Genomic DNA, 230,686 nt, shown 5'->3' on the forward strand with positions numbered 1-230,686 from the left:
TTAGTCAGGGTGCGGCTCCCCTCGTTTTCTATTGCGGCGGAGGGGTATAAAGGGTTAAATATGTATACGAAACAGGGTGGGGCAGCGTTACCTACATGGCGAATAATCTTCCGTATGCCAATCGCATCGAGTACGACGGTTGGAGCCATACCAAAGCGCCGGCCGGAATGGTGCGCGTGAGCTTCGCCCGCATCCGTCAAATCGTTTCCAAAGCCGTCCGCGACAACAAGGTCTAACCCATGTCTGAGTCCAGCATCGACCGCGCCCTGGAAGTCGCGGCGGTGGCGGCGCTTGGCCCGACGTTTACCGGACGGATTGCGGCCGAGGGGTTCACGTTCACGCCGCCGACGAGCGGTAGCTGGGCGCAACTGACTCACCTGCCCGCAGGGGCGGCGGTGTCGTCGCTCGGCGTCAACGGCATGGACGAACACGTCGGCGTCTATCAGATCGACGTGAGCGTGCCGGAGGTTGGCGGTAATCCGCGTGCCGATCTTCTGGCCGTTGCCGATACCGTCCGCGCCTATTTCGTGGCTGGGCGTGAGTTCACGCATTTGACGCAGGGCGTCCGGGTTGTCCGGGCCGAGCGATCCCAAATTCGAAGAGTCGATGGCTGGCAGCGCATAAGCGTGTCGGTCACGTACTCGGCATTTTCAATCCGACCGAGTTTCTAAGCGCAGCCAAGCGCACCCGTCCAGACCGCCGAAAGGCGGTTTTTTTCGCCTAGAGGAAACCGCAATGGCCGCATCCGGTTCTGCCGTCAAGTTCTATTACGTCGAGGAAGTGGCCGGGGATATCCCCGCCGTCGCCCCCGAGTTCATCCCGATTCGTTTCAACACGTCGAGCCTGTCCCGTAACGTCGCGCAGGTCGAGTCGAACGAAATCAATCAGACCCGCCAGCGTCCGCCGGCCAAGCAGGGCACCTACAGCACGCAAGGCGAGATTTCCTGCGAACTGTCGGACGGCAGCTACGACGACCTGCTGGCGATCTTGATGCAGCAGGCCGACTGGACGGCTAACACCCTGAAAGTCGGCAGCACTGTCCGCACCATCGCCATCCTGAAACGCCACACCGATACCGGCGAGGATGTGATTTATCGCGGCTGCCGTCTCAACACCTTCGCGCCGGCCGCTGATATCGACGCCCGCGTACTGCTGACCTTCGGCGTGATCGGCACCGATGCCGAGCCCTACACCGTCCCGGTTGATGCCACGTTCGCTGCGGCCACGACCAGCGAACCGATGGTGACGAGCGTCGGCAGCATTTCCGAAGGCGGCAGCCCGCTGGCCTATGCCACGTCGCACAACTTTACGCTCAACAACGGCATGGCGGCGATCTTTGCGCTGGGAGCCCGTGCGGCCTACGACGTGCAGAACGGCGTATTCACCGCTACCGGTAGCCTGACCGCCTACCGCGAGACTGGCGGCTTGTACGCCAAATTCCTGAATGAGACGGCGACCAGCATCAGCCATCAATTCAGCGACGGCACGAATACGTTGACCTTCGACTTCCCGAACGTCATCTACACGCAGGCCGACGACGCGGTTCCGGGGCCGGATGCCATCACTAACAGCTTCACTTACTCGGCCGGCTATGACGGCTCTGCCGCGACGACCGTCACCATCACCCGGAGCGCCTGATGACTGCGGCCGGGATGGAGTTGTTCAAGACCCGCGACAAGGCCAACGAGGGTAAAAAATTACCCCTGTACGCCCCTGATGGGTCTCCGACCGACCACTGGCTGCAAGTCAGACATGTGTGGTCGGACGCCTTTCAGGAAGCCAACGAGGCGGTGCTGGGCGAAGTGCGCGACACGGTACTGGCGGCAGAGGGAGACAACGCCAAGATATCGGCGGCCAAGGTCGAGGCCAAGTTCAAGTTGTGGGCGACATTGGTTTCGGGGTGGTCATTCGACACCGAGTGCACACCGGAAGCCGTGCAAGCGTTTCTCCGTGACTCCCCGCAGATCGGGCCGGTTCTGGACAAGTTCGCGGCGGACAGTCGCCTTTTTTTCGGCAACGACTCGATCAGCTTGGAAAGTGGATCGAGTCAGAGCGAGTCCTGAACGCACGTCAGCCTGACGGAAAAACCCTGCGTCATCACCTGCAAGTCGCACACCGATCCGGAGCGCCCATGCCGGCGCTGTTGCGGGATCAACCGCGCTGCCCGGAGGAGTTCTCGCCACTTGTCGGCGTGCTGGGGCAGTTTGCCGCGCCGATTGATTGGGCCTCGCTCGAAGCGTGGTCGCGCATGTCGCGCCGCCATTTCGCCAGGTGGGAGTTGGACGTGATCGCGTTCGCTGACCGAAAGAGAATGTCATGACAGATACCGCAAGTCTGATCCTGAAAGTCGATAGCTCCGGCGCACGCAAGGCGACGGACGACTTGGACAAGCTGACCAGTAGATCGAAGACGGCCGAGAAGGCCACGGCTGACCTGATGCGGCAGGCCAAGCGCGCGGGCGTCGCCATCGGCACGCTCGCTGCCGGCGCTATCACTCTCGCGATCAAGAACACCATCGAGCAAGAGCGAGTGACTCGCCAGCTTGAAGCGCGCCTGAAATCCACGGGCGGGGCAGCCGGCCTCACGAAAAAAGAACTGCTTGACATGGCGTCCGGCTTGCAGGCCGTGACGACCTATGGCGATGAGGCGGTCATTGAGGCCGAAAACCTGCTGCTGACCTTCACCAAGATCGGGCGCGACGTATTCCCGAAGGCGCTTGAAACCGTACTGGACATGAGTACGGCAATGGACCAGGGGCTTAAAGAGTCGTCTATCCAGCTTGGCAAGGCGCTGAATGACCCGATTCAGGGCGTCACGGCCCTGACCCGTGTCGGCGTGCAATTCACCGATGAACAGAAAGAGACGATCAAGAAGCTCGTAGAGACTGGCAAGGTTGCCGAAGCGCAGCGCATCATCCTGAAAGAGCTTGAGACGCAGATGGGCGGCAGCGCCCGTGCGGCTCGCGATACGCTCGGTGGTGCAATCGCCGGGTTGAAAAACGCCTTCGGCGATTTGCTGGAAGGCGACAGCGGAAGCGATGGCGTGCGTGGCGCGACCGCCGCCATCAACGAGTTGACCGAGACGCTGAATGACCCTGCCGTGAAGGATGGGTTTCAGACGATGGTCACGGGTGCGCTGACGGCGACGCAGGCACTTGCGAAACTCGTTTCTACCGCTGCTGGCGTAGCCAAGTGGTTCGGCGAGGAACTGGCGTCGCGTGTGAGTGGTACTGCCATAGGCGACACGGTGCGTATCGAGCAGCGCATTGAGAGGCTCAAGAAAACTGCCGAGGGCGTACAGGCGCTAAAGGATGACGGGCTTCTCGGCATTCCGAAGTTCTTTAATTCGTCAGAACTTACTGCGAAGGACTTTATCAGCCGGCCTGACACTGTACTTGCACGATTGCAGCAGGAAATAAAGAAAGAGCAGGACAAGCTCAGGATGTCACAAGAGCTTTCCGCATCTGCTTCCGCATTGTCCGGAGTTGAAGCGCCTGCGTTAGGTGACAAGCCAACTGATAAGCCGACCGGAACCGGCGGCGGGTCTGCTACCAAACAGATAACCGAGCAGCAGAAGGCGGCAGATGCTCTGTCCCGTGCATACGAGTCGTATGGTGACAATCTCCACCGTGCGAACGAGCTATTCGGGAAGCAGACATCACTCGCTCAACTTAACTATGAAATCCAGTATGGCGCGCTCAAGGGAATAAGCGCAGAGCAATCCGCCGTCTTGCGTGAGCAGGCGGAATGGCTCGATTGGCAGCAGGAAATGGCAGACGTAGCCCAGGGTACAGCGGATGCGGCAGCGGAACATGCGCAAGTAATGGCCGACCGTACCGAGAAAGCTACGGATCAGATGACGGAGTTTGCGCGACAAGCGGCACGCAATATTCAGGATGCATTCTCGGATTTCCTGTTCGATCCATTTGAAGATGGTCTATCCGGAATGCTTCGGAACTTCGCCGACACCTTGAAGCGAATGGCTGCCGAAGCGGTTGCATCAAATCTGTTCAATTCCATTGGACAGTGGGGCGAGTCGAATAGCGGGTCTAGCGGTTGGGCGGGGTTCTTCGCGAGTATCGCAAAGGGCTTTGGCGGCGGCCGCGCAGGCGGTGGCCCGGTCATGGCGGGCCAGTCCTACCTCGTCGGAGACGGCGGCAAGCCAGAGATTTTCACTCCCGGCCAGAACGGCAGAATTTCGCAGGTGGGGGGCGGTGTTGGACCCATGCAGGTGCAAATTAATAACTACGGGAGCAACAAGGTCAGCACCCGCGAGGAACGGATGAAAGGGGCCGGCGGTATGGACATCCGCAAGATGGTTATCGACATCATCGCCGATGACATGTCGGCCGGCGGTAGAACTGGCGCTGCGTTAAAAGGCCGCTACGGGCTCAGGGAGGCGGTCTGATGGCCGACTTGCCGAGTTACGTGACTGTCCTGTTTGACGGATACGGCGAAGAGTTCGATCCGTCCATCGAGCGCACGGAAATGGAGCGCGGCGTACCCAAGCAGCGCGTCGTCAACAGCCAAGTCATGCAGGAAATCACCGTGCGACTGCTGTTCAAGTCGTCGGCCGACGCTGCCAGTTTCGAGACGTGGTACTTCGACACGATCAAGCGGGTCGGGTGGTTCGATATGAGCCATCCCCGCACGGGTGCATCCATAACAGCCAGATTGAAGGAAGCCAAGATCGGCAGCCTGACGCCTCTGATCCCAGATTTTTCGTGGTCTGAGCGCGAGGCGACATTGGAGTACCTGCGCTAGACGAATTTCTGCGCATTTTTTCTTGACATCACAAGCCCCTCTCCGGAGGGGCTTTTTTATTGGGCGGACGAATGTCATTCATCGAGGCACGCCAGCGCGTCACCGACACATCGGGAATATTGCTGTTGCTGGAAATGACGGCCCCGTCGTTTGGCGCAACGCTCCGACTTGTCAACGATACGCAGGATTGGGTCAGCAATAGCGAGACCTACGTCGGATTTCCGTTCCGCTTCAAACTGCCGGACGACACTCAAGGTGTCTCTCCGCGCGCCGTGCTGGAAATCGACAACGTGGGCCGCGAGATGACGGCCGACCTTGAAACCTTGCAGCCGAACGAGATTGTCACGGCGACCATCCGCATCGCCGACAAGAGCGAACCGAACGACATTTTCCAGACGCTTGTGTTGCCAATGACCAGCGTAAGCGTCACGCCGACCGTGGCGACCGCGCAGTGCGGGGTCGATTACATTATGCGGCAGGCGTCAGTCCGCATTCGTGCGACCCCGTTCATCCTGCAGGGGATTTTCTGATGGCGCATCCGGCAGAGGCATTCGTCGGCATGGTCTACGACGAGCAGCGGTTCGATTGCGCGGATTTCGTCGCCCACGTCCGGCGAGAACTGCACGGCCATGAAGTGAAGCTACCCAACGGCCGCCCGCGTGGCGAGCATGGGCAGGTTGTGCTTGGCGAGCTTTCCAAGAGCTACGCACACCGAACCGATACCCCGGCAGATGGCGACCTGGTGCTGATGAAGCGGCGTGCCGGAGTCGGGCATGTCGGCCTGTTCTACCGCATCGGCGGCGAGGAATGGGTGCTGCACAGTAACGAGACCAATGGCGCGTCCATCCTGCACCGCGTGCGGGAACTGCCCCTGTGGGGCGCATTGATTGAAGGCTATTACGCATGGGACTGATGTCCGACCCGACCAGCGGCGCACCAATTGTCCTGACCCCGCATCCCATCACGCTGGAAGGCCAGCGGCACATGGTGGCCGCGCTGGAAGATGGCGAGAAACTCGGCGGGTTCCTGCGCCGCGTTGTCCCCAACTGGACGGATGACGCATGGGAAGTGCGCATCAATGGCGTGATTGTCCCGCATGAAGTTCTTGAGCGCGTGCGCCCAAAGGACACGGCGCTTATCGAAGTGCGCGGCATCGTCAAGAAGCAGGTTCTGGCAATCGTTGCTATTGCTGCGCTGGCGTACTTCACGATGGGCGCTGGCGCGACTTGGGCGGCGGGCCTTGGCGCAGTCGGATCGTCACTGGCCTACACCGTCGCTTTCGCTGCCGGCTCCGCACTCATCAACAAGGTACTGATGCCGAAGCCTTCGGCACCTGCCGCCATCACGGCAGACCCGGTGTATTCGGTCGGCCTTGCCAACAACACGGCACGGCCATACGAGCCGCTTCCGCTGCTGTTGGGAACCACACGTATCACCCCGGACCTTGCGTCCGCACCGTATACGTGGTTCGAGGGAGACGACCAGTATCTCGGCATGGTGCTGACCCCAGGGGTCAACGTCCACAGCATCGGAGACATCTACAACGGCGACACGCTGCTGTCCAGTTACGAGGGCGTCACCGTCTACCTGAGCGGATTCGGCGGCCACCCCGATCAGGACATCCCGCTTTACAGCAACGCCGACACCGTGGACGGCGGCGAGCTTGACCGCGAGGGCACATGGGTCGAGCGCACCACGCCCGCCGATACCGTCCGCGTCCAGATCAATATCGAGTACGTGCTGGGCGACGTGACCAGCAAGGGCAAGCCCTACAACAACAAGGAGACCATCGCCGTCGAGTATCGCGCGACAGGGGCGCCGTCATGGTCGCCGCTCACGTCGCGCACTGTCGTCAACAACAACTACAAGCAGACCAAGCGGCTAACCATATCGTCGGACCTGCCCGCCGGCCAATACGATATCCGCGTCCATCGACTCGGCCTGGATACTAACGCCCGCAACTCGGTGGCCGATTTCAGTTGGAACACCATGACCAGCGTGCAGGCGGATGACACCGACTACACCGGCATCCAGCGGATCGGCATCAAGATCAAGGCGACGGGCCAACTCAACGGCGCGCTGAACTCGATCAGGATGGTCGCAAACTCCATCCCGGTCCCGGTGTGGGATGGGTTGGGCTGGACAACCGAGCAGACCAGCAACCCCGGCGCGCACCTGCTGGCCTATGCGCGAGGCCTCTACGACAGTAACGGCAGGCTGCTGTTGGGAATCGGGTTGTCTGACAGCATGATCGACATCGAAGGTCTTAAGGCATTCATGGTCCACTGCGGCAGCAACGGGTACACCTACGACGCCTATATCAAGGATCAGCGCAATCACCTTGAAATGTGCGACGCCATCGCGCTGGCCGGCTTCGGTCAGGTCAGTTGGGCCGGCGGCAAGTTCGGGGCGGTGTGGGCCGACAGCGCCCAGCCGCTGACCGGCGTCGTCAACATGGCGACGATGAAAAAATCCAGCTTCCAGGTGGACTACACGCTCGCCAATGCGGCGGACGGCATCGAGTACAGCTATGTCGATGCCGCGACGTGGGAAACAAAGACCCTGCGGGTGGAAGCCCCCGGCGTGGCCATCATGCAGAACCCGGCGCGCATATCCGGCGAGGGCATCACCAGCGAAGCGCATGCGGCCAAGATGGCCCGCTATCACCTCGGGCAATCGCTGTACCAGCACAAGGACATCAGTTATTCCACGGACCTTGAGCATCTGACTTACCGGCGCATGTCGCTGCTGTCGCTGTCGCACGACATGACGCAGTGGGGGTATGGCGGCCGGGTCATGGCTGCCAGCATCGACGGCAGCGATATCGTCACCCTGACGTTGGACGAGCCGGTCCCGGCCCCGGACAGCGGCACCGCCTACGTGGGGCTGCGCATTCCGGGCGAGGGCGCATACCGGGTATTCGAAGTCGCCTCATTCGTCGGCGAAACCGACACGCTGACCCTTGCGGAGGCATGGCCAGGGGACGCTGCACTACCGGGCGATGACGCCGACAACCCGGCACATGACACGCTGTGGACCTACGACTTCAAGGCCACACCTGGGCTGCGGGTGCGGGTGGTGCAGATCGAGCCGGAAACCGGCATGACCGGGGGCCGCATCGTGGTTGTACCGGAGTCCGCCGAGTTTTGGGAGTACGTCGAAACGGGCGCGTATACGCCACCGTCCAATACCTCGCTGTTGCAGTCGCGTCCCGAACTGTCCGACCTGATTATCGACGAGTTCCAGACCGTGCAGGGGGACACGGTTTTCACCGAGTTGCAGGCCACCTTCACGGTCACCGGAAAGATGGCCTATTGCACCGCGCATATCGCCCAGCAACTCGATGGCGAGTGGACCGATCTGGAGAAAGTCGCGGAATCGCGCACCGGGTCGATCCGGTTTCGCATCCCTTCGGCCGGCGTGTATCAGGTAGTCATCCGACCCTACGACGACAACGGCATCGTCGGCGGCGTGGTCAGCACGACCTACACCACGGAAGGCGCGGACATTGCGCCGCCCATGTTCGAAAATTTCAGCGTCACGGCGCTGGCCGGTGGCGTGCGCAAATACACCTGGAGCTACGACAGCGAAGAGACCGTGCAACCCGCCGACCTGGCCGGCGCAGAGATTCGCTACCTGTCCGGCACGCATGCAACGCCAGATTGGGAGTCGATGACGCCCGTTGGCGATGACGGTTACCATACAGCCGCCTTCGAAGCTGTAGTGCCGGCCGCCGGCACCTGGACGTTCGCCTGCCGCGCCCGCAACACGTCCGGGGCGCTGGGCGCGGCCAAGGTCATTACGACCACGCTCACGGGCAATCTCGGCGAGCAGCTTGTCTCCATCACCGACGAGCAAGTCGCCCTGCAAGCCGCCATCGACGCCGAGGCCGCAAGTCGCGTGTCTGGCGATGCGGCCGCAGAGGCGGCAGCAGCAGCGGCGCAGGCGCACTCCGAGGCGGTTGCCGCGCAGGTCGCGGACATTACCGGGGCGGATGACTGGAGCGGCAGCGAAACCTACCCAATCGGCGATCTGGTCAAGTACGGCAGCGGCCTGTACCGGGCGCTGACCGAAAACACCAACAAGCAGCCGGACACGAACCCATCGGATTGGCAATACATCGGCAACTACTCATCGCTTGGCGAGGCCACGGCCGCCGCTGTATCCATGTCCACGGTCAACGCCAGCGACATCGCCTCCGAGGCCGCGCAACTCGATGCTGTACAGGCGCGGATGCCTGGCGGATCGGAAGTGCTTGCTACCTCCGCCGAAGTGGCCAGCGAGGCAAGCGCACGCGCGGCAGCGGACAGTGCGCTGGCGTCCGACATATCCACGGTGTCCGCTTCGGCCGCAGCAAATGAAGCGGCGATCATTGCAGAGGAGTCAGCGCGTGTCAGCGAAACCGGGGCGCTTGCGACTGACATTACGACGCTACAGACAACGGTAGGAGACCAGTCATCCAGCATCACGCAACTAGCCATGGTGCAGGCGGGGACGGCCGGCGTCGATTTACGCAACAGAAGCTTTGAAGATGATTCCGGGTGGCACTCATCAACCAGTGGTACAGGAGGCCTCCCCTCTGGGGTTACATATAATACTGCAGCGGCCAAATCTGGGGCACGGGTACTCAGATTCTCCGGCGTGTCAACTGTCGCGTACAACGCAGGCAGGACGAGCGTTCGGGTGGGCGAGAAGATCAGTCTTGGTATGTTCCCACGCAAAATCGGGTCTGCCCCTTCTGCTGGCGCTCGTATTAGGTTTGGGTGTAGAGGTTACGACCTAGACGGAAACTACGTGTCGGGGTCATCATCGGCCCCTGTAAATGTCCTCATGGATGACAGGTCATTTGCATTCCAAGATGATCCGGACACGGGAATCTATACTGTGCCGGACGGCGTGTCAGAAATTGGCTATCACCTGCAAACTACAGACCTTGCATCCGGAGCGATTGCCGTTGACGACGTGTTTGTAGAGCGGCTTTCGACGAGCGACGAACGTTCTCGCGCAATCGTCGGCATGTACCTTGATGTCAACGACAAGATCGCCGGCTACCGCACGGAAAACGACGGTACTACGTCAGCGTTCGACATCCTCGCCGACGTGTTCCGCGTCACGGGTGGAAGCACCGAGGGCATGGAATGGCGTGATGGGTATCTGCGCGTCTACGGCTCCGGATATCAGCGCATCATCGGGTCAGACTTCGGCGTGTCCGGACAGGAGCTTGTCGATTATTTCGGCCCGAACGTTGGGGCGGCCAGTGCAAGCAAGGCTAATGCCGTCATGTGGATGGATAAATCTGGTGATGCCTATTGGGGAGGATCACTATCTGCCGGCGTACTTTACAACTCCAACACTGCCAGCTTCATCGGCAATGGAACCGGAACGCTTGGGCCGTTCGGAACCAATGGTGGAAGCAAGTCAGTTGTAGTAAGCATGCAGGTAAATGCAAGTGGATGGCTTGCAGGGGACGTTGCATCGACCTATGACGGTCAATCCATATCCGCAACGGTGACAGTGGAGCGCAGCACGAACGGCGGATCATCATGGACGAGCATTGGCTCGTTCGTCGTCAGCGGAAGCAAGAGCGCGACCTACGAAGCGTCCGAGAGCGCCACAAGCATCAGTTACGGCATGTCAGGGTCAACCACTATCACGGACACAAATGCGTCCACCAGCGATTTCATGTACCGCGCTGTTGTCAGCGGCGCATCCAATTACCCGATGACGCTGCGGGTAAATCCTGCATCGGGGACTCCCACAACGCAGGGCACACAGCGCCTGACCATTGCATCCACAGAAGAGTAGGGGTTAACGCCATGAGCATTGAGTTGATCATTGGAATTGCTGTCGTCGCCGTCATTGCCTACGTCATCCTGCGCAAAAGGAAGCCGGGAGCCGGGGGCAGTACAGGGGGCCGTGGTCCCGGCAGCGACGCAGAAAAGTAGGAAATCTCCTACGCGCGCAAGCGGCCCCGCTCAGGGATGGGCGGGGCGCTGGCAGCTACTCCCCAAAGTAGGTAAACGCGATCTTCCCGTGCTTCTGGACGCGCGGCAGGGTCTTGTCGCCACGGTCGCCCCACAGGGTCACGCCGTCGGGGTGCCAGACGGCCCGCAGGCGGCACACGCCGGTTGACCAGCGTTCCACTACCGGGCGGCCCCGGTCGTCGCGTGTGCGCACGCAGCGGCGATCTGGCTGGCCGTTCCACTTGGCGAGCCGGCGGCGGTACTCGGCGGGGCTGATCGGGTACATGCCGGCAGGGTAGTCCGGCGCTGTCTCATCTCCTGAAAACGGCAGCAATCGGCTAGATTCCATGCGGGTTTCACGGGCTCGCCTCCTGAAAACAAATTGCCATGTAACGCCCGCAATAGATGGATACGGTGACGACCTTTTAATCCGCTGGTCGATGGTTCGAATCCATCACGGCCCACCAGTCCTTCCGCATCGCTGCCATGACGGTATCCCGTCTCAGATCAAGTTGTTGCCAAACAACGACGGTCTGTAGGCGTATGCCGCCATGCCGACTCGTCCAGTACTGTGCATGCGAGGCTTACGGAGACGCCGTGGAGCGGGGAGTCGTCGATCTCGAGCCGAAACCCGTGCAGATTTACGACGGCCGCTACGATGGATAGTCCCATGCCGTAGCCCTTGGTATAGGTGTGATCGCTCCCTCGGTGGAATCGTTGCAATACCAATTTTCGTTCCTGTTTGGGGATGCCAGAGCCTGAATCGTGTACTTCGAAGCGCAGGGTATTGCCTTTTAGTCTCAGGTGAAGCTGTATCGTTCCGCCCTCGGGGGTAAACTTCAACGCATTGTCAGTGATATTTCCCAAAGCTTCGAACAATAGTTCACGATCCCCTAGGATGTGGATGGATTCGCATCCTGGCTCGATGTCGAGTGTCAGGTGCTGTTGCCTATCTTCGGCAGCGGGAGCATAGAATTCAAATATTTCCCGAAAGAGCGATGGTGCATTTATTTTTGCAAATTGTGATCGCTTGCCTTGCGTCTCCAATTCGGAAATCCGAAGCAAGGCGCGAAAACGCGAGAGTATGGAATCAACATCGTCTAGGACTTGATCCAATGGGGCAGTTTTCGATGTGTCGGTTCCCGCTTGTTGCCGAATCCTGTACAGATGAGCCCGAAGTCGGGTGAAGGGCGTCCTGAGATCGTGCGCGATGCAATCGGATACGCTCTTCACCTCGGCCATTAGGTGCTCGATGTGATTAAGCGTTGTGTTGACAATTCCGCAAAGCATGTCCAATTCATCCCGATTATTGGTGATGGGCAGTCTTTGCTTTAAGTCGCCGGAAACTATTTTCTGGCAACGTTCGTCTATTTCCTTGATGCGTTGGATTGGCTTATATCTAAGATAATACCATCCGAGAAATCCGAGTGCGGACATGGGCAGGGATCCCCAGGCGATTGCACTGAGAACGATATGGGATATGTCGCTGAGAGAACTGTTTCGATTGTCGCGCGCAAGGACCAACAGGCGCCCATCAGCGAGCTTGATGGCCAGCGCATGGCAATGATCGATGGTCGTCTCGTTTGGCAGCGTTGATATGCAGCGGACTACATGAACCTGCCCGTCTGCAGGGAGACCATTGGGTATTGCTTTCAGTCGACCGGCAATGGGCTGCCCGTCTGAATCAAAAAGCCCGTAGTGATTCAGGCTTCTTGCATCCAGCCTGTAATGCTCATCAAGCGATGTATCCAATTCTTCGATGGGAATATGCAGGAATATTTGTGCGCGCTGCTGCGTGGTTTCTCTTGCCAGGCCATCCAGGTATACGTGTACTCTCCAGTAGACGAGTAGCGCGGCCATGCATCCCCATAAAAAAATGATGAGGGAGTAAACTCCAAGCAGGTAGCTGGAAGATGATCTCCATTTGCTGTCAGTGGGATTCAGTGAGGACATATCCGGTCCCGCGCATTGTGTGAATAAGAGGAGGTTTCCCGGGAATGTCAAGCTTGCGTCTCAGACGGGCAATATGCACGTCGATCAAGTTGGTTCCAGGATCGAAATGGTAACCCCACACTCCTTCGAATATCATCATTCGAGTCATGGTCTGACCTGAGTTTTTCATCATGAACTTCAGGAGCTTGAACTCGGTAGGGAGCAGTTTTAGTTCATGACTTCCTCTGCGAGCGGTGCGTGATAGAAGATCGAGCTCTAGGTCGCCAAGTCGAATTGTCCTGCCAGGATGGATGAAGGATTGTTGTCGTCTGGCCAATGCCTCGACACGTGCCACCATTTCGTCTGACGCGAATGGCTTAGTCAGATAGTCGTCGCCACCTGCGCGCAGCCCGCGTACACGTTCGTCTATGTCGGATAAAGCACTTATCATCAAGATGGGAGTGCAAACTCCTCGCTCGCGAAGCGCGGCAGCCAGAGTAAGCCCATCCATTCCGGGCAACATGCGGTCGAGGGTGATGACGTCGTAGAGGCCACTGGATGCGTGTTCAAGCCCACTCAATCCATCACTGGCCCAGTATGTATCATGGCCATGACACCGCAATTCAGTTGCGATTTCCTGGGCGGTGACGAGGTCATCCTCGATGATCAGAACGTTTGGCATGCAGGAGAAATGTCCTACGTACACTCCTGTCCTTCATGTTGATGGGCAGGCCAATATGATGCAAGTGGGTATTGTTTCAGGCGTTACCAAGAAGTCAATAGAGTAGGGCTAGGGCAGGATCGCTATCAAGCTCAAATGGAGGCATGAATGCGTTTGATAATGCTGGATCATATGTGTAAAGCCTGACTGGACGCCGACAATCCCATGCCAGATTGAAAGCGCCTCCACGCGAAACTCCGGATGTGAGTGATTCTTTGGTGGCCTGGAGTGCAAGCTGGGCCTGCACTCCAGGCAAGGCTGCGTGTCTGACTCAAAATTCGATGGGCTGGTGCAATCTTTGCATGGGCATTTATTTGAATCTCGTTGGAGGTTACATCTGCGAAATCATCCAAGCGGAGAGGTGAATGATCACGAAGGAGCAAATATGATCAGTGCAGCCTCACATCAAAGTAGTGCTGAATTCATTCTGATCAACGGAAATTCATGCGCAAGGTGACGCCGACAGTGCGCGGGCGCAGGGTCATGACTTCATCCGGGTCGGCGGTAGTGCTGGAACTGGTGATGATGCCCGCCTTGTCCAACAGGTTGTTCACATACAGGTACAGCGACCAACTGCCGGAGGACTCGATGCCTGTGCGCAAATTCACGGTCGTGTAGTCTCCCACCACGTCATTGTTCGGGTCCGCCGGATCGAAATAGGTATAGCTTTTCCCTACGAAAGCCAAGTCAAAGCGCGCCATGCCATAGTAGCCGCTATCGGCAATCGGCCAGTTGTAGCTGACACCTGCTGCGCCGGAGAATTCAGGCACGTATTGCAAACGGTCGCCAGCATGGCCGGTGGTGGTGGTTTCCTGCATCTGTGGGTTGAATTGGTCCTCGACCAGCTTCGCGTCGAGATAGGTCGCCATTGCATTGATGGTCAGTCCCGGAATTGGACGTACCAAGCCTTCCAGTTCTAGGCCCCGGATACGGGCGGCGCCAGCATTGCCGATGTAGCCGAATGCCGAGCCGCCACTGCCGCTGACGCCATATCGACCAGATACCTGCATATTGTCCCAGTCGATCTGATAGAGCGAGACATTGACCTGTGCGCGGTTATCCCAGAATTCGGTCTTGACCCCGGTCTCGTAGTTCCATACTTCATCCGGTTGGTAGGCTTCCAGTTCCTTCGGCAAACCTGGGACATTGTTGATTCCACCAGGGCGGAAGCCACTACCTGCGGTGACATAGCCCATGATTTCCGGTGTGAATTTGTAGCTTGCATTGAACTTGTGCAGGAAGCCACTGGCACTGGCATCCACCTCGGTGTAGTCGCCCGCGTAGGATGCGGTAATATAGTTCGACAGCCATACTTGGCCATAGACCATCTTGTCGTAGTCGTAGCGCCTGATGCCATAAGTCAGGTCCAGCTTGTCGGTTGCGCTCCAGGTGGCTTCACCGAAAAACGCTGTCTGAGTCAGGTCGGTGCCCACGTGGCGCCATGCAGACAGGTCATAGGCAAATGTTTCATTGGTGTAGGGCACTGAAGTGTAGCCACTCACGCTCTTTCCCGTGACTGGATTTCCAAGGGCCACAGTGCTTTCCACATTATCGTTCCGGATCTCGTGGTAGATACCAACTGTCCACGCCAGCTTGTCATTGAATGACAGTCCGCTCAGACGGGATTCGTAGTTGCGTGATCTCAGCGTCATTGGCTGGCGCAAGGTGCTCGGCAGGCGGCTATCGGCATAGGCGGTGTACTCGGTCATATAGCTCGAGCCGGCCGCACAGTCATCGACAGTTATATTCGCCCCGAATTCACGATTGTGATAATTCATGCAGCGCGTTGCATTGGTGCGCAGGCCGCGCAAGGTGGAGGTATAATCGCCGTTGCGCAGGAGCTCCCATTTGTAATACGACGCTGCAGTTGTCCATTCGGCAAAACCTAGATCCCACTTGAGGGTGGCATTGAACAGGTTCATGTCATCAAAGGTTGTTTCCTCCATTTCATTGTCTGAATTGTATTCCCCATCGCCGAGTTTCCAGCTATTTCCGCCAAGTTGCTCGGTACGCTGGTAGATGGTGGATACATCCAGGGTGATGGCTTCGCTCGGGGTAAGCCGAAGCATGAAACGACCGCCCTTGCTGTTCAAATCATTGACGTCCTCTTTGCCCATCCCGTTGTACAGGACTGTGTTGTCGATGTAGCCAGCGCGCTCTGACTTGTACACCACGGCACGTGCTGCAAAAATATCTTCTTTCAAGGGGACATTGACCATGGCCTTGGCCTGGATACTCGGATCGCCGGCATCCTTGGTTTTAGAAAAATCCAAGTCGAATGCGCCTTCGTACGCGGTGGAGTCAGGCTTGTTGTAGATCATGCGAATGGTGCCACCCATCGAGCCTGATCCGTACAAAGTTCCTTGAGGTCCGCGCAACACCTCTACTTGCTGCACATCGAACAGATCCATGTCTGCCACTGTGCCACTGGCATCTTGTGAAGTTCCCGCAGGACCGGATAGTGGCGTTTCATCATAATAGACGCCAACAGTCGGTTCGCCGGTGGCGCGAATACCACGCACCGTGACACGCCGTGAGCTTGGCGAGTCCCCCTGAATCTGAAGGCTTGGCACTGTGCGGAAATAATCTTGGAAGCTTACTGCACCCATCTGTTTGATGGTTTCGCCATCGACCGCGCTTATTGCCAGAGGGGTTTCCTGCAGGTTGGTTGTGCGCTTCAGTGCTGTAACACTGATAGTGTCCAGAGTGGCAGCTTCACTGGCTCTGCTCTCTGTTTGCTGTTCTTGAGCAAAGGCATTCCCTGCAGACATGGCCAAAAGGATGAGTCCGATCGAGCGGGAAAGGCTGGAGTTGCGAACTTTCATCTGGAAATCCTCTAAATTGGGTCAAAGCCCCCCTGCAAGCGGCATCCGGAGATGCCGCCATATGACTATTGGGGAAATCGGGGTAAGAGTCGGAACTACTGCGTTTCTATGTCATACAGGCTGTTGAACAGCAGCTTGTAGCCACCATGCATTTGGGTACGGAACGTGATGTCTGTGCTGAACAAGTACACTTGGCCCTTCCCGACAGGTGCCTGCGCGCCGATCACACCATTTTCCAGGTACTGCTGCCCCCATGCCCAGCCGCTGCGCAGGGGCTTGTTTGTATTGAATTTAAGCAAGGCGTTGGCTGGAGAGTTGCTGTTGATCTTGAATACGGGCGAGCGCGACATTTTTCCATCCGCGTAGTACAAATCCACCTCTTCGCCCAATCCCCACGTTGCCGGGGCATTTGATGCGACGGTAGCTTTTAGGATGCTGCCGGGGATGTAGATTTCGGTGTTCTTCAACGCTTCCTTCTTTCCGTCGACATTCTTGACTAGATAATCGGACAAGCCGATATCCAGGTAATAGGCCAGATTGGTCGAAGACCCTTCGGCAATCACTGTGCCGCCCTGTTCCATGAATTGTTTGAGTGAATCTGCCGATTTCTCCGTCATTTCGCCTAGCCGGTCGCGAAACTTCACCGGCACGCGCGATTCATCCACAGGAGGGCCCCATGAAAATGACTCGCTTTTCCCGTCTCCTGCGCCCGGTAGGGGCAACTTGATATCGGAGGGCATGAGTACCACGTCAAACTTTGACCTGAGCTTACCGGCATCAATCTGCTGCGGAAACAGCACGGTATACTCAAAGCCGAATTCCTCCAGAATCTTGCGATTCCAGCCCGAGGGCATTGAACCTCCGTATTTGTCTACCAAGGCAATGCGAGGAGCCTTTACTGCAATGGTCGGCGATGGGCAGTCCATGCCTCTCACGTCCACACCAGTGGATGCGGCCAGATCCGCGATGCTGTCGGCCTTGGTTGCGGGCACCACGAAGCTGCCTGCATCAAGGCCGGAAGAGGTCGAAGTCAGGCGTGACACTGTTGCGCCTGCTGCCAGCAGTTTGTTTGCAAGCAGAAAGGAGTCATTCATCTTCGGAGAAAACACGTAACAGGCGCCGCTCCCGATCACCTTGCCAGGCTCTGCTACCTGCAATTCTCCATAGGGTAGTCGATGCGTTTTAGCCGTGAAGCCGTCAAGGACACGATCGAACTTCACGCCCATCTGATAAGCCAAGGTCCAGCCTGCGGAGTCATACGGTGCAATCGGTGGGCCTCCGGGATACTCGAAGTCATTAGGGTGATTCTGAGGTTCGAACATGTCGAGTATGTGCGGCCGAAACGACTGCGCGGTTCGGACTATGTAGGAACCTGCCGGGTAGCTCTTTCCATTCAGGCTGAATGTCGCATCAGCCACTTCGACGCCTACGCCTGATTTGATAAGCGCGTTGAGGAATTTTTTCGCGGTATTGAAGTCCGCTTGGTCTGATGGAATCACGTAAGCGCGTGGATCGCGTTGATCAGGCTCTTCCACCTGGTCATATTCTTCGATTGTCAGAGGCTTTGCCCGATAGCGTGTCATGGCGCTATCCGCGCCGCTTGCGGTTCTGTTCCTGTCGGCCATCATCGCCTTGAACGTATCCATGCGATTCGGATTGAAGGTCCATGTGTCCTTGCTTCCTTTTGAAATGGATTCCTGGCCCATGCGCCATATTCCAAGCAACAATTCATCCTTGTTTTTAGAAGCAAAATCCAATACTGCCCAGTTGGCAGTCAGGCTGTAGTCAATGGATTGGCGGAAATGCCACTTCTGGGGCCTGATTGGCAATGGCAGATCCGTGCTGGGTACCTGCTTGTCTGGCACGAAACCAATTTCGGTGGGGGTCGGGTTGCCCCAGATTTCGGTGAGCAGACCGATCATGTTGTGGAAATAGGGCGTCGTGCGCTGGCCGCCATTCCACCATGCCGAATAAAAGTGTCCGTTGCGAGCGATGGCGCCGCCCTTTCCTTCGGCTATGTAGCGCCCCATTATTGCAGCGCCAGTTTTCTCTAGGTCGTTAACTATTCCAGGATTGATGTTGTAGTTCACCGGATTGCGCCAAGGCGGAATTGCGATGACGGTACCGGTAGGTGAAGTTTGATGGTGGTTGTACATTATTTGGGGAAACCACTGAAGGTACAGAACCTTGCTCATGTTTGTGGTTTCATCTAGGGAGTTCATGTACGCATCGCGGTTGTTGTCATGCCCCGCCCAGTAATGATAAAGCGTGGGGATCGGGTCCAGGACGCGCTTTTCTTTTACCGGCTCGCGCATATACCAGTTACTGACCAACTCATGACCATCCGGATTTGCATGTACCAGCAAGACAATCGTATTGTCCAGGAAATAGCGCATTTCCTCATCGTTGCGCGAGGCTATTTGATATATGGTTTCGATGAGCTGATGTGTTCCCACGGTCTCCGTGGAGTGCAGCCCGCCATCTATCCATACGATGGCCTTGCCTTCCTTGGCCAGCATCTTGGCCTGTTCTTCTGATACACCTTCTGCCCGTGCCAGCTTTTCAGATATCTGCCGGTACTTTTCCAGGTTCTTCAGATTCTCTGGTGATGAGGCAATCACCATGTACTGGCGACGGCCTTCTGAGGTGGGGCCAATATCTACAAGTTTTAGCCGATCAGACTCCGAGGTAATATTCTCGAAGAATTTTACGGTGTCTGTATAGTTGGTTAGCTGGTAGTCGTCACCAATATTGAATCCAAATACGGACTTCGGAGGAGAGATGCCTGTCGCAAGCAAAGGAAGCGGCATGGCGCTGCTGATAAGCAATGCCAGAGATATCGCAGCTTTCTGTTTTCCATGGCGCAGAATAAATCTGGATGGCGGCCGCCGTTGGGATTTTTTCATTCTGCGCATGTTGTCATTATCCTTTGTAAATGAAAATTTGGTGGGTGTGGTTTTCTAGTGCAGGTCATCCTTGTTGCATAGATAGAATGTACCTATGAATTACTCCATTTTTGTGATTCCTGTACATGGACTGCAAGTATCGAAGGTGGTGAATTCGACGCTATTCCTCTGATTCAATGTTCATCAGCTCTTCTCTAATGTGTGATTGGATTGCAGGCAACATAATGTTTGTCTTTTTGTGGTCTTTGGGCGTAAAGTCCCGACCGCGCGCATGATGAGCCGCGCACGGGGTTATTCATAATCCTGTTATTGCCACAAGCTTGACGGCGAGCGTTAATGAAACACTTCCCTGTGGCTTGCTTATCTTTTGCCGCACTGCGTCATTTAAGTCAAGATGTCGCGCTGGCAGATGAAAGATTTTTAATCTGGCGATCCATGTAATATATGTATTGATGCGGCAGGCATCACACTTTCTTTGTTTTCGAGTGCAACTAGGATTCGACTATGGTGGAGAGCGGGTTCAACTCCGCCTTGGTTTCTGTCAAGACAGTATGTCGGCACGAGCAGTCGAACTGATCACTTCGTTGCAACTGCAAACGCATCCGGAAGGCGGCTGGTACCGGCGCGTGTACAGCGATGCCGAGCAGGTCTGCGTGAACGGCCTTCTGCGCCCGGCGCGTACGGCGATCCTGTACTTGCTGCGGGCCGGGGAATGCGGCCAGTGGCACCGAATCGATGCCGAGGAACGATGGGCCTGGCGCGAGGGCGCCGGGTTGGAACTGCTGCAGTTCGATCCGGCGAGAAAGGGAGCGGGCTTCTTGCAGCGCTTGCATCTGGCTCCGGACACGATGCACACGGTTCCGGCCGGTGCATGGCAGCTGGCGCGCCCGTTGGGCGAGTTCGTGCTGGTCGAATGCACGGTGACGCCCGGATTCGTCTGGGAGGGTTTTGAGCTGCTGGACCCGCAGGCACCGCTGACGGACTGGTTGCGCGAGCAGGAGACAGCTGAATCGAATCGATCCGGGGCTTGACCGCAGGCTGAACCCTGCGCGCGTTGTAGTGGCTGTCCGCAAGGCGGGGCGGAGATACTTGGCGGATTCGAACTGCAGAGAGTCCGAGATGTCCACAAAGCCGTTGCTGCTGGTGATGCTGTTGTCTGTCGTCCTGCCGGCGCTGGCGCAGGATGGCGAATCGCAGGTCGCTCCTGCGCCGGATGCGGCAACGGATGGCCCGGTGATCGACATGGACACGATCGTGGTCAGTGGCACGCAGCCGGGGCCGGGATTATGGAAGGTGTCCAAAGGGGATCATGTGCTGTGGATCCTCGGCACCGTTTCGCCACTGCCGGGCGGGATCGAATGGAAGTCCGACGAGGTCCGCGCGGTGCTCGAGCAGGCCGACCAGATATTGGCTTCTCCCGGTGTGTCTTTCGGTGCGGACATCGGCTTCTTTCGCGGCCTGATGCTGGCACCTTCGGCGATGAAGGCGATGAAGAATCCCGGGGGCGAGACCTTGCAGGAATTGCTGCCGGCGGAAACCTATGCACGCTGGGCGGCGCTGAAGCAGCGTTACATCGGCAAGGATCGCGGGATCGAGAAGAAGCGGCCGTTCATCGCCGCCGAAGAGTTGTACGGGAAGGCGGTAAAGCGTTCCGGGCTGGGCGGTCGCGTGATTTCGTCGGTGATCGACGACGTGCTCAAGCGCAGGAAGATGGAATACACGACGACCGTACTCAAGATCTCTGTCGAAGACCCCAGGCAGGCGATTGCCGACTTCCGTCAGGAACAATCCACGGAGCGGGAGGTGGCGTGCATGTCGGAGGTGCTGGACACGGTCGAACGCGATCTGCCGAAGGTGATCGCGCGCGCCAATGCCTGGGCGAGCGGCGACCTGCAGGCGCTGGGCGAGTTGCCGCTGACGGAACGCAAGTCGTGCTGGGCGGCCTGGGCCGAGTCCGAGACGATGCGCAAGCGCGGCATCGGCAATGTGGCGGAGCAGGTGAAGGCACACTGGCTGGGGATCGCGGAAAAGGCGCTGGCGGAGAATCACAGCACGTTCGCGATGTTGCCGATATCGCGGCTGCTCGCGGCGGACGGCTATCTGGCCGATCTGGCGGCCAAAGGCTATGCGGTCGAAGCGCCGTACGGGGTGCCGGAGTTCGACTGAATCAGCCGGCGACGCTGCGCGCGCCGTCGGCGGCAGGCAGCAGGTCCGGCCAGCGCTGCACGACCGAAGCGCGGATGCCGGCGGCGTCGATGCGGGCTTCGGCCAGCAAGTCCTCGCGGCTGGCATGGTGCTGGAAGGCGTCGGGCAGGCCCAGGTGCAGCACCGGCAGGCGGACGCCTTCGGCATTGAGCAGTTCGGCCACGCCGGAACCCGCACCGCCGGCGACCACGTTGTCCTCGACGGTGACGAAGCCGGCATGGGTCCGGGCCAGTTCCAGCAACAGGTCGCGGTCCAGCGGCTTGACGAAGCGCATGTTGACCACGGTCAGTCCCAGTTCGTGGCCGACCTGTTCCGCGGCGGCCACGGTGGCGCCGAAAGCAAGCAGGGCGACGCCGCTGCCGTGCCGGCGCAGTTGCGCCTTGCCGACGGGCAACGTGTCCAGCGTCGCTTCGACGGCCGCGCCGGGGCCAGTGCCGCGCGGATAGCGCACCGCGGCCGGACCGATGTGGCGCAGACCGGTGCTGAGCATCTGCCGGCATTCGTTCTCGTCGGCCGGGGCCATCACCAGCATGTTGGGCACGCAGCGCAGGTAGCTGAGGTCGAGATTGCCGGCGTGGGTGGCGCCGTCCGGGCCGACCACGCCGCCGCGATCGATGGCGAACAGCACGTCCAGGTCCTGGATGGCGACGTCGTGCACCAGCTGGTCGTAGCCGCGCTGCAGGAAGGTGGAGTAAATGGCCACGACCGGCTTGGCGCCTTCGCAGGCCATGCCGGCGGCCAGGGTGACCGCATGCTGTTCGGCAATCGCCACGTCGTAGTAGCGCTGCGGGTATTCCTTCGAGAAGCGCACCAGGCCCGAGCCTTCGCGCATGGCCGGGGTAATGCCCAGCAGCTTCGGTTCGGCGGCGGCCATGTCGCACAGCCAGTCGCCGAACACGTCGGTGTAGGTGGGCTTCTTCGCCCCGGCCTTGCCGACCACGCCCTTGGCCGGGTCGAACGGGCCGACCGCGTGGTAGCCGATCTGGTCGCCTTCGGCCAGTTCGTAGCCCTTGCCCTTAGTGGTCAGGATGTGCAGCAACTGCGGGCCCTTGAGCGTCTTCAGCGTCTTCAGCGCGGCGACCAACGCCTCGACGTCGTGGCCGTCGATCGGGCCGGTGTAGTGGAAACCCATCTGCTCGAACAGCGTGGACGGCACGAACATGCCCTTCCAGTGCTCTTCCCAGCGGCGCATGAAGCGTGCCGGCGGCTTCTTCTTGTCGCCCAGCAGCTTCTTGCCGCCTTCGCGCAGCGCGTTCAGTGTGCGGCTGCTGCTCAGACGTCCTAGCATCTTGGTCAGGCCGCCGACGTTTTCGGAAATCGACATCTGGTTGTCGTTGAGGACGACCAGCAGGTTCGGCTCCGGCTCCATGCCGCCGGCGTGGTTCAGCGCCTCGAAGGCCATGCCGGCGGTCATCGCGCCGTCGCCGATCACCGCCACCACGTTGCGCTCGTCGCCGTTCTGCGCCAGCGCTACGGCCATGCCGAGTGCGGCGGAGATCGAGGTGGAGGAGTGGCCGACGCCGAAGGTGTCGTATTCGCTTTCCTCGCGCTTCGGGAACGGTGCCACGCCATCCTTCTGCTTGACCGTGTGGATGCTGTCGCGGCGGCCAGTCAGGATCTTGTGCGGATAGGTCTGGTGGCCGACATCCCAGACCAGGCGGTCGCGCGGGGTGTCGTACAGGTAGTGCAGGGCCACGGTCAGCTCGATCACGCCCAGCCCGGCGCCGAAGTGGCCACCACTGCGGCCGACCGACTCGATCAGGTAGCCGCGCAGTTCCTCGGCGATGGCTGGCAGCTCGGCTTCGTCGAACTGGCGCAGGTCGACCGGCGTCTGGATGCGGAACAGTCGGGGGTAGCGGGAGGAGTCGATCATCGGGCTGCAACGGGTCTGGCCCGCCATTTTCCCCCTCTTGCATGAAGCGGGGCAAGCAAACCGGTGAAGTCGGGGCGAAGCCGGCCGGGCCGCGGATTGGTCGACATCGGTGCTGGCGGCGGCTGCGCGCCGGGATGGCTCGGCCGGAGTCGGTGATTCAGACCGCCGACCGCCTGCGGTTTCTGGGCAGGTGGGCCTTCAGGAAGGCCATCTGGTCGGCGAGGATGTTGCGGTTGGACAGGATCAGGTGCTCGATCCAGCTGGGCCGGTACGGCACAGCCAGCAGCGGCATGTTGGCCTGCTGCGGGGTGCGGTTGCTCTTGCGCGAATTGCAGTGGAAGCAGGCGCTGACCACGTTCTCCCAGACGTCGCGGCCGCCCTTGGACAGCGGCATCACGTGGTCGCGGGTCAGGTGAGGGCGGCTGAACTCGTTGCCGCAGTACAGGCACAGATGGGCGTCGCGGGCGAACAGCGCGGTATTGGTCAGCGCCGGGGTCGGCGACAGCGCCGAACTGCGCGCACTGCCGCGCGAGGCGACGATCGGGTGCAGCTCGATGATGCTTTGCTCGCCGCTGAGGCGGTTGATTCCGCCATGCACGCGCAGGCAGGGTTCGCCGAGGGTCCAGGCCACCGCGTCGCGGGCGTACAGGCAGGTCGCGTCCTGCCAGTTGATCCAGTCGAGCACGCGCCCGTGCGCATCCAGCGACAGCAGCCTGACGCTGGGAGGGCGGCGATGCAGGGAGGAAAAGGAGACCGTGGCCGGGGATTGCGCGCCTCCGGCGTGGACCGACTGAAGCTGAGCTGTGTCTGCCTCCATCGGGGAGACAGGTTATACCCAAATTCTTGCAGTTTGTGAACGAAATGGGCGGCGATGCGTCGGAGACCGGCAACGACGGCCGGTTTGCCAGCCGTCGCGGGCGGGGAACTCAGTCCCCGAAACGTTCCTCGGCCATCGCCATCAGCGGTTCGGCGCCGGCTTCGATCACCGCCTTGTGCGCCAGCGTGCGCGGCAGCATGCGCGCGTAGTAGAAGCGCGCGGTTTCCAGCTTGGACTGCCTGAAGGCCTCGCCCTGCGCCGACGCATTGGCCGCGGCGACGCTGCGCGCCCACCAGTAGGCCAGCACCACGTAGCCGGAGTAGAACAGGTAGTCGGTGCTGGCGGCGCCGATTTCCTCGGGGTTGTTCGCCGCACGCTGCAGGATGCCGGTGGTCAGGGCGGACCATTCAGCGGCCTTGGCTTGCAGCGGCGCGATGAACTCGGCCAGCGCCGGGTCGCCTTCGTGCGCTTTGGCGAACTCCTCGATCAGGCCGAGGAACAGCTTGAGGCCGGCGCCCTGGGTCGAGGCGGTCTTGCGCCCGATCAGGTCGAGCGACTGGATGCCGGTGGTGCCTTCGTACAACGTGGTGATGCGCGCATCACGTGCCAGCTGCTCGATGCCGTGCTCGTGGATGTAGCCGTGCCCGCCGAAGCACTGGACCGCGTTGTAGGTGTTCTCGATGCTCCACTCGGTCTGGCAGCCCTTCGAGATCGGGGTCAGGAAGCTGACCAGGGTTTCCGCGCGCTCGCGTTCGGCCGGGTCCGGCGAGTGGTGGGCCACGTCCAGCAGCGAATAGGCGTGCAGCGAAAGCAGGCGACCGCCTTCCACCAGCGATTTCTGCGCCAGCAGCATGCGGCGCACGTCGGGGTGGACGATGATCGGGTCGGCGGGTTTTTCCGGCAGCTTCGGTCCGGACAGCGAGCGCGTCTGCAGGCGTTCGCGCGCATAGCGCAGCGCGTTCTGGTAGGCGCGTTCGCTCAGCCCCAGTCCCTGCACGCCGACGCCCAGACGCGCCGAGTTCATCATCACGAACATCGCCTGCAGGCCTTTGTGCGGCTCGCCGACCAGCCAGCCCTGGGCGCCGTCGAAGTTCATCACGCAGGTGGCCGAGCCATGGATGCCCATCTTGTGCTCGATGGCGCCGCAGCGCAGCGCGTTGCGTTCGCCCATCGCGCCGTCCTTGCCGACCTTGAACTTGGGGGTCACGAACAGCGAGATGCCTTTCGGCCCGGGTGGCGCGTCCGGCAACCGTGCCAGCACCAGGTGGACGATGTTCGGTACCAGGTCGTGCTCGCCGGCGGTGATGAAGATCTTGGTGCCGGTGATCGAATGACTGCCGTCGGCGTTGGGTTCGGCACGCGTCTTCAGCAGGCCCAGGTCAGTGCCGGCGTGCGGCTCGGTCAGGCACATGGTGCCGGTCCAGCGGCCATCGACCAGCGGTTTCAGGAATACCTCCTTCTGCCAGTCCTGGCCGTAGCGCTTGAGCGCCTCGACCGCGCCGTGAGAGAGCATCGGGAAATTGCCCCAAGCCAGGTTGGCCGCATCGACCATTTCGGTCAGCACCCCGCCCAGTACCATCGGCATGCCCATGCCACCGTATTCGGGTTCGTCGGTCAGCCCGGTCCAGCCGCCTTCCACGAACTGGTCGAAAGCCTGCTTGAAGCCCGGTGGCGGGGTGACGTCGCCGCTGTCCTTGTCGTACTTGCAGCCGATGTCGTCGCCGACCGCGTTGAGCGGGGCCAGCACCGTTTCGTTGAAGCGCGCCGCCTCGTCGAGGATCGCATCGACGACATCGCGACTGGCCTCGGAAAAACCGAGTTCGGCGAACTGCTTTTCGACGCCCAGCACGTCGTACAGGGCGAAGCGGAGGTCGGTCAACGGGGCTTTGTAGGTGCTCATCAGTGGTGTTTCCCGTGGGTTCGGAATTCGAGATGGCGAACGCGCGGCGTCCGCGACACCATTAGCATACTACGGCGTATGGTGTGGCGGTGTTGCGCTGCCGCAAGCGGGAGGGTTCAGCGCAGGACGCCGTCCAGGCCGGGAGCCGGATTCAGGGTATTGCGGGCATCGACCTCGAACTCGCGCGACTTGGCGTCTTCGGGCGTAGCGCTCAGGGTACCGGCCAGCGCGTAGCCCAGCGGCCTGCGGCCGGCCAGCGCATCGGCCACGGCGATCCGGCCCGCCGAGGTCGGAGTGAACGCCAGACTGGTCACGTCGGCCGATTCCGGGCCGATCGAGATGGCGGGGGAGCCCTGCAGGCGTCCGGCGTCCTGGCCTCCGGCCGACACCGCCAGGTCCAGGCTGTCGAAACGCATCGGGATGCTGCTGTAGTTCTGCAGGCGCAGATCCAGCTTCCAGCTGCCGTCGGCGTTGACCGTCAGTTGCTGGATGCTGACCGCCGGCGGCGACACCCGACGCACCGGGCCGCCGCTGCAGGCGGTCAGGGCCAGTCCGAGCAACAGGAAGGAGACGATCAGTCCGCGTCGCTGCATGTTTCCGCTTCCGAGGATGGCAAGGCGGCTAGGGTACTACGGGGTCCATCGGCCGGAGCCGGCGAACTGTGGCAAGCGGGCGGCGCACGAAAAAGCCCGCGGCAGGCGCGGGCTTCGCAAGCGATTGATCGATATGGTGGCCAGGGAGGGAATCGAACCCCCGACACAGGGATTTTCAATCCCTTGCTCTACCAACTGAGCTACCTGGCCGAATTTCGCCGCAGACCGGCAGGGCGGCCGCGAAAGAGGCGGAATGATACGGATGCGGCTGCGGTTCGGCAAGCCGGATTGATGCTGAACGCACGAACGCGGCCAGCGTGCCCGGACTTCCGGTAGCGGGCATGATGGGCGCATTACCCGTGACACCGGCGATGGAATTCCCATGAAACAGATGCTTCTGCTGTTGTCGGTCCTGCTGCTGGGCGCCTGCGCCAGCGATTCCCGACTGAGCACCGATGAGAAGCTGTCGCTGTACCGCGCTCATGCCGGCGCCGAGGTCGGCAGTTTCCGCTACACCGGCAGCCTGAGCGGCTGGACGCCGCTGGGCGACAGCGCGCTGGCGGTGTGGACCCGGCCGAACGAGGCCTACCTGCTCGAATTCGGCGGCCCCTGCCAGGATCTGGGATACGCGCCGGCGATCAGCATCAGCAGCCAGTCCGGTCGGGTCTCGGCCCGCTTCGACAAGGTCAACGTGCTCGGCGTCAGCGGCGGCATCCGCATTCCCTGCCATATCCAGAGCATCCGCGAACTGGACAGCAAGGCGCTGAAGCAGGCCGAGAGCGAAATGCGCGAAGCCAAGTCGGAGGAGCGGCAGGCCGAAGCAGGCTGACCGCGGGCGACGTCAATCCTGCGGGACGTAGCCGGCCGGCGCTTCGGCATCGCGTTCGAACAGGAATTTGACCATCTGCTCTTCAAGGAAGGCGCGATGCTGTGGGTCGCGCGGCGATAGCCGGTTCTCGTTGATCAGCATGGTCTGATGCGCCAGCCACGCGGCCCAGGCCGGCTTGCCGATGTGTTCGAACACGCGCTTGCCCAGTTCGCCGGGCCAGGGCACGAAATCCAGTCCTTCGGCTTGCTGTTGCGAGTATTGGCAGAACACGGTGCGCGGCATGTCAGGATTCCAGCAGTTTGCGGATAGGCGCCGGCAGGCCCAGCGACGCCAGTGCGTCGCGCGATACCCAGCGCAGGTCGTCATTGTCGCGCACCGCGGCGCGCGACACGAGCTTGCGCAATCGCAGCGGCCGCAGGTGCAGGCGGTAATGGCTGAAGGTGTGTACGAGGACTGGCAGTTCCTCGGCCGCGTCGTAGTCGCCGCGCAGGTGCGTGGCGAACCAGTCGCGCATCGCCGCGTCGGTCTCGGCCTGCGGCAGGGTCCATAGCGAGGCCCAGATGCCGGCCGGCGGACGTCGCTGCAGCAGCAGTTCGCCGCTTGCGTTCTCCAGCCACAGCGCGGTGGCCTCGCGCTCCGGCAGGACCTTGGCCGGACGTGGCGTCGGCAGGGCACCGACCCGTCCGCTGCGCAAGGCAACGCAGTCGCTGCGCAGCGGGCAGGCATTGCAGTCCGGCTTGCCGCGCGTGCACAGCAGGGCGCCGAAATCCATCTGCGCCTGGGTGTAGTCGGCGATACGGCGGATGGGCACCAGGCGGACGTGTTCTTCCGCCAGCTGCCACAGGCGCTTTTCCGCCGCGGGCGTGCCGGGCCAGCCGTCGATGCCGTGAAAGCGCGCCAGCACGCGCTTGACGTTGCCGTCCAGGATCGGGAAGCGTTCGCCCCAGGCCTGGGCGAGGATCGCGCCGGCGGTGCTGCGGCCGATGCCGGGCAGGGCCAGCAGGGCGTCGAAATCGCGCGGCAGTTCGCTGTCGTGCAGTTCCACGCAGCGACGGGCGGCGGCATGCAGGTTGCGGGCGCGGGCGTAGTAGCCCAGCCCGGCCCAGTGCGCCATCACATCGTCGGTCGAGGCACGGGCCAGTGCGGCGATGTCGGGAAAGCGCTCGACGAAGCGCAGGAAGTACGGGACGACCGTGGCTACCTGGGTCTGCTGCAGCATGATTTCCGACAGCCACACGCGATATGGTGTGCGCGGATGCTGCCAGGGCAGATCGTGGCGGCCGTGACGGCCGAACCAGCGCAACAGGCGGCGGGCGAATGTCGTCGCAGAAGCGGCGTCAGCCGCGGCCGGAGGCATGGTGATCGCGGCCCTTACGCCGCCCCGGCCGGGGAACCCAGCGCCTCTGGCAGCAGGGCATCGACGAAGGCTTCGGCGTCGAACACGCGCAGGTCCTCGGGTTGCTCGCCGATGCCGGCGTAGCGGATCGGGATACCGAATTCGCGCGCCAGCGCGAACACCACGCCGCCCTTGGCGCTGCCGTCCAGCTTGGTCACCACCAGCCCGGTCACTCCGACCGCGGCATGGAACTGGCGCAGTTGCGACAGGGCGTTCTGGCCGGTGGTGCCGTCGATGACCATCAGCACCTCGTGCGGCGCGGTCGGGTCCAGCTTGCCCAGCACGCGGCGGATCTTGCCCAGTTCGGCCATCAGCCCGGCCTGGGTATGCAGACGGCCGGCGGTGTCGGCGATCAGCACCTCGGTGCCGCGCGCCTTGGCCGCCTGCAGGGCGTCGAAGGCAACGGACGCAGGATCGGCATCCTGACCCTGGGCGATCACGGTCACGCCGTTGCGCTCGCCCCAGGCCTGCAGCTGGGCCACCGCAGCGGCGCGGAAGGTATCGCCGGCGGCCAGCATCAGCGGGCGGCCTTCGTCCTTGTAGCGTCGGGCCAGCTTGCCGATGGTGGTGGTCTTGCCGACGCCGTTGACGCCGACGGTCAGGATCACGAACGGGCGCGCCGAGGCATCGATGGCCAGCGGTTGCGCCACCGGCCGTAGCAGGGCGACCAGATCGGCGCGCAGCGCGGCCAGCAAAGCATTGGCGTCGGCGAACTCGCGCGCCTTCATCCGCTTGCGCAGGTCCTCGACCAGGGCGGTGGTGGCCGGCACGCCGACATCGGCGGTGATCAGCGCGGTTTCGATCTCGTCGAGCAGATCGTCGTCCAGCCTGGGATTGCGCGAGAACAGTCCGCCGAAGGTGCGGGAAAAGGCGCTGCCGCGCAGGCGCTCGCGCCAGGACGCACGTGCAGGCACCGCCGGATCGGCCGCAAGGGCCGGTTCGCTTGGCGCTTCCAGTGGCATGTCTTCGGTCTGGGTGGCTTCCGTGGGCGTGTCCACGGCCGGCGGCGGCGCCGGTTCGGCGGGTGCATCGGGTTTCTTGCGGCGGAACCAGCTGACCATGGCGTCGGAATGGCGGAAAATGCACGCGATGGTATCACCGACCTCATTCACGAACCGATGAACCGGCGCCCGGCGAGCGGCGGTTCCGTGCGCATCATCGGTGGTCGCTGGCGCGGCACCCGGCTGGCCGTAGCGGACCGTCCCGGGCTGCGTCCCAGCAGCGACCGCGTGCGCGAAACGTTGTTCAACTGGCTGATGCCGGCGTTGCCCGGTGCGCGCGTGCTGGATCTGTTCGCCGGCACAGGCGCGCTGGGCCTGGAGGCGGTGTCGCGCGGCGCGCGCGAGGCGGTGCTGGTCGAACGCGATCCGGTGCTGGCCGCGGCGTTGCGCGACAGCGTGCAGCGGCTGGCGGCGCAGGACCAAGTCGCGGTGGTGCAGGCCGATTCGCCGGCGTGGCTGTCGCAGCGACAGGGGGAGAGTTTCGATATCGCTTTCGTCGACCCACCATTCGAGGCGTCGCTGTGGCAACCGGCCCTGGCGGCGTTGCTGCCGCAAATGGCAGACGAGGGCTGGATCCATGTCGAGTCGCCGCCGGAAAGGTTGCCAGTGTTACCTGTCGACTGGATGCTGCACCGCGAGGGTCGCACGCGCGAGGTCCGCTACGCGCTGTATCGCCGGAATGCCGCCGCCCCCGGCGGGGATGGCTCTTGATACACTGCCGGGCAATGCAAGAGGACGGCTCCTGAATGAGCGTGGCGCGCAACCGTGTTGCGGTGTATCCGGGCACCTTCGACCCGATCACCAACGGGCATGTCGACCTGGTCGATCGTGCCGCGCCGTTGTTCGAGCGGGTGGTGCTGGGCGTGGCCGCCAGCCCCGGCAAGGGGCCGACCCTGCCGATCGAGTTGCGGGTGTCGCTGGCGCAGGAGGCGCTGGGCCGCCACGCCAATGTCGAGGTTCGCGGTTTCGATACCTTGCTGGCGGATTTCGTCCGTTCGGTCAACGGCGGCGTGTTGCTGCGCGGCCTGCGCGCGGTATCCGACTTCGAATACGAATTCCAGATGGCCAGCATGAACCGTCACCTCATCCCCGAGGTGGAGACGCTGTTCCTGACTCCGGCCGAACAGTACGGCTTCATTTCCTCGTCGCTGGTGCGCGAAATCGCGCGCCTGGGCGGCGACGTTTCCGGCTTCGTGCCGCACGGCGTAGTCGCCGCGCTGCAGAAGGAATGGAAACTCGGCACCAGCTGAAAACCCCATCCCCACACTCATCCATCTGCACCATCCGGAGGGAGCCACCATGAAAACCGCGAAATACCTGCTGTTGATCGCCTGCCTCGTCCTGCCATTCACTGCCTGCAAGAAGCACGATGCCGCGGCAATGGCCGAAGCCGAAGACGTGCCGTTGAGCGTGCCCGCCACCGATGGCGATACCGAATGGAAGGCCTACCTGCAGGACGTGGTCACCCGCAACATGGGCAAGATCACCAACAGCCCGTTCCTGTACTACCTGCCCTCGCAATCCGATCCCGAGTTCGAGGCCAAGTACGAGCGCCAGCTCGACCAGGCCAAACTGGCGATGGCCCGCGGCATCGTCGGCGGCAACCTGATCGCCTTCGGTTCGCCGGAATCGGCAAGGATGGCCGACATCGCCGTCGCTTCGTTCGCTGAAGTGCCGGCCGACACCATGAAGGGTGTGCGCGTGCTGTTCATCGGCAAGGCCGAGGACAACGAACGCGTGCAGGCGGCGTTGACCCCGTCCGGCGTCGATTACGTGTTTGTCGAGGCCAAGTAAGCTCCCGTCGCTGCCCCGGGATGCCGGGGCGGTGGCCGACTCCCCCATGTCGCTGAAGATCAACTCACTCTGCATCAATTGCGATGTCTGCGAGCCGGCCTGTCCCAACCAGGCCATCTCGATGGGCGAGACGATCTACGTGATCGATCCGATGCGCTGCACCGAATGCGTCGGCCACCACGACGAGCCGCAATGCGTGGCCGTGTGCCCGGTCGAGTGCATCGATCCGGACCCCGAATACCCGGAAACGGAAACGCAGCTGCTGGACAAGCTGCATCGCCTGCAACAGGAAGCCGCATGAAACCGAAGATCACACTGGGCACGGCGCTGGCCGTGCTGCTGGCATCGCTGGCGTCGCTGTCGATGGATGTCGCCGCACGCGAATCGCGCGGCGTAGAACAGGCGCCGACCGTGCAGGCGCAACATCCGCCCGGCGCGGTGGTCGCCTCGGCGCATGCGCTGGCCACCGATGCCGGCATGCAGATCCTGCAGCAAGGCGGCAACGCTTTCGACGCGGCAGTGGCGGTGTCCTCGACGCTCGGCGTGGTCGAGCCGATCAGTTCCGGCTTGGGCGGCGGCGGCCTGTTCCTGCTGCACGACGCCGGCAGCGGCAAGGACATCTTCCTGGACGCGCGCGAATACGCGCCGGAATCGGCCACCCCGGACAAGTTCCTGGACAATGCCGGCAACCTCGACCCGGACAAGGCCCGGAACGGTCCGTGGTCGGCCGGCATTCCCGGCCTGCCGGCGATGCTGGTCGAACTGGCGGACAAGCACGGACGCCTGCCGCTGAAGCAGTCGTTGGCGCCGGCGATCCGGATTGCCGAGGAGGGCTTCCCGGTGTATGCACGGATGGCCAGCGGTTATGCGCGCCGCGCCGAAGTGATGCGCCGCTATCCGGGCACACGCGAGGTGTACGAGCGCGACGGCAAACCGATCGCCGAGGGCGACATCTTCCGCCAGCCCGAACTGGCGCACACGCTGCGCCTGCTGGGCGAACACGGTTTCGACGGCTTCTACAAGGGTGAAACGGCGAACAAGCTGATTGCCGGCGTCAAGCAGGCCGGTGGCCGCTGGACGCCGGAGGAACTGGCCGCGTACCGGGTCAAGCAGCGCGAGCCGATCCGCTTCGACTACCATGGCTGGCAGGTCACCACCGCACCGCCGGTGTCTTCCGGCGGCATCGCCCTGGCCGAGATGCTGCAGATTCTCGAGCCGTACGACTTGCAGGACATGGACCAGGCGCACCGGGTGCATCTGATCGTCGAGTCGATGCGCCGCGCCTTCCGCGATCGCACCTTCTTCCTCGGCGACCCGGACTTCACCGACATTCCGCAGGACGTGCTGACCAGCCGCGATTACGCGCAGGGCTTGCGCGCCACCATCCATCCGGACAAAGCGACGCCGAGCGATCTGCTGTCGGGCAAGCAAACGCCGCTGGAGGACGAGGAAACCACCCACTTCTCGATCATCGACGGCGAAGGCAACCGGGTTTCCGCCACGCAGACGGTCAACCTGCTGTACGGCTCGGGCCTGATTCCGAAGGGCACCGGTGTGCTGCTCAACGACGAGATGGATGATTTCGCCCTGAAGCCGGGCACGCCGAACGCATTCGGGGTGATGGGCTACGCGGCCAACGCGCCGAAGCCGGGCAAGCGCATGCTCAGCTCGATGACGCCGACCTTCATGGAGTCGGCCGACAAGGTGGCGGTGCTGGGCACCCCGGGCGGCAGCCGCATCATCACCATGGTCCTGCTGGGCGTGCTGGGCTACGACGCCGGCCTGTCGGCGCAGGACGTCGCGGCGCTGCCGCGTTTCCACCATCAGTGGATGCCGGATGTGGTCGAAGCCGAGGCGGATGCGATCTCGCCCGAAGCGGTGCGGACGCTGACCGAGATGGGGCACCAGATCGTCGGCGCCGGTGGCGGCACGCTCGGTTCCAGCCACCCGTGGGGCAACCTGCAGACGGTGGAATGGGACAAGCGCAGCAATACGCTGTCGGCCGGCAGCGATCCGCGCAATCCGGTCGGCAAGGGTGAGGTGTGGTCGACGCCGGCGGGGGCGAATCCGTGAGGATCAGCCTGTTCATTGCCTGCTTGCACGTGCTGTTGTTCGTGCTGCTGTCGATGCGGGTGGTGCTGTACCGCTTTCGCAAACGCATCGGCATCGGCGAGGGTGCCGACCGCGAGTTGCACAAGCGCATCCGCGTGCATGCCAATTTCGCCGAATACGTGCCGTTGGCGCTGCTGCTGCTGATGCTGCTGGAAGCGGCCGGGGTCGGTGAATGCTGGATCTGGGGTTATGGTCTGACCCTGTTGGTCGCGCGAGTGCTGCATGCGCTTGGGCTGGGACGCAGCAGCGCAACGTCGTTGCCACGTTTTCTGGGCGCTCTGACCACGTTCGTGCTGCTGCTGGCGATGGCGTTGCACGGCCTGTTGCACTGGCACGGCATCGGTTGGGCGGGCGCATGAAACTCTGGTCGATCATCGGCAATTCGCAGAAGCTCGACGGCGGGGCGATGTTCGGCAATGCACCGCGGGCGATGTGGGAACGCTGGGCGCCACCGGACGAACAGAACCGGATCTCGCTGGCCTGCCGGGCCTTGCTGGTCAGTCCGCTGAACGGCAAGACGGTGCTGTTCGAGACCGGCATTGGTGCGTTCTTCGAGCCGAAGCTGCGCGAGCGCTACGGCGTGCAGGAGCCGCAGCATGTGCTGCTGGATTCGCTGCGCGCGGCCGGATTCGAACACACCGACATCGACGTGGTGGTGCTGAGCCACCTGCATTTCGACCATGCCGGCGGCCTGTTGGCGCCGTGGCGCGAAGGCAGTGCGCCGGAGCTGCTGTTTCCCAACGCGACCTTCGTGGTCGGCGCCCGCCACTGGCAACGCGCCTGCAAGCCGCATTCGCGAGATCGCGCCAGTTTCATTCCCGAACTGCCCGGACTGTTGCAGGACAGCGGCCGGCTGGAGCTGGTCGAAGGCGAGCATTCGCGGGCGCTTGGCGAGGCGGTGCGGTTTTCCTTCAGCGACGGCCATACGCCGGGGCTAATGCTGGCCGAAGTCGTCGGACCTTCGCAGGTGGAAGGGCAGGCGCATGGCGGCGTGGCGTTCTGCGCCGACCTGATCCCGGGGCGGTTCTGGGTGCATGTGCCGATCACGATGGGTTACGACCGCTGCGCCGAGACCCTGATCGACGAGAAGCGTGCGTTCCTGGAAGACAAGCTGACGCGCGAGGTGCGCCTGTTCTTCACCCACGACACCGATTGTGCGCTGGCCCGGGTCGTCTGCGACGAAAAGGGGCGTTTCGGTACCGAACACGAACTGGCGGAACTGCATGCCAGGCCGCTGACGGACTGATCGCCACCGCTCGACGGCATCATTCGATGCGGGTGCCGAAGATGCGGTCGCCGGCGTCGCCGAGGCCGGGCAGGATGTAGCCGTGCTCGTTGAGATGGTCGTCGATGGCGGCGGTGTAGACCTGCATGTCCGGGTGCGCGCGTTCCAGCGCGGCCAGACCTTCCGGCGCGGCGACCAGGAAGATGCCCTTGATCCGGCGCGCGCCGGCGCGCTTAAGCATGTCGATGGTGGCGATCAGGGTGCCGCCGGTGGCCAGCATCGGGTCCAGGATCAGCGCATCGCGCTCGTCCAGGCGCCCGGTCAGGCGCTCGAAATAAGGCACCGGTTGCAGGGTTTCCTCGTCGCGCTGCAGGCCGACCACGCTGACCTTGGCCGCCGGAATCAGCGCCAGCACGCCCGGCAGCATCCCCAGCCCCGCGCGCAGGATCGGCACCACGGTGATCTTCGCCCCGGCGATCCGGCGCACCGGCACCTCGCCGGCCCAGCCCTGCTGGATGGCGGGTTCGGTTTCCAGGTCGGCAGTGGCCTCGTAGGCCAGCAGAGTGCCCAGCTCGGTGACCAGTTCGCGGAAGCCCTTGGTGCTGAGCGAGGCGTCGCGCAGCAGGCCGATCTTGTGCTGCACCAGCGGGTGACGGACTTCGACGATGTTCATGGGCGATCCCCGGTTCGATGACCGAAGTGTGCACCAGAGCGGGCGGCTGCTCAAAGAAGAAGCCGGCTTGCGCCGGCTTCTCGGTTACGACGGAACGGGTGGCCGCGGTCAGAACGCCCAGCGCACGACCAACTGGTAGGCCGGACCGGCTTCCTCGTGTTCGTGCTCGTACTCGTCGTAGTCGCGATCCAGCTGGTCCTCCAGGGTATCGAACTTGTCGTAGTACTCGTCCTTGCCGGCATCCAGCAGGTTGTAGGCCGACAGCCGCACCGAGAGGCTGTCGCCGAAGCGCTTCTCGACGAACGCCTGCAGGTCGGCGTCATAGGTGGTCAGGCCTTCCTCGCCCAGCACCCGCTCCTTGTAGTCGCCCTGCTTGTGGTAGGTCACGCCGAAGCTGGCGCCGAAGTTCGGCATATCCTGGATGAAGCCGACGTTGAAGGTGCTCTTGGACTGGCCGTTGAAACGTCTTTCGCCCATGAAATCGTCGACCTTCGAGTCCAGCCAGGTGTAGTTGAGGAAGACGCCGGTGTTGTCCAGGCCGATGAAGCTGAGCGGTGTACTCAGGTCGAACTCGGCGCCGTAGACCTTGCCGTCGCCCACGTTGGCCGAGGAGTAGACCCAGCTTTCCGGCGAGAACTCGCCACCGGCATCGGCGACCGCGGCGCGCAGTGCGGCATCGGCGGCGGCCTGTGCGTCCAGTGTGGTCGCTCCCGGGTTCGCTGCCATGTAGTCGTCCATGAAGTCTTCGGCAAAGTCCTCGTTGTCCAGTACGTCGTCGCCGATGTCGGCCAGCGACTCCTGGCTGGCGAAACCCAGGTTGACCAGTTCGACCAGGTTCTTCACGTCGCGGTAGAAGAAGTTGATGCCGATCACGCCCTTCTTGCCGAGCCGGTGCTCGAAGCCGATGTCGAAGCCGTTGGCGGTTTCCTGCTCCAGTTCCGGGTTGCCGACATAGTCGTTGTCGCCGTACTCGCCATCCAGCAGGGCCGGGATCAGCTCGTTGAAGTTCGGACGCTTGACGGTCTTGGCCAGCGACAGGTTGACGCGGTCGGCCTCGCTCAGGTCCCAGCGCAGGCTCACCGACGGCAGCAGCTCGTTGTAGTCCTTCGAGTTGGCGGTCGCCTGGACCAGTTCCACTTCGCCGTCGTCATACTTGGTGTAGAGGCTGGAAATGTCGGTCTTGGTGGTCTCGTAGCGCAGACCGGCTTCCCACGAGAACACGTCGCCCCGGCCGCTGAACATGATGTACGGGTCAAGGCGCTTTTCCTCGATCCGGGTGCCGTCGCTGTCGTCCAGTGCGTAGTCCGCCGGCCAGGTCGGGGTCTGGCCTTCGTCGTCGGCTTCCCACTCGTAGTTGGTGTAGGTGACGTCGCGCTTCTTGCTGCGGTAATCCACGCCGAATTCGAGCTCGGTGTCGCCGACCGGCCGGATGTGCGCGAGCTTGAAGCTAACCTCGTCGTCCTTGGCGTCGGCGGCTTCGGCTTCGTACTCGGTGCCGTCCCATTCGGCGCCGTCGATGCTCCAGGTGTTGTTCAGGAAGCCGGTCGCGTCGCCGACGTAGACGGCTTCGCCCTCGGTACTGGCTTCGCTGTTCTCGAAGGCCGAAAAGTCGGCGTCGAGCTTGGTCGTGCCGCCGGCCATGTCGAACCTGTAGCCCAGACCGAAGCCGTAGTTCTTCTGGTCGTACGGGTCCAGGCCCGGCACCACCGCGTATTCGGCCTCGTCGTCGTCCACTTCGGCGCTGTAGGACACCTCGGTCACGTCACGGTCGGTCTTGACGTACCAGCCTTCCAGGGTGAGACGACCGGTTTCGCCCACGTCCACGTTGTACGACAGGTTCGCGCTGTAATCGCGACCGTCCTTGGTTTCGGTCTGGTCTTCCCAGCTGACCAGTTCTTCGCGGCTGTCGTCGCTCCAGCGGTCCGAGCGTTTTTCCTTGACTCGGTAGCGGTCCTGCACGTTGATGCCGGCGAGGACGCGGCCGCCGAGGGCGTCTCCGGAAACCACGGCACCAAAGGTCGGATTGATTTCGCCGTCGTACCAGCGGTTCACGCCTGCGCGGACGTAGCCGCCGCTGAATTCGTAGGAGTCGCGCAGCACGATATTGATGGCGCCGGCCATGGCGTCGCCACTGCGGTTGGCGCTGGCGCTGCGCTTGATCTCGATGTGGTCGACCATTTCCGCCGGGATGCGGTCGACGTAGAACGAACGGTCGTCCTCGGCGCCCGGCACCTTCTTGCCGTTGATCAGCACCTGGGTGTAACCGCCGCCGAGGCCGCGCAGGGCGACGGCGTCGTATTCCATGATGTCCGAATCGACGAAGGCCACGCCCGGTACCTGCTTGAGCATGTCGCCGACGGTGTTCGGCTCGAAACGCTGGAAGTATTCCAGGTCGTAGACCAGGGTCGGGTCGATGTCGCTGGTGCGGTTGCGGTAGGTGATCTCCGCCTGCACGACGATCCGGTCGAGCTCCTTCGGGTCGGCTGCCGGATCGGGGCCATCCGGGGTTTGCGGGACGGTCTGCGACCAGGCGGAAAGGCTGCAGGGGAGCAGGACGGCGCAGGCCAGCGCGCGCGACAGGCCCAGGGACAGGGCGTTGCGTTTCATGGGTGGTGGAATCCGTGGGTGGAGGAATCAGACGCACGGTGCGACTGCGCCGCGCGCCCGTCGCATTTTTGTAATCCACGGATGTGTCAGGAAAATGAAAGCGGAAGCCGCGCATCCTTGCGGCGACAGGGTGCGTGCAACCTGTTTGTCATACACCTGTTGCCACAATGACGCTTTTGACGATTCCCGCGACGACCATGATCGCCACGCCGCTGCGCCAGACTTCACTCATCGGAATGCTGTTGTTCTGCGCATGGGCCGTCCTTCCGGTTGCGGTATCGGCCGGCGAATCGATCATCCATCCGTTTCTCGCCGAACAGGCCGGGAACGCGCCGGAGGAGGCGGTGCTGGCGGTGGAGATACCGGCAGGCAGTTTCACCAAATACGAGATCGGCGAGGATGGCCTGGTCTACGTGGACCGCTTCCAGTCGATGCCGGTGGCCTATCCGGCCAACTACGGCTCGCTGCCGCGCACGCTGGCCGGGGACGGCGATCCGCTCGATGCACTGGTGCTGACTCGTGAGTCGCTGCACCCCGGGGTACTGATCCGGTTCCGTCCGATCGGTGTGCTGCGGATGCTCGACGACGGCGAGCATGACGAGAAGATCATCGGCGTGCCGACCGACAAGGTCGATCCGACCTATGCCGGCATCCGCGATCTGTCCGACCTGCCGCAGATCGAGCGCGACCGCATCGAGGCCTTCTTTCGCGTCTACAAGGACCTGCCGAAAGGGCGGAACCCGGTGCGGCTGGACGGCTTCGGCGATGCCGCCGAGGCTAGGGCGCTGATCGCCGAGGCGATGCGGCGGTTCGAATCGAAGCAGCCGTAGGGCGAGGGCGGGCTCAAGCCCGCCGTATGGCTGTGCCTGCCGTGCATGCGGGCCTTTCTCAGGCCGCTTCGGCCTGTGCCTTACGCGGGCCTTCGCGCAGTGCGCGCGCGACCAGCTCGACCATCAGTTCGAGTTCGTCCTCGTCGATCTCGAAGTGCGGGGTGAAGCGCAGCGAATTGGCGCCGCCGTGGATGACGTTCAAGCCGTGCTGGCGCAGCCATTCCTCGGTAGAACCGGTGCCGTAGCACTTGAACTGCGGGTCCAGTTCGCACGAGAACAGCAGGCCGGTGCCCTGCACGCCGGTGATCAGTCCGCCCAGCTCGGTCTTCAGTTGTTCCAGCCGTGCCACCACTTGGCGACCGCGCTCGCGGATGTTGGCGCGGATCGCGTCGTCCAGCATCGCCAAGGTGGCGCAGGCCACGTCCAGCGCGCGCGGATTGGCGGTCATGGTGTTGCCGTAGATGCCCTTGCGGTAGATGCCGGCGGCGCGTTCGGACAGGGCCAGCACCGACAGCGGGTACTGCGCGGCATTCAACGCCTTGGAATAGGTCTCCATGTCCGGCTCCGGCAGCGATTCGAAGCCGGGGTAGTCGATCACCGACAGCACGCCATGCGCACGCAGACCGGCCTGGATGGAATCGACCAGCAGCAGGCTGCCGTGGGCGGCGGTCAGTTCGCGGGCGACGGCGTAGAAGGCTGGCGGCAGCGCACGGCCGGGGTCGCCTTCGCCCATCACCGGCTCCAGGAACACCGCCTCGATGAACCAGCCGTTGGCATCGGCATCGGCGAAGGCCTTGCGCATCGCCTCGGCATCGTAGGGCGGGATGGCGATGACCGAATCCTCGCCGCGGTAGCTGGCCAGGTGCTGCTGGTAGGTGCTGCGCGAGGAATCCGAATACAGGCCGGGACGGTCGGTGCGGCCATGGAAACTGCCCTTGACCACCAGCCGCTTGATCTTGCGGCCGGCGTGGCGGGCGCCCGGATCGGTCATGGTCTTGGCGTTGACGTCGACGATGCGCGCGGCCAGGCCGACGGCTTCCGAACCTGAGTTCAGGCACTGGAAGCGGTGGTACGGACAGCCGCCGCGGCTGCGCCCGATCTCCTTGCGCAGGGCGCGCTCGAAACGCAGCTGCGACAGGCTGGGGGTCATGATGTTGGCCATCGCCTGCGGCCGCGACATCGCTTCCAGCACCGGCGCCGGGGTGTGGCCGAAGCCGATCATGCCGTAGCCGCCGGCGTCGTACAGCACGGCGCCCTTCAGGGTCACCAGCCAGGGTCCGCGCGCGGCCAGCGCCACATAGGGCTGCACGGCATCGTCGGGATAGAAGTTGAGGTAGCCGGCCTGGACGGTGCGCAGCTGTTCGGCTTCGTCCAGGTCCAGCAGTTCGGGGAACTCGCCGCGCAGGCGCGCGTACTCGTCGGCGCCGGCCTGGATGGCGGCCCGTAGGGTCGGATGGCTGGCGGCCAGCCGTTCCAGCACGGCATCGTCCAGGCCGGTGGTCAGGCGCTCACCGGCGTGGGCGCGCAGCGGGGCGAGGGGGGCGGTCACGGACATGGCGGCTCTCCTGTCTAATTATGGTCATGCGATAGGCCGCAGGGCTGCGGAATCGGCGGCGGCGGCCTTGCGAGGCCTTCGATTATGTCTGCCGTTCTCGTCGTTTGACAGGTATGATTCGTCGAATCACCCGACTGATCTCGTCGTTTCGACGAAAATTCCATGGCCAAGCTTTCGACCGCCGACCAGCAATTGCTTGCCCTGCTGCGCGAGAACGCCCGCGCCTCCACCGCCGAGATCGCTCGCCGCCTGCAACTGTCGCGGACCACGGTGCAGAGCCGGATCGAACGGCTGGAGCGGCAGGGTGTGATCAGCGGCTACACGGTGCGGGTGGCGGACGAATACGCGCATGGCCAGATCCGCGCCCACATCCTGATCACCATCCTGCCCAAGCAGATGGCGGCGGTGACCCGTGCCCTGCGCGCCATGCCCGAAGTGCGCGCGCTGCATTCGGTCAGCGGTCCCTACGACCTGGTGGCGCTGGGCGAGGTGGCCACGGTCGGCGAGATGGACCAGTTGACCGACCGTATCGGCGCGGTCGAGGGCGTCGAGCGCACGACCTCGGCGCTGGTGCTTTCGACCAAGTTCGAGCGCTGAGCCGGCAGCGCCCGCTTACAATGCCGGCCCGCTTTCGCTTGCCCCCGCCTTGAAGAAGTCAGATTTCCACTACGACCTGCCCGCGGAACTGATCGCGCAGGCGCCGCTGGCGCAGCGTTCGGCCAGCCGGCTGCTGCTGGTGCCGCCAGAGGGTCAGGCGCTGGCCGATGCCCATGTCCGCGACCTGCCGCAACTGCTGCAGCCGGGCGACCTGCTGGTGTTCAACGACACCCGGGTGATCCCGGCGCGACTGTTCGGGCAGAAGGACAGCGGCGGGCGGGTCGAGATCCTGATCGAGCGGCTGCTGCCGGACAACCGCGCGCGCGCGCAGATCGGCGCCAGCAAGTCGCCGAAGCCGGGCGGGACGATCGAACTGGACGGCGGCGGCCGGGCCACGGTGCTCGAGCGCGAGGACGGCTTCTATCTGCTGCAGTTCGATGTGCCGGACGCGCTGGAATCCTGGCTGCAGCAGGTCGGGCAACTGCCGCTGCCGCCGTACATCCGCCGCGAGCCGGGCGCCGACGATGCCGAGCGCTACCAGACCGTGTTCGCGCGTCGGGTCGGCGCGGTGGCGGCGCCGACCGCGGGACTGCATTTCGACGAGGCGCTGCTGCAGGCGCTGGGCGAACGCGGCGTGCGTTTCGGCCATGTCACCCTGCATGTCGGCGCGGGCACCTTCCAGCCGGTGCGGGTGGACGATGTGCGCGAGCACCGCATGCACAGCGAATGGCTGAACGTCGGCGCCGAGCTGGTCGAACAGATCCGTCGCACCCGCGCCGCCGGCGGTCGCGTCGTCGCGGTCGGCACCACGGTGGTGCGGGCGCTGGAGTCGGCGATGCACGAGGGCGAACTGCATCCGTTCGCCGGCGAAACCCGCATCTTCATCTTTCCCGGCTATCGCATCCGCAGCGTCGATGCGTTGCTGACCAATTTCCATCTGCCGGAATCGACCTTGCTGATGCTGGTGTCGGCGTTTGCCGGAAAATCGCGGGTATTCGAGGCCTACGAGCACGCGGTGCGGGAAAAGTACCGATTCTTTTCCTATGGTGACGCGATGCTGCTGTTCCCGGAGTCGGGGAAATGATTTTGTCGAAGATGCTCCACCGTCATTCCGGCGAAAGCCGGAATCCAGTGTCTGTTGCAGTCGTATCTGACCTTCTTTCCGCGAGGTTCGGAAGCGACGGGAGAATGGATTCCGGCTTTCGCCGGAATGACGAAGACAAGGCAGGGCGCAGCAATATTGGCGTCGGCACAAAGGTGTCTAGATGAGTCGGATGCAGTTCCAGTTGCTGGCCAGCGACGGCGCGGCGCGGCGCGGGCGGCTAGTGTTCCCGCGTGGCGTGGTGGAAACCCCGGCCTTCATGCCGGTGGGCACCTACGGCACGGTCAAGGGCATGTTGCCGGGGCAGTTGCGCGATCTGGGCGCACAGATCATCCTCGGCAATACCTTCCATCTGTTCCTGCGGCCGGGGCTGGAGGTGATCGGCGACCACGGCGGCCTGCACGGCTTCGCCCGCTGGGACGGGCCGATCCTGACCGATTCCGGCGGTTTCCAGGTGTTCTCGCTGGCGCACCGGCGCAAGATCACCGAGCAGGGCGTGACCTTCGCCGCGCCGACCGATGGCTCGCGGGTGTTCATCGGCCCCGAGGAGTCGATGCACATCCAGAAGGTGCTGGGCAGCGACATCGTGATGATCTTCGACGAATGCCCGCCGGTGCAGGTGGACGGCAAGCCGGTCGACCGGCGGGTGGTCGAGCGTTCGATGGAACTGTCGCTGCGCTGGGCCGAGCGTTCCAGGCGCGCCCACGAGGGCAACGACGCGGCGCTGTTCGGCATCGTCCAGGGCGGGGTCCACCACGAACTGCGCACGCGTTCGGCTGACGGGCTGAAGGCGATCGGCTTCGACGGCTACGCCATCGGCGGACTGGCCGTGGGCGAAACCGAAGCCGAACGCAATGCCATGCTGGAGCACACCTGCCCGCAGCTGCCGACCGACCGGCCGCGCTATCTGATGGGCGTCGGCCGTCCCGAGGACCTGGTCGAAGCGGTGGCGCGCGGGGTGGACATGTTCGATTGCGTAATGCCGACCCGCAATGCGCGCAACGGCCATTTCTTTACCCGCACCGGCACCGTGCGCATTCGCAACGCCCGCTACGAACGCGACCTGCGGCCGATCGAGGAGGGCTGCGGCTGCCCGGCCTGCGCCGGCGGCTACAGCCGCGCCTACCTGCGCCACCTGGACCGCTGCAACGAGATGCTGGGACCGATCCTGGGCACCCTGCACAACCTCTGGTACTACCAGTGGCTGATGGCGCAGATGCGCCAGGCCATCGCCACGGGAACCTTCGAAGCCTTCCGCCGGTCCTTTTACGCCGAGCGACAGGCCGGATAGCCGGTTCGGACGCCTGCCCGATGGCATGGCATAATTACCGGCTGCTTTTCCCTTCCAATGGACAAGTCCATGAATTTTCTCGATTTCCTGATCCCCGCGGCGCAGGCGCAGAGCGCGGCTCCGGCGGCCCCGGCCGGCGGTGGTTTCGGCATGCTGCTGATGCCGGTCATCCTGATCGCGGTGATGTACTTCCTGATGATCCGCCCGCAGATGAAGCGGCAGAAGGAACACAAGGCGATGCTGGACAAGCTGTCCAAGGGCGACGAGGTCATCACCTCCGGCGGCGTGGCCGGCACGGTCATCGAGGTCGGCGACAACTTCGTCACCGTCGAGATCGCCGACAACGTGCGCGTGCGCGTGCAGAAGGGCGCAGTCGGCAACGTGCTGCCCAAGGGCACGCTGAAATCCGCCTGATTCCGTTTTCCGCCATCGCTGAGCGCAGGAGCGGCATGCCCTGTGCGGGTCATCGCAATGCTTGAATTTCCCCGCTGGAAATATTTCCTCATCCTCGCCGTGCTGGTGGTCAGTGCGCTGTACGCGCTGCCCAACGCGTACCAGAAGGATCCTTCGGTCCAGATCACCAAGAACCGCACGACCGCGGTGGTCGATACCGCGCTGAAGCAGAAGGTCGAAGGCCTGCTGCAGGCGCAGGGGATCGCGCCGTTGGCAGTGGAACTGGGTGAGGAACAGTTGCTGGTGCGGCTGGCCGATGCCGAAACCCAGGGCCGCGCCGCCGACGCGTTGCCGGCTGAACTGGGCGAGGACTACACCGTCGCCTTGAACCTGGCGCCGACCACGCCGAAGTGGTTGCAGGCGATCGGCGGCAAGCCGATGTCGCTGGGCCTGGATCTGCAAGGTGGCGTGCACTTCACCATGCAGGTGGACCAGGCGGCGGCGCTGGAGAAGCGGGTGGATTCGTACGTGGAGTCGATCCGGGTGGCGCTGCGCGACGAGCGCATCGGTTACAAGGCGGTCGACCGCATGCCCGACAACAGCATCCGCATCAGCCTGAACAAGGTCGAGGACGCCGACCGCGCGCGCGAAATCATCATGACCAACATGGTCGGCACTACGGCGGTCGGCACGCTGGCCGCGCCGAGTATCGTGGCGCAGGACGAGCGCATCACCGTGACCCTGTCCGACACCGAACTGGCCCGCATCGCCACCGACGCAATCGAGCAGAACCGCAACGTCATCGCCAACCGGATCAACTCGATCGGCGTGGCCGAGCCGGTACTGCAACGGCAGGGCGACGACCGACTGGTGATCCAGCTGCCGGGTCTGCAGGACACCGCCGAGGCCAAGCGTCTGATCGGCGCCACCGCGACGCTGGAGTTCCGTGCCGTGACCGGCGATGAAGCCGCCGCCGCCGCCGCGCTGGCCGACAACAACGTGCCGCCGGATTCGCGCATCTACTACAACCAGGCTGGGCAACCATTGCTGCTGTCCAAGCGCCTGCTGGTCTCCGGCGACCAGCTGATCAACGCCGCGCCGCAGATCGACGGCCGTACCGGTTCGCCGGCGGTCGGCATCACCCTCAACGCCGCCGGCGGCAAGCGCATGTTCGACCACACGCTGGAGAACGTCGGCAAGCGGCTCGGCATCGTCTACGTCGAGCGCATCCCCACCGTAACCGTGGTCGACGGCAAGGAAGTGCGCTCTTCGCGGGTGGAAGAGCGCGTGATCAGCTCTTCGACCATCCAGGGTGTGTTCGGCAAGGAGTTCCAGACCACCGGCCTGAGCAGCGAGGAGGCCAATGAACTGGCCAAGCAGCTGAAGGCCGGCGCGCTGGCCGCGCCGATGAATTTCGTCGAGGAATACGTCATCGGCCCCAGCCTCGGCGCCGAAAACGTGCGCCGCGGCGTCACCGCCGTGGTCTACGCCTTCCTGTTCACCCTGGTGTTCTTCGCCATCTACTACCGCGTGTTCGGCCTGATCACCGCGCTGGCGCTGGTGTTCAATCTGATCATCGTGGTCGCGGTGATGTCGGTCTTCGGCGCGACCATGACCCTGCCGGGCTTCGCCGGTCTGGCCTTGTCGATCGGTCTGTCGGTGGACGCCAACGTGCTGATCAACGAGCGCATCCGCGAGGAACTGCGGCACGGCATGCCGGCCAAGGCGGCGATTGTCGCCGGTTACGAGAAGGCCGGCGGCACCATCCTCGACGCCAACCTCACCGGCATCATCGCCGGCGTGGCGCTGTACGCGTTCGGCACCGGCCCGCTGAAGGGCTTCGCGGTGACCATGGTGGTCGGCATCCTGGCGTCGATGTTCACCGCCATCACCGTCTCCCGCGCACTGGCCGTACTGATCTACGGCCGTCGCAAGAACCTGAAGTCCCTGGCGATCTGACCGGGAGAAGGCAAGAGCCATGAAACTGTTTCCGTTGCACCTGATCCCGAACGACACCCAGTACAACTTCATGAAGTTGCGCTACGTCACGGTCACCGTGATGTTGCTGATGCTGGCGGTCTCGGTCGCGCTGATCGCGACCAAGGGCTTCAACTACGCGCTGGAATTCACCGGCGGCACCCTGGTGCGTACCGAGTTCGCGCAGCCGGTGGACGCCGATGCGGTACGCCAGCGGCTGGCCGCGGCGGGCCTGGACAGTGCCAAGGTGCAGAGCGTCGGCGGCGGCAAGGAGGTGCTGGTACGGTTGCCGGCGCAGGGCGATCACAACAACGAGGACGCCTCGCAGAAGACCGCCGAAGCGGTGCGCCAGGCGATCGGCACCGCTGACAATCCGGCGACCGTGCAGCCGGCCGAGTTCGTCGGCCCGCAGGTCGGTCGCGACTTGGCCATCAACGGCATGTACGCGGCGATCTTCGTCATCGTCGGCTTCCTGATCTACATCGCGTTCCGCTTTGAGTGGAAGTTCGCGGTGGTGGCCAGCCTGACCACGATGTTCGACGTGCTGGTCACCGCCGGTTATTTCGCCGCGACCGGGCGCGAATTCGACCTGACCGTGCTGGCTGGCCTGCTCGCGGTGATGGGCTTCTCGATCAACGACACCATCGTGGTGTTCGACCGCGTGCGTGAGAACTTCCGCAGCCTGCGCGTCGAGCCGCTGGAGGTGATGAACCGTTCGATCAACCAGACCCTGTCGCGCACCATCATCACTTCGCTGGTGTTCTTTCTGTCGGTGCTGGCGCTGTACCTGTATGCCGGCGAGTCGCTGAAGGGACTGGCGCTGACGCAGATGATCGGTGCGGTGCTGGGGACGGTGTCCTCGATCTTCCTGGCCTGCCCGCTGCTGACGATGGGCGCGTTGAAGGTCACCAAGCAGGATCTGCTGCCGAAGGCCAAGGACGCGGAGGCGCTGGCCCGACGCCCGTGAGCGCACGCCACAGGACGTTGTCCATGCGAAAAGGCCGCGCAATGCGCGGCCTTTTCCGTTGCGGCGAAGTCGTGTGCGTCAGTTGAAGGCGGCGGCGTAACCGCTGTTGACGATCAGCTTCTGCAGCGCGTCGCCGACCTTGATGTTGCCGGCGACGATCTGCCGGGTCTTCGCGTCCTGGTGGTCCATTCGGGTGGTCGCGCCACCGCGGAAATCGCAGACCCGGCCACCGGCTTCGCGTACCAGCAGCACGCCGGCGGCGATGTCCCAGGCCTTCACTCCGGCTTCGAAGTAGGCGTCGGTGCGGCCGCAGGCGACGTAAGCCAGGTCGAGCGCGGCCGAACCGGTGCGGCGCACGTCCTCGGCGTGCTCGAGCAGGGCGCCGATGCACTTGAGCTGGGCCGGCGCGCGCTCGCGTTCGCGCGGCGGGAAGCCGGTGCTGACCACGGCGCCGTCCAGATCCTTGCGCTCGGATACGCGGATGCGCTTGTCGTTGAGCTGGGCGCCGCCGCCGCGACTGGCAGTGAACAGTTCGTTGCGCAGCGGGTCGAAGATCACCGCGTCGCAGGGTTCGCCGTTGTCGACCAGGGCGATCGACACGCAGTAATGCGGAAAGCCGCGCAGGTAGTTGCTGGTGCCGTCCAGCGGATCGATCACCCAGCAGTAGCGTCCGTTGCGGCCCGGTTGCAGGCCGCCTTCTTCGCCCAGCACGCCGTAGTCGGGGTAGGCGCGGCGCAGTTCCTTGATGACGGCCTTTTCGGCGTCGGCATCGATTTCGCTGGCGTAGTCCAGCCGTTCCTTCTGCACCACGTTCAGGCTGTCGAGGCGGTTGATGCCGCGCAACAGCACGCTGCTCCCGCTGCGGGCGGCCTTGACCATGACGGTGACGACAGGATTGAGCATGGCGAACGGGCCTCGGCAGGCAGGTGCGGCGACAGATTTGGGAAAAGAGCGACACGGCTCCCGGCCGTGCCAGCACAGTTTACCATCGGCACCATGCAGACTTCCGCTTCCCTGCCGGCGCCGTTGGCCCGGAATTTGCGCTTCGTGCTGGTCGGCACCCAGCATCCGGGCAACATCGGCGCCGCCGCGCGCGCCATCAAGACCATGGGCTTCGGCGAACTGGCGTTGGTGGCGCCGGAGCGTCCTCCCGGCGACGAGGCCTACCGGCGCGCGGCCGGCGCCGACGATGTGCTGGCGGCGGCGCGGACCACCGACACCCTGGCCGAAGCGGTGGCCGACTGCCGCCATGTGCTGGGTTGCACCGCGCGCAGCCGGCGGGTGTCGCTGGAGATTTTTGACCCGCATCAGGCCGGCGCCAGGCTGCCGGCGATGGCCGGGGACGGGCCGGTGGCGCTGGTATTCGGCCGCGAGCGCACCGGCCTGTTCAACGAAGAGCTGGAGTTGTGCCACGCTGCCGTGCACATCCCGGCCAACCCGGAGTACGGCTCGCTGAACCTGGCCGCGGCCGTGCAGGTGCTGGCCTACGAGGCGCGGATGGCGGGTCTGGCGGCCGGCGGGAACCTCGGGCCGGAAGATCGCCGCGATCTGGCCAGCCACGACCAGTTGGAAGGGTTGTTCGGGCAGCTGGCCGAGACCCTGGAGCAGATCGACTTCCACAAGGGGCGTGCGCCGGAATCGGCGATGCGCAAGCTGAGGCGCCTGTTCGTGCGCAGCCGGCTGGACGAGCAGGAGGTCCGGCTGCTGCGCGGGGTGCTGGCCGACGCCCAGCGGATGGCGCGGTTGGCGACCAAAGGTCCAATCTAGTACACGCATCACTATCGGCAATGGGTGGTTTCGGCTACCCTGCGGGCTGCATGAGGGGGAGTACTCCCAGAGGTTCGGAATTGCGGACTTTTCTGTGTTTCCTGCTGGGTTTCCTGGGGATAGGGAACGCGCTGGCGGCGGAGCCGGCGCCGACGGCGGTTGCGGACGACGCGACGGAGCTGGTACTGGGTCGCATCAGCGACGACCCCAAGGCGCATTACGAACAGCTCAAGCCGCTGCTCGACTTCGTGGTGCCGCGGATGCGCGATGTCGGCATCACCCGCGGCCGCATCCTGATGGCGCGCGACACCCAGCAGATGCTCAGCTACCTGCGCCGCGGTCGCGTGGACTGGGTGACCGAAACGGCCGGCACGGCGATGCAACTGCAGCAGCGCGCCGGCGCCCAGCCGTTGCTGTTGACCGAGCGCAGCGGGGTCAGCCGCTATCACACGGTGTTCTTCGTGCGCAACGACAGCGGCCTGGATTCGCTGGACGATCTGCGCGGGCACAGCATCGCCTTCCAGAACACCGGCTCCACCAGTGCCTACGTGGTGCCCGTCATCACCCTGCTGGATGCCGGCTTGAAGCCGGAGATCCTGCTTTCGCCCAATGACACGCCGTCGCCGGACACGGTGGGTTACGTGTTCGCGCGGTCGGAAGTCAACATCGCCGCCTGGGTGCACAAGCGGTTGGTCGATGCTGGCGCCTTCAGCAGCCTGGACTGGAACAACGACAGGCGCATGCTGCCGGCGTTCCGCAACGACATGAAGGTGATCCACGCAACCCCGGACTACCCGCGTGCATTGGAGATGGTTCGCGCCGGACTGGATCCGGCAGTGAAGGCACGCCTGCGCGAGGTGCTGCTGCAGGCGGCGGACGATCCGGAAGCGGCGGCGGCGATGAAGCAGTTCTTCGGCACGACCCGCTTCCTGCCGCTGGATGCGGAATCCGAACATGCTCTGGGGCAACTGCGCGGCGGCATCGTGCGGGTGCGGGAAAAAGTCGAATGAAGCTGCGCTTCGGCCTGCAGGCGCGCTTCCTGGCCGGTGCGCTGCTGACCCTGGCACTGGTGCTGGGCCTGCTGGCGTTGCTGCTGCTGCGCCAGGCGAGCATGCAACGCGAAGTCGGCGGCCTGGGGCGCGAGGCCATGCAGGCACTGGTCACCGAGACCTTGAACCAGCGCGGCACGGCGATGATCGAACAGATGGCCGATGCGCTGGTCAACCCGCTGTACTTCTACGACCTGGACGAAATCGGCAGGATCGTCCGCGCCGCCGAACAGCAGCCCGACATCAGCTACGTGCTGGTGTACGACCCGGACGGCAATATTCTCCACGACGGATCGGAGGATATTTCCGCCTACGGGCAACGGATGACCGATCCGCTGGCACCCGCGGCGGTGTCCGCCGACCAGACCCTGCTGCAGTGGTCGCGGCAGGTCGTGGACGCTTCGCACCCCATCGCCATGGGCGAGCAGCGACTGGGAGGAGTGCGGGTGGGCATTTCGCTGGCCTATGCGCATGCCAGCGAGACCCGGGCGGCCGACATGCTCAGCAAGCGGTTGCGCGAGCTGGGCTTGCGGCACCTGGGCTGGTTCGCCGTGTTGCTGGCGATTTTGGCGCTGATCAGCGCCGGTACTGCCTGGTACGTGCAGCGCACCCTGGTACGGCCGATCCGACAGCTGGCGGACATGGCGCGGGTCATCGGCGTGGGCAAGTTCGATGGTACGCGTCTGGTCAGCACCCGCAACGACGAACTGGGCGAACTGATTCGCGCGTTCGGCGACATGAGCGACAGCATCGCCCGCCACGACCGCGACGTGCGCAAGATGGCCTATACCGACGCGCTGACCGGCCTGACCAACCGGCTTGCCTTCCGCGAAAGCCTGGACCACCGCCTGCTGATGCTGCGTGGTGCGGGCCGGCAACTGGCCTTGCTGTTCGCCGACATCGACGACTTCAAGCGGGTCAACGACAGTCTCGGCCACGATGCCGGAGACGAAGTCCTGCTGCAGTTCGCCGGACGGATCCGGGAAATGGTCGAGCGCCTGGGCGGCGACGAGGCGCTGGTGGCGCGCTTTGGCGGCGACGAATTCGTGATCCTGGTGCAGAACGGCGACGTGCGCGCCACCGCCACCCACCTGGCCAGGCAGATGGTGCAGGACCTGAGCCAGCCGCTTACCGTACTCGGTCGACAGGTGTTCCTTGGCACGTCGATCGGCATCGCGCTGTTTCCCGAGGATGCGTCCGATGCCAGCACGCTGATGAAGAATGGCGACATCGCCATGTACCAGGCCAAGCTGGCCGGCAAGAACTGCTATCGCTTCTACAGCCGGGCGATGGATCAGGCGGTGGAGCGGCGCGTGCGGATCGAGCAGGAATTGCGCGGCGCATGGGACCGCGGCGAGATGAGCCTGGTGTACCAGCCGGTGTTCCGGGTGGCCGACCAGCGCATCGTCGGTGCCGAGGCATTGCTGCGCTGGCAGCACCCGCAGCTGGGTTCGGTGGCTTCGGCAGTATTCATCGAGGTGGCCGAGCAAAGCGGACTGATCGAAGACATCGGCCCACGCGTATTGCGTGAAGCGTGCGCGGTGGCGACCGACTGGCGCAAACGGCACGAATCGCTGGACAACCTGTTCGTTTCGGTCAACGTGTCGCCGCGGCAGTTGCACAAGGGCAATCTGCCGGAACTGGTGGCCGACTGCCTGCACGAGAGCGGTCTGCCTTCGCGCTGTCTGCACCTGGAATTGACCGAGACCGCAGTGATCCAGGACGAGGCGCAGGCCAGCGCCATGCTGGCGCGGCTGCACCGTACCGGCGTGCGGCTGTGGCTGGACGATTTCGGCACCGGTTTCTCCGGCCTGAACCACCTGCGCCGGGTGCCGGTGGATGGGGTGAAGATTGACCGCAGCTTCGTCGCCGACCTGCAGCGCGATCCGGACGATCTGGCGCTGACCACGGCGATCATCGCGCTGGCGCATTCGCTGGGCATCACGGTGGTGGCCGAAGGCGTGGAAACATCGGCCCAGATGGAGTTGCTGAAGGCGCGCGGCTGCGATTACGTGCAGGGCTACCTGCTGGGTTACCCGGTGGACGCCGAAACCCTGGTCGATCTGCTGGATGCCCAGTGCCTGGAACCGGAAGGCTAGGCCGGCGGCCGGATCGGCAAGGATCGCCTCAGAACCATGTCTGGAACTGCGCGACCAGCATCTGCAGCAGGTTGCCGGTGGCGAAACCGAACACGCCGATGGCGATCAGCCCGGCCAGCCAGGCGACCAGCATCAGCGCGCCGTCGCGTTCGAGCAGGGCGAACACGTACAGCAACAGCAGACCGCCGAAGATGTAGTTGGTGAACGGGATCGGCAGAGCCAGCAGCAGGCCGAGCAGGATCAGTTGCAGTCCGGTGAAGGCGCTGGCGAGGCGATGGTCGAGCAGGAATTCCAGGCGCGGGCGCACCAGCCGTTCCAGCCAGCCCAGCATCCGCGACAGCCGCTGGCCGTAGCGCTGCATCGTCTGCCGCTGCGGTCCGTGCCTGCCGATGAAGCGCGGCAACCACGGGCGACGCAGGCCCAGCAGCAGTTGCAGGCCGACCAGGATCACCAGCGGACCGCTGATCATCCCGGCCGCGCCCGGTACCGGGATGAAGGACGGCAGCACGGCGACGAACAGCAGCATGCCGAACGCGCTCTGGCGCAGGTCGGTCATCAGCTCGCTCAGCGGCAGCCGTTCGGCGGGGTCGCCCACCGCCAGTTCGTCCAGCACCGCCCGGGTACTGGTTCCTCGCGCAGGGGGGGGCTGTCCGGGTTCAGGCGTCGAGCTTGACGTCATCTTCTTCGGCCAGCAGCTTCTGCAACAGCAGCTTGTCGATGCGCGGACCGTCCAGGTCCACGACTTCGATCCGCCAGCTGGCCCACTCGAAGGATTCGCCGACGTGCGGGATGCGGCCGAAATGCGCGATCAGCATGCCGGCCGCGGTGTGATAATCGTGATCGTCCTCGTCCGGCAAGGCGCCGCCACCGAGCAGTTCGCGCACGTTCTCGATGCCCAGGCTGCCGTCGACCAGCAGCGAGCCGTCGTCGCGCGTGACCACCAGCGGGGTGGCGTCGGCGCCGTCGCCGCTCTGGGTGCGGCCGATCACCGCCTCCATCACGTCGTTGATGGTGACCAGGCCAGTGATCTCGCCGTATTCGTCCACCACCAGCGCCAGCGACTGCTGCTCCTCACGCAGGATTTCCAGCAGTTTCATCGCCGGGGTCGATTCGGACACGAACAGCGCTTCGCGCAGGCCGCCGAACAGGTCCAGCTCGGGTTTGCCGACGTGATCCAGCAGCGATTTCACTTCCAGCACGCCGACCACGTCGCTGTCGTTGCCGCGATAGACCGGGTAGCGGGAGAACGGGGTGGTGCGCATGGCCGCCAGGTTTTCTTCCTGGCTCTCGGCGATGTCCAGCCAGCTGATCCGGGTGCGCGGCGTCATCAGGCTTTCGGCATCGCGGTCGCCGAGCCGCAGCACGCGGTTCATCATGTTGCGTTCGTCGTCGTCGATCACGCCCTGCTCGTGGCTTTCGCTGACAAGCAGACGGATCTCTTCTTCGGTGACCTGCGCCGCTTCGGTCTTGTCCAGCCGCAGCAGCCGCAACACGCCACGCACCGAGGCGCTGAGCAGCCAGACCGCCGGGGTGGCGATCCACGACAGCCAGTGCATCGGTACGGCGACCAGCGCCGCCAGTCGCTCCGGCGCCAGCAGGGCCAGCCGCTTGGGCACCAGTTCGCCGAGCACGATGCTGAGGAAGGTGATGATGCTGACCGACAGGATCACGCCGACGGTGCCGGCGTGCGTGCCGAGCATCGGCAGGTGGGCGCCGAGCCAGTCGCCGATGCTGGCGCCGATGGCGTTGCCGCCGACCATGCCGGCCAGCAGCGGAAGCAGGGTGATGCCGATCTGCACCGCCGACAGGAACTGCTCGGGATGCTCGGCCAGTTCCAGCGCCTTGCGTGCGCCGCGGCTGTCGGCCGCCATCTGCTTGAGCCGGGGCTTGCGCGAGGTCACCACCGCCATCTCCGACAGGGCGAAGAAGGCATTGCAGGCGATCAGCAGCAGGACGATCAGGAATTCCAGCATTCAGCGCCCCCCGGTCCGTGCGGGGCTGTGGCCGTGCGCAAGGCCACGGAGGGCGGCATTGGCGGGGCCGGGCGGCGTACTCGGGGCGTCGTCCATGGGCTGATTGCGGCGCGCTGGGCGCGGGGGTCCATGTTAGCAGCCCGCCGGTAGCCGGCCAAAAACCGGCACGGGGCGCCCTTCAGGGGCTACGGAGCCAGATGGATGGCGACGGATGTCACCCAACTGTCATAATTCCGCCTTCAGGCCGTCCGCCCCGAGACGGCGGGGCGGCGTCCATGTTTTCACTGCAGACCATCTTCGGCCAGGGCAACCAGTTCTACACGCTGCTGGAGGATGCCGCCTCGGCCGCGCACGACAGTGCCATCGCCCTGCACGCCATGCTGCGCGACGCCGACCGGCAGCCGGCGCTGGACGCTTTCAAGCTGGCCCGGCTGCGCGAGCGCGAGGCCTCCAACAAGATCAGCCAGGCCCTGGTCGACAGCTTCATCACCCCGATCGAGCGCGAGGATATCGAGGCGCTGGGCTCGGCGCTGTACAAGATTCCCAAGCAGATCGAGAAATTCGCCGACCGCTACTCGCTGGCGACCCAGCATCTGGAGCACATCGACTTCGCCCCGCGCGCGGCGATGCTGGAACAGGCCTCGGCGGTGGTGATGAAGATGATCCACCAGCTGCGCAACATGAAGCTGGAGCCGATGAAGGCGCTGAACGACGAATTGCGCGCGCTGGAGAACGAGGCCGACCGGCTGATGCTGGAACTGTACCGCGACATCTATTCCGGCAAGCTCGACCCGCTGCAGATGTTCCTGCTCAAGGAATTCTTCGAAATCCTGGAAAAGGCCATCGACCGCTGTCGAGAGGCGGGCGTGGTCGCCTATGAAATCGTGCTGAAGAACTCCTGACGGGCCCCGGCAATGTTGACCCTGGCCCTGATCGTCGTGCTCGCGGCGCTGGTGTTCGAGTACATCAACGGTTTCCACGACACCGCCAATTCGATCGCCACCGTGGTCGCGACCAAGGTGCTGACGCCGATGCAGGCGGTTGGCTTGGCCGCTGGGATGAACCTGGTCGGCGCCCTGCTGGGCACCGCGGTGGCCAAGACCATCTCCTCGGGCCTGATCGATGCCGGCGTGGTCGACGTCGGTTCGCAGCTGATCCTGTGCGCGCTGCTGGGCGGGATCATCTGGAACCTGATCACCTGGTGGCTCGGGCTGCCGTCCTCGTCCTCGCACGCGCTGATCGGCGGCCTGGTCGGCGCGGCGCTGGCGGCGGCGCACAACAATTTCGGTGCGATCATCTGGTCGCAGCCGGCCGAGCCGCTGTACAAGAGCGCCGGCCTGCTGTGGAAGGTGATCGTGCCGATGGTCAGTTCGCCGGTACTCGGCTTCGCCGCCGGCTTCCTAGTGATGGGCCTGTTGTTTTTCATCATCTCGATGATGGCGCGCAGCGGCGGCTGGCTGGCGCGGCTGGCGCGTCCGCGCTGGGTCAACGGCTTCTTCGGCAAGGCGCAGATCGCCAGCGCCGCCGGCATGGGCTTCGCCCACGGCATGAACGATGCGCAGAAGACCATGGGCATCATCGCCCTGACCCTGGTCAGCGCGCAGGCGACCGGCACCATGGACAACCTGCCGGGCTGGCTTGGCTTCCTGCATCCGTCGCAGGCGGCGCTGGAACACGGCGACATCGACCTGTGGATCAAGATCGCCTGCGCCATGGTGATGGCTGCGGGCACCGCCGCCGGCGGCTGGCGCATCATCAAGACCCTGGGCCACAAGCTGGTCAAGCTGCATCCGATCCACGGTTTTGCCGCCGAGACCAGCGCGGCTTCGGTGATCCTGGCCGCCTCGTCGCTCGGCATCCCGGTCTCGACCACCCACAACATTTCCGCGGCGATCATGGGCGTGGGCACGGCCAAGCGGCTGAACGCGATCAAGTGGGGCGTGGTGCACAAGATGATCTGGGCGTGGATCCTGACCATCCCGATGTCGGGCGGCATCGCCTACGTCCTTTTTCAACTGCTGTCGGCTGTCGGCCTGACCTGATCCGGACGACGGTCCGGCGCTAAGCTGTCCGCATGGACGGCGAATCCGAAGCGCGCAGCCGACGCATCCTGGACGCGATCCGCGCGATCCCGAGCGGACAGGTCGCAGGCTATGGCGAAGTGGCGCGACGCGCCGGCCTGCCCGGACGGGCGCGGCTGGTGGCGCGGGTGCTGGGACAGAACGACGACCCAGAGCTGCCGTGGCACCGGGTATTGCGTTCGGACGGGCGGATCGCCTTCCCGCAAGGCTCGGCCGGCTATCGCGAACAGGGGCGGCGTCTGCGCGCCGAAGGCGTGCGCGTGGTCAAGGGCAGGGTGCAGGGGCAGAAGGCCGCCGCCAGCCTGGACGAACAGCTGTGGGGACCGGGTGCCGGCTAGCAGCCGGTATCATGGGTACATTCCCACGACGAGATGCGCATGCTTCCGCGAATTCCCCCCGTCACCCGCGCGCTGCTGATCGCCAACGGCGCGGTGTTCCTGCTGCAGATGCTGACCCGCGATGCGTTTTCCGGGCCGTTCGCGCTGTGGCCGCTCGGCTATGGCTTCGGTCCGTGGCAATTGCTGACCTACGGCTTCATGCACGGCAACTTCTCGCATCTGCTGTTCAACATGCTGGCGCTGTGGATGTTCGGCTCGCCGCTGGAGCAGACCTGGGGAAACCGCCGCTACCTGACCTATTACGTGGTCTGCATCGTCGGCGCCGGTCTGCTGCAACTCGGGGTGGGCTGGTGGACGGTGTCCGGCGGCGGCATGCCGTATCCCACGGTGGGCGCGTCCGGCGGCATCTTCGGCCTGTTGCTGGCCTACGGCATGCTGTTCCCGCGGCAACGGGTGATGCTGCTGTTCCCGCCGATCCCGATGAGTGCGCGCACCCTGGTGATCGTGTACGGCGCGATCGAACTGCTGCTGGGCTTCACCGGGCTGCAGCCCGGCGTGGCCCACTTCGCTCATCTGGGCGGCATGCTGTTCGGCTGGCTGCTGATCCGCTACTGGCGTGGGCAGCCGCCGTTCGGACGCCGTGGACCGCAGCGCCGGTTCTGAGTCCCGGCGCCGCGAAAACCGGCGATCAGCGCCACAGGCTGATCTGGTCGGCGTCGTTCAGCTGCATCGGCTGGCCGGGTTTGCACGAATAGGCTTCGGCGAACGCGGGCAGGTTGGCCAGCGGCAGGTTGCTGCGCAGTTGCCCCGGCGCCTGGTTGGCGGAAGCGGCGCGCAGCTTGGCTTCGGTTTCGCTCAGGCGCTGGCCCCACAGCTGCGACCAGGCCAGGAAGAAGGCCTGGCGGGCGGCCTTGTCCGAACTGGGCTGGCTGGCCTGCCAGGCGTTCCACGACAGTTCCAGGCCGGTCAGGTCGTCCATGGCGTCGTTGGCGACGCGGTTGCCCTGCACCTTGTCGCCGCCGGCATCCGGCCAGGTGCGGCCGTTGTACTGGTTGCCCAGCCGGGTGGCGATGGCGTCCCAGGCCGACAGGTCGGCCGGCGTCCACCAGTCGCGGACTTCGCCCCTGGCATCGACCATGCGGCCGGTGCGGTCGAAGCCATGGTTGAGTTCGTGGCCGACCAGGGCGCCATAGGCCCCGAACAGCGACGACTCGCCCTTGGAGGGGTCGAAGATCGGCGCCTGCAACGCGGCGGCGGTGACGATCAGCCGGTTCTGCGCGATGTCGTAGGTCAGTGCAGGCTGCTGCGGCAGCACGTTCCAGCGGCGCGGGGCGTTGCCCTTGCCAATCCGCTTCATTTCCTCGCGGTGGTGCCAGGTGGAGGCGATCAGCACGTTGCCGCCGAAGCTGCCGCGGCCCATCGGCTGCACGCTGTAGTCCAGGTCGCGGCGCGGGGTACCGACCTCGATCTTCAGCTTCTCCAGCTTGGCGGCGGCTTCGGCCTTGGCCGGCTCGCTCATCCACGGACTGCCGTTGATCGCCTTGCCCAGCGCCAGCCGCACCTGGTCGGCGACCTGTTCGGCGCGGCGCTTGTCGTCGCTGCCCAGGTAGCGTTCGGCGTATTCCTTGCCGAGCATCGGGCCGGCGGCGACGTTGATCGCATCCAGCACTTGCAGCCAGCGCGCCTTGGGCGCGTCCTGGCCGCGCAGGATACGGCCGCGGAATGCGAATTCCGCATCGCGCCAGGGCTTGGCCAGGTACGGCGCCATGGCGTCGCCGACCCGCCAGCGCAGATAGGCCTTCCACTGGTCGGGCTTGGCCTGGGTGATCAGGTCGTTGATCTGCTTGAACAGCTCCGGGTTGGCCATCGACACGGTGTCGTCGCGGACGCCCTGCGCCTTCAGGAAGGCATCCAGCTGCAGGTTGCGGTACGACTTGGCCAGCGATTTGACCTCGACCGGGGCGAAGTTGGCGCGCGGATCGGACAGGTCGGCCAGCGGCCGCGAGGCGCGCGCCAGCCAGGTTTCCATTTCGATGACCTGCTGCGACTCGGCATCCAGTTTGGCCGCCGGGGTGCCGGTCAGGGCCAGGATCTGCTTGATGTAATTGCGGTAGCGGCCGAGCAGGTCGCGGGTTTCGGCATCGGTGCGGGTGTAGTAGGCCGGGTCGGGCAGGCCGGTGCCGCCCTGCATGAAGTAGCCGATATGGCGTTCCAGATCCTGCAGGTCGATGTCGGGGCTGAAGTTGAACGCCACCGGGATGCCGACCTGGTGCAGGGCGGCGATCGAGGCCGGCACGTCCCTGGACTTGCGGATCGCGTTGATGCGGTCCAGCAGCGGCGCGATCGGCTTGGCGCCGTCGGCTTCGACCGCGGCTTCGTCGATACCGCTGGCCCAGAAGTCGCCCAGTAGTTTCTGCACGTGGCCCTGCGGCGCGGCCATCGCCGCTTCCAGCAGTTCGCGTTGCCGGGTCAGGCTGGTCTCGCGCATGCCGCCCAGCACGCTGGCCGCATTGCCGTCGGCGGGCGAAGGGTTGGCCTTCAGCCAGTCGGCGTTGGCGAACGCATAGAAATCGGTGCATTGGGCGCTGACCGCTGTTGCGCGCGTGGTCTTCTTCTTCGCGGCCCGGGCATCGCCGACGCCCAGTGCGGAAACCATCAGGGCCGCGACCAGGGCGGTGGCGAGGGGGCGGGCAACACAGCGCTGCGACGGCATCCGGACAAGCTCCATCTACGTGAAGCGGGGGATTCTACCGAAGCGCCGGTGAAGTCGTCCTCATCGGCAAACGTGACGCGGGTGGCAAAAAAGCGAAGGCCCGGACAAACCGGGCCTTCGCGGGAGGAGCCTTGCGGACGGAGGCTTACCAGATCACGACCTGCTGGCCGCCGCGGCGCACCATCGGGTCGCCTTCCTTGCACGAGAAGGCGGCCGCGAACGCCGGCAGGTTGGACGGCGCGCCGATCGCGCGGAACTGCGCCGGGGCGTGCGGATCGGTCTTCAGGCGCACGGCCAGCTCTTCCGGAGTGAAGTTGCGGCGCCACACCGTGGCCCAGTTCAGGAAGAAGCGCTGGTCGCGGGTCAGGCCGTCGCTGGTGTCGTCCGGCGTACCTTCGGTAGCGGTCTTCATGGCGTCGTAGGCGGTGGCCAGGCCGCCCAGGTCGGCGATGTTCTCGCCCAGGGTCAGCTTGCCGTTGACATGGGTGCCGTCGGCGATGGAATAACCGTCGAACTGCGCGACCAGCTTGCCGGTGCGCTCGCCGAAGCCCTTGGCGTCGGCCTCGGTCCACCAGTTCTCGAAGTTGCCGGTCGGCCCAAAGCGGCTGCCCTGGTCGTCGTAGCCGTGGGTCATCTCGTGGCCGATCACCGCGCCGATGCCACCGTAGTTGACCTCGTCCGGGGCATCCGGATCGAAGAACGGCGGTTGCAGGATGGCGGCCGGGAACACGACCTCGTTCTGCAGCGGGTTGTAGTAGGCGTTGACCATCTGCGGCGGCATGCCCCATTCGGTCTTGTCAACCGGCTGGCCGATCTTGGACAGGCCCCACTTGTAGTTGAATTCGTTGGAGGCCAGCACATTGCCGATGTAGCTGTCGCGGCTGGTCTGCAGGCCGCTCCAGTCGCGCCACTTGTCCGGGTAGCCGATCTTCGGGGTGAAGCTGGACCACTTCTCCAGCGCCTTGGTCTTGGTCTCGCCGCTCATCCAGGCCAGGTTCTCGATGCGCGCCTTCAGCGCCGTGCTCAGGTTGGCGACCAGCGCCTCCATCTTGGCCTTGGATTCGGCCGGGAAGGCGACCTTGACGTACAGCTGGCCCAGCGCTTCGCCGGCTTCGCCATTCAGGGTGCGCAGCACGCGCTTCCAGCGCGGCTTGTTTTCCTTCTGGCCACGCAGGGTCTTGGAGTAGAAGTTGAAATTCTCCTCGACGAAGGCGTCGCTCAGGTACGGCGCGGCGCCGTCCACGGTGTGGAAGCGCAGGTAGGCGCGCCACACATCGGCGCCGGTGTCGTCCAGCATCGCGTTCACTTCCTTGTGGAAGTCCGGCATCGCCAGCGAGAACTTCTCCTGCGGCGCGACGCCCTGCGACTCGAAGAACCGGGTCCACGGGAAGTTGGGGGTCAGCGCGTCGGCGTCGGCCAGGCTGACCGGGTTGTAGTACAGCGAGACGTCGCGCGAGAGCTGTTCGCTGGTCTTGGAGGCCTTGGCCAGGCGGGTCTCGAAGGCGACCACGTCGGCGGCCTGCTTGGCCGCGTCTTCGGCGGTCAAGCCGGACAGTTCCAGCACCTTGGCCACGTGGGCCTGGTAGGCGTCCAGTTTTTCCTTGTTCTCGGCCTTGGTGTAGTACTCCGGATCGGGCAGGCCCAGGCCGCCTTGCGAGGCATAGGCGATGTTCATCGTCGAGTCCTTGAAATCGGCCTCGGCGCCGAAGCCGAACAGGAAGTTCTGGCCCTTGGCCGCGCTGCTGCGCAGGTAGTCGGTGATGGCGTCCTTATCGGCCAGGCCGTCGATCGCGGTCAGCTCGGACTTGATCGGGTCGATGCCCTGGGCGTTGATCTTCGCTTCGTCCATGCCGGTGGCCCAGAAGTCGCCGACCAGCTTCTCGACGCCGCTGGCGTTGGTATCGGCGGCGGACTGTTCGGCCAACTGCCTCTGCACGGCATTGGAACGCTCGTCGAGCGCCTCGAACGCGCCCCAGCTGGTGCGGTCGCTCGGGATCGGGTTGGATTCCAGCCACTTGCCGTTGGCATAGCCGGTGAAGTCGGTGCAGGCGTTCTTGCTGGTATCCAGATCCGAGCCCTGGAAACGGCTGACCGGAGGCAGGGTGGATTCGTCTAGGGTCAGGGCCATGGCCTCGGGCTTGGCCGCGTCGGTGCCGGTGGTGGATTCGGGCTGCTTGCAGCCGGCCAGGACGGCCGTCACGGCCAGGGACAGCAGCAGGATACGAGGGGTCGATGCGTTCACTAGGGTTACTCCGTTACTCCCGCCCGCAGGCGCATGAAGAGACAAGGTTGCCCCGCAGAGCGAGGACAGGTGGCCGCACTCTACGCCCATGACCATCGTCATGCAGGGTGTCGGAGGTCATGTGCGCCCTGAACGTGCTGCATAATCAACGGTTTACGCGGAAGCGGGAAAGGGAGATCCGGGATGCGAGTGCACTTCCACGGCGCGGCGGGCGAGGTCACCGGCTCGATGCATCTGGTCGAGGCGGCCGGCAAGCGGGTGCTGCTGGACTGCGGGATGATCCAGGGCGGCCGGCAGGCCGAAGCGCGCAATGCCGATCCGTTCCCGTTCGAGCCCGCGCAGCTGGATGCGCTGGTGTTGAGTCATGCACACATCGACCATATCGGGCGGGTGCCGTTGCTGGTCAAGCGAGGTTTCCGCGGACCGATCCACATCCAGGACGCCGGTGCCGACCTGATGCCGGTGATGCTGCTGGATTCGGCTTCGCTGGCTGAATCGGACGCGCGGCGCGCCAACCGCAACCTGGCCGATGGCGAGCCGCTGGTGCAGCCGCTGTACACGCGGGAGGACGTGGAAGCGACGATGCGGCAGGTGCAGCCGCTGCGCTACGACACGCGGCGGGAGATCCTGCCCGGGGTGGAGATCGCCCTGCGCGACGCCGGGCACATCCTCGGCTCGTCGATCGTCGAGCTGTGGGCGGACGGGCGCAAGCTGGTGTTTTCCGGCGACCTGGGGCCGAAGGGCACGCCGATCCTGCGCGATCCGCAGCCGGTGGCCGAGGCCGACCTGGTGCTGATGGAATCGACTTACGGCGACCGCAACCATCGCGAGCGCAGCAGCACCGTCCACGAACTAGGCGAAATCCTCGAACTGGCCTGGCGCGAGCGCGGCAAGGTGCTGATCCCGGCGTTCGCGGTGGGCCGTTCGCAGGAACTGCTGTACTGGTTCGCGCGCTACTGGGACGAGTGGGGGCTGGCGCGCTGGCGGATCTTCCTGGACAGCCCGATGGCGGCCAGGGTCGTCGATGTCTACGATCGTCACGAGGGCCTGTTCGACGCGCAGGCGCGCGAGGTCTGGCAAGGCCGGCCGCATCCGTTCCGGCTGCCCAACCTGCACATCACCGAGTCCACCGAAGAGTCGATGATGATCAACCGGATCGAGAACGGCGCCATCGTCATCGCCGGCAGCGGCATGGCCAACGGCGGGCGCATCCAGCATCACCTGCGGCACGGCATCGACCGCGACAGCACGCATGTGGTGTTCGTCGGCTACCAGTCCGAGGGCACGCTGGGACGGCGACTGGTGGACGGCGCGAAATGGGTGCGCATCCACGGCCGCGACTATCGCGTCAATGCGCGCATCCACACGGTCGGCGGACTGTCGGCGCATACCGACCAGCGCGGGCTGATGGAATGGTATGGCCATTTCGAAGCGCATCCGCCGCTGGTGCTGGTGCATGGCGAAGACCGCGCGCGCGAGGCGCTGGCCGGCGAGATCGGTCAGCGCGACGGCATCGAGGTGATGCTGGCGCGGCCGGGGATGCGCCTGCCGGTGTGAGTCGCGGCTTGCTTCGGCCGGCTCAGGTGGCCAGATCGTTGCCGTAGGTGAAGCTGCGGTTGCGGCCCAGCTGCTTGGCCTGGTACAGCGCGGAATCGGTGCGCTCCATCATCTCGGCGACGGTTTCCTCGGCGCTGTCGGAGGTGTGGATGCCGATGCTGACGGTGAAGCGCGCCGCCATCGGCAGGTCGCCTTCGCGCTTGCCGGGCAGGTTGGCCAGATCGACGTGCAGGGTGGTGGCGATGGCGGCTGCGGCCTGCGCCGAGGTTTCCGGCAGCAGCACGGCGAATTCGTCGCCACCCAGGCGCGCGATCAGGTCGCGCGGCCGTCGCGCGCGGTTCTGCAGGGTGGCGGCCAGGGCGTGCAGTACACGGTCGCCCATGGCGTGGCCGCGGCTGTCGTTGAGCTGCTTGAAGTAGTCGATGTCCAGCAACAGCAGCGACAGCGGCTGCTTGCTGCGGCGGGCGACCCGCAACTCCTGCTCCAGCGCCTCGTTGAAGCGGATCCGGTTGGCCAGCCCGGTCAGGGCGTCGGACTGGGCGCGGTGGTACGTATGTCGCAACGCATGCAGCAGCCACAGCAGCAGGCCCAGCAGCAGTACCAGCAGCACCGCGGTCGGGGCGAACCAGGCGTGAGCCAGATGCAGCAGCAGCAGCGACAGCAGCAGGGCCAGCGCGATGCCCAGCAGCAGCGGTTGCCACAGCTTGCGCATGCCGGGCAAGCCGAGCAGCGCCAGCGGCAGGCAGATCAGCAACAGCGACAGGGCGACGCGCGCCGGCAGGCCGAGCGGACTGATGGCCTTGCCCTGCAGCAGCATGTTCAATGCATTGGCCTGGTATTCCACCCCGGACAGGCGTGCCCCGCGACCGGGTGGGACCAGGCCATCGCCCATGCCGCTGGCGGTCATGCCGATCAGGATCAGGCGGTTGCGCAGCATCGGCTCGGCGATCCTGCCGTTCAGTACGTCGGCATAGGAGGCTTCCGGGAAACCGTCGGGCGGGTCCAGATAGGGCATCAGCACGCGGTTGTTGCGCACCCAGCGGTGCGGCACCAGCCCGTCCTCCGGCAACTCGCCCAGCTGTTCCCCAGGCAGGGACGAGTCGCCGGCCAGTTCAGGCTTGTCGAGCTGGGCAAGCGCCAGCGCCAGCGAGGGCCAGTGCGCCGAGCCGAGTCCGGCGCGCAGGTACATGCTGCGGGTGATGCCGTCGCTGTCCGCGCTCTGGTCGACATGGCCGAGCGCGGCGGCGGTGGCGGAGAATTCCGGGATCGGCAACAGCTCCACCGACGGGCCGTTGGAGTATTCCTCCTCGGCATAGACCGGCAGCACGACCTTGCCGCTGCGTTCCAGCGCGCGCGCCAGCAGGGCGTCGCCTTCGGGGTCGTACAGGGCCGGCTCGGACAGCAGCAGGTTCAGGCCGATGCCGCGCACGCCGATGTCGCCGAGGCGATCGATGAGCCGGGCGTGCACGCGCCGCGACCACGGCCAGCGCCCCAGCTCGGCCAGGCTCTTCTCGTCGATGGCGATCACGACGACGGCGGGGTCGGCTTCGTGCACCAGATGTCTGGAGAAATGGTCGTAGAACCAGGCATCGACTCGCCATGCGGGATCGAAGCCGATCAGCAGCACGGCGATGGCCGATGCGCCCAGCGCGGTCAGCAGGCGCGAACGTATCCGCGCGGCCAGCGGGCGCGGCGCGCTCACAGCGCCATCACCAGCAGTAGCACCAGGGCGCCGGTGCCGAGTTCGCATAGACGGCACGGGTTTTTGATGCTCTGGGCCGGCTGGAACGGGCCCTCGTAGCCGTCGCTATCGATGACGCTGGCGCGCAGGTACCAGGTGCCCGGACCCGGCTTGGGCAGGGTGATCCGCGGCTCTTCGACGATTTCGTCGACCTTGAGCCGGCTGAAGTCGGATTTGCGCGACAGCTGGAAGCGATAGCGCTGGCCGGGTTCGCCGGCCTGCCACTGGAAGGTCACCCGATCGTCGTTGCCGTCCGCAGGCGAAGTCTCGATCTCGCCGGTGGTCGCGACAGGGCGCAATTCGAAGGCCTGGGTCTGGCCGAACTCGCCCTGGTGGCCCTGGTCGTCGCGGCTGGCGATGCGCCAGTAGTAGCGTCCCGGCGGCAGGGGGTCGGCCAGTTGCACTTCGGCGGCGGCGGTTTCCGCGCGGGCAAGCGCCTGCTCGAAATCGGGAGTGTCGCCGACCTCGAGCAGATAGCTGTCCGCGTGCTCGCTTTGCGTCCAGCGGAAATCGGGGTGAGTGCCGCGCACGGTGGCGTCATCGGCCGGCGCCAGCACGAACGGCGGTTCCGGCAGCGCCTCGAGCCGGAAGCTCAGGCGCGCATCCATGCCTTCCAGGCCGTTGCCGTCGATGGCGCGGGCGAGCAGGTGGTAGTCGCCGTCGGCCAGCGCCGGCAGTTCGATCTGCGGCCGCGCGCTTTGCGCATCGGCGGCCAGGCTATCGAAACCGGGCTGGGCCGAGACCTGCACGCGGTAGCCGCTGGCGCCTTCCACCGCCGGCCATTGCAGGCGCGCACGGGCGCGATGCAGGGTGCCCGGCACCGACGACAGGTCGGGGGCAGGCAGCAGGCGGACCGGTTCGACCGGACCGTCCTGCCCGGTGGCCACGCGCACGCCGAATCCGTGCGGAACCAGGGCGGCATGCGTGCCGCTATCGACTTCGACTCCGCCTTCGGTGACTTCGGTATGGCTCAGCTCGGGCTCCGCGCGCATGCGGAAGTGGGTGCCGCGCACTGCGGAGCTGGAACTGGGCGTATCGACGATGAAGTTGGGCGCCGCGCCGCGCGCGGGCTTGATCTCGTTGCTGACGCCGCCGCGCTGCAGGCGGACGCGGGTATCGGCCATGATGCCGTGCTTGCCGTAGCGGCTCAGCCGGTCGAGCCGCAGCTCGCTGCCGCCTTCCAGCAGCAGACGCGAACCGTCGGCGAATTCAAGCGTCAGGCTGGCGTCGGCGGCGGTGCGGATCATCGTGCCGACGCCGAGTTCCGCGCCCTGGCGCGCCGGGACCGCGCTGTCCTGGTCGGGCGTCTGCACGGTGGCCTCGCCATGTACGGCGACCACGCGGGCATTGGCCGGCTGCGCGAGCAGCCACGACAGGGGGATATGCAGGATCAATCCCGGGGGCAGGTGATAGGGATTGGCGATGTCGTTGTGCGACTGCAGTTGCCGCCAGCCGATGCCGGGCTTCAGGTACTCGCCGCTCAGATCCCACAGCGTATCGCCGGGGCGCACGCGATAGTTCCAGTCCTGCGCCGACAAAGGCGTGGCGATGCCGGACAGAACCAGCAATACACCAAGCCACCATTGCCAGCGGGAGCGTCCGGCCATCAATATCGGTTCCCTGTCCGGGGGCAGGTTCCCCACCGGGCTGCGATTATAGAGGACAACGTCATGCCGCCATTATCCCGTATGGACACTTCATGCTTCCGCCGATGCGGGACGCTCACCGGCGACCGGAGCGGCGGTTGATGGCGGTCCGCCCGGAGATCGATGTTCTGCTGGTCGGCGGCGGCCACAATGGGCTGGTTTGCGCGTTCTACCTGGCGCGGGCCGGGCTGAAGGTGACCGTGCTGGAGCGCAGGCCGGTGGTTGGCGGCGCCGCGGTCACCGAGGAATTCCACCCCGGTTTCCGCAATTCGGTGGCGTCCTACACCGTCTCGCTGCTGCAGCCCAAGGTCATCGCCGACCTCGACCTGCGCCGGCATGGTTTACGTATCGTCAAGCGCCGGCGCAACAATTTCCTGCCGCTGCCCGAAGGCGGCTACCTGCTGACCGGCGCCGGGCGAACGACCGACGAAGTGGCGAAATTCTCGCGCCGCGACGCCGAGCGTCTGCCCGAGTACGAGCACCGGCTGGAGGCCATCGCCGACGTGTTGCGTGCGCTGGCCCTGCAGCCGCCGCCCAACCTGGGTTCGGATGGCTGGTGGAAGGCGATCCCCGAACTGCTGCGGGGCGCTCGCGTCGGCCGCCGTCTGCTGCAACTGGACGAAACCCTGCGGCAGGAACTGCTGGACCTGTTCTCGATCTCCGCCGCTGAGTACCTGGACCGCTGGTTCGAAAGCGAGCCGATCAAGGCGCTGTTCGGCTTCGACGGCGTGGTCGGCAACTACGCCAGCCCCTACGCGCCGGGCTCGGCCTACGTCCTGCTGCACCACGTGTTCGGCGAGGTCGAAGGCGAAAAGGGCGCCTGGGGTCACGCGATCGGCGGCATGGGCGCGATCACCCAGGCGATGGCGAAGGCGGCCAACGGGGCCGGGGCGACGATCCGCACCGATGCCGGCATCCGTGAAGTGCTGGTCGAAAATGGCCGCGCCTGCGGCGTGCGCACCGAATCCGGCGAAACCCTGCACGCGCGCTGCGTGGTCGCCAACGTCAACCCGAAGCTGCTGTACGAGCGCTTGCTGCCGACCGCGCAGGTGCCGCAACCGACTCGCGAGCGGATGCGTCACTGGCGCTGCGGCTCGGGTACCTTTCGCATGAACGTGGCGCTGTCGCGGCTGCCGGATTTCAGCGCCTTGCCCGGTGAAGGCGACCATCTGACTGCCGGCATCGTTATCGCGCCGTCGCTGGCCTACATGGACCGCGCCTGGCGCGATGCGATGGATTTCGGCTGGTCATGCGAACCGATCGTGGAGATGTTGATTCCATCCACACTCGACGATTCGCTGGCGCCACCGGGGCAGCACGTCGCCAGCCTGTTCTGCCAGCATGTCGCCCCGCAGTTGCCCGGCGGGCGTTCGTGGGACGATCACCGCGAAGAGGTCGCCGACCTGATGGTCGCCACCGTCGACCGTTTCGCGCCGGGCTTTGCCGCTTCGGTGCTGGGCCGGCAGATCAAGAGCCCGCTGGATCTGGAACGCGACTTCGGCCTGATCGGCGGCGACATCTTCCACGGCGCGCTGTCGCTCAATCAGTTGTTCAGCGCGCGGCCGATGCTGGGTCAGGCGGATTACCGCGGGGCGATCCCGGGGTTGTACCTGTGCGGCTCCGGCACCCATCCCGGCGGTGGCGTCACCGGCGCGCCTGGACACAACGCCGCGCAGGCGGTCATTGCCGATCTGGGTTGAGCCGGGCTTCTGTCGGCAGGTACAGGTCGGCGATCTTCACCGCATCGTCGTAGGGTTCCGGGCCGTTACGGTTGGTCAGCACGATCACCGTCAACCGCTGGTCGGGCAGGCGCAGGATCACGTTGCGGAAACCGATGCTTTCGCCGCTGTGCCACAACATGTCGCCATCGATGCGCCAGCCGAAACCGTAATGCGGCGCGTGCGGTTCCGGTGTCACGGTCGCGGGGCTGAAGGCCATGCGCAGCGATTCGGCCTTCAGCAGCCGCTCGTCGTACAGCGCGGCGTCCCACTTCGCCAGTTCGTCCACCGAGGAATAGATGCCGCCATCGCCGAGCACGGCGCTGGTCAGGCTTTGGTCGGTGCGTTGCCAGCGGCCATCGACCGAGCTGTAGCCGTAGGCGCGTTCGGGCACTTCGTCCACGCCGTCCTGGTGCGCGTAAGTGCCGTCCATGCCCATCGGCAGGAAGATGTGCTGGCGCAGGAAGCCGGCGAAATCCTGTCCGGAGGCCTCGCCGACGATCAGCGCCAGCAGGGCATAGCCGCTGTTGCTGTAGCGATAGTCGCTGCCGGGTGCGAAGTACAGTCGGTCTTCCCGCTCCAGCAGTCGCAGCACGTCGATGTCGTGCAGCTGGGCGGTCTGTCCGGCCGGCATCAGGTCCTCGTAATCGACCAGTCCGCCGGTATGACTGAGCAGGTGGCGGATCGTGATCGCATCGGCGGCCGGGGGCAGGCTCGGCAACCAGCGCCTCACCGGATCGTCGATGGACAGCTTGCCGTCCTCGGCCAGTAGCAGGATCGCGGCGGCGGTGAACTGCTTGCTGACCGAGGCCAGCCGGTAGTGGGTATCCGCTGTTGCCGGTCGCCCGGTCTCCAGCTCGGCCATGCCGTAGCTCTTGCGAAAAACCGGTTGGCCATCGCGGATCACCAGCACCGCGGCGCCAGGCACGTCGCCGGCGTAACGCTGCATCAAGGCGTCGATGAAGGCATCTGGTGAGGACGGATCGTCGCCGGCGACGGTTTCGCGTCCGCAGGCGGCCAACAGCATCAGCAGGGCGAGGGTTGGAACGAAGCTGCGCAGGTTCACGGCGGACTCCCGGACGCGTTGGTTCCGAGTGTACGCAAGCCCGGTTCAGTCCAGCGCGGCTTCGTGGCGCAGTTGCGCTTCGCGTTGGTGTCCAAGGTAGGCACGGATGGCGTGGCGCATCGCGTACAGTAACGGAATCATCGCCACCGCGGCCAGCATCTTGTAGACGTAGTTGACGCTGCTGACCGCCAGAAACAGCGAGGTTGGCCAGTGCTGCGGCCCCAGCACGAAGGCGATCCAGATCACCACGAAGCTGTCGACCAGTTGCGATACCGCGGTCGATCCGGTGGCGCGCAGCCACACCCAGCGCTCGCCGGTGGCGCGGCGGATGCGGTGGAACACGCCGACATCGATCAGCTGCCCCAGCAGGAAGGCCACTACCGAGCCGGCGATCGACCACATGCCCTGGCCGAAGATCGCCGCGAACGCGGCCTGGTAATCCGGCACTCCGCGATCGGCCGCGGCACCTACCCACCACGTCGCCGGTGCGGTGGCGATGGCCAGGAAGGCGAATACGAAGCCGTACACGATCAGCGCCACCGTCAGCCACGAGATGAAACGCACCCCGCGGCGACCGAAGAACTCGTTGATGACGTCGGTCAGCACGAACACGAACGGCCACAGCAGGGTGCCGACGGTGAAATTCAGCGAGCCGCTCTGGCCGAACAGGTTCCATTCCAGCGGGGCGATGCCCAGGGTGTCTTCCAGGGCGAAGATCTTGACCCCGATGAATTCGGCCAGCACCGCGTTGACGCAGAAGAAAGCCGCCAGCAGGATGAACAGCCGTACCGCACGGTCGTCGAGGGTGCGTGTGGCTTGGGCGGGCGGCGCGGCGGGCTCCATGCGGCGATTGTACGGTCCGCCGGACGGATGCGCCCTCCGCTCACCGGGTCCGTTCGACGAGGGCTTCGATGTTGTACGCCACCCGCGCCACGGCGTTGCGCCCTTCCTCGATGGCTTCCTTCGCCCGATGGAAATCGTACAGGCCCATGTGGGCCAGCCGCGGCGCGACGATCAGTTCCGGCGGGTCGCCGGCCATGCGGCTGCGGGCGATCCGCACCTGCATGATGTTGATGCTTGAGGCGAGCACGTTGAGCAGATCGGGCACGCGCGGCTGATCGCGACCGTGGTTCGAAGACGGCGGGCGCATCGCGGCGAGGCGCCCCTGCAACTTGCCCCACCAGTCGTCGCGTTCTTCGGGCGGTGGCGCTTCCTGCACGCGGCTCTGCTGCAGGTTGCGTCCCAGCATGTCGGAACTCAGGTCCACCGCGATCACCACATCGGCTTCCATCGCCCGGGCCAGCGACACCGGCACCGGATTGACCAGTCCGCCGTCGACCAGGATCGTGTCGCCGTGGATCACCGGTGTGAACAGGCCGGGCAGGGCGATGGACGCGCGCACCGCACGCAATGTCGAGCCGCTGCGCAGCCACACTTCCGCGCCGGTGCGCAGCGATGTCGCCACCGCCGCGAAGGGGATGTCGAGTTCTTCGATGGGACGATCCTGGTATTGCTGCTCGAAGAATGCCATCAGCTTCTCGCCCTTCAGCAGGCCGCCGCCGAAGCCCACGTCGAGGAAGCTGGCGACTTCCCGCAGTCCCAGCTCGAGCACCCATTGCTCGAAGCGGTCCAGCTCGCCGGTGGCGTAGACCGCGCCGACCAGCGCGCCGATCGACGTGCCGCAGACCATGTCTATGCGCATGCCGGCTTCTTCGAGCGCGCGGATGACCCCGATGTGCGCCCAGCCGCGTGCCGAGCCGCCGCCCAGTGCGAGTGCGACGGTTGGCCGCTGGCTCGCGCTCATGGGCTGCCTCAGCGGTCCCCGGCGCGGGTGAAGCTGATCGCCTCCGGCGCCGCCGCGCCGCCGGAGATGATGAAGCTCATCGCCTGGTCGACCGTCCAGTCGGTCGGCGTCAGCAGCTCCACCGGCACGATTTCCAGATAGCCGGAGGTCGGGTTGGGCGTGGTCGGCACGTACACCGCGGCCAGTTCGCGGCCGGTGCCTTCTTCCTTGATGACACGGGTAACCAGGCCGACCGACTTCATCTCCCGGTGCGGGAAGTCGATCAGCACCACGCGCTCGGTGCTGCCGGGTTTGACCTGCAGGATTTCCAGCAGCTTGCGCGAACTGGTGTAGATGGTGCTGGCCAGCGGGATGCGCAGGATCAGCTGTTCGAACCAGTGCAGGATCCGCTGACCGATCACGCGCCGGGTCAGCATGCCGACCAGCAGGATCACGCCCAGCGTCGCCGCCAGGGCGATGGTGTTCTGTACCCACAGTGCGCTGAACCAGCCCATCGAACGCGGGAACGAATCGGCGATCTGTTGCGAGATCGGTCCCACCCACGGTTTGCTGACGTCCGACAGCAGCACGAACACGAACTTGACCACGACCCAGGTCAGCCAGATCGGCAGCAGGGTCAGCAGGCCGGTGATGAACAGCCGTTGCAGGGTGACGCGGGGGCGCGGGGGTTCGGGGATGGTCATGCCGGCCATTGTACGGGGCGGTGATTGCCCGCGTTATAGTCGCCGGCAGGACACGGCAGCCGGGGAACGGAATGCGCAAGGCGATCAAATGGATGTTCTGGATGCTGGGTGGCGTGCTGCTGCTGGCGGTGTTGGTCTGGCTGGCCAGCCGGATGAGCCGGGTTCCGCCCGAGCAGGCGCAGGCGCTGGCCATGCTGGATGCCCCGATACCCGTACCGGCGGGCCGCAACGGCTTCGCCGCGCTGTGGTCGCTGCAGTACGACATCCCGGTGGACAAGGCGGAGGCGCTGCTGGCGCAGGACGTGCAACGGTTTGCCGACTTCAAACCGGAATCCGATGGCGGCAACGTGGTCACGCAGGCTTTTGCCAGCCTGTTGGACGAGGTGCCGAGGCTGGACGATGGCGCCCCGACCGAACCGGCCCTGTGCAACCTGCACGATGGCAATTGTCTGGCCACGATACGCGCCTCGTTGGAGGCTTATGCGCCCGTGATCGAATCGCGCAGGGAAATTTCCCGTCGCGTGGCAGCGCTGGACGGGTACGGCTATTTCCACATGCCGTATGCGCCACGTCTTGATACGCCGATCCCGCCATACCAGGCCTTGACTCGGGACTTGTCGATACATGCCTACGACTTCGCGCAGGGACAGATCGATGTGGCGTTGAAGGGCGTTTGCCGTGACGCCTCGATCGCCAGCAAGATAGTGGACAGCAGCGATTCCCTGATCGCCAGTATGGTCGGCATCGCCATGGTGAAGGGTGCCGGTAGCTTGTTGATCGAGATGCTGTCGGAGCTTCCGTCGGACTACCCGTTGCCGGCGCAATGCGGCGAGGTGTTCGATGGTGGCGTGGCCATGAGCGCCGCCGTTTGTTCGGCCATGATGGGAGAAGGGCGGTTTTCCACTGGCGGTCTCCGTACGTTGAACCTGGCGCCGGCCGGGGGCGTGATCGAGACCGCCATGACTAGGCTGATATTCGATGTCGAGAAGACCGCGGCGCGTGGCGCATCCAAATTCACGTGGTATTGCGACGAACAGGCTAGGCAACAGATTGCTGCTGACCAGCCCCTGCACAATCCGACGGCACAGCCATCAATGTGGTCGCTGGACTGCGTGGCCAACGCGGCCGGCTGCATCCTGATGGATATCGCCGCGCCTGCTTACGACGAATACGGTCTGCGCCTGCAGGACGCGCAGGCGCAGCAGCAACTGGTGGCCACCTGGCTGTGGTTGCGCGGGCGGGACGGCGATGCGCGACCACTGGCCGAACGGCTGGCGTCGCGACCACAGGCGCTGAAAAGTCCGGCACGCTCTATCACGGTCAGTGAAGACGGCAAGTCGCTTCGAATCGACATGTACGAAGCCGGCCGCTTCCCTGATGGCTTCTGGCAACTTCCGCTGCCGGAATGGATGGCCGACAGCGGATCGGCGCCCTGATTCAGCTGGCTTTGGTCGTGGTGCGCGCCTTCGGTTTCAGGCGCGCATAGACCTGCTTGCGGATGCGGGCCACGACTTCTCCCTGCGCGTCGATCACGTCCACCGGGAACCAGCGCAGGCACTTCTCCCCGCCGGCGGTGGCGGCGCGGATGTCCGCCAGCGCTTCGTCGGTGATGCGGAACTCGGCATGCACCGTGCCCTTGCCCGGTTTGACGAATTCGATCTCGCCAGCCTTGTCCCAGACGTAGTGGTCGCTGCCCAGCTGATGCAACAGCAGCAGCATCCAGAACGGATCGGTCATCGCGAACAGACTGCCGCCGAAGTGGGTGCCGACGTAGTTGCGGTTCCACGGCCGCATGCGCAGCTCGACCCGCGCATGGCGATAGTCGTCCGACAGGTCGGTGACGTGGATGCCGGTAAACAGGAATGGCGGCCACAGGTTCAGGCCAAGGCGGAACAGGGAAGCCTTCATGCAGGGCGGGGATGGCGTCGCGAACGGATGGCCAGCCTACCATACGGATAGGTATGTTTTTGGCGACTAGAACAGCAGGGCCGACATCTTGCGCCGGTACCGACCGACCAGGTCGGCGTCCTCGATCACCCGGAAGGCATCGATCAGGGTCTGCTTCGGCAGGCCATCGCGGTAATTGCGGTCACGGCGCAGCATTTCGATGAATTCGGTCAGTGCGGCCTCGGCGTCGCCCGCGACCAGTCGGTGCACGCCCAGCAGGTGCCGGGCCTGCAGGTCGTCCGGGTTGGCGTCGATGGCCGATTGCAGCACCTCCAGCGGCGGCGCGTCCTTCAGCAGGGCGGCGAAGCCCAGGCTGGCGCGCGCGCGGACGGTACGATCGTCGGTAGCCAGGTTGGCCGGCAGTGCATCGAGCAATTGCTCGGCTTCGGCGCTGGCGCCGATCTTCAGCAAGGCCAGGGCCAGGTCGAGCTTCAGTTCGTCCTTGTCCGGTTCGGCCTCGACCGCGTTGCGCAGGCGCAGCACCTCGGCATGCGGATCGGGCGGGGCGACCGGCGCGTCTTCTTCGACAGCCTCGTCGTTCGCCGGCGCCGGCTGCACGCCGACCTGTTCCAGCACCTTGCGCAGTTCGCCTTCCGGCAGCGCGCCGGGAATGGCGCCCAGCACCTGGCCGTCCTTGAACACCACCATCGTCGGCACCGAGCGGATTTGGAACATGCCGGCCAGCTGCTGCTCCTTGTCGACATTGACCTTGGCGACCTTGAACGCGCCGTTGTACTCGGCTGCCAGCTTGTCCAGGATCGGCCCCAGCGTCTTGCACGGCCCGCACCAGGTGGCCCAGAAATCCACGATCACCGGGGTCTGCGCGGAGCGCTGGACAACCTCGGTCTCGAAATTGTCCAGGGTGGCGTCGAATACGTGGGGGCTGGCGGTCATGAGGGAGTCCCGGAAGAGTTCGCAATCCTAGATGGTAGCGGGGGGCGACGAATCCAAGTGCGTGCGGGGATAATCGCTGCCTGCCGAGCAAACGGGATCGAGATGAAGTTGGAGAACGCAATCCGGCTGGCCGGATGGGGAGCGGCCGTGCTTTTTCTGCTGGCGGTAGCCGGCTTCGGCGCCGCGATGCCGGGTTACGAGCAGGCGGTGTATCCGGTGGCGATCCTTGGCGCGTATGGCGTGCCGAAGGCATGGGCGTTCAACCTGATCGGTTTCGTGCTGCCGGGGCTGCTGGCGATGGGGGTGGCGATCGGCATGCGCAACGCATTGTCCGCGGCCGGCTGGGGGGCGCGGATCGGCAGCCAGCTGGTGCTGCTGGCCGGGCTGGCTTTTCTGGCGATGGGTCTGCTGCCGTTGCGGCTGGATGACCTGCATGCCGGGGTTGGCCGCTTTCACGGCGTGGCCTGGATGCTGTGGTGCGTAGCCGGCATCGCCGGCATCGGCCTGTTGGGCATGGCGCTGCGCGGCCGGCGCCGGTATTTCGCCACCGCCAGCGGGCTGGCCGCGGCGGGGATGCTGCTGGGCGCCTTCGTGCTGCCGGACCTGATCGCCGACGGTACCGCCCAGCGGATCGGCATCGCCGCCTGGTTCGCGTGGCTGGCGTGGCCCGCCGCGCGGCTGGCCACCGCTACCGTGCGAGTTCAGGGCGAAGCATAGGCCGATTCCGGCCATGCCGTGGCGGCGCATGGTGCGCTGCGGTACGCTTGGCCGCTTTGTTGCCGTCGCCGTGTCCCCGATTTCCATGTCAGCCACCGCCGAACCCGCCACCCACGACCCCGCCGCCTACCAGCCCGGGGCCGTCGAATCCGCCGCCCAGCAGTACTGGGATTCCCACCGCTGTTTCGAGGTGGACGAAGGCTCCGACAAGCCCAAGTACTACTGCCTGTCGATGCTGCCGTATCCGTCCGGCGCGTTGCACATGGGCCACGTGCGCAACTACACCATCGGCGACGTGATCAGCCGCTACAAGCGGATGACCGGCCACAACGTGCTGCAGCCAATGGGTTGGGACGCCTTCGGCCTGCCGGCCGAGAACGCCGCGATCAAGAACAAGACCGCGCCGGCGAAGTGGACCTACGCCAACATCGAGCACATGCGCGGGCAGCTGAAGTCGCTGGGCTACGCGATCGACTGGTCGCGCGAGTTCGCCACCTGCCGGCCCGAGTACTACGTGCACGAGCAGCGCATGTTCACCCGGCTGATGCGCAAGGGCCTGGCCTACCGCAAGAACTCGGTGGTGAACTGGGACCCGGTCGACCAGACCGTGCTGGCCAACGAGCAGGTCATCGACGGCCGCGGCTGGCGCAGCGGCGCGCTGGTGGAAAAGCGCGAGATCCCGCAGTGGTTCCTGCGCATCACCGACTATGCGCAGGAGTTGCTGGACGGGCTGGACGAACTGGATGGCTGGCCGGAATCGGTCAAGACCATGCAGCGCAACTGGATCGGCCGCTCCGAGGGCCTGGAGATCGAATTCGCGGTCGAGGGCCACGAGCCGCTGCGCGTGTTCACCACCCGGCCGGACACCCTGATGGGGGTCAGCTTCGTCTCCATCGCCGGCGAGCATCCGCTGGCGCTGAAGGTGGCGCGGGACAATCCGGCGCTGGCCGCGTTCCTGGAGCAGCTCAAGCAGGGCGGCGTGTCCGAAGTCGAACTGGAGACCCAGGAAAAACGCGGCATGGACACCGGAATCCGGGCAGTGCATCCGGTCACCGGCGAGACCCTGCCGATCTGGGTCGCTAACTTCGTGCTGATGGGCTATGGCACCGGTGCGGTGATGGCGGTGCCGGGGCACGATGCGCGCGACTTCGAGTTCGCCCGCAAGTACCGGCTGCCGATCCGCCAGGTGATCGCATTGAAGTCGCCGAAGAACGACGACGAGGCCGAGTACGACCCGTCCGAGTGGCGCGACTGGTATGCCGACAAGACCCGCGAGTTCGAGCTGGTCAATTCCGGCGAGTTCGACGGGCTGGATTTCCACGGTGCCTTCGAGGCGCTGGCCGAGCGTTTCGAACGCAAGGGCCAGGGCCAGCGCCGGGTCAACTACCGCCTGCGCGACTGGGGCGTCAGCCGCCAGCGCTATTGGGGCTGCCCGATCCCGGTGGTCTACTGCGAGCACTGCGGCGCGCTGCCGGTGCCGGACGAACAGTTGCCGGTGGTGCTGCCCGAGAATGTCAGCTTCGACGGCGTGGCCTCGCCGATCAAAGCCGATCCGGAATGGCGCAAGACCGTCTGCCCGCAGTGTGGCAAGCCGGCCGAGCGCGAAACCGACACCTTCGACACCTTCATGGAGTCGAGCTGGTACTACGCGCGCTACACCTCGCCGGGCGCGAAGGACATGGTCGACAAGCGCGGCAATTACTGGCTGCCGGTAGATCAGTACATCGGCGGCATCGAACACGCGATCCTGCATCTGATGTACTTCCGCTTCTATCACAAGCTGCTGCGCGACGCGCGGATGGTGGACAGCGACGAACCGGCCACCCACCTGCTGACCCAGGGCATGGTGATCGCCGATACCTATTACCGCGCCAATCCGGATGGTTCGAAGGACTGGATCAATCCCGCCGAGGTCGAGATCGAGCGCGACGACAAGGGCCGGGTGACCGGCGCCCGGTTGATCGCCGACGGCCAGCCGGTGCAGGTCGGCGCGGTGGAGAAGATGTCCAAGTCGAAGAACAACGGCGTCGATCCGCAGGCGATGGTCGACAAGTACGGCGCCGACACGGTGCGCCTGTTCTCGATGTTCGCCGCGCCGCCGGAACAGTCGCTGGAATGGAACGAGGCCGGCGTCGAAGGTATGGCGCGCTTTCTGCGCCGGTTGTGGACCCAGGTGCAGCGGCATGCCGCTGCCGATCCCGCGGTCGCGGTCGAACCGCAATCTCTGGACGCTGCGCAGAAGGCGCTGCGACGCAAGACTCATGAGACCATCGCCAAGGTCGGCGACGACTACGGCAAGCGGCACGGCTTCAACACCGCGATCGCCGCGGTGATGGAGCTGTCCAACGCGCTGGGCAAGTTCGACGGCGACGGCGAGCAGGATCGCGCCGTGCGCCAGGAAGCGCTGGAAGCGGCAGTGCTGCTGCTGAACCCGATTACCCCGCACGCCAGCCATGCCTTGTGGCAGGCGCTGGGGCACGCCGAAACCCTGCTCGAGGACGTGCCGTTCCCGCAGGCCGACCCGGACGCGCTGGTGAAGGACGAGGTGACGCTGGCGGTGCAGGTCAACGGCAAGCTGCGTGGCACCATCCAGGTCGCCGCCGACGCGCCGCGCGAGCTGATCGAGCAACTGGCCCAGGCCGAGCCGAACACCGCCAGGTTCATGGAAGGCCTGCAGGTGCGCAAAATCATCGTGGTGCCGGGCAAGATCGTGAATATCGTGGCGGCCTGAACACCCTTGACATCACGCGTGCGGAGAGTGGGATGGGCAAGCCGGAAATTCCGGAGTTCGAGATTGCGGTTGCAAAACTGATCGAACGGGTTCAGCGATGTGCAGATGGCCCAGTGTTGGATTGGGATATCTGGTTGGCGATTGGTTTTGCGGACTTGGTGGTGTTGCTGGCGGGTGTCGCCGTCTTCCTGAAAGTTGCAGTTCCATCTCGCCGACTTGCTGTTGAAGGCCTTGTCGTGATGTTCGTGGTGGTTGGGATATTGCCGACGATAGTCCTGTATGCAGGATTGGAGACGGGTGAAATCCAGCTCCGACATGGTCGAAAATTGCGGTATTGCGTCGATCCGGCAGCCTTCTGGGCGAGAATGGCTTTCTACAATGTCTGGCTGGTAGGTGCCATGTCGGGAGTAGTGGCCACGGTCATCAGACTTCGGCGGCCATATCGCAAGTACAGGAAATACATGGATTTGGTCGAATAACGCCCCCGCGCCGGTGTTCACCTGCCATCCGGCTTGGCTATTGCCGCCCCCGCCGCGCTCGTCCAGACTTGTCGCCCATGACTTCCGTTTTTCCGTTGCGCCCCTCGTTGCGTTCCGTATCTCGCCTTGCTGCGCTGGCTTTGCTGATCGTGGCGCTGTCGGCTTGCGGCTTCCACCTGCGCGGCAATATCGCTTTGCCGCAGGACCTGGGACCGATCAAGGTGGTGTCCACGACCGCCTACAGCCCGCTGACCGGCTCGCTCGGCCGTGGATTGGAACTGGCCGGCGCTACGCTGGCGGCCGAGGACGCCAGCGACGTGGCCACGCTGAAGGTGCTGTCCGAGCGCTGGGGCGACCGTCCGATCGCCATCGACCAGTACGGCCGCGCTCAGGAATACAGCCTGCGTTACGCCACCGTGTTCGAGTTCGTCCGCGCCGACGGCAGCGTGCTGGTGCCGCAGCAGGTGGTTGAATTGTCGCGCGACTACGTGGCCCCGCCGATCGACGCCATCGGCACCGATACCGAGCGCGACATCCTGGCCGAGGAAATGCGCAAGGAGATGTCGTCCTCGATCCTGCGCCGGATCGACAGCGTCATCCAGAGCGGTGCGGTGGTGCGGGACGCCGCGGCCACGCCCTGATGGAGCTCAGCCCGGAACGGCTGGCTGCGCAGGGCGCCGACGCGCCGTTGCAGCCGGTCTACCTGATCGCCGGGCCGGAGTTGCTGCGCGTGCTGGAGGCAGCCGATGCGGTACGCGCGATGGCGCGTGCGCAGGGCATCGGTGAGCGCGAAGTGTTCGACGCCGACGGCCGCGATTTCGATTGGGGACAGCTGCAGAGTGCATTCAACGCGCCCAGCCTGTTCAGCCCGCGACGGCTGATCGAAGTCCGCCTGCCCAGCGGCAAGCCCGGCAAGCAGGGAGGCGAGCTGATCCAGTCCTTCTGCGCCGATCCGCCGCCGGACGTGGTGCTGCTGATCACCGCGCATGAATGGAGCCGCTCGCACCAGGGCAAGTGGTCCGATGCGGTCGCCAAGACCGGCACGCTGTCGGTGGCCTGGGCGATCAAGCCGCACGAACTGGGCGGCTGGGTGGAATCGCGGCTGCGCGCGCGCGGCCTGCGCGCCGACGCCGAGGCGGTGCAGGTGCTGACCGAGCGGGTCGAAGGCAATCTGCTGGCGGCGGCGCAGGAGATCGACAAGCTGGCTCTGCTGTGCGCCGAAGGGCAGACCCTGGACGCGGCGGCGGTGCAGTCGCTGGTCGCCGATGCGGCGCGTTACGACGTGTTCCGCCTGGCCGAGAGCATGCTGTCCGGACAGGCCGGGCCGGCCATGCGCATGCTCGCCGGCCTGCGTGCCGAGGGCGAGCAGGTTGCCGCGCTGACCCCGATCCTGATCAAGGAACTGCTGCGCTGCGCCACGTTGGCACGGGCACAGGCGCGCGGCGGCAACCTGGCCGCCGAGATGAAATCGCAAGGCATCTGGGAAAGCCGGCAGGCGCCGTTCCGCCGCGCCCTGCAACGGCATGCGAATCCGCAGCACTGGGAGCGCTTCGTCGCCGAGGCTTCGCGGGTGGACCGCATCGCCAAGGGCCGCGGCGACGGCGATCCGTGGCGGGTGCTGGAGCGCCTGCTGCTGGCGGTGGCCGACGCCAGGGCCGTGCGCCTGCTGGCGGCCTGAGGGCGGGCGTTGGCGTCCCCGGATTCATTCCGCCTGCACCTGAGCTACGGCGGCACCTTCGATCCGGTCCACAACGGCCACCTGGCGGTGGCACGCGATGCCGGCAATGCGCTTGGCGTACCGGTCTGGCTGACCCCGGCGGCCGATCCGCCGCACCGCGCGCCGCCAGGTGCCAGTGCCGGCCAGCGTGCCGCCATGCTGGAACGGGCGCTGGACGGGCAGGGCCGATTGCGGATGGACCTGCGCGAGCTACGCCGGGCCGACGCCGATCCGGAGCGGCGCTCCTGGACCATCGACACCCTGCACGAACTGCGCGGCGAACTGGGGCCGCATGCACCGATCGCACTGCTGCTGGGCGCCGACAGCTTCGTCGGCCTGCCGAGCTGGCGCGACTGGCGCGAGCTGTTCGCGCTGGCGCACTTCGTCGTCGCCGACCGTCCCGGCAGCCCGCTGGACGGCGGACTGCCGGCCGAACTGGCGCAGATCCTTGCCGAACGGCTGAGCGATTCGGCAACGGCACTGGAAACCGCGCCGGCCGGCCGGATCTGGCGGTTGCAGCAGCCGTTGCGACCCGAATCGGCCACCGACATCCGTCGCCGGATCGTTGCCGGCCAGCCTTGGCGCGGCCTGGTGCCGGCCGCGGTGGCCGATTACATCCTCGCCCACGGCCTGTACGGCGCGGGCGGCGCCACCCCGGGCCACGGCCCGTCGACGGGTACGGCGCTATAATCGTCCCCGTTCAACCAGCCCGCAGAGCCTTTTTTGTCCAGCCAAGCGCAAGTCATCAAGACCCGGATCCCCAACCCGCCGCCCCCGACCCCCGTGCTGCTGGCCAGCGTGCACGACGCACTGGCCGAGCTGAAGGCCAAGGATGTCGTCGAAATCGACGTGCGAGGCAAGTCCAGCGTCTCCGACTACATGGTCATCGCTTCGGGCACCTCGACCCGGCACGTCAAATCCATTTCCGACGAAGTGGTCAAGTTCGCCAAGCGGCTGGACCTGATCCCGCTGGGCGTGGAAGGCGAGCGCGAGGCCGAATGGGTGCTGGTCGACCTGGGCGACGTGATCGTCCACGTCATGCTGCCGCGGGTACGCGAGTTCTACGCGTTGGAACGCCTGTGGACGGTCGGCGATCAGGCGCCGGAAGCGGAAGCGGCCGAAGCCGTGGATGCGGACGCCCGCGACTGATGGGCGTTTCGGGGTCGATCGACGCGGCCCGGGCCGCACCGCGCGGGACGTGAAGGCACGACTGATCGCCACCGGCGAACGCGCGCCTGCCTGGGTCGCGCAGGGATTTTCCGAATACCGCAAACGGCTTTCGCACTGGTTGCCGCTGGAACTGGTCGAGATCGAGCCGGGCCTGCGCGGCAAGGGTCGCGATCCGCAGCGCGCGATCGAGGACGAAGGCAAACGGGTGCTGGCGGCGTTGCCGAAGCAGGCGCACGTGGTCGCCCTGGAAGTCACCGGCAAGACCTACAGCTCCGAAGCGCTGTCGCAGCGGATGGAGCACTGGCGCGGCCAGGGTCGCGATCTGGCCTTCCTGATCGGCGGGCCGGAAGGCCATGCTCCCGACGTGCTGGCTGCCGCCCACGAAACCTGGTCGCTGGGGCCGTTGACCCTGCCGCACATGCTGGCGCGGCTGCTGGTGGCCGAGCAGCTGTACCGCGCGGCGGCGATGCTGGCCAACCATCCCTACCACCGCGCCTGAGGCGCGGCGGCAGGGCGGCGGCGATCACTGCAGGGTGAAGCTGATCGGCACCAGGCCCCAAGCCTGGACCGGATGGCCATCGCGCACGGCCGGCTGGAACAGCCAGCTGGCTTTCACGTGCTGCAGGGCGCTGCGATCCAGATTGCGGTTGCCGCTGCTGCGTTCGATGTTGACCTGCAGCGGCCGTCCGTCCACGTCCACCAGCACCCGCAGCAGCACGGTGCCCTGGATGCCGCGACGGGCTTCGGCGGCCGGGTAGGACGGTGCGGTGGCACGCACGTAGCCGAGCTGGCCAACCTCAACCGGACCGGTGGAAACCGGTGCCACATCGGTGACCGGTCCGGTTGTCTCGATCGGCATGTCGGCGGCGAGACTGCCGTTGTCGACGATTACCGGAGCATTGACGACCGGCACGTCGATCTGGACCGGAACCTTCGGCTGGGTCTGCGGTTTGGGCGTGGTCTTTGCGTGTTTGATGATTTCCGGTGGCAACGGCGGCTGTTCGGGCTTGATCGCCCGTATCCAGATCGTCTCTTCCACGATCTGCGCGACTGGCGGGGTCGTCGCGGTCATCGGCACCAGCAACAGCAGCAGGGCCAGCAGATGGACGGTAATGGCGCCGGCCAGGGCGAGGATGCGGCCGGTATCCAGTTGCAGCGAGGGCGTGCGCAGTGTGCGAACCATGATCCACCTCCGTTCATTGGGATGCAGAGGGAACAACGTCCGGGCGGGACCAACGGGGTTGGCATCCGCGGTTCGACGATGCGCCGATGCCGGCGGTGATGCAAGTGCAGCGGGAGTGGAGAGGAACGAGAAGCGAGGAACGAGGAACGAGTGGGGAACGAGAGACGGCGGGGTCTCTCGTTCCGGGCCGTTGGCGGGCGGCTTACTTGCCCAGTTCGAAGGTCACGTCTAGGCTGACCGACAGGGTGGTTTCGCCGGGCGAGACCGGGGTGTCCATTTCCGCCTTGGCGCGTGGGGCCGCGGCCGCCATTCTCACTGGCACCGGCCGGAAACTGCCGCCGCCTTCGGAAATGCTGACGATCCGGCGCACGCGCAGACCCAGTGCCTTGGCATAGGTTTCGGCCCTGGCCTGGGCGTTCTTCAGTGCGGCCAGGCGGGCTTCGTCGTAGACCGGTTCGGGGTCGTCGATCTCGAAGCCGGGTCCGTAGATCTGGTTGGCGCCCTGCGCCGACAGCGCGTCCAGCACCTTGCCCAGGCGGGCGATGTCGCGGACCTTCAGGCCGACCGTGTTGGTGGCCTGGTAGCCGGTGATCGTCGGTGTGCGGTTCTCGCTGTAGCGGTATTGCGGGCTGAGCTGGATGCCGCTGGTCTGGATGTCCTTTTCGGCGATCCCGGCGGCCTTGATGGCGTCCATCACTCCGGCCATCTGTTCGGCATTCTGGCGCATGGCGGTATTGCCGTCGGCGGCGCGGGTCACCACGCCGGCCGAGACCGTGGCCACGTCGGGGATGCGCGAGGCCTCGGCCTGGGAAGACACGTTGAGCAGGGTGCCGTCGGTGGCGACGACGCCGGTACCGGCGAGGGTCTGGGCTTGGCTGGGGTTCATCAGGGCGGTTCCTAGAACAAGGGACAGGGCGAGCAGCAGCGGGCGGATGGAAGCGGTCATGGGTCCTCCTTGCGGGTGGTTCGGGCGCCGGGCGCGTCGTGCGACGGCCAGCGTGTTGTCCCGACGATGAACGGGTTGTGAGCCGGTCCGGGGTTGGCGACGATTGTGACCGCTACGGGGCGGTTCAGTCAGGCGGCGCAGGTTATCCTGAGCGGATGCTCTATCTGGCGTCGCAATCCCCCCGTCGCGCCGAATTGCTGACCCGCCTGGGGCTGCGCTTCGGCCGCATCGATCTGGACATTCCCGAGCACCGCCAACCCGGCGAGGCGGCGGAAGAGTACGTGCGCCGGGTGGCGCGCGAAAAGGCCGGTGCCGGCCTGCTGCAGGTGATGTCGGCGCCGGAGGCGGTGGTGCTGGGTGCCGATACCGAAGTGGTGCTGGATGACGAGGTGTTCGGCAAGCCGGCTGACCTGGCCGACGCGGCGGCAATGCTGCGCCGCTTGTCCGGACGCAGCCACCTGGTGATCTCGGCGGTCTCGGTGGTCAACGCCGGGCGCGAGGCGCAGGCGGTGTCGCGCTCGCAGGTGAGCTTCGCGGCGCTGTCCGAGGCCGACATCGCCGCCTATCTGGCCACCGGCGAGGCGATGGGCAAGGCCGGCGCCTACGCCATCCAGGGCTATGCCGAGTGCTTCGTCGAACGGCTCGACGGCAGCCATTCCGGGGTGATGGGCCTGCCGCTGCACGAGACCGCGCGGTTGCTGAAGCAGTTCGGGGTGATGGCATGAGCGAGGAAATCCTGGTCAATGTCACCCCGCGCGAGACCCGGGTGGCCGTGGTCGAGAACGGCATGCTGCAGGAACTGCACATCGAACGCGGCTGGCGTCGCGGCGTGGTCGGCAACATCTACCGCGGCAAGGTGCAGCGGGTCATGCCCGGCATGCAGGCGGCCTTCGTCGATGTCGGCCTGGAACGCGCGGCCTTCCTGCACGCCAACGACATCGTGCGGCCGTTGCAGGCCGAAGCGGCCGAGGCGGTCACCGAACCGCCGGCGGTGTCGATCACCGAACTGCTGCGCGAAGGCCAGGACGTGGTGGTGCAGGTGGTCAAGGACCCGATCGGCAGCAAGGGCGCGCGGCTGACCACCCAGATCAGCATTCCCTCGCGCTACCTGGTGCTGATGCCGCAGTCGGCCAGCATCGGCATCTCGGCGCGAATCGAGGACGAAGGCGAGCGCCAGCGGCTGAAAACTCTGGTCGGCGGCCTGTCCGAACTGCACGGCGGCCACGGCTACATCGTCCGCACCAACGCCGAGAGCCAGCCCGAGGAAGCGTTGGCCGACGACATCGCCTACCTGTCGCGGGTCTGGAACATTGTCGGCAAGCGCGGCCGCGAAGCGCCGCCGCAGACCTGCATCTACGAGGACCTGAGCCTGCCGCTGCGCGCGGTTCGCGACCTGATTCGCAAGGACGTGGAAAAGGTGCGGGTGGATTCGCGCGAAACCTACGAGCGGCTGCAGGCCTTCGTCGCCAAGTACATGCCGGTGCTGGCCGAGCGCATCGAGCTGTACACCGGCGACCGCCCGATCTTCGATCTGTACGGGGTCGAGGACGAAATCGGCCGCGCGCTGGACAAGCAGGTGCCGCTGAAGTCCGGCGGTTACCTGGTGATCGACCAGACCGAGGCGATGACCACGATCGACGTCAACACCGGTTCGTTCCTCGGCCAGCGCAACCTCGAGGAAACCGTGTACCGCACCAATCTGGAAGCGGCGCAGGCGGTGGCCCGGCAACTGCGCCTGCGCAACCTGGGCGGCATCATCATCATCGACTTCATCGACATGGACGACCCGGAGCATCGCCGCCAGGTGCTGCGCACGCTGGAGAAGGGGCTGGCGCGCGACCACGCCAAGACCACGGTGTACGACTTCTCGCCGCTGGGGCTGGTGGAAATGACCCGCAAGCGCACGGTGGAGAGCCTGGAACGGCAGCTGTCCGAACCGTGCCCGGAATGCGGCGGCCGCGGCAGCATCAAGACCGCCGAGACGGTCACCTACGAGGTGTTCCGCGAGATCACCCGCGCCACCCGCCAGTTCGAGGCCGCGCGCTTGCTGGTGATCGCCTCGCCGAAAGTGGTGGCGCGGATCACCGACGAGGAATCGCAGGCGGTGGCCGAGCTGGAGGAATTCCTCGGCAAGAGCATCCGCTTCCAGGCTGACGACCAGTACCTGCAGGAACAGTTCGATGTCGTGCTGCTCTGACGCCGTGCGCGGGAAGACCGGCTGATGCCGACGCCATGGCGCCGCCGCGTCCGTCTGGCGCAGCGCGGGTTCTGGTACGCGGTGGCCGTGGTGTTGGTGTGCATGGCGCTGGTGCTGGGGCTGGCCAGCCAGCTGCTGCCGATGGTCGAACGCCACCCCGACAAGGTCGCGGCCTGGCTGAGCGAACGCGCCGGCCGGCCGGTGGCCTTCGACCACGTCGAAACCGCGTGGTCGCGGCGCGGGCCATTGTTGCGGCTGGATGGCCTGCGCATCGGCGAACGCGGCGAGGTGCGGATCGGCGAGGCCGAAGTGCTGGTGTCGATGTACGGTGGGCTGCTGCCCGGGCGTTCGTTCACCGAGTTGCGCCTGCGCGGGCTGTCGCTGACCCTGCAGCGCGCGGCGGACGGCGCGTGGTCGGTGCGCGGACTGCCGGCGCAGGCCGGCGGTGGCGACCCGCTGGACAGCCTGGACGGACTGGGCGAATTGCAGGTGATCGGCGGGCGGCTGGCGATCGATGCGCCGGAGCTGGGCTGGAACACGCAACTGGCCGACATCGACCTGCGCCTGCGCGTGGATGATCAGCGCGTGCGCGCCGGTGCCCGGGTCCGCGCCCGCGAGGGTGGGCAGCCGCTGCTGGCGGCGGTGGATTTCGACCGTGGCCGCGGCGACGGCAAGGCGTTCCTGCAAGCCGATCCGGCCGACCTGTCGGAATGGGGCGAACTGTCGCGCTATGCCGGCGTGCAGGTCGCCGGCGGCAGCGGGCGCGTCGGTGCCTGGCTGCGGCTGCACCGGCACCGGGTGGTGATGGTCGACAGCGAGCTGCACCTGCGCGACGTCGATCTGCTCGGTCAGCCGTATCCGGGCAGCGGCGACATCGCGCCGTCGGCCCGCTTCGCGCAGATCAATGGGCGCCTGCGCTGGCGGCTGGCCGCAGGTGGCTGGCGCCTGGATGCGCCGCAGCTGCGGATGGGCGACGCGGCCGCGCCGCAGCAGCTGGACGGCCTGGTACTGGCCGGCGGCGACCGCTACGGCATCGTCGCCAAGGGCATCGATGCCGGACCGCTGCTGTCGGTGCTGGCGCTGAGCGACCGGATCGAAGTGCCGGTGCGGCGCTGGCTGGCGGGGGCGCAGCCGGACGCGCACTTCTCCGATCTCTCGCTACTGGGCAGCGGCGTGGGCGGGGTCAGTGTGCAGGGGCATCTGGACCGGGTGCGCTTCGTCGCGGCGGACGGCGCGCCCGGCATCGACGGCCTGAGCGGCGAGCTGACCGGCGACGCGGACGGCTTCGCCCTGCAACTGGATACGCAGGCACCGCTGCGCTTCGACTGGCCGGACGGTTTCGGCGTGGTCCATGACGTGACCTTGGCCGGGCAACTGGCGGGCTGGCGCGAAGGCGCCGGCTGGCGGATCGGCACTCCGGCGCTGCGGGTGACCGGGGCCGACTACGGCGCCGAGCTGCGCGGCAGCCTGTGGTTCGAAGGCGACGCCAGCCGCCCGCGGATCGATGTGGCGGCCGCGCTGGACGATGCGCCAGTGACCGCAGCCAAGGGCTTCTGGATTCACCGGCGCATGCCGCAGAAGGCGATCGACTGGCTCAACGCCACCTTGGCCGGTGGCGAAGTCATCGGCGGTTACGGTCTGATCTCCGGCGACCTCGACGACTGGCCGTTCGTCGATGCGCGCGGCCGTTTCGAAGCACGCGCGCACATCCGCAACGGCCAGTTCAAGTTCAACCCCGACTGGCCGGCGCTGGAGCAGGCCGATGCCGACGTTGCCTTCATTGGCAACGGGTTTTCGATCCAGGGCACGGGCCGGCTGGACACGGTGGGCGTGGACGGTTTCGAAGCGCAGATCGCCGATTTCCGCGAGGGGCGGCTGCTGATCGACGCGCATGCGCAGGACGATGCGGCGCGGTTGCTGGAGCTGCTGCGACACAGTCCGCTGAAGGCACGTTACGGCGAGACCTTCGCCAACCTGGAAGTTGCCGGGCCGGTGCGTGCCAGCTTCCATCTGCAGCAGCCGTTGCGTTCGCAGGGCAACGTCCGCCGGCTGCTGCACGGCACGGTGGACCTGCTGGGCGCCAGCGCCAACGAGAAGCGCTGGAACCTGCCGTTGCGCGAGGTGCGCGGCGTGCTCGAATATGCCCGTGATGGCGTCGCCGCCGACCGTCTGGACGTGCGCTACGACGGCCGGCCGGGCACGCTGGGGCTGCGAATCGGCAATCGCGTGCGCGATGCCGCGCAGGCGGTCGAAATCGACCTGGGCATTGCCGCCGGCAGCGACGAACTGCTCGATCGCGCCGCCGAACTGGCCTGGTTGAAGCCATACTTCCGCGGCCGTTCGCACTGGAACATCGGGATCGCGGTGCCGGCCACCCGCAACGGTGTGCAAGCGCCGGCGCGGCTGCAACTGGATTCGGATCTGGTCGGCACGGCGGTCGGCCTGCCCGAACCCTTGCGCAAGCCGGAGGCGCAAGCGCTGGCCACCCGCATCACCGCGGCCATGCCGCTGGAGAGCGGCGAGGTCCAGGTCGCTTTCGGCCAGCGTCTGGCTCTGCGCACGCGCGCCAACGGCAGCCAGCGCGGCGTGCGCGTGGCGCTTGGCAGCGACAGCGTGGCCGAGGCGCCGCCGGCTTCGGGCCTGGTCGCCAGCGGCCATGCCGGGGTGCTGGACGCGATCGGATGGATGGCGCTGGCGTCGCAGAACCGCGGCCAGCCTGGCGCTTCGTTGCCGCTGCGCAATGTCGACATCGGCGCCGATCGCCTGCAGCTGGCCGGCGGCGAGTTCGCCGATACCCGGCTGAAGTTGTCGCCGGCGGTCGGCGGGGTGACGGTCGGTTTCGTCGGGTCGTCATTGGCCGGCAACCTGCAGGTGCCGGATGCGCAGGGCGCGACGATCAGCGGCCGGCTGAGCAAGCTGCACTGGCCGCTCGCCGCCCGTGGCGAAAGTGCAGCCGGCGGCGACGGCGCCGACTACGACCCGGCCGCGGTGCCGCCGCTGGACCTGCGGGTTGACGATCTGCAGGTCGGCGACGCCATACTCGGCGCGGCCGAACTGCAGACCCGGCCGGTCGCCGGCGGCATGCATATCGAAAGCCTGCACCTGCATTCGCCGCACCATGACACCCGGGTCAGCGGCGACTGGATCGGCCGCGGCGCGGCGGCGCGTACGCGGCTGACGCTGGCCACTCGCAGTCAGGATTTCGGCGGACTGTTCGACGACCTCGGCATGAAGGGCCGGCTCAAGGGCGGCCAGGGCAGCATCGACTTCGACGCCAGCTGGCCGGGCAGTCCGGGCGGTTTCGCGCTGGCTTCGCTGCAGGGCGGGATCGGCATCGACGCGCGCGACGGCCAGTTGTTGCAGGTCGAGCCTGGTGCCGGCCGCGTGCTCGGCCTGCTCAGCGTGGCGCAGTTGCCGCGGCGGATGCTGCTGGACTTCCGCGACCTGTTCGATACCGGCTTCGCCTACAACCACATCGAAGGCAAGCTGGCCTTCGGCGATGGCCAGGCGCGCAGCGACGGACTGCGCATCGACGGGCCGGCAGCCGAGATCCGCATCCACGGCAGCGCCGATCTGCGCAACCAGCAGTTCGACCAGACCGTCGATGTGTTCCCCAAGTCCGGCAACCTGCTGGCGGTGGTCGGCGCGGTGGCCGGCGGCCCGGTCGGCGCGGCGGTCGGCGCGGCCGCCAACGCGGTGCTGAAGAAACCGCTGGGCGAGATCGGCGCCAAGACCTATCGTGTCACCGGACCGTGGAAGGAGCCGAAGGTCGAGGTAATCAGCCGCGAACAGAGCCGGACGCAGACTGCCGCACCGTCACGGCCGTCTGGGGTTCCATGAACCACCGCCGCGCCTACTTGTCATTTCCCCTTTTCGACACCATTCCCCTGCCATGAACGATTCTTCCCTGATGCTGGCCCAATCCCGCCTGCTGCTGCCGGCCGGCATGGACCAGCGCGACCTGGAACGCGGCTTCGGCGCCCTGCTGGGGCCGGGCATCGACTTCGGCGACCTGTATTTCCAGCACGCCCGGCGCGAGAGCTGGACGGTGGAGGACGGCATCGTCAAGGACGGTGCGCATTCGATCGAACAGGGCGTCGGGGTGCGGGCGATTTCCGGCGAAAAGACCGGCTTTGCCTATTCCGACGACATCCACGGCGCGGCGCTGCTGGAAGCGGCGCATTCGGCGCGCGCGATCGCTCGCGACGGTTCCGCGATGGCGCCGCAGGCGCTGGTGGTCGGCGGCGGTCGCGCCTTGTATCCGGGCGATGACCCGATCGACGCGATGGACAACGAGGCCAAGGTCGAGGCGCTGCGCACGATCGATCGCCTGTTGCGTGCGGCCGATCCGCGCGTGCAGCAGGTCACCGTCAGCCTGACCGGCGGCGTGGACACCGTGCTGGTGGCGCGCAGCGACGGCGTGCTGGCCGCCGACGTGCGTCCGCTGGTGCGGATGAACGTGCAGGTCATCGTCGAACAGAACGGCCGCCGCGAATCCGGCTATGCCGGTTACGGCGGTCGCTATTCGTACGCCGAACTGCTGGCCGACGGCCAGCCCGAGCGCTTTGCCCGCGAAGCGCTGCGGCAGGCGCTGGTCAATCTGGACGCGGTCGATGCGCCGGCCGGGGTGATGCCGGTGGTACTGGGCAGCGGCTGGCCCGGCGTGCTGCTGCACGAAGCGGTCGGTCACGGCCTGGAGGGCGACTTCAACCGCAAGGGCACCTCGACCTACGCCGGCCGCATCGGCCAGCGGGTCGCCGCGCCGGGCGTCACCATCGTCGATGACGGCACCCTGCCGGGTCGGCGCGGATCGCTGAACATCGACGACGAAGGCACGCCGACCCATTGCACCACGCTGATCGAGGACGGGGTGCTGGTCGGCTACATGCAGGACACGCTGAACGCGCGGCTGATGGGCGCGGCGCCGACCGGCAACGGCCGCCGCGAGTCGTTCGCGCACCTGCCAATGCCGCGGATGACCAATACCTACATGCTGGCCGGGCAGCACGAGCCGGAAGAGATGATCCGTTCGGTGAAGAGGGGCCTGTACGCGGTCAATTTCGGTGGCGGCCAGGTCGACATCACCAGCGGCAAGTACGTGTTCTCGGCCACCGAGGCCTATCTGATCGAGGACGGCAGGATCACCGCGCCGGTCAAGGGCGCGACCCTGATCGGCAACGGGCCGGAGACGATGCGCAAGGTGAAGATGGTCGGCCACGATCTGGCGCTGGACGCCGGTGTCGGCGTCTGCGGCAAGGATGGGCAGAGCGTGCCGGTCGGCGTCGGCCAGCCGTCGCTGCTGATCGAAGGGCTGACGGTCGGCGGTACCAAGGCATGAATTCCCTTCTCCCGGCGGGAGAAGGTGGCACGAAGCGGCGGATGAGGGTTCGGAGACGCAATGGAAAGACGAATCGCCGGAGTGTTGCCGCGTGTGGCGGCGATCAAATGATTCGGCTTCGCCGCACTCTCACCCCAACCCCAACCCTCTCCCGAGGGGAGAGGGGCTATTCCTCGTTGTCCGCCGCTTCTCCGGACTCGTCGGGCGCTTCCTCGTCTGGCGACAGCAGCGCCTTCACTTCGCGGTACAGCTCGCGGAACGCGCGCGGCGGCTTGTTCCTGGCGCGTTCCTCGCCGGCGTTGCGGACCAGTTGCCGCAGCCGCTGGCGGTCGGCGTCGGGGAACTGCGCCAGCAGCTCGGCTAGGGCGACATCGCCGTCGGCCAGCAGACGCTCGCGCCAGTGTTCGGCCTGGTGCATCTGCGCGGTTTCGCGCCGGGCCGCCTCGCCATCGCTGTCGAGGGCGTCGCGGATCGCCTCCAGCACCTCGTCGTCCTCGCGTCGCATCTGCTTGGCCAGGTACTGCAACTGGCGCTTGTGCGCGATGTGCGAAGTGATGCGGCGGGTTTCGGCGATGTGCGGCAGCAGGTGGTCCGGCACCGGCAGTTTCGCCAGCTGCGCCGGCGACAGCGCCGACAGTTGCGCGGCCAACTCGCGCACTTCCAGCGCGTCTTCGCGCTGCTGGCTGCGGCTGGGGCTATAGAATTCGCCGGTTTCCGGATCGCGTCCTCGCATCGACACAGGATAAATCATTGAACGCAGTCACCGCTTCTTCCACCAATGCTTCTGCCGACGACAGCCTGGCCCGCCTGGACCAGCTGGAGGACACCGCGCGCCGGCTGCTGGCCAGCGCGAGCGCGCGCGGTGCCAGCCAGGCCGAGGTCAGCTGCAGCGAAGAGCACGGCCTGAACGTCAACGTGCGCATGGGCGAGGTGGAAACGGTGGAATCCACCCGCGACCGCGGGATCGCGGTCACCGTCTATTTCGGCCGGCGCAAGGGCTCGGCCAGCACCGCCGACCTGCGCGAGGACAGCCTGGAGGCGACGGGGGAGCAGGCCTGCGCCATCGCCCGCCACACCGAGGAAGACCCGGCCGCCGGACTGGCCGATCCGGCGCGGATGGCGAATGATTTCCCGGAGCTGGACCTCTGGCACCCGTGGGCGTTGCAGGCCGACCAGGCCGTCGATCTGGCTCTGGCCTGCGAAGCGGCCGGCCGCGACAGCGACCCGCGGATCGCCAATTCCGACGGTGCGGCGGTCGGCAGCGGCACCAGCCTGGCGGTGTACGCCAACTCGCACGGTTTCGTCGGCCGCGAACGCAGCAGCCAGCATTCGATCGGCTGCGCGCTGATCGCTGGCCACGGCGACGGCATGCAGCGCGACGGCTGGTACAGCATCGGCCTGGCGCGGGAAGACCTGCAGGCACCGGAGGAGATCGGCCGCAGCGCGGCGCAGCGCACGCTGGCGCGCTTGCAGCCGCGCTCGTTGGCCACCGGCGAGTATCCGGTGCTGTTTTCCGCCGAAGTGGCGCGTTCGCTGATCGGCCACTTGTTGGGAGCGGTATCGGGCAGCGCGTTGTACCGGCGCGCCAGCTTCCTGCTCGACCATGCCGGGCAGAAGATATTCCCCGCGGGATTCGCCATCGACGAATTGCCCTTGCTGCGGCACGGACTGCGTTCGGCGGCCTTCGATGCCGAAGGCGTGGCCACCGCCGACAATCCTCTGGTGGCCGATGGCGTGCTGCTGCGTTACGTGCTGGGCAGCTATTCGGCACGCAAGCTGGGGCTGCAGAGTACGGCCAACGCCGGCGGCGTGCATAACCTGCAGGTCAGGGCCAATGCCGGCGATCTCGACGAACTGCTGCGCGGCATGGGCCGCGGCCTGCTGGTGACCGAGCTGATGGGGCAGGGCGTCAATCCGGTGACCGGCGACTATTCGCGCGGGGCCGGCGGTTTCTGGGTCGAGGACGGCGCCATCGTGCATCCGGTCGACAACATCACCGTGGCCGGCAAGCTGAAGGACATGTTCGCCGCCATCGAGGCGGTCGGCAGCGACGTTGACCGGCGATCGCACATCGGCACCGGCTCGATCCTGGTCGGCAGGATGACCGTGGCCGGTGGGGAGTAGTCGGCCGCATCGTGGTTGATGGAGGTTGACGGCGGTCGCGGTTTCGCTCGTGGGCCGCACGCCCCGCAAGCGGATGCTGCACCGACGTAACGTTAAATGTACATTGACGGGGGCAGACTGCACGGCCAAAGTAAGCGTTTGGCTCGCCCGGCCGAATTTTCCACCACCACCAAGAAGCAAGGGGATGACCGCATGAGCGATTTCGAGAATGCCACCACGCCGCCGCCGGCTCCGACCGGTGCCGCTCCGCAGGAAGAGAGAACCATGGCGATGTTGGCCCATCTGCTGGGCATCATCACCTGGTTCATCGGCCCGCTGATCATCTGGCTGATGAACAAGGACAAGAATCCGAACTCTTTCGTCAGTGACCAGGCCAAGGAAGCGCTGAATTTCCAGATCACGCTGGGTATCGTCTATCTGATCGGCATCATCCTTTCGGTGATCGTCATTGGAATTTTCATCAACATGCTCGCCGGCCTGGCGGGATTGATCTTCGCCATCATCGGGGGCATCAAGGCCAACGGTGGCGAGGCCTATCGCTACCCGTTCGCGTTGCGCCTGATCAAGTAAGCGCACGTTCCGCATCCCGGAACGAAAAGGCCCGGCAATGCCGGGCTTTTTCTTCGACAGATTTACCGTTGTCGGCCGGCTCAATGATCGCGGCGGATCGCCAGTTCTCCGAGCGCCGCCAGCGCGGCGGCCGACTCGCCGAAAGGGGCGAGCGTCGCACGCATCCGCGCATCCAGTTCGTCCAGCTTGGCCCTGGCGCCGGCCATGCCCAGCAGGGCCGGATAGGTGGACTTGGCCTGGGCGAGATCCTTGCCGGCGGTCTTGCCGAGCCGTTCGGAACTGGATTCGACATCGAGGATGTCGTCGCGCACCTGGAAGGCCAGTCCCAATGCGGCGGCGTAATCGTCCAACTGCTGCAGTCGTTCGTCAGGCATCGCGCCGGCCAGCGCGCCCATGCGCACCGCGGCGCGGATCAGGGCGCCGGTCTTCATCGCATGCATGGTTTCCAGCGCAGGCAGCGGCTGTTGCAGGCCAGTGGCGTCGATGTCCAGCGCCTGGCCGCCGCACATGCCGGCCGCGCCGCTTGCGGAAGCCAGCGTCTGCAGCCAGGCCACGCGCAACTGTGCGGACGCATCGGCGGCGGCCAGCAATTCGAAGGCGCGGGTCTGCAACGCGTCGCCGGCGAGGATCGCGGTGGCTTCGTCGAAGGCCACGTGCACGGTCGGGCGGCCGCGGCGCAGCGCATCGTCGTCCATCGCCGGCAGATCGTCGTGCACCAGCGAGTAGGCATGGATCAGTTCCACCGCGGCGGCGGGGGTATCCAGCAAGGTCTCGTCGGCATTGCTCAGGCGGCCGGCGGCGTAGACCAGCAGCGGTCGCATCCGTTTGCCGCCGCCGAGCACGGCATGGCGCATGGCCGCGTGCAGGCGCTGCGGCGGAGCATCAGCGGCGGGCAGGGCGGCTTCCAGCGCGTGTTCGAGCCGCTGCGCCCAGCGGGCGAATTCATTCCGCATCGGCCACCGGATCAAACGGGACCGCCGCATCAGGCTGTGCCGGATCGCTGAGCAGGCGCACGCGCAGTTCGGCCTGTTCCAGCGCGTTCTGGCATTGTCGGTACAGGCCGACGCCGCGCTCGTAAGCAGCCAGCGACTCCTCCAGCGTCATCTCACCGTGCTCCATTCGGTCGACCAGCTTTTCCAGTTCGTCCAGCGACTGTTCGAAATGCGCGACCGGCGATGCGCTGGTGTCGGGGGCGTTCTTCTTGGCCATCAGTCAAGTCTAATCCAAACCGGTGGCATCGGCCCCGGCGGCGGAACGCTCGCGCCAGCGCAGGCGGGCGCCGTGGCGACGCAGCCAGTCGTCGAAACCGGCCGAATACAATAGGTCGCCGGCGGCCAGCAGGTTGCCGGCCTCGTCGCTGAGCAGGGGCAGGCTTTCGCGCGTCCACGGCGGTACGCCTGCGTCCTGCAGCAGTTTCTTCAGCTCATGCGAATGCGAGCGGCCGGGCAGGGCGATGCGTTCGCCGCCCTGTCGCGCATGTGCCTGCACCGGCATCGGCAAGGCATCGGCGTTTTCCAGCGATAGCAGGCCACCTCCGGGGAGGATCAGCGGCAGGCGACCGTCCCAGGGCTGTTGCCAGTGCGTTGGCAACGGCTGGCGCAGGAATTCGGCGTGCAGCACGTCGCGCCAGCGACGCACGCTGGCGGCATGCTGCGGACCGTCGCCCCAGTCGAACCTAGCCTGGGCATCGTCGCGCGCCGACAGCAGTTCGCTTTCGATGCGCGCAATCCCTTCGGCTGGCAGCGGCGGCAGCTGCAGGGCGCGGATCCAGCGCCGCAGCACGCGTGCGCGGCGCGCGATGGGCAGGGCCCGCAGGGCCGTTACCGACAACGCCTGCGGGTCCAGCGTGCCGCAGGCAGCCAGCACGCGGCGATCTTCGTCGGCCAGCAGGTTGGCGGCTTCTCCACTCAGTTCGGCGCTGCGGGCGAAGGCGGCGTCAGCCTGTGGCCAGCGTTGGCGTAGCAATGGTAGGACACGATGGCGCAGGTAGTTGCGGTCCAGCGCGGTGTCGTCGTTGCTGGCGTCCTCGATCCAGCGCAGGCCTTCGGCGTGGGCGTGATCGAACAATGCGTCGCGACCAATGCCCAGCAGCGGACGCCAGTGCCAGCCAGGGCCGAAACGTCGCCATGGCCGCATCGCCGCCAGCCCTTCCACCGACGACGCGCGCAGCGCCCGCAGCAGGAAGGTTTCGGCCTGGTCGTCGCGATGATGCGCGGTCAGCAGCACTTCGCCGGGCCGCAGCAGCGACATCAGGGCGGCATAGCGTGCCTCGCGCGCGGCCGCCTCCGGACCCTGGCCGCCGTCGCGTTCGACCCGCACGCGCAGGACTTCCAGCGGAACCCGCAAGGATTCGCAGACACTTCGGCAGTGGCGTTCCCAATCGTCGGCATGCGATTGCAGCCCATGGTGGACGTGCACCGCACGCACCTCGTTTCCAGCCAGAGCGCCGGCGGTCACGGCGTGCAGCAGCACGGTCGAATCCAGCCCGCCGCTGAAGGCGATCATCAGCGGTGCATCCGGCAGGGGCAGGGCGGGCAGGAACAGCGGCATCGGCGCAGTCTATTCCGCCGCGCGGCCGATACGAAGTCGCTCAGTTCACCGCGCGCAGGATGATCACCAGCGCGGAAATCCAACAGGCGAGCACGAACAGGGCCAGCACCCAGTTCGCGTTCACGCCCCACTTGTGCTTGAAGAACAGGTTGTGGATCAACGCCACCAGCAAAGGTGCCAGAAACAGAATCGTGGGCAGCATCCACCAGGGCATGGCGGGATTCGAGGTTTCCAAGGGGTTCTCCGTCAGGTCGGGATGTAACCGGCGGCTACATATTAATGTGAGACTGCCATCCCGGCGATGCCCGGACAGGAATGGGGTCCTGCATAGTCGTCGTGGGGATTCGACGTGCCGGAATCGGTCAGGATTCCAGTGCCGCCAATTCCTTGCGTGCCGCTGTGGTCCACTCGCGCTGATCCCGTTGGTAGTAGCCGGGAGAAACGGCTGACCGGGTCAGGATCTCGTTGAAGACCTCCACGGCCTGCTCCGATTTTCCGCAACGCTTGAGCAGCAGTCCATAGCGGAGCCGGGCTTCCTCGCCCGGGAAACCCTGCACGACGGCTTCGTATTCGTGCAGGGCGGCATCCAGATCGCCGCTCTCCTCCACAGCCCGGGCATACAACAGATGGCCATCTTTCGAGCGAAATTCGGGGTTGGCCGCGATCAGGGCGTCGAGCGTTTCCCGCGTCTGTCGCGTCTGCCCCATGCCGAACTGCGCCTTGGCCAGGCCCAGCAACAGGTCCGGATCGGTGGCATACATGCCTTTCAGCGCGCTGGCATACAGTTCGGCGGCGCGGTCAAAGTCTCCATGCTTCAGGCTCTCGGCTGCCAGTTCGCGGCGGTTCTCCTGGGTGTCGGCCAGTTTGAGGTTGCTTTCCGCACGGCGTTTGTCGCGCTTCGGGTCGAGAGCGTTGCGCATCTTGCGGGCGACCTTCCTCGATCCCAGTCCGTTGCGCAGATCGGGAAGCACTTCCGCCAGGAAGTAGATCGCCACGGCGATATACGAAAACAGCAGCAGGATGAAAATCCAGTACAGCGGCCGGCCGGTGCGCACGACATGCACGCAGCACGCCACCTGCAACGCGATCGACAGGATCAGGACAGGACTCACGGCAACTCAGGCCGCTTCGTAGGCGCCGTAACCGCGCAGGCGCTGGTAACGGTTCTGCAGCAACTGATCCATCGGTTGCTGGTCCAGTGCGTCGAGTTCGTTCAGCAGCACGGCCTTCAGGCGCTTGGCCATCTGCCGCGGATTGCGGTGGGCGCCGCCGATCGGCTCGCGCACGACCTTGTCGACCAGTCCCAGCGAATGCAGGCGCGGCGCGGTCAGGCCGAGTTGCTCGGCTGCGTCCTTGGCCTTGCCGGCGTCTTTCCACAGGATCGAGGCGCAGCCTTCCGGCGAGATGACCGAATAGGTGCCGTATTCCAGCATCAGCGTGCGGTCGCCGACGCCGATCGCCAGTGCGCCGCCGGAACCGCCTTCGCCGATCACCGTGCAGATGATCGGTATCCGTAGTTCGGACATTTCCATCAGATTGCGGGCGATGGCTTCGGATTGCCCGCGCTCCTCGGCGCCGATGCCGGGGTAGGCGCCGGGGGTGTCGATGAAGGTCAGCAGCGGCAGCTTGAAGCGTTCGGCCATCTTCATCAGCCGCAGCGCCTTGCGGTAGCCCTCGGGACGCGGCATGCCGAAGTTGCGCGCGATCTTGCTCTTGGTGTCGCGGCCCTTCTGGTGGCCGATGATCATCACGCTGCGGCCGTTGATGCGCCCCAGTCCGCCGACGATGGCCTTGTCGTCGGCATAGGCGCGGTCGCCGGCCAGTTCCTGGAACTCGTCGCAGATGACCTGCAGGTAATCCAGGGTGTACGGACGGGCGGGGTGGCGGGCAAGCTGCGATACCTGCCACGGGCTGAGGTCGCGGAAGATCTGCGCGGTGCGGACGCGCAGCTTGTCTTCCAGCGCGCGGACCTCGGTGTCGACATCGACCGCCGGTCCGGCGCTGGCACCGCGCAGGGCCTGGATCTTCTCGTCCAGGTCGGCGATGGGTTTTTCGAAATCCAGGTAATTCGGGTTCATGCCGGGGGTGGGTGCCGGGTTTCCAACCGACGGATGTCGGGTCAAGCGCGCAGTTTAGCCGATGCCGGGCCGGTTCCCCGTACCCGGGAGAATGGCGGGCCCAAGCAGGGCTGGCACTGCTGCGCAACGCCAACCCGTTGATACGGAAGGGGATTCACTTCCTTTCTGCAAAGATGTCGCTCAGGTAGTCCGGCCGGCCTTCGATCCGTTCCAGGTGCGGATGACGAAGGCCGTCGTGGTAGTCCACTTCGACGGTACGGAAGCGGTCGAATTCCTTGAGCAGCAGGCGAATCGGGGCCGAATCGTCCTTGGCGGCCTTGATCGCATCCTCCAGCACCGAACGGCTGTAGGCCTGGTCGTTGACTGCCATGATTTCGGTGCCGGTGCCGATGCCGGCGTTGAAGGCCGGGCCGTCCCAGCGCACGTCGGTGGTCTTGCCGGCCTTGTCCAGGCTCAGGCCCAGCGAATAGGTGAAATCGGCGCCGCCGCCCGCCTTGTTCATGGCCTTGGCATAGGCGCTGGGTTCGTCACGATAGACCAGCCGCCAGCCGCTGGCCTCGATGCCGCCGGTCAGCGGCACCTTGCCGTCCAGGCGCTCGCGCAGGAAGCCGGTCCAGTCGTGGGCGACGACACTGTTCAGCGCGGCGACCACATCGTCGAAGGTGTAGGTATTCGGCGCTTTCCAGATGCCGTTATCGACACCGAAAAAGGCCTTGGCGAAGTCGTCCAGTGATTTCCTGTTGCGGGTCTTGTTGCGGATCAGCGCATCGGCTTCCAGCCAGACCATCTGGCCGCCGCGGTAGTAGTCCTCGCTCATCTGGTAGTTGCGATAGGCGCGCGGCGCACGGCTGGCGATGATCGGGTCGTTGGTGGTGTCCTGCAGGGCGCGCCACTGCAGCCCCGGGCGGTTGTCGGCATAGGTGGCGACCACCAGCGCCAGCGCGTCCAGCGATGCGTCCTTCGGGCGCATGCCCGAGCGCGCGGCTAGCACGTTGCCCCAGTACTGGGTCTGGCCTTCGTAGACCCATAGCAGGCTGTCCTGCATCGGCACGTTGAGGTTCGGCGTCCACAGGTCGGCGCCGCGCCGGTACTTGCCGTTCCAGGAGTGGGTGTATTCGTGCGGCAGCAGGTCGCGGAAGCCGACCTTGGCGTTCCAGTCGGTGAAATAATCGGCGCTGACGCCGTTCTCGCTGCTGCGTTGGTGCTCCAGGCCGATGCCGCTCATCTGTCCGGACAGGGCGAGCAGGAACTGGTAGTGGTCGTAATGCTGGCCGCCGTACAGCTTGACCGCCTGCTCCACCATCTTCTTGTGCTGTTCGATCTGTTCGGGCTTGGTCTCCAGGTACTTGGCCGCGTCGGCGACCAGGCCCAGCTTCACCGGCACCTTGCTGCCGGCCGGGGTCAGGTCGATGTTGCGGGTGTACTTGCCGGCGAAGACCGGTGAATCGACGAGGATGTCAAAGTTGACGTCCTCGTAGTCGACGGTGTCGCCGCGGCGGCCGTCTTCGTGCAGGCCGGTGAATGCGGTCCAGCCGGCCGGGTAGGTGACGCGCGGGTCGAACACGATCTGCGTGCCGTAGTGGCCGGCCGGATACAGGACGGCGGCGACCCACTGCAGGTTGAGCATGTTCGGGGTCATCACCACCCGGCCCTGCGAGCGGTCGGTCGGGGTGAGGTAGTCGAATTCGGCGACGACCGTACTCGCGCCTTCCGGCACGGTCAGATGGAAGGCGTTGACGTCCAGGGTATCGCGCGTCCAGGCCAGCTTGGTTCCGTTGGCGGTGAAGGTGATGCCGGCGATCTTGTCGATCGGATTGCGCGGCGAGTGCCCGCCGGGCACCCACTTCGGATACAGCAGGGTCAGTTCGCCGGGACGTACCGGGATGGTTTCCCGGATCCGGAAGATACGCTGCGACAGGTTGGTCGCGTCGACTTCGACCCGGATCGTGCCGGGGGTGTAGGGCGTGTCGGCCGGTGCGGGCACTTCGGCATGGGCGGCGGCGGCAATCAGCGGCAGGGCGAAACAGACAAGACGGCGGCGAAGCATTCGGCACTCCGGAAAGGCATCGGGGAAGGTGGCAGGCCGCATTTCGGTGCGGGCATGCCGACATCGGAAACGTAGCTGAGATTACCCTGTATTTCAGTTGGATGAATACATCATCGGTGCAACGGCGGCAGGGCCTGCCGGCGGATAGCCGAGTGAACGGCAAATACCATGACGTCCTTCACTTGTGCGGGATTGTTTTCCGCTTGAATCGGCTCAGTTCATCCACGGGCGATGAATGCTCAACTTCACCTTGCGTACCCCTGGATGGTTGCGCAGCGCGTCGATCAGGTCGGCGTCCACCCGCACCGAGTTCTCGCCGTTGAGATCGAGCACGCCGGCCACGCCTTCCGGCGCGCCGGCCGCCTTGCCGTTGCCGACCAGCAGATCCAGCCGCAGCGGCGTGCCGCCGGGGCGGTGCCGCGCCAGCAGCGCATCCACGCGCTCCCAGATGCCGCGTTCGCGCAGGTCGAGCCGCAACGACAAGCGTTGCGCGTGCTGCGCGCACAACTGGGCGTAGTCCCAGCATTGGCGCACGCGCAGGCTGAAGCCACCGTTGAACTCGTCCTCGCGCAGGCCACCGCGCACGACCAGGATGCGGTCGCGGGTGAACAGTTCGCCGAACTCGGCGGCCGCATCCGAGAACACGCTGCACTCGACGAAACCGCGGCCGTCTTCCAGCCGCACGAAGATCTGCGAATCGCCCTTGCGGCGCAGCGCGACCACCTGTCCGGCCAGCACCGTTTCGATTTCCGCCCGCCAGCCCTTGCGCTCGCTTGCCGGTTGCGCGCTCCACAGCCGCTCCAGATCGCCCAAGTCGTGGCCGACCAGGCCATGCAGGTCTTCGCGGTGGGGATCCATCGGATGCCCGCTGAGGTAATGGCCGAGCGAATCGCGTTCGCCGGACAGCTTGCGCATCAGCGACCATTCCTCGGTTTCCGGCAGTTCGATCGTGAGCGAGGCTTCCGCATCGCTGACGCCGCCGAACAGCGATACCTGCCCGGCATCGCGTTCGCGCGCCAGTTGTTCGGTTGCCTTCATCGCCTCGGGCAACTGCAGCATCAGCGTAGCGCGGTTGGTGCCGAGCGCATCCAGCGCGCCGGACTGGATCAGCGCTTCCAGCGCACGCCGGTTGAGCCGGGACGAATCGACCCGCTTGCAGAAATCCAGCAGGTCGCGGAACCGGCCGCCTTCGGCGCGCGCCGACACGATCGCCTCGCAGGCGCCCTGGCCGACGCCCTTGATGGCGCCCAGGCCGTAGCGGATCGTGGTCGGGTCGGTGGCGACGAACATGTAGTCCGAGTGGTTGACGTCCGGCGGCAGCACCTCCAGTTGCAGGCCGGCGGCTTCGTCTAGGAAGCCGACCACCTTGTCGGTCTTGTCCATGTCGCTGGACAGGGTGGCGGCCATGAACTCGGCCGGGTAGTGCTTTTTCAGCCACGCGGTCTGATAGGCGACCAGCGAATACGCGGCTGCGTGCGACTTGTTGAAGCCGTAACCGGCGAACTTCTCCATCAGGTCGAAGATCTCATCGGCTTTGCGTTCGCCGACACCACCCTCGGCCGCGCCCTTGCGGAAGATTTCGCGGTGCTTGGCCATTTCCGCCGGCACCTTCTTGCCCATCGCCCGGCGCAGCAGGTCGGCGCCGCCGAGCGAGTAGCCGCCGACGATCTGCGCCATCTGCATGACCTGCTCCTGATAGACCATGATGCCGTAGGTCTCCTTCAGCATGGCCTCGGTGCGCGGGTCGGGGTAGGCGAATTCCTCGCGCCCGTGCTTGCGCTCGACGAAGGACGGGATCATGTCCATCGGCCCCGGCCGGTACAGCGCGTTCAGCGCGATCAGGTCCTCGAACCGGTCGGGTTTCGCATCCTTCAACGCACGGCGCATGCCGGCCGATTCGAACTGGAACACCGATCCGGTATTGCCGTTGGCGAACACGTCGCGATACACGCTGGCGTCGTCCAGCGGGATCGCGGCGATGTCCAGTGGCGCTTCGCCGGAAGCTTCGCGTCGCGCGTTGATCGCCTTCACTGCCCAGTCGATGATGGTCAGCGTGCGCAGGCCGAGGAAGTCGAACTTGACCAGGCCGACGCCTTCGACGTCGTCCTTGTCGAACTGGGTCACCGGGTTCTTGCCCAGCGTGCCGTGGTCGTGTTCGGCGAACAGCGGGCAGAAGTCCGACAACGGCGACGGCGCGATGACCACGCCGCCGGCATGCTTGCCGGCGTTGCGGGTCAGGTCCTCGAGCTGGCGACCGAGGTCGATCAGGTCGCGGACGTCGTCTTCGGAACGGTAGCGCTCGATCAGTTCGGTGGCGATCATCGACTCGTCGTTCTTGCCTTCGCCCATCACGTCCTTGAGCGAGATGCCCAGCACGTTGGGCACCAGCTTGACCACGCCGTCGACGAAGCCGTACGGATAGCCGAGCACGCGGCCGGCGTCGCGCAGCACCGCCTTGGCGGCCATCGTGCCGTAGGTGATGATCTGGCTGACCCGGTCGCGGCCGTACTTGCGTGCGACGTAGTCGATAACTTCGTCGCGGCGGTCCATGCAGAAATCGATGTCGAAGTCGGGCATCGACACGCGTTCGGGGTTGAGGAAGCGCTCGAACAGCAGGTTGTACGGCAGTGGGTCGAGGTCGGTGATCTGCAGCGCCCAGGCCACCAGCGAGCCGGCGCCGGAGCCGCGGCCGGGGCCGATCGGGATCCCGTGATTCTTGCCCCACTGGATGAAGTCGGCCACGATCAGGAAGTAGCCGGGGAAGCCCATCTCGATGATGGTGTCCAGCTCGAACTCCAGTCGCGCGAAGTAGTCCTCGCGGGTCTTGCCCGGCGCCAGAGGATTTTTCTGCAGTCGTTCTTCCAGGCCGGTACGCGACTGGCTGCGGATCCAGCTGTCCAGGGTTTCGTCGTCAGGCACCGGGTAGGCGGGCAGGAAGTAGGTGCCCAGCTGCATTTCCATGTTGCAGCGCTGCGCCAGCGCCCAGGTGTTGTCCACCGCGTCGGTGATGTCGGCGAACAGTTCGGCCATTTCGTCGGCCGATTTCAGGTATTGCTCGGCACTGTAGTCGCGCGGGCGCTTGGGATCGTCCAGCACCCGGCCGGAGGCGATGCACACGCGCGCTTCGTGGGCGTCGTAGCCGCTGCGGTCGAGAAAACGCACATCGTTGCTGGCCAGCAGCGGCAGCCCGAGCTTGCCGGCGGCATGCAGGGCGAAGGCGTTGAAGGTGTCTTCGCCATCGCGGCCGGTGCGGGTCAGCTCCAGGTGGGCGTTGTCGCCGAACACGCGCCGCCACTCGTCCAGCTGCAGTTCGGCCAGGTCGTGACGGCCGCCGACCGCCAGTCGTCCGGCCAGGCTGTGGCGACCGAGGATGGCGAACAGCCCGGCATGGTCTTCGCGCAGCCATTCCGGCTCGATCGCCACGCCGTCGCCGCGGTGGCCTTCCAGCCAGGCGCGGGTCAGCAGCCGCGACAGCGACAGATAGCCCTCGCGGTCGCGGCACAGCAGGGTCATCGTCGAGGGTGCGTCGCCGCCGTCGGCGACCATCACGTCGGCGCCGGCGATCGGTTTGATCCCGACCGCCTCGGCTGCCTTGTAGAACTTCACCAGAGCGAACAGGTTGTTGCGGTCGGTCACCGCCAATGCCGGCAGTTGCAGTTCGACTGCGCGGCTCAACAGGTTGGGACGGTCGCCGGCCTTGTCCGGCCGGGCCTGATCCGGTTTTTCGGGCACGCGGATGGTCGAATCCGCCAGCGAGAATTCGGTATGCAGGTGCAGGTGGACGAAGCGTGACGGCATGCCGGGTCAGGGTAGCCCCGGGGGTGGGGGCGGGCAAGGCTTGACACCTGCGGACCCGACCGGATCGGGCAACCCGCGCCTGGAGCACCTGCCTGCGACGCCGGATCGCGACGTCGCAGGCAGGGTTGTGCGATTTACGGCTCGACGGGGCAGGCCAGGGCGTCGGCATCCTTGCCGGCGCCGGCGACGATCCGGATGTTGGTGAAGGCCGCCGCGAACGGGGCGTCGGCGCTGATCGCGAACGGGGTCTCGATCCCGGCCAGATCGGCTCCGCGTTCGGCGAAGCAGCGCAACGGTACCTTGATCGTGTGGCGTTCGTTCTGCGGCAGTTGCGACAGAGTTGCGGTCAGGTCGATGTCGGCCACGCAATCGTTGCCGCAGGCCATCGCCAACGTCGTTTTCGAGGTCGGGACATGGCGCAGCACCATGTCGAACTGCAAAGCGGCATTGGCTTCAGCCAGTGCCACCAGATTGTTGCGCGAGGGATTGCGTGACATGAAGGTGGCCGGTGCCAGCCAGGTCACTTCCTTGGCATCCTGCTGGGTGTTGATCTGCACGGTTGCGATCTGCAGGGCCGAGGAATTTTCCGGCCAGCGCAGGGTCTGGTTCAGATCCGAACCCAGCGCGCGCTGCTTGTCGCCCGCCGACAGGGTCAGGGCGAACGGCGCGATGTCGGCCATGTTGAAGATCGGCAGCATGGTCGCCTCGCCGCAACTGATGGTTGCATCCTCTGCCAGCGTCCCGAGCGCGCTGCTGTCGGCATAGCCCAAGCCATAGCCGACCGCGAACTGAGGTTGGCCGTCGGCAGCGGGACAGGCCGCAGCGGGCCACGGGAAGGTCAGCCGACCGGCGAAATCGTGCACCGGTTTGCCGTCGTCGCCGGCGACCAGCACGTCGGCGACGCCGCTGCCTTCGGTACCCGGCAGCCAGGCGGCGACGAAGGCGTCCGACAGGTTGAGCAGGTCGTTGACGTACAGCGGCCGGCCGGACAGGAACACGGTGATGACCGGTTTGCCGGAAGTGCGCGCGGCCTGCAGGGTCTTCAGGTCTTCCGGATGGCGCTGGCTGTGGCCGACCGTGCTGGACGGCACCAGATCGCCGCTGGTTTCGGCATAGGGGGTTTCGCCGATCACGGCGACGACCAGGTCGTAGCCGGCCGGGTCGGGAGTGTCGCCATCCTGGGCGAAGACGACGTTGGCATCGCCCAATGCGGTGCGCAGCCCGGTCAGGATGCTGTCGGCGTTCGGATAGTCGGCGTTGGAGTTTTCGGTACCCTGCCAGGTCAGCGACCAGCCGCCGGTCTGGTTGGGGATGTTGTCGGCGCTCTTGCCGACCACCAGTACCCGTTGCCCGTGCCTGATCGGCAAGGCGGCGCCGTCGTTCTTCAGCAGCACCAGCGATTCGCGCACGGCGCGGCGGGCCAGGTCGCGGTGCAGCAGGGATTCCGGCTTGCCGGCATAGCGGTTCTGCGACGGCGACTTGCCGTCGAACAAGCCGGCACGCAGCTTGACCCGCAGGATGCGGCGGACGGCATCATCGATGCGTTCCATCGCGATTTCGCCGCTTTCGACCTGGGCGACGGTGTTAGCGATGAACGCCTTCCAGTCGTCCGGCACCATCACCATGTCGATGCCGGCGTTGATCGACAGCGCACAACTGGAATTGCTGCAGCCCGGCAGCTGGCCGATCGCGTTCCAGTCCGAGACGATGAAGCCGTCGAAGCCCATCTTTTCCTTGATTGCGCCGGTCAGCAGATCGCGATTGCCGTGCATTTTTCCGTGCTCGGTGCCGGTGGCGGCATCGGTCCAGCTGTTGTACGAGGCCATGATCGTCTGCGCGCCGGCTTCCAGCGCGCCGTAATAGCCTTGTCCATGCACGTTGATCAGTTCGTCCAGGGTCACGCGCGCCACGCCCTGGTCCTTGCCGTTCTCGGTGGCGCCGTCGCCGATGAAATGCTTGGCGGTGGCGACCAGATTGCCCTCGTCGGCGAAGGTTCCCTGCATGCCGCGCACATAGGCGGCGCCGTACTCCCGCACCAGTTCCGGCGTGGAGGAGAAACTTTCGTAGGTCCGGCCCCAACGCGCGTCTTGGGCGACGGCCAGGGTCGGCGAGAAGGCCCAGTCGATGCCGGTGGCGCGGGTCGAGCGAGCGGTGGCCTCGCCGATGCGCTCGATCAGTTCGGCGTCGTGCGCGGCGCCCAGGCCGATGTTGTGGGGGAAGATGGTGGCGCCGAACACGTTGCTGTGCCCGTGCACGGCGTCGGTACCCCAGATGATCGGCACCGGAACCTTCATGTCGGTCGCCATCGAGGCGGCGTAATAGGCATCGGCCAGGTTCAGCCAGTCCTGCACCGAGGCATGCTTGTTCTTGCCCGGCCACGAGCCGCCGCCGTTCAGCACCGAACCGATGTAGTACTGGCGGACTTCGTCGGGCGTGATCGACTTGATCTCGGCCTGGGTCATTTGTCCGACCTTCTGTGCCAGCGTCATCCCGGAGAGGATCCCGTCGATGCGCTGTTCCAGCGCGGGGTCCTTGCCGATCGCGCTGCGGACCTGCGGCCAGTCGCTCAATGCGGCTGCACCGGCCGGAGCGGGGGTGGCGGATTGTTCGGCGGACGTGTCGCTGCCGTTTCTGCAGGCGCCGAGCAGCACGGCAAGGCAGAGGCTGCTCAGCGCCAGGGTTTTTGCGGTACTCACGTCGGTGTGACTCCCATGCGTCGTCTGGTGATAGACGGGGCTGCAAGAAAAATGCACCGGACCCGTCAGGGTCCGGTGCATGGGTCGATCAAGGCGATTACAGCGAATAGCGGAAGCCGATCAGGTACTGGCGGCCGTACTCGGTGTATTCCTCGGGGAAATACAGTCCCAATCCGTTGGAATCGCTGACTTCGGTGCGGAACGGTTCATTGTTGAGGTTGTTGACCTGCAGCAACAACGTCAGTCCGTTCAGGCGACTGGACTCCGGGAAATCGTAGCTCAGCTGCATGTCCAGTACCTTCTCGCTCAGCGTGTAGCGATATGATCGCTGCCCGAACAGAGACGAATACTCGCCGCGATACTTGCCTCGATACCGTTCGCTCAGCCGTGCGGAGAAGCCGCTCTTCTCGTAGTACACGGTGGCGTTGGCGACGACCTTGGACAGGCCGGGAATGGTGTCCGTGCTGGAGCCTCCCGGGCCGTCCGGATCGATCGACGATTCGGTGTAGGAGGCATTCAGCAGCATGCCGAACCCTTCCAGTGCCGGATGGAACAAGTCGCCGGCGAGCACCGTGCTGAACTCGGCGCCACGCATGTAGCCGCCCTCGCCGTTCGCGGGCGTGGAGTAGGTGCCGTAGTTGCTGATCGGGGTGTTGCCGTTGTCGTCGTAACCGCTGAAGTCCCAGTTGTCGATGGTCTGAGTGTAGACGTAGGACTCCAGGTGCTTGTAGAACAGCGCAAGGGCCACGTAGCTGCTGTCGCCAAGGTATTTCTCTACCGAGAGGTCGACGGACCTGGCTCGATAAGGTTCGAGCAACGGGTTGCCGCCGCTGCCGCTCCAGGTACCGGTGGTGGTGCTGACGCCCGCGCCGCTGTATGCGCCCAGGTCGTTGATGCGCGGACGCATCATTTCCTTGGCGGCGCCGAAACGGGTCATCCAGCCGTTGCCGAAGTCGGCGACCAGATTTAGGCTTGGTAAGATGTCGCCATAGGACGTGCCGAGTGTCTGTGCGCCGACGATGGTTCCGCCTGTGGCATTGAAGCCGGTCGAGGACTGATCTGTCCGTACATACTGGACGCCCACGTTGCCGCGCAACCGGACTTGGTCGGTCAGGTCAAGATCAATATTGGCCTTGGCGTAAAAGGTCTTGATGTCCTCTTCGACGATAAAATCCTTGCGCAGGTCGTCGTCGCTCTCGTTCAGGACCACGTCGTAGTAACTATAGAGAATGGCGCGTGGGTCGTAGGTAAGGATATTGCCCATGCCGGCGAAGCCAAGGCTGGTGGAGCCGAGTAGATCCGAAAGGCCGACTAGGGTGGGAGCCCCACCGCCCTTGAGGTCGGCGAAATACACCTGAGAGGACTTTTCCTTGGTCCGCTTGCTGAAATTGACGCCGACGTCGTAGCTGCGCAGGAAATCCGACGAATCGATGACATGGTTCAGATTCAGGCGTGCAGCCTTGATCGTGTCCTTCTGGGTCGAGTCCTCGAGGCGGCCGTCGTGGCCCCAGTATTGTGGGTCCCACAGGTAGATGCTGCTTGGGTCAGACAGGTCGGGCAGGGCGTAGTTGCCGTAACCGGATCCGACACCCACCGGGATGGAGAAGTCCACGCTCTGTCCTCCCAGTGCGCCGGCATAGGTTTCCAGCTGCGACTGGTCGCGATCGGCGCGCGAGTAGCTCAGATCGGCGTCCAGGGTCCAGGTGTCGGCGAGCTTGAACGAATTGTTCCAGCCGATCGAATAGAGCTTGTCTTCGCGGGTGTTGCTGTCGTTGCGCACCACTGGTTGAATGCCTTCCAGCGTGCCGCCATTCACCACCGGGACGCCGTCGACAGTGGTCGTGGTCACGCTGGAATAGCTGGCCGCGCCACTGTTCCACCAGGGGTCGTTGGTCCACATCGCGCCGCGAGTGATTTCGTCCTGGTCGAACTTGGAATAATAGACATCGAGGATGCTGTGGAAGGCATCATTGGGCTTGAATTCGAAAACGCCCATCACGCCATCGCGCTGCAGCTCGCGTGATTTGATCCAGCCCTCGGCGCCTTGCAGGGCAATGGCATCGGCGGGCTTGGCGCCCTGCGGTGCTCCCCACAGGTCGGTATTGGCCCACCACCAGGCCTTGTAGTGCTGCTCCTGGAACGGCGAATCCAGCCTTGCGACTCCCAAGGCGACACCGATGGTGTTGTCGCGGAACTGGTCGACGTAGGAAGCCGCAATACGGTAGCCCGTGTCGTCCCCGCCGTCGGTGAGGTCGCCCAGCGAGTTGTATTCGCCCTGGCCGCTGAACACGATGCGGCGTTCACCCAGATCCAGCGGGCGGATGGTCTGCATGTCCACGGTGCCGGAAAGGCCCTGTCCAACTAGCGACGCATCGGGCGTCTTGTAGACGACCACCGCATTGATCAGTTCGGCGGGATACTGGTCGAATTCGACGCCGCGATTGTCGCCGGTGGTGACTTGCTCGCGGCCATTCAGCAGGGTGCCGGCGAACTGCTCCGACATGCCGCGGATGTGGATGACCTGCGAACGACCGTCCACGCGCTGGGTGGTGAGGCCGGGCAGGCGGGAAATGGAGTCGGCGATGCTGATGTCGGGCAGCTTGCCGATGTCTTCGGCCGAGATCGCCTCGACGATGGAGGTGGATTCGTTCTTGGTTTCCACCGAACTGGCGATTGCGGCACGGATGCCGGTGACCTTGACGGCGTCGAGCGTTTCGACGTCGGTATTCGTGCCGGCGTCGGTGGCCTGCGGGTCGGGCGCAGCGTCGGCCTTCGCCGCTTCTTCGGCATGGACGCTCACGGATGTCAGCAGGGCGAGGCAACAGGCAATGGCCAAGGTCTGCCTGCGGGGCTTGTGTGAGATATCCGGTTGTGATGAACGATTGCGGCGCGTCATTTTTGACCCTCTCCAAGGATAATTGACAGCGCTGTCATATCTGATGCCAAATGCAAAAGTCAATCGAACCTTCGGCATGCCGGCTAAGTGCTTGTTAGCATGGTGTTATCTGAAGTAGGGATTGTCTTCAGGGGCAGATTTGCGTTGCGGTGCAGCAAGGCAATGCGCTGAACAATGAGCGTCTGCACGTATCGAATCGGAGAAAGAATGGAGTGCAAGGAATTCTTCAAACGAGCCGGGTCATCCCTGCTTGTCACCTTGTCGGCAGTCTTGATGCTGTCGTGCGCGAAGCCGAAATCCGGTGATGTCGATCAGGCTGGTGTCGAAGCGTGGCTGACGACTTCGGACCGATCAATGGAGATGACCAGGTTGCCGGATACCGGATTTAGGCAACAGCCGGCTCTGCCTATCGATATCCGTGTGGACGAAACGCAGCGGTTCCAGCAGATCATCGGCTTCGGCGCATCGTTGACGGATGCTTCTGCCTGGCTGATCCAGCACAGGCTGAATCCGGCACAGCGGGAAGCATTGCTGCGGGAGTTGTTCGGCCGGGACAACGGCGGACTGGGCTTCGATTTCGCCCGTCTGACCATCGGTGCTTCCGATTTCTCGCGCCATCACTACAGCCTTGACGATCCTCCGGATGGCAAGCCCGACCCGGAGCTCGAACATTTCAGCATCGACGAGAATCGCGACGACGTGGTTCCGGTGGCCCGCGACATGCTGGCCGTCAATCCCGGGCTCAGGATCATGGCCTCGCCTTGGAGTGCGCCTGGCTGGATGAAGGACAGCAACAGCCTGATCCAGGGCACGCTGTTGCCCGAGTACTACGACGCGTTCTCACGCTATCTGCTGAAGTACGTGGATGCCTATGCGGCAGAGGGGATACCCGTTTTCGCATTGACCGTGCAGAACGAGCCCGATTACGAGCCGAAGGACTATCCGGGCATGCGGCTGAATGCGCCGGCGCGTGCGCGTCTGATCGGCGACCACCTCGGGCCGATGATCGCAATGCGCGGCAACGGCCCGCTGATCTTTGACTGGGACCACAACTGGGACAAGCCGGAAGAGCCGATGGGTGTGCTGGCCGATCCGGCGGCGGAACCCCATGTTGCTGCGGTGGCCTGGCATTGTTATGGCGGCAGCGTGGAGGCGCAGACGCCGGTGCACGAGGCGTACCCGGACAAGGACACCTACATGACCGAATGCTCCGGCGGCGACTGGGAGCCGATCATCAGTGGCGGCATGACCCTGATGGCACGCGAACAGATCATCGGTACATTGCGGAACTGGGCGCGTGGTGTCCTGCTGTGGAATCTCGCCCTGGACGAGAACAACGGACCGCATGCCGGCGGCTGCGGAACCTGTCGGGGCGTGGTGACCATCGACTCGGCGACCGGTGAAGTGTCCCGTACCGACGATTACTACGTGCTGGCCCATGCCAGCCGCTTCGTGCGGTCGGGAGCGGTCAGGATCGGATCCAGCGAAGGTCGCGATGGAATCGACAATGTTGCCCTGCAGAATGCCGACGACGATTCGGTGGTGCTGATCGTCACCAACTCCGAATCGGAAGCGCGCCGGATCTCGGTGTCGTCGGCGAAGGGTCGGTTCGCTTATACCTTGCCGGGCAGGAGTCTGGCGACGTTCCGTTGGCAAACCGGTGCCGGACAGGTCGATGCGGAGTCAGGCGACTGAGCCGCAAGCGGCGGAGCTCTGGCAGAATGGGGCGAGTGGGTGGCTTGCGGTAGCGGAGTCTTGATGCGGGTAAGGATCGAAGATGTGGCGGCGGTGGCGGGGGTCTCGATGAAGACCGTCTCGCGGGTGCTCAATCGCGAACCTGGCGTACGCGAGGAGACGCGCCGCCGCGTCGAGAGCATGGTGGAAAAGCTGGGCTACCGGCCGAATCCGTCCGCCCGCAGCCTGGCGGGGCAGCGTTCCTACATGGTGGCGCTGGTGTTCGACAATCCCTCGCGCAATTACCTGTTGGAGATCCAGACCGGCGTGCTGGAAGCTTGCCGGGAACACCACTACAGCATGGTGCTGATCCCGATCAGTTTCGGCCAGCGTGGCTACGTGTCCGAGATCGTGTCGATGGTCCACCAGTACGCCATCGACGGCATGGTGCTGGTGCCGCCGCTGGCCGACGACCGCAAGCTGCAATCGCAGCTGCAGGCGCAGGGCATTCCCGCCGCGCTGATTTCGCCGCGGGTGCGCCGCGACCGGATCGGCGTGGCGGTCGACGAACGCACCGCCGCGCGGGAATTGGTCGGAGAATTGATCCAGCTGGGACACCGCCGGATCGGGCACATCAAGGGGCCGCGCCATCATGGCGCCTGCCTCTGGCGCCACGATGGCTACCGCGACGCGTTGCAACTGGCCGGAATCGACTACGTCCCGGAACTGGTGGTCGATGGCGAGTTCACCTTCGATTCCGGTGTGCTCGCCGGCCAGCAGCTGCTGGATCTTGCCGCGCCGCCGACGGCGATCTTCGCCGGCAACGACGACATGGCAGCCGGCGTCATCCGCGTCGCAGGGATGCGTGGGCTGTCGGTGCCGGACGATCTTTCCGTCTGCGGATTCGACGATACGGAAATTTCCCGGCACATCTTCCCGGCATTGACCACGGTCAGGCAGCCGACCCGCGACATGGGTCGACAGGCCACGCTCGAGCTATTGGAACGCATTCGCGACCCGCAGGCCGGATCGATGCTGACCATGCCCTATGCGCTGCAGCTGCGCGAGTCGCTGGCGCCACCGCGAGCGCCCGGCTGATCGTTCCGACCTGCCGGGCGCCGATGCAGGGAGTGGCACAGGGCGATCAGCCCTCCATCTGCTCCAGTTCGCGACCCTTGGTTTCGTGCACGTACTTCAGTACGAAGAACACCGAGACCAGTGCAGCAGCAGTGTAGAGGCCATAGGCGCCGGCCAGGCCGATGCCGGTCAGCAGCATCGGGAAGGTCCAGGTGATCAGGAAGTTGGCGGCCCATTGCGACAAGCCGGCCACCGCCAGCCCGGAACCGCGAATCTGGTTGGGGAACATTTCCCCCAGCATGACCCACATCACCGGACCCCAGGTGCCATTGAAGAAGATCACGTAGATGTTGGCTGCGACCAGCGCCATGACGCCCATGCCATCGGAAAGCTGCAACTTGCCATCCATGTCCAGGCTGCCGGTCGCGAACGCCACGGCCACCAGTCCCAGCGTCACTGCCATGCCGGCCGATCCGATCCACAGCAACGGCTTGCGCCCGATGCGGTCCACCAGGGTCATCGAGACGAGGCAGGCGCCGATGCTGAGCGCGCCGGAGAGGACATTGATCAGCAGGGCATCGTTCTCGGAAAAGCCCACCGCCTGCCACAGCACCGCGCCGTAGTAGAACACCACGTTGATGCCGACCAGTTGCTGGAACACCGCCAGGCCGATGCCGACCCAGACGATCGGACGTACCTTGCCGGTGGTCTTGCCGATCAGGTCCGACAGCCGCGGACGGTGGTGATCGCTGGCCAGCGAGCGGTCGATTTCGTCCAGCTTGCGCGTGCCCGCGGTTTCGCCGTACAGGCGGCGCAGCACCGACAGCGCCGTTTCCTTGCGCCCCTTGGCTACCAGATAGCGCGGGCTTTCCGGGATCAGCAGCAGCGCCAGCAGGAACAGCGCGGCCGGGATGATTTCCATCCAGAACATCCAGCGCCAGGCCTCGTGGCCGCCCCACAGCGGGGTGATCGACGAGCCCGCCACCTTGGCCAGCAGGTAATTGCTGAGGAAGGCGGCAAACAGACCGCCGATGATGGCGATCTGCTGCACGCTGGCCAGACGGCCGCGGTACTGCGCCGCCGAGACCTCGCTGATGTAGGCCGGTGCCATCACGCTGGCAGCACCAACTGCCAGCCCGCCGAGGACCCGGTACAACACGAATTCCAGCGAGCCGGTTGCCACTCCCGAGCCCCAGGCCGAGATCAGGAAGAACGCTGCCGCCACGATCAGCATGTTGCGGCGGCCGAAGTGGTCGGCCAGCCAGCCGGCGAAGAATGCGCCGACCGCGCAACCCAGCAGCATCGAGGCGACATTGAAGCCGGTGCCGACCGAGTCGGAGTCGAAGGCGATCCGCAGACCATCTACAGTGCCGTTGATCACGCCACTGTCGAAGCCGAACAGGAAGCCGCCGATGGTGGCGACACAGCTGATCAGGATGATCAGGCGGGTGTTTTCGCTATCGCTTCGTACAGCGGATGAGTTGGGCATGAAGTGACCTGCATTCGTTCGGATCGGGGCACGGCACGGCCGGCAGGGTATGCCGATCCGGGTCCGAGGAGTATGACAGCGCTGTCAGCATACTTGACCTGTCGGTCCATGCATTCTGCATTGCAGCAGGACTTGCCGATTACAGGTGACCGGCGGAGTGGGTGGTTCGATAGACAGCTGGCATCAGCCGGATGATTGGGGCCGATCTCGCGACTCCCCGGTAACAGGATGGCTTCCCTATAATGTGTCGACGCCAGACGTGCCCATGCACGACATGCGCCTTGCAGGCTAAGGCATCCGCCGGCCCCGTAGCTCAGCTGGATAGAGCGCGCCCCTCCTAAGGGCGAGGTCACACGTTCGAATCGTGTCGGGGTCGCCATTCCGTGCTGGCACATGGATGCCGAACCTGCGGCTGTCAATTCGCTGTCAGATTGTTGCGCTAGATTCTGGAATTTTTCGGAACATGCGCGTGATGCAAAAGGGACACATGAAAAACGGCTGGGTGACCTCATTCGTCTTGGTCGCGGTGCTGGCGTCGTCGACGCCGGGGGTGCTTGCCGCCGTGCAACAGATTCCGGGACTGGAAGCCAAGGGTGAAACGGTGGCCACGGCCTCCGCCGAGATCGGCAGCGCGGCATTCATAAAGAGTGGTTCGCGTACTGTCGAGCCGCGGATCGTCGCCGCGACCGCGCTGGGCGGACTGGAGCTGTATTCGCTCGCCGGCAAGCGCATCGGTTCGGTGCCGGCCGGCGAGGCGGTGGCGGTCGATGTCGGCTACGACGTGGCGCTCGGTAGTGAGCGTGCCACGGTGGTCGCGGCGATCGACACCACGACACAATCCCTGCGCCTGTTCCGCTTCGCCGATGACCAACTGCAGGAGGCCGGAGCGCGGCCGATCCCGCTGGGATTCGCCGCCGAAGGCATCTGCACGTATCGGCATCCGCTGGACGGTGGCCTGCATGTGTTCATTGTCGGCGATGGCGGCGAAGTGGAGCAGCAGATCGTCTACGGCACTGAGGATGGCAAGCTCGACGCGCGCCAGGTGCGCAGGATCGGCGTGCCTTCGCCGCTGAAGCAGTGCGTGGTCGATCCGGTGGGCGGGCACGTCTATGCCGCCGAGGAAACCGTCGGTATCTGGCGTTTCAGCGCCGACCCCGAATCCGATGTGGCTGCGGCACTGGTCGATTCGCCGCGGGGGCACATCGATGAGGAAGTCGGCGGGCTGGCGGTGTACGACGGCGGCAGCGGCAGGCGCTGGCTGCTGGCTTCGAACGCCTCGGCGGGCACCCTCAACGTCTACGATCTGGAAAACGACGCGGCCTACCTCGGCAGCATGTCGGTGTCCGGGCAGGGCGCGGAAGCGCCCATCGACGAACCCGGCCCGCTGTATGCGAGCGCCGTCGTGCCCGGCAAACGCTTTCCACAGGGCGCGCTGCTGGTCGTCGACGAAGACGATGCCAACGCCAAGCTGGTATCGATAGCCTCGGTCGCCACGGCATTGGGTGTTTCGCGGAGTTCGGCAGATGCTGCCACCCCAGAAGCCGCCGCGTCGTCGGTCGCGGTAGTGATGCCGGTGGCGGAAACCGAGCCGGTCGCCAGTTTCGGCGATGCTGCCGACGATCCGGCGATCTGGGCCGATCCTACCGACCCGGAGAAGAGCCTGATCGTCGCCACCGACAAGAAGGGTGGCATGTACGTCTACGACATGCAGGGGCAGGTTCGGCACTTCCTGCCGGATGGCAAGGTCAACAACGTCGATCTGCGCAGCGGATTCCGGCTGGGCGGCGAAGAAATCACCCTGGTCACCGCGACCAACCGCACCCGCAAGAGCATTTCGATCTACCGGCTGGACACCGCCGAGGGCAAGCTGGTGGACGTGGCCGACGGCCTGCAATCGACCGGCATGCACGATCCCTACGGCCTGTGCATGTATCGCAGTGCGCGCGACGGTGGCACCTACGTGTTCGTCAACGGCGACGACGTCGCCAAGAAACAATGGCGGCTGGTCGATGCCGGCGACGGGCGCGTGCGCGCGGAGCTGGTGCGCGAGTTGAGCTTCGATTCGCAGACCGAAGGCTGCGTGGCGGATGACGATGCCGGCATTCTGTTCGTCGATGAGGAAGACGTTGCCCTGTGGGCGCTTTCGGCGGAACCGGATGGCGGCGATGCGAAAACCGCGATCGACCGCGTCGAGGACAATCCCGCGATCCGGGACGACCTGGAGGGCGTGGGGCTGTACGACCTCGGCAACGGCCGTGGGTACTTGGTCGTGTCCAGTCAGGGCAACGATACCTATGCGGTGTACCGGCGCGAAGGCAGGCGGGAATATCTGGGTTCGTTCGCGGTTGCCGGGGATCCGCAGCGCGGGATCGACGGGATTTCCGAGACCGACGGTCTGGACATCAGCAGCGCCAACCTCGGTCCCGGGCTGGAGCACGGCGCGATGGTCGCGCAGGACGGCCGCAACGTGATGCCGGTGCAGAACCAGAACTACAAGATCGTGCCCTGGCAGGCCATCGCCGAGGCGCTGAAGCTGGAAATGCGGCAGCCGTAGGCGGGTTACGGGTCCCCGGACCCGTTCGGCAATGGCGGCGGTCGGCCTTGTGTCGGCCGCCGTTTCAGTTGAAACACTTGCGGTTCCGCCGTGGAACATGGCATCTTGCCGCCGATGCGTACCGGCTCCACCATCATTACGATTACCGGCACCACCATTCGCATGGTGCGGCCCGTCGTGTACGCGTAACCCTTAAGCACACGGCCCCGCACCTGATCAGGATGCGGGGCGGTCCCCGACCTGATGCGTGCGGAGCCTCACCACCGAGGCCCAGTCCCACATGTCGTCCGTCCAACCGCTTGCAGACTCCCCCTCCCAGGCCTTGCGCACGGTCGTGCACAAGTTCGGCGGCACCTCCGTCGCCGATGCCGACCGCTACCGCCATGTCGCCCAGCTACTGCTGGCGCGCGACGAGGACATCCAGGTCACCGTCGTTTCGGCGATGAAGGGCGTGACCGATGCGCTGATCGAGCTGTGCCGGCTGGCCGCGGATGACCGTTCCGAGTGGCACGAGCGCTGGCACGAGCTGCGCGCGCGCCATCGCGGCGCTGCCGTGGCCCTGCTGGGCGAGGCCTCGGGGCCGGTGATCGAATGGCTGGACGAGCGCTTCGGCAAGCTGCAGGAGATACTGGATGCGCTGCGGGTGATCGGCGGCCTGCCGGAACTGGTGCTGGAGCGGGTGCAGGGCCTGGGCGAAGTCTGTTCGGCGCGCCTGCTGGGCGAATACCTGCGACTGCAGGGCGAGGATTGCGCGGTGCTGGATGCGCGCGACGTCCTGCTGGTCGACCACAGCGACCTCGGCGTGGTGGTGGATTGGGAGGTCAGTGCGCAACGGCTGGCCGAGTGGCGCCAGCGCAACCCCCAGCATCGGGTGGTGGCGACCGGGTTCGTCGCCCGCGACCGCCAGGGCCGGTTCGCGACGCTGGGCCGCAACGGCAGCGATTATTCCGGCGCGATCTTCGCCGCGCTGTTCAACGCCGACGAGCTGCACATCTGGACCGACGTCGACGGCGTGCTGTCGGCCGATCCGCGCGTCGTGCCCGAGGCGGTGCAGCTGAATGCGCTGAGTTACGACGAAGCCTGCGAACTGGCGTATTTCGGCGCCAAGGTCGTGCATCCGCAGACGATGTCGCCGGCGATCAAGCGCGGCCTGCCGATCATCATCCGCAATACCTTCAATCCCGACCATCCGGGCACCCGGATCACTGCCCAGCGCGACACGGTCGGGCCGGTCAAGGGACTGACGCTGAGCCCCGGTCTGTCGGTGCTGAATCTGGAAGGCACCGGCCTGATCGGCGTGCCGGGCACGGCCGAACGGGTGTTCGCCGCGCTGCGCAACGCGCACGTGTCGGTGGTGATGATTTCGCAGGGTTCGTCCGAACATTCGATCTGCTGCGTGGTCAAGGGCGCCGACGCCGATCGCGGCGAGAAGGCGTTGCTGGATGCCTTCGCCCATGAACTGGACACGCACCAAATCCAGCGTGTGCAGCGCAGCAACGACATCAGCGTGCTGGCGGCGGTCGGCGACGGCATGGCCGGTCAGCCCGGCGTGGCGGCGCGGTTGTTCGAGTCGCTGGGCCGGGCGCAGGTCAACATCCTCGCTATCGCCCAGGGCTCTTCAGAGCGCAACATCTCGGTGGCGATCGACAGCGCCGACGCGACCAAGGCGCTGCGCGCCGCGCATGCCGGCTTCTGGCTGTCGCCGCAGACGTTCGCGATCGGCGTGATCGGGCCGGGTAACGTCGGCGCGACCCTGCTGGACCAGTTGCGCGCCGCGCAGCCGCAGTTGCTGGAGAAAGCCAACCTCGACCTGCGCCTGTGCGCGGTGGCGTCCAGCCGCAAGATGCTGCTGGACGAACGCGGCATCGGCGACGACTGGCGCGAACGCCATGCCGCGGCATCCGCGCCGCTGGATCTGGATGCCTTCACCGCGCATCTGGTCGATCTGCGCCTGCCGCACACGCTGATCGTCGATTGCAGCGCGAGTAGTGAAGTCGCCGACCGCTATCCGCAGTGGCTGGCCGCCGGCATCCATGTGGTCACGCCAAACAAACAGGCCGGCGCCGGTGTGCTGGCGCGCTATCTGGCTATCCGCGAGGCCGGCGAAACCAGCGGCGCGCGCTTCCGCTACGAGGCCACCGTTGGTGCCGGCCTGCCGGTGATCAATACCATGCGCGACCTGCTCGATACCGGCGACGAGGTCACCGCCATCGAAGGCATCCTGTCCGGGACGCTGGCCTGGCTGTTCAACAAGTACGACGGCAGCCTGCCGTTCTCGCAGCTGGTCGCGCAGGCGCGCTCGATGGGCTATACCGAACCCGATCCGCGCGACGACCTGTCGGGCACCGACGTGGCGCGCAAGCTGGTGATTCTGGCGCGCGAGACCGGCCGTTCGCTGTCGCTGGAGGACGTGCAGGTGGAAAGCCTGGTGCCCGAGTCGCTGCGCGATGCCGGGGTGGACGACTTCATGGCGCGCCTGCACGAAGTCGACGCAGGCTTCGACCGCCGCTTGCGGCAGGCGCGCGAGCAGGGCAAGGTGCTGCGCTACGTGGCCAGCGTCGACGCCCAGGGCAAGGCCAGCGTCGGTCTGGTCGAACTCCCGGAGGAACATGCCTTCGCCAATCTGCGCCTGACCGACAACATCGTGCAGTTCAGCACCCGCCGCTACTGCGACAACCCGCTGATCGTGCAGGGCCCGGGCGCCGGTCCGGAGGTCACCGCCGCTGGCGTGTTCGCCGACGTGCTGCGGGTGGCTGCCAATCAGGGGGCGAAGTTGTGAGCCGACAGGTGCGTGCGTTCTCGCCGGCGTCGGTCGGCAACGTCGGAGTCGGCTTCGACATCCTCGGTCACGCCATCGCCGGCGTCGGCGACACGGTGTCGGTGCGCCGGCTGCAGACGCCGGAGGTCCGCATCGCCGCGATCCGCGGGACCACGGTCGACCTGCCGCTGGATGCACCGTCCAATACCGCCGGTGCATCGCTGGTCGCGTTGCGCGAAGCGTTGCGGTTGCCGTTCGGATTCGAAGTAGAGATCGACAAGGGCATTCCGCTGGGTTCGGGCATGGGCGGTTCGGCGGCCTCGTGCGTAGCTGCCCTGGTCGCCGCCAACGAACTGCTGGACACGCCGCTGACCCGACAGGCGCTGTATCCGTACGCGCTGGTCGGCGAAGCGGTGGCCAGCGGCGGCCGCCACGGCGACAACCTCGGCCCGATGCTGCTGGGTGGATTGGTGCTGGCCACGGCCGAGCACCTGGCGAAGATTCCGGTGCCGGCGGCCTGGCACAGCGTACTGGTGCATCCAGACGCGGTGCTGGAGACCCGGCGCGCGCGCGAGGCACTGCAGGGCAGCTACGCGCTGAAGGAATTCGTCGCCCAGAGCGCCAACCTGGCGCTGGTGCTGACCGGTTGCCGGAACGGCGATGCCTCGCTGGTGCGGGCCGGCTTGCAGGACGTGCTGGTCGAACCGCGGCGCGCGCCGTTGATCGGCGGTTTCGACGCGGCCAAGCGTGCGGCGCTGCAGGCCGGGGCGATGGGCGCCAGCATTTCCGGTGCCGGTCCCAGCGTGTTCGGCTGGTTCGAAACCCGCGCCGATGCCGAAGCGGCTGTCCCCGCCATTCGCGCCGCCTTCGCCGAGGCCGGCTTCGACAGCCAGGCCTGGGTGTCGCCGATCGACAGCCCCGGCGCGGAGGTGCTGGCATGAAATTCGTTTCCACCCGCGAGCAGGCGCCGGCGGTATCGCTGAGCGCGGCGATCGCGGCCGGTCTGGCGCCGGATGGCGGCTTGTATGTGCCCGAGATCATGCCTGCGCCGCGCCAACTGCAGGCCGGCGACAGCCTGGCCGCCACGGCCACCACGTTGCTGGCGCCGTTCTTCGCCGGCGATATGCTGGAAGCGGAACTGGGCGCGATCTGCGAGTCGGCCTTCGACTTTCCCGCACCGCTGCTACCGCTAGCGACGCCGGGCGACCATGTGCTGGAGCTGTTCCACGGGCCGACCGCCGCGTTCAAGGATTTCGGTGCACGCTTCCTGGCCCGCTGCTTGACCCGTTTGCGCGGCGAGGGCGGGCGTCCGCTGACGATCCTGGTCGCCACCTCGGGCGATACCGGCGCGGCGGTCGCCGCCGCCTTCCACCGGCAGCCGGGCCTGCGGGTGATCGTGCTGTATCCGGATGGCCGGGTGTCGCCGCGGCAGGCGCATCAGCTGGGTTGCTTCGGCGACAACGTCAGCGCCCTGCGCGTGGCTGGCTCGTTCGACGATTGCCAGGCTCTGGTCAAGCGTGCGCTGGGCGATGTCGAACTGCAGGCGCAGGCACCGTTGAGTTCGGCCAACAGCATCAGTCTGGGCCGGCTGCTGCCGCAGACCAGCTACTACGCGCATGCCGCGCTTGGCCATTTCGCGGCGACCGGGCAAGCGCTGAACTTCGTGATCCCGACCGGCAACCTCGGCAACGCGATGGCGGCGATCCTGGCCCGCGCGCTGGGGGTGCCGCTGGGACGGATCGTGCTGGCGACCAACGCCAACCGTGTGCTGCCGGACTACTTCGGCGGCGGCGACTACGCGCCGCAGCCCAGTGTGGCGACCCTGGCCAATGCGATGGACGTCGGCGCGCCGAGCAACTTCGAACGCCTGCGCTGGCTGTACCGCGGCGACGATGTCGCGCTGCGCGCGGATTTCATTTCGACCAGTGTCAACGACGCCACGATCCGCGAAGTGATCGCCCGCCGCTTCCGCGATCATGGCGAAACCTTCTGCCCGCATACCGCCACCGCGGTGAAGGTGCTGGAAGACCTGCGCGCGGGTGGCGAGGGCGGCGACTGGGCGGTGGCGGCGACCGCGCATCCGGCCAAGTTCGAGAGCGTGGTCGAACCGCTGATCGGACAGGCGGTGCAGGTGCCGCAGGCCTTGCAGGAGCTGCTGGAACGGCCGGCGCATGCCGAGCCGGTGCCGGCCCGCTACGAGGTCCTGCGCGAGCGCGTGCTGGGCGGCTGACCCGGCGCCGACGGCCGGCTGGTTGCGATGCAACATGGCCGAAATGGCGGTTTCTGCGACACTCTGGCCATGTCGATCCGGGGCAAGGCCACATCGCTGGACATCGCGCATCTGGCGGGGGTTTCCCAGCCGACGGTGTCGCGTGCGCTGCGCGGCAGCCCGATGGTCAACGAAGAGACCCGGCAGCGCATCCTCGCCATCGCCGAGCAGCTCAACTACAAGGTCGACAAGAACGCCTCCAATCTGCGCACCCAGCACACCGGAACCCTGGCTCTGCTGTTCTTCGAGGACCCCACTCCGGACGATTCGGCGATCAACCCGTTCTTCCTGTCGATGCTCGGTTCGATCACCCGCGCCTGCGCCAGCCGCGGCTACGACCTGCTGATCTCGTTCCAGCAACTGTCCAACGATTGGCAGGCCGACTACGAGGACAGCAAGAAGGCCGACGGGCTGATCCTGCTTGGCTATGGCGACTATCTGCAGTCGCGTTCGCGGTTGCAGCGGCTGGTCGAACAGGGCACCCATTTCGTCCGCTGGGGTGCGGCGCTGCCGGGGCAGCCGGGGGTGTCGATCGGCTGCGACAACTTCCAGGGCGGCTGCGACATCACCAGCCACCTGTTGCAGCAGGGCCGCCGGCGGATCGCCTTCCTCGGCCACGCGTCCAACCACTATCCCGAATTCCTGGAGCGCCACCGCGGCTACTGCGCCGCCTTGCAGGGCGCGGGACTGGCGGCCGACGCGGACCTGCAGGTCGACGCGGTCACCACCGAGCAGTCCGGCTATGAGGCGGTCGGCGCGCTGTTGGAGCAGGGCTGCGATTTCGACGCGGTGTTCGCCGCCAGCGACCTGATCGCGATCGGGGCGATGAAGGCCCTACACGAGCGCGGCCTGCGCGTGCCGCAGGACGTGTCGGTGGTCGGTTTCGACGACATCCCGATGGCCAGCTTCGTCAATCCAGGCCTGTCCACCGTGCAGCAGGACACCAAGCTGGCCGGCAGCATCCTGGTCGACAGCCTGATCCGGCTGGTGTCGGGGGAGACGGTGGAAAGCCGCACCATCCCGGTCCGGCTGACCTTGCGCGGCTCTTCGCGCGTCGTCTAGCGCCGCAGCCGGCGCTGCATCGACTCGAGCAGGCGCGCGCGCAGGTCCGGGCGGGTCAGCGGCTGGTCGAAGAACAGCACGCGCACGCCGTGGGCGGGGACGTCGAACGTCGCGCTGTCGCCGAGGACGATGCGCTCACCGCTGAAGCCATCGCGCCAGTCGCCCGGCTGCAGGTCCCGCTGCAGCGCGATCTTCGCCTCGGCATCGCCCTTGTTGAGCAGCACCAGGGCGGTCTGCGCCGCGCCGTCGTGTTCGTACACCCGGTAGAACGCCGCCTGGTCGCCTTGCAGTATCAGATCGTGCTGCAAGCCGCGCTGCAGCGCCGGCGACTCGCGCCGCAAGCGGGCGATGCGGGTCAGCTTGCCGTGGATCGGGCTGTGCGCGGCATCGTCGATCCGCGTCTGGCCGTAGTAGTTGCGGTTGCCGGCGTGCTCGCCGCGCCCGCGCATGAAGCCGGTTTCGGAACCGTAATAGATCGCGGGGATGCCGCGCGCGGTGAACAGCCAGTTGTTGGCGTCGATGAAGCCCTCGTCGCTGGCGTCCAGCCGCGGCATGTCGTGGTTGTCGTAGAAGGTGACCAAGTCGTAGGGATTGGCATAGGGGCCGTCTTCCAGATATAGCGCCTTGCCGAGTTCGGCGAAGTCGCTGCCGGGTTTGGCGAACACGTCCTGTAGCTTGGACCGCAGCGGGAAGTCGAGCACGCTGATGCCGCCGTTGCGCGGCAGCGTGTGCGCGGCGATCGTCGCGGCGTCGTAGTTGAAGTCCTCGCCGAACATGAAAAAGCCCGGATGCCTGGCGCGGATGCGGTCGGCGAAGGCGGACCAGAAGCGGTGCGGCATCCAGCCGATGGTGTCGATGCGGAACGCGGCGGCGCCCTGGTCGATCCATTGCTCGTAGGCGCCAGCCAGATAATCGAGCACGGCCGGGTTGTCTTCGGCCAGGTCGGACAGCTGGGCCAGTCCGCCGTAGGTGTTGTAGAAGGTGTGCAGTGGATTGTGTTCCGGGTCGAGACTTTCCGGCGGCAGGTTCTGGTGGTCGGCCAGCAGCGTGCCGTCCTTGTCGTAGATCCTGCCGAACTGCGGTTGCGCGACCGTCATCGTGTAGGACGGCGAGCCGTGGTTGGCGACGATGTCCAGCACCACGTCCAGCCCTTCGGCCTTCATCGCGCGGGTGAAGCCGGCGAAATCCAGGCCGGCGCTGGGCAGGTGTTCGTCGAGCCGGTAGAAATTCACGCCCCAGTAGCCGTGGTAGCCGGTCTTGCCCTGGTCGGTCCAGAAGCTGCCCCAGCTGGCCGGCGTGCCGCCGCTGAAGGCCTGGTCCGGGTTGTCGACGATCGGGGTCACCCAGACTGCGTCGAAACCCATGTCGTGGATATAACCGGCATTATCGACGATGCCCTTGAAGTCGCCGCCGAGGTAGCCGATGTTGGCGCTCTGGTCATCCGGCGCGCCGGCGACCGGGCGGTCGAAGGTATGCCACGCGCCTTTGGCCTGGTCGCGCTGGTCGTTGGACGGGTCGCCGTTGACGAAGCGGTCGGTCACCACGAAGTAGATTGCCTTGGCAGCGAATGGCTCGGTGGTGCCGTAGATGTCCTCGGTCGTCGTTGGTGCCTGCGCCATTGCGCGGGAAGCGAGAAAAATGGCGGCGAGCACGGCCAAAGGGGACAGCGGGCGGTTCATGCGGCGGCTCCGTCGACCACCGTCGTCGTCGCTGCGGGACGCACCCACAGCACCGCCAGCCCGGAGACGATGAAGCTGGCGCCTCCCAGGATCAGGATGCGGATCGGCTCGTTGCCCAGCAGCCGGGTCAGCAGGAAGCCGAGCAGGCTGACCGCGACCAGTTGCGGGATGACGATGAAGAAATTGAAGATGCCCATGTAGATGCCCATCTTCGCCGCTGGCAGGCTGTTGGAGAGCATGGCGTAGGGCAGGGACAGGATCGAGGCCCAGGCGAAGCCGACGCCGACCATCGACAGCAACAGCCATTGCGGATCGCGGATGAAGGCGATCGACAGCAGGCCCAGCCCGCCGAGGACGACGTTGATCAGATGGGTCAGGCGCAGGCCGAAGCGGCGTGCCATGTAGGGAATGACGATCGCGGCCAGCGCGGCGAAGCCGTTGTAGGCGGCAAACAGCACGCCGACCCAGTTGGCGCCATCGTTGTAGGTGGCCGAAGTCGTGTCGGTGGTGCCGTAGTGCAGCTGGGTCACCGCCGGGGTGGTGTAGAGCCACATCGCGAACAGCGCGAACCAGGAGAAGAACTGCACCACCGCCAGCCGCCGCATGGTGGCCGGCATGTCGTGCAGGTCGGCGGCGATCACCGCGACCATGCGTTCGGCGGGCAGGCGGGAGGCGAACACGCGCAGCAGGCCGTAGGCCAGCGGCAGGCCGGCCAGCACGTACAGCAGACGGTCCCAGCCGAGCTGCCAGACGCAGGCCATCCCGGCCAGGCCAGCGAGCAGCCATGGCAAGCCGCCGGAGGCCGAGGGCACCTGCACCTTGTGCTTGACCAGGCCATGCGAGGGCTCGGCCTCATCGAAGCCATGCAGCACTTCCGGCGGGTACTCACGACTGCGCAGGATCGTCCACAGGATGGCCAGCAACAGCACCGCGCCACCGAGGTAGAAGGCGTAGCGGACCGTGTCCGGGACCACCCCGGCCGCGGCGGTATTGGCTACCCCCAGCTTGGCCAGCAGCCACGGCAGCAGGCTGGCGACAACCGAGCCGACGCCGATGAAGAAGCTCTGCATGGCGTATCCGGTCGGCCGCTGCCGGGCCGAGAGCTGGTCGCCGACGAAGGCGCGGAACGGCTCCATCGAGATGTTCAGCGAGGCGTCCAGGATCCACAGCGTGCCGGCGGCGACCCAAAGCTGCGGCGAATTCGGCATCAGCAGCAGGGCGGCGGTCGAGAACACCGCGCCCCAGAAGAAGTATGGGCGCCGGCGCCCCATCCGTGTCCAGGTGCGGTCGGAGAAGTAGCCGATGATCGGCTGCACGACCAGCCCGGTCAGCGGCGCGGCCAGCCACAGCCCCGGGATCTCGTCCATCGATGCGCCCAGAGTCTGGAAGATGCGGCTGACGTTGGCGTTCTGCAGGGCGAAACCGAACTGGATGCCGAGGAAGCCGAAGCACATGTTCCAGATCTGCCAGAACGACAACTGCGGTTTCGGACTCATGCGCGGCTTCCATAACTTTTGCGTGCGGGGCGGATATGGTGGCGGCATCGCTGCACGATGCCATGCTGCACTGCAAACATGATCGGGCGGCTGTCAACAGGTGGTGCGATGGCGATTGGCAGCGAATTTCCCGATGTTTTTTGCTGAAACCGGTTTTCGTGATGGGCAGGCGAACGACGGCCATGCCCCGGAGTGTCGCCTTGCCTGCATACGTATTCATCGTGAACCGGCGCTTTCGCCTCTTCACCGATTCGTCCGCGTAACATAGCTTTCGCTGCGGCCTGTGTGGACAGGCCGCATGTTTTTGTACGGGGACGGGAATGGCGACGACAGGCTGGTGGCGTGGTGCGGTGATCTATCAGGTGTACCCGCGCAGTTTCAGGGATACCGACGGCGACGGCGTGGGCGATCTGCCGGGCATCATCGACAAGCTTGAGCACATCGCCAGTCTCGGCGTCGACGGAATATGGATATCGCCGTTCTTCCGTTCGCCGATGGCGGATTTCGGCTATGACATCTCCGACTATCGCGACGTCGATCCCTTGTTCGGCACCCTGTCCGACTTCGACCGCCTGCTAGCCAAGGCGCATTCGCTCGGGCTGAAGGTGATGATCGACCAGGTCATCAGCCATTGCTCGATCGAGCACGAATGGTTCCGCGAAAGCCGGCAGAGCCGCGACAATCCGAAGGCCGACTGGTTCGTCTGGGCCGACCCGAAGGAAGACGGCACGCCGCCGAACAACTGGATGTCGATCTTCGGCGGCGTAGCCTGGCGCTGGGAACCGCGCCGCGAGCAGTACTACCTGCACAACTTCCTGTCCACCCAGGCCGATCTGAACTTTCACAATCCCGCCGTGCAGGCGGTCACGCTCGACAACATCCGTTTCTGGCTGGACAAGGGCGTCGATGGCCTGCGCCTGGATGCGATCAATTTCTGTTTCCACGACCGTCAGCTGCGCGACAACCCGGCCAAGCCGAAGGACAAGCGGGTCGGGCGCGGGTTCAGCCCCGACAACCCCTATGCCTACCAGTACCACTACCACAACAACACCCAGCCGGAGAATGTCGAGTTCCTGGAGGATCTGCGCAACCTGCTCGACCGCTACGACGACGTGGCTGCGCTGGGCGAGATTTCCTCGGAGGATTCGCTGGCGACCACTGCCGAATATGTCGGCGAAAGCCGGCTGCACATGGGCTACAGCTTCGAATTGCTGACCGACGATTTCAGCGTGGCCTACCTGCGCCACACCGCCGAACGGCTGGAAACCGTGATGAGCGACGGCTGGCCGTGCTGGGCCATTTCCAACCACGATGTGGTGCGCGCGGTCAGTCGCTGGGGCAACGGCGATGCTTCGCCCGAGCTTGCCGCGCAACTGGTGGCGCTGGTGTGCTCGCTGCGCGGTTCGGTCTGCCTGTACCAGGGCGAGGAACTTGGCCTGCCCGAAGCGGACGTGCCGTACGAGGCGCTGCAGGATCCCTACGGCAAGGTCTTCTGGCCGAACTTCAAGGGCCGCGACGGCTGCCGTACGCCGATGCCGTGGAACGACACCGGCGATGCTGGTTTCAGCAGCGGCACGCCATGGCTGCCGATTCCGGACGCGCACCGGCAGCAGAGCGTGGCGGTGCAGGAAGCCGATCCGGGCTCGGTACTGAACCGGGTGCGTACCTTCCTGCATTGGCGGCGGACCCAGCCGGCATTGTGCGAAGGCCGAACGCGCTTCCTCGACAGCGACGAGCCGGTGTTGGCGTTCCTGCGCGAACTCGAGGGAGAGGCGATGCTGGTGGCGTTCAACCTGTCGCCGCAGCCGGCGGAATGGACGCTTCCGCAAGGCTTGCAGGTAGTGGCGGAAAACGGTCACGGCCTGCTGTCCGGAGAGGTGGTCGATGGTCGATTGCGCCTGCCCGGACGCGGCGCGTATTACGCGCGGGTGGCATGAGCACGCCCGCAGGGGTTCGCGTATCGATTTTGGGGCTTGCGTTCCTGCTGGCGACGGTGTCACCAGCGGCACGGGCCGGACTATTCGGCCCCACACCGGATTGCGATGCCGCCGATGATCAACGTGTCCTGTCGGCGGTGGAGGCTGTCGAAGACGCACACGTCGATGCACGCGCTTACTGGATGACCCGCGGATTGCTGAAATGGCCGGGGACGGGCGGCGCGGCACGCTACCGCTTGTACTACGCGGGCGCGGGCCGGATCGTGGCGGCCAACGGGCAACGCGTATCCGGTGCCGATGGGTTTCTGTCGCTGCGTCCGCGGACCGCGCCGTTGCCGGATGCGGTGGCCGAACGCTACCGGTACGTTGGCGAGGGCGTGGTGCTTGAACCGGCCGACGCTGATATGCCGCGTCTGACCAAGTTGCTGACCGGCCAGCTGGTGCTGGTGGAAGAGGACGGCAAGGGCATGGTGCGCGATGCCACCGGGCTGCAGACCGCCGGCGTGCTGGACGACATCTACGCCAAGGCCGGCGAGGCGCGGGAGCTCGGCGTTTCCTTCCCGGCTGAAGGCGGAACCGATTTCGCGTTGTGGGCGCCGACCGCGCGTCAGGTGTCGATGTGTCTGTACGAAGCGCATTCGATGCAGGCGATCGACCGTTTTCCGCTGTATCCGGATCGCGAAACAGGCATCTGGCAAGGGAATCACGCCTTGCGCATGGACAGCATGTACTACACCTATCTGGTGGACGTGTTCGTCCCGGGCATGGGCGTGGTGCGCAACCGGGTCACCGATCCGTATTCGGTCAGTCTGGATGCCGACTCCCGTCGCAGCTACATCAGCGATCTGGAGTCGCCCGCACTGAAACCGGACGGCTGGGACGATACACCGACACCTTCGAGGGTCGCTGCGCAGACCGACATGGTCATCTACGAATTACACGTGCGAGACTTCTCTATCAACGATCCCAGCGTGAGTATCGGCAATCGCGGCAAGTACCTGGCCTTCACCGAAGCCGGTTCGAACGGGATGCGCCATCTGCAGGCCTTGTCCGAGGCCGGACTGACCGATGTTCACCTGCTGCCGGTCTTCGACTTCGCCACCGTGCCGGAAACCGGCTGCGTCACCCCCGAAGTGCCGCCGGCCGCCGCGGACAGCGAGCAGCAGCAGGCGGCGGTGATGGCGGTAGCCGGGCGCGACTGCTTCAACTGGGGCTATGACCCGTTCCATTTCAACGCGCCGGAAGGCAGCTATGCCAGCGATGCGACCGATGGCGCGCGCCGGGTGCTGGAGTTCCGGCAGATGGTGCAAGCGCTGCATCGGATCGGCCTGCGCGTCGGGATGGACGTGGTCTACAACCACACCTCGGCGTCTGGGCAGGCAGCGCATTCGGTGCTGGACCGGATCGTGCCCGGCTACTACCAGCGGCTGGACGCGCAGGGCCGGGTGGAGCGCTCGACCTGCTGCGACAATACCGCTACCGAGCACATGATGATGGCGCGGCTGATGATCGATTCGGCGGTGCTGTGGGCCCGGCAGTACCGGGTCGATTCGTTCCGCTTCGATCTGATGGGGCACCAGCCGCGCGCGGCAATGGAAGCCTTGCAGCGCAAGGTGAACGCGGCAACCGGCCGCGAGGTCAACCTGATCGGCGAAGGCTGGAACTTCGGCGAGATCGCCGATGGCGCACGTTTCGTCCAGGCTTCGCAACTGTCGCTAGCCGGATCCGGCATCGGCACCTTCAGCGATCGTGCGCGCGATGCCCTGCGCGGTGGCGGACCGGCCGACAGCGGCCAGGCACTGCAGGCTGAACAGGGCTGGCTGAACGGGCTGGGCTACGCACCAAACGATTCGGCGATGACGGGATCGCCGCAGGATCTGCTGCATGCCGCGGACATGGTCAGGGTCGGCCTGGCCGGCACCCTGCGCGACTACACGCTGCAGGCCTTCGATGGCAGCGTGAAGCCGTTGTCTGAGATCGATTACAAAGGCCAGCCGGCCGGGTACGCCGCACAACCCGGCGAGACAGTCAATTACGTCGAGAATCACGACAACCAGACCCTGTTCGACATCAATGTCTGGAAGCTGCCGCGCGACACCAGCAGCGAAGATCGGGTCCGCGTGCAGATGCTGGGGGCCGCGATCAACCTGTTCAGCCAGGGCGTGGCCTATTTTCACGCCGGCCTCGACACCCTGCGTTCGAAGTCGCTGGACCGCAATAGCTACGACTCCGGCGACTGGTTCAACCGCATCGACTGGTCGTACCGGGACAACTATTTCGGGACCGGGCTGCCGCCTCGTAACGACAACGGCAACGATTATTCGCTGATGGCGCCGCTGCTGGCGGATGCTGCAATCCGTCCGTCGCCGCAGGATATTGCCCTGGCCCGCGACATGTTCCGCGATCTGTTGCGGATACGTGCCAGTTCCGGACTGTTCCGGCTGCGTGAGGCCGACGAGATCGAGCGCCGGTTGAGCTTCCCGAACACCGGGCCACAGCAGAACCCGCGGGTGATCGCGGGTCGGTTGGTTGGCACGGACTACCCGACGGCAGGATTCCGCGAGGTTCTCTACCTGGTCAATGTCTCTTCACAGATGCAGGCGCTGGTCCTGCCCGAAGCGCGTGGCAAGCGTTACCGGCTGCATCCGGTGCAGGATTCGGCACAGGCGGCAGATCCGCGACCGCGCGAACAGGCGCGATACCAGGCGCGCAGCGGCCGTTTCGAAGTGCCGGCACGCACGGCGGTGGTGTATGTCATCGAGTAACGCAGGCGAAGCCGGAGCTTCCCGAATTCGCGGAAGCGCTAACTGACAAATTTTGTTGCGCAACAGCACGATGCGGCCCGACTGGGAGACCCCTGACGTGGCGGGCGGAACGTCACGACATGCTGGCATGACGTTCCAGCCATCAGTCGGTTCCCTCGACGTGTGCAAGACCGTGGCGGAACGCATGCACTGAAAACGGTTGCCGGCGCCATATCGCACGCTTGCGTGCAGCTGTTCATGTGGCAACGACACAGCGCTTTTTGCATGAATACGTATGCAACGCGATTTTAACGTCGGTCGCTGCGACTACCATTGCGGCACGTTCGCGGCCGAGGCCGGTCGAGCGAACGAACCGGAGCGATACGCGCCGGGACAATCCGAAGATCAAGACAACATTCGACTGGAGGGGAAGATGTTGCAACTCAAGCGCAATATCCTGTGCGTGGCGCTGACATCGGCAATGACGCTTGGCGCGACGGCGGCGAACGCGCAATCGACACCCGATGATGCCGAAGCGACCGAACTGGACGCGGTCAAGGTGACCGGCATCCGCGTCGGCATCGAGAAGTCTCTGGACACCAAACAGAGCGCCACTTCCATCGTCGAAGCCATTTCCGCCGAAGATATCGGCAAGCTGCCCGATGCCTCGATCGCGGATTCGATCGCCCGCTTGCCTGGCCTGACCGCGCAGCGCGAGCGTGGACGAGCCACCCAGATCCACATCCGCGGCCTGTCCGGCGATTTCGCCGGCACCACGCTGAATGGTCGCGAGCAGGCCAACACCAGCGACAATCGCGGGGTCGAGTTCGACCAGTATCCATCCGAGTTGATGAGCCAGGTGGTGGTGTACAAGACGCCGGATGCGAGGCTGGTCGGGCAGGGACTGTCGGGCACCGTGGACATGCGCACCGCGCGTCCGCTGGACTATCCGGAGCGGGTGATTTCGCTGAACGCGCGTTACGAGCAGAACGAAGTCGAGGACATCACCGAATCCGGCATCCGCTACAGCTTCTCGTACATCGACCAGTTCCTCGACAACAAACTGGGCCTGGCCTTCGGCTACGCACATATCGACAGCCCGCAGCCCAGCTACCAGAACGAGTCCTGGGGCTACGCTGACGCGCCCGATGGCAACAAGGTTTTCGGTGGCGGCAAGATCTACCTGCTTGATGACAACAACAAGCGCGACGGTCTGATGACGACACTGCAGTACCGTCCCGATGATTTCTACGAAACTTCGCTGGACCTGTTCTATTCCGAGTTCGAGAAGACCGAGATCAAGTCGGGCGTCGAGTTCGGAACTTTGTGGGGGCAAGGCATTCTGGAGCCTGGCTATACGGTCAACGGCAGCGGCACCATTACCCAGAGCGACTGGACCAGCGTCAAACCTGTCCTGCGCGCCGATTCGAACCCGATCAACGACAGGTTGTCCTCGGTCGGCTGGAACAACAAGTTCCACATCAACGATTACTGGACCTTGTCCACCGACCTGTCGTTCTCCAACGTCACCCGCGATTTCAGCTTCCTCGAGACCTACGTCGGCCTGACCGGAGATGGCACGACCGATCTCGGCGTCGCCCTGGTGCCGGGCAATTACAACAATTTCACTTTCGGGACGGATCTGAACGACCCGAACAACCTGCAGCTGATCGATGCCGGCAACTGGGGGCAGGACGGTTATCTGAAGAATTTCACGATCAAGGACCGGATCAGTGCCGGCAGGATCGACATGACCCGTCGTTTCGACGAAGGCTTCGTCGAAAGCATTTCCTTCGGCGCCAACGAGACCATCCGCAAGAAGGAAAAGTCCTCGCTGGAATACAAGCTGTGTCTTCAGGAAGACCCGGCTTCGCCCGGCAATTGCGTGGTTGGCGCCACCGCGCCGTTCCCGGGCAGCGCGACCGACTTCAGCTATGGCGGCGTGGATGGCCTGGCAACTTTCGATGCGGAGGCGCTGCTGAGCGACGGCACCTATCAGTTGGTCCAGAAGAACCACAAGGACATCGCCAACAAGAACTGGTCGGTGCGGGAGAAGGTTGACACTTTCTACCTGCAGGCCAGCCTGAATACCGATCTGGGCGATAGCGTCACCCTGACCGGAAATGCCGGGGTGCAGTGGGTCTCCGTCGATCAGAGTTCGGTCGGCATCAATACCATAGAGGGTAGTGATGTCGGAGGGACCGGGACCTCGGGAGACAATTACAGCGACTTCCTGCCCAATCTGAATCTGGTATTCGGCTTCCCGAACGAGTACTACCTGCGACTTGGTGCGGCGAGGGAGATGCAGCGCCCGCGCATGGATGACATGCGTGCCAGTGTTGATGTCAGTATTCCTACGACCGCGCTGTGCCACGATATCACCTTGACCGAACCCGTCTGGTGCGGTGAAGGCGGCAACCCGAAGCTGAAGCCTTGGCTGGCGAATGCATACGACCTGAGTGCCGAAAAGTACTTCACCACCCAATCCGGGAACAAGGGCTTCGTGGGCGTGGCGTACTTCTACAAGGATCTCGTCAACTACATCTACACGGATGTGATTCCTTACGACTACTCCGGATATGCGCTTCCGCCTCCGGCGGCTGGTCAGCTGATTTATCCGGCCGGCACGGAGGGCTACCTGAAAGGTAAGTTCAATGGCGAAGGCGGTTCCTTGCGTGGTTACGAATTGTCCTTCTCGGTGCCGCTGGACATCGTCTGGGGTGGCCTGAACGGCTTCGGCTTGCAGGGCAGCTATTCGGTCACCGACACGACGATCCACCCGAATGGGCCGGGCACCAGCGAGCGCCTGCCGGGCTGGTCGAAGTATGTGTCCAGCCTGACCGCCTACTACGAGCGTGGAGGCTTCTCGATCCGCTTCAGCCAGCGTACGCGCAGCAATTTCCGCGGTGAGACTCGTGGCTACGGCGCGGACCTGGGCTTCGAGGATTTCCAGGCCGAGAAGGTGCAGGACGCGCAGATCAACTACAACTTCCAGTCCGGCGCATTGGAAGGCCTGTCGTTGTACCTGCAGGTCAGCAACATCGGCGACGAGCCGTTCCGTTCGGCCGACAGCGCCGATTCGGAATCGCGCCCGATCAAGTACTACTCCTATGGGCGCACCACGTTGCTGGGCATCGGCTACAAGTTCTGAAACCCGCACAACCCTCCCGGGTATGCAAAACCCCCGCTGGATCGTTCGGCGGGGGTTTTTCTTTTGCGGCAAGCTACGGGTTCAATTGGGTCATTCGATCGGATCGGCCTTGCAGTGCTTGGCGATGAAATCCTCGTGCGAAGGCATCAGGTCGACCACGCCATGCATGACCCGCTTGACGTCGGCCAGCATGCGCAGGACCAGTTCGTCCGATTTGGCATCGACCAGGGCGTGGTAGCGGAGCGGATGGATGCCCTGGCCGAACATCACCTGGAACCAGCTGATCTCGCTGAACAGATCGCTGGGATCCTGGCAGATGCGCCCGTTGCTGCGGAACAACTCGATCTTGTCGCGCAGCGTGTCCGGGATCGGCATGGTCCGGCAATAGTTCCAGAACGCCGAGTCGCTGCGCCGGGTGGCGTGGTAGTGCAGGATGATGAAATCGCGGATGCGTTCGAACTCGACCTGCGACTGGCGGTTGAATTCGTCGATGTCGACCTGGCTGAAGTCGCGGCCGGGGAAGAACGAAACCAGCCGCGCAATGGCCTTCTGGATCAGGTGGATCGAGGTCGATTCCAGCGGTTCCATGAAGCCGCTGGACAGGCCGATGGCGACCACGTTCCTGTTCCAGAATTGCTTGCGTTTGCCGGTCACGAAGCGCAACAGTCGCGGTTCGGCCAGTGCCTCGCCGTCCAGGTTGCCCATCAGGATCGAGGCGGCCTCGTCGTCGCTCATGTACTCGCTGCAGTACACGTGGCCGTTGCCGATCCGGCTCTGCAGCGGGATGCGCCACTGCCAGCCGGCCGCATGCGCGGTCGAGCGGGTATACGGCGTCAATGGCGAAACCGAGCGGCAGGGTACGGCGAGAGCGCGATTGCAGGGCAGCCAGTGGCTCCAGTCGTCGTAGCCGGTATGCAGGGTCTGTTCGATCAGCAGGCCGCGGAAGCCGGAGCAATCGACGAACAGTTCTGCCGCGTGGGTGCTGCCGTCCTCCAGTGTCACCGAGGCGACGAAGCCTGTTTCGGGATGCTGTTGCACGCTGGAGATCTTGCCTTCGGTGCGCATGACGCCATGCTTCTCGGCGTATCCGCGCAGGAACTTCGCGTACAGTCCGGCATCGAAATGGAAAGCGTGGCCGATGTCCTTCAGCGGCGAATTTTCGTATTCGCCGGTGGCGCGCAGGAACTTGTTCTTCTCGCACGCCAGCAGGTTGATCGCGTAATCGTCGATGCGGCCGACCTTGCCGGCCTGGCGCATCTTCAGCCAGAAATGGGCGAAATCGACCACGCCGGTACTGTGCCCCATCTTGCCGAAGCCGTGGATGTAGCTGTCGCCTATTGCGCCCCAGTTGCGGAACTGGATGCCGAGCTTGAAGGTGGCCTGGGTGGCGCGGACGAATTCGTCCTCGTCGATGTCGAGCGCGCGATTGAAATTCAGGATCGGAGGAATGGTCGCCTCGCCGACGCCGACGATACCGATCTCGTCCGATTCGATCAGCTGGATGTCGATGCTGCCGCCCAGCGACTGCGACAGGAATGCCGCCGTCATCCATCCTGCGGTGCCGCCACCGACGATGATGACCTTGCGGATGCCGGATTCGCCCATGTTCCTCCCCGTGCAGGCCATGATTCCTGCGTGACCGGCGTATCGTACACCGGAGCTGGTGCATATAGGTTTCGGCCGTATCACCAGGGTTGAAACAGGGTCACTTCCTCGCCATGGACGGCGGACGGTTTGAGTAATGGCCGTCATTTCCGCGCAGGCGGGAATCCACAAGCCTTGCCATCCCGAACCTTGTATTCATGGGCCGCCGCCCGCGCGGGAATGACGAATTGAAGCGAAAATCTCAGGACTTGCCAATGGCATGCGCGATCTGCTGGTCGATGTCGCGGCCTTCCTCGTCCTTGTCGCGAGGCATGAGGTAAAGACCGTTCGGATACTTGCGCGCCCACAGTTCGCCCACGGCGCGCTTGGCGACGTTCTTCGGGTGGTCGTAGCGGTCATCGCCCTTGTACTCGATCACGAAAATGCGTCCGTCTTTCAACTTCGCGATGAAGTCGGGATAGGTGGAGCCGGTCGCAGTCGGGAACCGGAACTGTGTCGGGTGGACCAGGTTGCGCACCCACACCTCCACATCGGCGTTGCGCTCGATGGCTGTCGCGCAGCGGTATTCCTCGGCCAGTTCACCGTCCTTGCGGCGATACGGCAGGTCGCCCGGCACCTCGTAGTAGTGCTTCGGCCACTCCATTGGTGCCGGACATGGTGACCGCATGGGATAGGCTAGGTTCGAGAACTTGAATACCACCGCTGGATCAACCACGACTTCTTCCAGCGCGAACAGGCGCTGGTGCGCCTGGTTGCCGCGCTTGGTCTTGGCCTCGTCCAGCAGGCCCAGCAGGCGGCGTGCGATGATGAAGCGCCCGCGCACCAATTGGCCCAGGCTGTATCCCTTGTGCTTCAACGGGGCAATGGCCTGCGCGATCCATTCGATCATCGCTTCGTGGCACACATCGTTCTGGACGACCTTGCCTTCCAGCCACACCAGCAGGTCGGCTTCTTCCCAGTCACCGGTCAGGCCGGACAGGTATTCGGCCTGCGGCTCCTGGACCATGCTCATCTTCACTGGCTTCTCGCCAGGCTTGCCGAGGTCGATTTCCCAGGTCTGCGTGTGCGTGTTAAAGGTCAGAGTGTCCAGCGTGCCCGCCGCATCCGCCGGATTCCAGAACCCGTCCTCCACCAGCAGGTCGTTCTCGACCGGCAGCACGCGGTCGCCGAACCTGATCGACAACTGCGGCACCTCGAACTTCACACCCTTCTGCGCGGGCGTCATGCGTAGGTTCGCGCGCGTGTTGTGCTGTTCCAGCGAGGTGCGCGCCCGTTCCCTGGCCTTGCCGGTGAACACCTTGGCGATGGCCTCCACGCTCTCCGGCTGGATCACGCCCTTGACCTCCACCTCAAACTCGCCTTCCGCCTCGGCGGGCTTGATCGTGATGTTGCGCAGGTCGCCCGCCGGCACATTGGCCAGGTCGGGCTTCTTGCTGGTGGTCAGGCGCAGCGTTTCGACTTTCAGCGCCGGGTGTTCGCCCCCACCGGGGATCAGTGCAGGCTGGACCGGCAGATTCTGCGCGGCTTCCAGTCGTGAGAATCCCATGCTTTCCAGATGATCGGTGAACTCGGCCGCCTTCGCGCCGAAGTAGGGCGAGACGACATGCGCATAAGCCTTGTTCAGTGCCGCCTGGTCGCGTGTGCGTGCGTAGGGCATGCGCAGCACGCGGCCCAGCAACTGCTCGATGGCGGTCGCGGATTTCGTGCCGGACACAGAGCACAGAACATAAGCGAACGAACAGTCCCAGCCCTCTTTCAGCGCTTCCATCGTGATGATGACGCGCACTGGGCAGTCAGGCGCGAATAGGTCAATTCCGTCCAGTTCGCGCTGGTCGCCTGTGGCGATCTTCACCCAGTTCTTGTCAATCCTTTCGCCGTCTTCGCTGGTCACGTGTTCGTAGATGGTTTCGACCGTGGCTTCGCCGCCCTTGTGCTCCGCCTGGATCAGCAGGATCGGGCGGATGTAGTCCGGTTCCTTCTTCGCGATCTCTTCCAGTTCCTGCCGCCGTAGCAGCGCGTGGCGCAGGGCCACATCCCAGCCGTCCAGGTGCTCTTCCAGCAGCACCGGCAACTTGATCATTTCCTCAGCGAACAACTGCGAGGCCGAGACACGCACCAGCACATTGCTGGTGGCCATATCCGGCGTGGCGGTCAGTTCGATGATGGCGCTGGGGGCCAAGCGCTCATAGACCGTCGCGGATAGGTCAGTGGTGGCGTTGTGTGCCTCGTCCGTGATCACGAGCGGGCGGTGGAGCCGCAGCAGATTGGCGAACGAGAAACGCGGCCCCTTGCCGTCCTCCGTCTGTTCCAGGTCCGGCAGCGACGCGTCCTTTGGCAGTGCGATGAAATGCGGTTCCAGAGCCTCCTTGTGGGCGTAGAAATCTCGGTTGTCCGTGTCCTTGACCCGTATAGCGGCCATCGTGGCCACGACGATACAGGTGCGCGTGGCCAGTTCCTGTGGCGTCAGTTGCTCGATATCGTCGCTGTCCAGTACCGAGACCTGGCCACCGAATGCGGCATCGAGTTCCAGGCGGTAGGGGTGTCGGCGATTCTTGAATGCGTCCAGCGTCTGCTGCTTGATCGTGCGGCTGGGGACCAGCCACACCACCAAGGGGCGGTCGCGTTCCAGCCAGTTGTCCGCCGTGCAGCGGATGAAGTGCGCGCCCATCAGGGTCTTGCCGCCGCCGGTGGGAATACGGACCGCCACGTAGGGCACGTTGCGCAGGCTGGGTAGTTCCGCGCTGTCCTTGTCGCGCAGGGTGCGGTACTCGGGTGCCAACATGGTCCCGGCGTCCGGGTGCGCGTGCGCGGCGAACGCCTCGGCAATGCCGTCCGTGCGCGCGGCGCTTAGGAAGTCGCCCAGTCGCGCGAGTGATTTTTCCTGGTAGTCCTTCAAGTCCATGCCATTACCTCGCGCGGATATCGTTGGGGGTCTTCCTGAACTTGATCCCCAGCGAGCGCAGACGGTCGTTGGTCATGTTGGTGCCTTCGCCGTAGATCACCATCGGGCCGTCGTGCTTCGGCAGGCCCGCCAGTACCTTCATGGTCAGCATGTTGCCGCCCGAGAGCGTCTTGTCGCCCAGGATTCCGTTGTAGAGCAGGTAATAGGCGGTGCCATTGTGGACGCCCAGCAGGGGCGACTTCATGGCGCGAGTGCTGCGCGGCGTACCGGTCTCGGCGAACCAGATGTGCGCGGCCAGGTGCTCGAACCTGATGTCGGGATTGATCCGGCCCTGGTCGTCGAACACCTTCGGCCCGAGTTGATAGAAACGGAAACCGCCGCCGCCTTGCCAACCGACCGCTTCGGAAATGCCGCCTTGCTCGCCGTTAATGACTTTCACGAGGCGAGGTTGGCAATGCGTGCGCGCGTGTTCGCCCATTTCGATGCCGATCCATCGCCTGCCCATCTTGTGTGCGACGGCAGCGGTGGTGCCGGAGCCGAGGAAGCTATCGAGGATGAAGTCGCCGGGGTTGGTAGCGATTTCGATGATGCGCTTCATCAGGCCTTCCGGCTTTGGCGTATCGAACGCAGCCTTCTCCCCGAAAACAAGTTCGATTTCGCGTGCCGCATGCTGATTGAGACCGACATCATCCCAAATCGTAGGGGCAGTCATGCCAGTCTTGGCTTCGGACTTGAAGAGTTTTCGCATCGGCGTTCCGGCTTTGCCATCCTTGCCCCAGAAGAACCGCCTGTCAGCGACCATCTGTTCCATCACCTCACGCTTGTAAACCCAGCACCGTCCTTTGCGCGGAAAGACTTCCTCACCAGTGAATGGGTTCACTACCGGGTAGATCAAACTTTCGACGAATCGCCCGCCCTTGGCATTGCCTGTCGAGTCAACCTTTCGGAAAGGGCCACGCTCATCAACGCCAAATGGCTCTTCATATGACCTGTACTGGGAGTCCGCTTTCTCTGTTCGCTCCATCAGGTTGAAAGATTCTTCTGCGATGGTTTTCTTCGAGTTCACAATTTTGGATTTTGCGTACACCATAAGATGGTCGTAAGTGGAGCCGATTTTCCGATCATTGGGTGCGCCATCTCGCTTCTTCCATGCGATATCGACAATGAAATTTCCCCGCCCGAAAACCTCGTCGCACATCACCTTGAAATAGTGCGCTTCGTTGTCGTCCAGCGTGATCCAGATCGAACCATCCTCGCGCAACAGTTCGCGCAGCAGCACCATGCGCGGATACATCATCGACAACCACTGGGCATGTTCCAGGTTGTCGTCGTAATGCTCGAACGCGCTTTTCGTGTTGTACGGCGGGTCGATAAAAATACATTTCACCTGCCCGGCGTAGTACGGCAGCAATGCCTTCAACGCTTCCAGGTTGTCGCCTTGGATCAGCATGTTCGGCGCGTCTTCGTCGCCGTGGGACAGGGACTGGATCGGTTGAAGCAGGCGGTAGGGCGTCTTCGCCGTCGCCTTCAAATCATCATTGCGGTTGTACCATTCCAGCCAAGGCATTCAGTATCCCCACACTAAACGTCAGTCGATTACGCCAATCTGTCGCGGCGCTGTCGCATCCGATGATACCGGCGAGGACAGGCTGAGTTGAAAGCATTGAAGAGCAGACTGGAACAAACGCGGGTCCACCCCGTCGCGAAAGCCGTCTCGCTGAAGCACCTCGCGAAGAAAAAGCCCGCAAACCATTGATTTGCGGGCCTTTTATTGGTGGAGCCAGGGAGGATCGAACTCCCGACCTCGTCATTGCGAACGACGCGCTCTCCCAGCTGAGCTATGGCCCCGAGGGGACGGCAATTCTAGCCGGAGGCGGGCGCCGATGCCAGCGGCGGCTCGAGCAGCGGCGCCAGGCGGGACTCCAGCTGCTCGCGACGCCAACCCTCCAGCGCCGGCGGCCAGCGGCCATCGCCATCCATCAGGGCCTCCAGCCAGCGGCGCGATGCGAGCACGCCATCGGGCAGTCCCAGTTCGGCCGAACGCTCGGCCACGGCCTGTTGCAGGCGCTTGAGCCGGGCCTTGTCGGCGTTGTCGGCGGCCCGTGCCAGCGGCGCTTGCGATTCGTCGGCCAGCGGTGTGGTCAGTGCCTGCCACAGGGCATCGCCGAGCTTGCGCGGGGCCTTGGGCTGGCTGTCGAGCAGGGATTGCAGCGCTTCGCGGCTGGCCGGTGGGTCGCGCGCCAGTGCGGCGGACAGTTCGTTGTCGAGAATCCAGCTGCGCGGCCTGTCGCTGCGGCGTGCCTGCAGTTCGCGCCAGCGCAGCAGGCGCAGCAATCGATGCTGGGCATCAGGTTCGAGGAACTGGGCGCTGCGCAACGACAGGTGCGGCCAGGTTTCGCCCTGGGCATCGCCGGCCTGGGCGAGCAGACGGCTGCAGTCCTGCCGCAGCCAGTCCGAACGGCCGGCGGCATCGAGACGGCGCTGCAGGTCTGCGTACAGCGCGCCGAGGTATTCCACGTCGTCGGCAGCGTATTGCAATTGCGCTTCGCTGAGCGGTCGCCGCATCCAGTCCGAGCGCGTCTCGCCCTTGGGCAGTTCGCGGTCGGCGATCTCGAGCACCAGTTTCTGGTAGCCCATGCCTGCGCCCATGCCGCACAGGGCGGCGGCAATCTGGGTATCGAACAGCGGGGCCGGCAGGGCGTCGCAGGCATGGCCCAGCGCCACCAGATCCTCGCTGGCGCTGTGCATGACCTTCAACACGGCCGGATCGTTCAGGATCGGTGCCAACGCTTGGGCCATGTCCGGCACCAGTGGGTCGATCAGCAGGATCTCCTCGCCGATGGCCATCTGCACCAGCGCCAGTTGCGGCCAGTAGGTGCGTTCGCGGACGAATTCGGTGTCCAGCCCGATCCAGGCGGGTGGATTCTGCAGACGTTCGGACAGGGATTGCGGTGAATCGATCCAGCGGGGCACGGAGTCTCCGGGCATGCACGCGTTGCGCGGGCGGGTGACAATAGCCCATCCTTGGTCCGACCGCGAGAATGGGAACCGGTTTGCGCCTTTTTCGCCCCGTCCTGCTGCTGTGCATCCTCGGCTTGGCCGCCTGCCGCGGCGACACGCCGGCTGCCGCCAAGGTTCCGGTGCAGGTGGTGGATGCGCAGCTGGGCAGCGTGACTGTCAGCGGCACGGACACGGACCTGGCCGCGCTGAACTGGACGCCGCCGGCAGTCGATCTGGGCGAGGAAACGCCGGAACAGACCCGTCGCCGCGCCGCGCAGGCCCTGGCCGAGGGCAGGCTGTACGAGCAGGCCGAAGATGCGATTCCGCTGTATCTGGCCCTGCTGGCTCGCGATGCGGATGATCGTTCCGCGCAACGCGGGATCGACCGCGCCGTGGCGGCCCTGTTGAAGCAGGGCGGACAGGCTCTGCAGGTAGCGGACGAGGACGCGCAGGCGCTGCGCCGGGCGGGGGAAATCGCTGCCGTGTTGCGCACGCTGCGCGGCGAGGATGCGGCGGTGACCGCCTATCTGGACAAGGTCGACCAGGCCGACTACCTGTGGCGGCTGAACGACGCGGCCGAGCGCGATCTGCGCGCCGGCCAGTTGGGGGAAACCGGCGGTGGGGCGCTGGGCAGTTTCCGCGAGGTGCTGGCGGTCGCGCCCGGACAGTCGCGGGCGCAGCAGGGGCTGGCGGCGGTAGAGAGCGCGATGATCCGGCGCGCCGAGGATGCGGCGCGCAACGACGACTTTGTCCTGGCCGGACAGTGGCTGGCACATGCCTCGCAGGTGCGCCCGGACACTTCCACGCTCGGCGATGCACACCAGCGGGTCGAGGACATCCGTACCGCCCGCATCGCCGCCCTGCGCGACGAGGCGTTGGCGGCCCTGTCCGGCGCCGACGGTCTGACTCCGCTGGCCTTGCGCAAGGCGCGGGAAACGCTGGCCGAGGTATTGCGTATCGCCTTGCCGGGCGACGCGGTGGCCGCCGATCTGCGCCAGCGCATCGATCTGGCGACCTATTACGGACTGTTCCGTCCCGGCCAGTCGTTCACCGAAGCGCTGGCCAATGGTGGTCGTGGTCCGGAAATGATCGTGTTGCCGCACGGCGCGTTCCGGATGGGCGCGCCGGACGACGAACTGGGCGCGAGCGACAGCGAAAAGCCGGCGCACTACGTCCGCTTCGAACGCGGCTTCGCGATGTCGCGCAAGGCGGTCACGGTCGGCGAATTCCGCCGGTTCGTACAGGCCACCGATTACCGGCCGCGGGCCAGCCGGCGCGAGCTGTCGATCGTCTATGACCTGCGCAGCGGCAATTTCGTCCGCCGCGGCGGCGCGGACTGGCGCTCGGACTACATGGGCGCGCCGGCGGCGGACGACCAGCCGGTGCTGCATGTCAGCGTGTACGACGCCGAAGCCTATGCCGAGTGGCTGGCCGCGCAGACCGGCAGCGGTTATCGCCTGCCGACCGAGGCGGAGTTCGAATACGCCTCGCGGGCGGGCAGGGAAGGGCGCTACCCGTGGGGCAACGGACAGCCGCCACCGGGCACCGGCAACCTGACCGGCGGCAACGACGTGGCGCCGAACGGCCGTCACTGGAGCAACGCCTTCGTCGGCTACGGCGATGGCTACTGGGGTCCGGCCCCGGTCGCCACCTTCCAGCCCAATGCCTGGGGACTTTACGATCTGGGCAGTAATATCAGCGAATGGGTCGCGGATTGCTGGCACGCCAGCTACCGGCGCGCCCCGGCCGACGGCCGGGCGTGGTTCAATCCCGGTTGCCGGGCGCGGGTGGTGCGCGGCGGCTCGTGGTCCAGCGGCCCGGTGCAGACGCGCGCGGCATGGCGTTCGTCGGTGGATTCGGACATGACCAGTGCGCGGATCGGTTTCCGCGTGGTGCGAGGCATCTGAACAGGAGAACGGAATGAGACAGGATCCCTATGGTCGCGCGCAGTACGGACAGCAGACGCAGCGTCGCGGCGGCGGTTTCAACCTGCGCTGGATCATCCTGATCGGCTTCGCCCTGTACGCGCTGTACTACTGGTCGTCGAACCGGGTGGTCGATCCGTACACCGGCGAGAAAGTGCTGATCGACAATTCGATCGACGCCGAGGAAGAGAAGGCGATGGGCCTGCAGGCCTACCAGGAGATCCTGAGCCAGGAACCGCCGTTGCCGGCCGATGCGGAGATCTCGCAGCAGGTGCGCACCATCGCCCAGCGGCTGATCGAAAAGGTCGGCGTGGTCGAGGCGCAGATCGCCGCCGATCACGGTACCCAGCCCAACGGCATCTGGAAGGATTTCGATTGGGCGGTCAACGTGATTCCTTCCGAACAGGCCAACGCTTTCTGTCTGCCCGGCGGCAAGATGGCCGTCTACACCGGCCTGATTCCAGTGGCGCAGAACGCCGACGCGGTGGCGGTGGTGATGGGGCACGAGATCGCCCACGCCCTGTTGCGCCACGGCGCGCAGCGGATGTCGCAGCAGAAGCTCAGCCAGATCGGCCAGATGGCCGGCGCGATGAGCGGCATGGATGCGCAGCAACAGCAGATGATGATGTCGGCGCTCGGCTATGGCTACCTGCTGCCGTACGCGCGCGAACACGAAACCCAGGCCGACGAGGTCGGTCTGCTGCTGGCGGCGGCGGCCTGCTTCGACCCGCAGGAAGCGGTACCGCTGTGGGAGCGCATGGGCGAGGCCAGCGGCGGCCAGGCACCGCCGGAATTCGCGTCCACCCACCCCAATCCGGGCACTCGCATCCAGAACCTGAGCGCACTGATGCCCAAGGCGATGGAATACCGCAGGAAGTTCTGCACCCAGGCGAATTGACGGCAGCGCCGCCGCCGGGCTTCAGAAGCTCATGAACAGCCCGCCGTTGACCGGCAGGTTGGCCCCGGTGATGTAGTCGGCGGCATCTGCACTGAGGAAGGCCACGGTGCGGGCGATGTCCTCGGGCTGGCCGAGACGTCCGGCCGGGATCATGGCGCGGGTACGCTCGCGCGCGGCTTCGGGCATGGCGCGGGTCATCGGGGTTTCGATGTAGCCGGGCGAAACGCTGTTGACGGTGACGCCCTTGCCGGCAGTTTCACGCGCCAGCGACATGCTGAAGCCGTGCAGGCCGGCCTTGGCCGCGGCGTAGTTGGTCTGGCCGAAATTGCCGGTCTGGCCGCTGACCGAACTGATGTTGACGATGCGGCCGAAACCGCGTTCCAGCATGCCGTCGATGGCGTGCCGGCACAGGTGGAAGGCGCTGCTCAGGTTGACGTCCAGCAGGGCCTGCCATTGCGCCAGCTCCATCTTGCGCAGGGTCGAATCGCGGGTGATGCCGGCGTTGTTGACCAGGATGTCCAGCGCGCCGTGCGTCTGGACGATCTTCGCGACCAGCGACTGGCAACTGTCGAAGTCGGACACGTCGGCGCTTTCGACCGACACGTCCAGCCCCTGCATCGAGTCGAGCCAGGCCTGCGTGCGCTCGGCAGCGGTTGGCAGGTCGACCGCGACCACCTTGCGGCCGTCATGGGCCAGGGCACGGCAGATGGCGGTGCCAAGACCGCCCATGCCGCCGGTGACGACGGCGATGCGTGGAGTACTCATGCGAAGTCCGGAATGGATGGGAAATCAGCAGCGGGCAGGCAGTAAGCCGCTGCCCGGAGGGAAGCCTGCCATTGGTCGCGCGGCGAAAACGGCGGGAACCACACCGCGCGTCAGCGCGGGCGTGTCTTCGGCGGGTCCTGCGGGCGGTTGCCCAGCCCGGCGCCCAGGTTGCGTTGGAATTCCTGCCACATCTCCATGTTGCGTTCGGTCAGCTGGTTCATCATCGTCCACGGGGTCTGGCCGAGCAGGCTGCCCATCTGGTTGCGGAACTGCGCCTGCTGCTCCAGGAACAGTTGCATGCTGCGCTCCAGGTAGTTGCCCATGAAGCCCTGCATGGAGTCGCCGTAGAAGCGGATGATCTGGCTGAGCAACTGGGTAGACAGCAGCGGCTCGCCGTCCTGTTCCTGGTCGCTGATGATCTGCAGCAAGACGCTGCGGGTCAGGTCGCTGCCGGTCTTGGCGTCGCGGACCTCGAATTCTTCGCCATCGACGATCAGCTGGCGCACGTCCTCGATGGTGATGTAACTGGAAATTTCGGTGTCGTAGAGACGCCGGTTGGGATACTTCTTGATGATGCGGGTTGCGGCCATTGAACTGTGGACCCCTCCGGAGGCTTGGCGGCCAGCATGACGCACCGCAGCAGTCCTTGCAACTGCCCGTTCAGCCGGCACCACGGGGGAAATGCTGCGCAGCATTTCCGCTGCCCTGAACGGCACGGGGCGCCGTGCGGCGCCCCGTGGAAGTCCGATGGCGGCCGGCATCACCAGCCCATGTGGTGGCCGCCGTTGATGTCCAGGTTGGAGCCGGTGATCCAGGCTGCTTCGTCGGCCACCAGGAAGCCGACCGCATAGGCGATCTCCTCCGGCTTGCCGAGGCGGCCGGTCGGGATGTCGGCGGCGATCTTGGCGCGCACCTCTTCCGGCACTGCCATGACCATGTCGGTGGCCACGTAGCCGGGCGAGACGGTGTTGACGGTGATCCCGAGCTTGGCGTTCTCGCGCGCCAGCGAAATGGTGAAGCCGTGCATGCCGGCCTTGGCGGCGGCGTAGTTGGCCTGGCCGTACTGGCCCTTCAGGCCGTTGATCGAGCTGATCTGCACGATTCGCCCCCACTTGCGTTCGCGCATGCCCTCGATCACCGGGCGGGTCACGTTGTAGACCGAGTTGAGGTTGGTGTTGATGACGTCGTACCACTGCTCGGACGTCATCTTGTGGAAGGTACCGTCGCGGGTGATGCCGGCGTTGTTGACCAGGATGTCGACCGGTCCCAGTTGCGCTTCCACCGCCTGGATCATCGCCGCACCCTGTTCGGGCGAAGACACGTCGCCGGCGACGAGGGTGAAGTCGTAGCCTGCATCCTTCATCTTCTGCTGCCAGGCTCTGGCCTTTTCCTCGTTGCGGTAATTGGTGACGACCTTGTGGCCCATGTCGGCCAGCTTCTTGCAGATGGCGGTGCCGATACCGCCGGTGCCACCGGTGACCAGTGCGACGCGTGCTGTCATGTGGGGTTCTCCATGAGGGGTGGGCGACCCTTTGCCCACCGGCATGGAAATTCTAGGCATGTGCCGCTGTAATCATGTTGTGCGCTGCAGCGACACGGTGGCCGCGCGGGGCAGCTTCTGCGGGTCGAACGCCTCCGTACCGGCGCGCAGCAATGCCGTCACATTTCCGGTCTGCGACAGCGCGTCGGGGTCCTGCCCCAGCATCCGCCACGCGACGCGCAGCGCGGGCAGGGGGTCGTCCGGATCCACCGGCAGGTCGGCGCTGGATTTGGACAGCTTGCGGCCGTCCGCATCGGTGACCAGCGGCAGGTGCAGGTATCGCGGCGTCGGTAGCCCCAGGGCGCGTTGCAGCAGGATCTGTCGTGGCGTGGAGTCCAGCAGATCGTGGCCGCGGACGATATCGGTCATGCCCTGCAGGGCATCGTCCACCACCACCGCCAGCTGGTAGGCCCAGTATCCGTCGGCCCGGTGCAGCACGAAGTCGCCGACCTCGGCGGCCACGTCCTGGGTGACTTCCCCCTGCAGTCCGTCGACGAAGGCAACCGTGCTGCCGTCGGGGACGCGCAGGCGGATCGCCGGCTGACGGCCGTCGCCGGCGTCGGCCGGGACGGCGGCGACACAGGCGCGGTGGATGCCGCCCGTTGCGGCCAGGTCGCTGCGGCTGCAGGTACAGGTGAAGGCCAGACCATCAGTCAGCAGCCGATCCAGCGCGGCACGGTACTGCGATCCGCGCTCGCTCTGGCGTACTACCGGTGCGTCCGACTCCAGGCCGAAGGCGAGCAGGGTCTGCAGTTGCCGGTCGGCCATGCCCTCGATTTCGCGCGGCGGGTCAAGGTCTTCGATCCGGATCCACCACTCGCCGCCGGCATTGCGTGCCAGCAGCCAGCTGCCGAAGGCCGCGTACAGCGAACCGAAGTGCAGCGGGCCAGTGGGAGACGGGGCGAAGCGTCCCCGGTAGATCGGCGATAAGGACATGGGACAATGGCGGCGAAAACTGAATCCTCGGTCAGCCGGACGCTTGAATTCAAGCGCCGGCAGCCGCAGATTCGCCGGAACTGAATCCACGCCATCGCCGGAGCACCCGCATGTTCAGCCGCATTGCCCTGTTCCTTGCCACCAACCTGGCCGTGCTGGTGCTGATGAGCATCATCATGAACTTCGTCCTGCCGATGTTCGGCGTCCGGCTGGGTAATACCGGTGGCTTGGTGCTGATGGCCGGACTGTTCGGCTTCGGCGGCTCGCTGATCTCGCTGTTGATGTCCAAGTCGATGGCCAAGCGCGCCACTGGGGCCCAGATCATCGATCAGCCGCGCAACGAGGGCGAGCAGTGGCTGCTGGCCACGGTGCAGCGGCAGGCGCAGGCGGCCGGTATCGGCACGCCGGAAGTGGCGATCTACGACGCGCCGGAGATCAACGCCTTCGCCACCGGCGCCAACCGCAACAACGCCCTGGTCGCGGTGTCCACCGGCCTGCTGGCCAACATGGGCCGCGACGAGGCCGAGGCCGTGCTCGGCCACGAGGTCAGCCACGTCGCCAACGGCGACATGGTGACCATGGCCCTGCTGCAGGGCGTGCTGAACACTTTCGTGATCGTGCTGGCGCGGGTGGTCGGCGGGGTGATCGACAGCTATCTGTCGGGCAACCGCAACGGCGGCCGCGGCTTCGCCTATTACATCATCGTGTTCGTGCTGGAGATGGTGCTGGGTCTGTTCGCGACGATGATCGCGATGTGGTTCTCGCGCCGGCGCGAATTCCGCGCCGACGCTGGCGGCGCCAGCCTGGCCGGGCGGCAGAAGATGATCGCCGCGCTGGAGCGGCTGCAGCTGAACCACGGCGCCAGCACGCTGCCCAACCAGATCGCCGCGTTCGGTATCGCCGGCGGCATCGGCGACGGCCTGAAGAAGCTGTTCCTCAGCCATCCGCCGCTGGAGCAGCGGATCGCCGCGTTGCGAAACGCGCAGACGACCGTGAGCTGAGAGTCGACCAGGGCCGGAAAAGCAGGAAGCCCGCCATCGGCGGGCTTTTTCCTTGTTATGGACGCGAAACGCGCGTCAGCTGTTGAAGTCGAAGTTCATCTCCGGCCCGGCCTGGCCGACGAAATGACCTTCCACATAGTCCAGTCCGGCGGAGAACAGCTGCGACATCGTCGCCGGGTCCTGCACGTGTTCGGCGATGGTGGCGATGCCGTCCTGCTGTGCGCGGGCGGCGATGTCGCGGATGGTCTCCTGGTGCTCGGTGGTGCTGGCGTTGTCCTGGGTGAAGCTGCGGTCCAGCTTGAGGAAGGCTGGGGTGAAATGGCTCAGCAACTGGAACGAGTCCAGCCCGGTGCCGAATTGCTCCAGTCCGACCTTGCAGCCCAGCGGCGCGACCGCGCGCAGGAATTCCTGCGCCGCGCGCAGGTGGGTGAACACCTTGGCCTCGGTCGCCTCCAGCCACAGCCGCTCGCCGGGGACGCCGTGGGCGGCCAGTCCCTGGGCGATGGTCTCGACCATCCGCGGGTCGCCGAACGATGCCTGGCTGATCTTGACCAGCATCCGGACCGGACGGCCTTCGCGTTCACGTTGACCGAGCAGGGCGATGGCCTTGCCGACCACCCAGCGGTCGATCTCGTCCAGCAGGCCGGCATCTTCGGCCAACGCGAGAAAGCTGATCGGCTTGATCGTTTCGCCGCCTGCCGCCGGCAGGCGCAGGAAGGCTTCGTAGAAGTCTCCGTGTTCGCCCAGCAGCGGGATCAGCGGCTGGAAATGCAGCTGGAAGCCGTCTTCCTTCAGCGCGGTGCGCACCTGGTCGAGGATCCGCTGCATGCGTTCCTGTTCGGCACGGTCGACCGCACCGGGGTCGAAGATCTGCACGCCATTGCCGCCGAGTCCGGTCACCGCCTGCAACTGCCCGGAAGCGCGCGACAACACCTGATTGAGGCTGGCGATCTTCTCGCCGATCTGCACGCCGCCGATGCTCGGGGTGATGGTGACCGAACGCTCGCCGATCTCGAACAGCCGCGAAGCGAAGCGTTCGCGCAAGGCGTTGGCCACTTCGGCGGTGCGCGCGTGGCTGCCCTTCAGCAACACGGCGAAGCCTTGCTCGCTGAAACGGGCGACGACGATGTCGCTGTCCAGATCCTCGGTCAGGCGCTCGGCCATGGCCGCGATCAGGGCGTCGGCCGCGTCCAGCCCGATGTCCGGCAGCAGTCGCGCGTAGTGGTCCGGTTCGACCAGCAGCAGGCCGTAGTGGGCCTCGCCCTGGCCGACTTCGGCGACGGCCTCTTCCAGCAGGCGCAGGAAGGTCGGGCGGTTGAGCAGGCCGGTGACCTGATCGCGCTGGCGCAGGTCCTCGACCTCGCGCGCCAGTTCGGTATCCAGTTCGCGGCGGCGGAATACCACCTGCACGCAGGGCTCGCCTTCGTAGGTGGCGGTGGCGAATTCCATCGTTGCCGGGAACACCTCGCCGTCCAGCGTGCGTGCTTCCAGCTGGTACTGCGGCGGCGGCGCGTCGCCCTTGCCCAGGCCTTTCAGCAGTTGCTTGAAGTCGGCCACGTATTTCGGCGCCACCAGGTCCAGCAGCGACATGCCTTCCAGGTCTTCGAACGACTCCAGCCCGAACATTTCCTGGTAGGCGTCGTTGGCGCGGATGTGCATGCCTTCGTGCACATAGGCGATGGGGTCGCGCGAGGACGCGATCAGCGCATCGCAGCGGCGCTCGGTTTCGCGCAACTGCGCTTCCAGCCGGCGCAGGGCGCGCCGCGCTTCCAGCTCGGTCCATTCGCCTTGCAGCAGTTTCAGCAGATGTTCGTTGCGGCCGCGCAGGGCCACCCCGCGGGCGCCGGCGGCGTGCGCGTCGAGCAGGGCCTGTTCGTCCAGCGCATCGGCCAGTACGACCACCGGGATGTCCTTGCCGCAGGCGGCGACCGCGGTCAACACCGTTTCCAGCGGCACGGCCGTGGCCGAGCGCGCAGCCAGCACCAGATCGACCGGCTGGGCGTCGAGCTGGGTACGCAGTTCGTCCGGGTCGAGCGGTCGCAGCGGCCGCACCGCGACGCCGGCGTTGCGGAACAGGCTGACGACGGCTTCGGCATCCTCGCCGCTGTCGTCGACGATCATCAGGCGGAAGGCGGAGTTGTTGCCGGGCTGCATGCAGGTGCGTTCGTCAGGGGAGGGCGTTTAATACACGATGGTCGCCGGAGCGTCCAATGCACGGATCGCACAATGGCGGCGCTACAGCGGCTGCTTGCCGGGCGCACCGGGGATTTCGCGCACCAGCCGCGGCAGCAGATAGCCTGACAGGCGTTCGGACAACCCGGCGTGAAGCTCGCGGGCGCGCGCATCCGCAACCTCGAAGTGGGCCACGCCCTGGACCCGGTCCAGCTGGTGCAGGTAATACGGCAGCACCCCGGCGGCATGGCCGCGTTCGCTCAGCGCGACCAGGGCGTCGACGCTGTCGTTGACGCCCTGCAGCAAAACGGCCTGGTTGAGCAGCAGCGCGCCGCTGGCACGCAGCCGGGCCAGGGCGGCATCGACCGCGGCATCGAATTCGTTGGCATGGTTGGCGTGCAGGACGAAGGTCACAGGCCAGGACAGGGCCTGAAGCCAGTTCAGCAAGGCCTCGTCCACCCGTTCCGGCAGCACGACTGGCAGCCGGCTGTGGATGCGCAGGCGTTTCAGGTGCGGAATGCCGGCCAGCGCCGCGGTCAGTTCGGCCAGCTTGGCGGTGGATAGTGACAGCGGGTCGCCGCCGGAGAGGATGACTTCGTCGATGCCGGAATCGTCGCCGATCCGCTGCACCGCATCGCGCCAGCCGTCGCGGGCGGCGGTTTCTTCGGCATAAGGGAAGTGGCGGCGGAAGCAGTAGCGGCAATGGATGGCGCAACTGCCGGTGGCCACCAGCAGAGCGCGGCCGCGGTATTTCTGGATCACTCCGGGGCCGGTGCGGGCCGCGGCATCGCCGACCGCGTCGAGGGCGAAGCCGGGCATCGGCCGCATCTCCTCGTCCAGCGGCAGCACCTGACGCAGCAGCGGGTCGTGCGGGTCGCCGGGGCGCATGCGGGCGACGAAGCCGCGCGGCACCCGCAGCGGGAACTGTGCCGCGGCGGGTGTCGAGACCCGTTCGACCAGGGTGTCCAGCTCCAGCAGCGACAGCAGTTCGGCCGGATCGCGCACCGCCCGCCGCCAAGCCTGCTGCCAGCCGTGGGACGGCAGCAGGGCGGGGCCGGGGGCGGGGAACTGTCGGCGGGCAGGGGCTGCGGGTATCATAGGACCCTGAAACAAGCGCCCGCCGGTGCCGGTGGGCTCCCCGATTCTATCTTGCCGGCCGCCTCGCGCGGCGGGCTTGCCTTACCCGAAAGGAGTTAGCCGATGGCCAGTTACGGCATGAACGACGTCAAGAACGGGATGAAGATCCTGATCAACAACGAGCCGGCGATCATCACCGAGACCGACTACGTCAAGCCGGGCAAGGGCCAGGCCTTCACCCGCGTGCGCTACCGCCTGATCAAGTCCGGCCGGGTGCAGGAAATCACCATGAAGTCGACCGATTCGGTCGAAGCCGCCGACGTGGTCGATACCGACATGCAGTACCTGTACAGCGACGGCGAATACTGGCACTTCATGCAGCAGGAGACCTTCGAGCAGGTGCAGGCCGACAAGGCCGGCATGGGCGGCGCCGAGAAGTGGCTGAAGGGCGAGGAAGACTGCGTGGTGACCCTGTGGAACGGCAATCCGATCCAGGTGACCCCGCCGAATTTCGTCGAGCTGCAGATCACCGAGACCGACCCGGGCGTGAAGGGCGACACTGCCGGCACGGGCGGCAAGCCCGCCACGCTGGAAACCGGCGCCGTCGTGCGCGTGCCGCTGTTCGTCGGCCAGGAGGAAATCATCAAGGTCGACACCCGCACCGGCGAGTACGTCAGCCGGGTGAAGTGATCCGGATGTTTCCGGCGCCACGGCAAGGCCACGCATGACCGAATTGATCGCTCCCGAACCCTGCGACCTGCTGATCGAGGCCGGTTTCGTCGTGCCGGTGGAACCGCATGGCGTGGTGCTGGAAAACCACGCGGTGGCGATCAGCGAAGGCCGCATCGCCGCGGTGTTGCCGATCGACGAAGCGCGCCGGCACTACGCGCCCGGACAGGTCGTTTCGCGGCCCGAGGCGGCACTGATTCCCGGCCTGGTCAACGCCCACACCCACAACCCGATGACCCTGCTGCGCGGGATCGCCGACGACCTGCCGCTGAAGGTCTGGTTGCAGCAGCACATCTGGCCGGTGGAAGGCGCGCTGCTGGCGCCGGACTTCGTCGCCGACGGCATCGTGCTGGCGATCGCCGAGATGCTGCGCGGCGGCACCACCTGCGCCAACGAGAACTACTTCTTCCCCGATGTGCAGGCCGCGGTGTACAAGCGTCACGGCTTCCGCGCGCGGGTCGGCCTGCCGGTAATCGATTTCCCGACCGCCTGGGCGAAGAGCGACGACGAATACTTCGACAAGGCCGGCGAAGTCCATGACCAGTGGCGCGACGATCCGCTGATCGCCACCGCGTTCGCCCCGCATGCGCCGTACACGGTCAACGACCCCAACTTCGAACGCATCCGCATGCTGGCCGACCAGCTGGACCTGCCGGTGCACCTGCACCTGCATGAGACCGCTCAGGAAGTGCAGCAGTCGCAGGAGAAGTACGGGCAGCGGCCGATCGCGCGACTGGAGCGGCTGGGGTTGATCAACGACCGCCTGATCGCCGTGCACATGACCCAGTTGACCGAGGCCGAGATCACTCTGTGCGCCGAGCGCGGGGTCAGCGTGGTGCACTGCCCGGAGTCGAACCTGAAGCTGGCCTCGGGCTTCTGCCGCGCCTGCGCGCTGCAGCGAGCAGGGGTCAACCTGGCCATCGGCACCGACGGCTGCGCCAGCAACAACGATCTGGACATGTTCGGCGAAACCCGTACCGCGGCCCTGCTGGCCAAGGCGGTGGCGCAGGACGCGGCGGCGCTGGATGCCTTCGCCTCGCTGCGGGCGGCGACGCTGGGCGGGGCGCGCGCGCTCGGTTTCGGCGACCGGGTCGGCTCGATCGTGCCGGGCAAGCAGGCCGACCTGGCCTGCGTGGACCTGTCGGCGCTGGAGACCCAGCCGCTGCACCACGTGGTCTCGCAGCTGGTCTATGCCTGCGGTCGCCAGCAGGTGAGCGATGTGTGGATCGCAGGCCAGCCGAAGCTGGTGGAACGCGAACTGGTCGACATCGACATCGGTGCCGTGGTCGCCAACGCCCGCCAGTGGCGCACGCGGATCGCCTCGATCCACCGCGACTGATCGCGTCGCCGCGCTACGCCGCGCCCTGGCGATCTGCGACAATGGCGGCATGAACGCGAGCGCATCTTCCGACACCAATTTCCGCCAAGTCGAGCTGGACAAGTTCGGCGCGCTGGCCAGCCGCTGGTGGGACGCCGACGGCCCGCAGAAGGCGCTGCACGCGCTGAACCCGGCGCGGCTGGACTATGTCTCGCAACGCTGCCCATTGCCCGGCACCGCGGTACTGGATGTCGGTTGCGGCGGCGGCCTGCTCAGCGAGGCGCTGGCCGGCGCCGGCGCCCGCGTCACCGCCATCGACCTGTCGCCGGAACTGCTGCGGGTGGCCCGGTTGCACAAACTGGAATCGCAGCTGGAGATCGACTATCGCGAGCAGTCGGTGGAGTCGCTGGCCGAGGACATGCCGGCCGCCTTCGATGCGGTGACCTGCATGGAAATGCTGGAACACGTGCCGGATCCGGGCGCGATCATCGCCGCCTGCGCGAGCTTGCTGAAGCCGGGCGGGCGTCTGTTCCTGTCCACGCTGAACCGCACCCCGGCCGCGTTCGCGCTGGCCATTGTCGGCGCCGAATACGTGACCCGGCTGCTGCCCAAGGGCACGCACCACTACCAGGACTTCATCCGTCCGTCCGAACTGGCGGCATGGCTGCGCGAGAGCGGGCTGCAACTGGAAGACGTCAGCGGCCTGGCCTACGAACCGTGGCGCAACGCCGCGCGGATCGTAAGCCGTACCGACGTCAACTACCTGGCCTGCGCGGTCAGGCCGGAGTGAGCCCGGCCCGATTCCCGCCGCTGGTGCTGTTTGATCTCGATGGCACTCTGCTCGACAGCGCGCCGGACATGCTGGCCACCGTCGATCGCATGCGCGCGGCGCGCGGGGTCGGCCCGATGGCGCTGGAAGCCTTGCGTCCGCACGTATCCAGGGGCGCGCGGGCGATGCTCGGTGCGGCCTTCCCTGATGTCGGAGTGGCGATCCGCGAGCGCTGGGTGCCGGAGTTTCTGGACATTTATCGCAGCGAGATCGGCCGCAACAGCCAGCCGTTCGACGGTGTGGCCGAACTGCTGGATGCGCTGGAAGCGGACGGCTCGCGTTGGGGCATCGTCACCAACAAGCCCGAATACCTGGCCCACGACATCCTGCCGGCGCTCGGCTGGGAAAGCCGCTGCCGGGTGCTGATCGGCGGCGATACCCTGGCCGAGAAGAAGCCGCACCCCTTGCCGCTGCTGGAAGCACTGCGCCGCCTCGGCGCGACGGCGGACCAATGCGTCTATGTCGGCGACGACGAACGAGACATCGTCGCCGCGCGCGCGGCCGACATGCGTTCGGTGGTGGCGCTGTGGGGATATCGTCTGCCCGAAGACGTGCCGGATGCGTGGGGTGGCGATCGCCTGATCGCATCGCCGCGGGACTTGCTCGATCCCGCCGCCTGGCCCGACCAATCTGCAGGAGCGGCGTAAGCCACGATCGGACTTTCATCGCAAAGCTTCATCGCGGCCGACGCCGTTCCTACAATGCTCCCCATGTCCGATTCGCCCGCCCTCGACAGCTTCCTGGAGAAATGGCGCACGCGCTGGCCCGAGTGGTCGGTTGCGGAAATCTTCGTGCCGCAGGCGCGTCGGCTGCCGGCGGTGGCGTGGTTCGCCCTGCTGCAGGAATTCGACGATGCCTTGAATATCGCCGGCGATCCGCTGCCGGCCGATGCGAAGCTGGGCTGGTGGGGTGAGGAATTGCACGGCTGGGCGCAGCGACGTTCGCGGCATCCGCTGGGGCGCGTGCTGGAGCCATTACCTGCCGCATGGACGCAACTGGCCGATGCCTTGCCGGGATTGCAGGCGGCGCGGACGACGGCGGAAACCGGCGATGCAGCCTTCGCCAGCCTGTCGGCTTATGCCGAGGCGGTGGCGATGGTGGAAACCGAGGTGCTCGGCGCTAGCATCGCGCCTTCGGCGATCCTCGCCCAGGTGCTGGCGACGCGGCTGGCCGAAACCGGGAATGCCGCGATTCCGTCTTCGATCGCGCGGCAGGCGGGCGAGGGCGAACATGCGGACCTGCGCGCCTGGGGCATGCAGTTGCAGCAGCACTGGGGCGATGCACGGCAGGGCGCACGCGAACGCCGCATCCTGGCCGGCTATGCGCAGCGGCGGCTGGATCGGCTACTGCAATCCGGCCGGCCCGCGGCCCTGCCGTCGCGGGCGGCGTTGCTGTTCTCCGGCTGGCGCGCGGCGCGCGGCGCCTAGGGCGCCGGTGCGCGACGGTGTACTCACGTAACGGACTGTTTCACTAGAGGTTTCGGGCGCTGGGGGTAGAATGCGTACGGTTTCTCCCCCGTGCATGACGATGTCCTCTTCGATGTTCCAGGCGCCGCGCGCCGATCTGCCCGATGTCGCCCACCAGAGCGTGCCGCTGGCGCGCGAGCTGCAATGGGTCGGCATGGACAACATCGCCCTGCCGGTACGCATTGCCGACGGTGCCGGCGGCACGCTCCAGGTGCCGGCCGCGATCGATATGGCGGTGAATCTGGGCAACCCGGATGCGCGCGGCATCCACATGTCGCGGCTGTACCTGCGCCTGCAGGACGGACTGGCCAGCGAGGCGATCACCCCGGCTGGGCTGCGCCACCTGCTGCAGGACTGCATTGTCTCGCAGGACGGGCTGGCCAGCCGTGCGCGGCTGAACATCCGCTACGACGCCCTGCTGCAACGACCGGCGCTGCAGAGCGGATTCTCCGGATGGAAGCGCTACCCGGTCGAGATCGAGGCGGTACTGGCCGATGGCCATCTACGACTGTCGCTGGGACTGGAGGTGGAATACTCCAGCACCTGTCCGGCCTCGGCGGCGCTGTCGCGTCAGGCCAATGCCGAGCGCTTCGTGCAGGACTTTGATGCCGTGCAGCCGCTGTCGTCGGATGCGGTGGTTGATTGGCTGGCCTCCGAGCGCGGCATGGCCGCCACGCCGCATGCACAGCGCAGCCGGGCGCAGGTCCGGGTGGAGCTGAAGCCGCAGTTCGACGAACTGCCGCTGCTGGCGCTGGTCGATGCGCTGGAAGCCGCGCTGGCCACCCCGGTACAGACCGCAGTCAAGCGCGAGGACGAGCAGGCCTTCGCCCGCCTGAACGCCGAGAACCTGATGTTCTGCGAGGACGCCGCCCGCCGCGTGGCCGCGGTGCTGGCCGACGATCCACATGTGACCCGTTACGAGGCCACTGTTTCGCACTTCGAAAGCCTGCATCCGCACGACGCGGTGGCGCGAATCAGCGGCGAGAATCCGTAAGGCGACGGCGGAATCCGCTATGCGGGTTCCGCCCTATGGGGTGCGCTCCAGCACCAGCAAGGGGTCGATCCGGGTGCTGAACCAGCTCATGCCCCAGTGCAGGTGCGGGCCGGTGGCGCGGCCGGTGGCGCCGACCGCACCGAGGACCTGACCCTGTTCGACGCGGTCGCCGACTTTCACGTCCAGCCGCGACAGGTGCAGGAAGTTGGAACTGACGCCGAAGCCGTGGTCGAGCAGGATGGTGCCGCCGGTCAGGTACAGGTCCGGGTCGGCGAAGGTGATCACGCCGGCGGCCGGGGCCTTGACCGGGGTGCCGGTGGGCACGGCGATGTCCATGCCCGAATGCCCCGACGGCGCGGCCTGACCGTTGTAGACGCGGGCGTTTCCGAAGCGGCCGCTGATGCGTCCCTTGACCGGCCAGATGAAGGCCTGGGCGAAGTCGGTGCGGTCGTCGTCGCGTTCGCGCGCGGCGCTGACCCGCGCCTGTTCGCGCTGGATGCGCGCGGCGATCTCCGGCGGCGGGTTGACCGTCTTTGGCGGCACCCCGTTGATGCGCTCCTCTTTCCACTGGCGCGGCGTCACCGCGATGGAGACGGTTTCGTGGCTGCCGTCGGGGCGCGTCACCTGTACCTGTAGCGGCCCTGCCTCGTTGCGGCCGACACCGAACACCACGGTGCCGTAGCCGCTGACCCGCAAATTGCGGTCGGCGTACGTTGCCGAGCTGCCCGGTGGCAGCTTGCCGAACACCAGCGCACCCTGCGAAACGCTGGCGGGGAACACGATGCGTTGACTGGCTGCCGTTTGTTCACTGCCGGTTTGGGCGAGCAGGGGAGAAGGAGCTACCGACAACATGGAAAGAATCGAAATCGTCATCCCGGCGAACGCCGGGATCCAGCCGTTGCGGTTGCTTCGAGCCAGACAGGCAAAAGAAAAAGCTGGGTCCTGGCATTTGCCGGGATGACGACGAAGGGATATCACCGGTCGAACTCCAGCCGTTGCCCGTTCGGCGTGCCCAGCAGGTGTTCGCCGTTCCAGACCATGCGGCCGTTGACCCAGGTGGCGGCGACGCGCGAATGGAAGGTGGTGCCTTCGAACGGCGACCAGCCGCACTTGGACAGCACGTCTTCGCGGCGCACGGTGAACGGAGTGGCGCCGATCAGCACCAGGTCGGCCCAGTAGCCTTCACGCAGGTAGCCGCGCTGGCTGACGTCGAACAGCTGCGCCGGCGCATGCGCGAACTTGCGCACCACCTGGGCCGCGGTCAGTTTCTTCTCGTGCACCAGCTCCAGCGCCGCGACCAGCGCGTACTGCACCAGTGGCAGGCCGGACGGGGCCTGTGCGTAAGGTTTCTGCTTTTCTTCCCAGGTATGCGGTGCGTGGTCGGTGGCCAGCACGTCGATCGCGCCGCCTTCGCCCAGCGCCTGGATCAGCGCCTCACAGTCACTGGCATCCTTGATTGCCGGATTGCACTTGATCAGGTTGCCCAGCCGCGCGTAGTCGCTGCGGTCGAAGCGCAGGAAGTGGATGCAGGTTTCGGCGGTGATGCGCTTGCGGCGGCCGTCCTCCTGCAGGATCGGGCCGGGCGTGAACAGTGCCAGTTCGTCGGCGGTGGAGATGTGCAGCACGTGCAGGCGGGTGCCGTGCTTGCGCGCCAGCGAGATCGCCAGCCGGGTCGACGTGATGCAGGCTTCGCGGCTGCGGATGTCCGGGTGCATCTCCGCGGTCAGCGCGTCTTCGCCGTACCGGGCCTTGAAAGCGGCCAGGTTGGCGTCGATGGTCGGGCTGTCTTCGCAGTGGGTGATGATCGGCGTGGGGGCTTCGCGGAAGATGCCGTCCAGCGTTTCCGGATCATCGACCAGCATGTTGCCGGTGGAAGCGCCCATGAATACCTTGATCCCCGGCGCGGTTTTCGGGTCCAGCGCGCGGATCGCGTCCAGGTTGTCGTTGCTGGCGCCGAGGTAGAAACCGTGGTTGCCCCAGGCGCGGCCCTTGGCCGCCGCGTACTTGGCTTCCAGCGCGGCCGAATCCAGAGTCGGCGGATTGGTGTTGGGCATGTCCATGAAGCTGGTCAGCCCGCCGGCCACCGCCGCGGCCGATTCGCTGGCGATGTCGCCCTTGTGGGTCAGCCCCGGTTCGCGGAAGTGGACCTGGTCGTCGATCATCCCCGGCAGCAGCATCCGGCCGCCGGCCTCGATGACCTGATCGCCGGGCCGGGGCGCAATCTGCGCGTCGATGCGGTCGATGCGGCCGTTCTCGATCCGCAGGTCGGCTTCGGTCTCGCGGCCTTCGTTGACCAGGCGGGCGTTGACGATCAGGGTTGCTGGCATGAGTGCTTGTCCGCTGTGGCGTCGGGGTGGAGCGGCGGGACCGGGTCCAGCCCACCGGGATGGAGGGGGTGGCAACGGCCGATCCGGCGAATGGCCAGCCAGCCGCCCTTCAGCGGGCCGAAGCGTTCGATGGCCTGCATGGCGTACTCCGAGCAGCTGGGCATGAAACGGCAACGCGGCCCCAGCAGCGGGCTCAGGAATCGCTTGTAAACCCGCAACAGGGCTATCAGGACGCGGCCGAACATGCCCCGATGATATGCCAGTTGGCTGAACCCGTGGTTGCCCCTGTGGGTGGGGTACGCTATAAAGTCGCGCTTTTCCCGCGCTCGGGAAGTCTAAGGAAGCGCTGTTCGTGGCTGCGAAGAAACCCGTGAAAAAGGCCGCCAAGGCCGTCAAGAAGCCCTCCGCCAGCAAGTCGACCGCCAAGCCTGCCGCCAAGCCGAAACCGGCGGCGAAGAAGCCCGTGGCGAAGAAACCGGCGGCCAGGAAGCCCGCAGTCAAGAAGCCGACGGCCAAGCCCGCTGCCAAGAAGCCTGCCGCTTCCAAGAAGCCAGCCGTTGCCAAGAAGGCGGCTGCGAAGCCTGCGGCGAAAAAGCCTGTGGCGAAGAAGGCGGCGGCCAAGAAGCCCGTTGTCGCCAAGAAGGCCGTGGCCGCGAAGACGCCCGTGACGAAGAAGCCCGTCGCCGCGAAAAAAGCCGCTGTCACCGCCAAGCAACCTGCCGCAGCGAAGATGGCGCCGAAGAAGGCGGCGCCGACCCCGAAATCCGCGGCCAAGCCGGCCTCCAGGCCGGCTTCGGCCAAGTCCCCCGCAATCGCCAAGCCCGCCGCTGCGCCCGACAAGCGCGCACCGGCAGTCAAGGCAGCCTCCCCCAGCAAGACCGTGCCCGCTCCCAAAACCCCCGCAAAAGTTCCTCCCGCGCCCGTGGCGCCGCGCCCGCGCCCACAGGGCAAGGTGGCCGTCGCCGTCACCGCCCGCCCACCGGCTCCCGCCACCCGCAACCAGTACAAGGTCGTGCCGTACCAGACCGACGAAGCGACCGGTCGCCCGATCCTGCCGTCCGGCTACCGGCCAGCGGCGGATGAGGAGTACATGAGCGCGCTGCAGCTGGAGTATTTCCGCCAGCGCCTGCTGCAGTGGCGCGCCGATCTGGTCGAGGAATCCAAGCAGACCATCGAAAACCTGAAGGACGAGGTTCGCGACGTCGGCGACGAGGCCGAACGTGCGACCCGCGAAACCGAGAATTCGCTGGAACTGCGCACCCGCGACCGTTATCGCAAGCTGATCGGCAAGATCGACAGCACGCTCAAGCGCCTGGACGGCGGCGATTACGGCTTCTGCGTCGATACCGGCGAAGAGATCGGCCTGGACCGCCTGGAAGCGCGCCTGACCGCCGAGCGCACGCTGGATGCGCAGGAGCGCTGGGAGCACATGCAGAAGCAGCAGGGCGACTGATCCGCCCGCATGCGATGAAAGCAGCGCCCGGCTTCGGCCGGGCGTCGTCGTCGTGGCGGTTCAGTCGCCGGTTTTCAGCCAGTGCAGACGCGATTCGGCGCCGGCTTCGCCGAGCGCATCGCGCAGGAAGGGCAGGGCCGGCGTCAGCGCCTGATCCAGTTGCCACGGCGGGTTCAGCAGCAGCATGCCGCTGCCGTTCAGGCGCAGCGGCGAATCGTCGGGTCGCACCAGCAGTTCGGCGAGGAAAGCCGATCTGACCGGCAATGCGGCGGCTTCGCGGAAGAACGACGCCAGGCTGCGCCGTTGCTTGATCGGATACCACACCGCCCAGCTTGCCGTCGGCCAGCGCTGCAGGCCTTCGCGCAATGCGGCCAGCACCTGCGGGTATTCGGCATCCTGCGCTTCGTACGGCGGGTCGATCAGTACCAGTCCGCGGGCGAACGTGTTGCCGTCCGCGCGTGGCGGCAACAGCGCCCTGACCGCGGCATAGCCGTCGCGCGCGTGCACGGCGACCCGTGGATCGTGGTCGAACAGCCGTTTCAGCGCGGCGGCTTCCTCGGCCTGAAGCTCGCAGGCGGCGAGCCGGTCCTGTTCGCGCATCGCCTGCGCGATCAGCAACGGCGAGCCCGGGTAGGCCAGCAGCGCACCGACCGGGTTGTCGGCGGCGACCGCCTGCAGGTAGTCGCGCACTGCGGCAGGCGGATCCGGCTGCCCGTACAGGCGGCCGATGCCGTCGTCGGCTTCGGCCGTGCGCCGGCTTTCCTCGGCCGACAGCAGGTAGCGGCCGCGGCCGGCGTGGGTGTCCAGCACGAAGAACGGCGCTGGCTTGCGTTTCAGTGCGTCCAGCACGGCCAGCAGCACCACGTGCTTGAGCACGTCGGCATGGTTGCCGGCATGGAAGGCGTGTCGATAGTTCACGCCGGAAGGATAGCCGGTATGCTTGCCGCCCATGTCGACCGTATTGATCGTCGAGGACGAGCCGGCCATCGCCGACACCCTGCTGTACGCGCTGCGCAGCGAGGGCTACCAGGCGCAGCACTGCGCGCTGGGGCGGCAGGCGCTGCAACTGCTGCGGGAGTCGGCTTTCGACGTGGTGGTGCTGGACGTGGGCCTGCCCGACCTGGGCGGCTTCGAGGTGTGCCGCGAATTGCGCCGCTTCAGCGAGGTGCCGGTGATCTTCCTGACCGCGCGCAACGACGAGATCGACCGCGTGCTGGGGCTGGAACTGGGCGCCGACGACTACGTGACCAAGCCGTTCTCGCCGCGCGAGATGGTGGCGCGGGTGCGCGCGCGGTTGCGCCGTTCCGGTGGTGCCGAGGAGGGTGGCTGGGCGCAGCGCGGCGATTTCGCCATCGACCGCGAAGGTCGGCGCATCCGCTATCGCGATGCGGCGCTGGAGCTGACCCGCTACGAATTCGCGCTGCTGGCGGCTTTGCTGCAGCGGCCCGGCGCCATCCTCAGCCGCGCACAGCTGATGGATCGCGGCTGGGACAGCGACAGCGACAGCGCCGACCGTACCGTGGACACCCACATCAAGACCTTGCGCGCCAAGCTGCGGGTGGCGGGCGCCGATCCCGACCCGATCCGCACCCATCGCGGCCTGGGTTATTCGCTGGAGGCCTGAGATGCGCCTCGGCCTGCGGCTGTTCCTGGGCTTCTTCCTGATCGTCGGTCTGGCCGCGTTCTTCGTGATGCGGGTGTTCGTCGCCGAGGTCAAGCCGGGCGTGCGCCAGGCGATCGAATCGACCCTGGTCGACACCGCCAACGTGCTGGCGGAGATGGCGGCGCAGGACCTGGCCGCCGGGCGCATCGCCGACGGCGCTTTCGCCGCCGAAGTGCAGGCGGCACAAGCGCGGCGGCTGGGTGCGCATGTCTGGCGGTTCCCGAAGGACAGTGTCGATTTTCGCGTGACCGTCACCGACGCGCAGGGGATCGTGGTGTTCGATTCGGAAGGCCGCGACCTCGGACGCGACAATTCGCGCTGGAACGACGTCTACCGGACCCTGCGCGGCGAATACGGCGCGCGTTCCAGCCCGGAACGGCCCGGCGACGACAGCGAGACGGTGATGCACGTGGCCGCGCCGATCTACGCACCCGATGACCCGGAACGGCTGATCGGGGTGCTGACCGTAGCCCAGCCGAACCGCGCCTACGAGCCGTTCATCGTCGCCAGCCAGCGTCAGATCCTGCGCCAGGGCGCGTGGCTGATCGGCTTGTCGGCGCTGATCGGGCTGGCAGTGACGTTCTGGCTGATGTGGCGAATCAACCGCCTGACCCGCTATGCGCAGGCGGTCAGCGCCGGCACCCCGGCACCGCCGCCGCCGCAGGGACGCGACCAGATCGGCCAGCTCGGCCGCGCGCTGGAGGCGATGCGGACCAAGCTGGAAGGCAAGGCCTACGTCGAGCAGTACGTGCAATCGCTGACCCACGAGATGAAGAGTCCGCTGGCGGCGATCCGCGGCGCGGCCGAGCTGTTGCAGGAACCGTTGCCGGAGGCCGAGCGGCAGCGCTTCACCCGCAGCATCCAGGACCAGGAGCAGCGGCTGACCGAGACCATCGACAAGCTGCTGGCGCTGGCCGAGGTCGAGCAGCACGGCTGGCTGCAGAAGCGCGAGCGGGTGGATGTGGGCAGCCTGCTGGCGCAACTGTCGGCACAGGCCGCACCGCGACTGCAGGCGGCTGGCCTGAGGTTGTCGTTGACGCCGCCGCCGTCCGCGCTGGCGGTGCAGGGCGATCCGTACCTGCTGCGGCAGGCACTGTCCAACCTGCTGGACAACGCGATCGCCTTTTCGCCGCAAGGTGGCGAGATCGGCATCGACGTGCAGGTTGCGGGCGATCAGCTGACGATCGCCGTGCGCGACCACGGGCCGGGCGTTCCCGATTACGCGCTGGAACGGGTGTTCGAACGTTTTTATTCATTGGCCCGTCCGGGCAGCGGCCAGCGCAGCTCCGGACTGGGGCTGCCGTTCGTGCGCGAGGTGGCGCGCCTGCACGGCGGCAGCGTCGCCTTGCGCAACCATCCCGAAGGCGGCGCACAGGCAGAATTGCAGCTGCCGCTGGCTTGAACGGCGGTCCGACTTCACCGTCGCTTCATCCCCGCTTCGGTCCGGCTTGACCCGGACCCGGCACGCTGCGCGCCGTGTTCAACCAACCGGACGGGGCGAAAACCACCATGAAGTCACTCAAGCTGCTGCTGCGTTTCCTGATCATCGGCGGGCTGGTCATCCTGCTGCTGGTGCCGCTGACGCTGATCCGCGGCACCATCCACGAGCGCGAAAGCTATCGCAACGAGGCCAGCGACCGGGTCGCGCGCAGCACGGCCGGTGCGCAACGCGTGCTGGGGCCGTTGCGCGCGGTGCCATGGACCGATATCCGCGTGGTCGAATACACCGACGACAAGGGCGTGCCGCGCAAGCGCACGGAAAAGAGCCGGCATGTCGCGCTGCAGGCGCCGCTGGAGCTGAAGGCCGACGGCCGGCTGGCGCCGGAAACGCGCAAGGTCGGTCTGTTCGAAGTGCGTGTCTACACCTGGACCGGCACCCTGCATGCGGTATTCGACGATGCGCTGCCGCCGCTCGAGGCGGGCGCCAGCCGCGAATACGGCACGCCGTACCTGCTGCTGGGCGTCTCCGACGTGCGCGGTCTGGTCGGCACGCCGCGCCTGAGCGTGGACGGACAGGCGCTGAAGTTCGTCCCCGGCAGCCGCGATTTCGACGAATCGATTTCCGGGGTCAGTGCGGAACTGCCGGCGGTTGCTGCCGATTCCGCGCCGGGGAAAATCGTCGACATCGAACTGGCCCTGGCCGGCACCGAATCCTTCGCCATGGTGCCGGTGGCCGACAGCAACCACATCGCGCTGGCGTCCGACTGGCCGCATCCGTCGTTCGCCGGCGATTTCCTGCCGACCACGCGCAACGTGCACCCGGACGGTTCCGGCTTCGAAGCCGACTGGCAGATATCCTCGCTGGCCAGCCAGGCGCAGGGGCAGTTGCAACGCCTCGGCGATGAGAACCATCACGGCAGCCTGGACCAGTTGCACGTTTCGCTGGTCGATCCGATCGATGTCTACACCCAGGCCGACCGCGCCAGCAAGTACGGCATCCTGTTCGTGGTACTGACCTTCGTCGGTTTCGCCCTGTTCGAACTGATCAAGCGGTTGCCGATCCATCCGCTGCAGTACCTGCTGGTCGGGCTGGCGCTGGCGGTGTTCTTCCTGCTGCTGCTGAGCCTGTCCGAGCATATCGAATTCTGGAAGGCCTACGTGGTATCGGCCGTGGCCTGCATCGGTCTGCAGTTCGTGTATCTGTCCGGAGTGCTGAAAAGCTGGCTGCGGGCGGCCGGGTTCGCCGCGATGCTGACCGCGCTGTACGGCGTGCTCTACAGCCTGCTGGTGTCGGAAGACAACGCCCTGCTGATGGGCTCGCTGCTGCTGTTCGGCATCCTCAGCGCGATCATGTGGATCACCCGCAAGGTCGACTGGTACGCGCTGGGCAGTTCGCTGCGCTGAACGGAGGAGCCGACATGCTGGATGCCGATACCGTCCATCGTCGCGCCCGCCGGGTGCTGCCGTCATCCATCGACACCTGTGGCGTGCTGCTGCAGGACGCGCGTCCGCCGGCGCTGGCCTCGCTGTTGCTGCCGTTGCGGCGCAAATCCAGCGGCGCGCTTGCCTTCCAGCTGTCGCACGACACCGTGCGGGCGCTGCGGCAGTCGCCGCAGGCCTGCCTGGATGCCGCGTTGACCGCGCGCAGCGGTTTGACCCGGCAGGGGCCGCCGGCGCGCTACCGGCGCTGGCGTCGCGCCGTGCTCGACGCGCTGGAGGTGTGGTTCACCACCCGGCTGGACGGCAAGGCGACCCTGCTGCTGGTTCCGGCCGAGGCGCTCGCCGTTTATCTGTGGCGCGATTGAGCAGGAGGCAACGCTCGCGCGATCTCGCCCCGGCCGGTGGCGTGCGCTAGAGTCCAAGGATGGATTCCACGCACGCCACCGGCCTTTCCGTCGCGATCTTCGGCGGCGAGGCGATCGCCCCGCACCTGGACGACGTGGCGCGCTTGCGCATGGAGGTGTTCCGCGACTGGCCATACCTGTACGACGGCGACATGGCCTACGAGCGCGATTACCTGGCCGCCTACGCGCGTTCGCCGCGCAGCCTGTTCGTGCTGGTCTTCGAGGACGAACGTGTGGTCGGCGCTTCGACCGGTTTGCCGCTGCTGGACGACACCCCGGCCTTCCGCGCGCCGTTCGCCGGAGGCGACGTGGACGCCGCACGGGTGTTCTATTTCGGCGAATCGGTGCTGCTGCCCGAATGCCGCGGTCGCGGCATCGGCCATGCCTTCTTCGACGCGCGCGAAGTACATGCGCGTCGGCTGGGGTATCGCTGGACGGCTTTCTGCGCGGTCGATCGCGATGACGACGATCCGCGTCGCCCGGCAGGCCATCGCGGCAACGAGGCGTTCTGGCGCAAGCGCGGCTACCGGCGGCAGCCGGAGATGACGATGCAGCTGCCGTGGGAAGAGCCCGGGCAGGGCGAGGTGATCCATCCGTTGACGTTCTGGCTGCGCGACTGGGAGGAACCGGCATGAGGATCGCGGTGGCGAAATATCCGGTCGGCAAGCCCGGGAAATTTTCCGCGTTCGCGGACAAACAGGAGCGCCTGGTCGGCGACGCCGCCGAGCAGGGCGCGCAGCTGGCGGTGCTGCCTGAGTACCTGTCGCTGGAACTGGCCTCGTGCTTCGCGTCGGAAGTGCAGGTCGACCTGCAGGCCACGCTGGCCGCGGTGCAGCCCTTGCACGAGGAATGGATGGCGCTGTTCTCGGCGCTGGCGGTGCAGTACCGGCTGCATCTGCTCGCCGGCAGCTTCCTGCTGCGCAACGCGGAAGGCCGCTACCGCAACCGCGCGTACTGGTTTTCGCCCGATGGCCGCCATGGCTGGCAGGACAAGCTGCAGTTGACCGGGTTCGAGAAGGCGACCGGGGTCATCGACGGTGGCGATGTCTTGCGGGTGTTCGATGTCGCCGGCGTGCGCGCCGGCATCGCGGTCTGCTACGACAGCGAATTCCCGCTGCCGGTGCGGGCGCAATGCGAAGCCGGCGCGCGGCTGTTGCTGGTGCCCAGTTGCACCGACACCGACGCCGGTGCGATGCGCGTGCGCATCGGCTGCCTGGCGCGTGCGCTGGAGAACCGGATCTTTGTCGCCCAGGCGGTGACCGCCGGTGAAGCACCATGGAATCCGGCGCTGGACGTCAATACCGGCGAGGCGACGATCTACGCGCCGATGGATCGCGGCTTCCCCGCCGACGGCATCGTCGCGCAGACGCGCGGCGATCAGGTCTGGGCGCTGGCCGATCTGGATTTCGAGGCGTTCGAATCAAGCCGCGCGCAGGCGCAGGTTGCCAACGACCGCGACTGGGACCGACAACTGGCCCCGGCCATCGCCCGCGCCAGGGTGGAGCGGTTGTAGTCGGAAGGCAGTCGCGCCGGAATCCGGTTCAGCCGCCCAGCAGGCGCACGCCGGGGACCAGCCAGACCGACAGGCTGGCCAGCGCCACGCCGATGCCGGTGGCCGCGAGCACGTCGCTGGGGTAGTGCAGCCCCAGCACCACGCGCGAGGCTGCGACGCAGGCGCTGAACGGGATCAGCAGCCAAGCCAGGGCCGGGTAGTGCGACAACGCGACCAGGCTGAACGACACCGCATGCAGGGTATGCCCGGAGGGGAAGCTGAATTCGTCCAGCGGCGCCACCCAGGCCTGGATGCGGGTGTCGGAGGCGAACGGGCGCGGGCGCCGGGTCCAGCGCTTCAGCGCCTTGTACAGCAGCAGCGCGGTCACTCCGGTGGCGGCCATGTGCGCGGATGCGGCCAGGCCGTCAATGCCGTCGACCAGCAGCAACGCGCCCATCAGCACGTACCAGAACACGCCATCGCCCAGCCGGCTGACGACGGCGAAGAAGCGCCGCACCGCCCGCCATTCGCCCCAGCGATTGGCGCGCAGGCACCAGCCGGCATCGTGCCGGGCCATCGGATAGCTACGCGGCGGCAGCGGATGCATGGCTCTTCCTCCGATCGATCAAACCGGCCAGCAGGGCATCGAAATCGGCGGCGACCTGCTCCGGGTGCAGGCGCTGCATGGTCTGGCAACCGGCGCGGCCCATCGCCCGGCGCTTGCTGTCGTCCGCGGCCAACTCCAGTGCGGCGGCGACGAAGGCATCGTCGTCGCGCACGGCGTAGCCCTGGGTGCCGCTTTCCAGATGCTCGCGTGCGGCGCCGTAGTCGAAGGCGACGGTGGCCACGCCGCTGGCCATCGCTTCCAGGGTCACGTTGCCGAAGGTTTCGCTGTGGCTGGCGAACAGGAACAGGTCGCCGCTGGCGAAGTGCCGGGCCAGGTCGTCGCCACGGCGCACGCCGCAGAACACGAAATCCGGATTCTGCGCTGCCAGCTGTTCGCGGGCCGGGCCGTCGCCAACCCAGACATAGCGGGCATCCGGTCGTCGTTTCTGCAATTCGCGGAAGGCGCGCACGGCCAGATCCAGATTCTTCTCCGGAGCGATGCGGCCGACATAGATCACCACCAGCTCATCCTCGTCGACGCCCCATTCGGCGCGCAGCGCCGGGTCGCGGCGGCTGGCCCCGAATTGCGCGGTATCGACCGCGCGCGCCAGCCGCACCACGCTGCGGAAGCCGTTGCCGGACAGGAAGTCGGCCAGCTCCTGGGTCGGCACCAGGGTGCCGTCGGCGCCATTGTGGAAACGCCGCATCCAGCGCAGCGCCGTGCCCTGCAGGAACGGAAAGCCGTAGTCGCGCATGTATTCGTCGAAGCGGGTATGGAAGCCGGTCGCCGCCGGAATGCCCAGCCGCCGCGCCGCCCGCAGCGCCGACCAGCCCAGCGGGCCTTCGGTGGCCACGTAGATGGCGTCCGGTGCTTCCGCCTCCCACAGCCGCGCCAGCGCACGCGGTGCCGGCAGGCCGAACTTCAGTCCCGGATAGCGCGGCAGGCCCATGCCGCGCACCAGCAGGTCGCCGTCGGCGGGCGAATCGCCGCCGTCCTGACGGGGACGGACCACCTGCACGTCATGGCCACGGGCACGCAGGCCGTTTTCCAGTCCCTGCACGGTCAGGGCGACGCCGTTGACCTCGGGCGGATAGGTTTCGGTGACGATGGCATAGCGCATGCACAGCTCCACGTTTTGCCCATGCTGCTAAGGTTGCGTGAAGCGGGCATGTCAAGCGGATGACCGCGGGATGACGCGGGCCCGGGCCCCGTCCTTCGGGCAAGCCCCTGCGAATCCCCGTACCATCCCGGATGACAGTCCGATTCCATGCAAGGAGTTCCGATGCGTTTCCGTCTTTCGATTCCATTGCTGGGCCTGCTGGCCGTGGCATCGCCGGCGTTCGCCGCGCTGTCGCCGCAGGAAAAGGTCATGGTCGACACCGTCGAGGCCGAATACGAGCGATCGGTTTCGCTGCTGGAGACCCTGGTCAACCAGAACAGCGGTTCGCTGAACCTGGCCGGGGTGAAGGCGGTCGCCGACCTGCTGCGGCCGGAATTCGAGCAACTGGGTTTCGAAGTGGAATGGAAGCCGATGATGCACACCCAGCGCGCCGGCCACCTGATCGCCACCCATGCCGGCACGCCGGGCGGCAAGCGCCTGCTGTTGATCGGCCACCTGGACACGGTGTTCGAGCCGGATTCGCCGTTCCAGACCTTCGTGCGCGACGGCCAGTACGCCACCGGCCCCGGCGTCGAGGACGACAAGGGCGGGGTGACGATCATGCTGGCTGCGTTGCGGGCGATGCACGCGGCGGGCACGTTGCAGAACACGAATGTGGATGTGGTGCTGACCGGCGACGAAGAGGATGCCGGCGACCCGCAGGATCAGGCACGTGCCGATCTGGTCGCCGCCGGCCGGCGTGCCGATGCGGCACTGGACTTCGAAGGGCTGTCGGTACAAAACGGCCAGGACATGGGTTCGATCGCGCGGCGTTCGTCCAACGTGTGGACGCTGACGGCGACCGGGCGTTCGGGCCACAGCTCCGGGATATTCTCGAAGGGAGCTGGCGACGGCGCGGTGTTCGAGCTGGCGCGGATCATCGCCGCGTTCCGCGAGCAGTTGCCGGAGCCGAACCTGACCTTCAACGTCGGCCTGCTCGGCGGCGGTCAGGGTGTCGAGGTCGATGACGACGGCGTGCGCATGACGGTGGCCGGCAAGACCAACATCATTCCCCCGCTGGCCATCGCCATGGGCGATTTCCGTACCCTGAGCCAGGAGCAGACCGAGCGGGTGAAGGCGAAGATGCGGCAGATCGTGGCCGCGCATCTGCCGCAGACCGAAGCCGAGATCGTGTTCGACGATCCGTATCCGCCGATGGCACCGACCGAGGGCAACCGTGCCCTGCTGGGTCGGTTGAACGAGGTCAACGCCGACCTGGGCCTGGCGCCGATGCCGGAGCTGGACCCGCTGAAGCGTGGCGCCGGCGATATCGCCTTCGTCGCCGCCGATGTGGATGGGTTGATCGGATTGGGCATGTCCGGAACCGGCGGGCATTCGCCGCGGGAAACCGCCGACCTGGACAGTATCCGTCGTCAGGCCAAGCGCGCGGCGATCCTGATGAGCCGGCTCGGCGCCGAGTCGAAGCCGTAGGGCGGGCCTCGGCCCGCCGTCGTCCGGCTTTCAATTCACCCTACAAAGCCCGGATCAGGGCCGCCGCCGTCTGCCCGGTGGCGGCGCGGCCCGCCAGCCGTCCGCGCCATTGGACTGCCCCACGCTGATGCTGACGTTGACCGAGCGCGGCTTGCCCTCGTCGCTGGCGTACTCCTTGCAGTAGTTCAGTCTGGCGGCGGTATAGGTGCTGGTGCCGAAGGCGGAATGGCCGATGCCGGCGGCGACGCTGCCGGTGACCGCATTCTCCTCGCCGTCGGGCGAGGTCGGGCACAGCGACTGCGAGGGCATTGCCGATTCGCCGGCGGCCGGCTCGCCCGAAGTGTCGCCATACCAGGTGCCGGGCGGATCGTTGCCGTAGGTAGTCGTCGGTTCGGGCAGGCTCAGGTCAAGTTTGTCCGTGGCGACCGGCGTCTCCGGCGGCGCAGGCTGCTGTGCGGCGGCCGGAACCGAGACCAGCAGGCCGGCGAGAAGCGCATAACGGAAGTTCATGGCGGTGGCGAGCCTGTGGGACGGGCCACCATGCTGGCAGGCCATGCTTGAATGCCGGCTGTTTGCGGGTAACGGCCCTGGCACCGCATTCATGGCAGCGCCGCGCCGCGTGCGGCGATGTACAACCGGTACCAGTCTTCGCGACCCAGTTCGATGCGATCGGCCACGCAGCCATCGGCCAGGCGCTGCGGTCGCGTGGTGCCGACGATCGGCTGGATGCCGGCCGGGTGCCGCAGCAGCCAGGCAAGCAGAATGGCTTCGGCGGTGCAGCCGTGGGCGAGTGCTTGTCTCTGCACCTCTTCACGAGCCGACAACAGGCTCGCATCGGTGTCCGTTGCCGGACGGCCCAGGCGGCCGCCGGCCAGCGGCGACCATGCCTGCAGCAGGATGCCGTGTTCGCGACAGTAGTCCAGCGTGCCGGCGACGTTCGCCGTGCCGCGGTTTGTCTGCCGGTTGAAGACGACGCCTTCGTCGATCAAGGCGTGATGGGGCAGGCTCAACTCGACCTGGTTGACGACAAGAGGTTGGTCGAGGTGTTTCCGAAGCAGTGAAATCTGCGTACCGGTGTGGTTGCTGACGCCGAAATGCAGCACTTTGCCGTCGCGTTGCAACTGGTCGAAGGCGGCCGCGACCTCGGCCGGTTCCAGCAATGGATCGGGACGGTGCAGCAACAGCAGGTCGAGGTGGTCGGTGCCCAGCCGGTGCAGGCTGCCCTCCACCGAGGACACGATGTGGCTGCGGCTGAAATCGTAGCGCCCCGGACTGTCGGGATTGGGGTCGCCGGCGAAGCGGATGCCGCATTTGGATTGCAGGACGATCCGATCGCGCAGGTCGGGCGATTGCCGCAAGACCGCGCCGAACAGCTGTTCCGAGCGTCCGTTGGCGTAGATGTCGGCATGGTCGAACAGGTTGATGCCCTGCGCCAGCGCGGCATCGATCAGGGCGCGCGCCTCGGCCACTTCGGCTTCCGCAGGATCGCCGGTATTGCCGACGCGGCTCAGGGTCATGCAGCCCAGCGCGATCCGGGAAACCTCGAGATCGATGCCGGGGATGCGGTAGGTGCGCATGGTGCGGTCGGGTCCGCGAATCAATCGACGAAGGTGCCGAAGGCGATGCCCAGCCCGGCTATGTCCTCGGGTTCGCCGAGCAGGTCGGCGCGCAGCAGCGGACGGCCTTCGACCCATTTCTTCGAGACCACCAGGCCCAAGCTGTCGCCGTCGGCAGTCAGGTCCAGCTTCGGGATCGGGTCGCCTTCATGCGAACGGTGCAGCAGCACCGCCAGGCGCAGCAACGCTGACTTGCGACGGGCGCTGAGCAGCAGGCGGTCGGGCAGGGCCTCGAACGCGCCCTTCGGCACGCTGCGGCGGTGGGTGCGCACCAGCGCGGCCAGCACCTGCTGCTCCTGTCGCGAGAAGCCGGCGATGTCGGAGTTCTCCAGCATGTAGGCGCCATGCACGTGGTACTGGCTGTGTGCGATGACTAGGCCGATCTCGTGCAGCCGTGCCGCCCAGATCAGCTGACGGGCGTCGTCGTCGTTCAATTGCCAGACGTGCTCGACCTGCTCGAACAGGCGCATGGCGGTGGCTTCGACCCGCGCGGCCTGGATCTCGTCGATGCCGTAGCGCTGGGTCAGCGAGGCGACCGAGGTGTCGCGCGGGTCCTTGTCGCTGCCGCGGCCGAGCATGTCGTACAGGATGCCCTCGCGCATCGCCGCCTTGCTGACCATCAATCGCTGCAGCCCCAGTGCGTTGAATGCGGCTTCCAGCACCAGCACGCCGCCGGCGATGATCGGCTTGCGGTCGTTGGACAGGCCGGGCAGGTCGATGCGGTTGATGTGGTTGGCCTGCAGCAGGCGGTCGCGCAGTTGCGGCAACGCCTCGATGGTGATGGCGCCCTTGGTCAGCTTCATCGCCGCGCAGATTTCGCCGATGGCCTTGTGGGTGCCGGACGAGCCGATGGCCTCCTGCCAGCCGAGTGCGCGGTACTGCTGGGCGAACTGCTGGAACTCGGCGCCGATTTCGTCCAGACCGTCCTTCCAGCGCTTCTTCGACAGCTTGCCGTCGGGGAAGAAGCGGCGGGTGCTGGCAATGCAGCCGGCCTGCAGGCTTTCGCGTTCGATCTGCTCGAAGCCGCGGCCGATGATGAATTCGGTGGAACCGCCGCCGATGTCGATGACCAGCCGCAACTGGCCGGGCCGGGGCGGTTGCGCATGGGCGACGCCGAGGTAGATCAGACGCGCTTCCTCGCGTCCGGAGACGACTTCGATCGGTTTGCCCAATGCGGCCTCGGCCGGTTGCAGGAAGCCTTGCGGGTCGCGCAGCTGGCGCACGGTGTTGGTGGCCAGGGCGCGCACATGCGCGGTCGGAAAGTCGCGGATGCGCTGACCGAAGCGGGCTAGGCATTCCAGCGCGCGCTTCTGCGCCTTCGATGCCAGTCCGCCCTTGCCGTCCAGGCCGTCGGCCATGCGCACGGTTTCGCGCAGGCGGTCGACCACCCGTAGCTGGCCCAGTGTGTAGCGGGCGACCACCATGTGGAAACTGTTGGAACCGATGTCGATGGCGGCTAGGTGTTCGCCATCCTGCAGGCTGGTCGCGGCATTGGTGGTCAGCGGCATGCGCGCATCTTACTCGTGATGCCGGGGTTCGCCTATCCGTCGGATGCGCTAGAGCTGCGCGAGCAGTGCCATCTGCGCCGAGTGCGGCGCCTGGCCATCGGCCGGAACGAGAGAGCGGTAGTTGCCGTCCGCATCCAGCTGCCAGGCGTTGCAGTTGTCGTCCAGGTAGTTCTGCAGCGCTTCACGGTACACACGCTCGGCCAGTTGCGGGTCGAGGATCGGGAAACAGACCTCAACCCGGCGCAGCAGGTTGCGCTCAAGCCAGTCGGCGCTGGCGCAATAGGTTTCCGGGTTGCCGTCGTTGCCGAACCAGTACACGCGGCTGTGCTCGAGGAAACGGCCGACGATGCTGCGCACGCGGATATTGTCGGACACGCTGGCGATGCCCGGGCGCAACGTACAGGCGCCGCGTACGATCAGGTCGATCTGCACCCCGGCCTGCGAGGCCGCGTACAGCGCACGCACCACCCGCGGCTCGTTCAGCGCATTGATCTTGGCGATGATCCGCGCCGGACGCCCGGCCTTGGCGAGCCTGGCTTCGCGCTCAATCTTCTTCAGCAGGCCGGCGTGCAGGGTGAACGGCGACTGCAGCAGGCGCTTGAGCCGGGTGCCGGAGGACATCCCCGAGAGCTGCTGGAATAGCAGGTGGACGTCGCTGCCGATCTCGGGGTTGGCGGTGATCAGGCCCAGGTCGGTATAGGCGCGCGCGGTGCCACTGTGATAGTTGCCGGTGCCCAGGTGCACGTAGCGGCGCAGCTTGCGCCCGACCCGGCGCACGATCAGCAGCATTTTTCCATGGGTCTTGTAGCCGACCACGCCGTACACGACCTGCGCGCCGGCCTCCTGCAGGCGGTCGGCCACGCCGAGGTTGGCATCCTCGTCGAAGCGCGCCAGCAGTTCCACCACTACGGTGACGTCCTTGCCGTTGCGCGCGGCCAGCACCAGTGCTTCGACCAGCGGCGAATCCTTGCCGGTACGGTACAGGGTCTGCTTGATCGCCAGCACGTTGGGGTCGACCGCGGCCTGGCGCAGCAGTTCCAGTACCGGGGTGAAGGCGTCGAACGGATGGTGCAGCAGGACGTCGCTTTCGTCGATGCGGTCGAAGATGCTCTCGCTGTCGTTCAGCGTGCGCGGAGTGAACGCCGGATATTTCAGTTCCGGGCGCTGCACCAGGTCGTAAACCTGGGTGACGCGATTGAGGTTGACCGGGCCGTCGATGCGATAGACCGCGTTCTCGGTCAGCTCGAAATTCTGCAGCAGGGTGCGGACGATGGCGTTCGGGCAATCCCTGGCGATCTCCAGACGCACCGCCGGGCGGTAGCCGCGTCCGGCCAGCTCGTCGCGCAGCGCCAGCGCCAGGTTGTCGACCTCTTCCTCGTCCATCACCAGCTCGGAGTTGCGGGTGACCCGGAACTGGTACGCGCCCTTGACCTCCATGCCGGGGAACAGTTCGTGGACGAAGCACGACAGTACCGAGGACAGCAGCACGAAATCGTGCTCGCCACCGGACACGCGCTGCGGCAGGTGGATGGTCCGCGGCAGCGAGCGCGGCGCGCGCACCACCGCCAGGTGCCCGGATCGGCCGAACGCATCCTTGCCCTTCAGCACCACCACCACGTTCAGCGACTTGTTGAGAATCTTCGGGAACGGATGCGAGGGGTCCAGCCCCAGCGGCGACAACACCGGCATGATCTCGTCGCGGAAGTACGCGCGCAGCCAGCGTGTCTGTCGCGCGTTCCATTGCGCAGTGCCGAGAATGCGCACGCCGGCCTCGGCCAGTGCCGGCCGCAGCACCTGGTTCCAGCACTGGTACTGCGCATCGACCAGCTCGGCGGCGCGGTCGTGGATCAGCGAGAGGATGGTGGCCGGGCTGAGCCCGTCCGGTCCCGGTGGCAGGCCGAAATCCAGCGCATGGCGCACGGTGGCGGCGCGGATTTCGAAGAACTCGTCGAGGTTGGTGCAGGAAATGCACAGGAAACGCAGCCGCTCCAGCAGCGGCACCTGCGCGTCCATGGCCTGCGCCAACACGCGGAAATTGAAGTTCAGCTGCGACAACTCGCGATTCAGGTACAGCGCGGGGTCGCGCAGCGGGTCGGCGCCGTTGGGAACCGGGATTTCCGGCAATGTGGATCGGGGCAGGCTCATGCGGTCAGGGCGTCCGGCGTCGCGGCCGGCGTTTCGTCGTCGCGCGGATGCACGCGTTCGCGAGTGAAGTGTATGGAAAACACGCTGCCTTGGCCGACCTCGCTCTCGATTTCCAGCCGCGCCTGATGCAGGTTGAGCACGTGCTTGACGATCGACAGGCCGAGGCCGGTGCCGCCGCTTTCGCGCGAGCGGCTGGTGGAGACGCGATAGAAGCGTTCGGTGATCCGCGGCAGGTGCGCCTCGGGGATACCGTAGCCGGTGTCGCGGACGGACAGGACCGCGCCGCCGCCTTCCTCACCGGCGAAGGCGATGGTGATGGTGCCGTCGGCGGGGGTGTAGCGCACCGCGTTGCTGACCAGGTTGGAGAAGGCACTGTGCAGTTCCTTGTTGGAGCCCCACAGGTCGACGCCGGCAGTATCCTCGACCACGATGCGGTGGTGGTTCTGGCTCAGCGCCTCGGCTTCGCGGCGCAGCGTCGCCAGCATCGGCGCCATCGACACGTTTTCGTCCGGCAGGGTGTCCTGCGCTTCCAGTCGCGACAGGGTCAGCAGGTCTTCGACCAACTGGGTCATGCGCTGCGACTGCTTCTGCATCTCGACCAGCATCGGCTTCCATTCCGGAGTGTCGTCCGGGTCGAGCATGTCTAGGTAGCCGTGAACCACGGTCAGCGGCGTGCGCAGTTCGTGCGAGACATTGGCGACGAAGTCGCGGCGCACCTGTTCCAGCCGCAGCAGCTTGCTGACATCGCGGGCGACCAGCAGCCAGTATTCGTCCGAATACGGGATCAGGCGCAGGTTGAGACGGGTATTGGAATCGACCGGCGAGGGTGCGTCCAGGATCGGTTCGGCGTTGCGGCCGGCGGCCAGCCAGTGCGCCATCGGCAGCGGTTGCAGCTTTTCGCCCAGCGGCTCGCCCTGGTCGGCCGGGTAGCGCAGCCCGAGCAGCTTGCTGGCGGCCTTGTTGAACCAGACCACGCGCTGGGTGTTGCGTTCCAGCACCACCACCGCGTCGGGCAGGGCGGCGGCGGCGGCGCGGTAGGCGCGCAGGATGTCCAGCAGGCGGCGCTTGCGGCTTCGCATCTCGTCCTGGCTGCGGTACAGCAGGCGGTCGAGTTCGTTCCACACGCCTTCGCCGTGGGCGGGCTCGAAGCGCTGGCGCGCGGTCAGCCGCAGCAGCAGCTTGCGCAGGCGCCAGTAGTGCCAGGCGACCACCGCCAGCGCGACCACGGTGACCACCAGCCACGGATAGCCGATCGCCCAGCCCAGCAGCAACGCCACAACCAGCACCGCGGCCAGTTGGCCGAGGGTCCTGATCCAGGCGGAGCGGATGTGCTTGGGCATGCGGGGATTGTGGCAGATGGTCGCAGGCCGGACGTTCCGGCGCGCGCCGTGCAGGCCGGTCGTGGCGTCCTGGTCGGCGCTATACCGAGGCCGAGAAGCGGTAGCCCGAGCCGCGCACCGTTTGCACCATGTCGGCCACGCCATGCGGTTCCAGGGTCTTGCGCAGGCGGCGGATATGCACGTCCACGGTGCGCTCCTCGACATAGACGCTGCCGCCCCAGACGTGGTCGAGCAGCTGGGTGCGGCTGTAGACCCGCTCCGGATGGGTCATGAAGAAGTGCAGCAGGCGGTATTCGGTCGGGCCGATCGGCACCGGGGTGTCGCCGGCGAACACCCGGTGGGCGGCGCCGTCGATCCGTAGCGCGCCGACCGCGATGCTGCCGTCCTCGTCGTCGTCGCGGGCGCGGCGCATCACCGCGCGGATGCGCGCCAGCAGTTCGCGGGCCGAGAACGGCTTGACCACGTAGTCGTCGACGCCGGCTTCCAGGCCGCCGACCCGGTCGTTTTCTTCGCCGCGTGCGGTCAGCATGATGATCGGCACGTCGCGAGTCAGCGCGTCCTTGCGCCAGCGCCGGGCCAGTTCCAGGCCGCTGGCGCCGGGCAGCATCCAGTCCAGCAGGATCAGGTCGGGGACCCGGTCGGCGATCGCGCTCTGCGCCTCGCGGGCGTCGCCGGCGTGGACCGGCTCGAATTCGCCCTTGCGCAGGGCAAAGGCGACCATGTCGCGGATCGCGGGTTCGTCGTCGACGATCAGGATGTGCTTCTGCATGTCGGCCGCAGGCTCGATGGGCGGGACTCGGGCCATTAGACGACAGTTTTGTGACAAAAAGATGACGCGCGAATCAGGGATGGGCTGGGCTGGTTTGTTTCAGCGCCGCTCAAGATCGGGGTCGCGAATGCCCTGCCGGCGCAATTCCAGCACTTCGGGGGTGATGGCGGCGATGCGGGCGTCGATGCGGGCGCGGGCGTAGTAATCCAGATCGTCGCGTTTCTTCAGGTTTTGCAACTGGATCAGTGCTTGCTCGGCGCGCCCGTTCAGGTAGGCGGTTTCGGCATAGGCCTCGCCGGCGCGGATGGCATCGCCGGCCAGTTCGTTGGCGCGGGCGAAGGCGCGCTGGAACACCGGGTCACCGGCGGCGCTGGACAGCAACGGGCGCAGTACCGCCTGCGCCTGCTGGCCGGCTTCCCGGGTGCCTTGCTGGTTCAGTGCATCGGCGTAGGTCAGTGCAATGGCGCGGTTGTCGGGATGGTGTTGCAGGAGTTCGGCGAAGCGACGGTTGGCGGCAGCGCTGCGCCCGCTGCGCGATTCGGCCTGGCCCAGCGCCAGCGCCAGCCAGAGATTGTCCGGGTCGGCAGCCAGCAGAGGTTGCAGTTCGGCCGCCGCCTGGGCCGGCGAATTGCCCTGCAGATGGGCCAGGGCGACGCCGTAGCGTTCGGCCGGCGACAGGCTGCGACCACTGTTGTCGCGCAGGCTCCGGTATTCGCGCAGGGCGATGTCCGGCGAAGTGGCGCTGAGCACGCGCAGGCGTTCCTTGGCCCAGGCGAACTGGCCGGTATTGCCCTTGCCGACGGACGCATCGACCGGCAGCCGGATCGACAGCGGCAACAGTGGATTGCTGGTCCCGCCGCCACCCTGGGAGTAGTCCGGCTTGCGCGGGATCTGCTGGCTGCTGCTGGCTTCCGGAGTAGTCGTGGTGACGCGGATATTGCCTTCCTCGCTGCGCCGGATCTGCTCGGCACGCTGATGCGCTTCGCTGATGCGGGTGGTGGTGACCGGGTGGGTCTGCAGGTAGTCCGGAGTGCGTTCGCGTCCGCTGCTGCTGTTGGCCCGCAGGGCCTGCGACATGCGCCCGAAGAAGCCGGCCATGGCGTCGACGTCGTAGCCGGCGCGGGCCAGGGTATGGATGCCGATGCGGTCGGCTTCGGCCTCGTTGGAACGGGTGTAGTTGATCTGGGCCTGCTGCATCAGGCCCATGCCGGAACTGATGGCGGCCATGGTGGCATCGCCGGTTGAATTGCCGCCGGCGGCCTGGGCGGCGACGATCGCCGCCAGCATGCCCAGCAGGATCGGCAACTGGTCGCGCTGTGCACGTTCGGCCCCGCGCAGCACGTGTTGCTGGGTGACGTGGGCGATCTCGTGCGACAGCACGGCGGCCACTTCGTCCTCTTCCTCGGCGGTCAGCACCAGGCCGGCGTTCATCGCGATATAGCCGCCGAGGGTGGCGAAGGCGTTGATCTGTCGGTCCTTCAGCATGAAGAAAGTGAACGGCTGTTCGGGCTTGTCGCTGTCGGCGGCCAGTTGATCGCCGACCGTGTTCAGCCAGTTGTCGATCAGCGGATCGTCCAGCAGGTAGCCGTAGTTGCGCAGTTCGCGCAGCATCATCGCGCCGTATTCGGCCTGCTTTGCCGGGGTCAGCAGTTCCCCGGCCGAGGAGCCGATGTCGGGCAGCTTGGCCTCCTGCGCGAGCGCCAGTGGTGCCGCGAGGGCGAACGTCAGCAGGGCGGTGGACAGTGCAAGGCGCAAATCGGACTCCGCAAGGATCGTGAATGGCAGAATGCCGGTTTGCGCGCCGTTTCGGGTGAACATGCGGTTAAGCGTGCCCCGGGCGGCATTGGCCGGATGCCACGGCTTTGCCGGCAGGTGGGGGGGGGCTGGTCCACACTGTTCCGCTGTCCGGGCTGTGGAACGGCCAACGTGCCACCATATGGCCAATCAGGATCCCATCGCAGAGGCTGTCGTGACCGATACCGCAACCCCGACCATCACCCTGTACACCACCGCCGTCTGTCCGTACTGCGTGGCGGCCAAGAACTTCCTGAAAAGCAAGGGGCTGGCCTGGACCGAGGTGCGCATCGACCTCGATCCGGTCGAGCGCGAAAAGATGGTCGCGACCGCGCGGCGGACCAGCGTGCCGCAGATCTTCGTCGGCGACGTCCATGTCGGCGGCTACGACGACATGATGGCGCTGCATCGCGCCGGCAAGTTCGAACCGCTGCTCGGCAGCTGATTCGAACCGATGAGCACATCCGGCGACGATGATCGATTGCGCGAATTCACCGAATTCCGCCAGCGCATGAACCAGCGCATCCTCGAACAACCCAACCAGGTGGTGCGGCGCTTCTTCGCCCTCGACACCCAGACCTACCAGGCCGGCGCGCTGGACGTGAAGACCAAGGAGCTGCTGGGCCTGGTGGCTTCGCTGGTATTGCGCTGCGACGACTGCATCGCCTACCACGTCGCCCAGTGTCGGCAGGCCGGGGTCGGTCGCGAGGAGTTCTTCGAAGCGTTCTCGGTCGGGCTGGTGGTGGGCGGTTCGATCGTCATTCCGCACCTGCGGAGGGCGGTGGATTTCCTCGACCGGCTGGAGTCCGGGGCGGCGGAGCCGCCCGTCGGGCACAACCATGGCGATTGAGCGAACGGCTTAGACCATGGTGGAAATCCGGCTGCATCCGGCGCGTGTTTGCGCATCCAGGCCTGTGATGTCGGCGCCCGTCGCGGCATAATTGCAGGGGAAACTTCCCCACGCGCGCCGTTGCACGGACGCGCCCCCAGCCTGGAACCCTCACAATGACCCAGACGATTACCGTCATCCGCGGCGATGGCATCGGCCCCGAGATCATGGACGCCACCCTGCACGTGCTGGATGCCCTCGGCGCCGGTCTGGCCTACGAGGAGGCCGACGCCGGCCAGGTGGCGCTCGAAAAGCACGGCGAACTGCTGCCGCAGGTCACGCTGGATTCGATCCACAAGAACAAGATCGCGCTGAAGAGCCCGCTGACCACGCCGGTCGGCGAGGGCTTCAGCTCGATCAACGTGGCCTTGCGCCGCCATTTCGACCTGTACGCCAACGTGCGCCCGGCCAAGTCGTTCCCCAACACCAAGTCGCGCTTCCCCAGCGGGGTGGATCTGATCACCGTGCGCGAGAACACCGAGGGCGCCTACATCGGCGAGGGCCAGGCGGTGTCGGCCGACGGCGAGATCGCCACCCTGACCCAGAAGGTCACCCGCAAGGGCTCCGAGCGGATCGTCCGCTACGCCTTCGAGCTGGCTCGCAAGACCGGACGCAAGAAGATCACCGTGGTGCACAAGGCCAACATCCTGAAGAGCACCTCGGGCCTGTTCCTGAAGGTGGCGCGCGAGGTGGCGGCCGAGTATCCGGACATCCAGTGCAACGAGATGATCGTCGACAACACCTGCATGCAGCTGGTGATGCGCCCGGAGCAGTTCGACGTCATCGTCACCACCAACCTGTTCGGCGACATCATCTCCGACCTGTGCGCCGGCCTGGTCGGCGGCCTGGGGCTGGCGCCGGGTGCCAATATCGGCAAGGACGCGGCGATCTTCGAAGCCGTGCACGGCTCGGCCCCGGACATCGCCGGCAAGGGCATCGCCAACCCCTGCGCCCTGCTGCTGGGCGCGGCGCAGATGCTTGACCACATCGGCCAGCCGGAGAACGCCGAGCGCCTGCGCAAGGCGATCGTCGCCACCCTGGAAGCCAAGGACAACCTGACCCCCGACCTCGGCGGTGAAGGCAGCACGATGAGCTTCGCCAAGGCGATCGCCAGCCGGGTGTAAGTCCGCTGGAGGGTCTTCCACAAGAAAAAGGGCGCCGGAAGGGCGCCCTTTTTCGTGGTGCTTCGCGAGGTCGATCAGTTGCGCGACTGCAGCTTGGCCAGCAGGCGCAGGAATTCGATGTACAGCCAGACCAGGGTGACCATCAGGCCGAAGGCGCCGTACCACTCCATGTATTTCGGTGCGCCGGCCTCGACCCCGGATTCGATGAAGTCGAAGTCCAGCACCAGGTTCAGCGCCGCGATCACGATCACGAACAGGCTGAAGCCGATGCCTATCAGTCCCGAATCGTGGATGAACGGGATGCGGATGTCGAAGAAGCCCAGCACGATGGTGGCCAGATAGACCAGCGCGATGCCGCCGGTTGCCGCGACCACACCGAGCTTGAAGTTCTCGGTGGCCTTGATCAGGCCGCTGCGGTAGGCGAGCAGCAGCGCGAACAGGGTGCCGAAGGTCAGCATCACTGCCTGCAGCACGATGCCCTCGTACAGATGGTTGTACAGGGCCGAGATCGCACCGAGGAAGAAACCCTCGACCAGCGCGTACAGCGGTGCGGTGACCGGCGACCACTGGCTCTTGAACACCGTGATCATGGCCAGCACGAAGCCGCCGATCATGCCGCCCCAGACATAGGCGCTGAAGCCGGGAGCGATCTGGCCGTCGGCGCCGAAGGCCTGGCTCCAGGCGAAGGCCGCGGTCAGCACGGTGAGCAGCAGTAGGAAGCCGGTCTTGTTGACCGTACCGTTCAGGGTCATCGTTCCGGCATTGCGGGAAACGACGGTGCCGCTGCCCAGGTCGAGGAAGGTGGACTCCTTGAGGGCGGGATTGCCGCTGCGGAACATGGACGACTCCATTGCGAAAGGGGATGGCTGAAGGATACCTCACCAATTTCCGACCGGTTTGACAGCGCGCCCGCCGGTTACCGACAATACGCGGCCGCGTTGGCGGCCTGGCCGCCATGCCGGAACCCGTGTCGGGGTATAGCGCAGTCTGGTAGCGCATCTGCTTTGGGAGCAGAGGGTCGGGGGTTCGAATCCCTCTACCCCGACCAGTCTGGCGGCTGGTTGCTTCGGCAGTCGGTTGCGGCGGGTGCTTCCGGGCGGTCGGGATGCGACAATCGGCTGCGGCAACCGCGATCGTTCCATTGCGCCCGTAGCTCAACCGGATAGAGCACCGGCCTTCTAAGCCGGTGGTTGCAGGTTCGAGTCCTGCCGGGCGCGCCATTCGGGGTTCGTCGGCATGCTTGGGCAGCGCAGGGTTCCACGGACGGGCGCCTGCAGGTTTCAATGGTGGCTGTAGCTCAGTTGGTTAGAGTACTGGATTGTGATTCCAGTGGTCGGGGGTTCGAATCCCCTCAGCCACCCCATCTCCAACGCAATCTTCCGCGCGAGCGATGATTGCCAAAGCGCGCAGTTTTGCTACACTGCGCGCCCGCTTTTTCGGGCCGTTAGCTCAGTTGGTAGAGCAGCTGACTCTTAATCAGTAGGTCCAAGGTTCGAATCCTTGACGGCCCACCAAACGAAAGCGCCCGGTTCGCCGGGCGCTTTTTTCTTGTCCCGGCGGGGCAGGCTGGCCCTAGAATGGCCGCATCGCGAAAGTGGCGGAATTGGTAGACGCCCTGGATTTAGGTTCCAGTGCCGCAAGGCGTGGGGGTTCGAGTCCCCCCTTTCGCACCAGTGCCGTTCCGGCCCGGCGACAGGTTCGGGCCTGCCGCGTTCTGCTGGCGGAAGCGGCCATAATCGGCCAAAATGTCCCGTTCAGCCGGCCGCCGGCCCGTTCCGGGCAGGCGCCGCAACCGGATATCAACACGTCATGCCGCGGCTCGACCGCGGCGGCAGGAGTCAGCAAGCATGCAAGTTTCAGTCGAATCGGTGGGCAATCTCGAGCGCCGCATGAGTTTCACTCTGCCGGCCGAGCGCCTGGGCACCCATATCGATGGCCGCCTGCGCGAGATCGCCCGCACCGCCCGCATCAAGGGTTTCCGCCCCGGCAAGGTGCCGGCCAAGGTGATCGAGCAGCGCTACGGCAAGCAGGTCCGCGCCGAGGCGCTGGACGGCCTGCTGCGCGAAACCTTCAGCGCCGCCGTGCGCGAGCAGGAACTGCAGCTGGCCGGCAATCCCAACCTGGAGCCGGCGGGCGAGGGCGAGCTGGACTGGGTGGCGACCTTCGAGGTGGTGCCGGATTTCGGCGATATCGACGTGTCCACGCTGAACGTAATCCGTCACGCGGCCGAAGTGACCGATGCCGATATCGACCAGATGATCGAGAACCTGCGCCTGCAGCGGCGCGAGTTCAAGCCGGTCGAGCGTGCCGCCCAGGCCGGCGACCGCGTCGCGCTGGAAACCTGGTCGCAGGCCGGCGACGAGCGCCTGCCCGCCGAAGGGATCGAGAAGGGCGCCACGATTATCGGCTCCGGGGTCATGTTCAGCGAGATCGAGAACGCCCTGGTCGGCCTGTCCAAGGGCGAGGAGAAGGACATCGAGGTGACCTTCCCGGCCGACTGGCGGGTGCCGAAGCTGGCCGGCCGCCAGGTCCATGTGTACGTGAAGGTCGCCGACGTGGCTGAATCGGTGCTGCCGGAGGTCGACAAGGCCTTCATCAAGAGTTTCGGGGTCAAGAGCGGCGACCCGGAGCAGTTCCGCGCGGATATCCGCAGCAACCTGGAGCGCGAGCTGAAGGGCGCACTGGCCAACCGCCTGCGCCGCGAGGTCGGCGAGCAGATCATCGCCACCTGGAGCGGAGTCGAAATGCCGCCGAAGCTGGTCGAAAACGAAGCGCGCAGCCTGCTGCAGCAACAGGTCGAACAGGCCCGTCGCAACGGCCAGCAGGTGCAGGTACCGGACAACGCCGTCGACGGCTTCATGGATGCGGCGCGCAAGCGCGTGCTGGTCGGCCTGCTGGTCGGCGAGGTGGCCCGTCGCAACCAGCTGCGGCTGGAGCCGCAGCGGCTGAACGAGACCCTGCGCCTGATCGCCTCGACCTACGAAGAGCCGGAGCAGGTCATTGAGTTGTACCGCAACGACCCCCAGTTGATGGCTGGGCTGCAGAGCCGGGTGATGGAAGAGCAGGTGATCGACTGGATCGCCGAGCGCGCCCAGCACACCGAGCAGGCGCTCTCCTTCCAGGAAGCGATCCGCCAGTAGCCGTCCGCCCCCGCATGTCGCGGGGTCCCGAACCCGCAGGAGTCCGCCGTGGATAACCGCACCAAAGCCCTCAACCTGGTTCCCATGGTGGTCGAGCAGACCAGCCGCGGCGAACGCGCCTACGACATCTACTCGCGCCTGCTGAAGGAGCGGGTGATCTTCCTGGTGGGGCCGGTGGACGACCACGTGGCCAATGTGATCGTGGCGCAGATGCTGTTCCTGGAAGCGGAAAACCCCGAGAAGGACATCAGCTTCTACATCAATTCGCCCGGCGGCGTGGTCACCGCCGGCATGGCCATCTACGACACCATGCAGTACATCAAGCCGGACGTCAGCACCATCTGCGTCGGCCAGGCCGCCAGCATGGGTGCGCTGCTGCTGGCCGCTGGCGCCAAGGGCAAGCGCTACGCGCTGCCGAACTCGCGGGTGATGATCCACCAGCCGCTGGGCGGCTTCCAGGGCCAGGCGACCGACATCGACATCCATGCCCGCGAAATCCTCAAGATGCGCGAGTCGCTGAACCAGATCCTGGCCAAGCACACCGGGCAGTCGCTGGAGACCATCGCCACCGACACCGACCGCGACAACTTCAAGGGCGCCGACGAAGCGCAGGCCTATGGTCTGGTCGACCAGGTGCTGGAACGTCGCCCGGACGATTCCATCCAGGCGGGCTGAGTGCGGCTTGAGAGTCGTTTCCTTATTGAAATCAATCCGTTGCGGCATGGTTCCGGCAGGACTGGCGTCCCCCCGGGCCTGTGCTATTCTCGGTCCCGAATCCACCGCCGGACCGGCGGAGACGTGGTAAGCAAAGCATGAGCGAAGACCGTCAGGGCCGTTCCGGCGACAGCAACAAGATCCTCTACTGCTCCTTCTGCGGCAAAAGCCAGCACGAGGTGCGCAAGCTGATCGCGGGCCCCAGCGTGTTCATCTGCGATGAATGCGTCGAACTGTGCAACGACATCATCCGCGAGGAACTGGAAGAGAAGGCCCAGTCCGCGCGCAGCAGCCTGCCCAAGCCGCGCGAAATCCTCGAGGTGCTGGACCAGTACGTGATCGGCCAGCAGCGCGCCAAGCGCACGCTGGCGGTGGCGGTGTACAACCACTACAAGCGGATCGAGAGCCGGCAGAAGAACGACGACGTCGAACTGGCCAAGTCCAACATTCTGCTGGTCGGCCCGACCGGCTCGGGCAAGACCCTGCTGGCCGAGACCCTGGCGCGGTTGCTCAACGTGCCGTTCACGATCGCCGACGCCACCACGCTGACCGAAGCCGGCTACGTCGGCGAGGACGTCGAGAACATCATCCAGAAGCTGCTGCAGAAGTGCGACTACGACGCCGACAAGGCGCAGCAGGGCATCGTCTACATCGACGAGATCGACAAGATTTCGCGCAAGAGCGAAAACCCCTCGATCACCCGCGACGTGTCCGGCGAAGGCGTGCAGCAGGCATTGCTGAAGCTGATCGAAGGCACCGTGGCCAGCGTGCCGCCGCAGGGCGGACGCAAGCACCCGCAGCAGGAATTCCTGCAGGTGGACACCAAGAACATCCTGTTCATCTGCGGCGGTGCCTTCGCCGGGCTGGACAAGATCATCCAGCAGCGCAGCACCGAGTCCAGCGGCATCGGCTTCGGCGCCAAGGTCAAGAGCAGCGAGAAGAAGGCCGAAACCGGCAAGGTGCTGTCCGAGGTCGAGCCCGAGGACCTGATCAAGTTCGGCCTGATTCCGGAATTCGTCGGCCGCCTGCCGGTGGTCGCCACCCTGGAGGAACTGGACGAGGCCGCCCTGGTCAAGATCCTGACCGAGCCGAAGAACGCCATCACCAAGCAGTTCCGCAAGCTGTTCGACATGGAAGGCGTGGAACTGGAGTTCCGCCCGGACGCGCTGACGGCGGTCGCGCGCAAGGCGCTCAAGCGCAAGACCGGTGCGCGCGGCCTGCGCACCATCGTCGAATCGGTATTGCTGGACACCATGTACGACCTGCCGTCGCTGGAGAACGTCAGCAAGGTGGTGGTGGACGAGTCGGTGATCGAGCACAAGTCCGAGCCGTACCTGATCTACCAGAACCCGCCGCAGGCCAAGGTTGCCGCGGCCGACTGAACCGTCTGCGTCCGCCGGGGCGGCGAAAGCGCCGTCCGCTCGATTTCCCCTTGCATCCTTCCGCCGATGGCCCCATAACGGGGTCATCGGCGTCTTGCGCCCAAGCCCCCCGTTGCTGGAGCCCCCATGGCCCTGAGTTCCGCCCCCGACACCTTCGAATTGCCCGTGCTGCCGCTGCGCGACGTGGTCGTGTTTCCGCACATGGTCATCCCGCTGTTCGTCGGTCGCGACAAGTCCATGCACGCGCTGGAACAGGCGATGGAGGCGGACAAGCGGATCATCCTGCTGGCGCAGAAATCGGCCGAAACCGACGACCCGGCCGCCGCCGACCTGTACGAGATCGGCACCCTGGCCCAGGTGCTGCAATTGCTGAAGCTGCCGGACGGCACGATCAAGGTGCTGGTCGAAGGCACCGAGCGGGTGAAAGTGGCCGACGTGGCCGAACGCGACGGCTGCCTGTACGGTCGCGGCGAAATCGTCGAAACCGAGTCGGTGCGCGAACCGCGCGAACTCGAGGCGGTGGCGCGCTCGCTGATGGGATTGTTCGAGCAGTACGTCAAGACCAACCGCAAGCTGCCGCCGGAACTGCTGCAGACGCTGAGCGGCATCGACGAACCCAGCCGGCTGGCCGATACCATCGCCGCGCACATCGGCGTGCGTCTGGCCGACAAGCAGCGCCTGCTGGAAACTGCCGAAGTCGGCGAGCGGCTGGAACTGCTGGTCGGTTTCGTCGATGGCGAGATCGACGTGCAGCAGCTGGAAAAGCGCATCCGCGGTCGGGTCAAGTCGCAGATGGAGAAGAGTCAGCGCGAGTACTACCTGAACGAGCAGATGAAGGCGATCCAGAAGGAGCTGGGCGAGCTGGACGAAGCGCCCAACGAGCTGGAGGAGCTGACCCGGAAGCTGGCCGAGGCCGGCATGCCGAAGGCGGTGGCGGCCAAGGCCAAGACCGAACTGAACAAGCTCAAGCAGATGTCGCCGATGTCGGCCGAAGCCGCGGTGGTGCGCAACTACCTGGACTGGCTGCTCGGGGTGCCATGGAAGAAGCGCAGCAAGGTACGCCGCGACCTGAAGGCCGCGCAGGAACTGCTGGATGCCGACCACTACGGTCTGGAGAAGGTCAAGGACCGGATTCTGGAATACTTGGCCGTGCAGTCGCGCGTGCGGCAGATGAAGGGGCCGATCCTGTGCCTGGTCGGTCCGCCCGGCGTCGGCAAGACCTCGCTGGGGCAGACCATCGCCAAGGCGACCAACCGCAAGTTCGTGCGCATGTCGCTGGGCGGCGTGCGCGACGAAGCCGAAATTCGCGGCCATCGCCGCACCTACGTCGGTTCTATGCCGGGCCGGATCGTGCAGAACCTCAACAAGGCCGGCAGCAAGAATCCGCTGTTTGTGCTGGACGAGATCGACAAGATGTCGATGGATTTCCGCGGCGACCCGTCCTCGGCCCTGCTCGAGGTGCTGGACCCGGAGCAGAACCACGCCTTCAACGACCACTATCTCGAGGTCGATCTGGATCTGAGCGAAGTGATGTTCGTGGCGACCTCCAATTCGCTGAACATCCCCGGTCCGCTGCTGGACCGCATGGAGGTGATCCGCATCCCCGGCTATACCGAGGACGAGAAGCTGCACATCGCCGAGCGCTACCTGATTCCCAAGCAGCTCAAGGCCAACGGCCTGAAGCCGGAGGAACTGGTCGTCGCCGGGGACGCCGTGCGCGACATGGTCCGCTACTACACGCGCGAGTCCGGCGTGCGCGGACTGGAGCGCGAAATCGCCAAGGTCTGCCGCAAGGTGGTCAAGGAACTCGCGCTGGCCGGCCCGAAACCGCAGAAGAAGGGCAAGGCTTCGCCGGTCCGGGTGGACGGCAAGAACGTCGACAAATACCTTGGCGTGCGTCGCTTCGACTTCGGCCGTGCCGAAGAGCAGAACGAGATCGGTCTGGTCACCGGCCTGGCCTGGACCGAGGTCGGCGGCGATCTGCTGCAGATCGAGGTCGCGCTGGTGCCCGGCAAGGGCGGGGTGACGTTGACCGGCCAGCTGGGCGACGTGATGAAGGAATCGGCGACCGCCGCGTTGTCGGTGGTGCGTTCGCGCGCCGAACGCCTCGGCATCGACATCGACTTCCTGCAGAAGCACGACATCCACCTGCACGTGCCCGACGGCGCCACGCCGAAGGATGGCCCCAGTGCGGGCATCGCCATGGTCACCGCGCTGGTGTCCACGCTGACCAAGGTGCCGGTACGTTCGGAAGTGGCGATGACCGGCGAGATCACCCTGCGCGGCCGCGTCTCGGCGATCGGCGGACTGAAGGAGAAGCTGCTGGCCGCGCTGCGCGGCGGCATCACCACGGTGCTGATCCCAGAAGAGAACCGCAAGGATCTGGCTGACATCCCGGCCAACGTCACCGACGGCCTAAAGATCGTGCCGGTGAAGTGGATCGACGAGGTACTGGACCTGGCGCTGGAGCACCCGCTGGGACCGGCGACGAAGAAGAAGACCGCCGAGCCGCTGGGTAAGCGGGTTCCGGCCAAGTCATCCTCGCGCACCGATGTCAAGCACTAAATGCAGGATAATTGGGTGAAAAAGCCTGAAAATACCGGCATTTAGCACAGTATCGGCTTGCGCCATCCGGGGTGCGCTGATATACAATGCCGCGATCGAATTCACTTGGCCCGATGGCCTAATCCGCAGTCAGGCACCACTTTGCCGCTTCACGGAAACGGCCCCGAGGCCGGCCTGACCCGACAATGCAGCATCCAAAGCATAGGGAGTTAGCTCTAATGAACAAGACCGAATTGATCGACGCCGTTGCCGAATCCGCCGGCCTCAGCAAGGCCGATGCCGGCCGTGCGGTTGATGCCGTCATTGCCGGCGTCACCAAGGCGCTGACGGCGGGCGACACCGTCGCCATTGCCGGCTTCGGCACTTTCCAGGTTCGCGCCCGCGCCGCGCGCACCGGCCGCAACCCCAAGACCGGCGACAGCATCACCATCCCGGCGTCGAAGAATCCGGCGTTCAAGGCTGGCAAGGCGCTGAAGGATGCAGTAAACTAATCAGCTCGTTTGACCGTCGGCACCGATCCTCCCGATCCGGTGCCGGCCGAGCACCCGGGTGCTTAGCTCAGCGGTAGAGCGTCTCCCTTACAAGGAGAGGGTCGGGGGTTCGAAACCCTCAGCACCCACCATCCTCCGGGATGGTCCCGCACCGGTGAGCAGCCTCGGTTTCCGAAGCCGGCTGGCCGGCGCAAGCGAAAGGTTTCAAGGCGCGGAGCGGTAGTTCAGCTGGTTAGAATGCTGGCCTGTCACGCCGGAGGTCGCGGGTTCGAGTCCCGTCCGCTCCGCCACTCATGCAAAAGCCCGCCGCTGGCGGGTTTTTTGTTGGCTCGCGCCCGTGCGCGGCTCCATTCCAGACCTGCCGAAGCGGGGTAAACTGCTCGGCTCGAGAATTGCGGGTTCCATTACATGCTGCAGACGCTTCGCGAAAAAACCACCGGCTGGGTTGCCACCCTCGTGCTCGGGTTGCTGATCATCCCGTTCGCCTTCGTCGGCGTGAACGACTACCTGACCGGCGGCGCCGACAATTCGGCGGCCCGCGTGCAGGCGCCACCCTCGTGGTGGAAGTCCGCACCGACCTGGTGGCCGGTGTCCAAGCTGTGGGAAACCGAGGAAATCAGCGTCGACGAGTTCCGCACTGCGTTCGAGCAGGCGCGCCAGCAGCAGCGGCAGATCCAGGGCGAAGCGTTCGATGCCCGAGGTTTCGAGACCGCTGACAACAAGCGCAAGGTGCTGGAGCAGTTGATCGACCAGCGCGCCATGCTGCTGGCCGCGCGCCTGGCGGGGATCGAAGTCAGCGACGTGGCCGTGCAGAAATCCATCTCCGAGGAGACCGCGTTCCAGGTCGACGGCAAGTTCAATCCGGATACCTACGTCTCGATCCTGCAGATGAACAACATGACCCCGGTGGGGTTCCAGCAGCGCGAGCGCGAGCGCCTGCAGTCGGCGCTGCTGCCGCTGGGGATCGGCGACTCCGAATTCGTCACTGCCAAGGAAGCCGAGCGGCTGATGAAGCTGCTCGGCGAGACCCGCGACGTGGTCCTGGGCTTGATGCCGCCGCCACCGGCCGATGAGGGCGAAGTCGCCGACGCGGATGTCAATGCGTGGTACGACGAGCACACCGCGGATTTCATGAAGCCGGAAACGGTGACGCTGGAATACATCGACCTGGACGGCGCGGCATTGCCGGCGCCGGAGGCGCCCAGCGAAGAGTCGCTGCGCCAGCGCTACGAGCAGGAACAGACCCGCTTCATGAGCAACGAGCAGCGGCTGGCTTCGCACATCCTGATCGCCGTTCCCGCTGACGCCGATGCGGCCACGCGGGAGGCGGCCGAAAAGAAGGCAGCCGCGCTGGTCGAACAGGCCAGGCAGCCAGACGCGGATTTTGCCGCGCTGGCCAAGGCCAATTCGGAAGACCCGGGTTCGGCCTCCAGCGGCGGCGACCTCGGCTGGGTCGAGAAGGGCATCATGGTCAAGCCGTTCGAGGATGCGTTGTTCGCGATGCAGCCTGGCGAAGTCCGCGGCCCGGTGCAGACCCAGTTCGGCTATCACGTGCTTAAGCTGAACGAGATCAAGGCTGGCAGCGGCAAGAGCTTCGACGAGGTGCGCGACGAACTGCTGCGCGAAGAAACCGAGGCGCAGGTCGATCGCAGCTACAACGATCTGGCCGGTTCGCTGGTCACCGAGGTGCTGAAGAATCCGGCCTCGCTGGAGCCGGCGGCGGCCACGCTGGGGCTGAAGGTGCAGACGCTGGGGCCGTTCTCGCGCAACGACGCCAGCGGCATCGCCGCCACTCCCGAAGTGCTGCGGCAGGCGTTCTCCGAATCGCTGATCGAGGACGGCACCGCCAGCGACCCGATCGAGATCGGGTCGCGCCACAGCGTGGTGATCCGGGTCACCGGGCATACCGATGCGCAGGCGCGTCCGCTGCAGGAGGTGCGCGACGACGTGATCGCCGCGATCCGCGCCGATCGCCAGAGCAAGGCGGCGGCGGCGGCGGCCGATGCAGTGGTGGAGCGCGTGCGCAAGGGCGAATCGCTGCAGGAGGTGGCCAAGGCGGAGAAGTTCATGGCCAACGCCATTCCCGGCCTGCCGCGCGGCACGCCGATGCCGTCGGCGGAAGCCAACGAGGCGATCTTCGCCGCGCCGCAACCCGAGGAAGGCAAGCCGTCGGCGGGCAAGAGCGACCTGGGCGATGGCCGCTACCTGGTGTTCCAGGTGGAGAAGGTCAACGAAGGCGACCTTGAACAAGTCACCGACGAGCAGCGCCAGCAGTTGCAGCAGCAGATTCGGCAGATCCGCGCCGGCGAGGCCACGCAGTCGTACGTCGAACAGCTGCGCAAGCAGTTCACCATCACCGTTCACGAAGACCGGCTGTAAACATCCGCGATTCGATTCGTCGAGGAACCCGGCTGCGGCCGGGTTCCGTTTTCCCGCGGCGTGATTTCTCGGCCGGGCAGGCGCTCTCGCCTCAGTGCAACTCGCGCAGGTCCAGCCGGCGCAGGCGCGGCGCCTTCCATGCAGTGGTCGCGACCACGCCCAGGGTGGCGAAGCCGCCGAGCACCACTGCCGGGACCAGGCCCAGCAGGCGGGCCATGCTGCCGGCGTAGAAGGCGCCGATCTCGTTGGACGAGCCGACGAACAGGCCGTTGATCGACGACACCCGGCCGCGCATTTCGTCCGGCGTGGACAACTGCATGATGGTCGAGCGGATCACCATCGAAATGCCGTCGCAGATGCCGGACAGCAGTAGGATCAGCGCCGACAGCCACAGCCAGCGCGACAGGCCGAAGCCGATCATGCACAGGCCGAAACCGGCGACCGCCAGCAGCAGGGTGCGGCCGGCGTCGCGCTGCAGCGGATGCCGCGCCAGCCACACGCCGACCAGCACCGCGCCCAGCGCGGGCGAGGCGCGCAGCAGGCCCAGCGCTTCCGGCCCGGCATGCAGGATGTCGCGGATGAAGGCCGGGGCCAGCGAGATGGCCCCGCCGAACAGCACCGCGAACATGTCCAGCGCCAGCGCCGACAGCAGGACCTGGTGGCCAAGCACGAAACGGGCGCCTTCGGCGATGCCGGCGAAGATCGGCGTGCGCTGCAGCACCGGCGCCGGTTCGGTCACTCCCATCCGCGACAGCAAGGCCACCGCGATCAGCGCGAAACTGGTCGCCACGCCGTAGGCCAGCGGTTTGCCACCGACCGCGATCAGCATGCCGCCCAGCGCCGGGCCGACCACCATCGCCATCTGGAAGGCGATGCTGCCCAGGCTGGCGCCGGCCACGAACTGCCGGCGCGGCAAGGCGCGGGCGAACAGCGCGTGATAGACCGGCCCCAGGAAGGCGCGCACGCAACCGGTCAGCGCGATGGCGGTGTAGATCGCGCCGATCCCGCTCCGAAACGGCCATTGCAGCGCTACCGACATCAGCAGCAGCGGCGTGATCGCCAGCCCGATGCAGGCCGCCGCGCCCAGCTTGCGCCGTGGCAGGTGGTCGACCAGATAGCCGGCGAACGGGGCCACGCAGAAGTACGGCAACACCTCGGTCAGGCCGATCAGGCCCAGCATCCACGGGTCGCGGGTCAGTTCGTAGACGTGCCAGCCGACGGTGACGGCAACCGTCTGGTACGACAGGATGCTGAGCAGGCGATAGCCCAGCAGCATGCGGAAGTTGCGGTTGCGCAACGGTGCGGTGCGGCCCTCGTGGTCGTCGGCAGCAGGGTCCGGCTCGCTCATGCCGAGGCGTGGCGGGCGGTGTTGCGGATGAACTCCAGCAGTGCGGCCAGGCCGTTGCTGCGGGTCGGCGACAGGTGCTTGGCCAGGCCGATGTCGGCGATGTAGCCCGGCTCGGTGTCGACGATCTCGCGCGCACTGCGCCCGGAATACACCCGCAGCGCCAGGTAGATCAGCCCGGAGACGATGGCCGAATCGCTGGCGGCGGCGAAGTCCAGCCGTTCGGCATTGCCCGAAGGCACGATCCAGACCTTCGACTGGCAGCCGTGCAGGCGGTGCTCCTCAGTCATCCAGGCTTCGGGGAACGGCGGCAGCTTGCGACCGAGGTCGATCAGGTACTGGTAGCGCTCGGACCAGTCGCCGAAGAAGGCGAACTCCTCGCGGATGGCGGCCTGGGCATCGCCGGCGGTGGATTCGATGGGGAAGGGGGATGTGGTCACGCGCGCTTCCATCTTGTGCCCTGCGGCGTGTCCTCGATCAGGATGCCTTCCCCAGCCAGTTGCTCGCGGATGGCGTCGGCGCGGGCGAAGTCGCGCGCTTTTTTCGCAGCAGTACGCTCCTCGATCAACCGCTCAATTTGATTGTTGGGTAGATGAGCAGGCAGATCGAGGGCAGAAGTTGTTTCGCCTACGCCAAAATTAATGGAGCCAAGGTTGTCACCTTGGAACCACATTATCCAATCCTGCTGCAGCAGACCGAGCACGCGGCCGGCGCCGAGCAGTTCGGCTTTCAGTCGTCTACGCTCTTCCGGAGTGACGGCCTTGCGTGCCTCGGCGGCGATGCGCGCGACCTCCGCCAGTGCCTGCGGGGTGTTCAGGTCGTCGTCCAGCGCGTCCTCGACAGCTTGCGGGATGACGGATTCGACCTCGACCTCGACGTCGGCCAGGTCGCGCAGGGTGCCGTACAACCGGTCCAGGGTGCGCAGCGACTGTTCGATCAGGGCGTCGTTCCAGTCCAGCGGCTGCCGGTAGTGCGCCGACAGCAGGGCATAGCGCAGGGCCTCGGGCGGGTGTTTTGCCAGCAGGTCGTGCACCGTCTCGATGTTGCCCAGCGACTTGCTCATCTTGGCGCCGCCGAAATTCAGCATGCCGTTGTGCAGCCAGAAACGGGCGAAGGTGGCACCGCCGTGGGCGCACTCGCTTTGTGCGATCTCGTTTTCGTGATGCGGGAACTGCAGGTCGACGCCGCCGGCGTGGATGTCGATGGTGTCGCCCAGATGGGCGCCGGCCATCGCCGAGCATTCGATGTGCCAGCCCGGACGGCCGCGCCCCCAGGGCGAATCCCAGCCCGGCAAATCCGCGCCGGAGGGCTTCCACAGCACGAAATCGCCAGGGTCGCGCTTGTACGGCGCCACCTCGACCCGGGCCCCGGCCAGCATTTCCTCCGGGTCGCGGCCCGACAGTTTTCCGTAATCGGGAAAGCTGTCCACCGAAAACAGCACATGGCCTTCGGCGGTGTAGGCATGGCCGCTATCGATCAGCCGCTGGATCATGGCGACGATCTGCGGGATGTGCGCGGTGGCCGCCGGCTCCAGGTCCGGGGCGAATTCGCCGGTCACGCCCAGCCCGGCCATGTCCTGCCGGTAGGCCTCGGCGAAACGGTCGGTAATGGCGCTGATCGGCACGCCCTGCTCGCGCGCGGCGGCGTTGATCTTGTCGTCGACGTCGGTGATGTTGCGGGCGTAGCGCAGCGCACCGTATCGGCGGCGCAGCAGGGCGGCCAGTACGCCGAACACCACCGGGCCGCGGGCGTTGCCGATGTGCACGTAGTTGTAGACCGTCGGGCCGCAGACGTACATGGTCGGGCAGGCCGGGTCCTGAGGCTCGAAGGGCTCGACCCGCCGGGTCAGGTTGTTGTGCAGGCGCAGGGGCATGGATCGTGGGGGTGTGCGGCAGCGGATCGGCAATTCTAGCCCGCCGGCCGACCCGACGCCGTCCCGCACCTCCGGTTCAGCCCCTCTCAAGGCAGGGTTCCTACACTGTCGGCAGGTTCCCGCCGGTTCCCCCATGCGCCCGATCGTCCTGCCCCTGCTGCTGGCCTGCCTGATGCCGTGTGTCGCGTCGATGCCGGCGCGTGCGCAGGCGCCGTCGCCGCAGGACAGCGAAACCGGAACCTCGGTGGTGCCCAACCCCAACGAGAACGTGCGCCTGGACTATGCCCAGGTGCTGAACGTGGAGCCGGTCTATCAGACCTTGCGCGCCAGCCGCACCGAAATGGTCTGCGATGAACCGGAGCAGCAGGACGAGACCGACAAGAAGCCGCAGGCCGAACCCGGCCGGATGGCCCGGATGTGGAACTCGGTCAAGGGCATTTTCGGCAATGACGAGCCGACTGCGGCCGCGCCGCTGGCGCCTGCCGCAGCCGAACCGCGTTGCCGGGCGGTGCCGGTGGACCGTGAATTCCGGCGTCCGATCGCCTACGACGTGGACTACATGTACAAGGGCATGAAATACCGCTCGCGGATGGCCGAGGACCCGGGCAAGCGCCTGCGCATCCGCATCTCGGTGGTGCCCTACAACAGCCACGTGCAGGAAGACGCGGTCGCCAGCCCCTGAGCCGGCGCGCGGCCCGGCTTGCTTGCGCTGCCACGGCCGCCGTGCGACCATTCGCTGATGGAACAGCACCTGTACTCGCATGTCGCCAGTGCCGCTCGGATGGCCTCCGGGATGACCTCGCGCGCGCGCCGACCGGAAACCGCCCGTAACGCTGGGTAATCCGGAGACTCGTGTTGTCCGATCGGAAACCCAGCCTGAGCTGGGTTTTTTCGTTTGTGCCGCAGGAAAAAGGTTTCAACCGCAAGAGTTCCCGGTCGCATCCGGCAGTTGCCGGCCACGACCGCCCCACCGGAAGGAAGCAGGTCCATGAAGCATTTTCTCAACACCCAGGACTGGTCGCGCGGCGACCTTGACGCCTTGCTGACCCAGGCCGCGCTGTTCAAGCGGAACCGGATCGGCAGCGAGCTGAAGGGCAAGTCGATCGCCCTGGTGTTCTTCAATCCTTCCATGCGTACCCGCACCAGTTTCGAACTGGGTGCGTTCCAGCTGGGTGGCCATGCCATCGTCCTGCAGCCGGGCAAGGACGCGTGGCCGATCGAGTTCGACCTGGGCACGGTGATGGACGGCGATACCGAGGAGCACATCGCCGAAGTCGCGAAGGTGCTGGGCCGCTACGTGGACATGATCGGCGTGCGCGCATTTCCTAAGTTCGTCGACTGGGCCTACGACCGCCAGGACATCGTGCTGAAGTCGTTCGCGAAGTATTCGCCGGTGCCGGTGATCAACATGGAGACCATCACCCACCCCTGCCAGGAGCTGGCGCATGCGCTGGCCCTGCAGGAACACTTCGGCACCAGCGATTTGCGCGGCAAGAAATACGTGCTGACCTGGACCTATCACCCCAAGCCGCTGAACACCGCGGTGGCCAACTCGGCGCTGACCATCGCCACCCGGCTGGGCATGGATGTGACCTTACTGTGCCCGACCCCGGATTACATTCTCGACGAGCGCTACATGGGCTGGGCCGAGCAGAACGTGGCCGAGAGCGGTGGTTCGCTGACCATCAGCCACGACACCGACAGCGCCTACGCCGGCGCCGACGTGGTCTACGCCAAGAGCTGGGGCGCGCTGCCGTTCTTCGGCAACTGGGAACCCGAGAAGCCGATCCGCGACCAGTACAAGCATTTCATGGTGGATGAGCGGAAGATGGCGCTGACCAACAATGGCGTGTTTAGTCATTGCCTGCCGCTGCGCCGCAACGTCAAGGCCAGCGATGCGGTGATGGATTCGCCCAACTGCATCGCCATCGACGAAGCCGAGAACCGCCTGCACGTGCAGAAGGCGGTGATGGCCGCTTTGATCTAGGAACGAGTGCCGAGGAACGAGGAACGAGTAAAAATCGCAGCCCTTGCTCCCACTCGTTTCTCGTTCCTCTTCACTCGTTCCCGACTACACCCCACGGAAACATTCACCATGACCACCCCCAACGACTCCCGCGACATCGTCCTCGCCTTCTCCGGCGGACTCGATACCAGCTTCTGCATTCCCTACCTGCAGGAGAAAGGTTGGGCCGTGCATACCGTGTTCGCCGATACCGGCGGCGTGGATGCCGAGGAGCGCGCCTTCATCGAGCAGCGCGCGGCAGAGCTGGGTGCCGCCAGCCATCTCACCGTCGATGGTGGCCCCGCGATCTGGCAGGGCTTCGTCAAGCCGTTCGTCTGGGCCGGCGAGGGCTACCAGGGGCAATACCCGCTGCTGGTGTCCGACCGTTATCTGATCGTCGATGCCGCGCTGAAGCGTGCCGCCGAACTGGGCACCAACGCCATCGCCCACGGCTGCACCGGCATGGGCAACGACCAGGTGCGCTTCGACCTGGCGGTCAAGGCCAGCGGCGACTACCGGATCGTGGCGCCGATCCGCGAGATCCAGAAGGAACACACCCAGACCCGTGCCTACGAGCAGAAGTACCTGGAGGAGCGCGGCTTTGGCGTTCGCGCCAAGCAGAAGGCCTACACCATCAACGAGAACCTGCTGGGCGTGACCATGTCCGGCGGCGAGATCGACAAGTGGGAAGCGCCGGGCGAGGGCGCGCGCGGCTGGTGCGCGCCGCGGGGTGCATGGCCGGAGGAGCCATTGATCGTCACCCTGAAGTTCGAAGCCGGTGAGGCGGTCGAACTGGACGGCAAGCCGTTGCCGGGCGAGCAGATCCTGGCCCGCTTGAACAAGCTGTTCGCGCCATACGGCGTCGGTCGCGGCATGTACACCGGCGATACCGTGATCGGGCTGAAGGGACGCATCGTCTACGAGGCGCCGGGCCTGATCGCGCTGCTGGCCGCGCACCGCGCGCTGGAAGAAGCAGTGCTGAGCAAGCAGCAGAACCGTTTCAAGCCGGAGGTGGCGCGCAAGTGGGTGGAACTGGTCTACGAAGGCTTCTACCACGATCCGCTGAAGACCGATCTGGAAGCGTTCCTGCAGTCTTCGCAGGCCACCGTCAACGGCACCGTCACCCTGCGTTCGCCGGGCGGCCGCGTCGATGCGGTGGCGGTGGAGTCGCCGCACCTGCTCAACGCCAAGGGCGCGACCTATGCGCAGTCGGCGGACTGGGGCGTGGAAGAGGCCGAAGGCTTCATCAAGCTGTTCGGCATGAGCAGCACGCTATGGGCGGAGATCAATCGCTGAGCACGGACCACGCGCCAATCAGGAACGGGAACCCGCCGTTTCTTTCCGCCTGCGTACCCGTTCACGGACCCGACTGCCATGCTTGAACACGTACTGAGCCATCTCGAAGCGCTGGTGTCGTTCGACACCCGCAATCCGCCGCGCAGGATCGCCGCCGAAGGGAGCATCTTCGGCTACCTGCGCGCGCAGTTGCCGGATTTCCAGGTCGAGGTGAACGACCACGGCGCCGGTGCGGTCAGCCTGTACGCGGTGCGCGGCACGCCGAAGTACCTGTTCAACGTGCACCTGGATACGGTGCCGGATTCGCCGGCGTGGAGCGCCGACCCGCACCGCATGCGCCGGCTGGACGATCGCGTGGTCGGCCTTGGCGTGTGCGACATCAAGGGTGCGGCGGCGGCGCTGGTGACGGCCGCGCAGCGCGTGCAGGGCGACGCGGCATTCCTGTTCACCTCGGACGAGGAAGCCAACGATCCGCGCGGTGTCGCCGCGTTCCTCGCCCGCGGCATTCCTTACGACGCGGTGATCGTGGCCGAGCCGACGATGGGGCAGGCAGTGCTGGCCCATCGCGGCATCAGTTCGGTGCTGATGCGTTTCAAGGGCAAGGCCGGGCACGCGTCGGCGGCGCTGGATCCGTCGGCCAGCGCGCTGCACCAGGCCATCGGCTGGGGCTCGCGCGCGCTGCAGCACGTGCAGTCGCTGGCGCACGAACGTTTCGGCGGGCTGACCGGACTGCGCTTCAATATCGGCCGCGTCGAGGGCGGAATCAAGGCCAACGTGATCGCCCCGGACGCCGAGCTGCGTTTCAACTTCCGTCCGTTGCCGTCGATGGACATCGATGGCCTGCTGGACACGTTCGCCGGCCTCGCAGAACCGGCGGCGGCCGAATTCGCCGAAACCTTCCGTGGTCCTTCGCTGCCGTCGGGCGATGTTGCCCGCGCCGAGGAGCGCCGGCTGGCTGCGCGCGATGTTGCCGATGCGCTGGGCCTGCCGGTCGGCAACGCGGTCGATTTCTGGACCGAGGCCTCGCTGTTCTCCGCCGCCGGCTACACCGCCATGGTGTTCGGCCCCGGCGACATCGCCCAGGCGCATACCGCCGACGAATGGGTGTCCCTGCAACAACTCCAGAACTACACCGAACATGTCGCCCGGATCATCGGCCATGCAGACGCATAAGCAAACCCGCCAGACCATCGTCAAGCTGCTCTCCAACATGGGCAGCGCCAAGGAGATCGACCAGTACCTGCGGCGGTTTTCCGAGGTCGATGCCAAGCGCTTCGCCGTGGTCAAGGTCGGCGGCGCGGTGCTGCGTGACGACATGGAAGCGCTGGTGTCCTCGCTGGCGTTCCTGCAGCAGGTCGGGCTGACCCCGATCGTCGTCCACGGCGCCGGCCCGCAGCTGGACGAGGAACTGGTCGCGGCCGGGATCGAAAAGCAGGTCATCGACGGACTGCGCGTGACCAGCAATTCCGCACTGGCGGTGGTACGCAAGGTGATGACGCGCGAGAACATGCGCCTGGTCGACGAACTGCACCGGCAGGGCGTGCATGCGACCTCGATGACCACCGGGGTGTTCGAGGCGGAGTTCCTCGGTCTGGACACCTATGGATTGGTCGGCCGGGTCAGTCGGGTCGAGACCGCCGGCATCGATGCGGCGATCCGGCTCGGCGCGATTCCGGTCATCGCCAGTCTCGGCGTCACCGTCGGCGGGCAGTTCCTCAACGTCAACGCCGACTGGGCGGCCAACGAACTGGTCAAGACCCTGCAGCCGTACAAGATCGTGTTCCTGACCGGCACCGGCGGCCTGCTCGACGCCGACGGCAGGCTGATCGATTCGATCAACCTGACCACCGAATACGACGAGCTGATGGCGCAGCCGTGGATCAACGGCGGCATGCGGGTGAAGATCGAGCAGATCAAGGAACTGCTGGATGCGCTGCCGCTGACCTCGTCGGTGTCGATCACCCGGCCTTCCGAACTGGCCAAGGAACTATTCACCCACAAGGGTTCGGGCACCCTGGTCCGGCGCGGCGAGCGCGTACTGCGCTTCGAATCGTGGGAAGGCGTGGACCGGGCGCGGATGAAGGAGCTGATCGAGAACAGCTTCCGCCGCACCCTGCTGCCCGATTATTTCGAGCGCACCACGCCGTTCCGGATCTACGTCAGCGAGACCTACCGCGCGGCGATGATCCTGACCCGCGAGGAAGGCTTCGCCTATCTGGACAAGTTCGCCGTGCTCGACGAAGCGCAGGGCGAGGGCTTGGGGCGCGCGGTCTGGCACGTGGCGCAGGAGGAAAATCCGAAGATGTTCTGGCGCTCGCGCCACGGCAACCCGGTCAACATTTTCTACTACGCCGAATCCGACGGCTGCTACAAGCAGGAGAAGTGGAAGGTGTTCTGGTACGGCATCGAGTCCTTCGCCGACATCGAACGTTGCGTGGCGCATTGCCGCATGCGGCCGGCGACGCTGCAGGACTGACGATGGCCGCTTCCGCGCTGCCGCCAGCCTGGCAACACGCGCCGATCCTGGACGGGCGGCACGTGCATCTTGAGCCGCTGTCGATGGAACACGTCGATGGCCTGGCGGCCGCGCGCGACGATGCGGCGCTGGACGACCTGTGGTTCACCCACCTGCCGGAGCGCGACGGCGTGGCGGCCTACGTGGAGTCGGCGCTGCGGATGCAGGCGGATGCGCAGGCGCTGCCGTTCGCGGTGCGCGACGCGGACGGTGTCGTCGTGGGCAGCACGCGCTACTACGGGTTGGACGCGCCGGTGCCGAAGCTGCTGATCGGCTACACCTGGTACACGCCGCGGGTGCAGCGCAGCGGGTTGAACACCGAGGCCAAGCTGTTGCTGCTCGCGCATGCCTTCGAGGCGATGGGCTGCATCAGCGTCGGCTTCGAGACCAGTTCGCACAACACGCGCTCGCGCGCGGCCATCGCCCGGCTGGGGGCGAAGCAGGACGGCATCCTGCGCAATCACAAGCGCCACGCCGACGGCAGTCCGCGCGACACGGTGGCGTTTTCGATCATCGACAGTGAGTGGTCGCAGGTGAAACGGAACCTGCAGGACAAACTGCAAGCACACCAGGAGCAGGCGAATGGATAGCAGGACCGTCGGCATCGTCGGTGCCCGCGGGCATACCGGCGCGGAACTGATCCGGTTGGTGGACCGCCACCCACAGCTGCAGCTGGCCTTCGTCTCCTCGCGCGAGCTGGACGGACAGAAGGTGTCCGACCATATTCCCGAGTTCTCCGGAGAGCTGCGCTACGAGAACCTCGGCCACGAGCAGGTCGGCGGCAAGGGCGCCGATGCGGTGGTGCTGGCGCTGCCGAACGGCAAGGCGGCCGAGCTGGTCGCCGCGATCGACGCGCAGGCGCCGCAGACCGTCGTCGTTGATCTGTCGGCCGATTACCGTTTCGACGACAGTTGGTACTACGGCCTGCCGGAACTGACCCGCGACCGCTATGCGGGGCAGAAGCGCATCAGCAACCCCGGCTGCTACGCCACCGCGATGCAGCTGGCGATCGCGCCGCTGCTGGACCGGCTGGCCGGGCCGCCGCAGTGTTTCGGCGTGTCTGGCTATTCCGGCGCCGGCACCACGCCATCGGACAAGAACAATGTCGAGCTGCTGCGCGACAACCTGATGCCGTACGCGCTGGTCGATCACCTGCACGAGCGCGAGGTCAGCCGCCAGCTGGGCGTGCCGGTCGAATTCATGCCGCACGTGGCGCCGCATTTCCGCGGCATCACCATGACGGTCAACCTGTGGCTGCAGCAGCCGGCCAAGGTCGAAGAGATTCGCTCGCTGTACCGGCAACGTTACGCCGGCGAACCGCTGATCCGGGTGATCGACGAGGCGCCGTGGGTCAGCCGCATCGCCGGCCGCCACGGGGTGGAGATCGGTGGCTTCAGCGTGGCGCCCGGCGGCAAGCGGGTGGTGGTGGTGGCCACGCTGGACAACCTGCTCAAGGGCGCGGCTACCCAAGCGATGCAGAACCTCAACCTGGCCTTCGGCTTCGACGAACTGGCCTCGATTCCGCTGCAGGATTTCCGGGAGGACGCGGCATGAGCAACCTGTTGTGGCAAAAGCCGGGCGTGGCGGTCGATGCGCAGATCCAGCGCTTCCTGGCCGGCGACGATGTGGTGCTGGACCGCGAATTCTTCCTGCACGACATTGCCGCCAGCCGCGCGCATGCACAGGGGCTGCAGCACATCGGCATCCTCTCGGCCGACGAACTGGTCGGGATCGAGCGCGAGCTGACCGCGCTGGCCGAAGATTTCCGCAACGGTGAGTTCGTGCTGGACGAGCGTTTCGAGGATGGCCACTCGGCGATCGAGGCGCGGCTGACCGAACGGCTCGGCGATGCCGGCCGCCGCATCCACACCGGGCGCAGCCGCAACGACCAGGTGCTGGTCGCCACGCGGCTGTGGCTGAAGGAAAAGCTGGCGCGGCTGGCAGAGCTGTCGCGCGAGATTGCCGGGGTGGCGCTGGAGCGCGCCGAAGCGGAGAAGACACTGCCGATTCCCGGCTACACCCACATCCAGCGCGCGGTGGTGTCCTCGGCCGGCATGTGGTGGGGCGGCTGGGCCGAAGCCTTCATCGACGATGCGCAACGCGCGGCCGACACCCTGGCGCTGGTGGACTGCAATCCGCTCGGCACCGCCGCCGGCTACGGGGTCAACCTGAAGCTGGACCGCGAGCACACCACGACTGCGCTCGGCTTTTCCCGCATGCAGCTGTCGCCGGTCTACGCGCAACTCTCGCGCGGCAAATTCGAACTGGCCGCGCTGGAAGCGCTCGGCAGCGCCACCCTGGACCTGCGCCGCATCGCCTGGGACCTGTCGCTGTACACCAGTGCCGAGTTCGGCTTCGTCGCGCTGCCGGCGCAGTACACCACCGGCAGTTCGATCATGCCGAACAAGCGCAACCCCGACGTGGTCGAGCTGATGCGTGCCACCCATGCCAGCGTGGCCGCCGCACGCACCGAGATCGAACAGCTGCTGTCGCTGCCGTCCGGCTACCAGCGCGACCTGCAGGCCAGCAAGGGCGCGATCTTCCACGGCTTCGGCCGCGGCTTGGCCGCGCTGGAGCTGCTGCCGGCGTTGCTGGCCAACCTGGAATGGCGCGAGGACAAGCTGCGCGCGGCAATCGATTCGGGCATGTACGCCACCGACGTGGCGGTGGAAGCCGCGGTCGCCGGGGTGCCGTTCCGCGAGGCCTATCAGGCCGCCGCCGCGTCCGCCGGCAGCGCCGGCGACGGGCGCACGCCGGAAGGCAGCCTGGCTGCGCGCGTTTCGCCCGGCGCGGCCGCCGATCTGCGGCTGGACGAGCTGCGCCACCGGTGGCAGGCGTTGGCGGCAGCATGAGCCCCGCATCGGCCCGTGTGCCGGCACGCTTCGGCGAACAGGCGCTGCCGAACTGGCGCCGCGCCGTGCTCAAGGTCGGCAGCAGCCTGCTGGCGGCCGATGGCGGCGGGCTGACCCCGCGCTTTGCCCTCGGCCTGGCGCAGTTCGTTTCCGCCAGCGTGCAGGCGGGGCGCGAAGTGGTGGTGGTGTCCTCCGGCGCGGTCGCCGCCGGCCGCGCCATCATCCATCGCGGCGCCGAGGCCGGCACGGCGATGGCCGAACGGCAGGCGCTGGCCGCGCTCGGCCAGGCGCAGCTGATCGGTCTGTGGCAGCGTTTCTTCGAACGCCCGGTCGCGCAGGTGCTGCTGACCCACGACGACCTGCGCAACCGCCGCCGCTACCTCAACGCGCGCGCGACCCTGCGCGAACTGCTGGCGCTGGGCGCGCTGCCGGTGGTCAACGAGAACGACACCGTGTCGGTGGACGAACTGAAGCTGGGCGACAACGACAACCTGGCCGCCATCGTCGCCACCCTGGTCGATGCCGATGCGTTGTTCATCGCCAGCGACATCGACGGCCTGTATTCGGCCAACCCGCGCCTGCACCCCGACGCGCGGCCGATCGAACAGGTGCCGGCGCTGACGCCGGAGATCTTCGCCATGGCCGGCGATGCCGGCAGCGCGGCCGGCACCGGCGGCATGCGTACCAAGCTGGACGCGGCGGCCAAGGCCTCGGCTTCCGGCATCGAGACTTTCCTGTTCAACGGCACCGCCGCGGCCACCGTGCAGGCGCTGGCGCAGGGGAGGCTGACCGGCACCCGGTTCCCGCCGGCGCTGAACCGGCTGGCGGCGCGCAAGGCCTGGTTGCGGCATGCGCCGGTGGAAGCCGGTGCGGTCGTCGTCGATGCCGGCGCGGCGAAAGCGCTGGGCGAGAAGGGCGCCTCGCTGCTGCCGGGCGGGGTGCTGACCGCCGAAGGCGACTTCCGCCGCGGCGACATGGTCGAGGTGGTGGTCCGCGACGGCGATGCCAGCCGCCGCGTCGCCCGCGGCGTAGTCCAGTATTCGGCGCTCGACATTCGCCAGATCGCCCGCCGCCACTCGCGCGACATCGAATCGGTGCTGGGCTACAACTACGGCGGCAACATCATCCACCGCGACGACCTGGTGCTGCTGTGAACAACGGAGCCCGCGCATGAGCGACATCAAGACCCTGGCACTGGCCTGCCGCGATGCCGCGCGCGGTGTCGCCCAATTGGAGACCGACGCCAAGAACGCGATGCTGCGGGCGATGGCGCAGGCCTTGCTGGACGACCTGCCGGGCATCCTCGACGCCAATACGCAGGACATGGCGGCGGCTGCGGAAAAGGGCATCGGCGAAGCGATGCTGGACCGGCTGCGGCTGGACGAAGCGCGGGTGCAGGCGATTGCCGCGGCGCTGCGCGAGGTCGCCGCGCTGCCCGATCCGGTCGGCCAGGTGACCCGCAGCGAAACCCGCCCCAACGGCATCAAGGTCGAGCGCGTGCGTACCCCGCTGGGAGTCATCGCGATGATCTACGAGGCACGCCCCAACGTCACCGCCGACGCCGCGGCGCTGTGCCTGAAGGCCGGCAACGGGGTGATCCTGCGCGGCGGCAGCGAGGCGATCCATTCCAACCGCGCCATTGCCGCCGCACTGAAGCGGGCGATGGCAGCGGCCGGCATCGACCCTGCCGCGCTGACCCTGGTCGAGGACCTGCGCCGCGAAACCATCCTCGAACTGATCCAGCTCAACGACATCGTCGACCTGGCAATTCCGCGCGGCGGCGAAGGCCTGATCCGGTTCGTCGCCGAACACGCGCGGGTGCCGGTCATCAAGCACTACAAGGGTGTCTGCCACCAGTACGTTGATGCCGGTGCCGATATCGAACTGGCCGTGCGGCTGGCGGTGGACGGCAAAGCGGCGCGGCCAAGCGCCTGCAATTCGCTGGAAACCCTGCTGGTGCACGCCGACATTGCAGAAGCCTTCCTGCCGCGCGCCGGCGAGGCGCTGGCCGCACGCGGGGTCGAACTGCGCGGCGACGCACGCGCCTGCGCGCTGCTGCCGATGGCCGGGCCAGCCAGCGAGGACGACTACGCGGCCGAATACCTGGACCTGATCCTGGCCGTGCGCGTGGTCGATTCGCTGGACCAGGCCATCGCCCACATCCTGCGCTACGGCTCCGAGCACACCGAGGTCATCGTCACCCGCGACGAAGCGCATGCGCAGCGCTTCATCGACGCGTTGCGTTCGGCGGTGGTGATGGTCAACGCGTCCTCGCGCTTTTCCGACGGCGGCGAACTGGGGCTGGGCGCGGAGATCGGCATCTCGACCACCCGCCTGCATGCCTACGGTCCGATGGGGCTGGAAGCGCTGACCATCGAGCGCTACGTGGTGCGCGGGGCAGGGCAGACCCGCAACATTCCCTGAGCGGACTCGTCCGGGCAGCGCCGGTACCGGAATAGCCGGAATAGGTTGGGGTGAGCATGCGAACCCCAACATCCTGACCCATCAATGCGGGCCTGTTGGGGTTCACTCCGTTCACCCCAACCTATGCGCTGACCATCGAGCGCTACGTGGTGCGCGGGGCAGGGCAGACCCGCAACATTCCCTGAGCGGCTCGCCCAGGCAGTGCCGGGACCGGGAAAACCGGAATAGCCGGAATAGGTTGGGGTGAGCTTGCGAACCCCAACACCCTGATCCATCAATGCGGGCCTGTTGGGGTTCACTCCGTTCACCCCAACCTATGCGGCCCTATGCGATCCGTGTCGCGGAATCAGCCGAAGGCGGCGACCTTGCGCAGCTGGCCGTTGTCGTCCTTCCGGACCACGGCGGTCGGCAGGCCCTGGGTCAGGTGTCGAGCATCGGCCATCAGCGTGGCGATTTCCTCGGCCTTGGCGCGCTCGGGAAACCACAGCACCGGCTTGCCGTTGTCGAATAGTTGCCAGCCGCCATACGACGGTTCCAGCTTGAGCGTCGATCGGTCCATGCCGGCAGCATGCGCCCCCGCGCCCGCCCGGTCTGTCGGACGGAAGCGGATCGTAGTGTAGGAAAAGTCTGACGGGGGGGCGTCAGGAAGTAGCCTTGCAGGCGAGGCGATGCGGGATGCGCCAAGAGGGGATGCTGGAATTGTTGTCTACAGATGTTATATACATCTTTGTGCCGCTATTCGGCGGTCTAAATGGCGTTAGGCGCATTCAATCAGGAGTTCTCGTGAATCACAGGCTTTTGTTCGCTTTTTTTCTAACTTTCTCAGGCATTGCCAATGCGCAGGTGTTCACTTATGACAATGAGGGTGAAGTATTTGGCGCAGCAATGATGTCCCTTCATACAAAAGCACCACTTGTGGACAAGGTCATGTCCTATTGTGCAAATGAGGGAGCCATTGATGACCAGAAGGCCGTTGATACAACTAATGCATGGAAGAAACGAAATGCTTCATACTTAGCGCTCGCACCAATTCTACTTGAGGAGATGCATCAGACTGCAGTACGTGAAAAGCAGGTTGATGCATGGCATGTCTTTATAGAATCCACAATGCCTAAACAGATTGAGCTTGCGTCTTCAATTCTCGTTGATCAGCTGAAAGCCCTTCCTGAGATCAGTCAGAGAAGAACAATGTGCATGAATCTTTCCAATGCAATTGATAGTGGAAGACTCGATCATGCAAACGAAGATCCAGCGATTCAAACGTATCTAAACAAGCGATTGTTGAGTAAGACGACAAAGTAGTTTCTTCACGTCCAATGCGCCTAACAATTCGTTCAAGCCGAGCCCGCTTCGCGGTCTCGGCGGATCGGCTATCATCAAGTGTCGCTGGTACCGCTCGCGGGCCGGCTTAACTCAGGCGTTTAGGTGCGCAGATTGTTCTCAAGGATTCTTGACGTACCAATCTACTACCGCAGTCCTGACAGGTTGGGCGGCAATGCTGGCTGGCGTTGGTTCTACTTCAATGAGACTGTCGGTTTCATTTGGCTTGAGTCTCGGCCTGATGCCATACGCGCGGAATACTGTTTCATTCGGCAACGCCCTTCTCGCGTTCTAGTCCGCCGGGAGTTCGAGCCTCGTGGCAAGCTGTTCCAAGTATCATGCCGCGGCCTCACGAATGCTGAGATTTTTGGTCGGCTCTTGGCGGCCTTCGGCGATTTCCAAAGCAGTGGGTTCTTGCAGTCGTTCTGGATAGATCTTGGTGCGTTCAAGGTTGCCGGGCCAAGCATAGACTGGCAGCATCACGTTCATGGCAAGCGCACCTAACAATTCATTCAAGCCGAACCTGCTCCGCGTGTCGACTTGATTCAGGCGTTAGGCCACATGGTTAAGGAGAGCAGATGAATTTGTGGATTCTGTTCTTCGTGCTGCTTGCCTATGCAGTCATTTGCCAGCTTGGTGTTGTTATGCAACTTATAAAACATCAAGTGTCGGTGCCCTGGCTCACTTTGGCGGTTCCCCTGCATTTGTTTCAGCGATGCCAAGCGCATCGCACCAAGCTGGGAACTGCACTGCAATGGTGGAGCCTCAGCGCAGATTTCGCGGTTTTGACCTGCTTTGTCTTGGTTCTTGCTGGTTGGCTGCGGTAGAAGCTTGTAAGGCCTAATCCGTAGGGTGGCACCTGCGCAGAGTCGTAGGGCGGGCTCAAGCCCGCCTCCCCCGGCTTGCGGAGCTTTCCGCTCGGCGTTCCGGGAAAACATGCCGGCCCGCCGGCCTCGACAGGCGGCCTTCCGCCCGAATTTGTCCGTGCGCCCGCTTCCGAGGCCCGCGCGCCGGCTTATTTGCCCGGCCGGCGGGCCGAATTTCCCCGCGCTCGGCCCTCGGAAGCCCGTCGGCCGAGCAAAAAGCTCCGTCCGCCGAGCAAATAGGCTCGTCTGCCGAGGAAAAAGGCTCGCCAGCCGAGCAAATAGGCCCGCTGGCCGAGCAAATAGGTCCGTCCACCGAGCAAATAGGCCCGCGCACGGAGCAAATAAGCCAGCCGGCCGAGCTTTTTTCCCCGCCCGCGGACAAATTATCTCCGCCGTTGGACAAATTTTGTCCAAATCCATCCGGTCGCAGGCGGCATCCGCGCAGCGGATGGCCTGCCTTCGGTGGCTGGAAGCGGGTCGCCGCAGGGTGACAGGGTGCCCGGCGATGGAGCATTCGGCGCATGGCGCTTCAGGACGGTTCGCCCTGCATGTGCCGGCGGTTGCCGTGCACCGCGGCATGTCGCGGCCACGAAAAAACCGCCTTGCGGCGGCTTGGTCGTAACCCATTGATTGGATTGGTCGGGGAGACAGGATTCGAACCTGCGACCTCTACGTCCCGAACGTAGCGCTCTACCAGACTGAGCTACACCCCGACTTGGGTGAGCCGCGCATTTTAAGGGGCGCGGGCGGGGCGGGGCAAGGGGCGCGTGGGGCGCCCCTTGCCGGTCCGGGTCAGGACTTGCCGGCCTTCTTGTCCTCGTCGTCGCGCATCTCGAACCACATGCCGTTGAGGATGGCGAAGGTGGCGGCCAGGCCGACGCCGAGAATCCAGGAGAAATACCACATGAGTTTGTCCTCGTCCGAAGGTCAGTAGGCGTTGGGGTTTTCTTCCAGGTCGTTCTCGGTGACCTTGCCGCGCAGCACCCGGTACACCCAGGTGGTGTAGCCCAGGATCAGCGGCAGGAAGATCACCGTGGCCAGCAGCATGACCCACAGGGTCAGGTGGCTGCTGGAAGCATCCCACAGCGTCAGGCCGGCATTGGGCACGCTGGAGGAGGGCAGCATGAACGGGAAGATGGCAAAGCCCACGGTCAGGATGATGCCGGTGATGCTCAGCGAACTGCCAAGGAAGGCCAGCCCGCCCTTGCGCCGGCGCAGGCATACGGCCGACACCAGCGCGCCGAGGATGCCGGCGATGGGCGCCAGCGCGGTCAGCGGCATGTCGGCGTAGCTCTTGAACCACAGGCCGGCGCCGGTGACCACGGTCTTGGTCAGCGGGTTGGCCGGGGCGTTGGGGTCGATCACCGAATCCACCCGGTAGCCGGTGATGCCGGCGGCAATCCAGACCCCGGCCAGGGCGAACAGCACCGCGGTCAGCACCGCGGCCACGCTGCCGTACTTGGCCGCGCGTTCGGCGACCGCGCCTTCGGTCTTCATCACCAGCATGCCGGCGCCGTGCGCCACCAGCATCGCCACGCTGACCAGCCCGGCCAGCAGGGCGAACGGGGTCAGCAGGCCGAAGAAGCCGCCGGTGTAGATGGTGCGCAGGTTGCTGTCGAAGTGGAACGGCACCCCCAGCAGCACGTTGCCGACCGCCACGCCGAAGATCAGCGCCGGGACCGCGCCGCCGACGAACAGGCCCCAGTCCCACATGCTGCGCCAGCCGGCGCCGGGCATCTTGCTGCGGAACTTGAAGCCGACCGGGCGCAGGATCAGCGCGAACAGGATCACGAACATGGCCAGGTAGAAGCCGGAGAAGCTGACCGCGTACAGCGGCGGGAAGGCGGCGAAGATGGCGCCGCCGCCCAGGATCAGCCACACCTGGTTGCCTTCCCAGACCGGGCCGATGGTGTTGGTGACGATCCGGCGCTCGCTGTCGGTGCGGGCGACGAACGGCAGCAGGGCGCCGACGCCCAGGTCGAAGCCGTCCATCACCGCGAAGCCGATCAGCAGCACGCCCAGCAGCAGCCACCAGATCACCTTGAGGGTGGCGTAATCGAGAGGAATGAAATCCATGAGGGTCTCCTAGGTCCGGTCCGGACTACTGCGTGATGGCGGCCGCGGCGGCCGGGGCGGAGGAATCCAGCGACAAGGGCTCGTCGTGCGGGCCCTTGCGGACGGTCTTGGCCAGCAGCTTCACCTCGATGATGAACAGCGTGGTGTAGATCAGGACGAAGCCGGCCAGGGTCAGGGCGATGTCCTTCAGCGCCAGCCCGGAAGCGGCGTAGAAGGTCGGCAGCACGCCTTCCACCGCCCACGGCTGGCGGCCGAACTCGGCCACGAACCAGCCCAGCTCCGCGGCCAGCCACGGCAGCGGCAGGCTCCACAGCGCCATCTTCAGGAACCAGCGCTTCTTGTCCGCCTTGCCGACGGTCACCAGCCAGAAGGCGATGGCGAAGAAGGCGATGAAGTAGAAGCCCAGCCCGACCATGACCCGGAAGCTCCAGAACAGCGGGGCCACACGGGGCACGGTGTCCAGCGCCGCCTGCGCGACTTCTTCGGGGGTGGCATTGCCGATGTCCTCGCGGTAGCGCTTGAGCAGCAGGCCGTGGCCGAGGTCGCGCCAGTGGCGGTCGAACACGTCGCGCGCTTCGGTGTCGTTGCGGTCGGCCTGGATCCGGCGCAGCGCGGCGTAGGCGACCTGGCCGCTGCGGATGCGGTGCTGGGCGTGGTCGACCAGTTCCAGGATGCCGGGGATCTCGCCGTCGATCGAGCGGGTGGCGATCAGGCCCATCGCGTAGGGAATCTTGACCTCGAGCTTGTTGCTCTGGGTCTCCTGGTCGGGGATGCCGAACAGGGTGAAGTCGGCCGGGGCCTCTTCCGTATGCCACATGGCTTCGATCGCGGCCAGCTTCATTTTCTGGTGCTCGGTGGCGGCGTAGCCGCTTTCGTCGCCCAGCACCACCACGCTCAGCGCCGAGGCCAGGCCGAAGCTGGCGGCCACCGCCATCGAGCGCTTGGCGAAGTCGCGGTGCTTGCCGCGCAGCAGGTACAGCGCGCTGATCGACATCACGAACATGGCGCCGGTGACGTAGCCGGCGCTGACCGTGTGCACGAACTTGGCCTGCGCGACCGGGTTGAAGATCACTTCCAGGAAGTCGGTGATCTCCATGCGCATGGTGTCGGGGTTGAACACCGCGCCGACCGGGTTCTGCATCCAGCCGTTGGCGACCAGGATCCACAACGCGGAGAAGTTGGCGCCCAGCGCGGTCAGCCAGGTCACGGTCAGGTGCTGGACCTTGCTCAGCTTGTTCCAGCCGAAGAAGAACAGGCCGATGAAGGTCGCTTCCAGGAAGAACGCCATCAGGCCCTCGATGGCCAGCGGTGCGCCGAAGATGTCGCCGACGTAGTGGCTGTAGTAGGACCAGTTCATGCCGAACTGGAACTCCATCACGATGCCGGTGGCCACGCCCATGGCAAAGTTGATGCCGAACAGGGTGCCCCAGAACAGGGTCATGCGTCGCCACACGTCGCGACCGGTCATGACGTAGATGCTTTCCATGATGGCCAGCATGAACGACAGGCCCAGCGTGAGCGGGACGAACAGGAAGTGGTACATCGCTGTCATGGCGAACTGCAGTCGCGACAGTTCGACAATGGTGGAATCGACCATGGCGTTGGCTTCCGGCTTTGGGTAATGGCGAGTATCGTATGCCTGTTCAGGCAGCGATGTATTGATCAGGATCAACCTGGAAGTCGCCGTCCCTGCGGCCATCCGGCCGTCCTGCAGTTGCGAACCTTTTCCTTCGCACCGCATTCGATGGAGCCATCCTAGCGCAATGAATCCGCAAGCGGTGGAAGACCCGGCGCGGGCGCGCAAGCGTCGTGCGGCCTGGTTGCAGGCGCAGCTGGCGCCGTTCGCCGGCCGTTTCCGGCGCTCGCTGGCCTGCACGGTGCTGTCGGGCTGGCTGCTGATCGCGCAGGCGGGATTGATTGCGCATATCGCCGCGTCGGTATTCATCGACCATGCATCGCCACGCGGGCTGTGGCCGGCGTTCGCGGCGCTGGCCGCGGTGCTGCTGTTGCGCACGGCCCTGGGCCATGCCGCGCAGCGGCTGGCGGCGACGGTGGCCGAAGCGCTGAAGTCCGGCCTGCGCACGCGGCTGGCCGCGGCGGTGCTGGCGCGCGGACCGTTGTGGCTGCGCGGACAGCGCAGCGGCGCGCTGGCCGAACTGTCGGTCGCCCATGTCGATGCCACCGAGGGCCACTACACCGGCTTCCTGCCGGCGCGGACCGAGGCGGTGTGGGTGCCGTTGCCGATCCTGCTGGCGGTGTTCGCGGTGGACTGGGTGGCCGGGCTGGTGCTGTTGCTGACCGCGCCGCTGGTGCCGGTGTTCATGATGCTGGTCGGCTGGGGCGCGGAAGCGGCCGGGCGCCGGCAGTTGCTGGCGCTGGCGCGGGCCGGCGCGCATTTCGCCGACCGCCTGCGCGGGCTGGACCTGATCCGCGTCTATGGCCGTGGCGAAAGCGAGCTGGCCGGGGTGGTCGCGGCGGCCGACGACGTGCGCGACCGCAGCATGCAGGTATTGCGGATCGCCTTCCTGTCCTCGGCGGTGCTCGAGTTCTTCGCCTCGGTCAGCGTGGCGCTGATCGCGGTGTATTTCGGTTTCAGCTTCCTCGGCATGATCGCGCCGATCGGTCCGGGCGCGCATTCGCTGTTCGCCGGCCTGTTCTGCCTGCTGCTGGCGCCGGAGTTCTACGCGCCGCTGCGGCGGATGGCCGCGCATTACCACGACCGCGCCAATGCGCTGGCGGCGGCGGGCGAGATCGAGCAGGCGCTGGGCACCTTGCCGGAACCCGCGCCGTTGCCGCAGCCGACGCCGACGGCTCGCGCGGCGACGGCGGTGCAGGTCGAAGCGCTGACGCTGCGCCATGCCGGCGCGCGGCAGTCGGTGCTGGAAGCGCTGTCCTTCGCCGTGCCCGCCGGCGGGCGGCTGGCGTTGGCGGGCGCCAGCGGCGGCGGCAAGAGCACCCTGCTGGAGGCGATCGCCGGTTGGCTGCCGCCGGAACAGGGGCGCATCGATGTGGCGCCGGGTGCGCGGATCGCCCTGGCCGGGCAGCGGCCGTGGCTGTTCCAGGGCAGCATCGCCGACAACATCCGCCTGGGCGCGCCGCAGGCCAGCGACGCCGCGGTCCGCGCCGCGGCCGAGGCGGCGCAGGTGTGGCGGTTCGCCAGCCATCTGCCGGACGGGCTGGACACGTTGATCGGCGAACGCGGTTTCGGCCTGTCCGGTGGCGAGGCGCGACGGGTCGGGCTGGCGCGGGCGCTGTTGCGCGATGCCGACCTGCTGCTGCTGGACGAGCCGACCGCCTTCCTTGATCCGCAGACCGAAGCCGATCTGCTGCAGGCGCTGCACCGGCACGCCGAAGGGCGCACCGTGATCGTGGCCACCCACAGCCCGGCAGTGCAGGCCTGGGCCGGAAGCGTGCTGTGGCTGCCGCAAGGCCACGGCGAAGGTGGTGCGGCATGAGCGCGGCGGCGCGCAATACCGCGGCGGTCATCGGCCGCCACTGGCGTGCCATCGTGCTGGCGGTGGCGTTGCTGCTGGCGACAATGCTGGCCGGCGTGGCATTGCTGGGGGTGTCGGGCGGCTTCCTGACTGCCGCCGCGCTGACCTTCGGAGTGGCCGGCAGCTTCAATTTCTTCTCGCCGTCGGCCGGCATCCGCGGCCTGACCCTGTCGCGGATCCTGTCGCGTTACGGCGAGAAGGTGGTGGGGCATTCGGCGATGTTGCGGATCGCCCGCGACCTGCGGGTGTGGTTCTTCCAGCGTGCGTTGCGGCTGACCCCGGCGCAGCTGGGACGGCTGCGCACCGGCGACCTGATGGCGCGGTTGCTGGGCGACATCGGCGAGGTCGATGGCTTGCTGGTGCGGGCGCTGGGGCCGCTGTTCGCGCAGATGGCGCTGGGGGTGGCCGCGGTCGCGGTGGCGCTGGCGATCTACCTGCCGGCCGGACTGTGGCTGGCGGCGTTGGCGCTCACGGTCGGCGTCGGCGTGCCGTGGCGAGTGGCGCACGGCCGGCAGGCCGACGAGGAAGCGCGTGCCGCGGCCCGCAATACCCTGCGCGCACAGGTGCAGGAGGCCTGCGAAGGCGCGTCCGATCTGGCCGCGCTGGGGGCCACCCCGGCCTGGCTGGATGCGGTCGGCCGCGCCAGCACCGCGCTGGGCGAACGCGAAACCGCCCGCCGGCAACGGCTGATCGGCGGCAACGGCTTGCATGCGCTGGTGTCGGCGATCGGGCTGCTGGGCATGCTGGCCTGGGTCTGCTTCGGTGTGGCCGAGGCCGGTCTGCCGGCGGCGCAGGCGGCGGCGGTGTTCTTCATGACCCTGGGCGCCATTGAGCTCTGGGCTGGCGCCGGACTGGCATGGCAGGCGCTGCAGGCCGGGCAGGTGTCGATGCGGCGAATCGACGCCATCGCCGCGCAAGCGCCCACGGTGGTCGATCCGCCGCAACCGCAGCCGGTGCCGGCGCGCGGCGAACTGTCCCTGCGCGGCGTGCGCTTCGCCTGGAGCGACGCCGGCCGCGAGGTGTTGCAGGGCATCGATCTGGCCGTGGCGCCGGGGCGACGGATCGCCATTCGCGGCGACAGCGGCGCCGGCAAGTCCACGCTGTCGGCGCTGGTGCTGCGCAGCGTCGATCCTTTGGCTGGCGAAGTCGCCTGGGCCGGCATCGACCTGCGCCGGTTCGCGCAGGCCGACTGGCACGCACGGATTGCCTGGTTGCCGCAGAACGCGCCGCTGTTCGCCGGCAGCCTTCGCGAAAACCTGGTGTTCGGCGCGCCACAGGCCGAAGACGCTTCATTGTGGAAGATGCTGGAACAGGTGCGGATGCGCGACTGGGCCGAGGCCAACGACGGCCTGCAGACCTGGATCGGCGAGAACGGCGCCACCCTGTCCGGCGGCCAGGCGCGGCGGCTGGCGCTGGCCCGCGCCCTGCTGCGCGATGCGCCGCTGGTGCTGCTGGACGAACCGACCGAAGGGCTGGACCACGACACCGCGCAGGCGCTGCTGCGCGACCTGCCGCAATGCCTGGGCGAGGAGCGCAGCCTGCTGATGATCACCCATGGCGAACTGCCGCCGGGCACGGTGCACGAAACCTGGGTACTGGAAGACGGCCGCCTGCGCCGCGACGCCTGACCGTCGCGGCCATGCGATTCCGGATCAGTCGACCGCGTGGGCCAGCTTGATCAGGGCGGCGTGGTCGAGGATTTCGATGATCTGCGGGTCGGGCAGGGCGATCACGCCCTGTTCGCGCAGGCGGGTGAAGCTGCGGCTGACCGTTTCCACCGTCAGTCCCAGATAGTCGGCAATGTCGCTGCGACTCATCGGCAGCACCAGCGGATTCGGCGGCAGCCCGCGATTGCCGTCGCGGGCGCGCTCCTGGAACATCACCAGAAAGCTGGCCAGCCGCTCCAGCGGCGCCAGCCGCGCCAGCAGCAGCATGGCGTCGTGGGCCGAGTCCAGTCCGCGGCAGGCGCGCTCCAGCAGCTTGTATTCCAGTTGCGGGAAACGCTCGCGCATGCGGCGGAGGTCGTCGCGGTCAAAGGCGCAGACCCGGGTGTGGGTTACCGCCTCGATGTTGTAGCGATACACCGGCGCTTCGCTGAGGCCGACGAAATCGCCCACGTGCAGGAATTCGGCGATCTGGCGGCGGCCGTCGGGCAGCGAGCGCACCAGCCGCAGCATGCCGGAGGTGACGCTGTAGGCCTGTCGGCAAGGCTGCCCGGTGCGGGCCAGCACGCCATTGGCGGGGATGTCGATGCGGTTGGCGTGGCTGCCCAGCTCGGCGGTTTCGGCCGGGTTCAAGACCGAACACACCGCCAGCTCATGCGCGGCGCAATGGCTGCAATCGACCTGCGACGAGGCCGAATGATGGATTCTGCAGTGGGCAACGGCGGTCTTGGACATTGGCATAGCCTCGGTTACACATGATACCCCTCCGCGGCCTGCGCGTGGCGGATAGAATGGGTTTTCACCCGCGACTTTGGCCGTACCCGGAACCTCCCCACGCATGATCAAGCCCCGAACCCCGCCCGGCGTCATGGAATTGCTGCCCCGCGAGCAAATCGCCTTCCAGCGCATGCTCGATACGGTCAGACGCAATTACGAACGGTTCGGCTTCCTGCCGGTGGAGACGCCGGTATTCGAATTGTCCGAGGTGCTGCTGACCAAGTCCGGCGGCGAGACCGAGCGCCAGGTGTATTTCGCCCAGTCCACCGGCGCGCTGGAAAAGACCCTGGATGGCCTGCCCGAGCTGGCGTTGCGCTTCGACCTGACCGTGCCGCTGGCGCGCTACGTGGCCGAACACGAACACGAGTTGGCATTCCCGTTCCGTCGCTACCAGATCCAGCGCGTGTACCGCGGCGAGCGCGCCCAGCGCGGCCGCTTCCGCGAGTTCTACCAGTGCGACATCGACGTGATCGGCAAGGACGCGCTGAGCGTGCGCTTCGACGCCGAGGTGCTGGCGGTGATCCACGCGGTGTTTTCCGAACTGGGCATCGGCGATTTCACGATCCAGCTGAACAACCGCAAGCTGATGCGCGGCTTCTTCGAATCGCTGGGGGTGGCCGATGGCGAACGCCAGGCGCTGGTGCTGCGCGAGGTCGACAAGCTGGACAAGCGTGGCGCCGATTACGTGCGCGAAACGCTGACCGGCCCGGATTTCGGCATGGCGGACGAGGCGGTGCAGCGGATCCTCGATTTCGTCGCCGTGCGTTCGAATGGGCACGACGACGCGCTGGCGCGGCTGGATGCGCTGGGGCAGGGCAGTGCGACCTTCAATGCAGGCATTGCCGAATTGCGCGAAGTGCTGGCCCTGGTCAAGGCGCTCGGCGTGCCGGAATCGGCGTACTGCCTGAACTTCTCCATTGCCCGCGGCCTGGATTACTACACCGGCAGCGTCTACGAGACCGTGCTGGACGACTATCCGCAGATCGGTTCGATCTGCTCAGGCGGCCGTTACGAGGATCTGGCCAGCCACTACACCAAGTCCAAACTGCCCGGCGTCGGCATTTCGATCGGTCTGACCCGACTGTTCTGGCAACTGCGCGAGGCCGGGCTGATCAGTGGCGTGGACGAAAGCAGTGTGCAGGCCATGGTCGCGCTGATGGACGATGCCGGCCTGTCCGGTTCGCTGGACCTGGCCCGTCGCCTGCGCGCCGGCGGCATCAACACCGAAGTGCAGATGGAGCCGAAGAAGATCGGCAAGCAGTTCCAGTACGCCTCCCGCGCCGGCATCCGCTTCGTCGTGCTGTGCGGCGAGGACGAGGCCGCTCGCGGTGTGGTCGCGGTCAAGGATCTGCTGCGCGAGCAGCAGTTCGAAGTGGCCCGCGAAGAGCTGGCCTCGACCCTGAAGGTCGAGCTGGAGCAGGCCCGCGCCCTGGCCGGGCGCTGAGCCCGGCCGGCGCGATCTCCGACTGTCCCGCACCGGACCTGCGCTGTCATGACCGGCGGGCTTGACCCGGCCCGGCGGCATGTATTAATGTACTAGCGTGTTATTACATTGGATGTATCGTCGAACATGAAGCAGCGCCCCGACAACGACGCCAAAAACGCAGCGGTTTCGCTGCAAGCGCTGTCGCGCGCGCTGGCCCAGCTGTCGCGCCCGGACGAAGTGCGCGATTTCCTTGCCGACCTGTGCACGCCGGCCGAGCTCGAGGCGATGGTCGACCGCTGGCGGGTGGTGCCGCTGCTGCAGAAAGGCGTGCCCTACCGCGAAATCCACGAACTGACCCAGGTCAGCGTGACCACCATCGGCCGGGTCGCGCGCACGCTGGAATACGGCACTGGCGGCTACGCCAACGCCCTGCGCCGCCAGCAGACGCGCGCGTCCGCCTCCCACTGAAGTTTTCGCCATGAGTCCGATTGCAGCCCACGCGGCGCGCGACCGTTTGCGCATCGCCATCCAGAAAAGCGGCCGCCTGGCCGAGCCGGCGCGCTCGCTGCTGGCCGCCTGCGGCCTGAGCTGGCGCGAGAGCCGCGACAAGCTGTTCTGCTACGGCGAATCGCTGCCGGTGGACCTGCTGCTGGTGCGCGACGACGATATTCCGGGGCTGATCGCCGACGGTGTCTGCGACCTCGGCGTGGTCGGCCGCAACGAACTGAACGAGCAGGCCGGCGAGCGCGCCGCGAACGGGCTGCCGCAGGCCTATTGCGAACTGCGTCCGCTCGGCTTCGGCGGTTGCCGGCTGATGCTGGCGGTGCCGGACGAGTGGGACTGGCAGGGTCCGGCGCAACTGCAGGGTCGGCGCATCGCCACCAGCTACCCCAGCATCCTTGCGGCCTGGTTGCGCGAGCAGGGCATCGAGGCCGGCGTGGTCGAGTTGTCCGGTTCGGTCGAGATCGCGCCGAAGCTGGGCACCGCGGACCTGATCTGCGACCTGGTCTCCAGCGGCGCCACCCTGCGCGCCAACCTGCTCAAGCCGGTGGAAACCCTGCTGGAAAGCGAGGCGGTGCTGGCCGGGCCGGTGCGCGAATTCGACGACGCCCGCGCCGGGCTGATGGCCATGCTGCTGCGGCGCATGGACGGAGTGCTGGCACGCCGCGACAGCAAGCTGCTGATGTTCCGTGCCGAGCGCGATGCGGTCGATGCACTGGCGCGACTGCTGCCGGAAGCCGATCCGCTGACCGCGCTGCCCGGTGGCGAGGACGGCCCCCTGAGCCTGCAGACCATGTGCCATGGCGCGGTGACCTGGCAGTTGCTGGAAGAACTGGAACGCGCCGGCGCGCGCGGACTGATGGTGCTGGGCGTGGAGAGGGCACTGGAATGAACGTCATGCCCGAGATGCCGATCCTGGACTGGAGCGCGCTGGATGAAGATCGCCGCCGGAAAGTGCTGGCGCGCCCGGTGCAGGGTGTGGCTGCGGCCACCCGCGAGGCGGTGGAGGCGCTGCTGGCGCAGGTGTGCGAAGTCGGCGACACCGCGTTGCGCGAGATCACCCTGCGGCTGGACAAGGTCGAACTGACGGCTTTCGAAGTCGGCGACGATGAATTTGCCGCTGCGCAGGCGGCGGTGGCGCCGGAACTGCGCGCATCGATGCAGCGCGCGGCCACCCGCATCGAGGCCTTCCATCGCGCCGGCATGGCGCAGGGCTATGCGGTGGAAACCGCGCCGGGCGTGGTCTGCGAACGGATCGTGCGACCGATTGCCCGGGTCGGCCTGTATGTGCCGGCCGGCAGCGCACCGCTGCCTTCCACCGCGCTGATGCTAGGGGTGCCGGCGCGGTTGGCCGGCTGTCGCGAAGTCGTGTTGTGCACGCCGCCGCGCACCGACGGCAGCGCCGATCCTGCAGTGCTGGTGGCGGCGCGACTGACCGGCGTGCATCGGGTGTTCAAGCTGGGCGGTGCGCAGGCGGTGGCGGCGATGGCCTACGGCACCGAAACGGTGCCGCGTTGCGACAAGATCTTCGGGCCCGGCAACAGCTATGTCACCGAGGCCAAGCAGCAGGTGGCGCAGGCGGGCGCGGCGGCCATCGACATGCCGGCCGGGCCATCGGAGGTGCTGGTGATCGCCGACGCCGGCGCCGATCCGGCCTTCGTCGCCGCCGACCTGCTGTCGCAGGCCGAACACGGTCCCGATTCGCAGGTATTGTTGCTGTCCGACAGCGAACCGCTGTTGCAGGCGGTGCGCGGTCAGATCGACGCGCAACTGGCCGCGTTGACGCGTGCGCAGATCGCAGTGCGCGCGTTGTCGGCGTCACGCCTCATTCGGGTGCAGGCGCTGGACGAGGCGTTCGCGATCAGCAATGCCTATGCGCCCGAGCACCTGATACTGGCGCTGCGCGAACCGCGCGCCTGGCTGCAGCGTGTCGAGGCCGCCGGTTCGGTATTCCTCGGCGACTACACCCCGGAAGCGCTCGGCGACTACTGCAGCGGCACCAATCACGTGCTGCCCACCAATGGCGCGGCGCGCGCCTGGAGCGGAGTGGGGGTCGGCAGCTTTCAGAATTTCGTCAGCGTGCAGTCGGCCAGCCGCGCCGGCATCGACGCCATCGGCGGCGATGCGCTGACGTTGGCGCGGGCCGAGGGTCTGGATGCGCACGCCAATGCGGTAGCGTTGCGGATGGGCGGGGAGGTGGCATGAGCGCGAACGGCGACGAGAGCCTGCTGGCGCTGGTGCGCGAGGACCTGCGCGGATTCGGCGGCTATGCTTCGGCACGCAGCCAGTCCTTCCAGGGCGAGGTGTGGCTGAACGCCAACGAGTCGCCGTGGGCCAATCCGGCAGACGGCAGCGGCGGCAACCGGCGCTATCCCGATCCGCAGCCGCAGGCGCTGTGCGAACGCCTGGCCGGGCTGTACGGCTGCTCGCCCGAACAGCTGCTGGTCGGGCGCGGCAGCGACGAGGCCATCGACCTGCTGGTGCGCGCACTGTGCGTACCCGGCCGCGATGCAGTGGTGGTGACGCCGCCGGTGTTCGGCATGTATGCGGTCAGCACGCGCCTGCAGAATGCGCCGCTGGTCGAGGTGCCGCTGCGCGATACCGAAGCCGGATTCATCGCCGACATGGATGCCATCGCCGCAGCCGCACTGCAATCGCGGGCACGGCTGGTATTCCTGTGCTCGCCGTCCAATCCCACCGGGGGCACGATCGCGCTGGAAGATATCGCGGCGCTGGCCGAGCGCCTGCACGGGCACGCCCTGGTGGTGGTGGACGAGGCCTATGGCGAATTTTCCGACCTGCCGTCGGCGATCGGACTGATGGCCCGGCGTTCCAACATCGCCGTGTTGCGAACGCTGTCGAAGGCGCACGCGCTGGCTGCGGCGCGGATTGGCAGTCTGATCGCCGATGCCGCGCTGATCCGGGTGTTGCGCGCCTGCCAGGCACCGTATCCGCTGCCGGGGCCGTGTGTGCAACTGGCCTTGGCCGGGCTGGACGAGGCCGCGCAGGCGCTGACCCGGCAACGCGTGCGCCTGCTCAAGGCCGAACGCATGCAGTTGCAGGCTGCTTTGGTGCGACTACCGGGCGTGTGCCGGGTCTATCCGTCGCAGGGCAACTACCTGCTGGTGCGTTTCGACGATGCCGAACAGGCGTTCCGTTCACTGCTGACCGCCGGTGTGGTGGTGCGCGACCAGCGCGCCGCGCCGCAACTGGGTGATGCTCTGCGGATCAGCATCGGCACTCCGGAACAGAATGCGCGGGTGCTGGCCGCCCTGAGCGCGCAGGAGATTGCCGCATGAGCACGCCGATCCTGTTCGTCGACCGCGACGGCACCCTGATCGAGGAACCGTCCGACTTCCAGATCGATGCTTACGAGAAGTTGCGCTTCGTGCGCGGGGTGATCCCGGCGTTGCTGAAGCTGCGCGATGCCGGTTACCAGTTCGTGATCGTCAGCAACCAGGACGGGCTGGGCAGCGAGGCCTATCCGCGCGCCAGCTTCGACGGTCCCAACGAGCTGATGCTGCAGGTGTTCGAAAGCCAGGGCATCATGTTTCGCGAGGTACTGATCGACTGCAGCTGGCCGCAGGACAATGCGCCGACACGCAAGCCCGGCATCGGCCTGGCCCTGCATTACCTGCGCGACCGCGGCATTGACCTCGAGCGTTCGGCGATGGTCGGCGATCGCGAAACCGACCTGCAGTTCGCGCAGAACATGGACATTCGCGGCTTCCAGCTGGCGACCGAGCAGTTCGGTGGCGAGTGGGATTGGGCCGGGATCGCCCACGAACTGGCCGATGCGCCGCGTCGCGCGATGGTTCGGCGCGACACGAAAGAGACGAAGATCCGGGTTGATGTCGATCTGGATCGGGTTGCCGATCCGCAGATTCATACCGGCCTGCCGTTCTTCGACCACATGCTGGAGCAGATCGGCAAGCACGGCGGCTTCGCGCTGGAAGTGCGCACCGAGGGCGACCTGCACATCGACGAGCACCACACGGTGGAAGATACAGGCTTGGCGCTGGGCCAGGCCCTGCGCCAGGCGCTGGGCGACAAGCGCGGCATCGGCCGCTACGGCTTCACCCTGCCGATGGACGAAACCCTGGCCAGCGCGGCGCTGGATTTCAGCGGCAGGCCATACTTTGTGTTCGATGGCGAATTCCGCCGCGAACGCGTCGGCGACCTGCCGACCGAACTGGTGCCGCATTTCTTCCGCTCGCTGTGCGACGCGGCCGGCCTGAATCTCAATCTGCAGGTGCGCGGTGACAACGACCACCACAAGGTTGAGGCCTGCTTCAAAGTATTAGCGCGTGCGTTGCGGCAGGCGGTGCGCCGCGAGGGCGCGGAATTGCCGTCCACCAAGGGTGCGCTGTGATGCGGAGTACGGCGGCATGAAGGTGGTGCTGGTCGATGCAGGCGGTTCCAACATCGGTTCGGTGCGCTACGCCCTGCAACGGCTCGGCGTGGAAGCCGAATTGACCGGCGATGCCGCCATGATCCGCGCCGCCGAGCGGGTGATCCTGCCCGGTGTCGGTGCGGCAGCGGTATGCATGGCCCGTCTACGCGAACTGGATCTGGTCGAGACGTTGCGGTCGTTGCGACAACCGATGCTGGGCGTGTGCGTGGGTGTGCAACTGCTGTTCGCACATTCGGAAGAAGACGACACCCCCTGCCTGGGCTTGCTGCCCGGCACGGTGCGCAAGCTGGCCGCGGCGCCGGGCGTGCGGGTGCCGCACATGGGCTGGAACACCCTGCAGCGGCATGCCGAATCGTCGCTGACCACCGGGATCGACGAAGGCGCGCACGCCTATTTCGTCCACAGCTATGCGGCACCGGTGGACGAGTTCTGCCTGTGCAGCAGCGAGCACGGTCAGCGCTTCGCCGCCGTGGTCCAGCGCTCTAACGTGGCCGGTGCGCAGTTCCATCCGGAGCGCTCGTCCGCAGTCGGTGCCCGACTGTTGCGCAATTTCATCGAACACGGGCTGAAGTGAGCCGAAGCCATGAGTGAGTTCACCCTCTATCCCGCCATCGACGTGCGCGACGGTCGCGTGGTGCGGCTGGCGCAGGGCGACTACGCGCGCGAAACCCGCTACGGCGACGATCCGCTGGCGTTGGCCCTCGATTACGCCGTGCAGGGCGCGAGCTGGCTGCATCTGGTCGATCTGGACGCGGCGAAGGCCGGTGGCTACACCCTGGTGGCGCTGGTGCAGGGTGCCAGCGCGGCCGGCTTGCAGGTGCAGACCGGCGGCGGCGTGCGCTCGCGCGACGATGTGCAGCGCATTCTCGATGCCGGTGCAGCGCGGGTGGTGATCGGTTCGCTGGCCGTGCGCGAGCCCGATGTGGTGCTGGCCTGGCTGGACGAGTTCGGCGCCGAGCGCATCACCGTGGCGCTGGATGCGCGGCAGGATGGCGAAGGTGCGTGGCGACTGCCGGTGCATGGCTGGACCGAGGATTCCGGTGCGATCCTGGATGCACTGGCGACGCGTTACGCGCAGGCCGGCCTGCGCCACCTGCTGTGCACCGACATCGGCCGCGACGGCATGCTGTCAGGGCCCAATGTCGACCTCTACGACCACCTGCGCGTACTGGCGCCGCAGCTGCGGGTGCAGGCCTCCGGCGGGGTGCGCGCACTGGACGACGTGCGCGTCGCCCGCGAGCAGGGCTGCGCCGGCATCGTGCTGGGTCGCGCCTTGCTGGAAGGCCGCTTCGACGTGGCCGGAGCGCTGGCATGCTGAGCCGGCGGATCATTCCCTGCCTGGACGTGCGCGCCGGCCGCGTGGTCAAGGGCGTGCGCTTCCGCGACCACGTCGACATGGGCAACATCGTCGAACTGGCGCTGCGCTATCGCGATGCCGGTGCCGACGAGCTGGTGTTCTACGACATCGGCGCCAGCCCGGAGGGTCGCTCGGTCGATTACGCCTGGGTCGAGCGCGTTTCCAGCCTGCTGGACATCCCGTTCTGCGTCGCCGGCGGTATTCGCGACGTCGCTACCGCACGCGCGGTGCTGTATGCCGGCGCGGACAAGATTTCGGTCAATACGCCGGCGCTGGAACGGCCGTTGCTGATCTCGGAGCTGGCCGAAGCCTTCGGCGTGCAGTGCGTGGTGGTCGGCATCGACTCGGTGCGCGAGGCCGACGGCGAATGGCGAGTGCGCCAGTACACCGGCGATCCGTCGAAGATGCGCGCGGCCGGCTTGCGGACTCTGGACTGGGCGCAACAGGCGCAGGCGCTGGGAGCGGGGGAGATCGTGCTGAACTGCATGGACAGCGACGGTGTGCGCCGCGGTTACGATATCGAACAGCTGTCGGCGGTGCGCGAATCGTGCACGGTGCCGCTGATCGCATCCGGCGGCGCCGGCGAATGCGCGCATTTCGCCGAAGCCTTCAGCCAGGCCGACGTCGATGGCGCGCTGGCTGCCAGCGTGTTCCACAGCGGCAGCATTGCCATCCCGGCATTGAAGGATTACCTGCACGAACAGGGTATCGAGGTGCGTCGTGACTGATTTTTCCGGACAGCCCGACTGGAACAAGGGTGGAGGCCTGCTGCCGGCCATCGTGCAGGATGCCGACAATCTGCGCGTGCTGATGCTGGGCTACATGAATGCTGAAGCGCTGCAGGCGACCCGCAGCAGCGGCAAGGTGACCTTCTACAGCCGCAGCAAGCAGCGGCTGTGGACCAAGGGCGAGAGTTCCGGGCACTTCCTCGACCTGGTTGATGTGCAACTGGATTGCGATGCGGACACCTTGCTCGTACTGGCGCGGCCGAACGGGCCGACTTGCCACCTGCAACGCCCCAGTTGCTTTCCGCAAGCGCCGGGTGGCTTTCTGCAGGAACTTGATGCGCTGATCGCCGGTCGCCAGCGCGAATTGCCCGAAGGCAGCTACACCACGCGCCTGTTCGAGGGCGGCGTGCGCCGGGTCGCGCAGAAGGTCGGCGAGGAAGGGGTGGAAACCGCACTGGCCGCGGTGGCGCAGGACGACGACGATCTGCTCGGCGAAAGCGCTGACCTGCTGTACCACCTGCTGGTGCTGCTGCGCACGCGCGGGCTGTCACTGGCCGACGCGGTACGGGTGCTGGAGCAGCGGCACGCGGAAAAGGGATAATCGGGGCGGGTCCAGACGAGCGGGGTGGCGAGTGCGGTTGCTTCTGACGGTGGCGATGCTATGCCTGCTGCTGGCGCCGGTGCCGGCGGCGATCGGCAAGTCGTGCAGTGACTTCGTGTTCCGTGACGACAATGGCGACGGTCACCGACAGCCGGGAGAACCCGGCATCGGCGGGGTCATGGTGTCGGACGGCATCACGGTGTCGACGACCGGCGACGATGGCCGCTATCGCCTGCCGTGGCGCGCGGCCGCGACCGTATTCGTGATCAAGCCGGCCGGTTACCGCCTGCCCGAACGTGTCAATGGCCTGCCGGACTTCTGGTTCAACCTGCGCGAGAACCGGGCGCCAAAAACGAAGTACGGCGGCTTGAAGGACACGCTGCGCAGTTGTCGCGGTTTCGCCCTGCAGCCGGCGGCCGACGATGGCAATGCTGGCGATGTGCTGCTGTTCTCCGACACCCAGGTCAAGAACCTGACCGATGTCGGCTATTACGCACGCAGCGTCATCGAGCCCTTGCTCGCGCAGCCGAAGGCGCGACTGGGGCTGACGACCGGCGATGTGGTCAACGACGACCTGTCGCTGTATCCGGCGATGAACGCGCAGACGCGCCGGCTGGGCGTGCCATGGCTGCACATCCCCGGCAATCACGACCTGGATTTCGACGTGGCCAGCGACGCCGATTCGCTGCGCAGTTACCGCAACACCTTCGGGCCGGACACCTTCGCCGCCGAGTACGCCGATGCGGTATTCGTCGGCCTGGACGACGTGATCTACCTGCCGGGGCAGTCACCCTCCTACCAGGGCGGCCTGCGCGAGGACCAGTTCGCTTTCCTGAAGGCTTACCTGCCGACGCTGGGGAAGGATCGATTGCTGGTGATTGGCGTGCACATTCCGTTCTTCGAGGAAGGCCCGCGCGGCTTCCGCGTCGCCGATCGCGAGCGCCTGTTCGCCCTGCTGCAGGAATTCCCGCACGTGCTGCTGCTCAGCGGGCACACCCACAACCAGCGCCACTACTACCACGGTGCCGCCAGTGGTTGGCACGGTGCGCAACCGCTGCACGAGTACAACATGGGCGCGATCTGCGGTTCGTACTGGTCCGGGGTCAAGGATGCGGACGGCATTCCCGACGGCACCATGTCCGACGGCACGCCGAAGGGGTACGCAAGATTGAAGATCGGTGCCGGCAGTGAATATGCGCTGTCATGGCATCCCTCGCACGATCCGCAGGCGACGATGACCGTGCATGCGCCACGCGTGTTGCGCCAGGGTGCGTACCCGGCCTGGGGCGTGTTCGCCAATGTATACATGGGCCAGGACGACACCCGGGTGGAATATCGCGTCGACGGCGGCGAGTGGAAGCCGATGAGGCGGGTGCTGCAGCCGGATCCGGCGCTGCTGGCGGAAAACATGGCCGACGACCTGGCCGAGCAGTTGCGCGGCTTCGACCGTTCGCCCGAGGCCGATCCTTCGCAGCACCTGTGGCGCGGCGCCTTGCCGACCACGCTGGCCGAGGGCGAGCACGAGATCGAGGTGCGGGCCTTCGATCGCTGGCAGGGCGAACAACGGGGTTCGACCCACTATCGATTGCAGACAGCCGAACCTTGAGCGCAGGGTCGGCTGCAGAGGGCAAGGATCCGTAAGCGGGCAGGACAGCTGAGTTGCCGCAAGTCGGTGGTCAGCGCAGCAACCCGCTCAGCCGTTTTGCGGAATTCCACAATCCGGATTTCATCGTAACCCCGGGAGCATCCATCGCGGCACGCCGGGGCGACATTCCAAGCTTTCGCATCCACGGCCGACTGTGGTGGTTGAACATCAGTGCACGCATCAACTCGCGTGTGCGCTCGGTGTTGAATATGATCGATAGCGAGATGGAAACGTCGTCGCTGCCGTTGCGCACATGGTGGCCGGCGGCGAAGGGGATGTGCAGCACCTGTCCTGGGTTGAAGCCAAAGGTCTGTCCCAGTTCAGCGGTTTCCGGACGCCAGGCCGGGCGGCGCCCGCTGCAGGCGAAGAAGTGTTCGGCGTCCTCGTCGCTGACCACGCGCGCATCCCAGGGCGGAAACACGGTGACTTCCTTGCTGCCGCGGAACTGCAACAGGAAGGTCGAATAGCGGTCGATATGGAACGGGGTGACGCTATTGGGCGAGGCGATGAACATGTACAGCATCGGGTCCTCGATCTCGCCGTCGATGCCGGCGGCGCGGGCGATGCTGCGCACATCGTCCAGCAGATCCCGCATCAGCGGCTGGAACGAGGCGTCGGCTTCGGGCTTGCGCACCATGATGTAGGCGTCGGTAGTCCGCAGTTGTTCCAGGGTCGCTTCCAGACTCAGCTCCGGCCGGTGCTCGAGGTGTGCGCGGTCGAAATTGTCGCCCTTTTCAAGGCGGCCATTGGAATGGAATACCTGATCGGACGGAAGCCGCGGGAGTACGGCGGACAGGTTGTCCAGGGACAACGCGGGATGGCCCAGCAGGGTATGGCGGAAAACGAACGCCTCCCGGTCGAGCGATTCGTACGACGTCTCAGCCTCGAAACATTTCAGCCCTTGCACGCGCGGATCCCCTGTTTGTCCTTCGGGAAGGGTTAACGGAGCGCGGACCGGGTTCCGGCCAGCCGGTGGTCAGGCGTCCGGGAACGTTGGGATTTCCATCAAGCTTTGCGTGCGGCGATGGCCGTTCGCGGCATCGCCTTCGCGTGGTACCGGATGGTCGGCGATACGGTCGATCAGGAGCGTCTGCAGGCCGGCTTCGCGGGCGGCGTCGAGTTCCTCGACCACATCGGACAGGAACAGGATCCGCCCGGCCGGCAGGCCGATGGCCTCGGCGATGCGCCGGTAGCTGTCGGCCTCGCGCTTGCCGCCGGTGGTGGTGTCGAACCAGCCGGAGAACATCCCGCTGAGGTCGCCGGCGTCGCTGTGGCCGAACAGCAGTTTCTGCGCCGGCACCGAGCCGGAGGAATAGACGTACAGCGGCAGGCCTTGCGCGTGCCAGCGACGCAGCACTTCGACGGCGTCCGGATAGACGTGTGCGGTGAAGTCGGCATTGCGGTAGCCGGCGCTCCAGACCATGCCCTGCAGCGCCTTCAGCGCGGTGTGCTTGCGGTCCTGGTCGATCCAGCCTTGCAGCGTCTCCACGATGACCTCGTCGCTACAGATGCCGCCGCATTCGACCGCCACCGCGTCCAGCCACTGCCGTACCTGCGGCTCCTGTCCGTGCTCGCGGACGAAGCCGGGCAGGGCACGGCGGGCATAGGGGAACAGCACGTCCTTGACGAACGAGATCGAGGATGTGGTGCCCTCGATGTCGGTCAGGATGGCGCCGATCCCGTTCAAACGGAGGCTTCCGGCGTGTAGCGCGGGAAGCGCCCGGCAATGTCGCTGCCGGTAAAATGGCCGATCCAGCCATCGGGCTGCTGGAAGAATCGGATCGCGACGAAGCGGGGTTCGGCACCCATGTCGAACCAGTGGGTGATGCCGTCCGGCACCGAGATCAGGTCGTCCTTGCAGCACTCGATTTCGTAGATCTTGTCGCCCACGTGCAGGGTGAACAGACCGGCGCCATCGACGAAGAAGCGCACCTCGTCTTCCTGGTGGTAGTGCTCTTCGAGGAACTTGGCGCGTGCGGCTTCCTTGTTCGGGTTGTCCGGGGCGATGCTGACCACATCAACAGTGGTGAAGCCGCGTTCGGCGGAAATGCGCTCGATGTCGGCGCGGTAGGCATCCATGACTGCTTCCGGCGAAGCGCCGGCGGCGATCGGTTTGCCCGCGGTCCAGCGCTCGAAGGTCACGCCGATGGCGCGCAGTTCGTCGGCGATCGCCTCCGGGTCGTGGCTGGCGAACTCGGGCGTGGCCGGGTCGTTTTCGGAAAAGATTCGCAGGCGGCTCATGCCGGCAACTCCGCGGCGGAAACAGTGGGGCGCTAGGGTAGCAAAAGCCTGCTGCTGCCTCGATGAAGCGGGGTTTTCCGCCGGCGCCTGGGACGATCAGCAGCGCACGCCCAGCTTGCGCAGCTCCAACTCGCAATGCAGCAGGAATTCGAAGGCTTCCAGGTGTCGGCGCGCCTCGGTCATGTCGCGGCCCCAGGCGTACAGGCCGTGGCCATCGATCAGGTAGCCCCATAGCGGTCGTTCGTCGAGCAGGGCATCAACCTGCGCGGCCAGCACGTCCATGTCCTGGGTGTTGGCGAACACCGGCACGTCGATCGCGGCTTCGTGGGTGGCATTGCCGTGGAAGGCTTTCAGCAGTTCGTAGCCTTCCAGCCGCACGTGGCCTTGGCCGGCGTACAGCCGTGAAGCCACGGTCTGCACCGGCGAATGCGTGTGCAGCACACAGCCGACCTCGGCAAAACGGCGGTACAGCCGGGTGTGCAGCAGGGTTTCGGCCGACGGACGCAGTTCGGTGGCCACCGGCTGGCCGTCCAGGTCGACCACCATGATGTCGTCCTCGGACAACCTGCCCTTGTCGCGCCCGGAGACGGTGATCGCAGCGTGGCTCTCGTCCAGTCGCAGCGAGAAGTTGCTGCTGGTCGCCGGTGTCCAGCCGGCGCGGGCCAGTTCGGTGATGTTGTCGATCAGCGACCGCGCCAGCGTGCGCAGGCGCGCGGCATCGTAGGGGAGGGTGTTCATGGCGCGAAGTTTACTGCGCCTTACTGCGCTGGCGGCCGGGAACCGCGGGCGAAACCGCGATAGGCCGCCCAGGCCAGCAACGCGATTACCAGGCCGCCGACCAGGGTCTTGCCCGGCGTGGAATAGACCAGCAGTCCGCAGGCGATCAGCGCGCCCATGCCTAGCATGCGTTCGCGCGAAGTCGCCGGTCGCTGCGGCGTGCCCAGCAGCAGGCTCAGGCCGGCGGCGGCGTAGGCCATCACCACCAGGATCACCACCATCTCAATCAGCGTCTCGAACTGTCCGGACACCGTCGGCGACAGGGTCAATACAGCCAGCACGGTCATGGCCGACGCGATGATGAACAATCCGGCACCGGCAGAGCCGTTGCGACCCAGCCGGCCGAACACCGCCGGCAGGAAGCCACGCTGGGCGGCGCGGGCGCCGGATTCGCCGGTCACCAGCATCCATCCTCCCAGAGTGCCGCTGGCTTTCAGCGCGGCGGCGGCGGCGATTAGCGGCACCGCCCATGCGCCGAACATCTTGCCGGCGACCAGCGCGAACGGCGCGCTGGATTCGGCCAGCTCGGCTGCCGGCACGATACCCATCATCAAGACAGAGGACACCAGGTAGACCACGCCGGCGATGGCAATGCCGCCGATGGTCGCGCGCGGCACGTTGCGGTCCGGGTCGTCGACCACGCCGGCGACCATCGCCCCGGTTTCCAGGCCGACGAAGGCCCAGAAGATCGGCGCCAGCGAATGCATCACCACCGACAGGTCCGATTCGCCAGACAGATTCCAGGCCGCGCGATACACGTCGGGGTCG

At 66.0% G+C, this 230,686-nt stretch carries 191 protein-coding genes, 11 tRNA genes and 3 pseudogenes (1 of these 205 cut by a window edge); 120 read left to right on the top strand and 85 right to left on the bottom strand.

What is annotated here, in order from left to right:
* The first annotated feature begins 95 nt into the window (after positions 1-95).
* From CSC70_RS06425 to CSC70_RS06470, 10 genes are all read left to right on the top strand, one after another.
* On the top strand, positions 96-236 hold the full coding sequence (locus tag CSC70_RS06425; protein ID WP_162455859.1) for a hypothetical protein: 141 nt from the start codon (positions 96-98) through the stop codon (positions 234-236).
* A 3-nt stretch (positions 237-239) separates the two neighbouring features.
* On the top strand, positions 240-671 hold the full coding sequence (locus tag CSC70_RS06430; protein WP_162455860.1) for a phage tail terminator-like protein: 432 nt from the start codon (positions 240-242) through the stop codon (positions 669-671).
* 64 nt (positions 672-735) lie between these two features.
* Entirely contained in the window at positions 736-1,638 is a 903-nt protein-coding gene (locus CSC70_RS06435; protein ID WP_162455861.1) for a phage tail tube protein, read from the top strand.
* A complete protein-coding gene (locus CSC70_RS06440; RefSeq protein WP_162455862.1) occupies positions 1,638-2,063 on the top strand; it encodes a hypothetical protein in 426 nt (141 codons plus the stop codon). The genes CSC70_RS06435 and CSC70_RS06440 overlap by 1 nt, the downstream gene beginning before the upstream one ends.
* 38 nt (positions 2,064-2,101) lie before the next feature.
* Positions 2,102-2,320, top strand: a complete 219-nt coding sequence (locus tag CSC70_RS06445) for a phage tail assembly chaperone (RefSeq protein ID WP_425501539.1) — start codon at positions 2,102-2,104, stop codon at positions 2,318-2,320.
* Positions 2,317-4,407: a phage tail length tape measure family protein gene (locus CSC70_RS06450; RefSeq protein ID WP_162455864.1), complete on the top strand. Its 2,091-nt coding sequence runs from the start codon at positions 2,317-2,319 to the stop codon at positions 4,405-4,407. Before CSC70_RS06445 ends, CSC70_RS06450 begins: the two co-directional genes overlap by 4 nt.
* On the top strand, positions 4,407-4,763 hold the full coding sequence (locus CSC70_RS06455; RefSeq protein WP_162455865.1) for a hypothetical protein: 357 nt from the start codon (positions 4,407-4,409) through the stop codon (positions 4,761-4,763). Before CSC70_RS06450 ends, CSC70_RS06455 begins: the two co-directional genes overlap by 1 nt.
* Positions 4,764-4,834: 71 nt before the next feature.
* Complete coding sequence (locus tag CSC70_RS06460; RefSeq protein ID WP_162455866.1) at positions 4,835-5,293, top strand: DUF1833 family protein; 459 nt, start codon at positions 4,835-4,837, stop codon at positions 5,291-5,293.
* Positions 5,293-5,676, top strand: coding sequence for an NlpC/P60 family protein (locus CSC70_RS06465; protein ID WP_162455867.1), 384 nt, complete (start codon positions 5,293-5,295; stop codon positions 5,674-5,676). The genes CSC70_RS06460 and CSC70_RS06465 overlap by 1 nt, the downstream gene beginning before the upstream one ends.
* Complete coding sequence (locus CSC70_RS06470; protein WP_162455868.1) at positions 5,676-10,568, top strand: host specificity factor TipJ family phage tail protein; 4,893 nt, start codon at positions 5,676-5,678, stop codon at positions 10,566-10,568. Before CSC70_RS06465 ends, CSC70_RS06470 begins: the two co-directional genes overlap by 1 nt.
* 195 nt (positions 10,569-10,763) lie before the next feature.
* On the opposite strand, the gene CSC70_RS06475 is transcribed toward CSC70_RS06470, so the two are convergent.
* From CSC70_RS06475 to CSC70_RS06495, 5 genes are all read right to left on the bottom strand, one after another.
* Entirely contained in the window at positions 10,764-11,012 is a 249-nt protein-coding gene (locus tag CSC70_RS06475) for a hypothetical protein (protein ID WP_162455869.1), read from the bottom strand.
* 221 nt (positions 11,013-11,233) lie between these two features.
* A complete protein-coding gene (locus CSC70_RS06480; RefSeq protein ID WP_162455870.1) occupies positions 11,234-12,679 on the bottom strand; it encodes a sensor histidine kinase in 1,446 nt (481 codons plus the stop codon).
* Positions 12,657-13,340 carry a response regulator transcription factor gene (locus tag CSC70_RS06485; protein ID WP_162455871.1) on the bottom strand — a complete coding sequence of 228 codons (684 nt, stop codon included), beginning with the start codon at positions 13,338-13,340 and terminating at the stop codon, positions 12,657-12,659. Before CSC70_RS06485 ends, CSC70_RS06480 begins: the two co-directional genes overlap by 23 nt.
* 470 nt (positions 13,341-13,810) lie before the next feature.
* Positions 13,811-16,204, bottom strand: coding sequence for a TonB-dependent receptor (locus CSC70_RS06490; protein ID WP_162455872.1), 2,394 nt, complete (start codon positions 16,202-16,204; stop codon positions 13,811-13,813).
* A 95-nt stretch (positions 16,205-16,299) separates the two neighbouring features.
* A complete protein-coding gene (locus tag CSC70_RS06495; RefSeq protein ID WP_211369441.1) occupies positions 16,300-19,119 on the bottom strand; it encodes a M14 family metallopeptidase in 2,820 nt (939 codons plus the stop codon).
* 542 nt (positions 19,120-19,661) lie between these two features.
* On the opposite strand from CSC70_RS06495, the gene CSC70_RS06500 reads away from it, so the two are divergent.
* Both CSC70_RS06500 and CSC70_RS06505 read left to right on the top strand, forming a co-directional pair.
* A complete protein-coding gene (locus CSC70_RS06500) occupies positions 19,662-20,141 on the top strand; it encodes a cupin domain-containing protein (RefSeq protein WP_162456241.1) in 480 nt (159 codons plus the stop codon).
* Between the two features lie 211 nt (positions 20,142-20,352).
* On the top strand, positions 20,353-21,276 hold the full coding sequence (locus tag CSC70_RS06505) for a TraB/GumN family protein (protein ID WP_246189341.1): 924 nt from the start codon (positions 20,353-20,355) through the stop codon (positions 21,274-21,276).
* A gap of 1 nt (position 21,277) precedes the next feature.
* Here CSC70_RS06505 and dxs read toward each other — a convergent pair whose 3' ends face one another.
* From dxs to CSC70_RS06530, 5 genes are all read right to left on the bottom strand, one after another.
* The gene (dxs, locus tag CSC70_RS06510; RefSeq protein WP_162455874.1) at positions 21,278-23,188 is read right to left on the bottom strand and encodes a 1-deoxy-D-xylulose-5-phosphate synthase; all 1,911 of its coding nucleotides are present in this window, start codon (positions 23,186-23,188) and stop codon (positions 21,278-21,280) included.
* A gap of 157 nt (positions 23,189-23,345) precedes the next feature.
* Complete coding sequence (locus tag CSC70_RS06515) at positions 23,346-24,005, bottom strand: HNH endonuclease (RefSeq protein ID WP_162455875.1); 660 nt, start codon at positions 24,003-24,005, stop codon at positions 23,346-23,348.
* Between the two features lie 109 nt (positions 24,006-24,114).
* Positions 24,115-25,905 (bottom strand): acyl-CoA dehydrogenase C-terminal domain-containing protein, encoded by a 1,791-nt coding sequence (locus tag CSC70_RS06520; RefSeq protein WP_162455876.1) that lies wholly within the window; start codon positions 25,903-25,905, stop codon positions 24,115-24,117.
* Positions 25,906-26,021: 116 nt separating this feature from the next.
* Positions 26,022-26,498 (bottom strand): LEA/WHy family protein, encoded by a 477-nt coding sequence (locus tag CSC70_RS06525; RefSeq protein WP_162455877.1) that lies wholly within the window; start codon positions 26,496-26,498, stop codon positions 26,022-26,024.
* Between the two features lie 134 nt (positions 26,499-26,632).
* Positions 26,633-26,708 (bottom strand) — tRNA-Phe (locus CSC70_RS06530).
* Between the two features lie 172 nt (positions 26,709-26,880).
* Here CSC70_RS06530 and CSC70_RS06535 point away from each other — a divergent pair.
* Positions 26,881-27,327, top strand: a complete 447-nt coding sequence (locus CSC70_RS06535) for a DUF6491 family protein (protein WP_162455878.1) — start codon at positions 26,881-26,883, stop codon at positions 27,325-27,327.
* A 12-nt stretch (positions 27,328-27,339) separates the two neighbouring features.
* On the opposite strand, the gene CSC70_RS06540 is transcribed toward CSC70_RS06535, so the two are convergent.
* The 3 genes from CSC70_RS06540 to ftsY are packed head-to-tail and all read right to left on the bottom strand — an operon-like array spanning position 27,340 to position 30,012.
* A complete protein-coding gene (locus CSC70_RS06540) occupies positions 27,340-27,609 on the bottom strand; it encodes an oxidative damage protection protein (RefSeq protein ID WP_162455879.1) in 270 nt (89 codons plus the stop codon).
* 1 nt (position 27,610) lies between these two features.
* On the bottom strand, positions 27,611-28,684 hold the full coding sequence (gene mutY, locus CSC70_RS06545; RefSeq protein ID WP_162455880.1) for an A/G-specific adenine glycosylase: 1,074 nt from the start codon (positions 28,682-28,684) through the stop codon (positions 27,611-27,613).
* 14 nt (positions 28,685-28,698) lie between these two features.
* Positions 28,699-30,012: a signal recognition particle-docking protein FtsY gene (gene ftsY, locus CSC70_RS06550; protein WP_425501541.1), complete on the bottom strand. Its 1,314-nt coding sequence runs from the start codon at positions 30,010-30,012 to the stop codon at positions 28,699-28,701.
* On the opposite strand from ftsY, the gene rsmD reads away from it, so the two are divergent.
* The 7 genes and pseudogenes from rsmD (at position 29,908) to CSC70_RS06585 (ending at position 34,876) form a co-directional block, all read left to right on the top strand.
* Complete coding sequence (gene rsmD, locus CSC70_RS06555; RefSeq protein WP_425501542.1) at positions 29,908-30,435, top strand: 16S rRNA (guanine(966)-N(2))-methyltransferase RsmD; 528 nt, start codon at positions 29,908-29,910, stop codon at positions 30,433-30,435. The genes ftsY and rsmD overlap by 105 nt on opposite strands.
* Before the next feature lie 35 nt (positions 30,436-30,470).
* Positions 30,471-30,974: a pantetheine-phosphate adenylyltransferase gene (gene coaD / locus CSC70_RS06560; protein ID WP_162455883.1), complete on the top strand. Its 504-nt coding sequence runs from the start codon at positions 30,471-30,473 to the stop codon at positions 30,972-30,974.
* A gap of 49 nt (positions 30,975-31,023) precedes the next feature.
* Entirely contained in the window at positions 31,024-31,518 is a 495-nt protein-coding gene (locus CSC70_RS06565) for a hypothetical protein (protein ID WP_162455884.1), read from the top strand.
* A gap of 46 nt (positions 31,519-31,564) precedes the next feature.
* On the top strand, positions 31,565-31,819 hold the full coding sequence (locus tag CSC70_RS06570) for a YfhL family 4Fe-4S dicluster ferredoxin (RefSeq protein ID WP_162455885.1): 255 nt from the start codon (positions 31,565-31,567) through the stop codon (positions 31,817-31,819).
* Between the two features lie 116 nt (positions 31,820-31,935).
* Positions 31,936-33,591, top strand: a pseudogene (ggt, locus tag CSC70_RS06575) (gamma-glutamyltransferase); the annotation flags it as partial.
* A complete protein-coding gene (locus CSC70_RS06580; protein ID WP_162455886.1) occupies positions 33,588-33,989 on the top strand; it encodes an MAPEG family protein in 402 nt (133 codons plus the stop codon). The pseudogene ggt and the gene CSC70_RS06580, both read left to right, overlap by 4 nt.
* A complete protein-coding gene (locus CSC70_RS06585) occupies positions 33,986-34,876 on the top strand; it encodes an MBL fold metallo-hydrolase (protein ID WP_162455887.1) in 891 nt (296 codons plus the stop codon). The genes CSC70_RS06580 and CSC70_RS06585 overlap by 4 nt, the downstream gene beginning before the upstream one ends.
* Before the next feature lie 19 nt (positions 34,877-34,895).
* Here the strand turns inward: CSC70_RS06585 and upp are convergent, their stop codons facing one another.
* Together upp and CSC70_RS06595 are read right to left on the bottom strand one after the other, a co-directional pair.
* Positions 34,896-35,528, bottom strand: coding sequence for a uracil phosphoribosyltransferase (gene upp, locus CSC70_RS06590; protein ID WP_162455888.1), 633 nt, complete (start codon positions 35,526-35,528; stop codon positions 34,896-34,898).
* Positions 35,529-35,636: 108 nt separating this feature from the next.
* Positions 35,637-38,135, bottom strand: coding sequence for a TonB-dependent receptor plug domain-containing protein (locus CSC70_RS06595; protein WP_162455889.1), 2,499 nt, complete (start codon positions 38,133-38,135; stop codon positions 35,637-35,639).
* A 236-nt stretch (positions 38,136-38,371) separates the two neighbouring features.
* On the opposite strand from CSC70_RS06595, the gene CSC70_RS06600 reads away from it, so the two are divergent.
* Positions 38,372-38,965 (top strand): inorganic diphosphatase, encoded by a 594-nt coding sequence (locus CSC70_RS06600; RefSeq protein WP_162456243.1) that lies wholly within the window; start codon positions 38,372-38,374, stop codon positions 38,963-38,965.
* Positions 38,966-39,023: 58 nt separating this feature from the next.
* Here CSC70_RS06600 and CSC70_RS06605 read toward each other — a convergent pair whose 3' ends face one another.
* Positions 39,024-40,520 (bottom strand): aminotransferase class III-fold pyridoxal phosphate-dependent enzyme, encoded by a 1,497-nt coding sequence (locus tag CSC70_RS06605; protein WP_162455890.1) that lies wholly within the window; start codon positions 40,518-40,520, stop codon positions 39,024-39,026.
* Between the two features lie 162 nt (positions 40,521-40,682).
* On the opposite strand from CSC70_RS06605, the gene CSC70_RS06610 reads away from it, so the two are divergent.
* From CSC70_RS06610 to secF, 6 genes are all read left to right on the top strand, one after another.
* Positions 40,683-41,117, top strand: a complete 435-nt coding sequence (locus tag CSC70_RS06610; RefSeq protein WP_162455891.1) for an Lrp/AsnC family transcriptional regulator — start codon at positions 40,683-40,685, stop codon at positions 41,115-41,117.
* Positions 41,118-41,166: 49 nt separating this feature from the next.
* Positions 41,167-42,201, top strand: a complete 1,035-nt coding sequence (queA, locus tag CSC70_RS06615; protein ID WP_162455892.1) for a tRNA preQ1(34) S-adenosylmethionine ribosyltransferase-isomerase QueA — start codon at positions 41,167-41,169, stop codon at positions 42,199-42,201.
* Between the two features lie 181 nt (positions 42,202-42,382).
* Positions 42,383-43,510 carry a tRNA guanosine(34) transglycosylase Tgt gene (tgt, locus tag CSC70_RS06620; RefSeq protein ID WP_162455893.1) on the top strand — a complete coding sequence of 376 codons (1,128 nt, stop codon included), beginning with the start codon at positions 42,383-42,385 and terminating at the stop codon, positions 43,508-43,510.
* Between the two features lie 69 nt (positions 43,511-43,579).
* Positions 43,580-43,924, top strand: a complete 345-nt coding sequence (gene yajC, locus CSC70_RS06625; protein WP_162455894.1) for a preprotein translocase subunit YajC — start codon at positions 43,580-43,582, stop codon at positions 43,922-43,924.
* A 57-nt stretch (positions 43,925-43,981) separates the two neighbouring features.
* A complete protein-coding gene (gene secD, locus CSC70_RS06630) occupies positions 43,982-45,862 on the top strand; it encodes a protein translocase subunit SecD (protein WP_162455895.1) in 1,881 nt (626 codons plus the stop codon).
* A 19-nt stretch (positions 45,863-45,881) separates the two neighbouring features.
* Positions 45,882-46,847, top strand: a complete 966-nt coding sequence (secF, locus tag CSC70_RS06635) for a protein translocase subunit SecF (protein WP_162455896.1) — start codon at positions 45,882-45,884, stop codon at positions 46,845-46,847.
* Positions 46,848-46,925: 78 nt separating this feature from the next.
* Here the strand turns inward: secF and CSC70_RS06640 are convergent, their stop codons facing one another.
* On the bottom strand, positions 46,926-47,750 hold the full coding sequence (locus tag CSC70_RS06640; protein ID WP_162455897.1) for an inositol monophosphatase family protein: 825 nt from the start codon (positions 47,748-47,750) through the stop codon (positions 46,926-46,928).
* A gap of 93 nt (positions 47,751-47,843) precedes the next feature.
* Between CSC70_RS06640 and CSC70_RS06645 the strand changes: the two genes are divergently transcribed.
* From CSC70_RS06645 to CSC70_RS06655, 3 genes are read left to right on the top strand one after another with little or no spacing between them, the layout of a single operon-like run.
* Positions 47,844-48,614 carry an RNA methyltransferase gene (locus tag CSC70_RS06645; protein ID WP_162455898.1) on the top strand — a complete coding sequence of 257 codons (771 nt, stop codon included), beginning with the start codon at positions 47,844-47,846 and terminating at the stop codon, positions 48,612-48,614.
* A 50-nt stretch (positions 48,615-48,664) separates the two neighbouring features.
* Positions 48,665-49,624, top strand: coding sequence for a phosphate/phosphite/phosphonate ABC transporter substrate-binding protein (locus CSC70_RS06650; RefSeq protein WP_162455899.1), 960 nt, complete (start codon positions 48,665-48,667; stop codon positions 49,622-49,624).
* Entirely contained in the window at positions 49,621-51,762 is a 2,142-nt protein-coding gene (locus CSC70_RS06655) for a putative bifunctional diguanylate cyclase/phosphodiesterase (protein ID WP_162455900.1), read from the top strand. The genes CSC70_RS06650 and CSC70_RS06655 overlap by 4 nt, the downstream gene beginning before the upstream one ends.
* A 28-nt stretch (positions 51,763-51,790) precedes the next feature.
* Here CSC70_RS06655 and CSC70_RS06660 read toward each other — a convergent pair whose 3' ends face one another.
* Together CSC70_RS06660 and CSC70_RS06665 are read right to left on the bottom strand one after the other, a co-directional pair.
* Positions 51,791-52,441 carry an exopolysaccharide biosynthesis protein gene (locus tag CSC70_RS06660; protein ID WP_162455901.1) on the bottom strand — a complete coding sequence of 217 codons (651 nt, stop codon included), beginning with the start codon at positions 52,439-52,441 and terminating at the stop codon, positions 51,791-51,793.
* Positions 52,419-53,735, bottom strand: a complete 1,317-nt coding sequence (locus CSC70_RS06665) for a hemolysin family protein (protein WP_162455902.1) — start codon at positions 53,733-53,735, stop codon at positions 52,419-52,421. Before CSC70_RS06665 ends, CSC70_RS06660 begins: the two co-directional genes overlap by 23 nt.
* Positions 53,736-54,010: 275 nt before the next feature.
* Here CSC70_RS06665 and CSC70_RS06670 point away from each other — a divergent pair, with 275 nt between their 5' ends.
* The 4 genes from CSC70_RS06670 to CSC70_RS06685 are packed head-to-tail and all read left to right on the top strand — an operon-like array spanning position 54,011 to position 56,817.
* Positions 54,011-54,637, top strand: coding sequence for a DUF47 domain-containing protein (locus CSC70_RS06670; protein WP_162455903.1), 627 nt, complete (start codon positions 54,011-54,013; stop codon positions 54,635-54,637).
* A 12-nt stretch (positions 54,638-54,649) separates the two neighbouring features.
* Positions 54,650-55,777: an inorganic phosphate transporter gene (locus CSC70_RS06675; protein ID WP_162455904.1), complete on the top strand. Its 1,128-nt coding sequence runs from the start codon at positions 54,650-54,652 to the stop codon at positions 55,775-55,777.
* A gap of 32 nt (positions 55,778-55,809) precedes the next feature.
* The gene (locus CSC70_RS06680) at positions 55,810-56,154 is read left to right on the top strand and encodes an MGMT family protein (RefSeq protein WP_162455905.1); all 345 of its coding nucleotides are present in this window, start codon (positions 55,810-55,812) and stop codon (positions 56,152-56,154) included.
* A 39-nt stretch (positions 56,155-56,193) separates the two neighbouring features.
* A complete protein-coding gene (locus tag CSC70_RS06685; RefSeq protein ID WP_162455906.1) occupies positions 56,194-56,817 on the top strand; it encodes a rhomboid family intramembrane serine protease in 624 nt (207 codons plus the stop codon).
* A 25-nt stretch (positions 56,818-56,842) separates the two neighbouring features.
* Here the strand turns inward: CSC70_RS06685 and CSC70_RS06690 are convergent, their stop codons facing one another.
* Positions 56,843-58,867 carry a M13-type metalloendopeptidase gene (locus tag CSC70_RS06690; RefSeq protein WP_162455907.1) on the bottom strand — a complete coding sequence of 675 codons (2,025 nt, stop codon included), beginning with the start codon at positions 58,865-58,867 and terminating at the stop codon, positions 56,843-56,845.
* Between the two features lie 145 nt (positions 58,868-59,012).
* On the bottom strand, positions 59,013-61,085 hold the full coding sequence (locus CSC70_RS06695) for a M13 family metallopeptidase (protein ID WP_162456244.1): 2,073 nt from the start codon (positions 61,083-61,085) through the stop codon (positions 59,013-59,015).
* Between the two features lie 207 nt (positions 61,086-61,292).
* Here CSC70_RS06695 and CSC70_RS06700 point away from each other — a divergent pair, with 207 nt between their 5' ends.
* Positions 61,293-62,666 (top strand): MBL fold metallo-hydrolase RNA specificity domain-containing protein, encoded by a 1,374-nt coding sequence (locus CSC70_RS06700; protein WP_162455908.1) that lies wholly within the window; start codon positions 61,293-61,295, stop codon positions 62,664-62,666.
* 22 nt (positions 62,667-62,688) lie between these two features.
* Here CSC70_RS06700 and CSC70_RS06705 read toward each other — a convergent pair whose 3' ends face one another.
* Both CSC70_RS06705 and CSC70_RS06710 read right to left on the bottom strand, forming a co-directional pair.
* Complete coding sequence (locus CSC70_RS06705) at positions 62,689-64,368, bottom strand: CHASE2 domain-containing protein (protein WP_162455909.1); 1,680 nt, start codon at positions 64,366-64,368, stop codon at positions 62,689-62,691.
* The gene (locus CSC70_RS06710; protein WP_162455910.1) at positions 64,365-66,014 is read right to left on the bottom strand and encodes a FecR family protein; all 1,650 of its coding nucleotides are present in this window, start codon (positions 66,012-66,014) and stop codon (positions 64,365-64,367) included. Before CSC70_RS06710 ends, CSC70_RS06705 begins: the two co-directional genes overlap by 4 nt.
* A gap of 140 nt (positions 66,015-66,154) precedes the next feature.
* Between CSC70_RS06710 and CSC70_RS06715 the strand changes: the two genes are divergently transcribed.
* Positions 66,155-67,753 carry a phytoene desaturase family protein gene (locus CSC70_RS06715; protein WP_162455911.1) on the top strand — a complete coding sequence of 533 codons (1,599 nt, stop codon included), beginning with the start codon at positions 66,155-66,157 and terminating at the stop codon, positions 67,751-67,753.
* Here the strand turns inward: CSC70_RS06715 and CSC70_RS06720 are convergent.
* From CSC70_RS06720 to CSC70_RS06735, 4 genes are all read right to left on the bottom strand, one after another.
* On the bottom strand, positions 67,734-68,798 hold the full coding sequence (locus CSC70_RS06720) for a serine hydrolase domain-containing protein (protein ID WP_162456245.1): 1,065 nt from the start codon (positions 68,796-68,798) through the stop codon (positions 67,734-67,736). The two genes, CSC70_RS06715 and CSC70_RS06720, sit on opposite strands and share 20 nt — an antisense overlap.
* An 84-nt stretch (positions 68,799-68,882) precedes the next feature.
* Positions 68,883-69,680, bottom strand: coding sequence for a queuosine precursor transporter (locus CSC70_RS06725; protein ID WP_162455912.1), 798 nt, complete (start codon positions 69,678-69,680; stop codon positions 68,883-68,885).
* Between the two features lie 40 nt (positions 69,681-69,720).
* Complete coding sequence (locus tag CSC70_RS06730) at positions 69,721-70,641, bottom strand: patatin-like phospholipase family protein (protein WP_162455913.1); 921 nt, start codon at positions 70,639-70,641, stop codon at positions 69,721-69,723.
* A gap of 8 nt (positions 70,642-70,649) precedes the next feature.
* Positions 70,650-71,324, bottom strand: a complete 675-nt coding sequence (locus tag CSC70_RS06735; RefSeq protein WP_162455914.1) for a DUF502 domain-containing protein — start codon at positions 71,322-71,324, stop codon at positions 70,650-70,652.
* 71 nt (positions 71,325-71,395) lie between these two features.
* On the opposite strand from CSC70_RS06735, the gene CSC70_RS06740 reads away from it, so the two are divergent.
* A complete protein-coding gene (locus tag CSC70_RS06740; protein WP_162455915.1) occupies positions 71,396-72,760 on the top strand; it encodes a hypothetical protein in 1,365 nt (454 codons plus the stop codon).
* A gap of 1 nt (position 72,761) precedes the next feature.
* Here the strand turns inward: CSC70_RS06740 and CSC70_RS06745 are convergent, their stop codons facing one another.
* Positions 72,762-73,232: a DUF4442 domain-containing protein gene (locus tag CSC70_RS06745; protein ID WP_162455916.1), complete on the bottom strand. Its 471-nt coding sequence runs from the start codon at positions 73,230-73,232 to the stop codon at positions 72,762-72,764.
* Between the two features lie 66 nt (positions 73,233-73,298).
* Positions 73,299-74,165, bottom strand: coding sequence for a thioredoxin (gene trxA / locus CSC70_RS06750; protein WP_162455917.1), 867 nt, complete (start codon positions 74,163-74,165; stop codon positions 73,299-73,301).
* A gap of 147 nt (positions 74,166-74,312) precedes the next feature.
* Here trxA and CSC70_RS06755 point away from each other — a divergent pair, with 147 nt between their 5' ends.
* The 8 genes from CSC70_RS06755 to rlmH all read left to right on the top strand — a co-directional run bounded on the left by CSC70_RS06755 (position 74,313) and on the right by rlmH (position 81,478).
* On the top strand, positions 74,313-74,882 hold the full coding sequence (locus CSC70_RS06755) for a DUF998 domain-containing protein (RefSeq protein ID WP_246189343.1): 570 nt from the start codon (positions 74,313-74,315) through the stop codon (positions 74,880-74,882).
* An 85-nt stretch (positions 74,883-74,967) separates the two neighbouring features.
* The gene (gene leuS, locus CSC70_RS06760; protein ID WP_162455919.1) at positions 74,968-77,613 is read left to right on the top strand and encodes a leucine--tRNA ligase; all 2,646 of its coding nucleotides are present in this window, start codon (positions 74,968-74,970) and stop codon (positions 77,611-77,613) included.
* A gap of 32 nt (positions 77,614-77,645) precedes the next feature.
* Complete coding sequence (locus CSC70_RS06765) at positions 77,646-78,092, top strand: hypothetical protein (protein ID WP_162455920.1); 447 nt, start codon at positions 77,646-77,648, stop codon at positions 78,090-78,092.
* 77 nt (positions 78,093-78,169) lie between these two features.
* A complete protein-coding gene (locus tag CSC70_RS06770; protein WP_162455921.1) occupies positions 78,170-78,733 on the top strand; it encodes an LPS-assembly lipoprotein LptE in 564 nt (187 codons plus the stop codon).
* On the top strand, positions 78,733-79,770 hold the full coding sequence (gene holA, locus CSC70_RS06775) for a DNA polymerase III subunit delta (protein WP_162455922.1): 1,038 nt from the start codon (positions 78,733-78,735) through the stop codon (positions 79,768-79,770). The genes CSC70_RS06770 and holA overlap by 1 nt, the downstream gene beginning before the upstream one ends.
* 9 nt (positions 79,771-79,779) lie before the next feature.
* Positions 79,780-80,499 carry a nicotinate-nucleotide adenylyltransferase gene (gene nadD, locus CSC70_RS06780; protein ID WP_162455923.1) on the top strand — a complete coding sequence of 240 codons (720 nt, stop codon included), beginning with the start codon at positions 79,780-79,782 and terminating at the stop codon, positions 80,497-80,499.
* 33 nt (positions 80,500-80,532) lie between these two features.
* On the top strand, positions 80,533-80,958 hold the full coding sequence (rsfS, locus tag CSC70_RS06785; protein ID WP_162455924.1) for a ribosome silencing factor: 426 nt from the start codon (positions 80,533-80,535) through the stop codon (positions 80,956-80,958).
* Between the two features lie 49 nt (positions 80,959-81,007).
* Entirely contained in the window at positions 81,008-81,478 is a 471-nt protein-coding gene (gene rlmH, locus CSC70_RS06790) for a 23S rRNA (pseudouridine(1915)-N(3))-methyltransferase RlmH (RefSeq protein WP_162455925.1), read from the top strand.
* 24 nt (positions 81,479-81,502) lie between these two features.
* Here the strand turns inward: rlmH and CSC70_RS06795 are convergent, their stop codons facing one another.
* Both CSC70_RS06795 and CSC70_RS06800 read right to left on the bottom strand, forming a co-directional pair.
* Positions 81,503-82,162 carry an energy transducer TonB gene (locus tag CSC70_RS06795; protein ID WP_162455926.1) on the bottom strand — a complete coding sequence of 220 codons (660 nt, stop codon included), beginning with the start codon at positions 82,160-82,162 and terminating at the stop codon, positions 81,503-81,505.
* Positions 82,163-82,364: 202 nt separating this feature from the next.
* Positions 82,365-83,108, bottom strand: coding sequence for an SIMPL domain-containing protein (locus CSC70_RS06800; protein WP_162455927.1), 744 nt, complete (start codon positions 83,106-83,108; stop codon positions 82,365-82,367).
* A gap of 155 nt (positions 83,109-83,263) precedes the next feature.
* Between CSC70_RS06800 and CSC70_RS06805 the strand changes: the two genes are divergently transcribed.
* From CSC70_RS06805 to tldD, 4 genes are read left to right on the top strand one after another with little or no spacing between them, the layout of a single operon-like run.
* Positions 83,264-83,833 (top strand): Maf family protein, encoded by a 570-nt coding sequence (locus CSC70_RS06805; protein ID WP_162455928.1) that lies wholly within the window; start codon positions 83,264-83,266, stop codon positions 83,831-83,833.
* Positions 83,830-85,305, top strand: a complete 1,476-nt coding sequence (gene rng / locus CSC70_RS06810; protein WP_162455929.1) for a ribonuclease G — start codon at positions 83,830-83,832, stop codon at positions 85,303-85,305. Before CSC70_RS06805 ends, rng begins: the two co-directional genes overlap by 4 nt.
* Before the next feature lie 24 nt (positions 85,306-85,329).
* Positions 85,330-89,145 carry a YhdP family protein gene (locus CSC70_RS06815; RefSeq protein WP_162455930.1) on the top strand — a complete coding sequence of 1,272 codons (3,816 nt, stop codon included), beginning with the start codon at positions 85,330-85,332 and terminating at the stop codon, positions 89,143-89,145.
* Positions 89,146-89,197: 52 nt separating this feature from the next.
* Positions 89,198-90,643, top strand: coding sequence for a metalloprotease TldD (tldD, locus tag CSC70_RS06820; protein WP_162455931.1), 1,446 nt, complete (start codon positions 89,198-89,200; stop codon positions 90,641-90,643).
* A gap of 166 nt (positions 90,644-90,809) precedes the next feature.
* Here tldD and yjgA read toward each other — a convergent pair whose 3' ends face one another.
* Entirely contained in the window at positions 90,810-91,376 is a 567-nt protein-coding gene (gene yjgA, locus CSC70_RS06825) for a ribosome biogenesis factor YjgA (protein WP_162455932.1), read from the bottom strand.
* 17 nt (positions 91,377-91,393) lie between these two features.
* Here yjgA and pmbA point away from each other — a divergent pair, with 17 nt between their 5' ends.
* Together pmbA and CSC70_RS06835 are read left to right on the top strand one after the other, a co-directional pair.
* The gene (pmbA, locus tag CSC70_RS06830) at positions 91,394-92,767 is read left to right on the top strand and encodes a metalloprotease PmbA (protein WP_162455933.1); all 1,374 of its coding nucleotides are present in this window, start codon (positions 91,394-91,396) and stop codon (positions 92,765-92,767) included.
* A gap of 192 nt (positions 92,768-92,959) precedes the next feature.
* Entirely contained in the window at positions 92,960-93,337 is a 378-nt protein-coding gene (locus tag CSC70_RS06835) for a DUF4870 domain-containing protein (RefSeq protein ID WP_162456246.1), read from the top strand.
* A gap of 80 nt (positions 93,338-93,417) precedes the next feature.
* Here CSC70_RS06835 and CSC70_RS06840 read toward each other — a convergent pair whose 3' ends face one another.
* The 10 genes from CSC70_RS06840 to CSC70_RS06885 form a co-directional block, all read right to left on the bottom strand.
* Complete coding sequence (locus CSC70_RS06840) at positions 93,418-94,290, bottom strand: polyprenyl synthetase family protein (RefSeq protein ID WP_162455934.1); 873 nt, start codon at positions 94,288-94,290, stop codon at positions 93,418-93,420.
* On the bottom strand, positions 94,280-94,546 hold the full coding sequence (locus CSC70_RS06845; RefSeq protein WP_162455935.1) for an exodeoxyribonuclease VII small subunit: 267 nt from the start codon (positions 94,544-94,546) through the stop codon (positions 94,280-94,282). Before CSC70_RS06845 ends, CSC70_RS06840 begins: the two co-directional genes overlap by 11 nt.
* Positions 94,547-94,555: 9 nt before the next feature.
* Positions 94,556-95,887: a tRNA lysidine(34) synthetase TilS gene (tilS, locus tag CSC70_RS06850; RefSeq protein WP_162455936.1), complete on the bottom strand. Its 1,332-nt coding sequence runs from the start codon at positions 95,885-95,887 to the stop codon at positions 94,556-94,558.
* Between the two features lie 40 nt (positions 95,888-95,927).
* On the bottom strand, positions 95,928-96,122 hold the full coding sequence (locus CSC70_RS06855) for a hypothetical protein (protein WP_211369443.1): 195 nt from the start codon (positions 96,120-96,122) through the stop codon (positions 95,928-95,930).
* A 127-nt stretch (positions 96,123-96,249) separates the two neighbouring features.
* Positions 96,250-96,999 (bottom strand): tetratricopeptide repeat protein, encoded by a 750-nt coding sequence (locus CSC70_RS06860; RefSeq protein WP_162455938.1) that lies wholly within the window; start codon positions 96,997-96,999, stop codon positions 96,250-96,252.
* A gap of 6 nt (positions 97,000-97,005) precedes the next feature.
* On the bottom strand, positions 97,006-97,965 hold the full coding sequence (locus CSC70_RS06865) for an acetyl-CoA carboxylase carboxyltransferase subunit alpha (RefSeq protein ID WP_162455939.1): 960 nt from the start codon (positions 97,963-97,965) through the stop codon (positions 97,006-97,008).
* A gap of 154 nt (positions 97,966-98,119) precedes the next feature.
* Positions 98,120-100,012 (bottom strand): M61 family metallopeptidase, encoded by a 1,893-nt coding sequence (locus tag CSC70_RS06870; RefSeq protein WP_162455940.1) that lies wholly within the window; start codon positions 100,010-100,012, stop codon positions 98,120-98,122.
* A gap of 213 nt (positions 100,013-100,225) precedes the next feature.
* Positions 100,226-103,810: a DNA polymerase III subunit alpha gene (dnaE, locus tag CSC70_RS06875; RefSeq protein ID WP_162455941.1), complete on the bottom strand. Its 3,585-nt coding sequence runs from the start codon at positions 103,808-103,810 to the stop codon at positions 100,226-100,228.
* 134 nt (positions 103,811-103,944) lie between these two features.
* Positions 103,945-106,506: a glycoside hydrolase family 3 protein gene (locus CSC70_RS06880; RefSeq protein WP_246189344.1), complete on the bottom strand. Its 2,562-nt coding sequence runs from the start codon at positions 106,504-106,506 to the stop codon at positions 103,945-103,947.
* Positions 106,507-106,603: 97 nt separating this feature from the next.
* Positions 106,604-109,306 (bottom strand): TonB-dependent receptor, encoded by a 2,703-nt coding sequence (locus tag CSC70_RS06885; protein WP_162455943.1) that lies wholly within the window; start codon positions 109,304-109,306, stop codon positions 106,604-106,606.
* Between the two features lie 456 nt (positions 109,307-109,762).
* Between CSC70_RS06885 and CSC70_RS06890 the strand changes: the two genes are divergently transcribed.
* Together CSC70_RS06890 and CSC70_RS06895 are read left to right on the top strand one after the other, a co-directional pair.
* Entirely contained in the window at positions 109,763-111,097 is a 1,335-nt protein-coding gene (locus tag CSC70_RS06890) for a glycoside hydrolase family 30 protein (RefSeq protein WP_246189345.1), read from the top strand.
* Positions 111,098-111,160: 63 nt separating this feature from the next.
* Positions 111,161-112,174 (top strand): LacI family DNA-binding transcriptional regulator, encoded by a 1,014-nt coding sequence (locus CSC70_RS06895; RefSeq protein ID WP_162455945.1) that lies wholly within the window; start codon positions 111,161-111,163, stop codon positions 112,172-112,174.
* 46 nt (positions 112,175-112,220) lie between these two features.
* Here the strand turns inward: CSC70_RS06895 and CSC70_RS06900 are convergent, their stop codons facing one another.
* Positions 112,221-113,642, bottom strand: coding sequence for a sugar porter family MFS transporter (locus tag CSC70_RS06900; RefSeq protein ID WP_162455946.1), 1,422 nt, complete (start codon positions 113,640-113,642; stop codon positions 112,221-112,223).
* A gap of 302 nt (positions 113,643-113,944) precedes the next feature.
* Here CSC70_RS06900 and CSC70_RS06905 point away from each other — a divergent pair.
* The 6 genes and pseudogenes from CSC70_RS06905 to CSC70_RS06930 form a co-directional block, all read left to right on the top strand.
* Positions 113,945-114,021: transfer RNA gene (locus CSC70_RS06905), tRNA-Arg, on the top strand.
* Between the two features lie 93 nt (positions 114,022-114,114).
* A complete protein-coding gene (locus tag CSC70_RS06910; RefSeq protein ID WP_162455947.1) occupies positions 114,115-116,196 on the top strand; it encodes a phytase in 2,082 nt (693 codons plus the stop codon).
* A 280-nt stretch (positions 116,197-116,476) separates the two neighbouring features.
* On the top strand, positions 116,477-118,975 hold the full coding sequence (gene thrA, locus CSC70_RS06915) for a bifunctional aspartate kinase/homoserine dehydrogenase I (RefSeq protein WP_162455948.1): 2,499 nt from the start codon (positions 116,477-116,479) through the stop codon (positions 118,973-118,975).
* A complete protein-coding gene (locus tag CSC70_RS06920; protein WP_162455949.1) occupies positions 118,972-119,895 on the top strand; it encodes a homoserine kinase in 924 nt (307 codons plus the stop codon). The genes thrA and CSC70_RS06920 overlap by 4 nt, the downstream gene beginning before the upstream one ends.
* A complete protein-coding gene (gene thrC / locus CSC70_RS06925; protein ID WP_162455950.1) occupies positions 119,892-121,184 on the top strand; it encodes a threonine synthase in 1,293 nt (430 codons plus the stop codon). The genes CSC70_RS06920 and thrC overlap by 4 nt, the downstream gene beginning before the upstream one ends.
* A 69-nt stretch (positions 121,185-121,253) precedes the next feature.
* Positions 121,254-122,391 (top strand): annotated as a pseudogene (locus CSC70_RS06930) (LacI family DNA-binding transcriptional regulator); the annotation flags it as partial.
* Here CSC70_RS06930 and CSC70_RS06935 read toward each other — a convergent pair.
* Both CSC70_RS06935 and CSC70_RS06940 read right to left on the bottom strand, forming a co-directional pair.
* Positions 122,282-123,904, bottom strand: coding sequence for an alpha-amylase family glycosyl hydrolase (locus tag CSC70_RS06935; protein ID WP_246189369.1), 1,623 nt, complete (start codon positions 123,902-123,904; stop codon positions 122,282-122,284). The pseudogene CSC70_RS06930 and the gene CSC70_RS06935 overlap by 110 nt on opposite strands.
* A gap of 56 nt (positions 123,905-123,960) precedes the next feature.
* Entirely contained in the window at positions 123,961-125,460 is a 1,500-nt protein-coding gene (locus tag CSC70_RS06940) for an MFS transporter (protein ID WP_162455952.1), read from the bottom strand.
* Positions 125,461-125,780: 320 nt separating this feature from the next.
* Between CSC70_RS06940 and CSC70_RS06945 the strand changes: the two genes are divergently transcribed.
* The 3 genes from CSC70_RS06945 (at position 125,781) to CSC70_RS06955 (ending at position 133,292) form a co-directional block, all read left to right on the top strand.
* Positions 125,781-127,397 (top strand): alpha-glucosidase family protein, encoded by a 1,617-nt coding sequence (locus CSC70_RS06945; RefSeq protein WP_162455953.1) that lies wholly within the window; start codon positions 125,781-125,783, stop codon positions 127,395-127,397.
* Entirely contained in the window at positions 127,394-130,162 is a 2,769-nt protein-coding gene (locus CSC70_RS06950; protein WP_162455954.1) for an alpha-1,6-glucosidase domain-containing protein, read from the top strand. Before CSC70_RS06945 ends, CSC70_RS06950 begins: the two co-directional genes overlap by 4 nt.
* Positions 130,163-130,574: 412 nt before the next feature.
* Positions 130,575-133,292 carry a TonB-dependent receptor gene (locus tag CSC70_RS06955; RefSeq protein WP_162455955.1) on the top strand — a complete coding sequence of 906 codons (2,718 nt, stop codon included), beginning with the start codon at positions 130,575-130,577 and terminating at the stop codon, positions 133,290-133,292.
* Between the two features lie 90 nt (positions 133,293-133,382).
* On the opposite strand, the gene CSC70_RS06960 is transcribed toward CSC70_RS06955, so the two are convergent.
* The 5 genes from CSC70_RS06960 to rnd form a co-directional block, all read right to left on the bottom strand.
* Complete coding sequence (locus CSC70_RS06960) at positions 133,383-134,897, bottom strand: tryptophan halogenase family protein (RefSeq protein ID WP_162455956.1); 1,515 nt, start codon at positions 134,895-134,897, stop codon at positions 133,383-133,385.
* Between the two features lie 241 nt (positions 134,898-135,138).
* Complete coding sequence (locus tag CSC70_RS06965; protein WP_162455957.1) at positions 135,139-137,799, bottom strand: DEAD/DEAH box helicase; 2,661 nt, start codon at positions 137,797-137,799, stop codon at positions 135,139-135,141.
* A 4-nt stretch (positions 137,800-137,803) separates the two neighbouring features.
* On the bottom strand, positions 137,804-139,366 hold the full coding sequence (locus CSC70_RS06970; protein WP_162455958.1) for a site-specific DNA-methyltransferase: 1,563 nt from the start codon (positions 139,364-139,366) through the stop codon (positions 137,804-137,806).
* A 205-nt stretch (positions 139,367-139,571) separates the two neighbouring features.
* Positions 139,572-139,647 (bottom strand) — tRNA-Ala (locus tag CSC70_RS06975).
* 15 nt (positions 139,648-139,662) lie between these two features.
* Entirely contained in the window at positions 139,663-140,772 is a 1,110-nt protein-coding gene (gene rnd, locus CSC70_RS06980; RefSeq protein ID WP_162455959.1) for a ribonuclease D, read from the bottom strand.
* A gap of 68 nt (positions 140,773-140,840) precedes the next feature.
* Here rnd and CSC70_RS06985 point away from each other — a divergent pair, with 68 nt between their 5' ends.
* Both CSC70_RS06985 and CSC70_RS06990 read left to right on the top strand, forming a co-directional pair.
* Positions 140,841-142,706, top strand: coding sequence for a formylglycine-generating enzyme family protein (locus CSC70_RS06985; protein WP_162455960.1), 1,866 nt, complete (start codon positions 140,841-140,843; stop codon positions 142,704-142,706).
* Between the two features lie 13 nt (positions 142,707-142,719).
* Positions 142,720-143,622, top strand: a complete 903-nt coding sequence (locus tag CSC70_RS06990; protein WP_162455961.1) for a M48 family metallopeptidase — start codon at positions 142,720-142,722, stop codon at positions 143,620-143,622.
* A 21-nt stretch (positions 143,623-143,643) separates the two neighbouring features.
* Here CSC70_RS06990 and phbB (CSC70_RS06995) read toward each other — a convergent pair whose 3' ends face one another.
* The 4 genes from phbB (CSC70_RS06995) to gluQRS form a co-directional block, all read right to left on the bottom strand.
* On the bottom strand, positions 143,644-144,387 hold the full coding sequence (phbB, locus tag CSC70_RS06995) for an acetoacetyl-CoA reductase (protein WP_162455962.1): 744 nt from the start codon (positions 144,385-144,387) through the stop codon (positions 143,644-143,646).
* Positions 144,388-144,497: 110 nt separating this feature from the next.
* Positions 144,498-145,082 (bottom strand): polyhydroxyalkanoate synthesis repressor PhaR, encoded by a 585-nt coding sequence (gene phaR, locus CSC70_RS07000; RefSeq protein WP_425501533.1) that lies wholly within the window; start codon positions 145,080-145,082, stop codon positions 144,498-144,500.
* A gap of 65 nt (positions 145,083-145,147) precedes the next feature.
* Positions 145,148-145,888: an acetoacetyl-CoA reductase gene (gene phbB, locus CSC70_RS07005; RefSeq protein ID WP_162455964.1), complete on the bottom strand. Its 741-nt coding sequence runs from the start codon at positions 145,886-145,888 to the stop codon at positions 145,148-145,150.
* A gap of 72 nt (positions 145,889-145,960) precedes the next feature.
* The gene (gene gluQRS, locus CSC70_RS07010; protein ID WP_162455965.1) at positions 145,961-146,863 is read right to left on the bottom strand and encodes a tRNA glutamyl-Q(34) synthetase GluQRS; all 903 of its coding nucleotides are present in this window, start codon (positions 146,861-146,863) and stop codon (positions 145,961-145,963) included.
* Positions 146,864-146,973: 110 nt separating this feature from the next.
* Between gluQRS and htpX the strand changes: the two genes are divergently transcribed.
* Entirely contained in the window at positions 146,974-147,864 is an 891-nt protein-coding gene (gene htpX / locus CSC70_RS07015) for a protease HtpX (protein ID WP_162455966.1), read from the top strand.
* A gap of 75 nt (positions 147,865-147,939) precedes the next feature.
* Here htpX and CSC70_RS07020 read toward each other — a convergent pair whose 3' ends face one another.
* Together CSC70_RS07020 and epmB are read right to left on the bottom strand one after the other, a co-directional pair.
* Entirely contained in the window at positions 147,940-150,018 is a 2,079-nt protein-coding gene (locus CSC70_RS07020) for an EAL domain-containing response regulator (RefSeq protein ID WP_162455967.1), read from the bottom strand.
* Between the two features lie 81 nt (positions 150,019-150,099).
* Positions 150,100-151,134, bottom strand: coding sequence for an EF-P beta-lysylation protein EpmB (gene epmB, locus CSC70_RS07025; RefSeq protein ID WP_162455968.1), 1,035 nt, complete (start codon positions 151,132-151,134; stop codon positions 150,100-150,102).
* A gap of 102 nt (positions 151,135-151,236) precedes the next feature.
* Between epmB and efp the strand changes: the two genes are divergently transcribed.
* From efp to folE2, 6 genes are all read left to right on the top strand, one after another.
* Positions 151,237-151,803, top strand: a complete 567-nt coding sequence (efp, locus tag CSC70_RS07030) for an elongation factor P (protein WP_162455969.1) — start codon at positions 151,237-151,239, stop codon at positions 151,801-151,803.
* A gap of 34 nt (positions 151,804-151,837) precedes the next feature.
* A complete protein-coding gene (locus CSC70_RS07035) occupies positions 151,838-153,181 on the top strand; it encodes a TRZ/ATZ family hydrolase (RefSeq protein ID WP_162455970.1) in 1,344 nt (447 codons plus the stop codon).
* A 49-nt stretch (positions 153,182-153,230) separates the two neighbouring features.
* A complete protein-coding gene (gene ubiG / locus CSC70_RS07040) occupies positions 153,231-153,950 on the top strand; it encodes a bifunctional 2-polyprenyl-6-hydroxyphenol methylase/3-demethylubiquinol 3-O-methyltransferase UbiG (protein ID WP_162455971.1) in 720 nt (239 codons plus the stop codon).
* The gene (gene gph, locus CSC70_RS07045; RefSeq protein ID WP_162455972.1) at positions 153,947-154,636 is read left to right on the top strand and encodes a phosphoglycolate phosphatase; all 690 of its coding nucleotides are present in this window, start codon (positions 153,947-153,949) and stop codon (positions 154,634-154,636) included. The genes ubiG and gph overlap by 4 nt, the downstream gene beginning before the upstream one ends.
* 63 nt (positions 154,637-154,699) lie before the next feature.
* Complete coding sequence (locus tag CSC70_RS07050; RefSeq protein ID WP_162455973.1) at positions 154,700-155,416, top strand: isoprenoid biosynthesis enzyme family protein; 717 nt, start codon at positions 154,700-154,702, stop codon at positions 155,414-155,416.
* Between the two features lie 94 nt (positions 155,417-155,510).
* Positions 155,511-156,449 carry a GTP cyclohydrolase FolE2 gene (gene folE2 / locus CSC70_RS07055; protein ID WP_246189347.1) on the top strand — a complete coding sequence of 313 codons (939 nt, stop codon included), beginning with the start codon at positions 155,511-155,513 and terminating at the stop codon, positions 156,447-156,449.
* A gap of 33 nt (positions 156,450-156,482) precedes the next feature.
* Here the strand turns inward: folE2 and CSC70_RS07060 are convergent, their stop codons facing one another.
* From CSC70_RS07060 to yidD, 3 genes are all read right to left on the bottom strand, one after another.
* Complete coding sequence (locus CSC70_RS07060) at positions 156,483-157,322, bottom strand: M23 family metallopeptidase (RefSeq protein ID WP_162455974.1); 840 nt, start codon at positions 157,320-157,322, stop codon at positions 156,483-156,485.
* A gap of 101 nt (positions 157,323-157,423) precedes the next feature.
* The gene (locus tag CSC70_RS07065) at positions 157,424-158,776 is read right to left on the bottom strand and encodes a dihydroorotase (RefSeq protein ID WP_162455975.1); all 1,353 of its coding nucleotides are present in this window, start codon (positions 158,774-158,776) and stop codon (positions 157,424-157,426) included.
* Complete coding sequence (yidD, locus tag CSC70_RS07070) at positions 158,761-159,039, bottom strand: membrane protein insertion efficiency factor YidD (protein ID WP_162456249.1); 279 nt, start codon at positions 159,037-159,039, stop codon at positions 158,761-158,763. Before yidD ends, CSC70_RS07065 begins: the two co-directional genes overlap by 16 nt.
* A gap of 89 nt (positions 159,040-159,128) precedes the next feature.
* On the opposite strand from yidD, the gene dksA reads away from it, so the two are divergent.
* The gene (gene dksA, locus CSC70_RS07075; protein ID WP_162455976.1) at positions 159,129-160,229 is read left to right on the top strand and encodes an RNA polymerase-binding protein DksA; all 1,101 of its coding nucleotides are present in this window, start codon (positions 159,129-159,131) and stop codon (positions 160,227-160,229) included.
* Between the two features lie 60 nt (positions 160,230-160,289).
* Here the strand turns inward: dksA and CSC70_RS07080 are convergent, their stop codons facing one another.
* Complete coding sequence (locus tag CSC70_RS07080) at positions 160,290-161,147, bottom strand: 23S rRNA (adenine(2030)-N(6))-methyltransferase RlmJ (RefSeq protein ID WP_162456250.1); 858 nt, start codon at positions 161,145-161,147, stop codon at positions 160,290-160,292.
* Positions 161,148-161,178: 31 nt separating this feature from the next.
* Between CSC70_RS07080 and creB the strand changes: the two genes are divergently transcribed.
* From creB to CSC70_RS07110, 6 genes are all read left to right on the top strand, one after another.
* The gene (creB, locus tag CSC70_RS07085; RefSeq protein ID WP_162455977.1) at positions 161,179-161,853 is read left to right on the top strand and encodes a two-component system response regulator CreB; all 675 of its coding nucleotides are present in this window, start codon (positions 161,179-161,181) and stop codon (positions 161,851-161,853) included.
* A 1-nt stretch (position 161,854) separates the two neighbouring features.
* A complete protein-coding gene (creC, locus tag CSC70_RS07090) occupies positions 161,855-163,294 on the top strand; it encodes a two-component system sensor histidine kinase CreC (protein WP_162455978.1) in 1,440 nt (479 codons plus the stop codon).
* Positions 163,295-163,401: 107 nt separating this feature from the next.
* Entirely contained in the window at positions 163,402-164,736 is a 1,335-nt protein-coding gene (creD, locus tag CSC70_RS07095; RefSeq protein ID WP_162455979.1) for a cell envelope integrity protein CreD, read from the top strand.
* Between the two features lie 14 nt (positions 164,737-164,750).
* Positions 164,751-165,137 (top strand): hypothetical protein, encoded by a 387-nt coding sequence (locus CSC70_RS07100; RefSeq protein ID WP_162455980.1) that lies wholly within the window; start codon positions 164,751-164,753, stop codon positions 165,135-165,137.
* Positions 165,138-165,196: 59 nt separating this feature from the next.
* Positions 165,197-165,811, top strand: a complete 615-nt coding sequence (locus CSC70_RS07105; protein ID WP_162455981.1) for a GNAT family N-acetyltransferase — start codon at positions 165,197-165,199, stop codon at positions 165,809-165,811.
* On the top strand, positions 165,808-166,689 hold the full coding sequence (locus CSC70_RS07110) for a carbon-nitrogen hydrolase family protein (protein WP_162455982.1): 882 nt from the start codon (positions 165,808-165,810) through the stop codon (positions 166,687-166,689). Before CSC70_RS07105 ends, CSC70_RS07110 begins: the two co-directional genes overlap by 4 nt.
* 28 nt (positions 166,690-166,717) lie before the next feature.
* Here the strand turns inward: CSC70_RS07110 and CSC70_RS07115 are convergent, their stop codons facing one another.
* Together CSC70_RS07115 and CSC70_RS07120 are read right to left on the bottom strand one after the other, a co-directional pair.
* Positions 166,718-167,245 (bottom strand): phosphatase PAP2 family protein, encoded by a 528-nt coding sequence (locus CSC70_RS07115; protein WP_162456251.1) that lies wholly within the window; start codon positions 167,243-167,245, stop codon positions 166,718-166,720.
* A 7-nt stretch (positions 167,246-167,252) separates the two neighbouring features.
* The gene (locus CSC70_RS07120; protein WP_162455983.1) at positions 167,253-168,395 is read right to left on the bottom strand and encodes a glycosyltransferase family 4 protein; all 1,143 of its coding nucleotides are present in this window, start codon (positions 168,393-168,395) and stop codon (positions 167,253-167,255) included.
* 162 nt (positions 168,396-168,557) lie between these two features.
* On the opposite strand from CSC70_RS07120, the gene CSC70_RS07125 reads away from it, so the two are divergent.
* Positions 168,558-169,865 carry a M20/M25/M40 family metallo-hydrolase gene (locus CSC70_RS07125; RefSeq protein ID WP_162455984.1) on the top strand — a complete coding sequence of 436 codons (1,308 nt, stop codon included), beginning with the start codon at positions 168,558-168,560 and terminating at the stop codon, positions 169,863-169,865.
* A 54-nt stretch (positions 169,866-169,919) separates the two neighbouring features.
* On the opposite strand, the gene CSC70_RS07130 is transcribed toward CSC70_RS07125, so the two are convergent.
* The 7 genes from CSC70_RS07130 to CSC70_RS07160 form a co-directional block, all read right to left on the bottom strand.
* The gene (locus CSC70_RS07130) at positions 169,920-170,375 is read right to left on the bottom strand and encodes a hypothetical protein (protein WP_162455985.1); all 456 of its coding nucleotides are present in this window, start codon (positions 170,373-170,375) and stop codon (positions 169,920-169,922) included.
* Between the two features lie 89 nt (positions 170,376-170,464).
* Positions 170,465-171,442 (bottom strand): aldo/keto reductase, encoded by a 978-nt coding sequence (locus CSC70_RS07135; protein WP_162455986.1) that lies wholly within the window; start codon positions 171,440-171,442, stop codon positions 170,465-170,467.
* 20 nt (positions 171,443-171,462) lie between these two features.
* Positions 171,463-172,989: an exopolyphosphatase gene (gene ppx / locus CSC70_RS07140; RefSeq protein ID WP_162455987.1), complete on the bottom strand. Its 1,527-nt coding sequence runs from the start codon at positions 172,987-172,989 to the stop codon at positions 171,463-171,465.
* 48 nt (positions 172,990-173,037) lie between these two features.
* On the bottom strand, positions 173,038-175,134 hold the full coding sequence (gene ppk1 / locus CSC70_RS07145; RefSeq protein ID WP_162455988.1) for a polyphosphate kinase 1: 2,097 nt from the start codon (positions 175,132-175,134) through the stop codon (positions 173,038-173,040).
* Complete coding sequence (phoR, locus tag CSC70_RS07150) at positions 175,131-176,474, bottom strand: phosphate regulon sensor histidine kinase PhoR (protein ID WP_162455989.1); 1,344 nt, start codon at positions 176,472-176,474, stop codon at positions 175,131-175,133. Before phoR ends, ppk1 begins: the two co-directional genes overlap by 4 nt.
* A gap of 79 nt (positions 176,475-176,553) precedes the next feature.
* On the bottom strand, positions 176,554-177,243 hold the full coding sequence (gene phoB, locus CSC70_RS07155; RefSeq protein WP_162455990.1) for a phosphate regulon transcriptional regulator PhoB: 690 nt from the start codon (positions 177,241-177,243) through the stop codon (positions 176,554-176,556).
* A 99-nt stretch (positions 177,244-177,342) separates the two neighbouring features.
* Positions 177,343-178,998 carry a M48 family metalloprotease gene (locus CSC70_RS07160; protein WP_246189348.1) on the bottom strand — a complete coding sequence of 552 codons (1,656 nt, stop codon included), beginning with the start codon at positions 178,996-178,998 and terminating at the stop codon, positions 177,343-177,345.
* Positions 178,999-179,179: 181 nt separating this feature from the next.
* Between CSC70_RS07160 and grxC the strand changes: the two genes are divergently transcribed.
* The 3 genes from grxC (at position 179,180) to CSC70_RS07175 (ending at position 181,050) form a co-directional block, all read left to right on the top strand.
* Positions 179,180-179,482, top strand: coding sequence for a glutaredoxin 3 (gene grxC / locus CSC70_RS07165; RefSeq protein WP_162455992.1), 303 nt, complete (start codon positions 179,180-179,182; stop codon positions 179,480-179,482).
* Between the two features lie 9 nt (positions 179,483-179,491).
* The gene (locus CSC70_RS07170) at positions 179,492-179,887 is read left to right on the top strand and encodes a carboxymuconolactone decarboxylase family protein (RefSeq protein ID WP_162455993.1); all 396 of its coding nucleotides are present in this window, start codon (positions 179,492-179,494) and stop codon (positions 179,885-179,887) included.
* Between the two features lie 155 nt (positions 179,888-180,042).
* Positions 180,043-181,050, top strand: coding sequence for an isocitrate dehydrogenase (locus CSC70_RS07175; RefSeq protein ID WP_162455994.1), 1,008 nt, complete (start codon positions 180,043-180,045; stop codon positions 181,048-181,050).
* A 74-nt stretch (positions 181,051-181,124) separates the two neighbouring features.
* Here CSC70_RS07175 and CSC70_RS07180 read toward each other — a convergent pair whose 3' ends face one another.
* Positions 181,125-181,889: a Bax inhibitor-1/YccA family protein gene (locus tag CSC70_RS07180; protein ID WP_162455995.1), complete on the bottom strand. Its 765-nt coding sequence runs from the start codon at positions 181,887-181,889 to the stop codon at positions 181,125-181,127.
* A gap of 132 nt (positions 181,890-182,021) precedes the next feature.
* Here CSC70_RS07180 and CSC70_RS07185 point away from each other — a divergent pair.
* The 13 genes and pseudogenes from CSC70_RS07185 to CSC70_RS07245 all read left to right on the top strand — a co-directional run bounded on the left by CSC70_RS07185 (position 182,022) and on the right by CSC70_RS07245 (position 191,721).
* Positions 182,022-182,098, top strand: a tRNA-Pro gene (locus tag CSC70_RS07185).
* A 95-nt stretch (positions 182,099-182,193) separates the two neighbouring features.
* A tRNA-Arg gene (locus tag CSC70_RS07190) sits at positions 182,194-182,270 on the top strand.
* Positions 182,271-182,336: 66 nt separating this feature from the next.
* Positions 182,337-182,413: transfer RNA gene (locus CSC70_RS07195), tRNA-His, on the top strand.
* Between the two features lie 75 nt (positions 182,414-182,488).
* A tRNA-Lys gene (locus CSC70_RS07200) sits at positions 182,489-182,564 on the top strand.
* A 74-nt stretch (positions 182,565-182,638) separates the two neighbouring features.
* Positions 182,639-182,723: transfer RNA gene (locus CSC70_RS07205), tRNA-Leu, on the top strand.
* Positions 182,724-182,897: 174 nt separating this feature from the next.
* Entirely contained in the window at positions 182,898-184,190 is a 1,293-nt protein-coding gene (gene tig / locus CSC70_RS07210) for a trigger factor (protein ID WP_162455996.1), read from the top strand.
* Positions 184,191-184,238: 48 nt separating this feature from the next.
* Positions 184,239-184,865, top strand: a complete 627-nt coding sequence (gene clpP, locus CSC70_RS07215) for an ATP-dependent Clp endopeptidase proteolytic subunit ClpP (protein ID WP_162455997.1) — start codon at positions 184,239-184,241, stop codon at positions 184,863-184,865.
* A gap of 137 nt (positions 184,866-185,002) precedes the next feature.
* The gene (clpX, locus tag CSC70_RS07220; RefSeq protein ID WP_162455998.1) at positions 185,003-186,286 is read left to right on the top strand and encodes an ATP-dependent Clp protease ATP-binding subunit ClpX; all 1,284 of its coding nucleotides are present in this window, start codon (positions 185,003-185,005) and stop codon (positions 186,284-186,286) included.
* Between the two features lie 126 nt (positions 186,287-186,412).
* Entirely contained in the window at positions 186,413-188,851 is a 2,439-nt protein-coding gene (gene lon, locus CSC70_RS07225; RefSeq protein WP_162455999.1) for an endopeptidase La, read from the top strand.
* A 164-nt stretch (positions 188,852-189,015) separates the two neighbouring features.
* A pseudogene (locus CSC70_RS07230) lies at positions 189,016-189,342 on the top strand (HU family DNA-binding protein); the annotation flags it as partial.
* 56 nt (positions 189,343-189,398) lie between these two features.
* Positions 189,399-189,473, top strand: a tRNA-Val gene (locus tag CSC70_RS07235).
* An 82-nt stretch (positions 189,474-189,555) separates the two neighbouring features.
* Positions 189,556-189,632: transfer RNA gene (locus CSC70_RS07240), tRNA-Asp, on the top strand.
* A 118-nt stretch (positions 189,633-189,750) separates the two neighbouring features.
* On the top strand, positions 189,751-191,721 hold the full coding sequence (locus tag CSC70_RS07245; RefSeq protein WP_162456001.1) for a SurA N-terminal domain-containing protein: 1,971 nt from the start codon (positions 189,751-189,753) through the stop codon (positions 191,719-191,721).
* Between the two features lie 91 nt (positions 191,722-191,812).
* Here the strand turns inward: CSC70_RS07245 and CSC70_RS07250 are convergent, their stop codons facing one another.
* From CSC70_RS07250 to cysS, 3 genes are read right to left on the bottom strand one after another with little or no spacing between them, the layout of a single operon-like run.
* Positions 191,813-193,069: an MFS transporter gene (locus CSC70_RS07250; RefSeq protein WP_162456002.1), complete on the bottom strand. Its 1,257-nt coding sequence runs from the start codon at positions 193,067-193,069 to the stop codon at positions 191,813-191,815.
* Entirely contained in the window at positions 193,066-193,506 is a 441-nt protein-coding gene (locus CSC70_RS07255) for a SufE family protein (RefSeq protein WP_162456003.1), read from the bottom strand. The genes CSC70_RS07250 and CSC70_RS07255 overlap by 4 nt, the downstream gene beginning before the upstream one ends.
* Positions 193,503-194,939, bottom strand: coding sequence for a cysteine--tRNA ligase (gene cysS / locus CSC70_RS07260; protein WP_162456004.1), 1,437 nt, complete (start codon positions 194,937-194,939; stop codon positions 193,503-193,505). The genes CSC70_RS07255 and cysS overlap by 4 nt, the downstream gene beginning before the upstream one ends.
* A gap of 133 nt (positions 194,940-195,072) precedes the next feature.
* On the opposite strand from cysS, the gene CSC70_RS07265 reads away from it, so the two are divergent.
* The 10 genes from CSC70_RS07265 to CSC70_RS07310 all read left to right on the top strand — a co-directional run bounded on the left by CSC70_RS07265 (position 195,073) and on the right by CSC70_RS07310 (position 206,031).
* Positions 195,073-195,621: a hypothetical protein gene (locus tag CSC70_RS07265; RefSeq protein WP_162456005.1), complete on the top strand. Its 549-nt coding sequence runs from the start codon at positions 195,073-195,075 to the stop codon at positions 195,619-195,621.
* Between the two features lie 306 nt (positions 195,622-195,927).
* On the top strand, positions 195,928-196,926 hold the full coding sequence (locus CSC70_RS07270; RefSeq protein ID WP_162456006.1) for an N-acetylornithine carbamoyltransferase: 999 nt from the start codon (positions 195,928-195,930) through the stop codon (positions 196,924-196,926).
* Positions 196,927-197,034: 108 nt separating this feature from the next.
* Positions 197,035-198,240, top strand: a complete 1,206-nt coding sequence (locus CSC70_RS07275; RefSeq protein WP_162456007.1) for an argininosuccinate synthase — start codon at positions 197,035-197,037, stop codon at positions 198,238-198,240.
* 78 nt (positions 198,241-198,318) lie between these two features.
* Entirely contained in the window at positions 198,319-199,413 is a 1,095-nt protein-coding gene (locus tag CSC70_RS07280) for an acetylornithine deacetylase (RefSeq protein ID WP_162456008.1), read from the top strand.
* Positions 199,379-200,716 carry an acetylglutamate kinase gene (locus CSC70_RS07285; RefSeq protein ID WP_211369446.1) on the top strand — a complete coding sequence of 446 codons (1,338 nt, stop codon included), beginning with the start codon at positions 199,379-199,381 and terminating at the stop codon, positions 200,714-200,716. The genes CSC70_RS07280 and CSC70_RS07285 overlap by 35 nt, the downstream gene beginning before the upstream one ends.
* A gap of 2 nt (positions 200,717-200,718) precedes the next feature.
* Complete coding sequence (locus tag CSC70_RS07290) at positions 200,719-201,345, top strand: GNAT family N-acetyltransferase (protein WP_162456010.1); 627 nt, start codon at positions 200,719-200,721, stop codon at positions 201,343-201,345.
* The gene (argC, locus tag CSC70_RS07295) at positions 201,338-202,309 is read left to right on the top strand and encodes an N-acetyl-gamma-glutamyl-phosphate reductase (protein ID WP_162456011.1); all 972 of its coding nucleotides are present in this window, start codon (positions 201,338-201,340) and stop codon (positions 202,307-202,309) included. Before CSC70_RS07290 ends, argC begins: the two co-directional genes overlap by 8 nt.
* Positions 202,306-203,607, top strand: a complete 1,302-nt coding sequence (gene argH / locus CSC70_RS07300) for an argininosuccinate lyase (protein WP_162456012.1) — start codon at positions 202,306-202,308, stop codon at positions 203,605-203,607. The genes argC and argH overlap by 4 nt, the downstream gene beginning before the upstream one ends.
* Positions 203,604-204,761 carry a glutamate 5-kinase gene (gene proB, locus CSC70_RS07305; RefSeq protein WP_162456013.1) on the top strand — a complete coding sequence of 386 codons (1,158 nt, stop codon included), beginning with the start codon at positions 203,604-203,606 and terminating at the stop codon, positions 204,759-204,761. The genes argH and proB overlap by 4 nt, the downstream gene beginning before the upstream one ends.
* A gap of 16 nt (positions 204,762-204,777) precedes the next feature.
* Positions 204,778-206,031, top strand: coding sequence for a glutamate-5-semialdehyde dehydrogenase (locus CSC70_RS07310; protein ID WP_162456014.1), 1,254 nt, complete (start codon positions 204,778-204,780; stop codon positions 206,029-206,031).
* Positions 206,032-206,377: 346 nt separating this feature from the next.
* Here CSC70_RS07310 and CSC70_RS07315 read toward each other — a convergent pair whose 3' ends face one another.
* Positions 206,378-206,590, bottom strand: coding sequence for a hypothetical protein (locus CSC70_RS07315; protein ID WP_162456015.1), 213 nt, complete (start codon positions 206,588-206,590; stop codon positions 206,378-206,380).
* 116 nt (positions 206,591-206,706) lie between these two features.
* On the opposite strand from CSC70_RS07315, the gene CSC70_RS07320 reads away from it, so the two are divergent.
* Positions 206,707-207,333 (top strand): hypothetical protein, encoded by a 627-nt coding sequence (locus tag CSC70_RS07320; protein WP_162456016.1) that lies wholly within the window; start codon positions 206,707-206,709, stop codon positions 207,331-207,333.
* 354 nt (positions 207,334-207,687) lie between these two features.
* On the opposite strand, the gene CSC70_RS07325 is transcribed toward CSC70_RS07320, so the two are convergent.
* Complete coding sequence (locus CSC70_RS07325; protein ID WP_162456017.1) at positions 207,688-207,840, bottom strand: hypothetical protein; 153 nt, start codon at positions 207,838-207,840, stop codon at positions 207,688-207,690.
* A gap of 89 nt (positions 207,841-207,929) precedes the next feature.
* On the opposite strand from CSC70_RS07325, the gene CSC70_RS07330 reads away from it, so the two are divergent.
* The gene (locus tag CSC70_RS07330) at positions 207,930-208,178 is read left to right on the top strand and encodes a hypothetical protein (RefSeq protein WP_162456018.1); all 249 of its coding nucleotides are present in this window, start codon (positions 207,930-207,932) and stop codon (positions 208,176-208,178) included.
* Between the two features lie 675 nt (positions 208,179-208,853).
* On the opposite strand, the gene CSC70_RS07335 is transcribed toward CSC70_RS07330, so the two are convergent.
* The 4 genes from CSC70_RS07335 to CSC70_RS07350 form a co-directional block, all read right to left on the bottom strand.
* Positions 208,854-208,930 (bottom strand) — tRNA-Pro (locus CSC70_RS07335).
* Positions 208,931-209,009: 79 nt separating this feature from the next.
* Complete coding sequence (gene cydX / locus CSC70_RS07340; RefSeq protein ID WP_162456019.1) at positions 209,010-209,123, bottom strand: cytochrome bd-I oxidase subunit CydX; 114 nt, start codon at positions 209,121-209,123, stop codon at positions 209,010-209,012.
* A 21-nt stretch (positions 209,124-209,144) separates the two neighbouring features.
* Positions 209,145-210,293 (bottom strand): cytochrome d ubiquinol oxidase subunit II, encoded by a 1,149-nt coding sequence (cydB, locus tag CSC70_RS07345; protein WP_162456020.1) that lies wholly within the window; start codon positions 210,291-210,293, stop codon positions 209,145-209,147.
* A gap of 25 nt (positions 210,294-210,318) precedes the next feature.
* The gene (locus tag CSC70_RS07350) at positions 210,319-211,890 is read right to left on the bottom strand and encodes a cytochrome ubiquinol oxidase subunit I (RefSeq protein WP_162456021.1); all 1,572 of its coding nucleotides are present in this window, start codon (positions 211,888-211,890) and stop codon (positions 210,319-210,321) included.
* A 166-nt stretch (positions 211,891-212,056) separates the two neighbouring features.
* On the opposite strand from CSC70_RS07350, the gene cydD reads away from it, so the two are divergent.
* Both cydD and cydC read left to right on the top strand, forming a co-directional pair.
* A complete protein-coding gene (cydD, locus tag CSC70_RS07355) occupies positions 212,057-213,748 on the top strand; it encodes a thiol reductant ABC exporter subunit CydD (RefSeq protein ID WP_162456022.1) in 1,692 nt (563 codons plus the stop codon).
* Positions 213,745-215,415 carry a thiol reductant ABC exporter subunit CydC gene (cydC, locus tag CSC70_RS07360; protein ID WP_162456023.1) on the top strand — a complete coding sequence of 557 codons (1,671 nt, stop codon included), beginning with the start codon at positions 213,745-213,747 and terminating at the stop codon, positions 215,413-215,415. The genes cydD and cydC overlap by 4 nt, the downstream gene beginning before the upstream one ends.
* 24 nt (positions 215,416-215,439) lie before the next feature.
* Here cydC and CSC70_RS07365 read toward each other — a convergent pair whose 3' ends face one another.
* Positions 215,440-216,186: a Crp/Fnr family transcriptional regulator gene (locus tag CSC70_RS07365; RefSeq protein ID WP_162456024.1), complete on the bottom strand. Its 747-nt coding sequence runs from the start codon at positions 216,184-216,186 to the stop codon at positions 215,440-215,442.
* 103 nt (positions 216,187-216,289) lie between these two features.
* Between CSC70_RS07365 and hisS the strand changes: the two genes are divergently transcribed.
* From hisS to CSC70_RS07420, 11 genes are all read left to right on the top strand, one after another.
* Positions 216,290-217,672, top strand: a complete 1,383-nt coding sequence (gene hisS / locus CSC70_RS07370; protein WP_162456025.1) for a histidine--tRNA ligase — start codon at positions 216,290-216,292, stop codon at positions 217,670-217,672.
* Between the two features lie 126 nt (positions 217,673-217,798).
* Positions 217,799-218,122 carry a YerC/YecD family TrpR-related protein gene (locus CSC70_RS07375; protein ID WP_162456026.1) on the top strand — a complete coding sequence of 108 codons (324 nt, stop codon included), beginning with the start codon at positions 217,799-217,801 and terminating at the stop codon, positions 218,120-218,122.
* Between the two features lie 10 nt (positions 218,123-218,132).
* Positions 218,133-219,047, top strand: a complete 915-nt coding sequence (gene hisG, locus CSC70_RS07380) for an ATP phosphoribosyltransferase (RefSeq protein ID WP_162456027.1) — start codon at positions 218,133-218,135, stop codon at positions 219,045-219,047.
* A 14-nt stretch (positions 219,048-219,061) separates the two neighbouring features.
* Positions 219,062-220,360, top strand: a complete 1,299-nt coding sequence (gene hisD / locus CSC70_RS07385; protein WP_162456252.1) for a histidinol dehydrogenase — start codon at positions 219,062-219,064, stop codon at positions 220,358-220,360.
* Positions 220,357-221,454 (top strand): histidinol-phosphate transaminase, encoded by a 1,098-nt coding sequence (hisC, locus tag CSC70_RS07390; RefSeq protein ID WP_162456028.1) that lies wholly within the window; start codon positions 220,357-220,359, stop codon positions 221,452-221,454. Before hisD ends, hisC begins: the two co-directional genes overlap by 4 nt.
* Positions 221,451-222,527 carry a bifunctional histidinol-phosphatase/imidazoleglycerol-phosphate dehydratase HisB gene (hisB, locus tag CSC70_RS07395; protein WP_162456029.1) on the top strand — a complete coding sequence of 359 codons (1,077 nt, stop codon included), beginning with the start codon at positions 221,451-221,453 and terminating at the stop codon, positions 222,525-222,527. Before hisC ends, hisB begins: the two co-directional genes overlap by 4 nt.
* Positions 222,528-222,543: 16 nt before the next feature.
* Positions 222,544-223,143: an imidazole glycerol phosphate synthase subunit HisH gene (hisH, locus tag CSC70_RS07400; RefSeq protein WP_162456030.1), complete on the top strand. Its 600-nt coding sequence runs from the start codon at positions 222,544-222,546 to the stop codon at positions 223,141-223,143.
* A gap of 9 nt (positions 223,144-223,152) precedes the next feature.
* The gene (hisA, locus tag CSC70_RS07405; RefSeq protein ID WP_162456031.1) at positions 223,153-223,887 is read left to right on the top strand and encodes a 1-(5-phosphoribosyl)-5-[(5-phosphoribosylamino)methylideneamino]imidazole-4-carboxamide isomerase; all 735 of its coding nucleotides are present in this window, start codon (positions 223,153-223,155) and stop codon (positions 223,885-223,887) included.
* Positions 223,881-224,654: an imidazole glycerol phosphate synthase subunit HisF gene (gene hisF / locus CSC70_RS07410; protein ID WP_162456032.1), complete on the top strand. Its 774-nt coding sequence runs from the start codon at positions 223,881-223,883 to the stop codon at positions 224,652-224,654. The genes hisA and hisF overlap by 7 nt, the downstream gene beginning before the upstream one ends.
* Positions 224,647-225,255, top strand: a complete 609-nt coding sequence (gene hisIE / locus CSC70_RS07415) for a bifunctional phosphoribosyl-AMP cyclohydrolase/phosphoribosyl-ATP diphosphatase HisIE (RefSeq protein ID WP_162456033.1) — start codon at positions 224,647-224,649, stop codon at positions 225,253-225,255. Before hisF ends, hisIE begins: the two co-directional genes overlap by 8 nt.
* Positions 225,256-225,292: 37 nt before the next feature.
* Positions 225,293-226,861: a calcineurin-like phosphoesterase C-terminal domain-containing protein gene (locus CSC70_RS07420; RefSeq protein ID WP_425501544.1), complete on the top strand. Its 1,569-nt coding sequence runs from the start codon at positions 225,293-225,295 to the stop codon at positions 226,859-226,861.
* 70 nt (positions 226,862-226,931) lie between these two features.
* Here the strand turns inward: CSC70_RS07420 and CSC70_RS07425 are convergent, their stop codons facing one another.
* The 5 genes from CSC70_RS07425 to CSC70_RS07445 form a co-directional block, all read right to left on the bottom strand.
* Positions 226,932-227,807 carry a cupin-like domain-containing protein gene (locus CSC70_RS07425; RefSeq protein WP_162456034.1) on the bottom strand — a complete coding sequence of 292 codons (876 nt, stop codon included), beginning with the start codon at positions 227,805-227,807 and terminating at the stop codon, positions 226,932-226,934.
* Positions 227,808-227,876: 69 nt separating this feature from the next.
* Positions 227,877-228,587 carry an acireductone synthase gene (gene mtnC, locus CSC70_RS07430; protein WP_162456035.1) on the bottom strand — a complete coding sequence of 237 codons (711 nt, stop codon included), beginning with the start codon at positions 228,585-228,587 and terminating at the stop codon, positions 227,877-227,879.
* Positions 228,584-229,141: a 1,2-dihydroxy-3-keto-5-methylthiopentene dioxygenase gene (locus CSC70_RS07435; protein WP_162456036.1), complete on the bottom strand. Its 558-nt coding sequence runs from the start codon at positions 229,139-229,141 to the stop codon at positions 228,584-228,586. Before CSC70_RS07435 ends, mtnC begins: the two co-directional genes overlap by 4 nt.
* A 96-nt stretch (positions 229,142-229,237) precedes the next feature.
* On the bottom strand, positions 229,238-229,879 hold the full coding sequence (locus CSC70_RS07440; RefSeq protein ID WP_162456037.1) for a methylthioribulose 1-phosphate dehydratase: 642 nt from the start codon (positions 229,877-229,879) through the stop codon (positions 229,238-229,240).
* A 20-nt stretch (positions 229,880-229,899) separates the two neighbouring features.
* A protein-coding gene (locus CSC70_RS07445) for an amino acid permease (protein WP_162456038.1) crosses the window boundary here: on the bottom strand, positions 229,900-230,686 show its 3' portion. The gene runs 515 nt beyond the window's last position; only the last 787 of its 1,302 coding nucleotides appear in the window; its start codon lies beyond the right edge, outside the window; its stop codon occupies positions 229,900-229,902.

The sequence above is a fragment of the Pseudoxanthomonas kalamensis DSM 18571 genome, assembly GCF_010211745.1.
Lineage (GTDB): Bacteria > Pseudomonadota > Gammaproteobacteria > Xanthomonadales > Xanthomonadaceae > Pseudoxanthomonas_A > Pseudoxanthomonas_A kalamensis.

Bases quoted from the DNA above. Each gene is read 5' to 3' on its own strand.
- CSC70_RS06940 (WP_162455952.1), bottom strand. From the start codon at position 125,460: ATGAGTCCGAAACCGCAGTTGTCGTTCTGGCAGATCTGGAACATGTGC.
- creB (WP_162455977.1), top strand. From the start codon at position 161,179: ATGTCGACCGTATTGATCGTCGAGGACGAGCCGGCCATCGCCGACACC.
- CSC70_RS06735 (WP_162455914.1), bottom strand. From the start codon at position 71,324: ATGACCATCCCCGAACCCCCGCGCCCCCGCGTCACCCTGCAACGGCTG.
- CSC70_RS07115 (WP_162456251.1), bottom strand. From the start codon at position 167,245: ATGGCCCGGCACGATGCCGGCTGGTGCCTGCGCGCCAATCGCTGGGGC.
- upp (WP_162455888.1), bottom strand. From the start codon at position 35,528: ATGAACATCGTCGAAGTCCGTCACCCGCTGGTGCAGCACAAGATCGGC.
- CSC70_RS07440 (WP_162456037.1), bottom strand. From the start codon at position 229,879: ATGAACACCCTCCCCTACGATGCCGCGCGCCTGCGCACGCTGGCGCGG.
- ubiG (WP_162455971.1), top strand. From the start codon at position 153,231: ATGAACGCGAGCGCATCTTCCGACACCAATTTCCGCCAAGTCGAGCTG.
- CSC70_RS06645 (WP_162455898.1), top strand. From the start codon at position 47,844: ATGCAGACTTCCGCTTCCCTGCCGGCGCCGTTGGCCCGGAATTTGCGC.
- dnaE (WP_162455941.1), bottom strand. From the start codon at position 103,810: ATGCCGTCACGCTTCGTCCACCTGCACCTGCATACCGAATTCTCGCTG.
- CSC70_RS06740 (WP_162455915.1), top strand. From the start codon at position 71,396: ATGCGCAAGGCGATCAAATGGATGTTCTGGATGCTGGGTGGCGTGCTG.
- phoB (WP_162455990.1), bottom strand. From the start codon at position 177,243: ATGCAGAAGCACATCCTGATCGTCGACGACGAACCCGCGATCCGCGAC.
- CSC70_RS06440 (WP_162455862.1), top strand. From the start codon at position 1,638: ATGACTGCGGCCGGGATGGAGTTGTTCAAGACCCGCGACAAGGCCAAC.
- CSC70_RS06865 (WP_162455939.1), bottom strand. From the start codon at position 97,965: ATGAACCCGAATTACCTGGATTTCGAAAAACCCATCGCCGACCTGGAC.
- CSC70_RS06950 (WP_162455954.1), top strand. From the start codon at position 127,394: ATGAGCACGCCCGCAGGGGTTCGCGTATCGATTTTGGGGCTTGCGTTC.
- CSC70_RS06805 (WP_162455928.1), top strand. From the start codon at position 83,264: ATGCTCTATCTGGCGTCGCAATCCCCCCGTCGCGCCGAATTGCTGACC.
- efp (WP_162455969.1), top strand. From the start codon at position 151,237: ATGGCCAGTTACGGCATGAACGACGTCAAGAACGGGATGAAGATCCTG.
- CSC70_RS06585 (WP_162455887.1), top strand. From the start codon at position 33,986: ATGAAACTCTGGTCGATCATCGGCAATTCGCAGAAGCTCGACGGCGGG.
- CSC70_RS06700 (WP_162455908.1), top strand. From the start codon at position 61,293: ATGCGAGTGCACTTCCACGGCGCGGCGGGCGAGGTCACCGGCTCGATG.
- cydD (WP_162456022.1), top strand. From the start codon at position 212,057: ATGAATCCGCAAGCGGTGGAAGACCCGGCGCGGGCGCGCAAGCGTCGT.
- tilS (WP_162455936.1), bottom strand. From the start codon at position 95,887: ATGCCGCTGTTCCTGCCCGCCCTGCCCCTGCCGGATGCACCGCTGATG.
- CSC70_RS06525 (WP_162455877.1), bottom strand. From the start codon at position 26,498: ATGCAGCGACGCGGACTGATCGTCTCCTTCCTGTTGCTCGGACTGGCC.
- CSC70_RS06505 (WP_246189341.1), top strand. From the start codon at position 20,353: ATGGACACGATCGTGGTCAGTGGCACGCAGCCGGGGCCGGGATTATGG.
- hisG (WP_162456027.1), top strand. From the start codon at position 218,133: ATGAGTCCGATTGCAGCCCACGCGGCGCGCGACCGTTTGCGCATCGCC.
- CSC70_RS07280 (WP_162456008.1), top strand. From the start codon at position 198,319: ATGCTTGAACACGTACTGAGCCATCTCGAAGCGCTGGTGTCGTTCGAC.
- CSC70_RS06495 (WP_211369441.1), bottom strand. From the start codon at position 19,119: ATGCGCAGAATGAAAAAATCCCAACGGCGGCCGCCATCCAGATTTATT.
- rng (WP_162455929.1), top strand. From the start codon at position 83,830: ATGAGCGAGGAAATCCTGGTCAATGTCACCCCGCGCGAGACCCGGGTG.
- CSC70_RS06435 (WP_162455861.1), top strand. From the start codon at position 736: ATGGCCGCATCCGGTTCTGCCGTCAAGTTCTATTACGTCGAGGAAGTG.
- creC (WP_162455978.1), top strand. From the start codon at position 161,855: ATGCGCCTCGGCCTGCGGCTGTTCCTGGGCTTCTTCCTGATCGTCGGT.
- CSC70_RS06910 (WP_162455947.1), top strand. From the start codon at position 114,115: ATGCAAAAGGGACACATGAAAAACGGCTGGGTGACCTCATTCGTCTTG.
- CSC70_RS06430 (WP_162455860.1), top strand. From the start codon at position 240: ATGTCTGAGTCCAGCATCGACCGCGCCCTGGAAGTCGCGGCGGTGGCG.
- CSC70_RS06840 (WP_162455934.1), bottom strand. From the start codon at position 94,290: ATGCGGAATGAATTCGCCCGCTGGGCGCAGCGGCTCGAACACGCGCTG.
- tig (WP_162455996.1), top strand. From the start codon at position 182,898: ATGCAAGTTTCAGTCGAATCGGTGGGCAATCTCGAGCGCCGCATGAGT.
- CSC70_RS07120 (WP_162455983.1), bottom strand. From the start codon at position 168,395: ATGCGCTATGCCATCGTCACCGAAACCTATCCGCCCGAGGTCAACGGC.
- mutY (WP_162455880.1), bottom strand. From the start codon at position 28,684: ATGCCTCCGGCCGCGGCTGACGCCGCTTCTGCGACGACATTCGCCCGC.
- CSC70_RS06770 (WP_162455921.1), top strand. From the start codon at position 78,170: ATGACTTCCGTTTTTCCGTTGCGCCCCTCGTTGCGTTCCGTATCTCGC.
- CSC70_RS06745 (WP_162455916.1), bottom strand. From the start codon at position 73,232: ATGAAGGCTTCCCTGTTCCGCCTTGGCCTGAACCTGTGGCCGCCATTC.
- CSC70_RS07325 (WP_162456017.1), bottom strand. From the start codon at position 207,840: ATGAACGTGATGCTGCCAGTCTATGCTTGGCCCGGCAACCTTGAACGC.
- CSC70_RS07130 (WP_162455985.1), bottom strand. From the start codon at position 170,375: ATGAACTTCCGTTATGCGCTTCTCGCCGGCCTGCTGGTCTCGGTTCCG.
- tgt (WP_162455893.1), top strand. From the start codon at position 42,383: ATGAGTCGGATGCAGTTCCAGTTGCTGGCCAGCGACGGCGCGGCGCGG.
- leuS (WP_162455919.1), top strand. From the start codon at position 74,968: ATGTCAGCCACCGCCGAACCCGCCACCCACGACCCCGCCGCCTACCAG.
- tldD (WP_162455931.1), top strand. From the start codon at position 89,198: ATGAACGATTCTTCCCTGATGCTGGCCCAATCCCGCCTGCTGCTGCCG.
- cydC (WP_162456023.1), top strand. From the start codon at position 213,745: ATGAGCGCGGCGGCGCGCAATACCGCGGCGGTCATCGGCCGCCACTGG.
- dxs (WP_162455874.1), bottom strand. From the start codon at position 23,188: ATGATCGACTCCTCCCGCTACCCCCGACTGTTCCGCATCCAGACGCCG.
- CSC70_RS06485 (WP_162455871.1), bottom strand. From the start codon at position 13,340: ATGCCAAACGTTCTGATCATCGAGGATGACCTCGTCACCGCCCAGGAA.
- CSC70_RS06600 (WP_162456243.1), top strand. From the start codon at position 38,372: ATGCTGTTGTTCTGCGCATGGGCCGTCCTTCCGGTTGCGGTATCGGCC.
- CSC70_RS06845 (WP_162455935.1), bottom strand. From the start codon at position 94,546: ATGGCCAAGAAGAACGCCCCCGACACCAGCGCATCGCCGGTCGCGCAT.
- CSC70_RS07320 (WP_162456016.1), top strand. From the start codon at position 206,707: ATGCGCCAAGAGGGGATGCTGGAATTGTTGTCTACAGATGTTATATAC.
- CSC70_RS06890 (WP_246189345.1), top strand. From the start codon at position 109,763: ATGACCAGGTTGCCGGATACCGGATTTAGGCAACAGCCGGCTCTGCCT.
- CSC70_RS06610 (WP_162455891.1), top strand. From the start codon at position 40,683: ATGGCCAAGCTTTCGACCGCCGACCAGCAATTGCTTGCCCTGCTGCGC.
- CSC70_RS07365 (WP_162456024.1), bottom strand. From the start codon at position 216,186: ATGTCCAAGACCGCCGTTGCCCACTGCAGAATCCATCATTCGGCCTCG.
- CSC70_RS06650 (WP_162455899.1), top strand. From the start codon at position 48,665: ATGAGGGGGAGTACTCCCAGAGGTTCGGAATTGCGGACTTTTCTGTGT.
- hisS (WP_162456025.1), top strand. From the start codon at position 216,290: ATGATCAAGCCCCGAACCCCGCCCGGCGTCATGGAATTGCTGCCCCGC.
- ppx (WP_162455987.1), bottom strand. From the start codon at position 172,989: ATGCCGCTGACCACCAATGCCGCGACCAGCCTGCAGGATGGCGAACAC.
- argH (WP_162456012.1), top strand. From the start codon at position 202,306: ATGAGCAACCTGTTGTGGCAAAAGCCGGGCGTGGCGGTCGATGCGCAG.
- secF (WP_162455896.1), top strand. From the start codon at position 45,882: ATGAAACTGTTTCCGTTGCACCTGATCCCGAACGACACCCAGTACAAC.
- cydB (WP_162456020.1), bottom strand. From the start codon at position 210,293: ATGGATTTCATTCCTCTCGATTACGCCACCCTCAAGGTGATCTGGTGG.
- thrA (WP_162455948.1), top strand. From the start codon at position 116,477: ATGTCGTCCGTCCAACCGCTTGCAGACTCCCCCTCCCAGGCCTTGCGC.
- CSC70_RS06800 (WP_162455927.1), bottom strand. From the start codon at position 83,108: ATGACCGCTTCCATCCGCCCGCTGCTGCTCGCCCTGTCCCTTGTTCTA.
- CSC70_RS07375 (WP_162456026.1), top strand. From the start codon at position 217,799: ATGAAGCAGCGCCCCGACAACGACGCCAAAAACGCAGCGGTTTCGCTG.
- phaR (WP_425501533.1), bottom strand. From the start codon at position 145,082: ATGCTGCGCAGCATTTCCCCCGTGGTGCCGGCTGAACGGGCAGTTGCA.
- CSC70_RS06640 (WP_162455897.1), bottom strand. From the start codon at position 47,750: ATGCTCAATCCTGTCGTCACCGTCATGGTCAAGGCCGCCCGCAGCGGG.
- CSC70_RS07110 (WP_162455982.1), top strand. From the start codon at position 165,808: ATGAGGATCGCGGTGGCGAAATATCCGGTCGGCAAGCCCGGGAAATTT.
- CSC70_RS07290 (WP_162456010.1), top strand. From the start codon at position 200,719: ATGGCCGCTTCCGCGCTGCCGCCAGCCTGGCAACACGCGCCGATCCTG.
- CSC70_RS06460 (WP_162455866.1), top strand. From the start codon at position 4,835: ATGTCATTCATCGAGGCACGCCAGCGCGTCACCGACACATCGGGAATA.
- CSC70_RS06465 (WP_162455867.1), top strand. From the start codon at position 5,293: ATGGCGCATCCGGCAGAGGCATTCGTCGGCATGGTCTACGACGAGCAG.
- CSC70_RS07050 (WP_162455973.1), top strand. From the start codon at position 154,700: ATGTCCGATTCGCCCGCCCTCGACAGCTTCCTGGAGAAATGGCGCACG.
- secD (WP_162455895.1), top strand. From the start codon at position 43,982: ATGCTTGAATTTCCCCGCTGGAAATATTTCCTCATCCTCGCCGTGCTG.
- CSC70_RS07125 (WP_162455984.1), top strand. From the start codon at position 168,558: ATGCGTTTCCGTCTTTCGATTCCATTGCTGGGCCTGCTGGCCGTGGCA.
- CSC70_RS06450 (WP_162455864.1), top strand. From the start codon at position 2,317: ATGACAGATACCGCAAGTCTGATCCTGAAAGTCGATAGCTCCGGCGCA.
- CSC70_RS07060 (WP_162455974.1), bottom strand. From the start codon at position 157,322: ATGACGATTTCGATTCTTTCCATGTTGTCGGTAGCTCCTTCTCCCCTG.
- CSC70_RS06500 (WP_162456241.1), top strand. From the start codon at position 19,662: ATGTCGGCACGAGCAGTCGAACTGATCACTTCGTTGCAACTGCAAACG.
- CSC70_RS06960 (WP_162455956.1), bottom strand. From the start codon at position 134,897: ATGGGCGAATCCGGCATCCGCAAGGTCATCATCGTCGGTGGCGGCACC.
- hisB (WP_162456029.1), top strand. From the start codon at position 221,451: ATGAGCACGCCGATCCTGTTCGTCGACCGCGACGGCACCCTGATCGAG.
- CSC70_RS07330 (WP_162456018.1), top strand. From the start codon at position 207,930: ATGAATTTGTGGATTCTGTTCTTCGTGCTGCTTGCCTATGCAGTCATT.
- creD (WP_162455979.1), top strand. From the start codon at position 163,402: ATGAAGTCACTCAAGCTGCTGCTGCGTTTCCTGATCATCGGCGGGCTG.
- CSC70_RS06895 (WP_162455945.1), top strand. From the start codon at position 111,161: ATGCGGGTAAGGATCGAAGATGTGGCGGCGGTGGCGGGGGTCTCGATG.
- trxA (WP_162455917.1), bottom strand. From the start codon at position 74,165: ATGACCGCCAGCCCCCACGTATTCGACGCCACCCTGGACAATTTCGAG.
- hisC (WP_162456028.1), top strand. From the start codon at position 220,357: ATGAGCGCGAACGGCGACGAGAGCCTGCTGGCGCTGGTGCGCGAGGAC.
- phbB (WP_162455962.1), bottom strand. From the start codon at position 144,387: ATGAGTACTCCACGCATCGCCGTCGTCACCGGCGGCATGGGCGGTCTT.
- CSC70_RS06990 (WP_162455961.1), top strand. From the start codon at position 142,720: ATGAGACAGGATCCCTATGGTCGCGCGCAGTACGGACAGCAGACGCAG.
- CSC70_RS07245 (WP_162456001.1), top strand. From the start codon at position 189,751: ATGCTGCAGACGCTTCGCGAAAAAACCACCGGCTGGGTTGCCACCCTC.
- htpX (WP_162455966.1), top strand. From the start codon at position 146,974: ATGTTCAGCCGCATTGCCCTGTTCCTTGCCACCAACCTGGCCGTGCTG.
- CSC70_RS07065 (WP_162455975.1), bottom strand. From the start codon at position 158,776: ATGCCAGCAACCCTGATCGTCAACGCCCGCCTGGTCAACGAAGGCCGC.
- CSC70_RS07180 (WP_162455995.1), bottom strand. From the start codon at position 181,889: ATGTTCCGCAGCGGCAATCCCGCCCTCAAGGAGTCCACCTTCCTCGAC.
- CSC70_RS06660 (WP_162455901.1), bottom strand. From the start codon at position 52,441: ATGACGTCAAGCTCGACGCCTGAACCCGGACAGCCCCCCCCTGCGCGA.
- CSC70_RS06425 (WP_162455859.1), top strand. From the start codon at position 96: ATGGCGAATAATCTTCCGTATGCCAATCGCATCGAGTACGACGGTTGG.
- CSC70_RS06765 (WP_162455920.1), top strand. From the start codon at position 77,646: ATGGGCAAGCCGGAAATTCCGGAGTTCGAGATTGCGGTTGCAAAACTG.
- CSC70_RS06685 (WP_162455906.1), top strand. From the start codon at position 56,194: ATGCTTCCGCGAATTCCCCCCGTCACCCGCGCGCTGCTGATCGCCAAC.
- CSC70_RS06655 (WP_162455900.1), top strand. From the start codon at position 49,621: ATGAAGCTGCGCTTCGGCCTGCAGGCGCGCTTCCTGGCCGGTGCGCTG.
- CSC70_RS07315 (WP_162456015.1), bottom strand. From the start codon at position 206,590: ATGGACCGATCGACGCTCAAGCTGGAACCGTCGTATGGCGGCTGGCAA.
- CSC70_RS06690 (WP_162455907.1), bottom strand. From the start codon at position 58,867: ATGCCGTCGCAGCGCTGTGTTGCCCGCCCCCTCGCCACCGCCCTGGTC.
- clpX (WP_162455998.1), top strand. From the start codon at position 185,003: ATGAGCGAAGACCGTCAGGGCCGTTCCGGCGACAGCAACAAGATCCTC.
- CSC70_RS07135 (WP_162455986.1), bottom strand. From the start codon at position 171,442: ATGCGCACCTACCGCATCCCCGGCATCGATCTCGAGGTTTCCCGGATC.
- epmB (WP_162455968.1), bottom strand. From the start codon at position 151,134: ATGATACCCGCAGCCCCTGCCCGCCGACAGTTCCCCGCCCCCGGCCCC.
- CSC70_RS06470 (WP_162455868.1), top strand. From the start codon at position 5,676: ATGTCCGACCCGACCAGCGGCGCACCAATTGTCCTGACCCCGCATCCC.
- CSC70_RS06570 (WP_162455885.1), top strand. From the start codon at position 31,565: ATGTCGCTGAAGATCAACTCACTCTGCATCAATTGCGATGTCTGCGAG.
- CSC70_RS06720 (WP_162456245.1), bottom strand. From the start codon at position 68,798: ATGCTGTTGGCCGCCTGCGGACGCGAAACCGTCGCCGGCGACGATCCG.
- CSC70_RS06675 (WP_162455904.1), top strand. From the start codon at position 54,650: ATGTTGACCCTGGCCCTGATCGTCGTGCTCGCGGCGCTGGTGTTCGAG.
- holA (WP_162455922.1), top strand. From the start codon at position 78,733: ATGGAGCTCAGCCCGGAACGGCTGGCTGCGCAGGGCGCCGACGCGCCG.
- CSC70_RS06730 (WP_162455913.1), bottom strand. From the start codon at position 70,641: ATGAGCGCGAGCCAGCGGCCAACCGTCGCACTCGCACTGGGCGGCGGC.
- hisA (WP_162456031.1), top strand. From the start codon at position 223,153: ATGAGTGAGTTCACCCTCTATCCCGCCATCGACGTGCGCGACGGTCGC.
- CSC70_RS06835 (WP_162456246.1), top strand. From the start codon at position 92,960: ATGAGCGATTTCGAGAATGCCACCACGCCGCCGCCGGCTCCGACCGGT.
- CSC70_RS07350 (WP_162456021.1), bottom strand. From the start codon at position 211,890: ATGGTCGATTCCACCATTGTCGAACTGTCGCGACTGCAGTTCGCCATG.
- CSC70_RS06475 (WP_162455869.1), bottom strand. From the start codon at position 11,012: ATGTACCCGATCAGCCCCGCCGAGTACCGCCGCCGGCTCGCCAAGTGG.
- CSC70_RS06535 (WP_162455878.1), top strand. From the start codon at position 26,881: ATGAAACAGATGCTTCTGCTGTTGTCGGTCCTGCTGCTGGGCGCCTGC.
- CSC70_RS07105 (WP_162455981.1), top strand. From the start codon at position 165,197: ATGGATTCCACGCACGCCACCGGCCTTTCCGTCGCGATCTTCGGCGGC.
- phoR (WP_162455989.1), bottom strand. From the start codon at position 176,474: ATGCCCAAGCACATCCGCTCCGCCTGGATCAGGACCCTCGGCCAACTG.
- coaD (WP_162455883.1), top strand. From the start codon at position 30,471: ATGAGCGTGGCGCGCAACCGTGTTGCGGTGTATCCGGGCACCTTCGAC.
- CSC70_RS06935 (WP_246189369.1), bottom strand. From the start codon at position 123,904: ATGGCGCAGGCACCAACGACGACCGAGGACATCTACGGCACCACCGAG.
- CSC70_RS07265 (WP_162456005.1), top strand. From the start codon at position 195,073: ATGCGCCCGATCGTCCTGCCCCTGCTGCTGGCCTGCCTGATGCCGTGT.
- argC (WP_162456011.1), top strand. From the start codon at position 201,338: ATGGATAGCAGGACCGTCGGCATCGTCGGTGCCCGCGGGCATACCGGC.
- CSC70_RS07285 (WP_211369446.1), top strand. From the start codon at position 199,379: ATGTCGCCCGGATCATCGGCCATGCAGACGCATAAGCAAACCCGCCAG.
- CSC70_RS06710 (WP_162455910.1), bottom strand. From the start codon at position 66,014: ATGGCCGGACGCTCCCGCTGGCAATGGTGGCTTGGTGTATTGCTGGTT.
- CSC70_RS06715 (WP_162455911.1), top strand. From the start codon at position 66,155: ATGGCGGTCCGCCCGGAGATCGATGTTCTGCTGGTCGGCGGCGGCCAC.
- ppk1 (WP_162455988.1), bottom strand. From the start codon at position 175,134: ATGAGCCTGCCCCGATCCACATTGCCGGAAATCCCGGTTCCCAACGGC.
- CSC70_RS06480 (WP_162455870.1), bottom strand. From the start codon at position 12,679: ATGTCCTCACTGAATCCCACTGACAGCAAATGGAGATCATCTTCCAGC.
- CSC70_RS06680 (WP_162455905.1), top strand. From the start codon at position 55,810: ATGGACGGCGAATCCGAAGCGCGCAGCCGACGCATCCTGGACGCGATC.
- CSC70_RS06970 (WP_162455958.1), bottom strand. From the start codon at position 139,366: ATGCCTTGGCTGGAATGGTACAACCGCAATGATGATTTGAAGGCGACG.
- CSC70_RS06985 (WP_162455960.1), top strand. From the start codon at position 140,841: ATGGGAACCGGTTTGCGCCTTTTTCGCCCCGTCCTGCTGCTGTGCATC.
- CSC70_RS07435 (WP_162456036.1), bottom strand. From the start codon at position 229,141: ATGAGCCGCCTGCGAATCTTTTCCGAAAACGACCCGGCCACGCCCGAG.
- CSC70_RS07170 (WP_162455993.1), top strand. From the start codon at position 179,492: ATGAGCACATCCGGCGACGATGATCGATTGCGCGAATTCACCGAATTC.
- CSC70_RS07175 (WP_162455994.1), top strand. From the start codon at position 180,043: ATGACCCAGACGATTACCGTCATCCGCGGCGATGGCATCGGCCCCGAG.
- lon (WP_162455999.1), top strand. From the start codon at position 186,413: ATGGCCCTGAGTTCCGCCCCCGACACCTTCGAATTGCCCGTGCTGCCG.
- CSC70_RS07035 (WP_162455970.1), top strand. From the start codon at position 151,838: ATGACCGAATTGATCGCTCCCGAACCCTGCGACCTGCTGATCGAGGCC.
- CSC70_RS07020 (WP_162455967.1), bottom strand. From the start codon at position 150,018: ATGCAGCCCGGCAACAACTCCGCCTTCCGCCTGATGATCGTCGACGAC.
- CSC70_RS06815 (WP_162455930.1), top strand. From the start codon at position 85,330: ATGCCGACGCCATGGCGCCGCCGCGTCCGTCTGGCGCAGCGCGGGTTC.
- CSC70_RS06900 (WP_162455946.1), bottom strand. From the start codon at position 113,642: ATGCCCAACTCATCCGCTGTACGAAGCGATAGCGAAAACACCCGCCTG.
- CSC70_RS06520 (WP_162455876.1), bottom strand. From the start codon at position 25,905: ATGAGCACCTACAAAGCCCCGTTGACCGACCTCCGCTTCGCCCTGTAC.
- grxC (WP_162455992.1), top strand. From the start codon at position 179,180: ATGGCCAATCAGGATCCCATCGCAGAGGCTGTCGTGACCGATACCGCA.
- hisD (WP_162456252.1), top strand. From the start codon at position 219,062: ATGCCGATCCTGGACTGGAGCGCGCTGGATGAAGATCGCCGCCGGAAA.
- CSC70_RS06870 (WP_162455940.1), bottom strand. From the start codon at position 100,012: ATGCTTCGCCGCCGTCTTGTCTGTTTCGCCCTGCCGCTGATTGCCGCC.
- CSC70_RS06965 (WP_162455957.1), bottom strand. From the start codon at position 137,799: ATGGACTTGAAGGACTACCAGGAAAAATCACTCGCGCGACTGGGCGAC.
- CSC70_RS06540 (WP_162455879.1), bottom strand. From the start codon at position 27,609: ATGCCGCGCACCGTGTTCTGCCAATACTCGCAACAGCAAGCCGAAGGA.
- yajC (WP_162455894.1), top strand. From the start codon at position 43,580: ATGAATTTTCTCGATTTCCTGATCCCCGCGGCGCAGGCGCAGAGCGCG.
- hisH (WP_162456030.1), top strand. From the start codon at position 222,544: ATGAAGGTGGTGCTGGTCGATGCAGGCGGTTCCAACATCGGTTCGGTG.
- CSC70_RS06670 (WP_162455903.1), top strand. From the start codon at position 54,011: ATGTTTTCACTGCAGACCATCTTCGGCCAGGGCAACCAGTTCTACACG.
- cydX (WP_162456019.1), bottom strand. From the start codon at position 209,123: ATGTGGTATTTCTCCTGGATTCTCGGCGTCGGCCTGGCCGCCACCTTC.
- CSC70_RS06725 (WP_162455912.1), bottom strand. From the start codon at position 69,680: ATGGAGCCCGCCGCGCCGCCCGCCCAAGCCACACGCACCCTCGACGAC.
- cysS (WP_162456004.1), bottom strand. From the start codon at position 194,939: ATGCCCCTGCGCCTGCACAACAACCTGACCCGGCGGGTCGAGCCCTTC.
- CSC70_RS07310 (WP_162456014.1), top strand. From the start codon at position 204,778: ATGAGCGACATCAAGACCCTGGCACTGGCCTGCCGCGATGCCGCGCGC.
- folE2 (WP_246189347.1), top strand. From the start codon at position 155,511: ATGACGATGTCCTCTTCGATGTTCCAGGCGCCGCGCGCCGATCTGCCC.
- CSC70_RS06955 (WP_162455955.1), top strand. From the start codon at position 130,575: ATGTTGCAACTCAAGCGCAATATCCTGTGCGTGGCGCTGACATCGGCA.
- CSC70_RS06565 (WP_162455884.1), top strand. From the start codon at position 31,024: ATGAAAACCGCGAAATACCTGCTGTTGATCGCCTGCCTCGTCCTGCCA.
- phbB (WP_162455964.1), bottom strand. From the start codon at position 145,888: ATGACAGCACGCGTCGCACTGGTCACCGGTGGCACCGGCGGTATCGGC.
- yjgA (WP_162455932.1), bottom strand. From the start codon at position 91,376: ATGCGAGGACGCGATCCGGAAACCGGCGAATTCTATAGCCCCAGCCGC.
- proB (WP_162456013.1), top strand. From the start codon at position 203,604: ATGAGCCCCGCATCGGCCCGTGTGCCGGCACGCTTCGGCGAACAGGCG.
- CSC70_RS07250 (WP_162456002.1), bottom strand. From the start codon at position 193,069: ATGAGCGAGCCGGACCCTGCTGCCGACGACCACGAGGGCCGCACCGCA.
- hisF (WP_162456032.1), top strand. From the start codon at position 223,881: ATGCTGAGCCGGCGGATCATTCCCTGCCTGGACGTGCGCGCCGGCCGC.
- CSC70_RS07275 (WP_162456007.1), top strand. From the start codon at position 197,035: ATGACCACCCCCAACGACTCCCGCGACATCGTCCTCGCCTTCTCCGGC.
- thrC (WP_162455950.1), top strand. From the start codon at position 119,892: ATGAAATTCGTTTCCACCCGCGAGCAGGCGCCGGCGGTATCGCTGAGC.
- CSC70_RS07270 (WP_162456006.1), top strand. From the start codon at position 195,928: ATGAAGCATTTTCTCAACACCCAGGACTGGTCGCGCGGCGACCTTGAC.
- CSC70_RS06595 (WP_162455889.1), bottom strand. From the start codon at position 38,135: ATGAAACGCAACGCCCTGTCCCTGGGCCTGTCGCGCGCGCTGGCCTGC.
- CSC70_RS06490 (WP_162455872.1), bottom strand. From the start codon at position 16,204: ATGAAAGTTCGCAACTCCAGCCTTTCCCGCTCGATCGGACTCATCCTT.
- CSC70_RS06945 (WP_162455953.1), top strand. From the start codon at position 125,781: ATGGCGACGACAGGCTGGTGGCGTGGTGCGGTGATCTATCAGGTGTAC.
- CSC70_RS06455 (WP_162455865.1), top strand. From the start codon at position 4,407: ATGGCCGACTTGCCGAGTTACGTGACTGTCCTGTTTGACGGATACGGC.
- CSC70_RS06605 (WP_162455890.1), bottom strand. From the start codon at position 40,520: ATGTCCGTGACCGCCCCCCTCGCCCCGCTGCGCGCCCACGCCGGTGAG.
- CSC70_RS07100 (WP_162455980.1), top strand. From the start codon at position 164,751: ATGCTGGATGCCGATACCGTCCATCGTCGCGCCCGCCGGGTGCTGCCG.
- CSC70_RS06515 (WP_162455875.1), bottom strand. From the start codon at position 24,005: ATGGAGGCAGACACAGCTCAGCTTCAGTCGGTCCACGCCGGAGGCGCG.
- CSC70_RS06665 (WP_162455902.1), bottom strand. From the start codon at position 53,735: ATGCTGGAATTCCTGATCGTCCTGCTGCTGATCGCCTGCAATGCCTTC.
- CSC70_RS06795 (WP_162455926.1), bottom strand. From the start codon at position 82,162: ATGGTTCGCACACTGCGCACGCCCTCGCTGCAACTGGATACCGGCCGC.
- gluQRS (WP_162455965.1), bottom strand. From the start codon at position 146,863: ATGTCCTTATCGCCGATCTACCGGGGACGCTTCGCCCCGTCTCCCACT.